Raw genomic sequence first — 228,506 nt, forward strand, 5'->3', positions numbered from 1 at the left:
GGGGAGAAGGACATCAAAAAGAAACACATCATGGTAGAAGGCCCGCCCCCCAGCCCCCCCCCCCCCCCCTCCCCTCCCTTCCCCCCCCCCCCCCCCCCCCCCCCCCCCACGGTCGTCTCACGGGTACCGTGAGGTCATGACCAGCACGCGTGTCACCCGGCGGGTGCAGGCGCCCCCGGCCGCCGTCTACCGGGCGCTGCTCGACCCGGAGGCGGTCGCCGCCTGGCGGGCACCGGACGGCATGACCGCCCGGGTCCACGTCTTCGACGCCCGGGAGGGCGGCGAGTTCCGGGTCTCCCTCGACTACGACGACCCGGGCCGCGCCGGGAAGTCCGGCGGGCACACCGACACCTACCGGGGGCACTTCGCCCGGCTGGTCCCGGACCGGCTCGTCGTCGAGGTCATCGACTTCGAGACCGCCGACGACACCGTGCGGGGCACCATGACGATGACGACGGCCCTCACCGCGGCCGGCGGTGGCACGGACGTCGAGGTCCTGCACGAGGGCATCCCCGAAGGCGTCCGCCCCGAGGACAACGAACTGGGCACCCGGATGGCCCTCGACAACCTGGCCCGGGTCGTCGAGGGCCGCACCTGACTCAGGCGTTCGGGTCGAACGAGATCCCGGACGGCATGGAGTACGACAGGTTGGCGTTGAACGAGCCGTCCTTGATCTTGATGGTGGCGTCGCCGAAGTCCGCGTTCATCAGCTTGTCGCGGTAGCCCGCCGGATACCCGTCCCAGCCCACCAGACGCGGGAAGAACCAGCCGCCGGTCACGTTCTCCGGCGGGTCGTCGTTGGAGTTGGCGAACCGGAAGTCGTGGGTGGACACGCCGTCCTTGTGGTAGACGATCTTCGGGTGGGTGCCGTCGAACCGGATCGCCGAGGCGGCCGCCACCTGGTAACTGCTGTGCTGCGACACCGAGACGTACTGCACCTGGTTGTTCTGGATCCACACGATGACGTGTTCCCAGTCGTGCCGGTGCCCGATGGCCAGCGGCCCGAGCGTCGCCTGGTCCTTCTCGAAGTAGCTGGCGTACATCACCGCGCACCAGCCGTTGTTGCACTTCTCGCGGGAGTAGGTGTTGGCATTGGCCAGCTGCGCGTAGTCGTGGCAGTGGCCGTTGACGTCACCGCCCAGCGCCAGACCGGGGTTGAGGGTACCGTCGGCGCCGATCGCGGCGGTGGTGTAGCAGCCGTCGCCGTCGTAGTCGTAGGCCGGGGAGAAGGTCTGCTCCAGTCCGTCGGCGTTCTGCGGCAGCAGCGTCAGGACGTCGGCGTGCGCGGTGGCGGGCACGGCGACGACCAGCGCAAGGGCACCGACAGCGGCGGCGAGGGCCTTGCGGAGCGGCCGTCTGCGAGTGGGGGATTGCAGGTCGGACATGTCGACTCCCTGTCTCTGAAAGGCGAAGCGGAGTCTGACAGTCAGCCAATGGTCGAGACCACCCTTACGGCTTAATTTTGACCTAAAGACAATTGAACAGCTCGGTCAACTCCATTGCTGTCAGAGCCTGTTGACCTGCTGTGAGTAGCCCGGTTGCGCTTGCCGCGCCGCCCGGCCCGACGCCAGGCTTCTCGTCGGCTCCCCCCCCCACGACCCGAAAGAGAGCCCGTGTGAACGACAGAGACATGCCTTCGGCCGCGTTGAACCGGCGCGGTTTCCTGGGCGCCGCCGCCGCGGCCGGGCTGCTCGGCACCCTGGCCACACCGGCCGAGGCGGCCCGGAACGCGGCCGAAGCCGACCCGGTCACCACCGAGTCCGGCCGGGTCACCGGAGTCCAGGGCGGCCTGCGCGGCGTCACCGTCTACAAGGGCGTCCCGTACGCCGCCTCCACCGCCGGAGCCAACCGCTGGCGCCCGCCGCAGCCGGCCCCCTCCTGGGACGGGGTGCGCGCCGCCGACTCCTGGGGGCCGGCCTGCCCGCAGCCGGTCACGGACATCCCCGACGACCAGGTGCCCGAGCTCGGCGAGGACTGCCTGAACCTCAACATCTGGACCACGGCGACCGGTTCGGGCACCAGCCGCCCCGTCCTGGTCTGGCTCTATGGCGGAGACCGGGCCCTGTGGTCGGGCCAGGAGATGTACGACGGCTCCCTGCTCGCGTCCAAGGGCGTGGTCGTCGTGAACCCCAACTACCGTGTCGGGCCGCTCGGCGGCCTCGCCCACCCCGGACTGACCGCCGAGTCCGCGTACGGCGGCTCGGGCAACTGGGGGATCCTGGACGCCGTCGCCGCGCTCGAGTGGGTCCAGCGGAACATCGCCGCGTTCGGCGGCGACCCGGACCGGGTGACCCTGGCCGGCTGGGCGCAGGGCGCGTCGATCGTCAACATCCTGCTCGCCTCCCGGCGTGCCAAGGGCCTCTACCACCGCGCCCTGCTCTCCTCGGGCGTCCGGTACACCAAGGACCCGGCGCTGGCCCGGGGGGCCGGCCGCTACCGCACCCTCGCCGACGCCGAGACCAACGGCAGCGACTTCGCCGCCCGCCTGGGCGCCCGGAGCCTCGCCGAACTGCGCGCGCTGGACGTCGGCGACCTCGTCGCCGGGGCCGCCTCCGACGCCTCCGCCGACTTCGGACATGTCCTCGACGGACATGTGCTGCCGGACACCTACACGGCCGTGCTGGCGGCCCGCGCCGAGACCGACGTGCCCGTCCTCACCGGCGTCTGCAAGGACGCGAACGGCGCCTCGCCCGGTCTGAAGACGACCCTGGACGCGTTCCAGGCGTACGCCCGGTCCGAGTTCGGCCCCCTGGGGCTGGCCGACACCTTCCTGGAGCTGTACCCGGCGGACAGCGACACGGCGGCGGCCCAGCAGTACAGCGCGTACGCCCGCGACGAGGAGCGCGTCTCCGCCTTCCTGTGGGCGACCCAGTTCAAGGAGACCGCCGGCAACTCCAGCGCCGTCCGCACCTACTTCTGGACCCGTGTCCCGCCCGGCCACGACGCCACCAACCCGGTCATCGGCACCGAGGCGACCGGCGCCTTCCAGGGCTCCGACGTCTACTACCTGCTCGGCTACCTCTACAGCACCGACCGCCCCTGGACCTCCCAGGACTACGACATCGCCGACACCGCCGCCTCCTACGTGGCCCGCTTCGCCGCCACCGGTGACCCGAACGGCAGCTCCCTGACCGACTGGCCGGCCCTCGCCACCGACACCCCGCGGACGATGGAACTCGGCGCGGACTTCGGCACGGTCGCGGTGGCGGACAGCGACACGAAGCTCGCCTTCCTGACGACCTACCTGGAGTCACAGACCAGGGAGTTCTGAAACGTCCCCGGTCCGGGCGCCGCCGTGGCCGAGTATCCCGCGGTGATGCCGGTGCACGCTCGGGGTACGGTGCAGGGCGATCAGGGCCGCGTCGTCGCCGAGGTGGCCGCCGGCGTGGACCAGCAGATCGCGCCGGACGTGGTGGATCAGCGCCTCGGGAGAGTCGTCGGTCCACTGCGCCACCCGGTCCTCGAGCGGATAGAAGCGGCGCCGGGCGTCCCGGGCCTCGACGACCCCGTCGGTGTACAGCAGCAGGGTGTCGCCCGGCTCGAAGGAGAACACGTCCAGCGTGTGTTCCGCGGCCCGGGTCCCGTGCACGCCCAGCGGCGGCGACGGATGCAGGCTCGGGACGGTGACCGCGTTCCCGGGGCTCAGCAGCAGGGGCGGCGGATGGCCGCAGCTGGTCATCCGGGTGACCGGGTCCAGGTCCGGGATCTCGATCAGCAGGGCGGTCGCGAACCGCTCGCCCGCCTCCTCCGGCGACTCCAGGTCCGCCGCGTACCGGCTCACGCTCTGCTCCAGGACGGCGGCCAGCTCCGGCAGGGTGATGTCCCCGTGGGCGGACTCCCGGAAGGCGCTGAGCAGCAGCGCCGCCTCGCCGATCGCGGCCAGCCCCTTGCCCCGGACATCGCCGATCAGTACCCGGACCTGGCCGTCGGAACGGGTGACCGCGTACAGATCGCCGCCGATCTGGGCCTCGTCCTCCGCGGCCAGGTACAGCGAGGCGATCCGCAGCGGGCCGATCTGCTCGGGCAGCGGCCACATCAGCACGTGCTGCGCGGCCTCGGCGACCGTGCGCACCTGGGCCAGCTGGGCGCGGCGCCGCTCGCGGACCGCGCTGTACACCACCACGATCACCGAGAGCAGCGTCAGGGTGACGATCTGCACGATGTGGTTCACGGTGGACAGCCCGCCGTGGAACACGGCGATCACCACCTGGGCGGCAACCGCGAGCGCCCCGACCAGCGCGGTGGCCCGGGGGCCGGCGAACGACGGGGTGAGCGCGGGGGCGATGACCAAGGCGGGGCCCAGATGGATGTCCTCCGGCGCGCGCAGGTCCGCCACCGCGATCACCACGATGAGTGCGATCGGGAGCAGCAGCAGCGCGTGGGACGACTGCCACGACCGCCGCAGGCCCGCCGCACAGCTCCGCAGGTTCCCCATGCCACCAGCGTGCGCCACCCCCCACCGAGCGGCCACCGAGAGCGGAAACCTAGAGGTTCACGCTGTTCATCCCGGCCTCGTCGTAACGCTCGCCCGCGGCCTTGGGCACCTCGGCGTCGATGCGGGCCAGGTCCTCCTTGGTCAGTTCGACGTCGACGGCTCCGGCGTTCTGCTCCAGGTAGGTACGGCGCTTGGTGCCCGGGATCGGCACGATGCCGTCGCCCTGGGCCAGCACCCAGGCGAGGGCCAGCTGGGCCGGCGTGACGTCCTTCTCCGCGGCGATCTCCTTCACCTTGTCGGCGAGCCGCAGGTTCGCCTCCAGGTTGTCGCCGGTGAACCGGGGGCCGGTGCGGCGCCAGTCGTTCGCGTCGAGGTCGTCGGGGGAGGAGAACCGCCCGGCCAGGAAGCCACGGCCCAGCGGCGAGTACGGCACGAACCCGATGCCCAGCTCCCGGCAGGTCGGGATCACCTCGTCCTCCGGGTCGCGGGTCCACAGCGAGTACTCGGTCTGCACGGCCGCGATCGGGTGCACCGCGTGGGCCCGCCGGATCGTCTCGGGGCTCGCCTCGCTCAGCCCGATGTGCCGCACCTTGCCTTCGGCGACCAGTTCGGCCATGGCGCCCACGGTCTCCTCGATCGGCACGTTCGGGTCGACGCGGTGCTGGTAGTAGAGGTCGATGTAGTCGGTGCCCAGACGCCGGAGCGAGCCGTGCACCGAGCTGCGCACGTGCTCGGCGGAGCCGTCCTGGGGGCCGATGCTGCTCATGTCGCCGGGGACGGCGTCGTCCATCCGGAAGTTGAACTTCGTGGCGATCACGTACTCGTCACGGTGCCCCCGGACCGCCTCGCCCACCAGCGTCTCGTTGGTGAGCGGCCCGTAGAGCTGCGCGGTGTCGAGGAAGGTGATGCCGAGTTCCCGCGCCCGGTGGATGGTCCGTGCGCCCTCGTCCTGGTCGGCGGTGCCGTAGAAGGCGGACATTCCCATGCAGCCGAGGCCGATGCTGCTCACCTGAAGGTCTCGCAGACTGCGCTGTCGCATGTCACTCCCAGCCTTTCGTCGCTGCTCGGATCCAGCTCCCGTTCCGGAGGGCCCACGGGCCTTGTTCCATTCAGCTGCGGAATCCGTGTATCGGCATCCCGGCGCCGGGGCCTCGTCCGGAGGAGCGCTCTGGACGCTACGGCTTCGAGCGCACTCGATGTCAAACGGCCGCCGCCGTGCGCTCCCGGTCCGTGCTCCCCGTCCGGTAGGCGTGGACCCGGATACGGTGGCCGCCGTCGATCCGCCGCCGACCCTCCGGGGGAGCCCGCATGCTGCTGCGCCAGCTCGAATACCTCGTCGCGCTCGCCCGAGAGCGGCACTTCGCCCGCGCGGCCGCCGCCTGTCATGTCTCGCAGCCCTCGCTGTCCGCCGCGATCCAGCGGCTCGAACACGAACTCGGTGTCCCGATCGTGCGCCGGGGCCGCCGCTACGAGGGTCTGACCCCCGAGGGCGAGGTGGTGCTGGCATGGGCGCACCGCATCCTCGCCGAGCGGGACGCGCTGCGTCAGGAGCTGTCGGCGCTGCGGGACGGCCTCACCGGCACCCTGCGCCTCGGCATCGTCCCCACCGCCGTCCCCGTCACCTCACTCCTCACCGGCCCCTTCTGCGACCGGCATCCGCACGCCCGGGTGGCCATGGAGTCCCTGTCGTCCGCCGACATACGGCGCGGCCTGGCCGAGTTCGAGCTGGACGCGGCCATGACCTACCTGGACGACGAGGAGCTGCGGCAGGTCCGCCGCTTCCCGCTCTACGAGGAGCGGTACGTCCTGCTCACGCCGGTCGGCGGCCCCCTGGGCGACGCGGTCACCGCCAGCTGGTCCCAGGCCGCCGCCCTCCCGCTGTGCCTGCTCGGGCCCCGGATGCGCAACCGGCGGATCATCGACGACTGCTTCGCCGCCGACGGCGCCGCACCCGTCCCGGCGATCGAGTCCGACAGCGTCGCCGGCCTCTACGCCCATCTCCCCGGCGGCCGCTGGTCCAGCGTGATCTCGCACGCCTGGCTGCACATGTTCGGCGTACCGGAGGGCCTGCGCGTGGTCCCGCTGGAGGGCCCGGCGCACGGCCCCCGGGTGGGCCTGGTCGTCGCCCGCAGCGAGCCGCAGTCCGTGCTCGCCCAGGCCCTGGTGAAGGTCGCCCGCCAGGCACGGCTGCGGGACGCGCTCGACAGCCTGCTGACCGCCCACCTGGACGGCCGCGACTGATAGCCGCGGACTATGAGCACATAACAACGTTCGCTTTGACCAGCGCGGTTGCCCCCGAGGATCGTGAAGGCAAGCCATCCGCAACGGAGTTGAGGAGCCGCCACCATGGCCAAGGTGCTCTGCGTCCTGTACGACGACCCGACCGACGGATACCCGAAGACCTACGCCCGCGACGACATCCCCGTCATCGACCACTATCCGGGCGGTCAGACCACCCCCACCCCCGAGGCGATCGACTTCACCCCCGGCCGTCTCCTCGGCAGCGTCTCCGGCGAACTCGGCCTGCGCTCCTTCCTGGAGAAGGCCGGCCACACCCTCGTCGTCACCTCCGACAAGGACGGCGCGGGCTCGGTCTTCGACCGTGAGCTGCCCGACGCGGACGTCGTCATCTCCCAGCCGTTCTGGCCGGCGTACCTCACCCCGGAGCGCATCGCCGCCGCGAAGAACCTCAAGCTGGCCGTCACCGCCGGCATCGGGTCCGACCACGTCGACCTCGACGCCGCGATCGCCCACGGCGTGACGGTCGCCGAGGTGACGTACTGCAACAGCATCAGCGTCGCCGAGCACGTGGTGATGATGATCCTGGGGCTCGTCCGCAACTACCTGCCCTCGCACCAGGTGGTGCTCGACGGCGGCTGGAACATCGCCGACTGCGTGAGCCGGTCCTACGACCTGGAAGGCATGCACGTCGGCACCGTCGCCGCCGGCCGGATCGGCCTCGCGGTGCTGCGCCGCCTCGCCCCCTTCGACGTGAAGCTGCACTACACCGACCGCACCCGGCTGCCCGAGTCCGTCGAGCGGGAGCTGAACCTGACCTTCCACGAGAGCGCGGCCGCCATGGCCCCGCACTGCGATGTCGTCACCGTCAACGCGCCGCTGCACCCCGAGACCGAGGGCCTGTTCGGCGACGAGCTGCTGGGCACGATGAAGCGTGGCGCCTATCTCATCAACACCGCCCGGGCCCTGATCGTCGACCGGGACGCCGTCGACCGGGCGCTGCGCGGCGGGCAGCTGGCCGGCTACGCGGGCGACGTCTGGTACCCGCAGCCCGCGCCCGCCGACCACCCCTGGCGCACCATGCCGCACCAGGGGATGACCCCGCACATCTCCGGCTCCTCGCTCTCCGCGCAGGCCCGCTACGCCGCCGGCACCCGGGAGATCCTGGAGTCCTGGTTCGCCGGCCGGCCGATCCGCGACGAGTACCTGATCGTCGACGGCGGTGCGCTGGCCGGCACGGGAGCCAAGTCGTACTCCGTCAAGGCCGGTTAGGAGTCGAGCCGGACCGGCAGCTCGAAGAGGTCGTTCTGGGTGACCACCGGCTTGTTGCGCAGCTCGGACGCCGGTACCGCGAGGTCCAGGCCGGGGAAGCGGTCGTACAGGGCGGGCAGCGCGACGCCCGCCTCCAGCCGGGACAGCGCCGCGCCGGGGCAGACGTGCGGGCCGTGGCCGAAGGAGATGTGCCGGTTCTTCGACTCCCGGGTGACGTCGAACTCCCCGGCACTCGGCCCGTGCGCCTGTTCGTCACGGCCGATCGCGGCGTACGACACGATCAGCGCGTCGCCCGCCGGCAGCACCTTGTCGCCGACCGGCACGTCCTCGGTGGCGAAGCGGATCAGCACGTGCGAGGTCGGGGTGGACCAGCGCAGGGTCTCCTCGACCACCGCCGACCAGTCCACCTCGCCGGAGAGCACCCTGGCCCGCTGGCCGGGGTGAGTGGAGAGGTTGACCACGGCGTTGACGATCAGGGAGATCGTCGTCTCGTGACCGGCCGCCACCATCAGCTGGAGGGTGGAGACGATCTCCTCGTCCGTGAGGTGGTCGCCGTCCTCGGAGGCCAGGATCAGCGCGCTGGTCAGGTCGTCGCCGGGCTCGGCCCGCTTGGCGGCGACCGTCGCCGCCATGATCCCCGCCAGCTCGGTGAGGGTCGCGATGACCTCCGCGGGCGGGGTCTGGGTCGAGAAGAACTTCTCGAACAGCACCTTCAGGCGCGGCAGTTCGGCCTCGTCGATGCCCATCAGGTCGGCGACCACGAACATGGGCAGCGGATAGGCGAAGGCCGCCTTGAGGTCCAGGGTCTCCTGGTCCGCGGGGAGAGCGTCCAGCAGGTCCTGGGTGAGCTTCTCGATCCGCTCCCGCATCTGCTCCACCCGGCGCGGGGTGAGCGCCTGCGCGACCAGCGCGCGCATCCGGCGGTGGTCGGCGCCGTCCACGGTCAGCATGGAGCGGCCGGGGTTGGCCAGGCCGATCAGCGGCCAGTCCGGCGGTATCTCCCCCCGCTGCCAGGCCCCCCACACGTTGATGTCCTTGACCAGACGCGGGTCGGTGAGCAGCGCCTTGGCCTCGGCATGGCGGGTGACCGCCCAGACGGGCACCCCGCCGGGCAGCTCCACGGCGGCGAGCGGACCGGCGGCGCGCAGCCGCGCGCTCTCGCCGTCCAGGTCGGTGACGAAGGGGTCGAGGGCGATCCGGGCTTGTTCGGTACCGGTCGTCATCGTGACGTGCCTCCCAGGGCAGAGTCGGAGTACTGCGCCAATCGGTGCTGCGCCTGACCGTCGGTGTCGGACTACAGGGTGGGTACGGGCGTGAACCGGACGGGAAGCTCGGTCAGCCCCCGCAGCCAGGGCGAGGGCCGGCGGGTGAGGGAGTCGGCGGGCACCGCCAGGTCGATGTCCGGCAGCCGGTCGAGGACGACCTCGATGCCGGTCCGGGCGATCACCTCGGCGACCTCCTGGGCCGGGAACGGGCAGCGGTGCTCGCCGTGCCCGAAGGAGAAGTGCGCGCTGTTGCCGCCGGTCAGCGCGGAGGCGTCGGTGCGCACCTGCGGATCGGAGTTGGCGCCCTGGAGGCCGAGGATCAGCAGGTCACCGGCGCGGATCCGGCGGCCGCCCAGCTGGGTGTCACGGGAGGCCCAGCGGCCCGCAATGTTCTGGCTGGGAGTGTCCTCCCACAGCACCTCGTTCATCGCCTCGGCGACACTGTTGCGGCCGCCGAACAGCGAGGCCGCGAACCGGTCGTCGGTGAGCATCAGGCGCAGCGAGTTGCCGATCCAGTCGGCGGTCGGCTGGTGCCCGGCCGCCATCATGACCATCAGGTCCTGGGAGATCTCCTCGTCGGTGAACCCGCTCTTGTCCTGGAGCATCCGCGACACCACGTCGTCGGCCGGGTCCGCCTTCCGGTCGGCCAGCAACTGCGCCATGGACGAGCCCAGATGCTGCTGTCCGGCGATCGCCCGCTCGCGCCCGTCGATCATGTCGTTGAGCGCGGTGACCAGGCCGGGGCCCTCCTCGTCGGAGAAGCCGTACAGCCGCGCCAGCACCCGCACCGGCAGCAGCATCGCGTACTGGCCGACCAGGTCCGCCTCGCCGCTGGTGCACAGCCCGTCGATCAGCTCGTCCGCGAACCGCTCGGCGTGGCCCCGCAGTTCGAAGGGGTCGACGGCCTCCAGCGCGTCGCTGATCATCCCGGCGCGCTCGCGGTGCCGCTCGCCGACGGTGTACAGGATCGACGGCTGCTTGCGGCCGATCATCGGCAGCAGCGGCCAGTCGTCGGGGATCATGTCCCACTGGTTCCACAGGTCGGAGTCCCGGCTGAACAGCACCGGGTCCCCGGTCACCTGGTGCAGCTCGCGGTAGCCGACGACCAGCCAGGCGGGCACGTCCCCGTCGAGCACGACGGGGGTCACGGCGCCGTGGTCGCGCCGCATCTCGCGGTACAGACGCGCCGGTTCGGTCTGGAACCGGGGGCCGCCGAGCGGTACGGCTTCGGGGGTCACACGAACTCCTGTCGGGGCAGGTCCGCCGGTGCCGAGGGGTCGGCGTACCGGTTCTTGACGTGCTGGACCAGCTGGATGAGCACCTGCTTGCCGGACTCCCGGGACCGGGCGTCACAGGTGACCAGCGGGATGTGCGGGTCCAGGTCGAGCGCGTGCCGGACGTCCTCGGGCGCGTGCGCGGGGCCGCCGAAGTCGTTGCAGGCCACGATGAACGGGGTGCCGTGCTTCTCCAGCCGGTCGATGGCGTACCAGGAGTCGTCGATCCGCCGCGTGTCGACGAGCACCACCGCGCCCAGGGTGCCGGAGAACAGCCGGTCCCACAGGAACCAGAACCGCTCCTGGCCCGGCGCCCCGAACAGGTACAGCACGTTGCGGGCGTCCAGCGTGATCCGGCCGAAGTCGAAGGCGACGGTGGTGGCGGACTTGCCGCGCACCTCGCGGACGTCGTCGACCTCCTCGCCGGCCTGGGTCATCGTCTCCTCGGTGTTGAGAGGACGTATCTCGCTGACGGAACGGACCAGGGTGGTCTTGCCGACGCCGAAACCGCCCACGACCACGATCTTGAAACCGTGGTCGGCGGAGGCACCCAACGGGGTGCGCGCGTCAGAGGTTGCGGAGTCCAACGAGCACCTGCTCCAGGATGTCGGGGTCGGTGATGGCAGGCCGGTACGGATGGCGGGCGCTGACCCGGCCGGCCGCCTGCAGGTCGCACAGCAGGACCTTGGTGATGCTCACCGGCAGCTTCAGCTCCGCGGCGATCTCCACCACCGAGGTCGGGAACTCGGCCAGCCGCAGGATCGCCGCGTGTTCCGACTGCATCCCGGGGGTCGGCTCCGACTCGGCGACGACCAGCGTGACCAGGTCGAAGGGACTGTCCGGCCCGGTGCTGCTGCGGCCGCCGGTGATGGTGTACAGGCGGTCGGGCGCGTCGTCCCTGCCGGGCCGGCTCATGACGTACGGGGCTGCGCGGTCAGGTGTTCGCCGAGCTGCTCGACCAGTTCGCTCATGTTGTGCCCGACCAGCCCCGGGTCCGCGTCCTCGCTGGTCACCACGGCCAGATGGGCGCCCTCGCCGGCCTCCACGATGAACAGCACGCCCCCGTAGAACTCGGTCATCGCCGACCGCACGCCACCGCTGCCGTCGCCGAACTCGACGGACGCCCCGTGCGACAGCGACTGGATGCCGGCGGCGATCGCCGCGAGCTGGTCGGCCTGGTCGACGGAGAGCTCCGGAGTACGGCAGAGCTTCAGGCCGTCGCGGGAGAGCACCAGGGCGTGTCGCGCGCCGGGGGTGCGCTCCAGGAGGCCCTCGATGAGCCAGGTGAGCTTGTCGTCGGCGGTGGTCCTGCCGGTCATGGAGTGGTGTCGCCTTCCGGGTGCGCGTGCGGGTGGGACGTGGGCTCGGGACCGGACTCCGGGTGGGGCGCGGGGACCGGATCGTGCGCCGGGGTGGGGATGTAGGGGGCGGAGGCGGCGTCGGCCTCGGCGGCGCCGGGGGCGTTGGCGCGGCCGGATGCGCCGGAGGGCTCGGCGGCGTCGGACGCGGCCGGGCGGACGGCCTGCCGGAAGCTGTTGAAGCGGGTGGCGCGGACCCGGGCGTCCTCGGCCGCGGGCACCGGGCGCGGCTCCGCCGGCTGGGGCGCCGACCGGCGCTCGGCCTCGGCGAGGGTCCGGCCGCGGCGCCGCCTGGGCAGCCCGGTGGGCCCTTCCTCGTCCTCGTCGGGCTCCGCGGACTCGTGCACGGGTACCGGGTCCGGCGGGACCGCAACCGGTTCGACCGGCTCCGGCTGCTTGGGCAGCGCGGGTTCGTCGGCGACCGGGCGGGTCAGCAGGTCCTGCGGGACCAGCATCAGCACCCCGGTGCCCCCGCGCGCCGAGGGCCGGAACGACACCTTCAGCCCGTGCTTGCCGGCCAGCCGGCCGACCACCGCCAGTCCGAGCCGGGTACCGGTGAGGCCGCCGAGCTCGGTGGTGTCACCGGCGACCGCCCGCTCGGCGCGGCGCAGCTGCACATCGCCCATCACCAGCCCGCTGTCCTCCACGGACACGATGACCCCGGCCGGCACCTCCTCCACGTAGACGTGGACCTCGGCCGTCGGGGGCGAGAAGTTGGCCGCGTTGTCGAGGAGTTCGGCGAGCGCGTGCATGACACCCTCGGCCGCGTGGCCGGTGACGGCCGTCTCGCTCACCGAGTGCACCCGCACCCGGCGGTAGCCGCTGATGCGGCCCATCGCGCCGCGCAGGATGGACTCCATGCTGATCGGACGCGCCCAGCGGCGACCGGAGCGCGCCCCGGTCAGGACGGCGATGGAGTCGGCGATCCGGCCCGCCTGGGCGGTGCGGTGGTCGAGGTGCAGCAGGTCGGCGAGCACTTCCTCGTCGGTGTGCCGCTCCTCCATGGCCCGCAGGTCGGCGAGGGTGGCGGTGGCCAGGGCCTGCATCCGGCCGGCCGCGTTGCCCGCCGCGGCGATCGCGGCGGCCCGCTCCCGGGAGGCCTGCTCCAGGTCGGCGGCGAGCCGGCCGTTCTCCTGCCGGTACCAGTCCAGCTCCTGGCTGCCGCTCTCGTGGAGCCGCACTCGCTCCTGCTCGAAGGAGTCGGCGAACTCGCTGCGCTGCTGGGCCAGTTCGTCGATCAGCCGCTGCTGCTCCTGGCGCGCCTCCTCGGTCGTGCGGGCCTGTTGCTGGAGCAGCCGTCCGATGTCCTGGCTCACCGTCTCCAGCCGGCGCCGGGCCCGCCGGGCGGCCCGTGCCGCGTGGACGGCCCAGGTCACCGCGGCGCACAGCACCAGCGCGGCCGCACTGGCCCCCAGGGCGAGGGGGGTGCGGACCGAGGCCGGCGCGGCGGTCACCGCGGCGACGACCACGAGGGCCGACACCACCGCGGTCAGCGCGAGGGTCGGAACGAGCGTACGGAAGGCAGGTCGATCGCCGGGATGCGTGGGCGCGGTCATCGGTCCGGTCTGGTCCTCGGAGCGGGTAGGGATGTGATTCCGGTGAGGGAGATGTGACGCTCGGTACTGAACTGGCCGTCACTATACGAGAGTTCGTGATCGAAACAGAACAGTTCCGGTCTGCTTGCAAGAAACCGCTGTCAGTGACGGCGACTTGCCGTGTCGTCCTGACAGTGCGCGATCTTACGAAGCGGCTCGTGTGAGCGTGTCCGCCACCACGGCCGCCGCCTCCTTCACCAGCGCCGAGTCGGCCTGGGCGGCGGGGTCGGGGTGCGTGGACAGAACGGCGACGACGACCGGGGCGCGACCCGGGGGCCAGGCGATCGCGACATCGTTGGCGGTGCCATAGGCGCCCGTTCCGGTTTTGTCGCCGACGGTCCAGTCCGCGGGGAGCCCCGCGCGGATCCGCTCCCCTCCGGTGGTGTTGGCGAGCAGCCAGCCGGTGAGCCGCCGCCGGTCCGCGCCGTCCAGGGCGCTCCCGACGACCAGCCGCGCGTAGCTGGTGCCGATGGCCAGGGCAGTGGTGGTGTCCGTGACCCGTCCGGGCTCCGCCGAGTTCAGCTCCGGCTCCCACCGGTCGAGCCGGGTCACCCGGTCCCCGATCGAACGGCACAGCCGCGTCACCGCCACCGGCCCGCCCAGTTGCTCCAGCAACAGGTTCGCCGCGGTGTTGTCGCTGTACGAGATCGCCGCTCCGCACAACTCCGCGACGGTCATTCCCGCGGCGAGATTCTCGGGCCTGCCCGTGACGGGCGCGCCGCCCGACTTCTCGACATCGCTCGCGTCGTAGTGCACGACCTCGCCGAGTACGTCCTCGTCCAGGTCCCGCAGCACCGCGGAGACCGCGAGTGTCTTGAACACCGAGCACATCGGGAAGAGTTCGCCGCAACGGTGCCGGACCCGGGCGCCCGAGCCGGTGTCCCAGGCGAACACCCCCAGCCGGGCCCCGTGTTCGCGCTCCAGTGCCCGGAGTCTGCTCGTGGCGTCCGGCGCCGTGCGGGCGGGCAGCGCGGTGCCCAGGGCCGCGGTCAGCACAACACGGCGGGACGGCTGCTGCATTACCACTCCTTTGCCGAGGTTTCGATGAGGGGGACGTGGTCACGCCCCTGGGGGTTGCGTCGCGGACGGGTGATAAACCCGACGCCGACATGCGACCAGCAGTAGCTCCCGCATCGTCGCAAATGATCCAAACGTCTATACGATGACGCGTGGAACGGCCGGGGAACGGAGAGCCTCTTCGGGGGCGCGGGGCCGAGGGCCGGCAGCCGGTGTCGAGGGGACGATGCCTTCATGACGGGGAACGGAAGCTGGGGTACGGCGGCCGCGCGTGCCGTCCGGTTCGTGCGACGCACACTGCGCGACGAATGGCACAGCATCGTGGTGGAGCCGGTACGGCAGCTCGTACGGCGTGGTCTCTCCGGGATCGTGCTGGCGTTCGTGGCTGCGTTCGGTGTCATCTTCTTCCACGACGTCGCCCAGCACCCCGTCGGCAGAAAGCTGGTGTGGCACCTCGGCGGTGTCACCGCCGACCTCCCCCTGTGGCTGTCCCTGCTGCGCACCCCGGTCTCGCTCTACGTCCCCGCGCTGGACCTCCCGGTGTGGGCCGGCATCACCCAGCTCTTCCTCGCCTTCGCCCTCGCCGAACTCGCCCTCGGCCGCGCCCGGACCCTCGCCGTCGCGTACCTCACCACGCTGGCCGGCACCATGACGGCCCGTGTGATGGTCGCGCTGGGCCCCGGCTGGTGGGGCTTCGGCCTGCCCCCTCAGGCCGGCCGGGTCCTCGACACGGGGCCGTCCGCCGCGGTGGTGGGCCTGTTCACCTATCTGGCCGTGGTCCGCCGGGCGCCCGTCGTCTTCGCGCTGACCGGCGGTTCGATGGTGTGGGAGTCCGTCGCCGTACCGAACCTCGCGGGCCGGGAGCACCTGATCGCGGTGACCGCGGCGATCGTCCTCGGCCTGCTGCACGGCCGTCGGCTGCCGATCCCCGCCCTTCCGGCCGAACGCCCCGCCGCACGCCTCGGCACCCCGCCGACCCCGCCCCGGTCCGAACCGCCCGTGCCCCGGTCCGACCCGCCGCAGCACCACCCCCTACCGTCGCTCCGGATCCGCCGGGACGCCCCAACCTCACCGGGTTCCCCGGAACCCATAAGCCACGCGGCCGACCCGCCGAAGTGCTCAACAACGTCAATGTGATGGTTTTCGCACTTCAGCCGGTCCGGGCAACCCCTAATGTTGCGCGGGCTACGGCAGGGCGCGGCTGACACCATGGTGTTCGTCGCCGGCAGGCTGAAGGGATCCAGGGATGTTCCGCAAGGTGCTGGTCGCCAACCGTGGAGAGATCGCCATCCGCGCTTTCCGCGCGGGCTACGAACTGGGCGCGCGCACGGTCGCCGTGTTCCCCCACGAGGACCGTAACTCGCTGCACAGGCTGAAGGCCGACGAGGCCTACGAGATCGGGGAACCCGGCCATCCGGTACGGGCCTACCTCTCCGTCGAGGAGATCGTGGGCGCCGCCCGCCGGGCCGGGGCCGACGCCGTCTACCCGGGCTACGGCTTCCTCTCCGAGAACCCGGAACTCGCCCGCGCCTGCGAGGAGGCGGGCATCACGTTCGTCGGGCCGAGCGCCCAGACGCTGGAGCTGACCGGCAACAAAGCCCGCGCGGTCGCCGCCGCCCGCGCCGCCGGCGTACCGGTGCTCGGCTCCTCCCAGCCCTCCAACGACATCGACGAACTGGTCCGCGCCGCCGACGAGATCGGCTTCCCGCTGTTCGTGAAGGCCGTCGCCGGCGGCGGTGGCCGCGGCATGCGCCGGGTCGAGGACCCGGCCGCGCTGCGCGAGTCCATCGAGCAGGCCTCCCGGGAGGCGGCCTCCGCGTTCGGCGACCCGACCGTCTTCCTGGAGAAGGCGGTCGTCGACCCGCGCCACATCGAGGTGCAGATCCTCGCCGACGGCGAGGGCAACGTCATTCACCTCTTCGAGCGGGACTGCTCGCTCCAGCGCCGCCACCAGAAGGTCATCGAGCTGGCCCCCGCGCCCAACCTCGACCCGGAGCTGCGCGACCGCATCTGCGCCGACGCCGTGCGTTTCGCCCGGGAGATCGGCTACCGCAACGCCGGCACCGTCGAGTTCCTCCTCGACCGGGCGGGCAAGCACGTCTTCATCGAGATGAACCCCCGCATCCAGGTCGAGCACACGGTCACCGAGGAGGTCACCGACGTCGACCTGGTCCAGGCCCAGATGCGCATCGCCTCCGGCGAGACCCTGGCCGACCTCGGCCTGTCCCAGGACACGGTGAAGCTGCACGGCGCCGCCCTCCAGTGCCGGATCACCACCGAGGACCCCGCCAACGGCTTCCGCCCCGACACCGGCCGCATCAGCGCCTACCGTTCCCCGGGCGGCTCCGGCATCCGGCTCGACGGCGGTACCACCCACGCCGGCACCGAGATCAGCGCCCACTTCGACTCGATGCTGGTGAAACTCACCTGCCGGGGCCGGGACTTCAAGGCGGCCATCGGCCGCGCCCGGCGCGCCGTCGCCGAGTTCCGCATCCGTGGTGTGGCCACCAACATCCCCTTCCTCCAGGCCGTCCTGGACGACCCGGACTTCCAGGCCGGGCGGATCACCACCTCGTTCATCGAGGAGCGCCCGCACCTGCTCACCGCCCGCTCCTCCGCCGACCGCGGCACCAAGCTGCTCACCTACCTGGCCGACGTCACCGTCAACAAGCCGCACGGCGAGCGCCCCCACCTGATCGAGTCGACCACCAAGCTGCCCCCGCTGCCGGCCGGGGAACCGCCCGCGGGTTCCCGCCAGCGCCTGGTCGAGCTCGGCCCGGAGGGCTTCGCGCGCCGGCTGCGCGAGTCGCCGACCATCGGCATCACCGACACCACCTTCCGCGATGCCCACCAGTCCCTGCTCGCCACCCGCGTGCGCACCCGCGACCTCCTCGCCGTCGCCCCGGTCGTCGCCCGCACCCTGCCTGAACTGCTCTCCCTGGAGTGCTGGGGCGGCGCCACCTACGACGTGGCGCTGCGCTTCCTCGCCGAGGACCCCTGGGAGCGGCTGGCCGCCCTGCGCGAGGCCGTCCCCAACATCTGCCTCCAGATGCTGCTGCGCGGCCGCAACACCGTCGGCTACACCCCGTACCCGACCGAGGTGACGGACGCCTTCGTGCACGAGGCCGCCGCCACCGGCATCGACATCTTCCGCATCTTCGACGCCCTCAACGACGTCGGCCAGATGCGCCCCGCCATCGAGGCGGTACGGGAGACGGGCACCGCGGTCGCCGAGGTCGCCCTCTGCTACACCGCCGACCTGTCCAACCCCGACGAGCGGCTCTACACCCTCGACTACTACCTGCGGCTCGCCGAGCAGATCGTCGAGGCCGGCGCGCACATCATCGCCGTCAAGGACATGGCGGGCCTGCTGCGCGCCCCCGCCGCCGCGAAGCTGGTCTCGGCGCTGCGCAGCGAGTTCGACCTCCCCGTCCACCTGCACACCCACGACACGGCTGGCGGCCAGCTGGCCACCTACCTGGCCGCGATCCAGGCGGGCGCCGACGCGGTCGACGGTGCCGTGGCCTCCATGGCCGGTACGACCTCGCAGCCCTCCCTGTCGGCGATCGTGGCCGCGACCGACTACTCGGACCGTCCCACGGGGCTCGACCTGCGGGCGATCGAGGACCTGGAGCCGTACTGGGAGAGCGTCCGCAAGGTCTACGCGCCCTTCGAGGCGGGCCTGGCCTCCCCGACCGGCCGCGTCTACCACCACGAGATCCCGGGCGGTCAGCTCTCCAACCTGCGCACCCAGGCCGTCGCGCTCGGTCTCGGCGACCGCTTCGAGGACATCGAGGCGATGTACGAGGCCGCCGACCGCATCCTCGGCCGGCTGGTGAAGGTCACCCCGTCCTCGAAGGTGGTCGGCGACCTGGCCCTGCACCTGGTCGGCGCCGGCGTGAGCCCGGAGGACTTCGAGGCGACCCCCGACAAGTTCGACATCCCCGACTCGGTCATCGGCTTCCTGCGCGGCGAGCTGGGCACCCCACCCGGCGGCTGGCCCGAGCCGTTCCGCACCAAGGCCCTGCAGGGCCGCGGCGCCGCCAAGCCGGCCCCGGAGCTGGGCACCGAGGACCGCGAGGGCCTCGCCAAGGACCCCCGCGCGACGCTGAACCGGCTGCTGTTCCCGGCCCCGACCCGGGAGTTCGAGACGCACCGGCAGACCTACGGCGACACCAGCGTCCTCGACAGCAAGGACTTCTTCTACGGCCTGCGCCCGGGCAAGGAGTACGCGGTCGACCTGGAGCCCGGCGTCCGCCTGCTCATCGAGCTCCAGGCGATCGGCGAGGCCGACGAGCGCGGTATGCGCACGGTGATGTCCAGCCTCAACGGCCAGCTGCGGCCCATCCAGATCCGCGACCGGGCGGCCGCCTCCGACATCCCGGTCACCGAGAAGGCCGACCGCGCCAACCCCGGCCATGTCGCGGCCCCGTTCGCCGGCGTCGTCACCCTCGCCGTGCAGGAGGGCACGGAGGTCGAGGCGGGCGCCACGGTGGCCACCATCGAGGCCATGAAGATGGAGGCGACCATCACCGCCCAGAAGGCCGGCCGGATCTCGCGGCTCGCCATCAACCGCATCCAGCAGGTGGAGGGCGGCGACCTGCTGGTCGAGATCGCCTGAGTCGCGTCCCGCGTGAGGGGAGGGCCGGTCACCGCCGGTCCTCCCCTCGTCGGCTACGAGCGGACGAAGTGGGCGCCCAGACGCGCCTTCAGCAGGTTCGGGTCGCGCTGGGTGGAGTAGGCGCCGCCCGCCACGAACAGATCACGGCCGTTCACGGCCAGCGAGGTCGGGTTGGACAGGCCGTCCTGCACGGCGAGCACGGTGCTGCGGACGCCGTCCGGGCGGACCATGACGACCTCGTTGGACGGGTTCAGCGCGGCGAGCACGACGTCCGAGTGCCCGGGGAAGACGAAGTCGTCCACGCCGGTGAGGCCGGTGGCCCGCGTCTCGGTCGCCCCGGCCGAGCCGTCCGTGCCGACCGGGATGCGCAGCAGGGTCCCGCGGTCGCTGTTGGTCACCCAGACCGCGTCCTTGTGCACCTTGATCCCGTTGGCCCCGAAGCCGCTGGCCGGCGCCGGGAGCCCGGTGAGGGCGGTGCCCGTGGCCCAGGCCGTCGGTGTGCCGCCGGCCTGCGGGATGCGCCAGACCGTGCCCAGCGCCGAGTCGGCGGCGTAGAGCACCCCGTGCCGCTCGTCGAGGGCCAGGCCGTTGGGCAGGCCGTCCGAGGGCAGCTCGGCGATCTGCTCGGGTGTGCCGCCGCCCGCCGGGACGCGCCACACGCCGGTCCTGCCGGTGCCGGTGGCGTAGTTGACGTACAGCGTGCCGTCGTGGGCGCGGGCCAGGCCGAGGGTGAGGGCGCCGCCCACCAGGGATGTGCGGGGGTGGTCCTCGGCGGGCAGGGTCGCCAGCACCCGGACCCGGCGTTCCCGGGTGATCTTGGCGACCTGGCGGGCGGACGCGAAGGTCACGTCGACCGAGCCGCCCCGCTCGGTGACGACGTTCTCGGGCGTCTGCCCGGCGGCCAGATCGAAGTGCGCGATGACGTGGGGATTGGACACGACCGGCTCGTCGGCCGCGGCCGGAGCCGCCACGAGCAGGCCGATCGCGACCGCGGCCGGGGCGACGGCGGCCGGACGGAGAAATCGGGGCATGTGACCTCTTTCGACGGGAGCGCGAGGCTCCGGCGTACCGGTCACACCAACATGACGGCTCGTAAGTCCCGGCCCGGGGCAGCCCCGGCCGGGACGTCGCCCGCCCGGCGCACGGCGTGGCCCCGCTTGCCGCGCAGCCGGGTGACGGTCCCGCTCAGTTCCACAGCGGGTAGTTCATGACCTGTGTGTATCCCTCCGGCTTGGCACCGGCGTAGTTCAGGCTCATCCGCGTGAACTGTTCCACGTTCGGATGCTTCGTCCAGGCCGTCGGCCGGTCGAGCCGTACCGTCACCGCGTACTTGTGGAAGTGGCCGGCCGCGCAGTACGGCTTGCAGTCGTTGACCGCGTTCACGCCCTGGCCGACCGCGGTGTTGTCGTTCCACTGGGTCCACTTCATGCCGGTGAGCAGGCTGTTGCCGTCACCGCAGGCCAGCATGAAGTCGGTCGGCCGGAACCGCTGGTGCCAGAGGCAGTCGACGAGCACGGGGTGCTGGACCGCCGGCGACGCGGCCGGTGTCGGCGGAGTCGCCCCGGAGGCCGTCGTCATGCCTGCCGTGAGCAGCAGGGCCGCCCCGAGTCCGATCGCCGTTCCCACCACTGGTCTGCGCATGGTCGCTCCCACCAGTTCCGCCGTTCTTCTTTCCCTTCGACGCTACGACCGTCCCGCCGGATGTACCACTTGCGCCGGGTTCGCGAGCCCGTTGTCGTCGTAGTCGGCGGAGGGACGGGAGAGGACCTGGGTGAACAGGCCGAGTACCAGGAAGACCCAGACGAGGACCTTCGCGGTGGTGCCCAGGAGCAGCGGCCGGGTCGCGGAGCGGACCTCCTCCGCCTCGGCGGCCGGCCGGTCGCCGAACAGCCCCTTGGGATAGACGGGCGTCAGCATGGCGGCGTAGGCGCCGAACCGCATCCGGTAGCGGGCGACCGCCGCCGTCGCCCCGAAGACCGGCTCCGGCAGCCGCCCCAGCACGATCGCGATGATCCAGAAGATCCAGCCGATGGCGAACCAGCCGGCCGCCGCGAAGCCGGCGACGATCCACGCCGGGATCATCAGGATCAGCCGGAACAGCACCGCGAGCCGGTTCAGGGTGGTGGGCCGCAGCTCGATCCGCACCGGGTGCTCCGGCGCGGTCAGGGCGAACGGCGGATACTGGTCCACCAGGAGCATCGAGCCGGCCACCACCCGGGTCTCGTACGCCAGGTACTTGCCCAGGAAATCGGCGATCCCGTCGGGCAGCCGGCCCAGGACCAGCGCCGCGAACCAGCCGGCCACCGTCACGAAGAACGCGGCGATGCCCAGCAGGCAGACAACGACGAACTGCGGGATCAACAGCAGCCAGCGCAGCAGTACCGTCCAGCGGCGCTGCGGACCGGGTGCCGGGATGTCCAGCGCGGGCCGCCACTCGGCGTCGTCCGCCGTGACGGGAGGACGTGGTTCCCAGCTCTGGCTCATGTGTCCTCCCGTCGTCGGGCCGGGGCCCGGATGGCACCACCATCGTGCGGCGGAACCACCGCCCCCGCCAGGCCCGTGCAGCCGAACTCAGCCGTGTTTGACGGTCAGACCGTAGAACGCGACCCGGGCGCCGTTGGTCGTGCTGTCGGAGGACGACTGGTTGTACGAGCCCGCCTTGAAGTACTGCTTGTACTGGTTGAAGGAGGACGGAATGGCGTAGTGCGTCGTAGTGCCGTTGACGGTCAGGTCGATGGTGTTCCCGCCGGAGACCGCGATGGTGTACGTCCAGGTCTTGCCGATCGACACGTGGCCCACGCTGTGCGAGGTCTGGCCGCCGTCCGGGGAGTTCTCGGTGCCGAGGACGATGTCGCCGTTGGAGTGGTAGTACAGCTCCAGCAGCGGCTTGGTGGAGGAGCCGCCGGTGCCGAGGTGGATCTGGCCCACGCACACGTTCTTGGTCACCGAGACCACCCGCAGCGTCGCGCTCATCTTGTGGCTGCCGCTCAGCGACCAGTTGGCGGCGCTGCCGTCGCGGTTCATCTCGCGCAGCTCGGAGCGGGCGTAGTTGGAGTTCGGGGTCGTGACGCCCTTCTCGGGCGCCCAGAAGGTCATCGCGCCGTCGCGGGTGTCGGTGTAGAAGTACGCGTCCTGGTAGCCGCTCGCGCCCTGCAGCCGGGACGAGGGGATGGTGGTCGGCGAGCCGGGGGAGCCCACCGGCTCCTGGAGCTGCCATATGGACAGGTCGAAGTTGCCGCCGGGCGCCTTGGTCGGATCCGCGGCGCCCGCGCTGCCGCCGGTGAGCAGGACGAGGGCGAGGGCGAGGCCCGCGGCGGCCGGAGCCGCGAGCAGCCGGGAACGGTTCACGTGGGGGGTCCTTTCGGAGGAGGGGTGCGTCCAGAACTCACCTGATGTTCATGTCCATGAACTCTGGACGCATCCATAACCGTCGATGACCCGTGAAACTAAAGGTCCGGACCAGTCCCGTCAAGAGGTTCAGCAGGCGCCCTCGTCCTGCCAGGGGCCCCACTCCGAGGCGCCGGGCACCTCGTTCTGGGTCCACCACTTGGCCTTCCAGTTGTGGCTGTTGTACGAGACCTCGTTCCCGGCCGTGTACACCGCCGTCGAGCTCCAGGCGGTCTTGCAGGAGGTGGGCGTCGGGGTCGGCGTGGGGGTGGGTGTGGTGGTCGGCGGCGTGACCCCGGCGAACTTCACCGAGTACTTGGCGAAGTCCCAGTCGCCCTGCGCCACGCTGGAGCAGGTCCCGGAGGTGGTGCCGTTGTTGTCGACCGGGCTGCACTGGCGGTCGCGGTTCAGGGACCAGAACGTGAACCGGTCCATGTTGTGGCTCGTGGCGTAGTCGAGCACCGTCTGGAAGTCCGCCTGGGTGAAGTACTCGCCGGTGTCGCTGCGGCCGTTCATCCCGGAGAAGCCCTCGTGGGCGTAGGCGGTCGCCTGGTCCCAGCCGAAGGTGGACTGCAGGATCGAGTTGAAGTTGGTGAGCGCGCTGGTCTGCGAGGCCGCCCCGCTGAAACCGCCGTCGAACGGCATGATGGAGAAGTTGTTCGGCGTGAACCCCTGCGACTTCGCCTCCAGCAGCATCTGCTTGCCGAACCAGCCGGTCCCGTCCGCCGTACCGGCGGTGGTGACGGAGACGTACAGGCCCGGGTTGTTCTGCTGGAGGATCTTCGCGGCGCCGATCTCGTTCTTGATCGCCGCGGTGTTCTCGTACTCCGGTTCCTCCAGGTCGAAGTCGATCGCGTGCAGCCCGTACTTGGTGATGACCTGCTGGTAGGCCGCCGCGGTGGAGGCGGCGTCCGCGCAGGTCTGGCCGAGTTTGGTGCCGCCGTAGCCGCCGATCGAGACGGAGACGTCGCCGCCCTTGGCGCGGATGGTGTTGATGACCGACTGGACGGCGGTGTCCGAGGAGACCGCCGCCGTACCGCCCCAGGTGGGGGAGCAGCCGCCGCCGTTGGGGGCCAGGACGAACGCCAGCTGGAAGGCCTTGAGTCCGGTGGCGTCCATGATGGTGGCCGCGTTCGGCGGGTTGTTGTCCAGCGGCATCAGATAGGGGGCGGCCGCGTACCACCGGTTGCTCAGCGCGGTGGTCGCGCCCGAGGCGTTGCTCGCGACGAGCGCGGTCGTGCCGGCGGCGGCGAGGGTGACGGCGGCCGCCGCGCCCAGACATGCGCGAAGGGGTCTCACTGGAGCCTCCAGGGGGCGGGGGAGGTGGGGTGGTGCCCCAGCTTCCGGAGGTGTCGCGATCACGTCAATAGATTGGACTGGACCAAAGTGCACTTTGGACTAGACCATACGAATTCTTTACCTGGACTGCCGGAGCAGCGTCGGCCGCCCGAACCGCACCTTCACACCCGGGGACCAGACCACGCTGACCGGCGGCCCGGCAGGTGCGGGCAGGCCCGCCGCCTCCACCAGGCCGTCGTCCAGCTCCAGGAGTTCGGCCCGGTGCAGCGGCCACGGCGGGTGCTCGGCCGGCTGGTGCAGGGTCCGCCCGTGCCAGGTGGTGTGCAGCCCCCAGCGCGCGGTCAGGAAGTGCTCCAGCGGTGACGGCTCCGCGATCGGCGGCCCGGTCCGTATGACCGCCCGGCTGGTGGCGGCCGAGCCCCGCCGCCGGCAGGTGTAGGTGATCACTTCGCCCTCACGGCGCAGCCGCATCGAGGACCAGAGGTACGGCAGGCGGAACCCGAGCCGGCCCGCCAGTGCGGGGAGCAGCCGGGCCGCGTCCAGGGATCTGAACACCACCCCGCGCCGGCCCTGCTCGTCCACCGAGTACACCCGTACGTTCGTCTCGCAGAAGGTCCCCAGATACGGCAGCCCCGGTCCCGGGCCCGGACCCACGCCCCGCATCATGAACGGGACGAGGCCGACGTAGGTGACTCCGTCCAGGGTGTCCGGCCGGGTGCCGGCGGGCAGCAGCCCGGCCACCCGGTCCGGCTCCACCGGCCAGTGCAGGAAGGTGAGTTCGTGCCAGCCCTGCACCTGGGTCGGCCGCCGTACGGGCCGTGGGGTGGAGGCGGTGATCGGTTCGGGATCCATGGGCAGGGTCTTAGCACGCCAGTACGAGACGGATGGTGAGAAGGGCGCGTCCAACGGATGCCGTCGCCGTCCCGCGTGATCAGGACTTCCGGGCCTCTCACCGCGCCCACCTGGGTAAACTGTCGGCGACACACAGGCCTTGAGAAGGAGGAGCCGGGATGCCGTCGCACAGCTCTTCCGCGGCCGGGGCCCCGGCCGAGGGCGAGGAGCACGACGAGCCGCCTCCCGTCCGGCAGGCGCTGTCGGACAGCGTGTACGAGAGCGTCAAGGCGATGGTCATGGACCACGAGATCGCCCCCGGCGCCCGCGTCGGCATCGACGCGCTCTCCCGCACCCTCAAGGTCTCGCCCACCCCGGTCCGGGAGGCCCTGGCCCGGCTGGAGTCCGACGGCCTGGTCGTCAAGCGCGCCCTGTCCGGATACCGGGCCACGGAGCTCCTCACCCGCCAGGGCCTCGCGGAACTCTTCGAGATGCGGCTGTTGTTGGAGCCCAGAGCCGCCGCCCTGGCCGCCGTCAACGCCACCGAGGACGAACTCGACGCCCTCGAACGGATCGTCGAGGAGATGCAGGCCCAGCCCAGCCCGAACGGCCGGTACGCCTCCTACCGCGACTTCGCCGCGCTCGACCAGCGCTTCCACGAGGCGATCGGACAGGCCGCGCACCGCCCGCTCCTCGTGGACGCGGTGCAACGCCTCCACGCCCACCTGCACATCTTCCGGCTCAGCAACGTGGTCGGCGCCGGTGGCCCGACCGTCGCCGAGCACGAGCGGATCGTCCGGGCCGTCCTGCGCCGCAACCCCGAGCGGGCGGCCGAGGCGATGACCGACCACCTCACCCGCAGCATGGAACGCCAGCTCGTCGAGGGCGAGGGCGAGGGCGAGATCCAGGGTGACGGCGAGGGCCAGGGCCAAGGCCAGGGCGACGGCGAGCCGCCGGCTACCCCATGACCCCGGCCGCGCCGCGCTTCACGCCCGGCCCCGGGCCGCGCCGTGCTTCACGCCCGGCCCCGGGCCGCCCCGCGCCTCATGAGCGCACCGTGTCGTGGGCGTGGATCAGGCGGATGATCCTGCCGCTCATCCGGTCGTAGTCACGGTCGTTGTCGACCTCGCCGCGGACGCGGTGGTCCGTCATGACCACGATCCGGTCGGCGAGGGTGACCATCTCCGCGAGGTCGCTGCTGATCAGCAGGATGGGCAGGCCGTCGTGGGCGAGGTCCCAGATCAGTTCGTGGAAGGCCCGCTTGGTGCGGACGTCCACCCCCACCGTCGGCTCGTCCACGACGAGCAGCCGGGTGTCGGCGGCCAGCCACTTGGCGAGGCTGACCTTCTGCTGGTTGCCGCCGGAGAGTTCACCGGCGTTCTGCGCGAGCCCGGTGATCCGGATACCGAGCCGGCCGACGAGGTCCTGGGCGACCGCGCGCTCCTCGCGTGCCGAGACGAACCCGAGCGCCTTCGCGAGCCGTTGCCACACCGTCACGGTGATGTTCCGGACGATCGGCTGCTCCAGGAAGACGCCTTCCTCCTTGCGGTTCTCGGTCACGTACCCGATGCCGAACTCGTGCAGTGCCTGGCGCGGCGAGGCGATCCGGGCCGGCCTGCCATGCACCCGCACCTCGCCGCCGGTGATGCGGTCCAGGCCGAGCACCGCCTTGACCAGCTCGCTCCGCCCGGCGCCGACCAGCCCGTACAGACCGACGATCTCCCCGGGCCGTACCGCAAGGCTGATGTCCCGGTGCCCGCCGGCCGTGGCGACCGCCTCCAGCTCCAGCACCGGCGCGGCGGACCGGTCGACCGTACGCGGGCGCATCTCCGCTGCCGCGTGCGCGCGGCCCACCATCAGGCTCACGATGTCGTCATGGGTGTGGTCGGCCAGCGGCGAGGACTCCAGCACCGACCTCCCGTCCCGCAGCACGGTGACGGTGTCGCAGACGGCGAACACCTCCTCCAGCTTGTGACTGACGAACACCACACAGGCACCGCGTTCGGCCAGCCGCCGGATCACCTCGAACAGGCGCTCCGTCTCCTCGGGGGACAGGGAGGCGGTGGGCTCGTCCAGGAGCAGCACCCGGCTCTCGGTGTACAGGGCCTTGGCGATCTCCACCAACTGCTGCTGGGCGACCGACAGTTCGCGCACCGGCCGGTCCGGATCGAGGTCGACGCCCAGCTCGGTGAGGCAGGTGACGGCCGGTTCGGTCATGGCCGCGTAGTCGACCAGTCCGCGGCGCGCGGGCGGCTTCTGCAGGGTGATGTTCTCGGCCACCGAGAAGCCCGGTATCAGATTGCGCTCCTGGTGGACGACGCCGATGCCGGTCCGGGTCGCCTCGAGGGGAGAGCGCAACTGCACCGGTTCGCCGCACCAGGCGAGGGTGCCGCCGTCGGGGGCGTGCACCCCGGTCAGGACCTTGATGAGGGTGGACTTGCCGGCGCCGTTCTCCCCGAGGAGCGCGTGCACACTGCCGGCGGTGAGCCGCAGTCCCACGCCGTCCAGCGCGCGGACCCCGGGGAAGACCTTGACCAGGTCGCGGCATTCGAGGAGGACCGTGCTCATCGGGCGCCTCCCGGCTGCGGTGACGGCGTGGTGGCGGCCTTCGCCAGCCGTGTCTGGTTCAGGTGCCCGCCGGCGACCGTGCCGAGGACGACCAGGCCGATCAGGAGGTTCACCCAGCTCGGGTCCAGCGAGAACTGGGCGCGTGCCGCGTCGATGAGCCGGGTCACGAAGGCCGCCAGCACGGTCCCGAACACGGCGATGGAGCCGCCGGTCAGCGCGACACCGCCGATGATCGGCGCCGCGAAACTCGGCAGCAGCCAGTCACCGCCGACGCTGCGGTTGACGCCCGGCAGCGAGGCGGTCGCCGTCACGGCCGCCACCCCGACCAGCAGCCCGGACAGCGTGTGCGCGGCCACGATCTGCCGGTCCGTGGAGATGCCGGACAGCCGGGCGGCCAGCGGATTGCCGCCAGCGGCCAGCAGCCGCCGTCCCGCGACCGTGCGGTACATGAACCCGCCCAGCAGGACCGCCGCGACGATCGCCGTGACGAAGACGAGCGGGATGTCCAGCGGCGCCGCCGTGCCGAGGTCGCGGAGGGCGGGGGAGTAGCCGTCGACGGTACGGGTGCCGACGAGCCGGTACTGCGCGCCCAGGAGGATCGTCATCGTGGCGAGGGTGACGATGAAGCCGTTGATCTGCGTGGCCACGATGACGAGGCCGGTCACCAGGCCGACGGCCGTCGCCGTCAGCAGGCCCACGAGCACGGCGACCACGGCCGGCACCCCGTGATCGGCCATCAGAACGCCCGTCAGGCAGGCGGTGAATCCGCCCAGGGCGCCCACCGCGAGATTGAGCTGGCCCACGCAGAGCGCCACCATCTGGGCGAGGCCGATGAGGATGGGCGTGGCCAGGTACTGCAGGAAGACCCGCACCGAGGGACCCTCGAAGAAGGAGCCCGACGACGCCACCTCCAGCGCCACCGCTCCTGCCACCACCACGAGCAGCAGCATGGCCGTCGTCGTACGGGAGAACCGGGCCAGGACCGCCGCGGCCCGGCTTTGCTGATCGCGGATCGTGCTCATGTGGAGCGCACCACCTTGCGATAGGAGACCACAGTGCGGATCCGGTCGGCCGACAGGGCAAGGAGAAGGATGCAGCCAAGATAGATATTGAGGCTTTCCAGGCCGACACCGAGCAGATCGAGCCCCTTGCGGATCACGCCGACCAGCGCGGTGCCGAGCAGCGTGCCCAGGACGGACACCACCCCGCCGGTGAGCAGGGTGCCGCCGAGCACCGCGCCCAGGAAGGACGGCAGCATGAAGTCGTCGCCGATGGAGGCGCGGAACGTGCCCGTCCCGGCGGCGGCCATGAAGCCGGCGAGCGCCGCCAGCAGCCCGGAGAGGGTGTGGGCGAGCAGGACCCGGCGCCCGGTGGGGATCCCGGACAGCTCGGCGGCGGCCGGGTTCGCCCCGGTGAGCAGCAGCTCCCTGCCGATACGCGTACAGCCGTACAGGAAGCCGAGACCCAGCATGGCGAGCACGGTGAACTGGGCCAGCTGCGGGATCGCCGGTGAGCCGCAGACCGGTCCGACGCAGATGTCGGCGAGGGAGTAGGACCGCAGCGCGTCGACGCCGGCCGGCCGGGTGGTGAAGGCGGCGTCCTCGGTGAGGGCCGAGTACATGAGGGAGACCAGGCCCAGCAGGGCGAAGTCCATCGCCAGCGTGACGACGAAGGAGCTCACGCCGGTCCGGGCGATCAGCCAGCCGGTGACCGCGCCGATCGCCGCGCCCGCGGCCAGGCACAGCAACAGGCCCGCCTGCATGGGCAGATGGAGCTTGTCGTAACCGAGGCCCGCGAACATGGCGCCGAAGGCAGCCATCCGCCCCACCGCGAGATTCATGTGCCCCACGGACAGCGCGACCATCTGGGCGAGCGCCACCACGGTCAGCGTGGCGACGTCCCGCAGCAGCGGGAAGAGCACCAGGCGCTGGTCGAGGAAGGCGGGTCGCAGCACGCCGAACAGCACGCTCAGCGCGATGACCAGCACCAGCAGACCGAGTCGCTGGTTGACCCAGAACGGCATCCGGTGACCGGCTGTCTTCTCCTCCGGGACGGTGTCCGGAGGGCTGACGGAGGTCGTCATGCCACCCTCCGGTCGTCGAGGGCGTCCCGGTCCCAGTCGATGCCGATGCCCGGCACGTCGGGGGCCACCGCCAGGCCGTCGCGGATGGTCAGCTCGGTCCGGGTCACGGCCCGCAGCTGCGGGATGTACTCGACGAAGCTGCCGTTGGGCACCGCGGCGGCGAGGCTGACGTGCAGTTCCATCAGGAAGTGCGGGCAGACCGGCACGTTGTGGCTCTCCGCCAGGTGCGCCACCTTCAGCCACGGCGTGATGCCGCCGATCCGGGCCGCGTCGACCTGCACGACGGACGCGGCCCCGGTCTCCAGGTAGCTGCGGAACTGCATGAGCGAGTACATGGACTCGCCGACGGCCACCGGGATCCTGGTGGCCCGCGCGAGCCGGGCATGGCCGCTGATGTCGTCCGCCGGGAGCGGCTCCTCCAGCCAGTAGGGGGCGTACGGCTCCAGCGCGGCCGCGAGCCGGAGCACCGAAGATGCCGTCTGGGACTGGTTGGCGTCGGTCATGATGTGCAGTGCGGGGCCCACGGCCTCGCGCACGGCGCGCAGCCGCTCCGCGTCCTCGGCGGGATGCGGCTTGCCCACCTTGATCTTGACGCCCGCCCAGCCCGCCTCCTGGGCCCGCAGGGCGCTCTTCACCAGTTCCTCGGTGCTCAGATGGAGCCAGCCGCCCTCGGTGTCGTAGACCGGGACCTCCCGGCGGTGTCCGCCGGCCAGCCGCCACAGCGGCTCGCCCGCCCGCTTGCAGCGCACGTCCCACAGGGCGGTGTCCACGGCGGCGAGCGCGAGGGAGGTGATGGCTCCGGTGGTGGTGGCCCGGGTCAGTGCGAACAGCCGCTGCCACAGGGCCTCGACGTTGCGGGCGTCCTGCCCGACCAGGGCGGGGAGCAGATGGTCGCGCAGCAGGGCCAGTACGGAGCTGCCGCCGGTGCCGATCGTGTAGGCGTAACCGGTGCCCGCGAGGCCGTCCGCCGTCTCCAGGTCGACCAGGACCGTCTCCTGTTTGACGAAGGACTGCACCGCGTCGGTACGGTCCGTCTCGACGGCGATGTCGGCCAGCCTGGCGCTCGCGCTCGTGATGAGGGTCATCGATGTCCGTTCTCTGTCGGGGGCGGTCAGCCGCACGCGAGGATCTTGTCGGCGAACTCCTGCTTGAGCTGCGCGGTCTTCGCCTGCCGGGCCCTGTCGTAGTCGGCCGCGTTGGCCTTGTCGACGACGAACGAGCCGGAGTCCACCTCCACCCCGGGGTCGCGTACGGTGCACTGCTTCGTCTGGAGCAGGGCCAGGGCCCAGACGCCGATCTCGGCCTGGCCGACCGGGTTCTGTACGACGGTGGCCGTGACCGTGCCCTGTCTGATGCCGCTGAGGATCTTGGCGTCGTCGTCGATGGCGATGACCTTCGCCTTCGACCCGGACGACTTGACGGCGTCGGCGGCGGCGACCGCCGGGTTGTAGGCGGTGGCGACGATGCCGGTGATCTGCGCGCCCTTCGCCGCCATCAGGTCGGACACCGCCTTCTGCGCGGTCCCCAGGTCGGTGTCGATGTCGGTGACGGTCTGCAGAAGCCGCACCTTGCCGCCGGACTCCTTGACCGCGCGGGCGACGCCCTTGATCCGCAACTGGGTGTTGGCGTCCACGTTGTTGCCGGTCAGATGGACCAGGGTGCCCTTGCCGCCCATGGCCTCGATGGCCGCCTTCGTGGCCTTGTAGGCGGCCAGTTCGACGTTCGTGGAGAGGCAGAAGTCGGCCTTGTCCGTGCCGCCCGCCGGACAGGAACCGAGGGAGGCCACCGGGAAGCCCTGGGACGTGAGGTCCGCGAAGGTCGTGTTGATGTCGGTGGGGGAGACCCCGAACACCCCGAAGGCGTTGTAGCCGCGCGCCGCGAGCGTGGACAGCAGGTTGTTCTGCTTCTGCTGGTCCCACTCGGCCGTCTCGTCGAAGGTGACGGCACCGAGGCCGTACGTCTTCTTCGCGGCGGCGCCCGCCGCCTTCCAGGGCTGGAAGTAGGGATGGGCGCCCCCGGGCACGAGGGCGACCTCGGTCCGGGAGCCGTCCGTCAACTCGGCACCGCCGCCGGACCGTTGGGCCGCCGTGGCCTGACCGGCGGCGGGGCCGGGGGCGTTGCGGTAGGTGCAGGCCGCTGTCCCCGCGACGAGCATGGCCGCCGCGAGAAGCCCGGGCAGGACGGATCTGGTCGGGAAGTACATCGCCCACCCCTGCAAAATCAGATAGGAAATCGATGCGGAGATCGTGAGTCAGTGAGACGCATGCGTCAAGGCTTGCGACAAGAACGGTTCTGATCAGTGGAGATGAAGCCAGATCTCAGCCTGAAACCATCCCGCAGATGAGAAATCCTATAGGAAATCGCTTACCCGTTTGATACGTGCAGCCGCCTTGGGATATCTGACAATCCCCGTGTGCAGAACTCTGGCCGCCGCCCGACACCTTGGGCTACCGTCGGTAACACCCTGCCGCCCCGGCAGTCCCGGACATGTCTCCCGCACCGCCCGCATCCGTACGGAAGGCACCCCCACCCATGGAGAATCCCAGAGCAGGCGCCGGCGCGACCAACGGCGCCGAGCAGTCGTCCCGTTTCACCCGCCGTCAGGTGCTGACGGTGGCCGGCGGCACGCTTGCCGGAATGGCCCTCAGTCAGGCGGGGGCGTTCGCCGCCGAGTCCCAGGACGCGGACGCGATCGTCATCGGCCACGGCCTCGCCGGGCTGGTCGCCACCGCCGAACTCGCCGCTGCCGGCCGCAAGGTGCTGCTGCTCGACCAGGAACCGGAGGCGAGCCTGGGCGGCCAGGCGTTCTGGTCCTTCGGCGGGCTCTTCTTCGTCGACTCCGACGAACAGCGGCTGATGGGCGTCAAGGACTCCCATGACCTCGCCTGGCAGGACTGGCTCGGCACGGCCGGCTTCGACCGGGACGTCGACGACCCGAAGGGCCAGGACCACTGGGCCTACAAGTGGGCCCAGTCGTATGTGGACTTCGCCTCCGGCGAGAAGCGCTCCTGGCTCTCCGGCCTCGGCGTGCAGTGGTTCCCGATCGTGGGCTGGGCCGAGCGCGGCGGCGGCCTCGCCGACGGCCACGGCAACTCGGTACCCCGCTTCCATGTCACCTGGGGCACCGGACCGGCTGTCGTCGAGCCGTTCGAGAAGAAGGTGCGCGCGGCGGTCGCCGCCGGCAAGGTGACCTTCAAGTTCCGCCACCGGGTGGACGGGTTGGTGACCACCGCGGGTGCCGTGACCGGCGTGCGGGGCGCGATCCTGGAGCCCAGCAGCGCGGCCCGGGGCACCCCGAGCAGCCGTACCGTCGTCGGCGACTTCGAACTGCGGGCCCCGGTCGTGGTGGTCACCTCGGGCGGCATCGGCGCCAACCATGACCTGGTACGGCAGAACTGGCCGGCCCGGCTCGGCACCCCGCCCAAGTTCATGGTGACCGGGGTCCCCGCGCACGTCGACGGCCGGATGCTCGGCATCACGGCCCAGGCGGGCGGCCGGATCGTCAACCCCGACCGGATGTGGCACTACACCGAGGGCCTGCGCAACTACGCCCCGATCTGGCCGAACCACGGCATCCGCATCCTGCCCGGCCCGTCCTCGATGTGGTTCGACGCGAAGGGCCGGCGCTTCAACTCCCCCGACGTACCCGGTTACGACACCCTGCACACGCTGGGGTCGATCACCGCCTCCGGCTACGACTACTCCTGGTTCGTCACCACTCAGAAGATCATCGCCAAGGAGTTCGCGCTCTCCGGCTCGGAGCAGAACCCCGACCTGACCAACAAGAACGTCTGGCAACTGCTGTCCCGGATCTGGCAGACCCCGGAGCCCATCGAGAAGTTCAAGAACAACGGCGTCGACTTCGTGGTCGCCGACAACCTCACCGCCCTCGTCACCGGCATGAACAAGCTGACCGGCGACAACCTCATCGACCTCGCCGACCTCAAACGGCAGATCGAGGCCCGCGACCGCGAGATCGACAACCCGTACAGCAAGGACGTCCAGGTCCAGGGCATCCGCAACGCCCTGAGCTACATCGGCGACTCCCTCAGCCGTACGGCGCCGATCCACCGGATCCTGGACTCCAGTGCCGGCCCGTTGATCGCCGTCCGGCTCAACATCCTCACCCGCAAGACCCTGGGCGGCCTCCAGACCGACCTGTCCGGACGCGTCCTGAACAGCGACGGCTCCCCGGTCGCCGGTCTTTACGCCGCCGGTGAGGTCGCCGGCTTCGGCGGCGGCGGGGTGCACGGATACCGCTCGCTGGAGGGCACCTTCCTCGGCGGTTGCCTCTTCTCGGGCCGCGAGGCGGGCCGGGCGGCGGCCGCGGCGACCGCGACCTGACGGAAAGGAGCGGGAAAGTCCGAGTCACCCCACCCCCATACCGCCGTGACAGTGGCACCCTTGACAGCGTGCGTACTGTTTCGCGACGTTTGAGCGACACCTCCGGACCGGCGACCCGGTCGCCGGCCGCGGACGGAAGGTGTACGGCGGGGAACAGGAGCTGTTCGTAGCAACGGCAGAACGCGGAATCCGCGTTATGGGGGGGAGCGGTCGCCATGCGATCCAGAGGTCAGTGCAGAGGCCCGTCCGGGAGTCGGTCCCGGAGTCATACGCGACACACCTCGGCAACCGAAGGGCGGTTGATCTGAGGTGGACATCACGATCCACAGACCCGGCGAGCTGACCCAGTCGCTCCGCCGGGCCTGGCATCACGCGATGGACGAGTCACCGGAGTACGCGAATCCCTTTCTGGCCCCGGAGTTCACGATCGGTGTCGGCAGACACCGCGGGGGCGTACGGGTGGCGGTCCTGCGCGACGCCGGCGAACCCGTCGGCTTCTTCCCGTACGAACGCAACGCCTTCGGCGTGGGCCGGGCCGTCGGCCTCGGCCTCTCAGACTGCCAGGCACTGGTGCACCGGCCCGGAGTCACCTGGGACGCCCAGGAGTTGCTGAGCGCGTGCGGGATGTCCATCTTCGAGTTCGACCATCTGGTCGCCGAGCAGAGACCGTTCGCCGGTCATGTCACCGGGACCTTCGCCTCGCCGGTGATCGACGTCAAACCCGGCGACGGCGGTTACCCCGAGTGGTTGCGCGCCACCTACCCCGGCCTGGCGAAGACCACGCTGAAGAAGGAACGGCGCCTCGGCCGCGACATCGGCGACCTGCGCTTCGAGTTCGACGAGCGCGACCCGGCGGCCCTGCGCACCCTGATGCGCTGGAAGTCCGCCCAGTACCGGCGGACCGGACGCATGGACCGCTTCGCCCGCCCCTGGATCGTCGACCTCGTGGACCATCTCTTCCATGTCCGCGAGGAACACTTCACCGGCGTGCTGTCCGTGCTGTACGCGGGCGACCGCCCGGTGGCCGCGCACTTCGGGCCGCGCTCGGGCGCCGTCCTGGCCGCCTGGTTCACCGCCTACGACCCCGAACTGCACTACTACTCGCCCGGGTTGATGATGCATCTGCGCACCGCCGAGGGCGCGGCACGCAGCGGTGTGACCCTTGTGGACCTCGGGCGCGGTGACAAGGAGTACAAGGACTGGCTCAAGACCCGCGAACTGCGGGTGGGCGAGGGATTCGTCACCCGCACCCATCCGGTGGCCGCGGCGCACCGCCTGTGGCGCCGCCCGGTCCGCGGCCTGCGCAACACCGTCCTCGCCCATCCCCGTCTGCGTGACCCGGCGGACCGGCTGCTCAAGACGGTCGGCACCCTGCGCGCCTCGCGCCGCCCCGACGGGCTCCGCAAGGGGTGACCCACCGTCCTGGCCACGGGAGGCCCCGCCCGCCGGGCCGTCCCGTGGTCAGGACGACGACGTCCGGCCGCGTCCGGCCGGCGCCGGTGCGGCCGACCTCTTGCCCGCCATTCGCACTATGATCCTGTAAAGGTAAAAATCTAGGGGTTTGCCCTGGAAAGGCTGCCGCCTCGGCCGGAGTGATCCATGCCCCGCAAGCGCTCAATGGACGACGACGAGCTGCTGATCAGACTCAGGTCGCTCACCGCCCAGGCACGCGAGCGGGCCGAGTACCAGCGCTCCCAGGTCGAGCTGGCCATCGCACTCCAGCGCGGCATGCTGCCCCGCGACCTGCCCGACACCCCCCGCTTCCACCTGGCCGTCCGGTACGCGCCCGCCACCTATGGGCTCAACGTGGGCGGCGACTGGTACGACGCCTTCACGCTGCCCGACGGCCGTATCGGCCTGTCCATCGGCGACGTCCAGGGCCACAACATCGAGGCGGCCGCCTTCATGGGCCAGGTCAGGGCGGGGCTGCGGGCGCTCGCCTCGGTGACCAGCGAGCCGGGCGAACTGCTGGCCCGGACCAACGACCTGCTGGTCTCCCTGGGCAACGACCTCTTCGCCACCTGCACGTTCATGCGGCTCGACCCGGAGACCGGGGTGCTGGAGAGCGCCCGGGCCGGTCACATCCCCTTCGTCTGGGCCACCGCCGACGGAAAGTCCGGGGTCGGCGAGGACGAGGGCGGGCCGCCGCTGGGCATCGACTCGGGCATCGAGTACCCGGTGTCCCGGTTCCGGCTCACCACCGGAGGCATGTTCGTGCTGCTCACGGACGGGGTGGTGGAAGGGCCGTCGATGAGCCTCGAGGAGGGGCTCGACCAGGTGGTACGACTCGCCGGTATCGCCGCCGTCGCCGGCCTGGAGGCACACTCCCTGGCCGCCGCCGTGATCAAGGGCGCGGAACAGGTGGGCCACGAGGACGACGCGGCGGTCCTGGTCGTGGGCCACGACGGCCTGGACCGCACGCCGTAGGTACCCGCGGCCTCACGCGCCGGGGACACGGCCGTCGGCCGGGTACGTCAGCTGTGGGGGCGTGGGCGGTGGACCGGCAGTGCTTCTTCCCGTCGGACGTGGGGGGGCGTCGGCGACCGACCTGCCCGGCACGTCATCCGCAGGTGGCTCCCCGCCTCGCCGACCTGGGCGGATCGGTGTCTGATGGCTGCTGTGGTGGGTATCCAGGAACAGCGCCGGCCGGCCGTCCTCGCCCTCCGGACGCTGGCCGTCGCCACCTGCTACTACGCGGCAGGGCGGCTGGGCCTGCTGTGCCGGCTCACCGTCGAGGGCGCCGTCTTCACCCCCATCTATCCGCCGACCGGAGTCGCGCTGGCCTGTCTGCTGGTCTTCGGCCTGGGCTGCTGGCCGGGCGTCACGCTCGGCGCCTTCTTCCTCGTGCTGTCGCTCGGCACGCCCGGACCCGACGTCCTGGGCATCCTCCTCGGCAACACGGCCGGGCCGGTGTGCGCCTACGTGATGCTGCGCCGGGTCGGCTTCCGCACCGACCTGGGGCGGCTCCGGGACGGCCTCGCCCTGGTGTTCCTCGGGGCGCTCGCCGCCATGTTGATCAGCTCTACCGTCGACGTGGTCACGCTGATCCTGGCCGGCAAGCTCGCCGCGACCCACTTCTGGCCCAGCTGGCTGGCGTGGTGGGTCGGTGACGCGATGGGAGTCCTGATCGTCACCCCGGTCCTGCTGGTGCTGTTCGAAGCCCGTGGGCTTCCGTCCCGGGCCCGCTGGAAGGAGGTGCTGGCTCTCGCGGTCGCCGCGGCCGTCCTGGTTCCGGTGGCCACGCGCAGCTCCATGAGCGCGCTCTTCCTCGTCTACCCGCTGCTGATCTGGGGCGCCTTGCGGTTCCGGCTGGCGGGAAGCATGCTGTGCGCCCTGTTCACGTCGGTGATGGCCACGGTCGCCGCGACGGAGGGTGTCGGAGCGTTCGCCCGGCTGTCGCCCGTCGAGGTGATGCTGAAGCTCCAGCTGTTCAACGGTGGGCTGGCTCTGACCGCGCTGCTGCTGTCCGCCGTGATCACCGAGCAGCACAACACCCGGCTGTCCGTCGAGGAGGCCTGCCAGGAACTGGCCGAGGCCCTGGAACACCTCAGCGCGCACGATCACCCGGCCGGCCGCGCCCCGCCGGAGGGCGAGGAACTCCGGCGCGCACGGGACGAACGGTGACCGGGCGGCCGCCCGGTCACCGTTCACGTGTCGGGGGCCGTTGTCAGACGGTGCCGCTGGCCGTGATCTCGATCTTGGCCTTCGGCGCCCCGCTGGAGGTGCCGTAGCCCTCGATCTTGTCGACGATGTCCGAGCCCTCGACGACCTCGCCGAAGACCACGTGCTTGCCGTCCAGCCACGGCGTCAGCACGGTGGTGACGAAGAACTGCGAGCCGTTGGTGTGCGGGCCCGCGTTGGCCATGCTCAGCAGGTACTTGCGGTCGTGCTTGAGCTGGAAGTTCTCGTCCTGGAACTTCTCGCCGTAGATGCTCTTGCCGCCGGTGCCGTCACCGCGCGTGAAGTCACCGCCCTGGAGCATGAACTGGGGGATGACCCGGTGGAACCCGGAACCGGCGTAGCCGAAGCCGTTCTGCCCGGTGGCGAGCTCACGGAAGTTGCGGGCCGTCTTCGGGACCACGTCGTCGAACAGGTTGAACACGATCCGGCCGGCCGGCTCGTTGTTGATCGAGATGTCGAAATAAACGTTGTCGCTCATGCAGGTCAACCTATCGCGAACCGTCCCCCGGTCCCTCCCATGGGTGCGGACGGACCGGGGTGTCGGGCCGCCGAAGCCGCTCGGACGCCGCCCGGCGGCCGCGGAAGCCGCCGCCCACCAGCTCCTAGGGCCTGTCTGACAATTCCCGTCGTCGGCCGGAGGGCGGCCTCGCGGCGTCAGGTGCGTGCTCTCGGCGTGCCGGGCGTAGGCCCTCGTACTGGACGTACTTGGGTCTGCGCCCGGTGCGGCGAGTGGGGGCACCTCCCACGCCCTTGAGGCAGTGGGGGAGCGTGCATGGCGTCGCGAGGCAGACGGGAATTGTCAGACAGGCCCTAGTACCGCTTGCCCAGCCGCTCCAGGACGGCCCCGGCCATGGCCGCCTCGCCCTTGGCGTTGGGGTGGGCGGGAGCCGCCGGTGAGGTCGGCTGGAGGGGCTCGATCCAGCGGTCGGCGGGGGCCTTGCACATGTCGTGGCCGACGGTCGGGCCGTAGGTGTCCACGTACCGGGCGCCGTTCCACGCGGCGACCAGGCGCAGCATCAGGTTCAGACGCTTCCCGACGTCCCGGAGGTAGGGGAAGTCCTTGGCGGCGAAGGGCACCGTCGGATAGCAGCCGCTGCCGTCGTCGGGCAGCAGGTCGGGGTAGCCGACGACCAGGATCCGGGCGTGCGGGGCGCGGGCGTGCACAGCCCGCAGCACCTTGTCGACCTTGGGTGCGGTCTGCGCGATCCTGACCGTCAGCTGGTCGGTGCCGGAGGCGTTGTAGTACCGCTGGCAGGGGTTGCCCGTCAGGTCCGTGGCACTGAGCGTCGCGCAGGTGCCGATGATGGAGCTGAACCCGATGTCGTTGCCGCCGATCTGGACCGTCACCAGGTCGGTGTCCCGCCCGACGGCGTCGAGCTGCGGGCCGTTGGTGCCCTGAGCCTTCCACATCTCCGCGGTCGTGGCACCGCCGCAGCTCACGTCCTTGAACGCGCTGACGTGCCGCGCCGCCGCCACCAGCGAGGGGTAGTTGTGGTCGGAGCGGGCGCAGTTGGCGTCGACCTGCGTCGGGATCGCGGGGCCCGAGGTGTAGGAGTCGCCGAGCGCCGCATAGCTGGTGCCGCGGTCGTGGCCGCCGTGGTGGCCGCCGCCGTGCGCCGCGGCCGGTGTCGTGGACGCGGCCACCAGGGCGCAGCCGCCCAGCGCCGCCGCCACGGTGGCCTTCCGCCGGTGCCGTCTCGCCGAACCGTCGGACGGGGTGCCGTACGCCATGAAGATCCCCCCTGGAACCGGGACGCGCGCGGAACCGGTCCCGACGGGCGGCCCGCACGCGTGTGTGTCGGGGGTCTGTATACCGCCCGGTAGGAGTCCGGAGCCAGGGGTCGGACGCAATGAACTGGATCGAGTAACCAACCCTGCCCGTAAGGGCATCCGGTGCGGCCGGCGGCCGGGCACCGTCCACCGCGATTGAAGTGGGAAACCGATCGGTTTACCATGGTCGCAGTCGTCGGAAACCGATCGGTTTCCGGGCTCTGTCCAAGTCTGGAGTGTGAGTGTGATGACCGCGATCAAGGACTCCGTCGTCCTCGTCACCGGCGGCAGCCGGGGTGTCGGAAAGGCGCTGGTGGAGGAGTTGTACGCACGTGGTGCCGGCAAGGTCTATGCCACCGCCCGCGACCCGCGCTCCGTCACCCATCCCGACGCGGTGGCGCTGGCGCTGGAGGTGACCGACCCCGACTCCGTGGCCGCGGTCGCCGAGCAGGCTCAGGACGTCACCATCCTGGTCAACAACGCGGGGGTCGCCACCGGCACCCGCTTCCTGACCTCCTCGCTCGACGACATCCGCCACGAGTTCGAGACCAACTTCTACGGGCCGCTGCTGCTCACCCGCGCCTTCGTCCCGCTGATCGAGCGCAACGGCGGCGGCCACCTCCTGAACGTCCACTCGGTGCTGTCCTGGGTGGCCGAAGGCGGCGCCTACAGCGCCTCCAAGTCGGCCTTCTGGTCGCAGACCAACAGCCTGCGCCTGGCGCTCCAGCCGCGGGGTATCGGTGTCACCGGTCTGCACATGGGCTACGTCGACACCGACATGGCGGCTCACATCGACGCGCCCAAGACGAGCCCGCAGGACATCGCCGCGGCCGCCCTGGACGGCGTCGAGTCGGACGCCTTCGAGGTGCTCGCCGACGACCTCACCCGCTGGGCCAAGGGCGCCCTGTCCGGCGACCCCGCCGCCATGTACCAGCAACTCGCCGCCCGGTGACCCGGTCCCCCTGACCGCCCGTCGGCCTCCCTCCGTCCGGTCGCGGAGGGTCGGCCGTCGGAAATTTCCGGTGCCGAAGGGTTGTCGCCCGGTTGCCTCATCACTTAAATCAAATCCTGAACTAAGCACGGAGGTACGCCCGTCGGGCGCGTCCCGTGCCCATCTCAGGGAGCCGCTGATGAGACTGAGATCCCTGGGCGTAGCGCTCGCCGCCATGGCGGCGCTGCTCGCCCTGCCCACCGTGCACGCGCCGGCGGCCCAGGCCGCCGACGCTCCCTTGTCCCAGGGGAAGACGGCCACCGCCTCCTCCGAGGAGAACGGCGGGACCGCCGCGGCGAACGCGGTCGACGGCAACACCGGCACCCGCTGGTCGTCCGCCTTCACCGACGACCAGTGGCTCCAGGTCGACCTCGGTGCCACCGCCACGGTCAGCCAGGTGGTCCTCAACTGGGAGACCGCCTACGGCAAGGACTACAAACTCCAGATCTCCGCGAACGGCAGCAGCTGGACCGACCTCACGTCGGTCACTGGCGGGGACGGCGGCACCGACACCCTCGCCGTCTCCGGCCAGGGCCGTTACGTCCGCATGCAGGGCGTGCACCGTGCCACCCAGTACGGCTACTCGCTCTGGGAGTTCCAGGTCTTCGGCACCACCACCGGCACACCCCCGGTCCAGGGCGGCGGCGACCTCGGCCCCAACGTGATCGTCGTGGACCCGTCCACGCCGAACCTCCAGCAGAAGTTCGACTCCGTCTTCGCCCAGCAGGAGTCGGCCCAGTTCGGCACCGGCCGCTACCAGTTCCTGCTCAAGCCGGGCACCTACAACGGCATCAACGCCCAGATCGGCTTCTACACGTCGATCTCCGGCCTCGGCCTCAACCCCGACGACACGCAGATCAACGGTGACGTCACCGTCGACGCCGGCTGGTTCAACGGCAACGCCACGCAGAACTTCTGGCGTTCGGCGGAGAACCTCGCCATCACGCCGTCGAACGGGACGGACCGTTGGGCCGTGGCTCAGGCGGCCCCCTTCCGTCGTATCCACGTCAAGGGCGGCCTCAACCTGGCCCCGAACGGCTACGGCTGGGCCTCGGGCGGATACATCGCCGACTCGAAGATCGACGGCACGGTCGGCCCGTACTCCCAGCAGCAGTGGTACACCCGGGACAGCTCGGTCGGCGGCTGGACCAACGGCGTCTGGAACATGACCTTCTCCGGCGTCCAGGGCGCGCCCGCGACCAACTTCGACTCCGGCCCGTACACCACGCTGGACACCACCCCGGTCTCGCGGGAGAAGCCGTTCCTGTACCTGGACGGCAGCACCTACAAGGTCTTCGTCCCGGCGAAGCGCACCAACGCCCGGGGCGTCTCCTGGCCGGCCAACGCGGGCACCTCGCTCCCGCTGGACCAGTTCTACGTGGTCAAGGCCGGCGCCACCGCCGCCACCATCAACCAGGCCCTCGCCCAGGGCCTCAACCTCCTCTTCACCCCGGGCGTCTACCACCTCAACCAGACGATCAACGTCACCCGCGCCAACACCGTCGTCCTCGGCCTGGGCCTGGCCACCCTGGTCCCGGACAACGGCATCGACGCCATGCACGTGGCCGACGTGGACGGCGTGAAGCTCGCCGGGTTCCTCATCGACGCGGGCGCCGCCAACTCCGACACCCTGCTGCGCATCGGCGACCCCGGCTCCACCGCCGACCACTCCGCCAACCCCACCACCATGCAGGACGTGTTCGTGCGCATCGGCGGTGCCGGACCCGGCCTCGCCACCAACTCCGTCGTGGTCAACAGCAACAACGTGATCATCGACCACACCTGGATCTGGCGCGCCGACCACGGCAGCGGGGTCGGCTGGGACACCAACCGCGCCGACTACGGCCTCCGGGTCAACGGCAACGACGTCCTCGCCACCGGCCTGTTCGTCGAGCACTTCAACAAGTACGACGTCTACTGGAACGGTGAGAGAGGGCGCACGATCTTCTTCCAGAACGAGAAGGCCTACGACGCCCCGAACGCCGCCGCCATCACCCACGACGGCGTCGTCGGCTACGCGGCCTACAAGGTCGCCGACACCGTGACCAGCCATGAGGCATGGGGACTTGGCAGCTACTGCAACTACACGGCCGATCCGTCGATCGTGCAGTCCAACGGCTTCCAGGTGCCGACCGGTTCGGGGATCAAGATGCACGACCTGCTGGTGATCTCCCTGGGTGGCATGGGCCAGTACGCCCACGTCGTCAACACCACCGGATCGCCGACCTCGGGGACCAGCACGACCCCCTCCAAGGTGACGCAGTTCCCCTAGCCCCGGCTAGGCCGTCGTCCGCCGGGCCGGGCGCCGCAGCAGCAGCCGTCGCGCGGGCCGCTCCACGCCCTCGTAGAGGAGCCAGGACAGGCCCAGCGACACGGCGAACGCGACGGTGGCGACGGCCGCCCCGGTGAGCAGACCGTAGCGCGGGCGGGTACCGAGCAGGTGGGTGCCCGCCCGCAGCACCAGCAGATGGACCATGTAGAACGCGAACGACAGCTCGCCGAGGCGCACCAGCCACCGGCGACGCCACAGCGAGGGCAGCCCGCGCAGGTCCGCGAGGGCGGCCGCCGGGATGAGCAGCGCGAAGCCCGTGATGGTGCAGGCGGTGGCCGCGTACTCGTCGGTGAACTGCGGGACCAGGAAGTAACCGATGATCGCCAGCGCGAGCGAGGCCTCCAGGCCGGGGCCGCGCCAGCGGCCGAGCAGCACCAGGCGCGCGGCGGCCGCGCCGAGCACGAACTCGGGCAGCCGGGCCGCCGGGAAGGTGCTGATCGGCTGGTCCCACCAGTGGTGGGAGTCCGTCCAGGCCAGCACCAGCACCGCGAGCACGGACAGCGCGGCCAGCAGCCTGACGCCCCGCGCGTCCAGCCGGCGCAGCACCAGGGCCAGCAGCGGGAACGCGGCGTAGAAGAAGGCCTCGCAGGCCAGCGACCAGCTGACCGGGTCGAGCGTCTGCCACCACGGCCGCCACCAGGAGTGCACCAGGAAGACGTCGGCCAGGCCCTGCGGCAGGGTCGGCTTCGGCTGGCGGGGCAGCGTGAGGGCCATCAGCAGGGCGATGACGACGGTCACCAGGTGCACCGGATAGACCCGGGCGACGCGCCGCCACCAGAAGCGCCCTGCCCGGTCGCCCGGCCGCGCGGACCACATCAGGACGAACCCGGACAGCAGGAAGAAGAACGACACCCCTGACGCGCCGGCCTCGAATCCCCAGGACATGAAGCGGGCGCCGGTGCCGCCGAAGTAGCGGAAGTTGTGCACGTGCAGTCCGAAGACCAGCAGCGCGGCCATCCATCTCAGCCCGGTGAGGGACGGCAGCGAGGGGGCGGAGGCGGACGGCTGGGTACGGGAGGGTGGCGCGGCGGCCGGAGCGGGCAGAGGGGCCGTGGTCGCCGTCGTCATCAGGTCACCTGCCGGAGGGTTCGCGCGTGGAGCATGGAACGGAGCGTTGCCCGTTCCACACCTTTCATTCCGGCCTCGTACGAAACATCACACCAACGCCGAGCAGCGGCCTCGGCCAAACGGGCCGTAGCGGCCGGATGGGCGGGTGCGACCCTACCCGGACGGCGGACAGGGACCGCGGCCCTCGCGGGGCGCCGCACCCCCCGCCCCGACGCCCTGGACCGCGTGTTCGCAGTACAGGCGGCGCGCCGAAACACGGGGGCACGAACGGGTGATGCGGTCCTATGTCGTGTTGACGCCGCTACGACGGGGAGGGCGTGGCGTCGGCGCTCCGCCGGTCCTCGGAGGGCGCGACCCGTGCCGCAGAGGGAGCCGTCGACGGCGCACGGGTGGCGACCTGGGTGGGGACCTGGGTGGAGCGGCTCTGCCGGGGCGCGGAGCTGGGGCTCGGCGTGGGGCCGGCGGGTGCGTGGGTCGCCGGAGGACGGTGCGGCGCGGTGGGACTGACGGCCGGCGGCGCGAGGGGGACCCGCGGGGACACCGGCGCCGACGGCGTCGTCAGACGCAGTGGCAGGGCGACCAGGAGGGCGACGGCGCAGGTCACCCCGGCCCCGGCCGCCGCACGCACCAGCCGGCGGCGGCCCGCGGCCCGCCGGATCTCCTCGTACCGGCCCGGCGGCGGGCCCAGATGGGCGGCCGGCGGCCGCAGGACGACGGTGAGGGGATCGTCGGGGCCGTCGAACTCCGGCTCCTCGTCAAAGCGTGTGGTCAAGGCTTCTCCTCAGATGGACGCGGAGCAGTTCACGGGCCGCGTGCAGATCGGCCTTGACGGTTCCTTCCTTGCGCCCGGTCAGCTCGGACACCTCCCGGATCGGCATGTCAGCGTAGTAGTGCAGCAGGATCGGGACGCGCAGTCGCTCCGGCAGCGACTGCACCAGCAGCCGTACCGAGGGATCAGCCTGCTGGGGGTGCGGGCGGGTCGCGGCCTCCGAGCCGACGCGGCGCACGGTCCGGCGCTCGCGCTCCAGCTTGCGCCAGTGGTCCCGGACGATGTTGGCCGCGGTCACGTAGAGGAACCCGCGGGGCTCCTCCACCGACGTCCAGCGGGCCCACAGCCGGGTGAAGGCCTCCGAGGCGATCTCGTGCGCCGTCTCGTCGTCGTCGACCAGACGGCGGCACCAGCCGGCCAGGCGCGGGTACAGGGCCGCGAACAGCTCGGACGCCGCCTTGTCACGGGACCGTTTCAACGTTCTCCAGGGTCGAAGGGCTCGTCGGGGACGATGGGGGCGATGGGGAGGATGCGGAACCGGTTCGGTACGTTCCACCGGTCCCGCATCCGTGTCCGCCGGGTCAGGCCGTCGTGCCGGTCAGCGTGGCGAAGACGATCACGTTGTCGAGGTAGCCGTCGCCGCCCCGCGGGCCGCCGCAGGTGATCAGCCGCAGCTCCGGGCGGTCCACGTCCCCGTACACGTCCTCGGTCGGGAACTTCGCCTTGGCGACCGTACGCACCTCGTCGACGGTGAACACCGCCGACCGGCCGTTCTCCAGACGCGCCACGGCCTGCTCGCCCCGGTGCAGCTCCGCGAGCCGGCGGAAGACGCCGTCACCGTAGGAGCCGACCGTGACATGGCCGAGGATCACCGACGGGCCGACCTGCCCCGGGGTGGGGGAGTGGCGGTACCAGCCTGCCCGGTCGTGCGCGGTGATCGGCGGTACCTCCACGGTGCCGTCGGCCGCCAGACCCAGCCGCAGCAGCGGGGTGTCGACGCCGATCGCCGGGATCCGCAGCCGGACCGGCACGGAACGCCCGAGCGCGGTCGGCGTGGCGGACGGCGAGGGCGCCGGCGGCTGCTCGCGGCGGACGGTGGTGGCCGTCGAGTGGGCCGCCTGGCCCGCACAGCCCGCCAGCAGCGAGGCCGTCGCGGCGGTGACGAAGGCGCGCCTGGAGAGCGAGGTCATGCCCCGGTCGCCCGGCGGCGACGCACGGCGAACACCACGGCGCCCGCGGCGAGCGCCGCCGCAGCGCCGCCGCCGATCAGGGCGCTCTCGGTCCCGGAGTCCGAGGACGGCTCCGCCACCCCGGTGTCGGGCGCGCCCTGGGGCACGGCCGCGACCTGGCCGCTGTCCCGGGTCGGTGCGGGGGTCGAGGCCCGGGTGGGCTCGGCGGACGGCGCCTGGGACGGGACGGCGGAGGGTTCCGCGGAGGGGGCGGCGGACGGTGCCACGGTGGGGACCGGGCTCGGGCTGCTGCCGTCGGCGAACGCGGGCACGGTGCCGGCCAGGACGGCGGTGCAGGCGAGTGCCGTGGCGGTCAGGACAGTTCGGCGCATGGAGACGCTCTCTTTCGTCGGCCCGCGGTGGTCAGGGCGGGCTGAGTAACGGATCGAGCGGAGAGACGACCCGGCACCGGGACGGGTTGTAAAGAGATGGCAAAGTCCACGCAGGGGTGGTGGCCGGGAGGTGGGAGTTGTCCCCTTCGGCACCAAACTTGAACGGTTTGTTTTCTTGAATCACTCGTGTTTATGAGGATAGGTTGGCGTCATGACCGCATCCCAGCCCCCGACCACCGCCGACGAGCTGCGTGGTGCCGGCCTGCGGGTGACGGCCGCCCGCGTCGCGCTGCTGGAGACCGTTCGCCACGGCGACCATCTCGACGTCGAAGGGGTCGCCTCGGGCGTCCGTGAACGCGTAGGCCACATATCGCTCCAAGCCGTGTACGACGCGCTGCACGCGCTCACCACGGCAGGACTCGTACGCCGTATCGAACCGGCCGGCAGCCCGGCCCGGTTCGAGGGGCGCGTCGGCGACAACCACCACCACGTCCTGTGCCGGTCGTGCGGCGCCGTCGCCGACGTCGACTGCGCGGTCGGCGACGCCCCGTGCCTGACCGCCTCGGACGACCACGGCTTCGCCATCGACGAGGCCGAGGTCATCTACTGGGGCCTGTGCCCCGCCTGCTCCACCGTCAGTAATTCCTGAGAACGTTGATCCGCCCCTTCCGGAAGGATTTCCCCCATGTCGGAGACCCAGGAGAACACCGCGGGCAAGTGCCCGGTCGCGCACGACCGTGCCCCGCACCCCACCCAGGGCGGCGGCAACCGCCAGTGGTGGCCCGAGGGCCTCAACCTGAAGATCCTTGCCAAGAACCCCGCCGTCGCGAACCCGCTCGACGAGGGCTTCGACTACGCCGAGGCGTTCCAGGGCCTTGATCTCGCGGCCGTGAAACGGGACATCGCGGAGGTGCTCACCACTTCCCAGGACTGGTGGCCGGCCGACTTCGGCAACTACGGCCCGCTGATGATCCGGATGGCCTGGCACAGCGCGGGCACCTACCGCATCTCCGACGGCCGCGGCGGCGCCGGCGCCGGCCAGCAGCGCTTCGCCCCGCTCAACAGCTGGCCGGACAACGGCAACCTGGACAAGGCCCGCCGGCTGCTGTGGCCGGTCAAGAAGAAGTACGGCCAGGCCATCTCCTGGGCCGACCTGATGATCCTCACCGGCAACGTGGCCCTGGAGTCGATGGGCTTCGAGACCTTCGGCTTCGGCGGCGGCCGCGAGGACGTCTGGGAGCCGGAGGAGGACGTCTACTGGGGTCCCGAGAAGGTCTGGCTGGACGACCAGCGCTACACCGGCGACCGTGACCTGGAGAGCCCGCTCGGCGCCGTCCAGATGGGCCTCATCTACGTCAACCCGGAGGGCCCCAACGGCAACCCGGACCCGATCGCCGCGGCCCGCGACATCCGTGAGACCTTCCGCCGCATGGCGATGAACGACGAGGAGACCGTCGCCCTCATCGCCGGTGGCCACACCTTCGGCAAGACCCACGGCGCCGGCCCCGCGGAGAACGTGGGCGCCGACCCCGAGGGCGCGCCGATCGAGCAGCAGGGCCTCGGCTGGAAGAGCACCTACGGCACCGGCAAGGGCGGGGACGCGATCACCAGCGGCCTCGAGGTCACCTGGACCACCAAGCCCACCCGGTGGAGCAACGATTTCTTCAGCATCCTCTTCGGCTACGAGTGGGAGCTGACCGAGTCCCCGGCCGGCGCCAAGCAGTGGGTCGCCAAGGACGCCGAGGCGATCATCCCCGACGCGCACGACCCGTCGAAGAAGCGTCTGCCCACGATGCTCACCACCGACCTGTCGCTGCGCTTCGACCCGATCTACGAGCCCATCTCCCGCCGGTTCCACGAGAACCCGCAGGAGTTCGCGGACGCCTTCGCCCGTGCCTGGTACAAGCTGACCCACCGTGACATGGGCCCGAAGTCCCTGTACCTCGGCCCGGAGGTCCCGGCGGAGACCCTGCTGTGGCAGGACCCGCTGCCGGCGGCCGAGGGCGAGGTCATCGACGCCGCCGACGTCACGGCCCTCAAGGCCAAGCTCCTCGACTCGGGCCTGACGGTCTCGCAGCTGGTCTCCACCGCGTGGGCGTCGGCCTCGACGTACCGCGGCAGCGACAAGCGCGGCGGTGCCAACGGTGCCCGGATCCGTCTGGAGCCGCAGCGCGGCTGGGAGGCCAACGACCCCGACGAGCTGGCGCAGGTGCTGCGCGTCCTGGAGGGCGTCCAGCAGGAGTTCAACTCCGGCGCCAAGAAGGTCTCCCTCGCCGACCTGATCGTCCTCGGCGGTGCCGCCGCCGTGGAGAAGGCCGCCAAGGACGCCGGCGTCGACATCGAGGTGCCCTTCACCGCGGGCCGGGTCGACGCGACCGACGAGCACACGGACGCCGAGTCCTTCGCCGCCCTGGAGCCGACGGCCGACGGCTTCCGCAACTACCTCGGCAAGGGCAACCGCCTGCCGGCCGAGTACCTGCTCCTGGACCGCGCCAACCTGCTCGGTCTCAGCGCCCCCGAACTGACCGTCCTGGTCGGCGGTCTGCGCGTGCTCGGCGCCAACCAGGGTGGGTCGAAGCACGGTGTGCTCACCGAGACCCCGGGCGTGCTGACCAACGACTTCTTCGCCAACCTGCTGGACTACGGCACGGAGTGGAAGTCGACCTCCGAGGACCAGACCACCTTCGAGGGCCGTGACCTGGCCACCGGCGCGGTCAAGTGGACCGGCACCCGTGCCGACCTGGTCTTCGGCTCCAACTCCGAGCTGCGCGCGGTCGCCGAGGTCTACGCGAGCGATGACGCCAAGGAGAAGTTCGTGAAGGACTTCGTCGCCGCCTGGACGAAGGTCGCCAACGCGGACCGGTTCGACCTGGTCTGATCCCGGCGAAACCCGGTGCCCGACGCCCGGGCCGGCCACATCGGCCGGCCCGGGCGTCTTCGCGTACGGCCACACGCTCCACGCGTGTGCGGCCGGACGGTCCACGCGTGTGCGGCCGCACGGCCGACGCGGTCGGCTTTACCGTCCGCGTGCGCGGCTTTACGTTTCAACTCCCCGTAGTTTGCTGCACATCAGCGGTTCTTTACCTCACCATGACCCCGACTCCCGTTGTTCACGCGACCTTCGCAGACTCTGCACGTCCTGGAGTCACCCCCCGTCCCGACCGCCCGCGGGAGTTCGCGCATGAGCCACGGTCACAGCCACGACCACGGTCATCATCACCACCATCACCACACGGACGCCGACGCCTCGTCGCTGCCGCCCGCCCTCGATCTGTCGGTCCCCGACGAGGAGCTGACGCCCGGTCAGCTCTCCCGCCGCTCGATGCTGCGCCGCACCGGTCTGCTCGGCGCGGGCCTCGCGGCCGGCAGTGTCCTCGCCGGCGCGGGTCAGGCCGCCGCCTCGGTCTCCTCCTCGCACTCCCAGAGCGGCCGCTCCGGCGGCTACCTGTGGCTGGCCGGTGACCACCACATCCACACCCAGTACAGCTCGGACGCCAAGTACCGGGTCGTCGACCACGTCCGGCAGGGGAACGCGAACGGCCTGGACTGGATGGTCATCACCGACCACGGCAGCGAGGCGCACGCCAAGATCGGTGTCGAGAAGGTCAACCCGGACATCGTCGCCACCCGTGAGGAGATCGACGACACCCTGGTCTTCCAGGGCCTGGAGTGGAACATCCCGGCCGCCGAGCACGGCACGGTCTTCGTCCACCCCGGCAAGAACGAGGTGGCCGTGCTGAAGGAGTTCGAGAACTCCTTCGACGGCTCGGTGAAGGGCGCCTCCGCGAGCACTTCCGCGAACGAGGCGCTGGCCATCTCCGGCCTCAACTTCCTCGCCGAGCAGGTGCAGCGCCGCAAGGTCAAGGACGCGCTGTTCCTCGCCAACCACCCGGCGCGCAAGGGCATCGACTCCCCGCACGAGATCCGCGCCTGGCGCGACGCCCAGCCGTCGATCGCGGTCGGCTTCGAGGGTGCCCCCGGCCACCAGGCGGGCGGCCTGCCCAAGCCGAACGGCCCCGGCTCGGCCCGCGGCATCTACGACAACAGCCCGAGCGCCGACTCCTTCGCCGGCTACCCGCTGGAGAGCTACCGCACCTGGGGCGGCTTCGACTGGATGACCGCCACCGTGGGCGGACTGTGGGACAGCCTGCTCGCCGAGGGCAAGCCGTGGTGGATCACCGCCAACTCCGACTCCCACAACGTGTACGCCGACGCCGCCGTCCGCGGTCCGAACAGCGACTTCAACGCCAACGGCCGTTACAACGACCCGGTCTACGGCGGTGCCATCAGCCTCACCGATACCGACTTCTGGCCCGGCCAGTACTCCCGGACCCACGTCGGCGCCTCCTCCTTCTCCTACAAGGCGGTCATGGACGGCATCCGGGCCGGCCGGGTCTGGGTCGACCACGGCGGCCTGATCAGCGGCCTGAACGCCCAGCTGCGCTCCGGCTCCCGCGAGGTGACCCTGGGCGGGGTGCTCCAGGTCCGCAAGGGCAGCAAGGTCGACCTGGTCATCGAGATCAGCCTCGCCAACGGCCCCAACTGGGCGCAGTTCGTGCCGGCCCTGGCCCGTGTCGACGTCATCCAGGGCGATGTCACCGGCGCGGTCTCCGACAAGGACACGTTCGCCACGCCTGCCACCAAGGTCGTGAAGTCCTTCGAGGTCAACAAGTCGACCGGCTCGGTCAAGCTGACGTATTCCCTCGGCCGCCTCGACAAGCCGGTCTACGTCCGGCTGCGCGGCAGCGACGGCAACCGCTCGGCGGTCGGCATCCACGGTGCCGCCGTGGACCCGGCGGGCCCGGCCATCGACGTCCTCGGCGACGCGGACCCGTGGAAGGACCTCTGGTTCTACTCCAACCCCATGTGGGTCCTGCCCGCATGACCTCCTTGCATCACGCCTCCGGCGTCCACTCCGTCATCGGGGTGGACGCCGGTTCGGCGACCCTGCGCGAGGCCGACCACCTGATCCATGAGCTGCTGGGCCGACTGGCGCTCACGGAAGGCGTGTTCGCCTGCACCCACCTGTACCGCACCGGCGAACGCCGGGGTGCGGCGGTGTCGCTGGCGGTCCCGGACCCGGACGCGGTGTGGCAGGAGCTGCTGACGGCGGTGCCGGAGGGCACCGGCCTCGCCCTGGCCGACCGCACCCACGGCCCGGGCGACGCGGTGGACGCCGCCCGCCGGGCGGCCGCCGCACCCCGCGCCTCCGGCCGGGCCGTGGTCTACCCGGGCGTGCGGCACCTCACCGGCACGGTCACCGCGGGCGCCATACTCGACCGCACCGCCATCGAACGCCTGGTGGTACTCGGCGCGCCGGCCGCCGAACTCCCGCCCGCCACCGGGATCCTGACGCAGGATCACGTCCGCCCGGAGTGGCGGGACGGCGTCCTCACCCTGCCCCTGGTCCCGGCCGCGGGCGGCCTGCTGGCCCCGTTCGAGGTCCCCAACCCCACCCCGTGCTGCGCGGACCATCCCTGACGCGCGGGTTATCCCTTAGTGACATGGCCTGGTCAATTCTGTCAGGCTTCGGACTCGCACCACTCGTAACGCGTGACCTGTGACCGCTCCCCGGCACACCCCTGCCGGGCGGGCGGGCACCGAGCAGACCGGGATCCCGGTCGCCGCAAAGGAGTTTCGTGTGAGATCGACCCCCCACAAGGCCTTCGTCACCAGTGCGTTGGCCATCGCGGCGCTGGCCGCGGCCCTGCTCCCCGGCAGCACGGCGTCGGCCGCCGAGGAGGCGGCCTGCACTCCGACCCAAGTGGTCGCCAACGGCGGCTTCGAGAGCGGCACTTCGTCCTGGACCCAGTCCTCGACCAGTGTGATCACCAGCCGCACCGGGCAGAGCGCCCACGGCGGCACCAGCTTCGCCTGGCTGGACGGCACCGGCGGCACGCACACCGACACGCTGAGCCAGAGCGTCACCGTCCCGTCCGGGTGCAGCAGCGCCACCCTCACCTTCTGGCTGCACATCGACACCGCCGAGACGACCTCGTCCACCGCCTACGACAAGCTCACGGCGAAGATCGGCAGCACGACCCTCGCGACCTACTCGAACCTGAACAAGGCCACCGGCTACGTCCAGAAATCGTTCGACGTGTCGTCGTTCGCGGGCCAGACCGTGAGCCTCGCCTTCAGCGGTGTCGAGGACTCCAGCCTCCAGACGAGTTTTGTCCTGGACGACATCGCCCTCAACACCTCCGGCGACACCGCGCCGCCGGCCGACTCGACGCGCACGCCGGCCGCCCCGTCGTACACCGTCAGTCTCAGCAGCAACACCGCCGGTACCGTCTGGACCGGACACGAGAGCACGACCTTCACCAACGCCTCGGCCACCCCGCTCACCGAGGTGTACCTGCGGCTGTGGGACAACTACCACGGCACCTGCTCCGCGCCGCCGATCACGGTCACCAATGTCACCGGCGGCACCGCGGGCGCCCTCTCGGTCGCCTGCACGGCCCTCCAGATCGCGCTGCCGACCCCGCTGGCGCAGGGCCAGTCGACCACGATCGGCTTCGACCTCGGGATCACCGTCCCGAGCGGCGCCGACCGGTTCGGCTACGACGGCGCCTTCAGTATGATCGGCAACGCGCTGCCGGTCCTCGCGGTCAAGGACGGCTCGGGCTGGCACCTGGACCCGTACACGAACAACGGTGAGTCCTTCTACTCCCTGGCCGCCGACTTCAAGGTGACCCTCGACCACCCGACCACCCTGCTGGTCCCGGCCACCGGCACCTCGGTCGACACCCCCGGCACCAGCGGACGCACGGTCACCACGGCCACCGCGTCCAAGGTCCGCGACTTCGCGTGGGCGGCGGGCCCGTTCACCAAGATCTCGGGCACCTCGACGGCGGGCACCCCGATCAACATCTACTCGGTCTCCGGCATCAGTTCGTCCAGCGCGCAGTCCATGCTCACCACCGCGAAGACCGCCGTCGACGCCCACGCGGGCCGCTTCGGCGCCTACCCGTACGGCGAGCTGGACGCCGTCATCGACAACAACTTCTGGTTCGGCGGCATGGAGTACCCCGGGTTCGTCCTCGACCTGGTCAGCACCACGGCGCTCACCCATGAGATCGGCCACCAGTGGTTCTACGGCATCGTCGGCGACGACGAGTACAACAGCCCCTGGCTGGACGAGGCGTTCACCGACTACGCCACCGACCTGGCCCTGGGCAGCACCGGCACGAACTGCTGGAACAGCGTCTCCTGGGCCTCGTCCGCGGAGAACATCACCAACTCGATGGCCTACTGGGACGCCCACTCGTCCCGCTACTCCACCGTCGTCTACGGCTACGGCAAGTGCGCCCTGCACGATCTGCGCCGCACCCTGGGTGACACCGTGATGGCCAAACTCCTGAAGGACTACGCCACTTCGCACTGGTACGGCGTCTCGACCACGGCCGAGTTCAAGGCCGCCGCACAGGCCGCCACGACCACGGACCTGACGTCGTTCTGGACCACCCACCGCATCATCGGCTGACGCACACCGGCCCGTACGCCCGGGCGTGGGACGGCCGTTGGTCAAGGCCGTCCCACGTCGGGGCCGTTCCCGCTCCTGGCGTACACCGCGGTGTGGTAGTCCTTCCGTCGTCCCGTACGCCGAGGAATGCCGTGGTACCGCTTTCATGAACCAGTCCCGCCCCTTTGCCCTCCGTCGCCGCGAGGTCTCCGTGGCACCGGAACGGCTGGCGATGCTCGGCGACGCCGTGTTCGCCATCGCCATCACCCTGCTCGCCCTCGACATCACCGTCCCCGAGGGCCTGCACGACTCCGAAGTCGCCCACGCCGTGCGGGAGGTGTTCCCCGCGATCGGCGCGTACCTGCTGAGTTTCGCCGTCATCGGCGCGCTCTGGCTCACCCAGCACGCCCTGTTCACGCTGATCGCCGACGTCGACCGCTGGCTGCTCTACCTGTACTTCGCCCTGCTCGCGGTCGTGGCCGCGCTGCCCTTCCCGACCAAGCTGCTCAGCGAGTACGGCGAGACGACCACGGCGACGGCCTGCTACTCGGGCGCGATCGCCCTGTCCCTCGGCCTCCTGTGCGCGATGTACCTGCGGCTGCTGACCGCACCCGCGCTGGCCACCCCGGACGCGGAGCCCGGGCGGCTGCGGAAGGTGGTCCGCGGCAACCTCCTGGTCGTCCTGGTCTTCGCCACGGCGATCCCGATGGCGTTCTGGTCACCGGGCCTCGCCAAGTACTGGTGGCTGCTGTCGATCCCGGTCCGCGCCGTACAGCGCAGGCCCGCGGAAAGCGCCTCCGAGGCGCCGGCCGAGGCAGAGCCCGGGAACTGAAGGCAGCGAGGCCCCGGCCCGCGGACCGCGGGCCGGGGCCGTGAAGGGCCGGCTCAGGTCAGCAGACGGTCTTGATGGCCGTCTCGACGAAGCGGGCCGTGGTCTTCGGGTGGCTGATCATCGGCACATGGGACGCGCCCGGCACCTCGATGACCTTCCTGGCCTTGGCGCGCTCGTAGAAGAACCGCTCCAGGGCCGGCGGGATGGCCTTGTCCGCACCGGCCACCAGGCCGAAGGACGGGATGGTGCGCCAGGCGGCCGCCTGCGTGACATCGGTCAGCGAGGAGGCGCTGAAGGGCCGCTGGGTCGCCTGCATCAGCCGCGTGGTGGCGACGGGCAGGTCGGCGCAGAAGGCCGCCCGGAACTTGTCCGCCGTCAGGTAGAGGTCGGTTCCGGTGGTGCCGTCGGCGTTGGTGAAGGGCACCGCCTCGGCCGCGTCGGCGATCAGGGAGCCCGGGTACTTGTTGAGCAGGACGCCGAGCTGTTCGCCCTCGGCGGGGGCGAACGAGGCGATGTAGACCAGCGCCTCGACGTTGTCGTTGCCGGCGGCCGCGTTGGTCATGACGGCGCCGCCGTAGGAGTGCGCGACCAGGACGATCGGGCCCTGGACCGAGGCGAGGACGCTGGCCAGGTAGGGGACGTCCGTGGGCAGGCCGCGCAGCGGGTTGGCGGGCGCGAGGCACTCGTAACCGGCGTGCTGGAGCTCGGCGATGACGCCGTTCCAGCCGGAGGCGTCGGCGAACCCGCCGTGCACCAGCACGACGGTCGGCCTGACCTTGGAGGTGCTCCGTTCGGCGGTCGCGGCGGTGGCGACGGACGGGGTGAGGAGGGCCGACGTCGCGGCTACGGCCGCGCCGGTGGCGAGCACGCCGCGGCGCGAGAACGTGGGACGGTCCTGCATGTGGTGGCTCCTGTGTGATGTGCGGGGAAGTGCGCCTCGCCCGGGCCGAGGGACCGTCCGGCGAGGCGGTCGTAGGCTGCCCGTGAACCCTCGGCGCGGGTCAGGACTTGTCGGTGCCCTCGGCGGCCTGGGCGATTACGGCCGCCACCGAGGCCGGACGCGAGACGTAGACGGCGTGGCTGCCCGGGGTCTCGGTGACCGTCGCCCCGGCGCGCTCGGCCATGGTGTGCTGCACCGGCGGCGGGATCATCCGGTCGTCGGTGGCGACCAGGTACCAGGACGGCTTGACCCGCCAGGCCGGCTCGGTGATCGCCCCGCCCGCCGCGTCCAGGCCCCACGGCACCTGCGAGTCGGCCATGAACGCCGCCTGCGCCTCGGGCACGTCGGCGGCGAAGGACGCCGCGAACTTCTCCCGGTCCAGGAACAGGAACCCGTCCCGGGGCGGCAGGATCGGCGGCACCGGCGCGCCGGGCGCCGGGTCGGAGACCAGCGTGTTGACCGACTCGCCCTTGTCGGGGGCGAACGCGGCGATGTAGACGAGCGCGGCGACACCGGGGTGGTGGCCCGCCTCGGTGATGACGGCACCGCCGTAGGAGTGGCCGACCAGGACGGCGGGACCGTCGAGGTCGTCGAGGACCTGGTGGGTGGCGGCCACGTCGCCCGCGAGCGAGAGCGTCGGATTCTGGACGATCGCGACCCGGTAGCCGTCGGCGGTCAGCTGCTCGTGCACGCCCTGCCAGCCCGATCCGTCCACGAAGCCACCGTGTACGAGCACGATGTTCCTGATGGTCGTCATGATGCCCCTGACCTGGAGGGACAGGCCCCACGCCTGTCCGATGCGCCCCAGTCAAGCCGCGCGGGCGCGGTCGGACCACGCAGAACAGCACGCAGAACCACGGCACTTCACACCGTCCGGTGGTTCACGGTGCGGCGGCCGTCCGGTGGTTCACGGTGCGGCGGCCGTCCGGTGGTTCACGGTGCGGCGGCCGCCCGGTGGTTCACGGCGCGGCGGCCGCCCGCTCCGCACAGCGGCCGTGCGCCTCGGCGTCGCCGAGCGCCTCGAACATCCTGGCCGCCAGTGTGTAGGCCCGCCTGCTCTCGCCGGTCCGGCCCTCCTCGGCCAGCAGGTCCGCGAGGTTCTCCAGACCGTCGGCATGCCAGTGGCTGGGATCGAACCGCTCGCCGGGGGCTGTGGCCTCGGCCAGCGCCGCGATGGCCTCGTCACGACGGCCCAGCAGCGCCAGGCACTTGCCGAGCGGGACCAGGGTGTGCCGCCGGATGAACTCCGCGGTGCCCGGGGTCATCCCGGATCCCTCGTCGCCCGCCAGGGCGACCACCTCACGCAGGTTCTCCAGCGCCTCCTCGTAGCGCCCCAGGTCCCGCAGGCAGAGACCGAGGTTGATGAGGCTGGAGCAGTAGGCGTCGGTGTCACCGAGGCCCTTGAACATCTCCGCCGCCCGGGACGCGGACGCGGCGGCCTCGTCGAGCCGCCCGAGCAGCCGGTACCCGGGTACGGCGTAGCAGTGCGCCCACGCGACCTGCGCCGTCGCGCCGCTGAGGGCGGCCAGGTCCATCGCCTCGGCCGTGTACCGCAGGACGGCCTCCGCGTCCCGGGTCTGGACCCCGTGCACCCAGGCCACGTGGTTCAGCTGGGCCGCGTGCCGCGCCCGGTCACCGAGGGCGGCGGCGGCCTGCGCGCCGAGGGTGAACACCTCGTTCCAGTGCGGACCGTGCAGCCACCGGTCGGAGTACCACTCCAGCGCCTCGGCGCAGTCCAGCACCACGGCGTGCCGGCCGTCGGCGGCCGCGAGCCGCAACGCGCCCAGCCAGTTGTCCGCGTTGGCGCGCAGCCACTCGTCGGCCTCCTCCGGGGACGCGGGGGAGGCCGGGCCGGGGCCCTCCTCGGCCGGGCGGCCGTGCACGGGCCCGAACCAGGCGCCCGCGGTCGTGGCGGTACGCAGCAGCCAGGACGTGATCCGCCCGGTGAGCGCGTCGCTCTCGTCGGCGGTCTCCTCCTGCTGCAAGCGGTCCCGGGCGAAGAGCCTGACCAGGTCGTGGAAGCGGTACCGGCCCGCGGCGGTGTCCTGCAACAGGCCCAGGTCGACGAGGTCGTCGAGCGCGTCCCAGGCGTCCTCGGCCGAGGTCCCGCCGGCCACCGCGGCGAGGGCGGCGTCGAAGTCCCGCCCGGGCACGACGGCGAGCCTGCGGAAGATCCGCCGCGCGATGGGGGCGAGTTGCTCGTACGACATCCCGAACGCGTTGGCGATCTTGAGGTCGCCGGCTCTGAACTGGTCGAGGCGGCGCTCCTCGTCGGCCAGCCGGTGGGCGAGTTCGTCGGCGCTCCAGCCGGGCCGGCTCACCAGCCGGTTGCCGATGATCCGCAGCGCCAGCGGCAGCCCGCCGCACAGCTGCGCGAGCCGGGTGAGTGCCGACTCCCCGTCCGTGGCGGACCGTTCGCCGAGAATGCCGGTCAGCAGCTCGGTGGCCTCCGGCATCTGCAGGGGGCCCAGGATGAGCCTGCGCACGCCCTCCAGGCCGGACAGCAGCCGCCGGCTGGTGACCAGCGCCCGGGCCGTGCCCCCGCCCGGCAGCAGCGGGCGGACCTGCTCCTCGGACGCGGCGTTGTCGAGGACGACGAGGACCCGCCGGTTCCGCAGCAGCGAGCGGTACAGGGAGGCACGTCCGTGGGTGTCGGCCGGCAGCTGCTGCTCCGCGACGCCGAGCGCGCCCAGCAGCAGCGCCAGGGCGTCGTCGACGGCCAGCGGCCGCTGGGACATGCCGAAGAGGTCGAGGAAGAAGACCCCGTCGGGAAAGGCCGGCCGGACGGCGTGGGCGGCGCGGATGGCGAAGGTGGTCTTGCCCAGTCCGGCCGAGCCGGTGACGAGCCCCACCACGGCGACGCCGGGCGCCAGTTCGCTCCGCACGAGCCCGTCCACCCAGGCCAGTTCGGCGGCACGGCCGGTGAAGTCGTCGACGGACCGGGGGAGTTCGCACAGCCCGGTCGGACGGGTCCAGTGATCCCGCAGCCGGGCGTCCCGCGCGAGCTGCAGGAGTTGCTGCCGGGCGTCGTAGGCCAGCGAGAGTGCGTCCGCGACGGCGGTGACGGTCCGCTGCTGGGGCCCCTTGCTCCGGCCGCGCTCGATGTCCGACAGGGTCCGGGCGCTGACCCCCGACACGTCGGCCAGCTGCTCCAGGGTCAGACGGGCCGCGCGGCGATGGCGCCGCAGCAACTGGGCGAAGGTCGGACGCTCGTCGATCGGGCTGCTCCTTCTCGGCGATATGGGCACTTGACCCACTTCGAACGCCCGTAAGCCTACGCGGACCCCGCGGAGCCCCCGGCCCCGTCGCCCGAAGGGCCCAGCAGAACTTGCATCACTCGAACGGCGGCCCTGGCGTGCAGCCGGTCGCCCGACCCGGAAGCCTAGGATCCATAACCGGACAAACATGACATCTCTCGCCTTGTCCGGTAAGGGCGGGGCATCACCTCACGACTGAAGGAGACGGGATGTCGCACCGCGCCGGGAGAACCCGCTGGCGGCTCTTCGCGGTCGTCCTGGTGCCCTCCGTCGCCGCGTGCGCCACCGTCGGTATCGGCATGGCGCAGGGCGTGCTCGCCGCGTCGTTCTTCATCTCCGGCCAGAAGTTCCAGGTCACCGCTGATTCACTGACCGCCCGTGGGGTCAGCCTCTACAGCATGATCGACGTGACCAGGAAGCACGAACTCGTCCCCGTCGTGGTCACCGGCTTCCGGCATGCGAAGGTCAGCGGCCTGTGCGAGGCCATCACGGTCGACGTTCCGGTGCTGGGCACGCAGACCCTGCGGCTCACCAGCGGCGACCAGCGGCTGGCCGAGGCATCGGACCTGTTCCTCGACGCGACGGCCGAAGGGGCGTCGGACGCGAACTTCACCGGCCTCGACATCGGTGTCGCCCAGGGCGCCGTCTCCAAAGGCCCGGTCAGGTCCGGAGACCGGGACTCCCGGTTCTTCAATCCGGACGGCATCGCCCTCCAGTCCACCTCGGTCACCCTGACCGACGTACGGGTGAACACCCTCGCGCTGTCCGCCGGCACCTTCAACGTCCCGGGTCTGCGGGTGCGCATCCAACCGGGCAACCGCACATGCCCCTGACCCGGCGGACGACGAGACCACTGATCAGGACAGGACGCGTGATCACCCACCCCTTCGCCAGACCGGGCGAACTGCTCGCCGCGGCACCGGAGTTCCGGCGCAGGTTCCGCACCTGGCGCGGCGAACGCCCCTTCTGGGCCGCGCTGTTCACCTTCGCCGCCGGGCTGCCCATCCTCTACTGGCCCTACGCGAGACTGGACCTGGGCGGCATCCCGCTGGCGCTGTCGACCACATCGGGCGCCGGATCCCTGGTGATCGGAATCCTGCTCCTGGTCCTGGGCGTCGCGCTCTGCTGCCGTACCCATCTCCGGGTCTTCGCCGGGATCGCCACCCTCCTGCTCGCCGTCATCTCCTTTCCCGTGGCGAACTTCGGCGGCCTCTTCCTCGGTGTCGCCTCCGGCCTGATCGGCGGCTCCCTGGCCTGTGCCTGGCTGCCGCCCACAGCCGGGGAACCGCCTACACCGCCGAGCGAGGGCGGGACCACGGCCGTGCCGGCGGCGGAGGGCCGAAGTGGCGACTGCTGACGACCGCGCCGACGGGAGCGCCCACACCGACGGGCGCGGTCGCCCGCGCCGTTCGAGTACGACCGGTGCCGTGCTTGCCCGGGCGTTGCGGCCGCTCGCCTGCGCGGCGGCCGTGTCCTGCCTGTCCCTGTCCCTGTACCCGGGGCCCCTGCACCCGGGCGTGGGCCTGTCCGCGGCGCCCGCCGACGCGCCACGCCTCGGCGCGCACCCGCCCCGCGCCGCCAAGGGCTCCTGGGTGCTGCGGGCCGACCGGCTCGTGCTGCGCGGCGCCAGGTTCCACGGGACGGCCACGGTGCACACCGCGACGGGCACCGTCCGGGCACTGAGGTTCACCGTGCGGTCACTGGATGCCGTCGACCTCGACCTGACCGCGGGCCGAGGCCGCGCGGCGCTGCGCCTGCGGGCCAGACCGGCGACGACCTCGACGCTCAAGGCCCAGGGCGCCCGCGGTGTGGTCACCCTGTACGTCCGCAAGCTGTCCGGCAGGGTCACGGGCCTCGGCGGCAGCCCGCTCCCGGCCGACCGAACCGTCACCGTCACCCCCGGGGCCGTACCCCGCTGGCTCTCACGCCCGGTCACCCGCACGCGCACGATCACCCTGGTCTCGGCGACCGTGACACAGGTCGTGCAGCTCGGCGGCCGACTGTCCATCAAGGGGCCGCGGTTGCGAGCCGCGGCCAGGTGACCTAGGCCCCCGGCAGCGGCCGGACCGTGAGGATCTGCGACGCGTGTCCGACCGGGCCGTCCACGTCGTGCAGGACCGTGCTGGTGAGACCCTGTCCGGTCGGGCCGAAGGTGACCTTGGTGTCCAGCCCCGTCCACACACCACGTGGCTGGCGGTGCAGGTGGATGGTCAGGTCGACGTTCGGGAACATCCACTCGGTGGGGGACTGCCGGACGGCGATGCCGTTGGCGGTGTCGACCAGGGTGAGATACGAGGCGAGCGGACCGACCGGAACACCGGCGACCAGCTCCAGGGGCGAGGTGATCCAGGCGGCCGTACGGCCCGGGCGTCGAGGTTCGACCGGGCGGATCTCCACGGAGTCGATGTAGCCGCCGGGCCAGAGCTCGCCCGCCGGCCACGGGGCGAGGGAGTCCGGCGGGACGAGACGGTCGTCGGGGCCGCCCGCGACCGCGGTGGTGTCGAGTTCGGCCAGGTACCAGGCGCGGGCCCGCAGGACCGAGCGGCCGGAGATCCGTACGACCGCTTCGAGAAGCTCGATGGTCCGCCCGGGCCGGACGGTCTCCACCTCGATCTCGCACTCGTCCAGGGCGAGGCGGCCGAGGATGTCGTAGCTGATCCGGGACAGCAGCAGACCGTTGTCCGGGCCCGCGGCCCGGTACCGGTCGAGGGCGTGCACGACGAGCCCCGACAGCGGACTGAAGTGCTGCTCGTCCGGGGCCCAGGCCCCGCCCGCGTGCGGCGTCGGCTTGTAGCGGCGGTCGCCGACGGCCTCGAAGTAACTGCCCTGGGACACGGTCTGGAGGGACAACGGACGTTTCTCCTTAAGGGGTGAGCACTCCGGACGCCATCGGCATCCGCGCCCGTTGCCGTGCCGCCGGTGATCGTAACCAGCGTGCGCCCGGGAGTCCGCACGGGGCCGTGGCGACGGCTCGCGTCGGCACCGCACCACCACCGTGCAGTGCCGACGCGAGCTGCTGCCAAAGGTCAGCCCGTGTGGCCCTCGCCATGGCCGCCGTGGCCCGCCCCGTGGTCGAACCTCATCGCCTCCTCGGGCATGACGACGAACGGCCGCATCATGCCCATGTCCTCGTGTTCCAGGAGGTGGCAGTGGTACATGAACCGGCCGTACGCCCCGTCGAACTTCCCCATGACGCGCAGGATCTGGCCGCCCGGCACCCGGAAGACGTCCTTGTGGCCCAGCTCGTTGGGTGCCAGCGGGAGCTGGGTCGTTGCGTCGTAGGCGACGGGCTTGGCCGTGCCGGCCACCGCCGGGTCGAAGCCCGAGACGTCGTAGGCGTCGCGGCCCAGCAGCTGGAAGTCGGCCAGGTGGATGTGCATCGGGTGGACGATCGGCGCGAGGTTGAGGAAGCTCCACTGCTCGTAGGAGCCCTCGGCGATGGTGAAGCCCAGCGCGTCGTTGAAGGTCCGGGAGGTGCGGCGGTAGGTCTTCGTCGTGCCGTCGGCCCCGGTGAGCTGGATGATGCCCTCGGCGGGGACCTGGATGCCGCCCGGGTCGGTGACCTCGGTCATCTCCCAGATCTCCGGGTGGCCGCCGGCGCCCTTGGTGGCCGGCGGGGTGAGCACGATCAGCCGGTGGCCGTGCGGGACGTCGTGGGTGAGCCGGCGGAAGGAGCCGGAGAGCACCTCGGGCAGCTCGAAGGTGTCCGTCTCACCGCCGCAGCCGACCCGGAACTCCAGGACCGCCGGATAGCGCACGTCACCGGCCGGGTCGGGTACCCCCGGTGCCTGGTTGCGCCCCTTGTTGACCAGACGGAGCTTCTTTCCGGCCAGGCCCCGGAAGTCGACGAGCAGGTCGAAGCGCTCGGCGGGGGCCACGGTCAGCGTCGGCAGCGCGTCGTCGAAGTCGACCGGGACCGGGCGGGGCAGCAGTCCGCCGTCGCTGCCGATCTGGTGGATGACGCCCGGGACCGGGCTGCCGTCCTCGTCGACCAGGACGAGGTTGTAGATGCGGGCGTTGGACGCGTTGACGAGCCGGAAGCGGTACCAGGCGTCGGCCACCTCGGCGTACGGCCAGATGCGGCCGTTGACCGTCGTGTACGGGCCGGTGAACGGGATGGTGACCGGCTTGCCGGTCTCCGGGTTCCGCTGCTGGACGATCACCGTCTTGTGCAGCAGCCGACCGTTGAGCCGGCCGTCCTCGTCGGTGTCCAGGTTCCGGTCGGCGAGCAGCAGCGGGATCTCCCGCTCCCCGCCCGGGAGCCCGAGCGCGTCCTCCTCGTCGTCACGGACGAGGTAGGTGCCGTACAGGCCCGTGTGCACGTTCCACCGGGTGATGTTCATGGCGTGGTCGTGGTACCACCACTGCACCGCCTGGTGGTCGTTCGGGTACTCCGAGAGCTGGGCGTCGCCGAAGCCGACGGCGTTGTCCGCCCAGCCGTCGTTGCCCCCGCCGGTCTGTGCTCCGTGCAGGTGGGTCACCGTCCAGGCGGGCAGGGCGGCGACGTCCTTGTCCGGCTCGACGCCCGCGCGGCCGGGCTCGGTGCTGGGCGGTGCGGTGCCCGGTGCGGCGCCCGGCACCTCCACCGAAGTGACCGGATACTCACTGCCCTTGGGGATCCGGTTGGTCCAGGCGATGCGGACGCGCTGCCCGCGGCGCACCTCGATGGTCGGGCCCGGCACCTGCCCGTCGTACCCCCACATGAGGGTCGGCGGGAGCTGCGGGTGCAGGCGCACCCAGGTCGGGCGCAGGGCGATCTCCGTCTCGCGCAGCACGTCACCGGTGCCGGGCCGCAGCACGGGCGGGACGGGCAACGGCGTCACATAGGGCGCGAGTTCCCCCGGAGCCGACGCCGCTTCCCCCGCGCCGTCCTCGGTGATCCTGTCGATGATGTCGGTCAAGGTCGAACACCCCCGTGTGCTCTGTGGTCTTTCCCTTCACCCCACAGGACTCCCGAGGAATGACCGACGTTCCGTGAATGCCCGGTTCCGCCCGAAAGGGTGAAGGATTTCGGCCATGTCCGCACGCACCTCGGCACGGCCCGGGGAGCCGGACCGTGCCGAGGTGACGGGGGTCGTGCGGAGGTCAGGCCGTGGTGCGCTGCCTACGGCGCAGGGTCAGGTACGTGCCCGTGGCGCCGGCGGCCACGAGGGCGCCCGCACCGAGGCTCACCGGGAGCGTCGGGAAAGCGCCGGAGCCGGTCGTCGCGGCCGTGTCCACCATCGCCGGGCCCGGCGTGATGTGCGTGCTGACCGGAGCCACGTGGTGGATCGGGCCGACGTGCTTGACGGAGCCGTTCGCGTTCAGCAGCACCTGCTTGTTGTTGGGGTGCCGGAAGTCGAACATGTTGGTCAGGGAACCCGCGGTGGCGTCGAAGGAGTGGTCGCCGATGCGACCGGTGCGCCAGTTGTCCTCGATGAAGCGGATGACGGACGACTGGTCGGTCTGCGTGTGGTCGACCTTGTTCACCTTGCTGTACGGCGAGATGACCAGCAGCGGCTGCCGGGTGCCGGGGCCGCAGCGGTCGGCGTAGCCGCCGGACGCGGCCGGGCCCGCCTGGCAGGCCGCGCTGTCCGTGGCCTTGCCGTTGGAGCCGACCGTGGTGTCCTTGGAGCCGTTGCGGGGCTTGGCGTACGCGTGGTCGTACCAGCCGTCGGAGTCGTCGTAGGCGACGACGACCGCCGTGGACTTCCACTCCGGCGAGCTCTGGACGGCGTTGATCTCGTTGACGAGGAAGTGCTGCTCGTCGGTCGGGTCGGAGTACCCTGCGTGGCCGTCCTGGTACTCGCCGGCCTTGAGGAAGCTGACGGCCGGGAGCTTGCCCGCCTTGGCGGCCGCCGTGAAGTCGGTCAGGTCGTAGTTGTGGTTGGCCTGGCCGTTGTGACCGATCTCGTTGACGTTCTTCGGCGCCACGTGGTGCGGGTTGGACGTCGACTTGTAGTACGAGAACGGGTTGTGGTGCGGGCTGTAGTCGACCACGGAGGCGCCGCCGACGTTGGTGTGCGTGGTGTCGCACTTGGCGTAGTCCGCCGACTTGCCGTCCCAGCCGGTCGACGGACGGAAGCCGCCCTGGAACCAGCCCCACGTCACGCGCTTGGAGTTGAGCAGGTCACCGATGTTCCTGCCCTGGAGCGAGGCCAGCGCGCTGGTGCTCGTGTGGTCCTTGTCGGAGCAGTCGTCGAAGGCCGGGTCGGGGTCGTTGATGACCGTGCCCACACCCTTCGCGTTCGGGGAGGCGATGGCGTACGAGTCGGGCGTCGACGTCTGCTTGCCGGTGACCGAGTCGACGGAGATCGCGCCGTGCGTCTGACCCGAGACCAGGTTGAGCGCGCCGGGCGTGGACGGGCCGTAGACCGAGCTGTAGGAACGGTCGTTGAGGGCGTACTGCTGGGCGTAGTTCCACAGCCCGGTGACGGTGTTGCCGTCGTAGTAGTCCATGACCAGGCCCGGCTCGCCGAACAGGCCGCCGCTGCACTTGTCAACCTCGGTGTTCTGCACGAACTGGTCGGCCTTGCCGCCGTCGTACGCCAGTTGCTCGGGCCCGTAGGAGTGGTTCTGGTCGCAGGTCATGGCCTGCGACGGGGAGAGCCGCTTGGGCGCGTACTGGTTCGGGTTCTTCGTCAGCAGCCCGGCGTGCGCGACGGTGTCGATGTCCTTCGGGGTCTTGCTGGACGCCGTGAACTTCGTACCGTCGGTGTTCGCGGCCTTCGGGTAGGTCGCGAAGTAGTGGTCGAAGGAGATGTTCTCGTCGAACAGCACGACCACGTGCTTGATCGGCGTCGCGGTCGACGACCCGCTGTGGTGCCCGGCGGGGACCGCCGCCCAAGTGGGCGCCGTGCCGCCGAGGACCGTGAGCGCGGCGGCACCCGCGAGCGCCCCCAGACTCCTGATCGCCGTTCGTCTTCCTGTGCTGGCCATGCGAACTCACCCTCCGGGCATGAACGTCACTGCGTCGTACAGGCAGGGATGCTTCGCCCGCTTCCGGACGCTGCGGGGGAGCCATGATGGCGGGTGAATGAATAGCGGGTCAGGGATGCTGGGGCAAATCTTGACCGTGTATTGACCGATCGGGTCACGAAGTTGTTCGAACAAGCTCAGGTCAGCAGAGCGCGCCCGTACCAGTCGTTCCGGTCCCGCACCCCGGGCAGCGTGAAGAAGTACCCGCCGCCGAACGGCGAGATGTAGTCGACCAGCGGTTCGCCGGCCAGCCGCTTCTGCACGGTCTCGAACTGGCGCGCCAGGTCCTGCTGGTAGCAGCAGAACAGCAGACCCATGTCGAGGTTGCCGTTGCTGTCCATGCCCCGGTCGTAGTTGTAGGCGCGGCGCAGGATGCGCTGCCCGGCGGTGGCCGGGGTACGCGGGTTGGCCAGCCGGATGTGCGCGTCCAGCGGGATGACGTCACCCTTGGGATCGGCGGCGTAGTCGGGCGTGTCGTGCTCGGCGTCGCCGTCCAGGGGCGCCCCCGACTGGCGGGAGCGGCCGAACATCCGCTCCTGCTCGCTGAGTGAGACCCGGTCCCAGAACTCCACCAGCATGCGGATGAGCCGCACCACCTGGTAGCTGCCGCCGACCGCCCAGTCCGGCTCGCCGGAGTCCGCGCCGACCCACACCAGCCGGTCCATCTCACGGGCGCTGCCGGTCTCCGGGTTGGCGGTGCCGTCCTTGAAGCCGAGCAGGTTGCGCGGGGTGCCGGACGGCCGGGGCGGGCTGGTGAAGCCGTCCAGCCGCCAGCGGACCTGCATGCCGCCCCGGGTGTGCCGTGCGATGTCGCGCAGTGCGTGCAGCACGGTGTCGGTGTCGTCCGCGTGCAACTGCAAACTGAGGTCGCCGTGACACCACTCGGGCCTGAGGTCGTCGTCCGGGAAGGCCGGCATCGAGGTAAGCCGACGGGGTCTCAGTTTCCCGAGCCCGTACCGGTCGTCGAAGAGCGAGGCGCCGACGCCGACGGTCACCGCCAGCGCACCCGACGGCAGTTCCTCGCCGAGGACGCCGGAGTCGGCGGGCGGCGCGGTGACGCCCACCGGGTCGGGGGTGCCGCCGGAGGTCAGGAAGCGGGCGCGGTCGGTGAGCGTGCGCAGCAGGTCGGTCAGCTCGGCGCGGCTTCCGGCGGTGACGTCGAGCGAGGTGAAGACGGTCGTCCGGCGCGGCGCCGCGATCGCGGACCGCTGACGGGCGCCGTGGAAGGGCGCGATGGCCGGCGTCGCCACGGTGGAGCCGGTGATCGGGGCGGCCGCGCCGCCTGCGGCCAGTCCCGCGCCCGCGAGCGCCGCGCCCCGCAGGAAGCCACGGCGGCCGACTCCACCCTTGCCCGTCGTCTCGTCGGTGCTCACACCGTCCTCCGTGGATCGCACAGGGTCGCCACCGACGCCAGCCGTTCGACCAGGTCCCCGAGCGCCGCGTCGACGTTCTCGCGCTGCCGGTGGCCGAGCCGCCCCAGGGGCGTCCAGGTGCCGTCGTACTCGAAACCGTCGAGCGTCTTCCCGACCCGGTCCAGTTCGCTCTCCAGAGCCGGCAGACCGGCGTACCGGCCGGCCAGCAGCGAGTGCAGCCGGGACATGACCTGCACCGTGCCGTCGAGGTTGGCGCGGGCGGTGGCGAGGTTGCTGCCGCTGCCGTAGTCGGTGCGACCGGTCAGCTCGAACTGCACCGTGTTCTCCAGGATCTCGTGCGCCCGCAGCCCCAGCTGGGCTGGGTCCATCCGGGCCTGCGCCCAGTCGTCGCGCAGCGCGGTGACCGCTTTCACCAAGTCGGCCGCCGGGCCGCGCAGGCCGCTCGCGGACTCGCCGTGCCACAGGCCGTACTCGATGCGGTGGAAGCCCGTGAAGTTCTTGTCGTGCACCCCGCCGGGCAGGCCCGCGTCCGTGCCGTTGATCGCGCCGTCCGCGTCGCCGAAGGCGTCGTACGCCGCGCCCAGCCGCTCGTATTCCAGGTGCGCCGGCAGCCAGTCGGCGCGGGCGGCGGCGAGGTCGCCGCCGTCGATCGCGTCCCGCAGCGCCGTCGTCAGCCGGACGACGTCGGACAGGCCGCCGCCGATCCACTTCTGGTAGGCGAGCGCCGGCGGGATCAGATCGTGCTCGGTGACCGGCGCCGCGGCCGGTCCGCCGCGCCCCTTGGTGATACGGACGGTGGGCCCGGTGACGGCGTCGGCGTCGTCGGGGACGCACAGGAACGCGTAGCTGCCCTTGCCGAGGCGGACGGTGAGTTCCCGGGTGGTGCCGGGGCCGATGTCCTCGACCCCGCCGTAGACGGCCTGGCTCTTCGGATCCTCCAGGAGGACCTCGGCGGGGCCGTCGGTCGGGTTGCGCAGGTCGAAGACCTGGACACCAGGGGTGGGTGTGCTCCAGCCCCGGCCGCAGCGGCTGGCGGACACCTCCACCGCGGTGTGCGGCAGCGCGGCCGGGTCGGCGTGTGCGGGGCGTGAGTCGCGCGTGAACGCCAGGACTCCGGCCACCAGGCAGACGACGGCGACCGCGACGACCGCCCAGGGACGCAACGACCTCCAGCCGAGGCCGGACAACACCATCCCGAGCTCCCGGGTTCGTACCGTTCGTGATCGCCTCATGCTAAGCAGGTCTTCGCACTCGAACGGCCGTCCAGGCAAACCCATGACCAAGAGTTCCCTGCCGGTTCACCGGACCTCCCGAGGAGCCCCTCAGTCGCTACCGGGCCGGACCGTCCTGAAGAAGGCGCGGGCGCGGGCGCGCTGACCGACCGCCGCAGCCGCGCCGGGAGCGGACGGGAGACGGCCGCCGGGGCGGGGACGCCGGCCAGGTGGACGAAGCCGGGCGTCGGCTCACCGGTCCCGATGGTCCCGGTGACCCGAGGAGAGCGGCCCGCTCAGCCCGCCTGCTCCACCGCCCGCAGGGGGCATCCGGTGCCGACGCGCGCTTCGAGTTCGGTCCGCAGGATCGCGAGTTCGGCCATGCGCGCGTCGACGACCCGGATCTTCTCCTCGAACAGCGCGGACAGCGCCTCGGCCGAGTCCGGCGCGTCGCTCAGTTCCTCGAAGTGCCGGCCGATCTCGGCCAGCGAGAAGCCGAGGCTCTGCGCGGTACGGACGTAGTGCAGCCAGGGCACCGTCTCCGGCGGGAAGTCGCGGTAGCCGTTGGCCAGCCGCCGGCCCGTGACGAGGCCGATCTTCTCGTAGAAGCGAATGGTGTCCTTGCTCAGGCCGGTCCGCGCGGCCAGCTCTCCGATACGCATGGCCCTCCGCCGGACTGCCGCACTGGGACTTGACGTTGGACAGTACTCCACTGTTTAGCGTGAGGCGTCGCTGCCACGCATTGAGCAGGAGCCTCGTCGTGATCCGTCTCTCCGCCCCCACCCACCCCGCCTATCCGCGTGTCGTCCGTGCGAGCGCCTGGTACGACCTCGTCGTCACCGCGGGGTTCGCGACGCCCTGGACCTATGCGCTCGTCCACGACGGACTGTCGTCGCTGGGGGACGCCCTCGGGCTGGGCGTGCTGCCCGCCCTCGACCCGATGCAGACCCTGTACGCGAACCTGATGGGCGCGGTCGTGGTGGTCTGGGCGCTCCTGCGGATCATCGAGCCGCTTCCCACGCACGGCCTCTTCGACGGCGTGGCGCGCGTCCAGTTCGCCCTGTGGCAGGCGTACGCGCTGGGCCACGGCGCCACACGGCTGCTGTGGCTCTTCCTCGTGGTGGAGGTGGCGTTCGGTGTCGCCCAGCTGTGGCCGTGGCGCCGCACCCGGCGGACCGGCCTCGTCTCCTCCCCTCGGCTGCCATGAACGCGATGGCGGATACGACGACCGTGACGCATCTGATCGCACGGTACGCGGAGCTGGTCGTACAGCGGCGGGCGATGGGCGACGAACAGGTCCCCGGCGGCGTCCACGTCCGCGAGGAGTACGGCGGTCCGGGTCTCACCCGGGCCGACGGAGTGCTCGTCCTCGAGCCGCTCGCCTCCGGCTGCCCGTCCAGCGCCGGACACCTCTCCCTCCACAACATGGGCGGTCGCCGACCGCGCGCTCCAACTGCACTGCGGCTACGGCTGTCGCAGGCGCGTACGGTATCGAGAAGATCGTCCGTGACCTGCGGGTCCACCAGATCCTGGAAGGAACCAACGAGATCATGCGCGTCATCGTGGCCCGCGGCCGCACGGAGGTGTTCCGATGAGCGACGTCCTGCTCCACACCGCCGGCCGGGCGGCCCACCTCACCCTCAACCGGCCCAAGGCCCTCAACGCCCTGTCCCACGCCATGGTCCGGTCCATCGACGAGGCCCTCACCGGCTGGGAGCACGACCCGGCCGTCGAGACCGTCGTCATCACCGGCGCGGGGGAGCGCGGCCTGTGCGCGGGCGGCGACATCCGGAGCATCTACGAGGACGTCCGCGCCGGCGGCGGCAACGCGTCGGCGGCGTTCTGGCGCGACGAATACCACCTCAACGCCCGGATCGCCCGCTACCCCAAACCCTATGTCGCGATCATGGACGGCATCGTCATGGGCGGAGGCGTCGGCGTCTCCGCCCACGGCAGCGTCCGGATCGTCACCGAGCGCTCCCGGGTCGCCATGCCGGAGACCGGCATCGGCTTCGTCCCCGACGTCGGCGGGACCTACCTGCTCGCCCTCGCCCCGGGCGAACTGGGCACCCATCTCGCCCTGACAGGCGCTCAGATCGGCGCAGCGGACGCCCTGTTGTGCGGACTCGCCGACCACTGGGTGCCCTCGGACAGGATCGAGCGGCTGATCGCCGACCTCGCCGACCGGCCCGTGCACGAGGCACTCACCCGGCATGTGCGACCGGCGCCGGAGGGCGAACTGGTCCGCCACCGGGAGTGGATCGACGCCTGCTACGCCGCCGCCACGGTCGAGGAGATCGTCCGGCGACTGCTCGCCCACGGCGACCCGGCGGCGAAGGCGGCGGCGGAGACCCTGCTGTCGAAGTCGCCGACCGCCCTGAAGGTCACCCTGGCCGCGCTGCGCCGGGCCCGGCGGCTCGGCCCGCTGGAGCGGGTCCTCGACCAGGAGTACCGCGTCTCCTGCGCCGCCCTGTCCGCCCCCGACCTGGTGGAGGGCATCCGCGCCCAGATCATCGACAAGGACCGCGAACCGCGCTGGTCCCCGGCCACCCTCACCGAGGTCACCGACGCCGACGTGGACCGGTTCTTCGCTCCGCTCGGCGCGCGCGAACTGGGGCTCGCCGGACCCGGCACCAGCACGGAGGCGGCCTGGTGAGCCGTGCTCACCCTCGACCGTCCGCAGGCCCTCAAAACGCGCTGAACCGCCAGGTGATGAACGAGGTGGTCGCCGCCACCGAGTCCCTGGACCGGGACCCGGACTGCGGGTGCGTGGTGATCACCGGGTCGGCGAAGGCGTTCGCGGCCGGCGCCGGCATCAAGGAGATGCAGCCGCAGGGCCACCCGGACATGCACCTCGCCGACCGGTTCGCCGCCTGAGGCCGGCGCTCGGACAGGTGCGCACCCCGGTCGTCGCGGCGGTCGCCGAACGGTGGCGGGCATGTCGCTGCCGGTCGCGATGAGGGCGAAGGAAGCCGTCGGCCGGCCCTTCGAGACGACGCTCGCCGAGGGCGTCCGCTTCGAACGGCGGCTGCTTCACGCGGTGTTCGCCACCGCCGACCAGAAGAAGGGCATGAGCGCCTTCGCCGGCAGACGTCCCGCCGCGTTCCGTCACCGCTGACCCGGCACACCCAGAACCAGCCACCAGGCGCGAGATGAAGATCACGCCTGGTGGTGCGGTCTTGGCCGTGCTCCTGACACGCGGTACGGTCTGTCCGATATCGACGACGCCAGAACGGAAGCCGGTGGGAGTCCGGCACGGTCGCGCCACTGTATGCGAGAGCCCCCCGGGAGCTCGTGAGTCAGACCCGTAGCCGTCGTCCAGTGCACCACCGAGATGGGACGCGAACTCCCAGAGGAGGTTCTGCCATGGCGCAGACCGTCGCGCAGCCGACAGCCACCACCCCCGTCGTTCCCGCCAAGCTGCCGCTGAGTGCGATAGCTCCCTGGGCGGTCTTCTTCGGCATCCTCATGCTCATCCTGCTCTACTTCGTCGGCGCCGAGCAGGGCGCCACCTCCGTGTTCAACGGCACGGACGTCCACGAGTGGGTGCACGACGCCCGCCACCTCCTCGGCTTCCCCTGCCACTGACGTAAGGGGACGCCGCACGCTCATGAACTCCGCAACGGTAAGAAACCTCCTGGTGCGGGGCATGCTCGCCGGTCTGGCCGCCGGTGTGCTCGCCCTGGTCGTCGCCTATCTCCTCGGTGAGCCGAACGTCGACAAGGCGATCAGCTTCGAGGACGCCCACTCGCACGAGCACGAGATGGAGGTCGTCTCCCGCTCCCTCCAGTCCACCGCCGGCCTGGCCACCGGTGTGCTGGTCTACGGCGTCGCCTTCGGCGGCATCGCCGCCCTCGCCTACTCCTTCGCCCTCGGCCGCGTCGGCCGCTTCTCGCCGCGGGCGACGGCGCTGCTGCTGTCCGTCTGCGCGCTGTTCGCCGTGTACGTGGTGCCGTTCCTGAAGTACCCGGCCAACCCGCCGTCGGTGGGCGCCCCGGACACCATCGGCAAGCGCACCACGCTGTACTTCCTCATGATGGTGCTCAGCGTGCTCCTGGCGGTCGCCGCCACCATCCTGGGCAAGCGGCTCCGGCCGAACCTCGGCACCTGGTGGGCGACCGTGGTCGCGGTGGCCGCGTTCGCGGTCGTCATCGGCCTGGCGTACCAGTTCCTGCCGACCATCAACGAGGTGCCGGCGGACTTCCCGGCCACCCTGCTGTGGCGGTTCCGGCTCTCGGCGCTGGCCATCCAGCTGGTGCTGTGGGGCGGATTCGGCCTGCTCTTCGGTGAGTTGGCGGAACGGCAGCTCAACCCCAGGCCGGCGACGGCCCCGGCCGGGCGGACGGTTCCCGCCGCCCACTGAACGATCCACGTCACGCGAGGGCCCTCCGGAACGATCCGGGGGCCCTCTCGCGTTCTCCGGGAACCGACCCAGCAGGCGGCGACGAGCAAGGCGAGGAGCGGAGGAGGCGCGTGGCCAGACACCCCCAGCCACGCCGCATCACCCTCGGCGGCCACGAGGCCGTCGCCGTCACCGTCCGCGAGTACGAGCAACTGATCGCCGGCCGCCGGCAGATCGGCGGCCAGAGCGCCCGGGTACGGATGCTCGCCCAGCAGGTGAAACGGACCGAACAGCTCCTGAACGAGCTGGAGAACCTGATCAGCGACCCGGCGGACTGCCACGAGCCGGACTGCCATGAGCCGGACTGCCATGAGCCGGACTGCCGTGAGCCGGACGGCCCGCCGGCGCCGGAGTGCCGGGCCGCGTCGGCCGCGGGCGGGACACCGGACGCCGAGTGCCTGCGCTGCGCGACAGCGGACCTGCTCCGCCGCCACCGCGCCCCGGCCCACGACCGGGCCCGCGAGACCCCGCCACCTGACGCCGGTCAGCGACGGCGGCCGTATCCCGTCCGGCGCGTGGGGACACCCTGGCGGAGCCACTCGTGCCACATCGGAGAGACCGGAAAGCGCCTCGTCCGGACGAACCCGAGTCCGAAGACCTGCCGGCACCTCCGTCCCCCGGGAACGCCGCGGCTGCCGTGAACCAGCCGTGAACCCGCGGTGTCTTCGGCGGCAGCGCCGGTGCCGCACTCGCGTCCACCGCCGCTGACAAGGAAAGATGGGCGTCCAGCGATCGATCAACGACTGCGGAGGAAGTGGACTCATGCCGCATGAGCGAGCGGGCCGGCCGGCGGCTCCGGAGGACCTCGTCGACGTGGCCCGGCTGGTCACGGCGTACTACGCACTGCACCCCGACCCGGCCGACCCGGCTCAGCGGGTGGCGTTCGGCACCTCGGGGCACCGCGGATCGTCGCTGACGACCGCGTTCAACGAGGACCACATCGCGGCCACCAGCCAGGCCATCTGTGAGTACCGGAGCGGCCAGGGCACCGACGGCCCCCTCTTCCTGGGCGCCGACACCCACGCCCTGTCCGAGCCCGCCAAGGTCACCGCCCTGGAGGTGTTCGCCGCCAACGGCGTCACCGTCCTGATCGACAGCGCCGACGGCTACACGCCGACCCCCGCCGTCTCGCACGCCATCCTCACCCACAACCGGGGCCGTACCACCGGCCTCGCGGACGGCGTCGTGGTCACCCCCTCGCACAACCCGCCCGCCGACGGCGGCTTCAAGTACAACCCGCCCAGCGGCGGCCCCGCCGCCTCCGACGCCACTTCCTGGATCCAGGACCGCGCCAACCAGATCATCGCGGGCGGCATGAAGGACGTACAGCGCATCCCGTACGAGCGTGCGCTCGCCGCGCCGGCCACCGGCCGGTACGACTTCATGAGCGTCTACGTCGACGACCTGCCCAGCGTCCTCGACCTCGACGCGGTCCGGGCCTCCGGGCTGCGCATCGGCGCCGACCCGCTCGGCGGCGCCTCCGTCGCCTACTGGGGCCGGATCGCCGAACGGCACAGCCTCGACCTCACCGTGGTCAACCCGTACACCGATCCCACCTGGCGGTTCATGACGCTGGACTGGGACGGCAAGATCCGCATGGACTGCTCGTCGCCGTACGCGATGGCCTCGCTGATCGAGAAGCGGGACGAGTTCCGGGTCGCCACCGGCAACGACGCCGACGCCGACCGGCACGGCATCGTCACCCGCGACGCCGGCCTGATGAACCCCAACCACTACCTGGCCGTCGCCATCTCCTACCTCTACCGTCACCGCGAGCAGTGGGCGGCGGGCGCCGGCATCGGCAAGACCCTCGTCTCCTCCTCGATGATCGACCGGGTCGCCGCCGACCTCGGCCGTCAACTCGTCGAGGTACCGGTCGGGTTCAAGTGGTTCGTCGACGGACTGGTCAGCGGTGCCATCGGGTTCGGCGGCGAGGAGTCGGCCGGCGCGTCCTTCCTGCGCCGGGACGGCTCGGTGTGGACGACCGACAAGGACGGCATCCTGCTCGCCCTGCTCGCCTCCGAGATCACGGCCGTGACGGACAAGACCCCGTCCGAGCACTACGCCGACCTCACCGCCCGCTTCGGCGAGCCCGCCTATGCCCGCATCGACGCCCCGGCGACCCGCGAGGAGAAGGCCCTCCTCGCCAAGCTCTCGCCGGCCCAGGTCACCGCCGAGACGCTGGCCGGCGAACCGGTCACCGGGGTGCTCACCGAGGCACCGGGCAACGGCGCGGCGATCGGCGGCATCAAGGTGACCACGGAGAACGCCTGGTTCGCGGCCCGACCGTCCGGCACCGAGGACGTGTACAAGATCTACGCCGAGTCGTTCCAGGGGCCCGACCACCTGACCCGGGTACAGGAGGAGGCCAAGGCGGTGGTGATGGCCGCGCTCGGCGGCTGACGCCCCGTGCCGGAGGCGGTGGCCGGACCGGCTGGACCACCGCCTCCGGCGCCCGCCGGGTCAGTCCCGCGGGGCCGAAGCCCGGATGGGCGGCCGGATCCGGATCCGTCCCGTACCTGCCCATCGCTCCGACGACCCCACGATCAGGCCGACTCGGCCGGGTCCCTGCGGCGAGCCGGACGGCCCGCTTCCGAGTGCGCCTGGCAGCCGTGTCTACAGCTCGATGTCTACAGCTCGATCAGCCCGTCCGGCCGGGGGTCGTCGGCCGCCGGCGGCGGGTGGTCGACGGCAGGTGCGGCGTCGGCCGCGCTGCCGGAGCGGGCGAAGTGGTGGGCAGGCGCGGCTGGTTCGCCGGGACGGTGACGGCGCCGCAGCCGTGCGACCCGGGTGTGCAACTGGGAGCGCCGTACGCCGGACAGGTCGGCGTAGACGGTGTCGCGGACCAGGGCGTGCACGAACCGGACACGGCCGGGCCCGGGTTCGGCCAGCAGGTCGGCGGCGAGCGCGGCGTCGAGCCCGGCCAGCACCTCCTCCTCCGGTGCGTCGGCGGCGTCGACGAGCAGGGCGACCTCGGCCTCCGGACCCAGCACGGCGGCGAGCTGTACGACGGCCCGCGCGGCGGCGGGCAGCAGGGCCAGGCGCCGGCGCAGCACGTCGCGTACACCTTGCGGGACCTCGGAGAGCGCCACCCGTGCGCCCCTGTCGGCGAGGAGGCGGGCGCTCTCCAGGACGTAGAAGGGGTTGCCGCCGGTGCGCTCGGTCAGCGCTGCCACCGTCGCCGGATCGACCGGAGCTCCGCAGACGGCGTCGACCAGGGTGGCGGTGTCCTGCGGGGGTAGGCCGCCGAGCGCGATCCGGTGCGGGGCACCGGGCGCGAGCCGGGCGAGGGTCCGCAGGAGGTGTTCGCCGACCTCGGCGGGACGGTAGGCGGCGACGGTGAGCAAGGGGACCCCGGTGACGGCGGCGGCCGCCTCGACCAGGGCGAGGGTCTCGGCGTCGGCCTGGTGCAGGTCCTCCAGCAGGACAGCGAGGGGCGCCGCGGAGGCGGCGGCGCGCAGCCCGGCGGCGAAGACACGGTGCAGGCGGAAACGCCCGGCGGCGGCCGCGTTCTCCGGCTCCGGCAGCAGCACCGTCAGTCCCTCCGGTCTGGCCGGGGGCACCTCGCGGACGAGCGCGCCGAGTGCCTCCGTCCAGGCCCAGGCGGGCGGCGCGCCCTCGTACTCGGGGCAGCAGCCGGTCACCACCCGCCAGCCGTCCTGCCGCAGTCGGGCGGCGGCCCGGTCGAGGAACGCGGACTTGCCGGCGCCGGCCTCGCCGGTGACCAGCAGCACGGTGCCGCCCTGCCGGGCGGCCCGGGCGGCGGCGTCGACGGCCCGCAGTTCCGCACCCCGGCCGACGAACAGGCCGCGGCCCGTGCGCTGCGGCGCGGCGCGTGCCGCCCGCTCGGCGTCGGGCTCCGGCACGGCCGCGCGCAGGACGTCGAGCCGCCCGTTGAGCACGGCCTGTTCCAGTCTTCTGAGGGCGGGGCCGGGATCGCAGCCGAGTTCCTCGCGCAGCACGGCGGTGGCGCGGCGCAGCGAGGAGAGCGCGTCGGCCTGCCGGTCGCACGCCCACTGCGCGAGTGCGAGCAGCCGCCAGCCCTCCTCACGCAGGGGACTGTCCCGGACGAGTGACTCGGCGTCGGTCGCCGCCTGCGCCACCCGGCCGGTGCGCAGATCGGCGGCCACGGCGAGTTCACGGGCCTCGGTGCGCAGCCCCGTGAGCCGGGCCACCTCGGCGGCGGCCCAGGCCTCGTCCGCGTGCTCGGCGAAGGCCGGCCCGCGCCACCAGCCGAGCGCCTCGGCGAGCAGCAGGCGGGCTTCCGCGGCCGGGGCGTCGCGGGCCCGGCGGACCCAGGACTCGAACCGCCAGGCATCCACCGCGTCCCCGGCCAGCCTGAGCGCGTATCCGGGTGGCGCGGTGACCAGGACGGTGGCCGGGGCACGCGGCGGCCGCCCCGGTTCCAGGGACCGGCGCAGATTGGACAGGTAGGCGTGCAGCGACACGCTGGCCTTGGCCGGCGGCTCGCCCCGCCACAGCGCTTCCGCCATCCGGTCGACCGGTACGACACCACCCCGGGCCGCGATCAGCAGCGCCAGCACGGCACGCTGCCGCGGAGCGCCCAACTCGACCGGCGTTCCGGCGACGTCGGCGCCGAGCGGACCCAGGACTCGCACACGCAGCACGGCGCGGGAATCTACCCGAGCCGCACCTGCAACCCGTCAACGGACGATAAACGCGATGGTCTTCGAGCCGGACACCGAGCCGCGCGCCAAGCGGACGCCAAGAGGGGCGCGGAATGCTGGGCGGCTCACGCAGAACACCTGATCGTTGGAGCAAGCAAGCGTGTCCCTCAACAGCAGTCACGACGCCTCTGTCACCGCCGAGCGTCCTCACACCCACGAAATGGTCGTGGTCCACCGGGTCTTCCGCCGCGAGTCGGTGCTGCTGCCCCGGCTGGTGCGCGCCGTGCCGGACGGCGACACGGCCCGTGCGGCACGGATCGTCGCCGCCCTGCGCGACTACACCCTCGGCCTGCACCACCATCACCACGCCGAGGACGAGCTGATCTGGCCGCTGCTGCGGGCCCGGGTCGCGCACGACGACGACCTCGTGGCACGGATGACGGAGCAGCACGAGGCGATCGACCGCTCCCTGGCGGCCGTGTCCGAGTGGATGCCCGTATGGGAGCGCACCGGTGACCGGATATCCGGCGAGGAACTCGCGCTGGCGCTGGACGCGCACCGGACCACGCTCCTGGAGCACCTCGACGAGGAGGAGCGGTCGGTGTTGCCCCTGGTCGCGGAGCACCTGACCGTCCCCGAGTGGGACCTGGTCGGAGAGCGGGGCCTGGCGGGACTGCCCAAGAACAAGCGGCTGCTGGCGCTCGGCGCGATCCTGGAGGAGGCGACACCTGAGGAGAGCGCCTACTTCCTGGGCCAGGTCCCGCCGGTCGGCCGGCTGCTCTGGCGGGTGGTCGGCCGCCGCCAGTACGCCGCCCACCGCCGGACCATGCGCGCGCCGCTGGACGGGGAGTAGACCGGTGACCCTGCTCGACTCCGCTCCTCTCGACGTCCTGGACGCCTACCGGACCTGCGAGTTCGTCACCCTGGGCCGGGACGGCACACCGCTGGTCTGGCCGACGGCCGTGTGGCGCCGCCCGGACGGGACGCTGCTGCTGAGCACATCCCTGGCGTTCGCGCAGAAGGCGCTGAACATCCGCCGGGACGGCCGGGTCGCCCTGCTCTTCTCCGACCCGACCGGCAGCGGCCTCGAAGAGGCCCCGCAGATCTTCGTCGGCGGCCACGCCGAATGCCCCGACCAGATCATGACCGGGCCGCAGGGGGCCGAGGACTACTGGCGGATGCTGTTCGCACGGCAGCCGCACAGCAGGTCGTACCTCGCCGCGCCGATGCGGCTGATGATGGACTGGTACTACCTGCGGCTGCTGATCACCGTGACACCCCAGCAGGTGGTCGTACGACCGCCGTTGCCGGTACCCGACGCGTCCACCGTGCCCGCACCGGCCAGTGACCTGCCGGGCGCCGCGCAGCTCGCCCGCTTCCCGACGGCGGTGCTCGCCGCCCGCGACGCCACCGGGGCGCCGGTGCTGGCGCGGATCCGGCCGGTGCCCACACCCGAGGGCTTCGCCGTGGACATCCCGGCCGACTGCCAGGCCGCACCGGGCCCGGCCTCCCTCCTGGTGCACCGGCACGACGAGCGGCTCAACCACATGCACAACGCCCTCGTACGGGGCGAGTTGCGCGAGACCGGTGGGGGACCGGTGCTGGTCCCCGCCAAGGTGGTGGAGCCGATGGGCTCCGGCCGCGCGAGCGACGCGGTGAGCGTGCTCCGCAGCACCCGGCGGGCCACCGACCGCTACCTGCGCCGGCGCGGCCTGACCCGGCCTCGGGTGGAATGGCAGGAGTTCAGGGCCCTCGCCCAGGACGCGCGCCGCCGCGCCGAGGCCTGAGCCGGGTACGGTGCTCGGGGCCGTCCCGGCCGGGACGGCCCCGAGCCGTCGCTCAGTGCGGGGTCGCGGTGCAGGTGACGTCCGTGGCCGGCAACCGCCCGGTGGCGAGATAGGCGTTGACCACTGCGTCGACGCAGACGCTGCCGTAGACGCCGAACACCGCGTGCTGGTCCGCGCCGCGCAGGGTCACCAGCCGGGAGCCGGGCCAGTCGCGGTGCACCGTCTCCGCGCCCTGGTAGGTGGTGCGCGGGTCGCCGGTCGCGTTGACGAGAAGGGCCGGCAGGTCGTCCCTGATCGTCGTCGGATGCTCGCGCGGCGCGTCCCAGAAGGCGCACGGCCCGATGTCGTTGGTCACCGGTCCGAACAACGGGTCCCGGGCGCGGGCACGTCGGACATCACGCCAGTACGTCTCCGGATCGCGGGGCGCGCCGACGTCGCCGCAGAGCACGGAGGTCTGCACGCTGCCGTACTCCGACTCGGAACCGGTCAGCAGGAAGCCGAGCATGTCGGCGAGCCACGGACCCGGGGTGACCGCCTTGCCATCGGCCGCGTCACGCAGGTCGCGGACGGCGGCCGCGAAGTCGCCGTACGCCGGGTCGTTGTCCTGGGAGAGGCCGTTGAAGACGACGAGCGGGGCGACGCTCTCGTCCACCCGGTAGTCGCCGACCCGCAGTGGGGCCCGCTCGGCGGCCCTCTGGATCCGGTCCACGACCGTCAGCACGGCGTCCCGGGTGCGGCCCAGGCCGTACGCCGGGTCGCGGGCGGCGGCCCAGGCGGCCCAGTCCCGCAGGGCGTGCCGGTTGGCGGACTCCGCGCCGCGCAGCAGCCGGGGGTTGTAGCGGCCGGGATCGATCACCCCGTCCAGGACGACCCGGTCGGTGCGCCCGGGGAACATCGTGGCGTACACCTCGCCGAGGTAACTGCCGTACGAGTAACCGAGATAGGAGATCCGCCGCTCACCGAGCGCGGCGCGGATCACGTCCATGTCCCTCGCCGTGTTCCGGGTGGTGACGTACGGCAGTACGTCGCCCTCGTACTTCTGGCAGTCGCGGGCGAGTTCCTCGGCGAAGGCGGTCGAGCGGTCGAACCCGGCGCGGTCGTGGCCCGGGCTGCGGAACTGTGATCCGGTGGGCCAGTGGCAGTCCAGCGGGGTGCTGCGGCCGACGAAACGGGGGTCGACACCGACCACGTCGTAGCGCTTGCCGGTGTCCTTCATCGCCTCGCGCACCCATGGCGGGTCACCGAGCGTCTGCCCGCCCGGACCGCCGCTGTTGAGGAGCAGGGCGCCGACGCGGTGGGCCGTGTCGGTGGCCCTGATCCGGGAGATCGCGACGGTGATGCCACGGCCGCCCGGGTCGTCGTAGTCCAACGGCACGGTGACGTCGGCACATTGGGCGCCGGCCTGCTGGAGGTCCTTGCCGGTGTCGTCGTCGGGCCCGCGTACGCAGCTCTTCCAGGTGAGGTGCTGGTGGTGGTAGCGGGTGAGCGGGTCAGGGGCCCCGGTGGCGGTGGCCGGCGTGGTGCCGAGGGCCAGCGCGCCGGTGAGGGCCAGGGCGGCCGCTGCCGCGAAGCCTGTCATGCCGTGGTCCTTCCGGTTTGGCAGAGTGACTTGTCGACGAGGTCCTGGAAGTCCAGTTCGGCCTGGAGGCTGTCCGGCACCTGGTTGAGGGCGACGGCCACGCTCCGGCCGCCGGGGCCGACGGCCACCAGCGCCCGGTGGCCACCGGGCACGGTCCCGGCGTGCCCCCACCACACCCCGCCGCAGGACAGCGGCGACGAGATCAGGCCCAGCCCGTACCGGGCGCCCGGCCACAGCCGGTCCGGATCGGCGGCCACCGTCCGCTTCATCTCGGTCAGTTGGGCCGCAGGCAGCAGCCGGCCGCCGAGCAGCGCGGTGGCGAACCGGGTGAGGTCGCCCTGCGTGGAGACGAGAGCGCCACCGACACCGCCGAAGGACGTGTTCCAGTCGGTGCCGTCGACACGCTGCCCGTCGGCGGAGGTGAAGTAGCTGTGCGAGTACGCTCCTTGGATCCGGGTCTCGTCGCCCGGCCAGTAGGTGTCGTGCAGCCCGAGGGACCGGATCACCCGGCGGCTGATCTCGTCCTCGGGACCGCGTCCGGTGATCTTCTGGACGATCAGCCCCAGCACCAGGTAGTTGGTGGTGGCGTAGTGCCATGACGACTGCGGGCGCGGCAGTTCGAGGGCCTGCGCGATCAACTCGCCCGGCTCGAAGTGGCGGTAGCGCACCCGCTCCGGGGACTCCCACTCGGGCGCGTCGAGGTAGTCGGGCAGCCCGCTGGTGTGCCGCAGGAGTTGGCGGACGGTGATGCGCCGTCCGTCGTAGCCGTGGGCGTGGATCAGGCCGGGCAGGTAGCGGTCGACGGAGGCGTCGAGCGAGAGCCGGTGCTCGGCGGCGAGTTGCAGTACGACGGTCGCGGTGAACGTCTTGGTGACGCTGCCGACGCGCAGCCGGTCGGAGGTGTTCATGGTGCGGCCGGTGCGCAGATCGGCCGTGCCGGCGGTCTCGGTCCAGCGCCCGCACGGGCCGTCGGCCAGGACCGAGGCTCCGGCGATGTGATCGTTGGTGGTGAGCGTGGTCAGCGCCCCGCGGACGTCGTCATGGGTACCGCAGCGCCCGGACGGCCCTGGAGGTGACGACCGTGCGGTGGCCACCGGAGCGGACACCAGCACAAGCGCTGCCACCGATAACGCCAGGGCGGACTTCACGGAGAAGGTTGCCATGTGCCATCACGCTAGGGCCGGCCCGGCCCGCGATCACTCCAGTAGGCTGCCGCTTCCGGAGTGGGGGCAACCCCCGGCCGGCGCCTGCGGCGAACCCCCGGTATCTACCCGGACCGGCACTCCGACAGCCGCTTCTCCAGGAATCGGCGTTCCGCCGCGTTCTCCACCAACGCCAGGGCCCGCTCGTACGATTCGGCCGCCTCCGGGGCACGGCCCATACGCCGCAGCAGGTCCGCACGGGTCGCCGGCAGCAGGTGGTAGTCGGCCAACTCGTCCTCCGACTCCAGCTCCGCCACCAGCGCCAGGCCGGCCTCCCCGCCCTCGGCCATGCCCACCGCGACCGCGCGGTTGAGGCGGACCACGGCCGAGGGGACGTACCGCTGGAGTTCACCGTAGAGGCCGGCGATGTCCGCCCAGTCGGTGTCGGCGGCGGTCGCCGCGGTGGCGTGGCAGGCCGCGACCGCCGCCTGGATCTGGTACGGGCCGGGGCGGCCGCGGCGCAGCGCGCCCTCCAGGAGAGCGGCGCCCTCGTCGATCTCGGCGCGGTCCCAGGCCGTGCGGTCCTGGTCCTCCAGGGTCACCAGGTCACCGGCCGCGTCCACCCGGGTGTCCCGGCGCGCGTCGTGCAGCAGCAGGAGCGCGAGCAGCCCGACGACCTCCGGCTCGTCGGGCATCAGCCGGGCAAGGAGCCGGGCCAGCCGGACGGCCTCGGCACACAGGCCGGTCCGCATCAGGTCGGCGCCGGCCGTGGCCGCGTACCCCTCGTTGAAGAGCAGGTAGAGCACGCCGAGGACGCCCGTCGTGCGGTCGGGCAGCAGATGCGCGGGCGGCACCCGGTACGGGATGCCGGCGTTGCGGATCTTCCGCTTGGCGCGCACCAGGCGCTGCGCCATCGTCGCCTCGGGGACGAGGAAGGCGCGGGCGATCTCCGGCGTGGTCAGCCCGGCGAGGGTGCGCAGGGTCAGGGCGACCCGCGCCTCGATCGGCAGCGCCGGATGACAGCAGGTGAAGATCAGCCGCAGCCGGTCGTCGGCCACACCGCTGTCGTCGCCGTCGTGATCCGGGTCGTACGGTCCCTCGTCCCGTGCCAGCACGGCAGCCTCCCGCAGCTTCGCCGCCCCCACCGCCTCCCGGCGCAGCACGTCCAGGGCGCGGTTGCGGGCCGTCGTGGTCAGCCAGGCGCCCGGGCGGCGCGGCACTCCGTCGCGCCGCCACCGCTCCAGAGCCTGGGCGAAGGCGTCCTGTGCGCACTCCTCGGCGAGGTCCCAGTCGCCGGTCACCCGGATCAGGGTGGCGACGACCTGGGACCACTCCTCGCGGAAGGCGGCGGCGACGGCCTTCTCGACGTCGTCCGTGCCACTCACTCCCAGACCGGCCGCACCTCGACCGAGCCGCCGGCGAGCGCCGCGGGGTGCCGGGAGGCGAGCGCGATGGCCTCGTCGAGGTCGGCGACCTCGATGAAGTCGAGGCCCGCCACGTACTCCTTGGTCTCGGCGAACGGCCCGTCGCTCAGCAGCACTTCGTCGCCCTGGACGCGCACGGTGGTCGCGTCGGCGGCGGGCCGCAGCCGGGCGCCGCCCTTGACGAGGTCACGGCTGCGGACCTCGTGGATGTACGAGGTGAAACGCGGGTCCTCGGCGATCTCGGCGGGGCTGAGCTCCTCGCCGCCGACGGGCGTGCAGATGAACAGGACGTACTTCATGACCGCTCCTTCCCGGCCGTCTCCTCCAGCGGCACCGACATGTGCTCGTGGGCGATCAGCCAGCTGAAACCGGTGTCCCGGTAGCCGGTGGTGACACGCACCGTCCGGTCCAGGGGCTCCCCGGTCAGGCGGGTGCCGCGGATCCGGACGAGGGCGTGGCTGAAGGCACTGCCCTCCCCGGGCCGTACCCGCAGGTCGAGCACCTCCCGGTGCACGGGCCCGTCGAGCGTCGCGAACCACCCCTCGACCGCCTTGCGGAACGCGGCGATCCCCGACCGCGCCTCGACGCCGGAGGGCCCGAAGGTCTCCACGTCGGGTGCGTAGCAGGCCGTCAGCCGCTCGACGTCCCGCTCGCGGGCGGCTTCGGTGAGCTCCGCGTCGAGTTGACGGATCGCCGTCTCGGCGTCCTCGGCGAAGCCCTCGTCCCAGAACGGCCGCACCTCCATGGCCCCGATGGTGGCCACGGGATGCCCGGCGGCGATCCGTACGGCCTCCTCCAGACTGTCGCAGTCGACGACGTCGAATCCGGCGACGTACTCCTTCGTCTCCGCGAACGGGCCGTCGGTCCGCAGCACCTCACCGTCGCGGACCCGCACGGTGACCGCCGTGTCGGGCAGCTGCAGCCGGTGGCCGTAGAGCCGGGCCCCGCGCCGGACGCCGTGCTCCTCCACCCAGGGTTCGACCGGCGCCATCCCAGAGGCGTCGGCGGTGTCGTCGCCGCAGACCAGCAACATGTACTTCATCGTTCCTCCCGGTCCTCAAGTGCTTCCTACACCCCACCGACGAACGGCGCCCCGCGGAATCGACACCCCGGCGGACGACAGTGCTCAGTACGCCATCCCGTGCCCCCTGCCGAGGATGCCGTGCGGGTCGTGGACGCCCTTGGCCCGAGCCAGGGTGTCCCACTGGTCGCCGTAGTGCTCCCGCCAGTCGGCCGGGGTCATCGGCAGCGCGTTGACGGGATAGGCGACGGCGCCCTTCGCCCGCGCGTATGCGTACGCCGCGCGGTTGGCGGCCACCATCGGATCGGCCGCGCCCGGGGCGGCCGTACGCAACAGGGCCAGCAGGAAGACGACTTCGCCAGGTGGACGGCGGAACAGCGGGGCCCGCACGGCGCGGGTGAGCAGGGGATAGAGCAGGACCACGCCGTTCTCGCGCAGGTCCCGGAAGCCGGGGTCGGCCAGGATGCCGGTCACGACGGACGCGGCGGTGTCCTCGGGCAGCAGCAGGTTCAGCCAGGGGTGCGGATGCAGCCACTCGCCGGTCGCGCGCAGGAGCTCCTCGTCGGCCGCGACCCGGTGCGCGAACTCGGCGTGTCCGAGGTCCGTGATCTCGGCCGAGTCGAAGGCGAGGCCGGCGAGGAGGCTCCGGTCGTCGGGCGGGGTCGGGCCCTGGTGGGCGGCGACGGCCTCGACCATGTAGGTCCAGCCGCCGGCGGTGTCCTCGGCCGGGCGGGCCTGGCCCTCCAGGTAGTCGAAGCGCCGGTCGGTCGCGAGCAGGTGCTGGTCGGCCAGGTAGGCGTCGAGATCGGGGTAGTACAGGCAGTAGCGGCGCACCAGGGTGGGCGCGGGGGACAGCCGGAGCGTCGCCCGGATGATCACGGCCACCTGCCCCAGGCCGGCGAGGACCGCGTCGAAGAGGGCGCCATGCCGGTCCGGCGAGCAGACCAGGTGCTCACCGGCCCCGGTCACGACCTCCAGCTCCAGCACCGAGTCCGCGACCAGACCGTGCCGGTGACTGGCGCCGCCCAGCCCGCCCGCGCTCAGCACACCGCCGACGCCGGCACCGAGGTAGTCGGTGAGGACGGGCGGCGTGAGTCCGTACGGCAGGGTGGCCGCCAGCACGTCCCGCCACAGCGCCCCGGCCCGCACCGCCACCCGGTCGCCGGCCACCGGCCCGACCGCGGTCAGCGCGGACAGGTCGAGGACGATCCCGTCCGGCGCCTGCCCCTGGCCGTAGAGCGAGTGACCGCCGGCCCGCGCGGCCACCGGGATCCCGCGCTGCCCCGCGTACACCAGCGCGTCCCCGACCTCGGCCGCGGACCGGGGCCGCAGCACGCCCAGGGGCGGCCGGCGCACCAGGTGGCCGAAGTCGTCGGCCGCCGCCCGGAGAACCTCCGGGCGGGTGTCCAGCAGGTCCTCGACGGGCGCGGAGACTCGTTCCGACGACGTCACGCGGCACGCTCCCAGAAGGCATCGGTCGACACGGGCAGGACCATCTTCGTTCCGGGAGTGCGGCGGACGGGTGTCGTTTCCCGCTTCGACGCCGGAGCATCACCGGGGGTTTACTCCGCCGGATTCCGGAGAGCAGCGTCACCGGAGTACCGCCCGTGTACCGCCGTCGTGCACCGGCCCCGTGCAGGGCCTCGTGTACGGCCCCAGTCGCTCCCCGGAGCGCATGTCGTGTGAGAGGTGTTCTGGTCTGTCCGGCTCCCGCGAGACCGCAGCCACAGTCGACGCGCCGCCCGCCCGGGCGGCGGATGCGGACCGGGCCCCGGTCCCACCGCCCCGCCCGGACACCCGGAACGGCCCGGACACCCGGAACGGCCCGCCCGCCGGCCGGCGCGACGCCTACTTCGACAACGCGAAGTACCTGGCGATCGTGCTCGTGGCCGTGGGGCACGCCTGGGAGCCGCTGCGCTCGGACAGCCGGACCGTCACCGCGCTCTACACGTTCGTCTACGCCTTCCACATGCCGGCCTTCATCATCATCTCCGGCTACTTCTCCCGCGGCTTCGACGCCAGTCCCGCCCGCGTCAAACGGCTGGTCACCGGGGTCGCCGTGCCCTACGTGGTGTTCGAGGTCGCCTACACCCTCTTCACCCGGTGGAGCGACCACGCCCCCGACCGCGAGATCAGCCTGCTGGACCCGCTGTACCTGACCTGGTTCCTGGCGGCCCTGTTCATCTGGCGGCTGACGACGCCGATCTGGCGGCTCCTGCGGTGGCCGCTGCCCCTCGCGCTCGCCGTCGCCATGCTGGCGAGCCTCACGCCGTCGATCGGCAGCGACCTCGATCTGCAGCGGGCCCTGCAGTTCCTGCCGTACTTCGTGCTCGGCCTGTGCCTGCGCCCGGAGCACTTCCGCCTGCTGCGCCGGTGGAGCGTGCGCCTTTGGGCCGTCCCCGTCGCCCTGTGCGCCCTCGCCGTGGCGTACTGGTCGGCGCCGCACCTGGGCTACCGCTGGTTCTTCCACCGGGACAGCGCCGAGCAGCTCGGCCTGCCCGCCTGGTACGGGCCCGTCATGACCCTCGCCACCTTCGGCTGCTCCCTGGTGCTGGCCGCCTGCTTCCTCGCCTGGGTGCCCGGCCGCCGCATCTGGTTCACCGCCCTCGGCGCCGGCACGCTCTACGGCTACCTGCTGCACGGCTTCGTCGCGCAGAGCGCCAAGCCCGCCCACTGGTACGACCCGGCCTGGACACACGGCCCGCTGGGCGCGGTGACGGTCACCCTCGTCGCCGCCGTGACGGTGACCCTGCTGTGCACACCGCCGGTACGCCGGGTCTTCCGGTTCGTGATGGAGCCCAAGATGGAGTGGGCGTTCCGGGTGCGGGAGGGCCAAGCGGTCCAGGACAACCGACGAAACGCCGCCGGGGTGCTTTCCGGAAACCGCTGAAGCGGCAAATATGCCGCACCATGGACATTCTGCTCGTCGCCAGCGCGTTCAACAGCCTGTCCCAACGGGTGTACGCCGAACTGTCCGACCTGGGCCACCGGGTGGACGTCGTCCTCGCCACCCACGGCCCCGACGCCGTCCGGTCCGCGGTACGGCACCGGCGCCCGGAACTGATCATCGCGCCGATGCTGAAGGCCGCACTCCCCGGGGACATCTGCCGGGACCACACCTGCCTGATCGTGCACCCGGGCCCGCCCGGCGACCGCGGCCCCTCCTCGCTCGACTGGGCCATCGCCGGGCAGGCACCCCGCTGGGGAGTGACCGTGCTCCAGGCCGAGGCGGCCGTGGACGCGGGCGCCGTCTGGGCGAGCGAGCCCTTCCCGGTGGAGCCGGTCGGCAAGAGCGACCTCTACCGCAACGAGGCCGCCGACGCCGCGCTCACCGCCGTCCACGAGGCCGTACGCCGGTTTGCGGAGGGCTCGTACAAGCCGGTGCCGCAGAGCGATCCCGCGATCCACGGCCGGATCGTCTGGCGGGACGTCTTCCGCCAGACGCGGCGGCGGATCGACTGGGCGGCCGACGACACCGAGACGGTGCTGCGCAAGCTGCGCGGCGCCGACTCGCAGCCCGGCGTGCTCGACGAACTCCTCGGCCGGGAGCTGTTCCTGCACGGCGGCCACCCCGAGGACCGACTTCACGGCCGTCCCGGTGAGCTGCTCGCGACCCGCGCGGGCGCGGTCTGCCGGGCCACCCGGGACGGCGCCGTGTGGATCCCCGAGCTGCGCCCCCGCAAGAACTCGGGCGATCCCGCCCCCTTCCGCCGCCCCGCGGCCGACGTCCTCGCCGCTCCCGGCCTCCCGGACAGCCCCGCCCCGCTCGAACTGCCCCCGGACCGCCGCACCTGGACCGACATCCGCTACCGGCAGCACGGCGACGTCGGCTTCGTCACCTTCTCCTTCCCCGGCGGTGCGATGAGCACCGCCCACTGCCGGCGCCTGCTCGCCGCCTACGAGTACGCGCTCGCCCGGCCGACCCGGGTGCTGGTGCTCGGCGGCCGCCGGGACTTCTTCTCCAACGGCATCCATCTGAACGTCATCGAGGCCGCCCCGGACCCCGCCGAGGAGTCCTGGGCCAACCTCAACGCGATGGACGACCTGGTGGAGGCCGTGCTGCGGACCACCGACCGGCTGGTCGTGGCGGCGCTCGGCGGGAACGCCGCGGCCGGCGGCGCCATGCTCGCCCTCGCCGCCGACGAGGTCTGGTGCCGCACCGGCGCCGTCCTCAATCCGCACTACCGGCGGATGGGCCTGTACGGCTCGGAGTTCTGGACGTACTCGCTGCCCCGCCGGGCCGGAGCCGAGACCGCCCGGCGGCTGACCGAGGAGGCGCAGCCGGTGAGCGCCGCGACCGCCGCCCGGACCGGCCTCGTCGACCGGCTGCTGCCGGTCCCCGCACAGCGCTTCGCCACCGAGGTCGAGGAACTGGCGACCGCGCTCGCCGGCACCCCGGATCTCGGCCGGCGCATCGCCGCCAAGGCCGCGGAGCGCGAAACCGACGAGGCACGCCGGCCGCTCGCCGCGTACCGGAAGGACGAACTCGACCGGATGCACGCCCTCTTCTTCGACCCGGCCGCCGACTACCACTCGCTGCGCTCGGACTTCGTCCGCAAGGTCCCGGGCGGCGCCCGGTGACGCGGCTGCTGGTGGCGGGCGTCGGCAACATCTTCCTCGGCGACGACTCCTTCGGCCCCGAGGTGATCCGCGCCCTGGCCCGGCGCCCACTGCCCCCCGAGGTACAGGTCCGGGACTACGGCATCCGGGGGATGGACCTCGCCTACGAACTGCTCGACGGCTGGACGGTCGCCGTGCTGGTGGACGCCGCCGCCCGCGGCCTGCGCCCCGGCACGCTCTCCCTGATCGAGCCCGACCTCCCCGACGGCGCCCAGGCGGCCCCGCCCGAGGCACACGGCATGGACCCGGCGAAGGTGCTCGCCCTCGCCGCCCACCTCGGCGACGAACCCCTGCCGCGCGTCCTCGTGCTCGCCTGCGAGCCCGGGGAACTGCCGCGCGGCGACGAGGACATCGCACCCGGCCTGAGCGAGCCCGTCCGGGACGCGGTCGAACAGGCCGTCGAAGCCCTGCACGCCCTGGTCCCGGCACTGCTCGCCGATCCCCAGGTCACGCCCTCGTTGGACCGCCCGGAGGAATCCAGGGGCCCCGCCGCGGCCGGGCTCCCGCACCCGGCCGCCACCGGCGCGGAGGATCGCCAGCGGACCAGGACGGGACCCACCCGATCCGACGGTTCTTCCGGAACTCAACGATCGAGGAGCACCCATGTGTGAGTCCGAGGAGGTCACCCGGGCCGTCCTGGCCAGGAACGACGGCCTGGCCGCGAGCCTGCGCGACGACCTGGCCGCGCGCGGGGTGAGCGTGGTGAACCTGCTCTCCAGCCCCGGCAGCGGCAAGACCGAACTGCTCGGCCGGGTGCTGGCCCGGGCGCTGGAGCGGGACGTGCCCGTCGCCGCCTTCACCGCCGACCTGGCCACCGAGAACGACGCCAGGCGCCTGGCCCGTTCGGGAGCGCCGGTGAAACAGCTGCTCACCGACGGGCTGTGCCATCTGGAGGCCCGGCAGGTACGTGGCCACCTGGAGGGCTGGCTGCCGCCGGACACCGCGCTGCTGTTCGTGGAGAACGTCGGCAATCTCGTCTGCCCGGCCTCCTACGACCTCGGCGAGCAGCTGCGGGTCGTGCTGATGGCGGTGACCGAGGGTGAGGACAAACCCGCGAAATACCCCACCGCCTTCGGCTCCGCACACCTGGTCGTGCTCACCAAGACCGACCTCGCCGGGCCGGCCGGCTTCGACGAGACCGCCTTCACCGACCAGGTGCGGCGGGTCAACCCCGGGGTGGAGATCGTCCGCTCCTGCGCCCGCACCGGCGAGGGCGTCGACACGTTCCTGGACCGGGTGCTCGCCGTACGGGACGGTGCTCCCGCGCACCGGCCGCCCCTCGCCCCGCATCCGCACGGTCACGTCCACGCGCCCAGCGCCTCGTGACGGCCCCCACCACGGCGACGGCCGTGCGCCGTCGCATCACCGTGCGCGGAACGGTGCAGGGCGTCGGCTTCCGCCCTCACGTCCACCGCCTCGCCGCCGGTCTCGCGCTCACCGGGTTCGTCAGCAACACGGCCGACGGCGTGCTCATCGAGGTCGAGGGAACGGCGGTCGGCGTCGAGCGGTTCCGCGAGCTGCTCGCCACCGAGCCGCCTCCGCTGGCCACCGTGACCGCCGTCGGCGTCGAGGAGGTGCCCGTCACCGGCGCGGACCCCGGTTTCACCATCCGCGCCACCGAGCAGTCCTCCCCGGGCCGCACCCAGCTCCCGCCCGACACCGCGACCTGCGCCGACTGCCTGCGGGAGCTGGCCGATCCGGCCGACCGCAGACACGGGCACCCCTTCATCACCTGCACCCACTGCGGACCCCGCTTCACCATCGCCACCGGCATGCCGTACGACCGCGCGATCACCACCATGTCCGGGTTCCCCATGTGTGCAGGCTGCGCCCGGGAGTACGAGGCTCCGGCCGACCGCCGCTTCCACGCCCAGCCCGTGGCCTGCCCGGACTGCGGGCCCCGCCTGCGTCTGGTGCCCGCCGCGGACAGCGGCGTGAGTGCCGCTCGCGATGGTGATGCCCTCTCACGGGCGCGAGAGCTGCTCGCGGCCGGGCGGATCGTCGCCGTGAAGGGCATCGGCGGCTACCACCTGGCCTGCGACGCCACCAACGCCCGGGCCGTCGACACCCTGCGCACCCGCAAGGCGCGCGGGGACAAGCCGTTCGCCGTGATGTGCGCGGACCTGGACGGGGCGGACCGGATCGCCGTGGCCGGGCCCGCCGAACAGGCCGCGCTCACCAGCCCCCGCCGCCCCATCGTCCTCCTCCGCCCCCGCGCCGGCGTACGGCTGGCCCCCGGGGTCTGCCCCGGCAGCCCCCACCTCGGTGTGATGCTGCCCTACACCCCCGTCCACACCCTCCTGTTCGGACTCCCCGGTGACCCGCCCGGTCCGCGCGTCCTGGTGATGACCAGCGGCAACCGCTCGGGCGAGCCGATCGTCACGGACGACGACGAGGCGCTGACCCGGCTGTTCGGACTGGCCGACGCCTGGCTCGCCCACGACCGGCCCATCGCCTCGCCCTGCGACGACTCCCTGCTGCGGGTGCGCGCCGACGGCACCGAACAGGTCCTGCGCCGCTCCCGCGGATATGTGCCCCGCCCGCTGCGCCTGCCCGTCCCGGTGCGGCCCGCGCTCGCGGTGGGCGGCGACCTCAAGAACGCGCTGTGCGTCGGCGAGGGCGACCTGGCCTGGTTCGGGCCGCACATCGGCGACATGGGCGACCTGGCGACGCTGGAGGCCGCCGTCCGCGCGGAACGGCACCTGTACCGGCTGACCGGAGTCCGCCCCGAACTGGTCGCCGCCGACCGCCACCCCGGCTACCACGCGTCGGCCTGGGCCCGCCGCCGCGCCGCTCGACTGCCCGTGCCGAAGCCGGTGTTCGTCCAGCATCACCACGCCCATGTCGCCGCCGCGATGGCGGAGGCCGGCCTCGACGGCACCACTCCGGTCATCGGCGTCGCCTTCGACGGCACCGGTTACGGCGACGACGGCACCGTCTGGGGCGGCGAGGTGCTCGTCGCCGACTACACCGGCTACCGGCGCCTGGCCCATCTCGCTCCGGCCCCGCTCCCCGGCGGTGACGCGGGAGTCGCCAACCCGTGCCGGATGGCGCTGGCCCGGCTGTGGGCGGCCGGCCTGCCCTGGGACGCGGACCTGCCCAGCGTCGCCGCCTGCTCGCGCGAGGAACTCAGGCTGCTGGCACGGCAGTTGCCGAGCCAGGTCGGCTGTGTGGCCACTTCCAGCATGGGCCGGCTCTTCGACGCCGTGTCCTCCCTCGCTGGCGTGTGCCACCGCGCCGGGTACGAGGCCCAGGCCGCCCTGGAACTGGAGGCGCAGGCCTGCCTGGCCTGGGACGAGGACACGGCCGCGTACCCCTTCGGCGACCGCTTCGACCCGGCCCCGACGCTGCGCGCGATCGTCACCGACCTGCGGCGCGGCACCCCGGTACCGGTGATCGCGGCCCGCTTCCACCGCGGTGTCGCCCGGGCGGTCCTGGAACTCTGCCGGGCAGCGCGCCGGGCCACCGGCCTGACCACCGTCGCCCTCACCGGCGGCGTCTTCGCCAACGCCCTTCTGGAGCAGGCCGGTTCCGACCTGCTGCACGGGCACGGGTTCACGGTCGTCCGGCACCGCGAGGTCCCGCCGAACGACGGCGGGCTGGCGCTCGGGCAGCTGATGGTCGCGGCCCACGGACAACCACCCCACGACGGCCCGCATACGGCAGTCGGCGACGAGACGGAGTGACCCATGTGTTTGGCAGTGCCCGGCAGAGTGGTGAGCATCGACGACACGGCCGATCCGCTCACCGGCCTGATCGACTTCGGCGGCGTGCAGAAGCAGGCGTGTCTGGAGTACGTGTCCGACGTCCGCGTCGGTGAGTACGTCATCGTCCATGTGGGCTTCGCCCTGCAGCGGCTCGACGAGGAGTCGGCCCTGGCCTCCCTCCAGCTCTTCGAGGAACTGGGGCTGCTGGAGGAGGAGTTCGGCGACGCCTGGCAGCAGGCGGCCCGGCAGGCAGAGGGGAACGAGGCCCGGTGAAGTATCTCGACGAGTTCAACGACCCCCAGCTGGCCCGCCGGCTGCTGGACGGGATCCGGTCCGTCGTCACCCGGCCCTGGGCCCTGATGGAGGTGTGCGGCGGCCAGACCCACTCGATCATCCGGCACGGCATCGACCAACTTCTCCCCGAAGAGGTGGAGTTGATCCACGGCCCGGGGTGTCCGGTCTGTGTGACCCCGCTGGAGTGCATCGACAAGGCGCTGGAGATCGCCGCCCGCCCCGGGGTGATCTTCTGCTCGTTCGGCGACATGCTGCGGGTGCCCGGCACCGACCGGGACCTGTTCCGGGTCAAGGGCGAGGGCGGTGACGTCCGTGTGGTGTACTCGCCGCTCGACGCGCTGAAGCTCGCCCAGCGGCACCCGGACCGCCAGGTGGTGTTCTTCGCCATCGGCTTCGAGACCACCGCCCCCGCCAACGCCATGGCCGTCCACCAGGCCAAACGCCTCGGGCTGACCAACTTCAGCCTGCTGGTCTCCCATGTGCGGGTCCCCCCGGCCATCGAGGCGATCATGACCGCCCCCAGCTGCCGGGTGCAGGGCTTCCTGGCCGCCGGGCACGTGTGCAGCGTGATGGGCATGGCCGAGTACCCGGAACTGGCCGCACGCCACCGGGTCCCGGTCGTCGTCACCGGCTTCGAACCGCTCGACATCCTGGAGGGCATCCGCCGCACCGTCCTTCAGCTGGAGCGCGGCGAGCACCGGGTGGAGAACGCCTACGCCCGTGCCGTGCGCGAGGACGGCAACCCGGCGGCCGTCCGCATGATCGAGGAGGTCTTCGAGGTCACCGACCGCTCCTGGCGGGGCATCGGCCCCATCCCGGCCAGCGGCTGGCGGCTCAGCGAGGCCTACCGGGCGTACGACGCCGAGCTCCGCTTCGACGTCACCGGCATCCGCACCGAGGAACCGGCCGAGTGCCGGGCCGGCGAGGTCCTGCAAGGGCTCATCAAACCCACGGAGTGCGCGGCCTTCGGCACCACCTGCACCCCGCGCACCCCGCTCGGCGCCACCATGGTCTCCAGCGAGGGCGCCTGCGCCGCCTACTACCTCTACCGCCGGATGTCCGAACCGGCGCTCCCGCGCGAGGAGATGAACCCCGTTGGCTGAGCAGACCGTCGCCGACCCGGCGAACTGGAGCTGTCCGGTGCCGATCCGTGACCAGCCGGTCGTGGTGATGGGCCACGGCGGAGGCGGCGCCCTCTCCGCCGAACTGATCGAGCAGGTCTTCGTCCCCGCCTACGGCAACGCCCTGCTCGCCGGGATGACCGACTCGGCCGTCCTCCAGCTCGGCGGCGCCCGGCTGGCTTTCTCCACCGACTCCTACGTCGTACGGCCGCTGTTCTTCCCCGGCGGCTGCCTCGGTGACCTGGCCGTCAACGGCACGGTCAACGACCTGGCGATGAGCGGCGCCCGGCCCGCCTATCTCTCCGCCGCGTTCGTCCTGGAGGAGGGCGTGGAGCTGGCCGTCGTCGAACGCGTCGCGCGGGCCATGGGCGCGGCGGCCGAGACGGCCGGAGTCACCATCGCCACCGGTGACACCAAGGTGGTCGAGGCCGGGCACGGCGACGGGGTGTACGTCACCACCGCCGGGGTCGGCCTGGTGCCCGAGCGGGTGGACATCCGGCCGCAGCGGGCCCGGCCCGGTGACGCGGTCATCGTCAGCGGGCCGATCGGACTGCACGGGGTCGCCGTCCTGAGCGTGCGCGAGGGGCTGGAGTTCGGGGTCGAGATCGCCAGTGACACCGCGCCGCTGGCCGACCTGGTCGCCACCATGCTGGACGTCACCCCGGACATCCACGTCCTGCGCGACCCGACCCGCGGTGGCCTGGCCGCCTCGCTGAACGAGATCGCCCGAGCCTCGGGAACAGGGGTGCGGCTGACCGAGCGGGCCGTCCCGGTACCGGACGCGGTCGCCAACGCCTGCGGGTTCCTCGGGCTCGACCCGCTCTACGTCGCCAACGAGGGCCGGCTCGTCGCCTTCGTCCCGCCGGCGGAGGCCGACGCCGTCCTTGCGGCGATGCGCGCCCACCCGCAGGGGGCGGGCGCGACCCGGATCGGCGAGTGCGTGGCCGACCATCCGGGGATGGTCGTGGTGGCGACCGGACTCGGCGGCACCCGGGTCGTGGACCTGCCGCTGGGGGAGCAACTCCCGCGGATCTGCTGATCAGGGCGAGACCCCGCCGGTGCCCAGGTCCGTCCCGGGCACCGGCGGAGTCATTCGACGGCGGTGATCTCCAGCTCCCGGCCGCTGCGCAGCTCGGGGCAGGGCCGGTCGCAGCGCGGGCACCAGAAGAACGGCGGCATACCCACCGCGAACTCCTCCGCGCACGGGTCGCACCAGGCCAGCGCGGGCACCTGCTCGACCACGAGGTCCGCCCCCGCCAGCGCGGTGCCGTCACGGGCCACCTCGAAGGCGAAGGTCAGGGCGTCGGGTACGACCCCGGACAGCTCGCCGACCCGGACGGACACCGCCGAGACGGTGTCCGCCCCGTCCTCCCGGGCCCATGCGCCGGCCTGCTCCACGATCGCGGTCGCGATCGACAGTTCGTGCACGACCGGCTCACGGATACCGGTGACCGGCGCGCAGCCCACCCGCGATCCGCCAGATCTTCATCTCGCGCATGATCGAGGGCAGTTCCATGACGAACAACGCGAGGGCGACGGTGCCCACGACGGCGATCTCGGCCGTCAGCACGCGCTGGGCCGTCGTTCCGGTTCTCTTTCGCTGGACCTTCATGTGGGGAACTCCCTGTTCTGTGTCATCCGGGTGGGATGTTCGGCATGACGTCCAGCAGGGTGTCGTGCCGCTTCCAGTGGATGCCGGTGGAGCGCCGCGCGTCGGCGGTGCCGTCCGGGTGGTGCCCGGTCTGGGTGGTGTGCGGCCCCTCGTTGCCCTGGTGCATACCGGGCACGTGGGACGGGGTGTCGGGCTTCGCCTGGGGTCGGCCGACTCGGATGCTTCCCATGGGTTTTCTCCTTCCTGTGTTGCCGTTCCTCAAGGGCGCTCGGTGAGCTCCTCGAAGAAACGCTCCACGGCCGGCCACATCCGGCCGCCACCGGACAGGCCGCGCCATTCCCGGCGGACCACGGCGAGCATGCGGAAGCAGTCGTCGACCGGTGCGATCCAGTGGTGGTCCAGGCCGTGGACGGTGTTGACCAGCAGCGCCTCGACGTCGGGCGCCATGCCGGCCAGGGGCGGGCAGCCGGCGACCGCCCGCTGCCAGGCCGCCGCGTCCACCTCCCAGCGCATGGCACCCGCCGGGCTCGGCCCCTCGGCGGTGACCGAGCCGTCGGCGCGCGGTACGAAGAAGACCAGTCCGACCGGGACCCCGAGGGCCGCGGTGTCGACCTTGGGGAGCCGGACCCGGCGGGTCGGGATCAGCCGGAACTGGACTTCGCCGGTGTCCTGGCCCGGCTTTCCGGGGAACAGCACCGAGCAGGGACGGCAGGCACAGCGGACCTCGGCCTGCCCGGTGTCGTACAGATGCGGATGGTTCTCGGGCACCGGGGCGGCGCACAGGTCGCACACCTCCGCCTCCGCCGCCGGCCGGTGGTCGGCGGCGGAGCGGATGAGGCGGGCCAGGGCTCCGTCGGTGCTCACCGGGCCTCCTGTGGCCGGCGCAGGGAGTCCAGGGGGACGAAGGCGGGGGCCGGGGCCTCGGGCAGCGGCTGCACGTCAACCAGCTCGGGGACCGCGGCGAGCACCGCCTCGCGGACCGCGTCGGCCACTTCCGTAGTACCTCCGCCGCACCCGGAGCCGCAACCGCCGCCCGTGGTCAGCCGCACCTGGCCCACCTGGCCCTCCACACCGGCCCACTCGACGTCACCGCCGCGTTCGCGTAGGGCGGGGCGCAGCCGCTCCACCGCGCGGGCCGCCCGGCGCTCGGGCGGGTCGGGGTGGATGTCGTGCAGGACCAGGAGGTGGTCGAGGAGTTCGTCCTCGGAAAGCCGCTCGGCCAGGGCCGCCTCAGCGAGATCCAGGACGCGGGCGAGCGCCTCGCCGTAGACCTCGGTCAGCAGGCGCACCGCCTCGACGGCGGAGCCCCCGGTCGGGCCGGGCGCGGACTCCAGCCCCTCGAGGAGCGTGTCGAGGCGGGCCAGCCGGGCCTCGACCGCCGTGCCGTCGAGCCGCCCGGGGTCAGCCATGATTCGCCCCGTACGTCGGCGAGTGCGTGACGCTGAGCGTCTTGCCCTTGCCCGTGTACATGTGGACACCGCACGGCAGACACGGGTCGAAGCTGCGGACCGTGCGCATGATGTCGACGCCCTTGAAGTCGTCCGGTCCGTTCTCCTCGAAGATCGGCTGGCCCTGGACGGCGTCCTCGTAGGGGCCGGGGGTGCCGAACTTGTCCCGGGGGCTGGCGTTCCACGGGGTCGGCGGGTACGGGTGGTAGTTGGCGATCTTCTTGTCCTTGATCACCAGGTGGTGGGAGAGAACCCCGCGCACGGCCTCGTGGAAGCCGCAGCCGATCGCCTCGTCAGGCACCTCGAAGTCCTCGAACACCTTGGTGTCGCCGGACCGCACCAGGCCCATCGCCTCGTCCAGGAACTGCAGGGCCATGGCCGCCGCGTAGGCGACGAAGTACGGCCGGGCACGGTCCCGTTCGAGGGTGTTGGACCACTTCGGGATCTTCCACTCCAGCGTGGTCTCCGGCAGGCTCTCGCCCTTGGGCAGCGAGATCCGCACACTGGTGCCGGTGGCCTTGATGTACGGCGTGTCGACGATGCCGCTCAGCGCGGTCGACCAGAGCCGCGCCAGCGGGCCGCCGCCGGTGTCGAGGGCCAGGTGGTCGCCGGTGCGCTGGTCGAACCAGCGCGGGCTCATCACCCAGCTGTAGTTGGCGTCGAAGTCCCGCTTCTGCGGCACCGGAAGGGTCGTCTGGTTCCACGGGTGGCGCATGTCGACCGGGTTGCCCAGCGGATCGTGGGTGACGAACGGGTCCTCGTTCACCCAGTCCTCGTAGAACGAGCTGCCCAGCATGATCCTGAGGCCCAGGTTGATGTCGACCAGGTTGTTGGTGACCAGCTGGCCGTCGACCACGATGCCCGGGGTGACGTACATCGCCTTGCCCCAGCGGTCCATGTTCTCGTAGCGGTAGTCGACGACCTTCGGGTCCTGCCAGGCGCCCCAGCAGCCGAGCAGGATACGGCGCTTGCCGACCTCCTCGTAGCCCGGCAGCGCCTCGTAGAAGAAGTCGAAGACGTCGTCGTTCATGGCGACGGCCTTCTTCACGAAGTCGATGACATGCATCAGCCGGCTGAGGTAGTCGGTGAACACGGTCGGCGACGGCATGGTGCCGACACCGCCCGGATACAGCGTGGAGGGGTGGACGTGCCTGCCCTCCATCAGGCAGAACATCTCGCGGGTGGTCCGGGAGACCTTCAGGGCCTCCTTGTAGACCTCTCCCTCGAAGGGGTTGAAGGCCTTCATGATGTCCGCGATGGTCCGGTACCCGTGGATGTCACCGCGCGGCGCCGCGGTCTTCTGCGCGCGGGCCAGGACGCTCGGGTTGGTGGCCTTGACCATCTGCTCGCAGAAGTCCACGAAGACCAGGTTGTCCTGGAAGATCGTGTGGTCGAACATGTACTCGGCCGCTTCGCCGAGGTTGACGATGTGCTCGGCCAGCGGCGGCGGCTTCACGCCGTACGCCATCTGCTGGGCGTAGTCGGAGCACGTGGTGTGGTTGTCTCCGCAGATACCGCAGATCCGCGAGGTGATGAAGCCCGCGTCGCGCGGGTCCTTCCCCTTCATGAAGACGGAGTAGCCGCGGAAGAGGGAGGAGGTGCTGTGGCACTCCACCACCTCCCGGTTGGCAAAGTCGATCTTCGTGTAGATGCCCAGGTTTCCGATGATCCGGGTGATCGGATCCCAGGACATGTCCACGATCTGCTCGGGCTTGCGCCCCTTCTGCCGGGCCTCGGTTGTCATCGGCGTCGCTGACCTTTGCTGTGGGGGGAGGTGGGGCGGGAGGACTCTGGCGCCTCAGGGCCGCCAGCGCGGGGCGTACCCGCTGGTGAGCTTGCGCTTGTTGTGGCGCCACTTGGGCTCGTGGTTGACCAGGTCGTTGGTGAAGCCGCGCAGCCGGCGGATGACCGCCCCGTACGGCTTGATGGCCAGCGAGGAGAGGGTGCCGCCGGGCGGCTCGTCCATGAACGGCATGAACGCGTCCGGGAAGCCCGGCATGGTGCAGCCGATGCAGATACCGCCGACGTTGGGACAGCCGCCGACGCCGGCCATCCAGCCCCGCTTGGGCACGTTGCAGTTCACGACCGGACCCCAGCAGCCCGTCTTGACCAGACACTTGGGCGAGTTGTAGTCCATCGCGAAGGACGCCTGCTCGTAGTACGAGCCTCGGTCGCAGCCCTCGTGCACCGTGCGCCCGAACAGCCACTGCGGACGCAGCATGTGGTCCAGCGGGGGCGGGGGAGCGGTGCCGGCGGCGTGGTAGAGCACCCAGACCAGGGTCTCCATGAAGTTCTCCGGCTGTACCGGGCAGCCCGGAATGTTCACCACGGGCAGGCCGCCCTGCGACTTGTAGTCCCAGCCCAGGTAGTCCGCGAGGCCCATCGAACCGGTCGGGTTGCCGGCCATCGCGTGGATGCCGCCGAACGTGGCGCAGGTGCCGATGGCCACCACCGCCCAGGCCTTGGGCGCCAGTTGGTCGATCCAGTCGTTGAGGGTCTGCGGCTGGCCGGTCTCCGGGTCGTTGCCGAAGGACGTCCAGTAGCCCTCGCCCTCGATGATGTTCTGGTTCGGGACGGAGCCCTCGATGACGAGGATGAACGGCTGCTCCAGCTCGCCCCGTGCGGCCTTCCGGTACGGCGCGAGGAAGTCCTCGCCGCCCAGGCTCGGCGACAGCACCTTGTTGACCAGATTGACCTTCGGAATGCCCGGGATCAGGCCGAGGACCAGGTCCTCGATGGACGGCTGGTCGGCCGCGGTCACGGAGACGGTGTCGCCGTCGCAGCTCATGCCCTCGGAGATCCACAGGATGGTGATCTCGTCGAAGCCCTGGTGTTCGCCGGTTTCGGCCGGTTCGCCGCCGACGGCGGTGGTGCCGTTCTTGATGCTCATACGCTAGGCCTCCGATGGAGTGGGTCCCGTGGGCGGCTCTTGTGCCACCGCTGGGTCCGGGACGTCGGTGCCCCCGAGCGGCTCGACTTCGTCGGGCCGGAAGTAGTGGAACCGGCCGTACCAGCCGTGCAGTTCGGCCGCCGGATCGTCGTCGACGGTGACGGCGAGATGGGTGCTGCCGTCCACGTCGTGGAAGACGGCGGCCACGGTCGCGGTCCGCCCGGCCAGGAACATGTCCTGGGCGTCGGCACCCCGGCCGCGCGGGCGCAGCCGCACCGCGCTGCCGCCGCCGACCCGCACACCGTCGACCAGGACGGTGTCGGTGGCCGGGGAGAGCCCCTCGTCGGCGCCCTCCTGCCACCAGGCGGGACGGGCGGCGGCCGGCTTCAGCGAACGGATCGCGCCGTGCAGCCGCCCGAAGACCTCCGGTGGCATGGTGTCGACCCGGTCGAGGATCTCGGCGGCCCGCGGATCGGTGGCCCGGGCCTCCCGCTTCTCCTCGTCCGTCAGCAGCATGGTGCGCAGGGTGAGGATCTCGTCGATCTCACCGGCGTCGTGCAGGTCCCCGGGACTCTCCGGCGCCACCTGCGGATGGTCGGGCAGGATGATCGGCGAGGAGAGCAGCAGCCCGGAGACCGAGCCGGCGGCGGGGGTGTCGGCGGGAGGAGCGCCGCCGAGCACCGGGAACGTGAAGTCGTTACGGCAGCTCCGGGCGGCTTCCCGCAGCTCCGGGCCGGGGTCGACGAGGGAGACGAACTCCGCGCCCTCGGCGCCGAACAGGGTGTGGGTGGCGATGAGGGCGTGGCGCAGCGCCCGGTCGCGCGGGGCGTGCGGATCCGCCGCGCGTCCCTCGTGCGCGGTGCGCACCCGGAGCCGGAGGAGTCCCTCGCCGAGCCGCTCGACCACGACCGTGGTGCTCGCCGGCACCTCCTCCCGGCGCCTGATCACCCGCCCGGCGCCGGCGGGCAGCGCCGCCGTGTCGGCACCGGCGGGGGAGCCCACCGGGAAGGTGTGCTCGCCCTCGGCCAGGGCGACCGTGAGGTCGGCCTCGCGCGGTACGGCCTCCTCGAAGGTCAGGTGCACGGTCCCGTCGTCGCACGTCAGCGACTCGACCGGCCGCCGGTCCGCGTCCTCGACCTGCTTGTGCTGCATCTGCAGGTACCGCACCCGCACCCGAAGGACCGCGCCCGGCCGGACCACCCGCACCAGGCACTCCGTCTGCTGGTACCAGGAGTCCGCCGAACCCGACACGCCCGGGCGGACCGGACCGTCGGCCTCCGCCCAGTCCCTGGGGAAGAGGACCCCGAACTGCCAGCGGGCACGATTCTTCGGCGAGGACCGCCGATAGGGGTACAGCAGGTAGCCCTCGTAGAGGACGGCATCGGCGACCGCAGTCAGCTGCCCGAAGGCGTGCCCGGACCGCTCAGGAGGCGGCTTCGAGCCGTCCACCAGGGCAGTGCGGGGCGCTCTGCCGTCGACCAGTCCCTCGGCCATGCAGCCTCCTCGGATCCGTGCGCGCGCCCATACCTTCCACCACGGTCACATCGGTCACGCCCGCTCGCCTCTTCTGGCCGAGCGGGGTTGGGCCGAACGGGGTGTGCCGGGGCGTACGCCGGGTCAGCCGGCGAAGACGGCCCGCGCGGGCCGGACTGGGCGGACCGAGAAGACGATTCCGCCGACCTGGGCCACGATCCTGTCCTGCACCAGCAGAGGGTCGGGCACGGTGGGCTCGGCGGCGGGCCCGGGGTCGGCCACCTCGGCCGTGCTCCACCGCTGGGCGCCGGTGCGCCCGTCGAGGTCGAGCAGCCGGCTGTCGTACAGCGTGGCCGTCCACGGGCGCTCGGCGTCGGGGGCGGCGTCCACGACGGGCGCGGTGAACGCGCCGCTCACCCGGCGGGCCGCCGCGACGGGATTCCGCACGTCCCCGGCGGATCGCCGGGTGGTCAGGGGGCGATGAAGAGGGAGGGGAAGCGGGGGGCCAGCCAGGGCTTGCGGCCGGTGGCGAGAATCTGGCCCCGGGCCATGGCCAGCCACGGGTTGCGGCGGCCGAGGGCGATGAGGAGGAAGGCCACCGGATCGATGACGATCGTGCAGTCCGGGCGGTCCCGCGGTTCCGGAGCCACCCGCACGGCGCCGTCGGCGAGTGTGACGCCGAAGGCGCCGCCACCGCGCAGCCGGATCGTGTAACGGGCGGTCAGTCCGGCGACCGCCGAACCGTCCACCACGGTCGGCATCACCGAGAGCATGAACGGCATGCACAGCGCGACCCGTTCGGCGTCGAGCATGTGCGGGCGCCGCAGCGCGCGGGCGAGATCGTAGCCGTGGCCCAGCATGTGCGTGAGCAGGTAGGAGGCGAGGACGGACCGGTCCATCGAGCCGAGCGGGGTGACCGGCGCAGGTCCGTCCGCGGTCGCGGCCAGCGCGTCGACACACCGTGCGGCCTGCTCGGTGATCATCGTCGCCAGCGGCTCGGCCCGGCGCTCCCCGAACGCTGCCAGCGACTCGGCGTTGGCCGCCGCCAGGCTCCGCGGTGTGCCGTCCCCGTAAGGGCGTTCCCGGCCGAGAGCGAGGTCGGCCATCAGCCCGTTGGCCAGCGCCAGATGAGCGGCCGCCTCACCGACCGTCCATTGCGACCCCGGTACGGCGACACTCGTGTCGGCCACGCCGTCCAGCACGGCCGCGATGTCGTCGCCGGTCCCCCGTATCGCCTGCCCGAGTCCCGCGGGCAGCGCCCCGCGGACGTCCTGCCGTGCCGCCTGATCCATGTCGGTTGCTCCCGTTCTACCGGGCGGTACCCAACCAGACGTACGGGCGCACCACAAGACCCGTGGCGCTCAGCGCGGGCCGAGGCCGCGCAGGAAGGTGTCGACGACCACGTCGGCGGCCTGGGCGGCGCTGAGCTCGGGCAACTCCTGCGAGGCCAGGTGCATCAGCTGCGGCAGCAGTGAACTCGCCCACGCGAGCGGGAGATCCGCGCGCAGGAGCCCCTCGTCGGTGGCGCGCCGCAGGAAGTCGTCGACCTCCCCGATCAGCGCGTCGCGCCGCTCCCGGATCGCGTCGTCGGCCCGCAGCCGGGTGAGTTCCACCGGCCACCTGCGATTGACGCCGATGATCTCCTCGACGTACCGGTGCAGTGCCACCGCGACCGGAGCCGCACGCAGCCTGGCGTTCTCCACGGCCCGCTCGACCGCGTCGTACCGCGCCTCGTAGATGGCCGTCAGCAGCTCCTCGCGGGACGCGAACCGCCGGTAGACGGTCCGCCGGTCGACGCCGGCCTCGGCGGCGATCGCGGCGATGCTCGCGGCCGGATCGGCGGCGAGCATGCGGGCCCCGGTCGTCAGAACCGCGTCCAGGTTGCGTGCTGCGTCTGCTCTCACCCGCCGAGCATAGCCCGAGGTGTGGAACCTGACTCGTCTAGTGACTCACAAGTGTGCCTGTCATGGCTCTAAGTGCTACATTGATGTGACAGATGTGACGGATAAAGAGTCGCTTCGCTCGACATCCTCAGGAGAGGGCAAATGATCACTTACGACCGTCTCTTCATCGGCGGATCCTGGGAGGCGCCCAGCGACCCCGATCTGCTCGACATCCGGTCGCCGCACGACCAGGCGGTCATCGGCCGTGCCGCACAGGCCCGGCCCGCCGACATCGACCGTGCCGTGGCCGCCGCCCGGGCCGCCTTCGACCAGGGCCCCTGGCCGCGCACGGCACCGGCGGAACGCATCGCCGTCGTGCGGCGTCTGAACGCGCTGCGCGAGGACGGTGCCGAGCGGATCGCCGATCTCATCTCGGCCGAGAACGGCTCGGCCGCCTGGTTCACCAGGGCCGGGCAGCCGGGGCTCACCCGGCAGGCCGAGGCCTACCTCAGGGCCGCGGAGAACTTCGGCTGGGAGGAGGAGCTGGAGTCCGGTTCCGCGGTGCGCGCTGTCGTACGCCGTGAGCCCGTCGGTGTCGTCGCCGCCGTCATTCCCTGGAACTCCCCGTTCTCGGCGGCCATGGCGAAGATCATCCCGGCGCTGCTGGCCGGCAACACGGTCGTCCTGAAGGTGTCCCCGGAGAACTCGCTGAGCATGGGGGTCCTCGCCGAGCTGCTGGAGCGGGCCGGTCTGCCGGAAGGGGTGATCAGCGTGCTTCCGGCCGACCGGGAGACCAGCGAGTACCTGGTGTCCCACCGCGACATCGACAAGATCGCGTTCACCGGCTCGACCCGGGCCGGGCGCCGGATCGCGTCCATCGCGGGCGAGCAGCTCAAGCGGGTCAGCCTGGAGCTGGGCGGCAAGTCGGCCGCGATCATCCTGCCGGACGCGGACGTCGACCGGGCCGTAGGCGGCCTGAAGTTCGCCTCCCTGCTCAACAACGGCGAGTCGTGCATCGCCCAGACCCGCGTCCTTGCCCCGCGCGGCCGGTACGACGAGGTCGTCACCGGCCTCAAGGATCTCGTGGAGTCGCTCAAGGTCGGCGACCCGGCCGACCCCGACACCTTCATCGGCCCGATGATCCGCCGCGACCAGCAGCAGCGCGTGCGCGACTACATCGAGATCGGCATCATGGAGGGCGCCCGGCTCGTCACCGGCGGCCCCGGGATCCCGCCGGGGCTGGAGAACGGCAATTACGTGACCCCGACCGTGTTCGCCGACGTCGACAACTCCATGCGGATCGCCCAGGAGGAGATCTTCGGCCCGGTCCTCGTGGTCATTCCCTATGACGACGAGGACGATGCCGTACGGATCGCCAACGACTCGGAGTACGGGCTCTCGGGTGGCGTCTGGTCCGCCGACGAGGCGCACGCGCTGGCGGTCGCCCGTCGACTGCGGACCGGCACGGTCACCGTCAACGGCGCGGCCTTCTCCTTCGACGGCCCGTTCGGCGGGTACAAGGCCAGCGGGATCGGCCGCGAGTACGGGGCGGTGGGGCTCGCCCAGTACATCGAGCACAAGACGGTCACGTCGGCGGCATCGGGTGCCTGAGCTGGGGCGCTGCCGGCCTGGGCAAAAGCTCTGACGTCCCGTCAGTGGTTACCGTGACTTCCCTGGATTTCCCGCGCGAGTGTGCACTGGTTGTGCACTGAGGGCGGCGCGGGTGGGGGTCAGGTGACCAGGAGCGAAGGCATCGCAGGTGACCCTCGACGAGCATGTCACCGCCGCCCGGTCTTCGTCTGGATCCACGGTGGCCACGACAGTGCATGTGGGCCTCGCAGCCGGTGGACGACGGCGTCGGCCCGGGGGCGAAGGGTTGAGCCCGCCAGCCCCATGCGGGCGTCCCCGAGGACGCGGAAGAGACCGCGTCGCGCACCCCGCTCTCGCTGCATTGGGGGCGGCGCCTCAGCCCCATTTGATCCGTTCCCTGGCGAAGTTTTCGGTGCCGCGGATACCAGGGTGGTTTCGTGGCACGCCGAGGAGCTGTATCCGCAGGTCGGGCATGCGCTCGAGCCCCGTCAGATCGGCTTCCCAGTCGAGACCCGAGAAGCCGAGGGTAAGGCGGCGCAGGGCCGGGAACGCGGTCGGCAGACCCGTCAGGTCGACCTCTTCGCGCCTCAACTCTCCGTAACTGCCGTGGATCATGAGGCCGAGGTGGTTCACCCCGCCGTGGCCGAGGCAAGAGGGCACGGTGAATTCGCGTGCCGTGCACGAGACGGACAACTGCGTGAGGGCCGGCAGGTCGCGGAGCGAATCGATCCCTTCCACCGCGGAGCCGTTGAGCCAGAGCTGGGCCAGGCTCGTCCAGCCGGCGACATGCGCCGACCAGTCGAGGGGCATGGATGTGAGCGCCAGATCCCTCACCCCAGGCAGCGCGGGAAGGGTGAACCGGAACTCTCCGTACTGCCGATTGGGCATGAGGATCATGGAGGCGATGAACAACGGGTCACTGGTAGCCGGCGCGATTCCAAGAAGCAGGCTGGTCAGCCCCTCTGCCTCGCGAAGGAGGTCGAAGGATTCGGTGTCCTTGAGGCCGGTGGGGGTCCAGTTCAGAAGACTGGTCCGGTGCCTGTTGGCGAAGGAAACGACCTCGGCGAGAGGCATGGCCCTGCGCACCGTCAGGCCGTCGACCGAGCCCAGGACATGCGCTTGGTCGAGTTGCTCGGCCGAGTCGGCCCACAGCCGGGAGACGTCCAAGCCGGCGAGTACGGCATCGGCGTATTCCTGACCCGGGCAGTTCTCCCATATGCCGACGAGTACAGAGGCGAGGTTCTTCCGCTGCTCGAACGGCATCTGGGAAAGGAAGGCGAGAGCTTCGGAGCCTCCCAGCCTGCCGGCCAACTGGGCGGCGCTGCGACAGAGGTCCATGTCCTGCCAGTCGAAGTCACGCTGCAGAGCCGAGAGCAGGTCGGGCCCGACCGAGGCGTACTGGTCAGTGTCATGCGGCAGACTGTCGTCCTCCGACCCGCTGGGCTGAGCAGGGGCCTTCTCCGGGCCCGCGGTGAAAGACTTGCTCTCTTCCTTCGTCGCGGCCCGGAACGTCTTGGCGACCCCCGAGATCAGCGCAGCCCGGTCCTCCTCCTCCATCTGCACCGCGTAGGGAATGCACGCTGCCGCGGCCATGCGCATACGCGCACGCTGCCTCCGGTTGGTCACCCGCCGTGCCTTGCGCCGCATCTGGGCGACGAACTCACGGGTGTCGGCAAGATTGCACTGGCTCATGGCGAAGCGCAGGACGTCGTCCCACATCTCGTCCCCGGCGTGGCTGGCGAGTTGCCCGAAGGAGCGCTGGGCGACCAGGTCCGTGGCCGCGAGGTAGTCCTGGAATGTGCGATGACTGAAGCGCAGGGTGTCCTCGGCCGGGGCGACCAGAAGTCCGCTCCGTTCGTGCAGGGCCTTGCGGATCTCGCTGGGGGTATGGGCGCCGGGCTCCCGTCCCAGACTGGGCAGTCGGCTCTGCACCTTCTCGTCGAAGCGCGTCAGGGTGATCTCTCGTTCGCCCTCCGCTGTCAGGTAACCGGCGATCCAGGAGAGAACCGCTCTGCGTTGATCGATGTCCAGGCCGGGCAGTGGCTCGGGCACCTCACGGTCCGCGTCGCGCAGGCCGAGCATCATGTCGACGGTCCGCGCGTACAGCTCCTGCCGGAAGCGCGGGAGCCGGGTGCCGTGAACCTCGTGGAGCTTGCACAGCACCGCGCAGAGCAGCGGGGTCGCGGCGAGCGCGGAGAGGTCCGACGACGCGTTGATGTGGCGGGTCAGAGAGATTTCGTAGGCGGAGAGACGGGCGATCCGCCGCTCGCGCTCCTCTTCGCCGAGCCGTGACGAGTGCACTCCGAGGATCGCCGCCTGGTGCCACTTGTGGATGAGCTCTGCCCGTTGGTCGGCGTCGAGTTCAAGGAGCTTGAGCTCGACGAAGCCGAGCCTGGCAGGCGGGGACCAATGCTGCAGCGCCTCCGGGCGCCCGGTGACGATGACATGCAGGGCGGGGAACTCTCGCAGGAGTTCGCTGATCCAGCGCAGCACTCCGTCCCGGTGGCACTCCAGCACCTCGTCGAGGCCATCGACGAGCAGGAGCACCCTCTCCTGTTCGAGCATCCGGCGAACCCACCCGTCCGGCGGAGCGGAGTCGGTCGCCAACCCGCTGAATTCGAGGAACTTCCCAGGCCGCGGCGGAACTCCCTCCAGTCCCTCGATCCGTTTCCATCTCGGCGCGTACATGTCGCGCAGGCGCAGCAGGAAGGGAACCCGGTCGTTGAACGGCTCGAGTGCGCCCTTGCACGAGCCGCGCGCCATGGAGACGGCAAGCCACTCGAGCAAGGTGGACTTCCCGGCCCCTGGGCTGCCTCGCAGCAGGAGCCGTGTGTTCTTCGCGATCAGAGGCTCGACGGGTCTGGACTGCTCGGCCGTCGACGACAGGCGGAGCAAGGGAACACCCGCACGGAGACTCACGTACGCGTGGTCGATGCTGATGTCGTCCGCGAGGTGGCCTTGCATACCGAGCCCGAACAGCTCGATGTGCCCGTAGCGGCGGATCGCCTCCCTGCGGTACGTGTCCAGGAACGCGGCGTCCCGGGCGTCCGACTCGGTGACCGGCGGTGAGGGCCGGACGCGGAACAACGCGTCCGCGAGCGGCGACCCTTCGAATACGGCACTGATAGGGCTCGCCTCGAGCCGGGAGTGGTTCCAGCCCGTCGAGTCGCGCACGACGACTCCGATCAGCCACCGGCCCGCGTGGAACACCGGTGCACCCGACATACCGCTCCACGGCTCCGGGCCCGTCGGCGGGTGCCCGTCAAGTTCGAGGGAGAGGTAGCCATGGTTGTCCGCGCTGTTGGGTGCCACCCGGAACGCGGCCTCGAGCGGGGCAACGCCTGCGGCCAACCGCGTCATCACCGCCGGCAGCCCCAGGGCCGAGCAGTCGTCGAAGCGCGAGTCGGGTGCCAGCTCGCGCAACGCCACGGGACCCAGCTCACCCGGTACGGCCAGGTCCTCGGCCGTGAGGAGTACCGCGATGTCCTTCTCGATCCGCAGAACCTCGGCCGTCGTCACCCGCAGGGTGTGCAGCCGACAGACACGAAGATCCTCAGCCGGGACGTCCTCGACCACGTGGCCCGCTGTCACGACCACGCGGCTGTTGAGGAGGTACCCACTGCCACGCACCCGGTCGTCTTTCGTGGTGAGGGCGACCAGGTGGGAGCGGCTGGGATGGCGGACGGCAGCGGTCATCGGACGATGCGGTGGCCGGGCGCGGTGTTGCGGATCTCGGGGCTCTCGCCGGTGGTGGCCGACACGGGGGTGAGGTTGAGCGTCACGCGATGGGTGTGCGCCCTGGATCGCCTGCGCTCCGCGTCGGCCGTGACGACCCACGCCCTGATCCCGCCCTTGGCGGTCCGGTCGCGGGTCAGCGAAACAGCGAATTCCAACTCGATCGGGCCCACGCGGAAGTGAATGTCCGAGTCGGGGTCGGATGCGGCCGCTTCGGTGATCTGCGCGCGGAGCGCCTGTACGGCAGACACGAGCTCGACGGGGGCGTCACCGGGACCGTTGTCCGGCTCGGCGCGAGAGAACCACATCTCTTCAACTCCTCGCACAGCCACAGTACTTGGATCACATCATGATGAGCCCCGTGACGTGGGCCAGCAAGACTGTCCATCGCAGGTGTTCTGTGGGCCTTCGTCCGATGTCGGTCTGAGTCGTTTTGATGCTGCTTTGGAGGTGGCCGATGTCGGCGGGACGAAGCTGAACCGACCGGGTTCGGACTCGGGTTCGGTGCGGATGCGGCGGGTTGCCAGGCGTTTGAGCTTGGCACGGATGCCTTCGATGTGCTGCGGCTCGGTGCCGGCCGGTTCCAGCACGGTCTCGTGCACCAGCCGCTGCCGCGCCTCAAGCCTGTCCAGGGCGTTGCTCACGGCAGTTCGAACCGGTGGCGCGGGGACGACCAGTCGGCCGCCGTCGCCACCGCGCGGTCGACGTCCTCGGCCAGCAGGAACCGGCGCGCCACGAGGTCCGAGGCGGCGGCCCTGATCGCGGCGGCGTACCCGGCTGCGTCCTGGTGGCGTTTCTGGACGCTCGGGCGGGGGTCGCCGGTGACCAGACGCTCGTCCTCCGTCGCGGCGAAGGGGAACGTGGAGCCGCTGAACTCGTGCAGCGCGCCATGGCCCTGCCCGGGAGCGCGGGTGTTCCAGCCGGTGTAGGTGGCGAGCGGGACGGCCACCATGGGCGCGCGGACGCCCGCCGTCTCGTTGCCGTCGGCGTCGACGGCCGGGACCAGCACGGCGTAGCCGCGCGTGCGGTCGGCGACCGGCGGCACGGCCGAACGGTCCACCGCGTACAGCTCGTTGGGTCCCTGTGGGCGCAACGCGCCCGGTACGGCCGGGAACCGGCGTGACCACTCGGCCGCCGTCACCAGCGTGCCGTCGGCGACCGTCGGCACCGCGCTCGGCGGCGGTTCGACTCCCTCGCTCACCCAGGCGTCCAGCGCCTCCAGAACGGCCCGGAAGAGGGCGGAGGTGGCGACCACGTTCTCGGGGTGGTTGCAGATCCCCTGCGTGGGGGCGCCCATCGCCGGATCGGCCACGTGCTGGCTGGAGGACCACAGGTAGCCCCGTGCGTTGGGCGGGAACCCCAGGTCCCGGCCGTCCGTCGTGGTGTGCACCAGCGAGCCCCGGCGCTGCCAGTACTCCGTCGAGGTCTGCGTGTGCAGCACCTTGGGGTCGCTCGCCCGCTTCATGATCGCGTCACGTGCGCCGGTGAGATGGTCCGTCGTCTCGGCGTAGGCGAACGGGAAGGCGTCGGCCGCACTGAGGTGGTCCTCGTACTGCTGACCGCCCGGAACGGTCAGGTTGGTGAAGCGTGCGACGCCCAGCCGGCCGGCGCCGGAGACATGCGGGAGCAGCCCGTCGAAGACGCGCCTGCCTTCGAGGTCCTCGTTGAAGCCTTGGTGGATGAAGTCGCGGATGGCCCGGCCGGTCTGCGAACGCCCCCATCCGTAGGCGTACTCGACGGGGCCGGCGGGCCGGGCGGGATCGTGGCGCAGGTGGCTCACGAGATCCCGGACCGCCACCAGGCCCAGTCCCAGGACGAGCGGATCCTCGGCCTCGTAGGTGAGTTCGTAGATCCAGCCGGGCCGGAATCCGCCGTCGACGTGGAGGTCGTGGCGGCTGGGGACCAGGGCCGTGGACCGTCCCTTCAGGTCGTTGCCACCGCCCTGCACCCGGGCGAACCGCCAGGTTCCCGCGGGGAGTTCCTCCGGCGGGCTGTGCGCGTAGCGCCGCCGGGTGAGCCGTGCGGTGTGCACACCCCGCTCGCTCACCGGGGACGACCTGGTGCTGGACCAACGCGACAGCGGCAGCGACCCGGTGTGCTCCTCCACGATGAACTCGGCCGTCGTCAGCCCGCGTACGGGCCGGCCGTCGTCCTTCGCCACCGGCAGGTCCAGCAGCAGCCGTCCGTCGCCCGGCAGCAGGTCGCCCTGCCAGGCGCCGAAGAGGACCGTGTACCCGCGGCGCAGCAGATAGCCGTTCCCGGCGTCGGCGAGCGTCCGCGGCCGGTTGGTGTGCGGGGCGTCGCAGAAGTACTGCACGGCCCGCTTGTTGCCGCGGTTGCCCCAGTCGAAGAACAGGCGGCGGCGCCCCCCGCCGACCGGCCGCAGGATCTCCACGTCACCGCTGAAGCGCACCAGGCCGGTGCCGTCACACGGTGCGAGACCGAGGTCGGGCACGGCGCGGTGCGCAGGGGCCTTGGGGTCGACGGCGTAGTGCGCGGTCGCGGTGACCACCTCGTACGCCCCGCCCTCGGCGAACCGGTGCCCGTCGGCGAACGGCTCGCGCGTGCGCACCTCCAGCCGTACGGCCGGCTCCCGGACGGCAGTCAACGGACCGCCTCCTGAACCGTCGGCACGACGGGCCGCCAGCCCAGCTCGGGCGCGACCAGGTGCCGTACGTCGTGCAGGATCTGCTCGTACTCCTCCCGGTGGAACTCGTACGGCAACTCCAGGCGCAGCTCGGACACTTCGGCGAGCACCGGGTCGGCGGTCAGCCGCTCCAGGATCTGCTCCGAGGTCCCCACCACGTCCGGGGCGAACAGGATGCGCTTCGGGCCCTGCGGTGCGAGGGTCCGCTCGTGGCGGGTCGCCGCGTACGCCCGGTAGCGGGCCCGGGTGGCCGCGTCGGCGCTGTCGAGGGGCACGACCACCCGGCCCAGGGCCACCCGCGGCACCCGGTCCGCCGGCAGCGTGCGCCGGTATGCGGAGAGCAGGTTCAGCTGGGCCGTGGTGAAGTCGTCGGTGTCCTCGCCGGTGACGATGTTGCCGGACAGCAGACCCAGGCCCTGCTCGGCGGCCCAGCGCACCGAGCGCAGGCTTCCGCCGCCGTACCAGATGCGCCGCGCCAGGCCGGGGTTGTGCGGTTGCAGACGGGGCCGCTGGACGTTGCCCGGTGAGTGGATGACCGTGTCCGGGCCGCCGAGGTAGTCGCCGCGCAGGTTCTCCAGGACCCGGGCGATCCTGCCGTACGACAGGTCGAAGCCGCGCCAGTCGCCGTCGTACACCAGGTCGCCGAGGAGGTCTGCGTGCGGCATGCCGGTGCTGAAACCGATCTGGAGCCGGCCCCGGGACAGCACGTCGGCCAGCGCCAGGTCCTCGGCGAGCCGGAAGGGGTTCTCGTAGCCGATCGGGATGACCGCGGTGCCGAGTTCGATCCGTTCGGTCCGCTGCCCGGCCGCGGCGAGGAACACGGCCGCCGAGCCGACGCCGTGTTCGAGGTGGCGCTGCCGGATCCAGGCGCCGTCGTAGCCGAGCCGCTCGCCGTACTCGAACAGCTGGAGGGTCTCCTCCAGACCCGGGTAGGGGTCGTCGTCCGCGAAGTTGCCGGGGGTCAGGAAGGCCAGTGAGGTGATGATCGGAGTGCTCATGGGTCGCCGGTCCTCAGCTCGTGGTCGTCTCGGCGGCGGGGGAGGGGGCGCGCCCGCCCGGGATCGCCGCCAGCAGCTCGCGGGTGTACGCGTCGCGGGGCTCGGAGAACAGGTCCTCCGGCGGGCCCGTCTCGACGACCCGTCCGGCCCGCATGACGGCGACCTGGTGCGCGATCTGCCGTACGACGGCCAGGTCGTGGGAGATGAACAGGTACGCCACGCCGGTGTCCGCCTGCAACTCGGCCAGCAGGTCAAGGACCTGGGCCTGCACCGACACGTCGAGCGCGGAGACGGGTTCGTCGCACACCACCAGGTCGGGGGAGAGGGCGAGGGCACGCGCGATGGCCACCCGCTGGCGCTGTCCGCCCGACAGCTCCGCCGGGCGCCGCTCCAGCGTCGCGGCGGGCAGCGCGACCCGGTCGAGGAGTTCGCGGGCGCGGTCGAGCCGGGAGGTGCGGTCACCGACCTTGAACGCCCGCAGCGGCTCGGTGATCACCTCGCCGATGGAGAAGCGCGGGTCGAGCGAGGCATAAGGGTTCTGGTAGACGAGCTGGGCGCGCCGGCGCAGCTGTCTGACCTCGGCGCCCTTGGCGGTGGTGACGTCGGTGCCGTCGAACAGCACCTGCCCGGAGGTCGCCTCGGCCAGGCGCAGCACCAGCCGGGCGGTGGTGGACTTGCCCGATCCCGACTCCCCGACCAGGGCGAGGGTCTGGCCGCGCCGCAGGGTGAGGCTGACGTCGTCGACCGCGCGCAGGGTCCGGGCCTCGCCGCCGGCCCGCGGCAGCCTGAACTCCTTGACCAGGTTGCGTGCCTCGACCAGGGGAGCCGCCGTGTCGGCCGGGGCGGTGGAGACCGGGGTACGGGGGCGGGCCGTGGTCAGGCTCGGGGCGGCGGCCAGCAGCCGCCGGGTGTACGCGTGCCGCGGGTCGGCCAGGACGGCACGGGTCTCGCCCGCCTCGACCACCTTGCCCTGCTCCATGACCACCAGCCGCTGGGCCCGGTCGGCGGCCACCCCGAGGTCGTGGGTGACGAGCAGGATCGCGGTGCCCGACTCCTCGGTGAGGTGCTGGAGATGGTCGAGGATGACCCGCTGCACGGTGACGTCGAGCGCGCTGGTCGGCTCGTCGGCGATGATCAGCCGGGGCTTCGCGGCGATGGCGACGGCGATCAGGGCCCGCTGCCGCATGCCGCCGGACAGCTCGTGCGGGTACTGCCGGGCCCGGACGGCCGCGTCGGGCAGCCCGGCCCGGTCAAGGACGGCGATCGCCTCGGCCGCCGCCGCCCGGCGGGTCGCCAGGCCGTGGATGCGCAGCACCTCGGCGACCTGGTCACCGATCCGCTCGACCGGGTTGAGCGAGACCGTCGGATCCTGCGGGACCAGCCCGATCTGCGCGCCCCGCACGGTACGCAGCTCCGCCTCCGACAGCGTGGCCAGGTCGTGCCGGCCGAAGCGGACCGTACCCGCGTCGATGGTGCCGTTCGCCGCAAGCAGCCGGGTGACGGCGTGTGCGGTGGTGCTCTTGCCGGAGCCGGACTCGCCGACCACGGCGGTCACCTGCCCGGGCCAGACGTCCAGGTCCACGCCCCGTACGGCCGAGACCGTGCCGCCCCGGGTGCGGTACGACACGGACAGGCCGCGGATCTCCAGGAGTGGTGTGGTCACGTTCTCACCGTTCTCGCGTGCGTCACCGTTCTCGTGTGCGTCGTCGGTCATCGCTGCCGCGTCCATTCGCCGTCCAGCGCCCTGGCGATGCGGTTGGTGGCCAGCACGGTCGCGGCGATCGCCAGACCGGGCAGTGCGGTCAGCCACCAGGCGTTGGCCAGGTAGTTGCGGCCGTCGGAGATCAACGTCCCCCACTCCGGGGCGGGCGGCGGCGCGCCGTAGCCGAGGAAACTCAGCGCCGACACGGCCAGGATCGAGGAGCCGAAGTCCAGCGTGGCCAGGACGATCACCGGGCCTGCGGCGTTGGGCAGGACGTGCCGGCCGAGGACCGCGTACCAGCGGGTCCCGCAGGAACGGGACGCCTCGACGAACACCGCCTGCCGCACCCGCAGCACCTCGGCCCGCGCCACCCGGGCGAAGGAGGCGACGCTGGCGATGCCGACCGCGACCGCCACCTTCACCGTCCCGTATCCGAGCGCGGTGACCAGGGCCAGCGACAGGAACAGCGCGGGGATGGAGAGGAGGACGTCGACGAAGCGCATCAGCACGTCGTCCACCCAGCGGCCCACGAACCCGGCGACCACGCCGAGCAGGCCGCCGACCACGAACGCGACCAGGACCGCGATCAGCGTGGCCTTGAGGGAGAGCTGGGCACCGTGGACCACGCGGGAGAAGACGTCGCGGCCCAGTTCGTCCGTGCCGAACCAGTGACTTCCGCTCGGGCCGCGGAAGTTCTGGGACGGCACCCCCTTCAGCGGGTCCTGCGAGGTGAACAGATCGGGCCAGAAGGCGGCCAGCACCACCAGCACGAGGACCACGGCGGACACCAGCAGACCGGGGCGGCGCAGCAGGAACCGGAGCACCCGGCGGATGTCGGCGGGCCGCCCGGGTTCCGCCGGAGGTCCCGTCTCGACCGGCCGGGCGAGGCCGAGGGCGGCCTCGGCCTGGTCGTCGACAAGGCTCTGACTCATGCGAAGCTCGCCTTTCTGTCCGAGGCCACCACGATCCGCGGGTCCAGCAGCGGATAGACGAGGTCGACGAGCAGGTTCGTCGCCACGAAGATCAGCGCACCGAACACCACCACCCCCTGGACCAGCGGGATGTCCTGGGTGGTGACCGCCGCAGCGGTCACCCGGCCCAGACCATCGCGGGAGAACACCGTCTCGACCACCACCGAACCGGCGATCAGCTGCCCGACCAGCAGACCCACGACCGTCAGCGCCGGCAGCGAGGCGTTGCGCAGCGCGTGCCGCAGATGCACCCGCCACCGGCCGGCGCCCTTGGCCCGCGCCGTCTCCACATAGGCCTGGTCCAACGCGGTCAGCAGGCTCTTGGCCAGTACCTGGGCGACCTGCGCACCGGTCGGGATCGCCAGCGTCAGGGCCGGCAGCACCAGGCCGCGCAGCCCGTCGTTGCCGAACGCCGGGAACCAGTGCAGCCGGAACGAGAACAGCTCGACCAGCAGCAGACCCACCCAGAACGTCGGGACCGACACCCCCAGCGGGGGCAGCGAGAGCAGCAGCTGCCGCAGCCACCGCTGCGAGGTGTACGTGGCCACCACCGCGAGGCCGCCGCCGAGCACCACCGCCAGCAGCAGCGCGGCACCGGTCAGCTGGAGCGTCTGAGGCAGCGCGTCGGCCAGGGTGGAGGTCACCGGGCGGCCGGTGGAGACCGCGTCGCCGAAGTCCCCGCGCACCGCCCGGCCCAGATACTCCGCGTACTGCACCAGCACCGGCTTGTCGAAGCCGTACTCGTGCCGCAGCTCGGCGAGTTGGGCCGGATCCGTCTGACCCGAGTCCATCCCGGCCCCGGCCATCGCGGAGACCGGGTCACCGGGCAGGAAGTCCAGCACCAGGAACGACACCGTGTAGGCCGCCCACAGCACCCCGACCGCCTGCGCCAGCCGTTTGATCACATAGCGGCGCATCCGCTACCCGACCCAGGTGTCGTGCAGCTGGACGCGGCTGCCGGAGTCGAAGGTCAGGTCGTGCACCTTGTCCGAGACGCCCAGCTGGGTCTGGAGCTCCACCACCGGCACGTCGTACGCGTTCCGCACGATCAGCTGCTGGGCCTGAGCGACCAGCTGCCCGCGCTTCGCGGTGTCCGTGGTCGCGGCCTGTGCGGACAGTGCCGTGTCCAGCGAACTGGCGGGCAGGTGGTAGAAGTTGGCCAGCTGGGTGGAGAAGGAGCTGCGCAGGATGTCCGGGTCCGCGCGGGTCGTGTTCGCCCACACCACGTCGAAGTCACCGGACTGGAGCGTGGTGGCGAACTGGGTGACCGGAAGCTGCTTGAGCACCACGTCGATCCCGACGGCCTTGAGCTGCTGCTGGACCAGCTCCAGCGCGGGCTGATTGGTGGCGGAGTTGGGGAACCAGCTGATGGTCAGGGTCAGCTTCTTGCCGTCCTTGGTGCGGATGCCGTCGCTACCGGCCTTCCAACCCGCCTCGTCCAGCAGGGACTTGGCCTTGGCCGCGTCGAAGACCAGGTCCGAGGAGAGGTCCGTGTAGTCGGGCGTGGTGTGCGCCAGGATGCTGGTCGCGGGCTGAGTGCCGGTCGGGAAGACGGTGTCGGCGATCTGCTTGCGGTCGACGGCGGCCGAGATCGCCTGACGGACCTTCGTGTCCTTCAGCAGGGGCCGCGAGTTGTTGAGCCCCAGACCGAACACCACACCGGGGTTGGCCCGGCTCCGGAGGGCGACCTGGCCGCCCTTGAGCGCCGCCTCGTTGGCCTTGCCGACGCTGCTGATCACGTCCACCTGCCCGGACTGGAGACTGCCGGCCCGCACCCCTGCCTCGGGCACGACCTTGAACACCAGCTTGTCCAGGTGGGCCTCGCCCTTCTTCGACCACAGCGAGGAACCCCAGTCGTACCCGGCCCGCCTGTCCAGGGTGACCGACTGGTTCTGCACGTACTGCTTCAGCACGAACGGCCCGGAGCCGACCACGCCGTCACTGCACTTCTGCTGCGGGGTCTTCTTGACGCTCGCCGACGACTCGATGCCCAGCGAGTGGGTCGAAGTCGCCTGCAGGAACTGGGCGTTGGGCTGCTTGAAGGCCACTTTGACGGTGAGCGGGTCCACCACGGTGGTGCTCTTGACGCCGCTCAGATAGCCCTCGGCGAGGGTGCCCAGCGCACCGAGGTCCGGTACCGCGTCGAAGTTGTCCTTGACCACCTGCGCGGTCAGCTTCGACCCGTCGCTGAAGGTGACCCCCGACCGGAGATGGAACGTGAACGTCGTCGCGTCGGGGCTGATGTCCCAGCTCTTGGCGAGCCACGGCACGATCTTGCCGGTCTTCGGGTCCTGGTCGGTCAGGGAGTCCACGATCTGGCGCACCGAGTAGATGGTGTCGTTGCTCGCGACCTGCTGCGGATCCACGCAGCCGGCGTCGGATCCCACCGCGAAGGTCAGGGTGCCGCCGGACTTCGCCGGGCCGCTTCCGCCGCCGGAGCCGTGGTCGCCCGAACCGCACGCGGTCAGCAGGACGCTGGTGGTCAGGAGCGCGGCCAGGGGCGCCCATCGGGAAGGTCTGAAATCCGGGAGTGCAGTCACGGAGGGCTTTCTCCTACTCGTGTCACCCGGCACGGGGTGCCGGGCTTCGGGGCGCGAGGCACGGCCGTGCAGGGGCGTGCGGCCCCGGCCGGATCGGTGCCGGCCGGGGGAAGCGCTGTGCAGACGGAGGACGAACGGAGGGCAGGCGGACGACACCGGGGACCGGTGGCGAGGGGAAGGGCGGCGCGAAGGGGCCGTGGCCGGTGACGGAGGTCAGCCGACGGCAGGCGTGCCGGTCAGAGCCGACAGAGGCAGCTGGTCGAGCGCTTCAGGTCGATGTGGCGCCGACGTGAGAGCCGGGAGTACGCCGTGGCGTCGGCGGGGGAGGCAGCCGGGTGATCGCTGTGTCGCATGCCGGTCCCTCCTCGTCTCCGGCCCCGGTGACGGGGCCACGCGCTTGCGGGAGTCATCGGTGATCCCGCCGGGCTTTCACCTGGAGCACCCCACCGCGTGGGAGGGTTGCCGGTCAGCGAGCCAGGGCTTGACGCTGACACTCAATGCCGTTGGCGATCGTACGGATCGGTTTTGTCGTACGTCAATGCCGCAACCGGACACCCTGTTCGAGGAGACGCGACGTCTCACGTTGCGGGACGCATGGTGGACGCACCTTGTGCCCTGTGCTTTGATCCGGCCATGGAGACCGCAGGTCAGGCACGCACCGTGCTGCTCGACTCGTGCTGGGCGGGCCGTCGCGCCGACCAGTTCGACCAGACCTGTCGCTGACCACCCGCTCTCCTCGGCTCACTTCAGCTCAGCTCAGCTCAGTGCAGCTCGGCTCCTTCTCCTCGAAGCGCGTGAACACGCCGCGCGGCCCCTTTCACCGGCGCGTTCGTCGCGCGCCCCCCGACCGCCCCGCCGCAAACCGTCGGAATCGGAAAGAGAGGCATGGCCGTCAACAGCATCGCTCCGACAGGGGTGTTCGCCGCGCTACGGGTCCGTGACTACCGGATCTACTGGAGCACGGGCCTGGTGTCCAACATCGGCAGCGCCATGCAGGGTGTCGCGCTGGACTGGTTCGTCCTGACGCTCACCCACAGCGGAACCGCGCTCGGCTGGGTCGCCGGGCTCCAGTTCGCGCCCGTGCTGCTGTTCGGCCTGTGGGGCGGGGTCGTCGCCGACCGGTACGACCGCCGGACCCTGCTGCTGTGGACCCAGACGCTGTACGCGGTCCAGGCCCTGCTCCTGACGGTCATCGTGTTCTCCGGCCATGCCGCGCTGTGGCTGCTGTACGTCCTGTCCTTCGCGCTCGGCAGCGTGTTCACGGTGGAGAACCCCGCACGCCTGTCCTTCGTCACCGAACTGGTCGGCCGGGCCCTGATCCCGAAGGCGGCGGGCCTGAACATCCTGTCCCTGAACGCCGCCCGCCTGATCGGTCCGGCGATCGCCGGTGTGCTGATCGGGGCGATCGGAACCGGGTGGGTCTTCGCCCTCAACGCCGTGTCCTTCACCGTCGTCCTCGCGGGTCTGCTGTCGATCCGGCCACGGGAGCGGGAGAGGCGCGCCGGCTCCCGGCCGCCGTGGACGGGGGCGGGCGCGGAGGGGCTGCGCTATGTGGCGGCCCGGCCCGAACTCGTGGGCGTGTTCACCATCTTCGGTCTGGTCGCCACCTTCGCGGTCAACTTCCCCACCACGCTGACCCTGTTCGCCGGGCGCGTCTTCGACGTCGGATCCCGGGGACTCGGCCTCATGAACACCGCGCTGGCCGTCGGCACCGTCGCCGGGACGGTCGCCGCCACGCGCGGGGTCTCGCCCCGGGTACGGACGGTCGTCGTCGGCGCCCTGCTGTTCGGCGGTTTCGAGGCACTGGCGGCGGTCATGCCCACGTACCCCGCCTTCCTCGCCCTGCTGCTGCCCGCCGGCTTCACGTTGATGACGTTGAACACGGCGGTGAGCGCCTTCGTCCAGTCGGAGGTGAGCGACGCCATGCGGGGCCGGGTGATGGCGGTCTACACGGTGATCTCCATGGGCGGCAGCCCGGTCGGCGCCCCCGTCATCGGCTGGACCTCCCAGCACGCGGGGGTGCGCTCGGGGCTGGGCATGGGCGCGGCCACCGCAGTGCTGGCCGCACTCGGCGTGGCGCTGTGGCTGTCGCGCAGGGCACCCTCGACACCAGCCCTGCCCGGGTCGGCCCAGCCGACCGCGTCAGCTGCGTCGGCCGTGTCGGCCGTGTCGGCCGTGTCACCTGCGCCGCCCGTGTCGGCCGTGTCGCCCGTGTCGCCCGTGCCGGTCGTGTCGGCCGTGCCGGTCACGCCACCAGTACCGCCCGCCCCGCCCGTCTCCCGGTCCGCATCGGCGTCCGCGGCGGCGCCGACCGGTCGCTCGCCCTCCACCGATCACCAGCCGTCACGCGAACCGTCCAGCGGAGCAGGGCCCCATGACTGACCGTCACACCGGACTGCCCGGAACCGCACCGAATACCGGGGGACCCTGCGTGAGCACCCGGACCTGCCCCCGCTCACCGCCACACAGGCCGACTGAGCGAACGCAGGAGACACGGCCCCGTCAGCCGCTCTCGGCCGGTGCCGGTGTCGCGCGTAGGCGGAAGCCGACGCCTCGTTCCGTCGTCAGCAGAGCCGCGGCACGTGGGCCCAGTTTGCGGCGGATGCGGTGGATGTGCAGGTCGACTGAGCGGCTGCGGCTGCCCGCCCATTCGCCCAGCCCCGAGCGCAGGTCCTCCCGGGTGATGACCCGGCCGTTGCCGCGCAGCAGAGCGGTCAGCAGCCGGAACTCCAACGGGGTCAGAGCGACGGGAGCACCGTCCACCAGCATGCGCTGCCCGCCCGGGTCCAGGCTGATCGGAGACGGGGCGGCCGCCACGTAGGACCCGGGCAGCGTGCCGCCGGGCACCACCGGCAGGCCCGCGGTACGCCAGGCCTCGTAGCCGCCGACGATGTCGGTGGCCCGCACCAGCCCGAGGTCGTGCAACCCGGCGGCGGCCATGCTCGACATGTAACCCTGCGAGCACATGATGATCGCGCGCAGGGAGTGGTCGACGGCCTCCTCGATGCGCCAGGCGCTGCAGGGGTCCAGCCGCCACTCCAGCACGTTCCGGTCCATGACCAGGGAACCGGGGATCTCGCCCTCGGCGCGCCGCACCATGTCCGCGCGGACGTCCACCAGCAGCGCGCCGTCGGCGAGTTCACGGGCGGCGGCCGCCGGGGCCAGCCGCGTCAGACGGGTACGGGCGCGGACCAGCAGCTCGTCGATCGACGGGTGACCGGTGTCAGGCGCGCCGCCCGAAAGCCCTGCGGGCCGGATGTGCGCCGGTGACTGCATCGCGAGCAACTCCCGTGTCGTGCCTCGGAGACGGCCGGTGGTCGTCGGAACCGTGGCGGCGACAGCCGTCGGCGGGGCGCGGAAGCGCGCGGCGGGAGTCGGTCATGCCGGAAGTGTACGGGCGCAGTTTTGCGGCGGAGTTTCTCGATTCTGAAACAGATCCCGCATTGTCTGCCGCCGAACTGCGCTGTTATCAATGAGGGGTGACCGCGAACACGCCGCTGACCCGGAGGATCCACGTGGATCTGCTGCGCGTCGGCGCGTGCGCCTGTCCGCAGCGCTGAGGTATCCGACCGAGCGCACCGCGCCGGCCTTCTGACGGCCCTCGGCCCCACGCCTCTTCCCTTGCACCTCTCTTCACCTTTCACCTTTCGCCTTTCTGCCTGCACCGCACACGCCCGCGTACAGCTCCCCCAGGTTGTCCCGTGCCGCCGGTCATTCCCTGGAGAACCCATGCCTGCATCCGATGCCGACCCGCTGCCCCAGCACTGGCAGGACGTCCTGCCCGCCGTCCGCACCCGCCGCGGCTTCCTCGCCCTGACCGGCGGCGGCGCCCTGGCCGCCCTGCTCGCGGCCTGCGCGCCGAGCGCCGAGGACGACGCGGCGGCCGGTACGGCGGCTACGGCCACCGGCCCGGCCAAGCGCGGTGGCACCTTGCGCGTGGGCGCCCCGCCGCCGCCCACCGCCCTCGACCCGGTCACGGCGTACGACGGCACCGCGATCGCCCTTTTCCAGCTGGTTGCCGAATACCTGATCTGGCTCGACAAGGACTTCAAGCTGGTGCCCCGGCTGGCCACCAGGTGGACCTCGGACGCGACCGGCCGCAAGTGGACCTTCACTCTGCGCGAGGACGTCACCTTCTCCGACGGCACACAGCTCGACGCCGCCACCGTGAAGGCGTCCTTCGACCGGCTCCTCGACCCGAAGAGCAAGTCGGCGGCCCTGTCCGCCTTCGACACCGTCCTCAAACCGGGCGGCGTGACCACCCGCGGCGATTCGGCCGTGGTCTTCACCCTCGAACGGCCCTTCTCCGACTTCCCGTACCTGGTCTCGGCAGGCAACTACAACGCGGTGATCCTGAAACAGGACTACAGCGGGGACTTCACCGAGCAAGGCATCGGCACGGGCCCCTTCACCCTCACGTCGTACGACGTGTCGACGGGCGCCACCCTCGTCCGGAACCCGAAGTACTGGGACAGCCCCAAGCCCTACCTCGACGGCGTGGACGTCAAGTTCTACGCCGACGACCAGGCCGATCTCGTCGCCCTCCAGTCCGGTGACATCGACGCCCAGTTCCTCAGCAGGCCCGCGCTCGTCGAGCCCCTGGGGAACAGCGGGGGCGTCGCCGTCGACAAGGTCAGAGGCACCGGCGTCACCGTGCTCACCCTCCGCGTCGACAAGGTGCCCTTCGACCGGAAGGAGGTCCGCCAGGCCGTTGCCTACGCCCTCGACCGGCCCGCCGTGCGCCAGGCCGCCGGCAGTGGACTCGGCGACCTGGGCAACGACCACCTGTTCGCACCGCTGTTCCCGGCCGCCCCCACCGACATCGCGCAGCGCGCCAAGGACAAGGCCAAGGTCACCGAACTCCTCAGGGCGGCCGGGCTGGAGAGCCTGCGCTTCACCCTGACCTTCGACCCGCCCAGCAAGGACTTCGCGGTCACCGTCCAGAGCCAGCTGAAGGAGGTCGGCATCACCGTCGACCTCGACCAGCGCTCCTCGAAGGAGTTCTACGGCGGCGACCAGGCCAAGGACACGCCGTGGCTGTTCACCACCGCCAACCTGGTCGGCTGGGCGGGCAGAGCCGTGCCCAGCCAGTTCATCATCCCCATGGTGAAGAGCAACGGCGTCTGGAACGGTTCCAAGTACGCCAACAAGGCCCTCGACGCGGCCGCCGAGGCCTACGACGCCGCCACCAGCGACGCCGAGCGCCGCAAGCAGGCGGACATCATCGCCGGGGCCCTGCACGAGGACGTGCCGATCGTCATCGCCTACTGGAGCGGCGCGGCCCGCGCCTACAACAGCGGCAAGTTCCGCGGCGTGCAGGCCCACCCAAGCCAGTACGTCGACTTCACCACCGTCTCCAGGGTCTGAACCATGACCAGGTTTCTGCTCCGCCGACTCGCCGCCGTCCCACTGACCCTGCTGGCGGTCTCCCTCCTGGTCTTCCTCGCCACCCAGGTGCTGCCCGGCGACGTGGCCCGCACCGTCCTGGGCCGGGAGGCCACGGACAGCTCGGTGCACGCCCTCAACCACGAACTCGGCCTGGACCGGCCGCTCGTCGTGCAGTACGGCAGCTGGCTCGGGCACTTCGTCACCGGCGACTGGGGGACGTCGTACACACTGCACGTGCCCGTACGCGCGCTGCTCCTGGAGCGGCTCGGGCACTCGCTGTTCCTGGCGGTGTTCGCGTTCGTGCTGCTGGTGCCGGTCGCGCTCACCCTCGGCCTGATCGCGGGGCTGTACCACGGACGAGTGCTGGACCGGGCGATCACCTCCACGACCCTCGCCCTGGGCGCCACACCGGAGTTCGTCACCGGGGTGGTCCTGCTGGTGGTGTTCTCCGTGCAGTTGCGCTGGCTGCCCGCGTCCGCCCAGACCCAGCCCGGCGCCGACGGCCTGGGACAGACCCTGTGGCACCTGCTGTTGCCGGCCGTCTCGCTGGTGCTGGTGTGCACCGGCTATGTGGCCCGGCATGTGCGCGCCAGCACCGTCACCGTCGTCGAGGGGCCCTACGTCCGCGCGGCCCGGCTGCGCGGCGCCGGCCCGGCACGGATCGTCCTGCGGCATGTCCTGCGCAACGCCACGGTACCGGCCACCAGCGCCCTCGGAGTGCAGCTCCAATACATGCTCGGCGGCATCGTCGTGGTCGAACTGCTCTTCAACTACCCCGGAGCCGGAGCCCTGTTGTTGCAGTCGGCACAGGACAAGGACCTGCCGACACTTCAGGCGTCCGCCCTGGTGCTGGGCGCCCTCTACATGCTGGTCGTGCTGCTCGCCGACCTCGTCCACCGGTTGCTGGATCCGCGGATACGGCTCGGGGGTGCGGCATGAGCACCGTGTCGATCGCCCTGAGGCCGTTGGGACGACTGCGACGGCTGGGCCGGCCGCCCGTCGCCTCCGCCGTGGGAGCCGCCGTGATCGTGCTGTGGACGGTGGTGGCCCTGTTCTGGCCGCACCTGGTGCCGTACGCGCCCGACGTGCAGCGCCCGCAGGACCGGTTCCTGTCGCCGAGTGCCGCACACTGGCTGGGCACCGACCAGTTCGGCCGCGACGTGTTCTCCCGCGCCCTCGCCGGGGCGCGCCCCGTGCTGGAGGTGGCGCCGGCCGCGACCGCGCTGGCCGTCCTCGCCGGGACCGTGATCGGGCTGGTCACGGGCGGGGTGGGCGGCTGGCTGGACGACGTGGTGATGCGGATCGTCGACGCCGTCGTGGTCTTTCCGGCCATCATCGCCGCCGTCCTGTTCGTGGCCTTCCTGGGCCGCTCGACGCCGGTGCTCGTGTTCGTCGTCGCGACCGCCCTGACCACACTGGTCGCACGCAGCGTACGGGCGGCGACGCTCGTGGAGCGGGGCAAGCCGTACGTCGAGGCGGCGCGGCTGCGCGGCGAGCCCCTGTGGTCACTGCTCGGCCGCGAGATCCTGCCCAACGTCCGCTCCACGGTGTACGTCGAGGCGACCTCACGGCTCGGCGACGCGGTGTTCGCCGCCGCGACCCTCTCCTTCCTCGGCCTCGGCCAGCCACCCGGCTCACCGGAGTGGGGCGCGTCCGTCGCCGACAACCGGGTGTGGCTGAACAACGCGCCATGGACGGTCCTCGCGCCCGCCCTGGCCATCGTCTCCCTGGTGGTCGGGGTGGCCCTGGTCGCCGACACCTCACGGCGGGCCGCGGGAGGTGCTGCCGAATGAGCAGGAGCGAACAGCGGCCCCTCGGCGCGGGGTTGAGCACAGCCGAACAGGGTCTCGTCGTGACGGGGTTGAGTGTCGCGTACGACTCCGCCCAGGTCCTGTACGACGTGTCGTTCACCGTCGCCCCCGGCGAGATCTTCGGCCTGGTCGGCGAGTCGGGCTGCGGCAAGTCGACCCTGGCGTACGCGCTGGGCCGCCACTTCGCACCGGGCGGGCGTGTGCTCGGCGGCGGCGTGCGGCTGGACGGCACCGACGTACTGGCCCTGGGCGGACGGCGGTTGCGGGACTGGCGGGCCTCCCGGCTCGCCTTCGTGCACCAGGACGCGGCGGGATCCCTGGATCCGACGATGCGGATCGGCAGGCAGCTGGCCGAAGTGCTGCGCGGCCGTGGTCTGTCACGGCGTGCGAGTGCCGAACGCGCCGTCGAACTCCTGCGCACGGTACGGCTGCCCGACCCGGAGCGGCTCGCGCACCGCTACCCGCACCAGTTGTCCGGCGGCCAGCAGCAGCGCGTCGTGATCGCCGCCGCCCTCGCCGTAGAGCCGCGGCTGCTGATCCTCGACGAGCCGACCACGGGGCTCGACGCCTCCGTCGAGCACGAAGTACTGGGTCTGCTCGCGGAGTTGCGTGGTCGGCTCGATGCCGCGGTGGTCTTCGTCAGCCACGACCTCGGTCTGATCGGCCGCATGTGCGATCGCGTGGGCGTGCTGTACGCGGGGCGTCTGGTCGAGTCCGGGCCGGTGGGCGAGGTCCTGGCCGCCCCCGCCCACCCCTACACGGCGGGCCTGCTGGCGGCCGTCCCGGTCCTCGGTGTCACGCGGCGGGAGCGCCCGCTGCTGCCCCTGCCCGGTCGGCTGCCGCTGCCGGGCGAGACCACGGCCGGCTGCGCCTTCGCACCACGCTGCGCGCTGGCCGAGGACGCCTGCCGGGCAGCCGAACCCGAGCTGGACACGGAGGCCGTGCCCGGCCGGGCGGTGCGCTGTCTGCACCCGGGGGAGGCCTCGGTGGACGTCGGTACCGCGGCGGGCCGTGAACCGCCGGGAGGGACGGCTGCCGACCTCGTCGAAGTGCGTGGTCTGGTACGGAAGTTCGGGCACACCGTCGCGGTCGACCACGTCGACCTGGATATCCGTGAGGGCGAAGTCCTCGGACTGGTGGGGGAGTCGGGCAGCGGCAAGACCACCCTCGCCCGGGCCCTCGCGGGGCTCGCACCCGACGGTGCGGGAACCCTGCGGCTGCGCGGCGAACCACTGCCCGCACGCCTCGCCCGGCGCGACGCCCGCCTGCGGCCGCGCATCCAGATGGTCTTCCAGAACCCGGACGCCTCCCTCAACCCCAGCCACACCGTGCGCACGGTCCTGAGGCGAGCGCTCGCCACCCTCGGAGACGCCTCGGGCACATCCCTCGACGCTCTCCTCGACCGCGCCCGCATCGACGCCGATCTCCTCGACCGCCGCCCGGCCCGGCTGTCCGGCGGGCAGAAACAGCGCGTGTCGATCGCCCGCAGCTTCGCGGGCCGCCCCGACCTGGTGATCTGCGACGAACCCGTGTCCGCGCTGGACGTCAGTGTGCAGGCGGCGGTGCTGGAGGTGCTGGCCGACCAGCGGGACCGCACGGGGACGTCGTACCTGTTCATCTCGCACGATCTCGCGGTCGTCGGGTATCTCGCCGACCGGATCGCCGTCATGTACCGCGGCGTGATCGTCGAGGAGGGGCCCGCCGCCGATGTGCTGGGCGGTCCCTCGCATCCGTACACGGCCCTGCTGGTCGAGGCCGCGGCGCGCCCGGTGGTGACGAGCCGGCCGGAAGCACCCGACAGCGCCCCGGTACGTCCGGGCGGCTGTCGCTTCGCCGACCGCTGCACCCGCCGGATCGCCGGGCTGTGCGAGGACGTACCGCCCCCGTCACGCGACCTGGGCGCGGGCCATGTCGTGCGCTGCCACCTCGACCCGTCCGACCTGCCGGCCGGGATCCCCGCCACCGCCGCGTTCAGCGTGGCCGACCCGCTCTGACCCTCTCTCCGCCCTGGGAGCTCTCATGACCACCAGCACCGGCACCAGCACCGGCACCGGCACCAGCCCCAGCACCAGCCCCAGCACCGGCACCAGCACCGGCACCGGCACCAGCCCCAGCACCAGCCCCAGCACCGGCACCAGCCCCAGCACCGGCACCGGCACCAGCACCGGCGCCGGCGCCGAGGAGTTCGCCGACCTGCCCAACGCTCCTGTCATCCAACGCCGTTGGGTGACCGTCGCCACCGGCGGCCACGTCGGCGGCGTCTTCTGGCACCCGCAGAAGCCCACCGTCGTCCTGCTCCACGACGCCGGTGCCAGCGCCCGTGCCTGGGACGACGTCCTGCTGGCCCTGGACCGGCCCGCAGTCGCCCTGGACCTGCCCGGCCACGGCCGCTCCAGCAGGCGAGGCCGGGGCGACTACCGCCCCCGGCGGCTGGCCGCCACCCTGGAGGAGGCCGCCCGGTCCTTCGCCCCGGGAGGCGTGCCCGTCGTAGGAGCCGGGTTCGGCGCGCTGGCCGCGATCGCCCTGAAGGCGAAGTTCCTGCACAGCGTCGGACGCCTCGTCCTCGTCGACGCGCTGCCCGGCACGCTCTCTCCGGGTCTGCGGCTGTGGCCCACGCCCAGCCCCGAGTTCGCCACCCGCGACGAGGCGGCGGCCTGGCTGGCAGAGCGCGGTGCCACCGACGCCGCCCGCACGGCCGAACGGGAGACCGAGCAGGCCGCGGACGGCACCTGGTCCTGGCGCCACCACCTCGGCGGCCTCCCCGCCGACGCGCCCACCGCCCTCGGCGACGAGACCCTCTGGGAGCAACTCGCCGCCGTACCCGCCCCGTTGCTCGTCCGCACCGAGGGCGGCCCGCTGGACACCGTGTCCCTCGACCGGTTCCGCACCCAGGTACCCGACGGCGACATCGTCACCGCGCATGCCGAGCCGCGGGCCCTCGCGGACGTCCTGCGCCCCCTGACTCACTGAACCCACTACGAAGGAGCCCCCGCCATGTCGGACGACATTCCCGTCATCGACCTCGCCGCCGCCCTCGCCGAGGACGCCCCCGAGGACCTGCTGGCCACCGTGCGCCGCGCCGCCGAGACCATCGGCATCATCCAGGTGGTCAACCACGGGGTCCCCACCGAGGTGATCGCCGGGTTCAACGACGGTTTCCGCCGCGTCCTCGACCTGCCCCGCGACGAGAAGGAGAAGCTGGCCAGCCCGACCGGGCACCCCAACCGTGGCTGGCGGCAGTGGCCCGACGACTTCGGCCGCCTCGAACTCGAACGGTTCAACATCGGCCAGTACGACGACTCGGACGCGGCCGTGGCCGCCGGGCTCACCCCGGAGCAGGCCACCCTCTACGCCCACGCCAACGTGTGGCCGCCGCAGGAGCCCGGCCTGCGCGCCGCGGCCCAGCGCTACCAGGACGCGTTCGTGGACGTCGCCCGCCGCGTCCTCGGCCTGTACGCGCGCGTGCTGGACGTGCCGGCGGAGGCCTTCCCGCTCGGCGACGACGTCTACACCACGCTGGTTGTCAACAACTACCCGAAGTGGCCGTACGAGGGCGTGTCCGACGAGGAGAAGCTGCTCCTCCTGGAACACGCCGACAGCTCCGCGCTCACCGTGCTCCACCAGGAGGGTGACTACGCGGGCCTGCAGGGCCAGCGTCCCGACGGCACCTGGACCTCCGTACCGATCCGGCCCGACGCCCTCCAGGTGTTCACCGGCACCCTGCTGACCAACTGGACGGAGGGCAGGCTGCGCCCCGGACGGCACCGCGTGGTGGCCGGCGGCTCGGTGACGCGCCGCTCCTCCGCGGTCTTCGTCCATCCGAGCCTGGACACGGTGGTGGCACCGCTGCCGGCCTTCGCCGACCCGGACGGCTCCGACTTCGAACCCGTCTCGGTGTGGGAGCGTGCCAGTGGCAACGTCGAGGAGTACCTGCGGGTCTTCGGCCGCCCCGAGCAGCTCGCGGCCTGGCGGGAGAACCGCCCGTACGTCGCCGAAGTCACCGCGTGAGCAAGCCGAAGGAGAGCCGGTCATGACCACATTCCCCACCGCGCGGGCCGTGCGGGCCACCCCCGAGGGGCTCCTGTGGGAGCCGAGCGAGCGCTGGGTGCGCGGCCGCAAGGGTGACGTCACGGTCGTCGACAGCCACCACCCCGTCCTCGTCTGGGAGCCGGGGGTTCCCGTACCGCTGTACGCGTTCCCCCGCGCGGAGGTACGCGAGGAGCTGCTCCGCCCCGCGAAGAACCCGCCGTCCGGCACGCACACCGGCTCGCGGATCTTCTACGACCTGGACATCGACGGGGAGCTGCTGGAGAACGCCGCCTGGACCTTCCCGGCCGCCGACCTGGCCGGCCACATCGCCTTCGAGTGGTTCCGGCGCGTGGGGCGGGGCCTGGACCACTGGTACGAGGAGGAGGAAGAGATCTTCATCCATCCTCGTGACCCGCACAAGCGGGTGGACGCCATCCCCAGCAGCCGTCACCTCGTGGTCGAGATCGACGGCACGGTTGTCGCGGACACCCGCCGGCCGGTCCTGCTCTTCGAGACCGGCCTGCCCACCCGCTACTACGTCCCGCGCGAGGACGTCCGCCTCGACCTGCTCGAAGCCACCGACCATCACACCGGCTGCCCCTACAAGGGCACCGCCGAGTACTGGTCGTGGCGCGGCGAGGCCGACGTCCCGCCCAACGTCGTCTGGAGCTACCCGGACCCGCTGCCCGCGGTCGGCGCCGTCCGGGGGCTGCTCGCCTTCTACAACGAGGCGGTCGACATCACCCTGGACGGCGAACGGGTGGCCCGCCCCGTCACCCACTTCACCAAGGCGCTCACGGACCAACAGCGCACCTGACGGGAGACGGCCACGGGCCGGGGCGGCCGGTCAGGGTTGTCCGCCGCGCTCCAGCGGGATCTTCTCGCCCGTGTCGATCGCGACCGGCAGCCGGTTCTCGGTCGGCGGGAGCGGGCAGGTGGCCAGGTCCGTGTAGGCGCAGGGCAGGTTGGCGGCGCGGTTGAAGTCGATCGTCACCCTGCCCTCGGCGTCGGGGGCGGGGATCTGGAGGGAGCGGTTCGCCGCGTACGTGGTCACACCGGAGGTCTTGTCGGTGAACAGCACCATCAGGGCTCCGGGCGTCCGGCCGTTGAACGCGGTGAGCCGGTGCGCCGTGCCCTCCAGTTCGAACTCGACCTGGCCGGGGGAGTCGTAGACATGCTCCAGACCCTCGACGGCGGCACCGACGGTCACCGGGCGCGGGGTATCGAAGGGCAGGAAGCGGCCGGAGAGTACCCAGCGCTCGTCGGGCTCGTAGGCAGGCGTCCCGGTGAACGCCGTACGCAGCGCGTTGCCGGGGTGGCGGGGGCGCACGATGTCGTGTCCGCCGCGCTTGGCGACCTCGATCACCGCGTCGCCCCAGCCGACGTACACACTGGCGCGTTCGGCGAGGACGCCGAAGTCGTGGCGGCCGCGCACGACCTGCTCGTCGACGGCCACCTCCTCGCCCTCGTCCAACTCGACGACCACACCGTCGGCGGTGCTCGACCAGGCACCGGGCGCGTCCTCGAACCGGGTGGGCTCGTCGCTGAGCCAGTGGAGGCCAGTGATCGCGAGGAACCCGTGCGGGCCGGCCAGCACCGCCTCCTTCTGCCGGTGCCACTCCTCCCACTCCTGTACGAAGCTCACCCGGTCGACGTCCTGAACGGTCATGTCGGCTCCCTCCCGCTGCATGTCCTGTTCTTCGTGCAACAGTCACGCCTGCGCGCATCATCCCGCCAGGAGAAGCCCCCGTTTCCGCAAGGGGAGAGCTGTTCCCCGACCGAACCACGGCCGGCCCGGCCGATGGCCCTGTCCTGGCTCGCACCGACCCCAGCCGTGCTCCTTCGCCCTCTCATGACGAGGATCCGCCATGCCCCGTTCCACCCCCGCCGGTCATCGCCACGAAACCGACTACGACGACGGCAGGCTGCGCCAGTGGCTCGCCGGTGAGGCCAGGGCCGACGGGGTCACCCGCCGCCGGCTGCTCACCCTGCTCGCCGCCACCGCCGCCGGGACCGCACTCGGCGGCACCCGGCCCGCCCGCGCCGCCGTCGCCGGAATCGTCAAGCCGCTGCCGCCCGAGTGGTTCGTCGAGCGCGGTACCAACGCCGAGACCCGCTGGGAGGCGCTGCGCGGAACCGGCCACCACACCCCCAACGAGCTGTTCTTCGTCCGCAACCACACCGCCACCCCCGTCCTGGAGGCCGGCGACTGGCGGCTGCGACTGTGGGGCAGCGGGCTGCGCGGCAGCCCCGGCGAGGACCGGCCGGTGGAGTTCGGGTACGACGACCTGCGCGCCCTGCCGGCCGTCACCCGGACCGCCTTCGTCGAATGCGCCGGCAACGGCCGCTCCTACTACACGACACAGCAGGGCGAGACGGTCACCGGCACCGCGTGGACCCTGGGAGCGATCGGGGTGGCGCGCTGGCGCGGGGTGCGCCTCGCCGAGGTGCTGCGCAGGGCGGGTCTGTCCCCCCACGCCGTGGACGTGCAGCCGCGCGGCCTGGACGCCGAGTACGTCAGCGGCGGCGAGAGCCTGGGCCGGGTGCGCCGTCCGCTGCCGCTGGCCAAGGCGCTGGACGACGTACTGCTCGCGTACGAGATGAACGGCGAGCGGCTTCCGTACGATCACGGGTACCCGGTGCGGGTGCTGGTGCCCTCCTGGGTGGGGATCGCGTCGATCAAGTGGGTCGGCGACATCGAGGTGTCCGCGCAGCCGCTCTACTCGCCCTGGAACACCACCTTCTACCGGCTGTTCGGCCCCTCCTACCCGGAGGGCGGCAGCGCACCGCTCACCCGGCAGGCCACGAAGAGCGCCTTCGAACTGGCGAGCGGGGCCACGTTCACGGCGGGTCGCAGACACGTGCTGCACGGCCGGTCGTGGTCGGGCGCGGGCGCCGTCGCCCGGGTCGACGTCAGCACCGACGGCGGGGCGAACTGGCGCCATGCCCACCTGCACGACCGGCCCCGGGCCGGCACCTGGACCCGCTGGTCCCTCGGCTGGCAGCCCGAGGAACCCGGCGCCACCCACCTGCTGGCCCGTGCCACGGACACGGCCGGCCGTACGCAGCCGGACGTCGCCGTGCCCAACACCCAGGGCTACCTGTTCGACGCGGTGGTACGGCATCCGGTGAGCGTGGTGTGACGGATCGCGGGCCCACGACCGGGCTCCTGGCGGCCGTGCCGTCTTCTCGGGCTGAGAGCCGCCCGGGACCTGCCGAGTCGCCCGTCGCGGGTTGCCGCGCGCCCAGTCGTCTGGAAAGTGCGCTCTTGTCATGACAGGGCAGGACGGCGGACTCTGGCAGCAGGCACAGCGGTACGCGTAGCGGACGTCGGATCCCCGACGGCCCTGAGGCGGCTCAGGAGGCTCGCGGATGTCGGTTTCACCGGAGTGCGGCGTTGACGGTCCTGCTGTCACCGAACACGAGGCGGAGGCGCTGGTCGAGGGAGTCTGCTTCAAGACGGGCCCGCCGCGCAGCGTCGGGGTCGAGGTGGAATGGCTCGTCCACCGGGAGCGTGCGCCGCACGACACCGTGGGCCGGGAAGACCTGGAGGCGGCCCACGCCGTACTGCGGACCCTCCCGCTGACGTCCGGGCTGAGCGTCGAGCCCGGCGGCCAGGTGGAGCTGAGCTCCCGGCCGGCCCCGTCGCTGGCCCGGTGTGTCTCGGAGGTCTCCGCGGATCTGGCGGCCGTGCGCACCGCGCTGCGCGAGCACGGCCTGTCACTGGCCGGGATGGGCGTCGATCCCTGGCTGCCGCCTCGCCGGTTCCTGCGGGAGCGGCGCTACGACGCCATGGAGGCCTGCCTCGACCGTACGGGTCCAGCGGGGCGAACCCTGATGTGTACCTCGGCCTCCGTCCAGGTGTGCCTCGACGCCGGACGGGAGGAACCCGGCGTCATGGGATTCGCGCGCCGCTGGTGGCTGGCGCACCACCTGGGCGCGGTCCTGGTCGCGGCGTTCGCGAACTCGCCCATGGCCGAGGGCCGCGCCACGGGCTGGCTGTCCACGCGGCAGCTGATGTGGGCGGAACTCGATCCGGGGCGGGCCGGCGGCCCCTCCCTGGTCCCCGACCCGCGGCGCGCCTGGGTCCGGCGGGTCCTCGACGCACCGGTGATGTGCGTTCGGCGGGACGGTCCCTGGGAGGTGCCGGACGGAGTGAGCTTCCGCGAGTGGACCCGCTCGCACAGCATGCGCCCGCCGACCCACGCGGACCTCGACTATCACATCAGCACACTGTTTCCGCCCGTCAGGCCACGTGGGCACCTGGAACTGCGCATGATCGACGCACAGTCCGGCGACGACGGGTGGATCGTGCCGCTCGCCGTGGTCACGGCCCTGTTCGACGACCCCGGCGCCGCGGTGATCGCGAACCGGGCGGTGGAGCCCCTGGCCGGGCGGGCCGCCGGGGCCCCGGCGCCGCACAATCCGCTGTGGACCGACGCGGCGCGCCACGGGCTCGCCGACCCGGAGCTGAAGCGCGCCGCCGTGACCTGTTTCGCCGCGGCACTGGACGCCCTGCCCCGGCTGGGCGCGGGCACCGGGGTCATGGACGCCGTCGCCGCCTACGCCGACCGCTACGTCCGCCGCGGGCGCTGCCCGGCCGACGACGTGCTCGACCGGCAGCGCGACCCGGACGCGTCCGTACGGCGCCGGGCCCGGCGGTGACCCGGACGATCCTCGTGCCCGGAGCGGAATGGCGAGGCGCTTCGTGATGTTGCCGTGGAAGGGTTTCAGGTCGTCAGGACGCCTGCGGGGACGGCAAGTCGGGGTGGTGGGCCGACGGCGCTCCGCGGGACGGCCTCGGGCCCGCGTATCGACCGAGCAGAGAAGGACGCCACGTGCGCGCATACGGATTCAAGTCGAACGGCGGACCCGAGGTCCTGGAGGAGATCCAGGTGCCGACCCCGCGGCCGGGCCCGGGCCAGGTGCTGATCGAGGTCGCGTACGCCGGCGTGAACTTCGCCGAGGTGCAGCACCGACGGGGCGAGTTCGGCGAGCCCGACGGCCCCGGTGGCTACGATGTGCCCGGGCTGGAAGTCTCCGGCACGGTGGCCGCGCTCGGCGACGGGGCGACGGGACCGGCCGTCGGCGAACAGGTCGCGGCCTACCTTCCGGCCTTCGGCGGATACGCGGAGTTCGCCGTGGTCGACACGGACTTCGTCCGGCCGGTCGGCAGGCTCCCGCTCGCGCACGCGGCCGGGGTGCCGTGCGTCTACCCGACGGCCTACGGGGTGCTGACGGACGCGGGGCGCCTGCACGAGGGCGAGACGGTCCTGATCCACGCGGCGGCCGGCGGAGTCGGTTCGGCCGCGGCACGGATCGCGCGGGTACGCGGTGCCGCCCGGGTCTACGGCACGGTCGGCTCCGCGTCGAAGACCCGGCTGGCCGCCGATCTGGGCTACGACGAACTGTTCGTCCGGGAGGACTTCGAGGACGCGGTCCGGGAGGCCACCGCCGGGCGCGGGGTGGACCTGGTGCTGGACCCCGTCGGCGGTCCGGTGCGCCACGCCGGCCTGCGGGTACTGGCCCCCTTCGGCCGGGTGGTCACCTACGGGGACCTCGGACGTGACGCCGACTGGACGGCGGACGTCTGGGATCTGTGGAAGAACAACAGGACCGTCGCCGGATACAACATCGGTGACGTCGCCCGCCGTTCCCCCGCCACCATCGGCGATCACCTGTCCAGGGCGTTGTCCGCGCTCGCCTCCGGAGCACTGCCCTACACCCCGCCGACCGTCGTCCCGTCGTCGGACGTCGTCGAGGTCCACCGCCGTCACGAGGCCGGGCGGACCCACGGGAAGACCGTGCTCGCGCTCACGGGGCACGGAGCGGGCTGAGCCGGGCGGTGCGTTCCCCCGCCGCACCGGCGAGCGCGGGCCCGGTGCCGGTCCGGTGCGACGGGGGCGACGACTTCAGCCGGCCTGCCGTCGCTCGGGTGCGGAGCGGTGGGTGAGCGGTGCCCGCAGGCCGAGGTGTTCGCGCAGTGTGCTGCCGGTGTACTCGGTGCGGTAGACCCCGCGTTCCTGCAGTTCGGGGACGAGCAGGTCGACGATGTCGTCGAGGCCGTCGGGGATGAGGTACGGCGTGACGTTGAAGCCGTCGACCGCGCCGTGCCGCACGAACCGGGCGAACTTGTCGGCCAGGCCGGACGGCGTGCCGACGTGCCCACGCTGCGGACCGAGCGCGATGACGGTCTCGCGCAGCGACCAGCCGTGCGCCTCCGCCTTCGCCCGCCATTCGGCCACCACCGTGCGCGGATCGGCGATGCGCCGCGCCCCGAAGGAACCGTCGTTCTCGGCGACGACCGGGTCCTCGGCGGGCAGCGGCCCGTCGGCGTCACGGTCGGACAGGTCGACGCCCCACAGCAGACCGGCGATCCCCAGCGCCGTGGCGGGCGTGACCTGCTGGAGCCGGATCCAGCGCTTCTTCTCCTCGGCCTCCTCCTCGGTGGCGCCGATGATGATCTCGGTGCCGGGCAGGATCCGCAGGTCGTCGTCGGGCCGCCCGACCGCCCGCAGCCGGTGCCGGATGTCCTCGGCGAAGGCCAGCGCGTCGTCGAAGTCGTTGCCGTGCGCGGAGAAGATGACGTCGGCGTTGCGGGCGGCGAAGTCGCGCCCCTCACCGGAGTCGCCGGCCTGGAAGATCACCGGGTGGCCCTGGGCGCTGCGCGGCAGCGTGGGAGCGAGATCGACGTCGAACTGCGGCCCCCGGTGGCGCACTTGGCGTACCGCCCCGGGCACCGACCAGGCGGGCGCGGCCACGGACGTGGCGACCGCCTGGTCGTCCCAGCCGTCCCACAGGGCGCGGGCCACGGTGAGGAACTCCTCGGCGCGCCGGTAGCGGTCGGCGTGGTCGAGGTAGCCGCCGCGGCGGAAGTTGGCGCCGGTCCAGGCGTTGTCCGTGGTCACCACGTTCCAGCCGGCGCGGCCTTCGGAGAGGAGATCGAGGCCGGAGAGGCGGCGGACGAGGTCGGCGGGCTCGTTGTAGGTGGAGTTGGAGGTGGAGACCAGGCCGATCCTGCGGGTGACCGCCGCCAGCGCCGCGAGCTGGGTGACGGCGTCCGGCCGGCCGGCCACGTCGAGATCGTGGATCCGGCCGTCCACCTCGCGCAGCCGGAGCCCCTCACCGAGGAAGAACGCGTCGAACAGGCCTCGTTCGGCGGTCTGGGCGACCCGCCGGAAGGAGGCGGGGTCGATCTGCGAACCGCTGTCGGGGGCGGACCAGACGGTCCAGTGGTTGACTCCCTGGAAGAACACGCCGAAATGCAACTGGGCGTGCGGCCGGGGGACGTCGAGGGGGTCGGTGCGGGTCATCGGGTCTCCTCCTGGACGGCCGCGGCCGCGAAACGGTTGGCGGGGCGCTCCAGACCCAGGGTCGAGCGCAGGGACGTGCCCGGCAGCGGGCGGGCGACGAGGCGCCGTGCGGACAGGGCCGGCAGGACGTGGCGGGAGAGGACGGGCAGATCCTCGTCCAGTACGAGGGGATGCAGCCGTACTCCGTGGACGTGACGGCTCAACTCGTCGAGAACAGCGACCAGTCCGTCCGCCGAGCCGACGTGCCGCAGCCGTCCGCGGTCGTCCCACGGGGCATGGCGTTCCAGGTCGGCGACGCGCTCGGCGCCGGTCGCGTCCGGCGTGTCCAGCGCCACCTCGACCTCGGCGAAGACACGGGGCGTACCGGCACCCGCGGCGGCCGCGGCGACCGACGCCGGGTCGCGGCCCTCGACCAGGGCCACGTCGAGCCGCGCGGCGGGTACCCGGTCCGGGCGGCCCAGGACGACGAGCTGCCCCTGCGGGGGGCGCGGCACGATCGCCGGGCCCTTGACGGCGTAGGTCTCCCCGGTGAAGTCGATGTAGTGCAGCCGTTCGCGGTCGAGGTAGCGGCTCGTGGCCACGGACCGGATGACCGCGTCGTCCTCCCACGAGTCCCACAGGGCGCGGGCCACCTCCACCCCGTCCCGGGACTCCCGGGCCCGCCCGGCCGCGTCGGCGACCAGGGGGCGCCCCCACACCCGGGCCGCCTCGGGGTGGTCCTCCTCCGTCACCACCCACCCGGCGCGGCCGGCGGAGATGTGGTCCAGGGACGCCAACTGGCTGGAGACATGGAAGGGTTCGGCATACGTGACCGGGACGACGGGCGCGATCCCGATCGTGCTCGTGGACGCGGCGACGAACGCCGCCCGCTCCACCGCCCCGATACGGCCGACGGGATCCGGCGCGGCACCGGGCGGCAGCACCCCGTCGTCCAGGGTGATCAGGGTGAACCCGGCGTTCTCGGCCACGGCGGCGAGCCCGGCCACCCGGCGCGGGGTGAGCAGTTGGTCGGGTGAGTGGGCGGCGCGGCGCCAGGCCGCGGGGTGGGCGCCGTCACCGTCGATCTCGACGGCGAGGTGCAGGGCGGGGCCGGACAATGGACGTTCCTTCCGGGAAGCACGGGAATGCAGCGGCCGCGCGGGCACGACGAGCGAGCCGGGCGCCGCCGGTGGACGGGAGCCGGACCGAGCCACGGCGTGCGAGCGGGGCGTGGCGAGGACGAGAGGCGCGGGGTGCGACGACGGGCGGGACCGGGCGCGGCCACGGCATACGGGACCTCTGGGACGGGCCCGTGGGACTGGCTCGGCGGCAGGGCCGCAGGCGTCAGACGCGGTGTCCGGAGAGACAGACGGCGGAGCAGGTACGGCAGTAGTCGACATGCCGGCGGACGATCAGCCGCACGCCGGAGCAGACACCCTGCGGTGCCGCGCCGGATACGTGCATCAAGGGCCTCCGCCCGTCAGAAACCGATCGGTTCACCGTACGTCGCCCGCCCCCGCGGGTGTCAAGAACATGCGACGCGGTCCACACCGTCGTAGCCGCCGCCGAGACCGATGTGGTCCACCTCGGCCACCGCCCGCGCGTGCTCCACGTGGTCGGCGACCTGGGCGACGGTCACCTCGGGGCGGGAGAGACGGTGAGGGTCGCACGCTGCGTGGACTCGGTCATGAGCCGGCCACTCCTTCCTCCACGGGGCGTTGCTGACGTCTGGCCTGCCGTACCGGGTCGGGCACGGGCAGGGCGGCGACGAGCCGGCGGGTGTAGTCGTCCTGCGGGCTGCCGAGCACCTGGCCGGTGGTTCCCTCCTCGGCGATCCGCCCCCGGTGCAGTACCACCACCCGGTCGGCGACCTGTTCGACCACCGCCAGGTCGTGGCTGACGAACAACGCCGCGAAGCCCAGGTCCCGCTGGAGCTCGCCGAACAGGTCCAGCACCTTGGCCTGCACGGACACGTCCAGCGCCGAGGTCGGCTCGTCCGCGACCAGCAGCCCCGGCCGCAGCGCCAGCGCCCGGGCGAGGCCGGCGCGCTGGCGCTGCCCTCCGCTCAGCTCGTGCGGGTACCGGTCCGCGTAGGCGCGCGGCAGGTGCACCGCAGCGAGCAGCGACTCGGCCCGCGACCGGATCTCCTTCGCGCCCAGCTCCCGCCGGTGCACGACGAGCGGTTCCGCGATGCTCTCGGCGATCGTCAGCAGGGGGTTGAAGCTGGTGGCCGGGTCCTGGAAGACGTAGCCGATCCGCCCGGCCGTCCTCGGCTTCCGGGACGTCCGTGTCAACGGCTCCCCGAACAGCTCCAGTTGCCCGCCGGTCACCGCGGTCAGCCCCGCGATGGCCCGCCCGATGGTGGTCTTGCCGCTGCCGCTCTCGCCGACCAGCCCGAGCACCTCACCCGGCCGGATCTCGAAGCTCACCCCGTCCACCGCCCGGAAGCCCTTGCGTCCCAGCCGCCCCGGGTAGTCGACGACCAGCCCGGAGGCCCGCACGACCGGCTGGACCCCGCCGCCCGCCGGCGCCGGCCCGGCATGTCCGCCGGCACCGAAGTCCGGTACGGCGGCGAGGAGTTCCCGGGTGTACGGGTGGGCGGGCGCTGCGAACAGCGCGCGTACCGGCGCCTGTTCCACCACCTTCCCGGCCCGCATGACCGCCACCCGGTCGGCGAGGTCGGCGACGACGCCCATGTTGTGGGTGATGAGCAGGACGGCGGTACCGAAGTCGGTGCGGCAGCGGTGGAGCAGTTCCAGGATCTCCGCCTGGACCGTGACGTCCAGGGCTGTGGTCGGTTCGTCGGCGACGATGAGCCGGGTGCCCAGGGCGAGGGCCATGGCGATGACGGCGCGCTGCTTCTGACCGCCGGAGAGCTGGTGCGGGTAGTGGCCGACGCGGACGGCCGGATCGGGGATGCCGACCTTGTCGAGCCACTCCACGGCGAGCGCCCGCCGCTCGGCCCTGCTGCCGCCGCGTCCGTGGGCGCGCAGGCCCTCGGCGAGCTGCCAGCCGATGGTGAAGACGGGGTTCAGCGCGGTGGACGGCTCCTGGAAGACCATCGCGGCATGCGTGCCGCGCAGGGTGCGCAGCCGGGCCGGGGACGCGGTGAGCACGTCCTCCCCGGGCTCCGAGGTGCCGTCACCGAGCAGGACCCGGCCGCGGACCGTCGCGGTGCCGGGCAGCAGGCCGAGGACCGACCGGGCGGTGACGGTCTTGCCGCTGCCGCTCTCGCCGACCAGGGCCAGCACCTCGCCCGGGGCGACGGAGATGCTGACCCCGCGGACGGCGGGCGCCGCGCCGGCGTCGGTGGTGAAGCCGACGTGCAGGTCCTCGATGCGCAGCAGGTCAGTCATCGTCCCCGCCTCCGTCCGTGGCAAGGGCGCGGTCACCTGTCCGGCGCCGCAGCCGCGGGTCGGCGAGGTCGGTGAGGCCCTCGCCGAGCAGGGTCGTGCCCAGAACCGTGAGCACGATGCCCAGGCCGGGCGGGACCGCCGTCCACCAGATGCCCGAAGTGACGTCGGCGACCGCGCGGTTGAGGTCGTACCCCCACTCGGCGGCGGAGTTGGGCTCGATGCCGAAGCCCAGGAAACCCAGGCCGGCGAGGGTGAGGATGGCCTCCGACGCGTTGATCGTGAAGATCAGCGGGAGGGTGCGCACCGAGTTGCGCAGCACGTGCCGCGTCATGATGCGCCACGGCCCGGTGCCGATCACCCGGGCCGCGTCGACGAACGGCTCGGCCTTCACCCGGATCACCTCGGCCCGTACGACCCGGAAGTACTGCGGTACGAAGGACACCGCGACCGAGCAGGCGGCCGCGCCGAGACCGCCGACCAGGCTCGACCGGCCGCCGCTGATCACGATCGACATGAGGATGGCGAGCAGCAGCGGCGGAAACGCGTACAGCGCGTCCGCCAGCCCCACCAGCAACCGGTCCAGCCTGCCCCCGAGATAGCCGGAGACCAGTCCGAGCACGGTGCCCGGCACCACCGAGAGCAGCAGCGCGGCGACGATGATCAGCAGCGCGGTCCGCGCGCCCCAGACCGTCCGGGACAGGACGTCGTACCCGGCGATGGTCGTGCCCAGCGGATGGGTGCCGCTCGGATGCTGCTGGGAGCCGAACAGGCCGCCTCCGTCACGGAGTTCGGCGTAGCCGTGCGGGGCGAGCAGCGGTCCCAGCAAGGCGGTGAGCAGGAACAGGACCGTCAGGACCAGGCCGGTGAGCAGCATGGCCCGCTGCACTCCCGCGCCCGTGCGCAGCCGCAGCGGCAGCCGTCGTACCAGAACCAGCGACATGACTCAGTACCTCACTCGCGGGTCGATCAGCGCGGCCACGACGTCGACGAGGAAGTTCGTCACCGCCACCACGACGGCGAACAGGGCCACGATGCCCTGCACCGCCGGGAAGTCACGGACCGTCAGGTAGTGGGCGAGCTCGTAGCCGAGGCCCTTCCACTCGAAGGTCGTCTCGGTCAGCACGGCCCCGCCGAGCAGCCCGGCGACCTGGAGTCCCAGGACGGTGACGACGGGGATCAGCGCGGGCCGGATGGCATGCCGGGTGACCAGCCGCAGCGGGGCCACGCCCCGGGAGCGGGCGGCCTCGACGTACTCGGCGGAGAGCGTGCCGATCAGGTTCGTGCGCACCAGCCGGAGCAGCACGCCGGCCACGAGCAGGCCGAGCGCCAGCCCGGGCAGCACGGCGTGCCGGAGCACGTCCGCGATGGCCGTGCCGTCGCCGCTGCGCAGGGCGTCGATCAGGTACACGCCCGTCGTGCTCGTCTGGTCCTGGAGGAAGAGCTGGACGCCGGTGCTCGCCCGGCCCGACGCGGGCAGCCAGCCGAGCCGGATCGCGAAGACCAGCTTCAGCAGCAGGCCCACGAAGAACACGGGCGTGGCGTAGGTCAGGATTGCGAACAGGCGCAGGACGGCGTCGGGTGCCCGGTCGCGGTAGGAGGCCGCCACCATGCCCAGCGGGACGCCGATGACCAGGGCCACCAGGAGTGCGTAGCAGGCGAGTTCGACGGTCGCGGCCCCGTACGTGCCGAGGACGTGCGTCACCGGCTGGTTGTCGGTGACCGTACGGCCGAAGTCGCCGGTGGCCAGTGAGCGCAGGTAGTCCAGGTACTGGGTGAGCAACGGCCGGTCGTAGCCCGCCTGGTGGAGCTTGGCCTGGAGCTGGTCCGGGGTGAGGCGGTCGCCGAAGGCGGCGCTGATCGGGTCGCCGGTCAGCCGCATCAGGAAGAAGACCAGACTGACCAGGATCAGCACGGTGGGGATGATGAGGAGGAAGCGGACCGCCAGGTAGCGGGCGAACCCGTACCCGGCGGCGCCGTCGGCCGGAGTGGCGACGGCGCCGGGGGTCTCCTGCGTCGGAGTACTCACTTCTTCGAGAGTCCCGCCCAGCGGAACTGGTACGTCGCGTCCAGTTCGGCCGGGACACCGCTGATGTCGCTGCGGGTGACGATGGCGGTGGAGCCCTGCAGCAGCGGCAGCAGCGGCACCTGCGCGGCGGCCCTGTCCTGCGCCTGCTTCAGCAGCTCGGTCCGTTTCGCGGCGTCCGTCTCGGTCTCCTCCTTCTTGATCAGCGCGCGTACGGCGGGATCTTCGTAGCCGTTGGCGACCCAGCTGTTGGCCGAGTAGAAGGGCGAGAGGTAGTTGTCGGCGTCGAGGTAGTCGGCGTACCAGCCAAGCTGGTAGAGCGGGTAGAGGTGCTTGACGCGGTCCTTGCCGTACTGGGTCCACTCGGTGGACTGCAGGTTCACCTTGAACAGGCCGGTGGCCTCCAGCTGGGTCTTGATCAGCGCGTACTCGTCGGCCGACGACGAGCCGTAGTGGTCGCTGTTGTACTGGAGGTTGAGCGTCACCGGGGTGGTGATCTTCGCCGCCTTCAGCCGGGCCGCCGCCGCGGCCTTGTCGGGACCGCCCCGCTGGTCGCCGTAGAGCGACTTGAAGGCGGGGCTGGCGCCGGTCAGGCCGTCCGGGACGGAGCTGTAGAGCGGCTGGTAGGTGTTCTTGTAGACCTGCTGGGCGAGTTGGGACCGGTCGACGGAGTCCGCGACCGCCTGCCGGACGGCAAGGGCCTTCTTCGCGTCGGCGTTCTTCGTCCTGGTGCCGTAGGGCTGGGTGGCGAGGTCGAAGACGATGTAGCGGATGCCGTTGCCGGAGCCGGTGTGGACCTTGACGCCCTTCTCCTTGCCGAGGTCGTCCAGGTCGGCGGTGGTGAGCGTGCGGTAGACGGCGTCGATGGTGCCCTGCTGGACGTCGAGCTTCAGATTGCCGGCGTCCGTGTAGTACTTCAGCTGGACGTCCTTGGTCCTGGGCGTGCCCAGTCGGCCCTTGTACTCCGCGTTGGCGGTGAAGGACACCAGCGAGTTCTTGTCGTAGCTCCTGATGCCGTACGGCCCGTTCCACGGCTTGGCCGTGACGATCGACATGTCGTCGAGGATCCTGTCCGCGGGGAACACCTGCTCGTCCACGACGTAGCCGGCGGCCGTGGACAGCACCTGCGGGAACAGCGTGTCGTCGGCCGACTTGAGGGTGAAGACGACCGTGGCCGGGTCCGGGGCGGCGACCGAGGCGAGGTTGTACAGCAGTGACGACGGGCCGTTCTCGTCGGCGATCTTCAGGTCCCGGTCGAAGCTGAACCTGACGTCCGAGGAGGTGAGTTCGTGGCCGTTGGCGAACTTCAGGCCCTTCTTGAGCGTGACCGTGTACTCCTTGGGTCCGGTCAGCCTGATCCCGGTGGCGAGGTCCGGGGAGACGTCCGCGGAGCCGTTCTTCTGACTGAGCAGGGTCGCGTAGACCTCGCTCTCGATCGTGCCGGAGCCCGCGTCCCACGAGCCCGCCGGGTCGAGGCTGGTGACCTGGTCGGTGGTACCGACGGTGATCGCCGAGCCGGAACTCGCGGTGCTGCCGTCCTTGCTGCTGGTGCAGCCGGTCAGGGCGACCAGGAACGCGGTGCCGAGGCAGAGCGCGCCGAGGCCGGAGCGCAGGGGTCTGTTCGGCGTGGCGCCGCTGTGAAGTGCCATCAGGAGTCTCTACTTCCGCATCAGGGGTGCGTCAGACGGCCATGGCACAGGGGTGTGCCATGGCGTGCGAGGTCATGTGAGAGAAAGCGCGAGAGGGGCTACACCGGCGGACGGCAGCACTGCCGGCCGGCGGAGGGCGGGATCAGCCCTGACACAGACAGCTGGACACCAGCAGCAGGTCGACATGGAGCCGGGAGCACAGCATCACGGCTCTCGCCATGCCGTCCTCCTGGGTTCCGGGCCGCCTCGGGGCCGATGTGAGCGCACTTGCAGAAAGAAGAGTTCCGCCGAGCCGTCACCTGGGGCACCCCACTGCGTCGAGGGTTGCCGTCCGGCCAGCCAGGGCTTGACACCGGAACTCGTGGCTCGCGCTCACCGTAGATCGGCAGTTCTTACGGCGTCAAGACGGTCTGGGCACGTGGAGACCGGGCCGAACGGCGAGGCAGGTGCGGGAGTCCGGGGGTACCGCGCATCGACGGAGGGTCGGTCCTGTCGCGTGGCGGTGTGCGGCGGGGCGGCCGCCGAGTACGCGTGGGACGTGGTGGGTTGAGGGCGGATCCGGGCGGGAGCGGGAGCTGAGGCGCTGACGGCCACTCACCAGACCTGGCTCAGGAGATCACCGGAATCCGGTGAGGACCTCTCACCTGTGCCACGGCGAACCTGGGCGCGCGGCACGGCATGTGCGGTGCGGCCCCACTGTCCGACCGAAGCCGGAAGGAGACCGTCATGGCTACGCCGAGGCACGTGAACAGCCCGCGACTTCGGCAACGTTCGGCCGCCCGGGAGAGGTGGTCGCCACGCCACCCGGGGACCTGCGGCTCATGCTGGACGTCAACCTCGGCATCGCGCCGTGGCCGAGCCAGGCGGTGGCGCCGCAGCTCCTGGACACGGCCGGGGACCGGGCGCGGTGTTCCCCCCCGGAGGCGTCGGCCCGCGCTGTCCGGCCGGAGGCGATCGCGCACGTCATCGCCTTTCTCGTCGGCGACCTCGCGGTGCGCACCAGCGGCGCGATCGTGCCTGCCTGCGGCGCCTGATCCGATCACCCACGGCTCGGCCCCACTTGCACGGCGGACCCCGTCCGGACCTGCCGGACCCGGTACGCCGTCCACCCCGTGTACGTCACCACTGCCCGAAGGGAAGCACCATGTCATCGACGGACCGCCGCTCGTTCCTCGCCCGCAGCGCGGCGCTGGCCACCGTACCCACCGTCGCGGCACTGGCCGACGGCGCACTCGCCGGCCCGGCATCGGCCGCCACGCTGCCCGACTACGCGCCGATCCCGCCGTCCGCGCTCGGTCCCGCCGTCAACGCGCAGGGCTACTACGTCGGCCGGATCGAGAAGAACCTGTACTGGGTCACCGACGGCACCTACCAGGCGGCGTTCCTGACGACCCGTGAGGGTGTCGTGCTGTTCGACGCACCCCCCTCCATCGGGCACAACCTCCAGCGGGCCATCGACGAGATCGCCTCCGCCAACGGCGTCTCCAACCGAGTGACCCACCTCGTCTACTCCCACCACCACGCCGACCACCTCGGCGCCTCGTCGCTGTTCGGCCGGCACGTGGTACGGATCGGCCACGCCGAGACCAAGAAGTTCCTGGCCGGCTACAACGACCCGGCCCGGCCGGTTCCCGACGTCACCTTCGACAAGCGCCACACGCTGCACGTCGGCGGGGAGCGCATCGAGCTGGCCTGGCACGGCACCAACCACACCTCCGACAACGTCTACATCCACCTGCCCCACCACAACACCCTCATGCTCGTCGACGTCCTCCTGCCCGGCTGGGTCCCCTTCGACAGCTTCAACCTCAACGAGGACGTCCCCGGCTCCATCGCCGCCCCCGCCAAGGCCATGAGCTACCCGTGGAAGCACTTCATCGGCGGCCACATCGGCAGGCTGGGCACCCGCCAGGACATGGTCGTGTACCAGCAGTACGTGGACGACATCATCGACAACGTCAAGAAGGCGCTCGCGGCGGTGGACCCCACCCCGTACTTCCCCAAGTACGGGGACAACGCCTGGGCCGCGGTCAAGGAGTACCAGGCCGCCCAGGTCGCCTATGCCGCCGAGCCGGTCATCAGGAAGTACACCGGCGTCCTCGCCGCCGCCGACGTCTACACGGCCAGTACGACCTTCATCATCCTCGAATCACTCCGCCTCGACCTCGGCGTGGGCTCGCAGGTCCACCCCTGACCCTCACACCGGAGCGGGTTTCGGCGCCGTCCGCCGACGGCGCCGAGGCCCGCCCGCGGCGCCGCTCTCCGTAGGCCGGTCACCGGAAGAGCGTGATCCCGGACGCAACCGCACCGCCAGGGCTCGGGCGGCGGGCTCGCACACGTCGCCGCAGAGGGCGTACACCCGGTTCCCGGCCGGTTCGCGGCCCGCCGTCACCGTGGGAAAGGCGACAAGTCGGCGCCGGGGTGCGGTGATGCGCGTCGGCTACGCTGACCGCGTGCCTGAAGGACAAGGCGGGATGCCCGGCCTGTCGGCCGCAGCGGGCTCGGGCCGTGCACCGGGCCGCGGCCGCCCCGGTCTCGTCGACCGCCGCGACCTGCTCGCCGCCCTGGACCGCGCGGCCGAGAAGCAGGTCACGATGATCTCCGCGCCCGCCGGCAGCGGCAAGACCTCACTGCTGCGCGCATGGGCCGACCGGCCGGGGCGGAACCGCCGTATCGCGTTCATGTCCGTACGGCCGGGCCAGCAGGACGCGCAGCTGTTCTGGCTCGCTCTGCTGGACGCGGTGCGTGCCGCGGCCGGCACCCAGGGCGCCGCGGAGCCGCCGCCCGTGACCCCCGGCTTCAACGGCGGCGCCCTGATGGACAAGGTTCTGTCCGAGATCACGGCATCCGGCGGAGCCTTCTTCCTCGTCGTCGACGATCTGCACGAACTCGCCTCCGCGGAGGCCGCCGAGCAGCTCACCACCCTGCTGACGAGTCTGCCCGACGGTGTCCACGCGATCGTGGCGACCCGTCACGACCCGCTGCTGCGCCTGCACAAGCTGCGGCTGACCGGAGAACTGGCCGAGATCCGCGCCGCGCGGCTGCGCTTCACCCTGGACGAGACCCGTGAACTCCTCACCACGTCCGGGGTCGCGCTGCCCGACCATGTGGCCGGTCTGCTGCACCGGCGTACCGAGGGCTGGGCGGCCGGGCTGCGGCTCGCTGCGCTCTCCCTGGCCGGGCACCCGGATCCCGAACGGTTCGTCGCCGAGTTCTCCGGCAGCCACCGTACGGTCGCCGAGTACCTGGTGGCCGAGATGCTGGAGCGGCAGCCGGCCGACGTGCAACGTCTGCTGCTGCGCACCTCCCTGCCGGACCGGGTCAACGGTGAACTGGCCGATCTGCTCACCGGCGGGACCGGGTCGGAACGCATCCTGCTGGATCTCGAGGACGCCAACGCGTTCGTCGTGTCACTGGACCCCGGCCGCACCTGGTTCCGCTACCACCGCATGTTCGCCGACCTGCTCCGGCTGGAACTGCGCCGCACCTTCCCGGAAGCCATCCCGGAACTGCACCGGCTGGCCGCGGGCTGGCTCGCCGGACACGCCCAGGCCGTCGATGCCGTCCGGCACCTGCAAGCCGCCGGCGACTGGGCCGAGGCCGCCCGCCTGCTCACCGATCACACCGTCAGCCTCACGCTCGACGGGCAGGCCGGCACCGTGGTGACGCTGCTGCGCGCCTTCCCGCCCCGCACCCAGGAGGAATGCCCGGAGCTGGCCCTCGTGTACGCCAACGCCGACCTGCACCAGCACCGCCTGGAGGAGACCCGGGCGCACCTCGAGATCGCCAGGTCGTACGCCGCCACGACGTCGCCCGACCGCCGGCCCCGGCTGCAGACGGCGATCGCGTCCCTGGAGCTGTTACTGGCCCGGCTGCGCGGCCACTTCGACGCCGTGTTCGAGCAGGCTCACGCACTGCCCTCCCCGGCCGCCGGCCAGTCCAACACCGAGATAGCGCTCGCCGGTGACCTACGAGCCCTCGCACTGCTGAATCTGGGCGTCACCGAGGCCTGGTCGCTGCGGCTCGCCGACAGCGAGCGGCACCTCCTGGAGGGCGCCGCACTCGCCCGCGACATCGGCCGCCCCTACCTGGAGGTCGCCTGCCTCGCCCACCTGGGATACGCCTCCAGCCACCACTCCTTCGCCCTGGTCCGGAAACGCTGTGAGCAGGCCCTGGCGCTGGCCGCCCGGTACGGCTGGGAGAACGAGCCGGTGATCGCGCCCGCCCAGGCCTCCTTCGCCGGGACGCTGATCTGCACAGGCGAGTTCGACCACGGCGAACAGTGGCTGGAGCGCGCACGCGCGGTCACCCGGTCCGCGGGCGAACCCGGCGTCCGGCTGCTGGTCCGTCTGGTCTCCGCGATGCTCTGGGCGGCGCGCGGCCGACACCGGCAGGCGCTGGCCGAGTTGACCGCCGCCGAGCAGGTGCAGGCACACATGGTGGGCCGGCACGGGCTGTCGTCCCGGGTGACCGCCTGGACGATAGCCACCCGGGCCCGCCTCGGGATGGTCGACCAGGCGCGGACCGACCTCGCCGTCCTCGACGACCGGCAGGCCGCCGCCGGGGAGATCCGCAACGCGGCCGCGGTGCTCCGCCTCGCCGAGCAGGACCCCGCCGGCGCCCGCCGCGAGCTGCGACCGGTCCTCGACGGCACCGCCCCCGTCAACTCCCTCCTCACTCCGACCGAGGCCCGGCTCCTGGACGCGCTCGCCTGCCGCGACCTGGGCGACGACCACGCGGCGGGCGAAGCCGTCGAACAGGCACTGAACCTCGCCGAGCCGGACCGGATGATCTTGCCGTTCGCGATGACCGGCGCCTGGGAGCTGCTGGGGGCCCTGCCGCAGAAGACCTCGCACGCCGCGCTGGTCTCCGACATCCTCGACGCCGTGCGCGGCGACGTCCCGGCCGGGCCCGACCGGTCGGCTTCCGGGCCGGCCGAGGGGCTCAGCCCGAGCGAACTGCGCGTCCTGCGCTACCTGCCGACGAACCTCACCCGGCCCGAGATCGCCGCCGAACTGTCGGTCTCGCTCAACACCGTCAACACCCACATACGGCGGATCTACGCCAAGCTCGGCGCCGGGGACCGGTCCTCGGCGGTACAGCGCGGACGTGACCTGCGGCTGCTGTCCAACGTCCGGTCCTGAGCGGCGCAGGATCACCGGATTCCGGTGACGCGGACTCACCTGACCGCTGAGACCATGAGCGCATGGGTGATGACCCCGTCCTGTACCAGATCCGGGTCGACGGCCACCTCGGCCCCACCCTGCTGACGGCGTTCCCGGCGTTGGTGCCGGAGCAGCAGGGCGCCGAAACCGTGCTCACCGGGCTGCTGCCCGACGCCGCGGCGCTCTTCGGCGTCCTCTCCGGGATCGAGGCCCTGGGCCTGGAACTCCTCGAAGTCCGCAGAGTCCGGCCCAGGCCCGGGCCGGACGACCAGAGCGCGCGACCCGACCACCCGCCACCGAAGGGATACGCTCCGTGAGCACCGAGCAGCAACAGACCCTCGACGCGATCCTGCGCCAGTCCGCCTTCCCCGTCGACAGTGATGTCAGCGAACAGCGGCGCCTGCTGCGCGAGTTGACGTCGGCGCAGCCGCTGCCCGCCGATGTGACCGCGAAGCCGACCACCCTGGGCGGTGTCCCCACCACCGAGATCACGGTCGACGGGGTCGAACCTCGGCACGTCGTCCTGTACTTCCACGGCGGCGTCTACGTGCTCGGGGACGCCATCAGCGCGGCCGGCCTGGCCGCGCAGGTCGGCCGGCGGACCGGCGCCAGGGTCTTCTCCGTCGACTACCGGCTCGCCCCCGAGCATCCGTACCCGGGGGCGGTGGACGACGCGCTGGCAGCCTACGAAGCTCTCCTGGGTGACGGCGTCGCCCCCTCGGACATCGTCTTCGCGGGCGAGTCCGCGGGCGGCGGCCTCGTCGTCGCCACCCTGGTCAACGCCCGCGACCACGGGCTGCCCCTGCCGGCCGCGGCCTACGTCATGTCACCGTACGTCGACCTCACCCTGGCCGGGACGACGATGGAAACCAGGCGAGCGGCCGACCCGCTGCTCAGCCGCGAACTCCTCGAACCCCGGGTCACCGACTACACGGCGGGACAGGACCCCGCACTGGCCCTGATCAGCCCCCTCTTCGCGGACCTCGCCGGCCTGCCGCCCCTGATCATCCAGGCGGGAACCCACGAGGTCCTCCTCGACGACGCGGTACGCCTCGCCCAGCAGGCCGCCGCCGCGGACGTGGAGGTCACCCTGGAGATCACCCCGGGCGTGCCACATGTCTTCCAGGCCTATGAGCCGCTGCTCGACGAAGCGGGCGCCGCGCTGGACAGGGCCGGACAGTTCCTGACCGCACGCCTCACAGGCACCGAGCGCGCCACCGCGTAGCGGGAGACGACGCCACGTCCTCGGGCCCCGTGCCCTGCCCAGGTGTGCCCGGGGCCGAGGCACAGTCGGAGCCGTGGCGCAGGACGGTGTCGCCGTTGCCCGGACCGCCGGTGCGGGCCTCGCCGTGGTCAGCCGGCGGGTCTCTTCCGCAGTCGGCCGTGGTGTGCCCCCACCCGGGCCTTCGCCGCGTCCGCGAGGCCCGGCTGGAGGCGGCGGGCGGCGTCGACGTGGTCGTCGGTCCAGATGATCCGGACCGCCACCGGGGTGGCCCGGCCCTGACCGTCGCTGAGTTCGGTGCGGACGGACTCCACCAGCCGCGCGGCACCCTCGGGGTGCAGCGGGACGACGTCGGGGACGGGGGAGTGGTCGCCGAGGCTGGCCGCGAGCCCGTGGTACCAGCCGGTGACGAGGGCCGCCGACCCGAGGACGGCGGAGTGGGCGTCGGCCCGCACGGCCTGGACGCGCGCCAGGTCCTCACCCTGCCACAGGGAGACGACGGCGTCGGCGGCCAGGCGCAGCCCGACGACTCCCGAGACGAGGGTGGTCGTGCAGGCCAGCGACAGCGGTTTGGCGCCGCGTTCGGCCAGGAAGCTGCGGAACGCGTCGTCGAGACGGCGGGCGGAGGCGGCTGCCTCGCGGCTCTGCGGGTCCGGGTCGGCGGGGTGGCGGTGGCCGAGGGCGTAGTCGACGGCGCCGCCGAGGTAGCGGGCGCTGTCGTCGTACGCCTGGGCGAGTGCCTTGTGGACGGCGGCCTGGGCGCCGCGCGGCCAGAAGAACACGGCGACGACGACGCTGACCGCACACCCCAGGGCGATGTCCTGGACACGCAGCAGGGCGACATGCCAGTTGGGGTCGTGGCCGATGTTGAACAGCACCACGAGCGTGACGGTGAACGCGGCCTGCCCGGCGGCGAAGGAGATGGCGGCGGGCGCGATTCCGGCGCACAGGATGGCCACCGGGAGCACGAACCACAGCGCGGTGCCGTGATGGCCGATCAGATGCAGCAGCCCGGCGCCGACGACGGAGCCCGCCACCGTGCCGAGGACGGCGCGGGCGGCGTTCTGACCGGTGCTGAGCGCGTTGGAGCGCAGCACGGACAGGGTGCCCAGCAGGACCCAGAAGGAGTGCCCCACGCCGGTCGCCCCGGCCAGGAACACGGCGATGCCGAGGCCGACGCCGCCGCGCAGACTGTTGTGCAGCCACACCGAGTCGGCTCTGAGATGGGCGGCGGCCCGTTCCCGTGCGGAGGCCAGCGGCGCGGCGAGCGCGCCCGGGTCACGGCCGAGCAGCCGCTCGGGCCAGCTGCGCTGCCAGGCGGTGGCAGCCATGTCCACGTTGTCGGCGATCTGCAGCACGGCGAAGCCGAGCTCCTGGGCGCGGAAGGACACGTCGAGCGCGGCGATGAACCCGTAGATCTCCGCCGTGCTGTTCCCACCCGGGTGTTCGGCGGGCACCCGGACGGTGGAACTGTGCTCCATCCCGGTCAGTGCCGCCCGCAGCTCCTCGGCGCGGGCCCGCAGCGGGCGGGTGTCGCCGGTCAGGTCCCTGAGCAGGTCGCAGGCCGCCTCCAGGACATGGGCGGCGGCGCCGCGCACGCCGTGCGCGGCCGGATCACAGCCGGGGGGCTCGTCGGTGTAGTCGGACCGGTCCACGAGGACGGCACACAGCCAGGTGAGTTCGTCGACCAGCCGGACCAGGGCACGTGAGGTCGCGGACAGGCCGGTGGGGCGATAAGGCGTGGCGTCGAAGGCTGCCCGCAGGTCCGCGCCGGTACGGGAGGTGAGCTCCGCCGCCGCTCTGCACTGGTCGGCGAAGGGCACCGATCCGTCCGGCGCCGGCGCGGAGGCACGGGTGCGCAGATATCCGGCGGCGGCCCGGCAGACGGCGGCCGCCGGGGCGCTGAGCGGATCGGCGACGGGGCGCGGCCACATCAGGGCGACGGCCGGCAGTGCCACCGCCGCCGCCAGGCCCGCGCCCGCGAGACGGTCGGGCAGCTGGGACAGCGGTACCGGCGCGGTCACCGGCAGCACGAACGCCAGCAGGAGCGCCGTCGAGCTGCCGGCCAGGACCGAGCTGACCACACCGGCGAAGAGGATCACGAAGCCGACCACGACCGTGGCCGCCACGGCGAGCCGGATGTCGGCCGCGGCCAGCGTGCCGACGCAGATCAGCGCCAGCCACGCCACCGCGAGAGCCGCCTGCGCCTGCAGCCGCTCCACCATCGGACCGGAGTAGTCGACCAGCAGCAGCATCGAGAAGGTCCCGAACGCGGCGAAGCTCGCCATCGTCGGGTTGTGGAAGACCTCGCCGCACAGGGCGAACAGGGCGGGCATCACCAGTGCGGTACGCCCGGCCCGCCGGGTCGCCGCGAGGTCCGGGTCCCGGTCGCGCAACCACGTCACCCAGCGCGGTGCCCGCCCCGACATGTACACCTCCCGCTGGCCCAGGGCAGCCGGCCCCGCCGCCGCACCGCGCACACCACCCATATGCGGCCACCGCCCGGCGGTCCGCAACATATACCGGGACGGTACGACGTCCGGTCCTGGTCGGCACTCCTGTGGGGCGGTCAATGCCCGATCGGGGCTCGGTGCCCCAGGGCCGGCGCGGCCCGGCTCACCGCACCGGGAAGCCGAACGCATACCCCTGTCCCCTGAGCCAGGGCAGCACCTCGCGCAGGGCGGCCACGGTCTCGGAGCGGTCGCCGCCGGCGTCGTGGAAGAGGATGGTCGGCCCGTTGGGCATCTCGTCCTTGACGGTGGCGACGATCGAGGACGTGCCAGGCCGTTCGAAGTCCTTCGAGTCGACGTTCCAGCCGAGCGGGCGCATACCGTGGGAGGCGGCGAGCTTCCTGCTGTACGGGGTGAAGGCGCCGCCCGGGGCGCGGTAGTAGAGCGGCCGTACACCCCCCGACGCCTCGGTGATCATGCGTTCCGCGTCGAGGATCTGCCGGGACTGGTAGGCCTCGGACTTCTTGTCCATGGTGACGTCGTGCGACACCGTGTGGTCGCACAGCCGGTGCCCGGCCGCCACCACCGCCCGCACCAGGTCCGGATGCGCCTGCGCCTGCGGGCCGATCATGCAGAACGTGGCCTTCACGCCGTACTCCTCGAGCACCTGGAGCACCCGCGGGGTCCAGACCGGGTCCGGGCCGTCGTCGATGGTGATGTTCACGCCCCGGGCGCCCCGGTCCGAGGCGTGCGCGATCTCCACCGACACCGCGGCCGCCTTCCGGCCGGCGCCGGGTGCCGCGGGGTGCGCCGAAGCCCCGGCTCCCGCACTCCCGTCGACGGGACCGGACGGCGAGGTCCACAGCGAGGCGGCGACGGCCACCGCCGTGACCCCCATCGCCGCCGCGGCCACCTGGCCGTACCAACCTCGTCCGCCGCGCCGCGCCATCGTCCGCCCCGATCCTTGTCGTTCCGTTGATCTCGTGCACCCGTCCAGACGGAAGGCGGCGGGCACCGGATCCATCCGTTACCGATCACGGACAATTCCGCGAGAGATCTGCGACAGGCTTCCTGCGTGTCCTATAACGGCGGGCGGGGCGATCGGTGTTGGCGGACCGGCCCACGGTCAAGGGCGGATCACGGGCGCGCTGTTGACGCACCTGTTAATGCAACCGAGTTGTGCTACTCTTCCGCTCGTGAGTTCGATTCGCCCCCAGCGCGCCCGCAGTGCGGCGGCCAAGCAGCAGCGTGAACGGGAGATCCTCGACGCCGCCCGGTCGCTCGCCACCGGGCGCAGCGTGCGTGAGGTCACGCTGACCGACATCGCCGCCGCCGTCGGCATGCACAAATCCGCGATGCTGCGGTACTTCGAGACGCGGGAGCAGATCTTCCTGACGCTCACCGGCGAGGGCTGGCAGGAGTGGTCGGCGGCGCTGCGCGCGCGGCTGGCCGAGCTCACCGGCGCCGGCCATGACGAGATCGCGGCGGCCGTCGCCCGCTCGCTCGTGGCACGGCCCTTCTTCTGCGACCTGCTCGCCCAGGCGCCGCTGAACCTGGAGCGCAACGTGTCGCTCGACTCCGCCTACGAGTTCAAGACGATCGCGCTCGCCGAGGTCGCCTCCGTCACCGCCGTGCTGCGCGGCCTGCTCGGGATCGGCGAGGGCGCGGCCGTGGACGTGGTCGCCACGGCCACGGGCATGGCCGGGGCGCTCTGGCAGATGGCCGCACCCGGCACCGGTCTCCGTGAACTCTACGAAAGTCACCCCGAGTTGGCGCACGCGGTGGTCGACGTCGAACCCCGGCTGACCCGTATCCTGACCGCCATGCTGAACGGCGTACGCACGACCGCCGCGGAGTCCTGAGCAACTGGTCCCGGGGAGGTGCCCCCCTATCGCCAGATGCGTCCCCGTCCGACGGCTGATGGCGTTCCGGATGAATATCCGGGCCGATTTCGATGCGCGTGGCACATCATGCCGATCGCGATGCGCGTGGCACATCACGCGGCCGGTCGTTTCGTCGCTCGCTCATTTCTGTCGGTCCGGCCGCCCGGCCGCCGACCGGGAATTCCCGGCGCCGGAAAACAACGGGGTGCCCGCCGGCCGTATGCCGGCGGGCACCCCGTTCGTCGGATCACAGGGACTGTTTCATGATCCAGTCACGGATTCCGGGGATGGAGTAGGCGATCTGCCAGGTGCCCATGTGCGCGCTCGTGGCGCCGGTGGTGCCGGTGACTGTGCCGGTCTGGAAGGTCGCGTAGTTCACGGTCGCCCGCTGCTTCTCCAGGTTGCGTACGTCCGCCGCGAACTGCGCGGCCGTGGAGCCCGCGTCCCACACCGCCGTGCCGACCCTGGTGCCCTCCGCCTGGATGACCGAGGTGATGGCGTTCTCGCCGGGGAAGGCCTTGTCGTCGTCCTGCGAGACGACGATCCACAGCTTCTTCTCCGCCAGCGGAGCGGCCTGGCTGTCCGGCCACTGCCCGGCGACGATGTAGGCGGCCGCGAACAGGTCCGGGTAGCGGATGTTCAGCCCGAGCGACAGCATCGCGCCCATTGACTGTCCGGTGGTGTACCGCCGCTTCGTGTCGATGCTGTACTGCTCCGACACCGACTCGACGAGATGCACGGTGGTCTCGAAGAGCGAGGTCGGCTGATAGGTGTCGTCGATGACGACCTCGCCGTACTCGGGCGCCAGCACGAACGACTCGTGCCGGGCCTGGGCCTCGGGGCTCGCCCAGCACACCGCGCCGAGCCCCTGGACCAGGGGGCCGACGGTGTCGACGTTGACGACGCCGGCATCGTGCATGAACAGCACCAACGGGTACTTCCTGCGCGGGTCGTAGCCCTTGGGCGTGAAGAGGTTGTACTTGAGCGACCTGCCGGTCTCCGGGTCGTCGAAGGTGAACTGCTCGAAGTCGTCGACGATCGGGTTCACCACCGCACTCGTGGCCACCGCCGTGCCGCTCGGCGCGTAGGACCTGCCATGGGTCGTGGTGACCGTGCCGGTCTGGGTGACGGTGGCCTTCGCCGGGACGATGGGGCCGCCAGGGGTCGTGTCGCCGGCCGTCGGACCGCCGCCACCGGGGCCGCCCGCGCCGCCCGACCCGCTGGGGGCCGGGGCCGGGCTGCTCGACGCGCCGACCGCGTCCTTGCCCCACAGCAGGGCCGCCCTGTCGTCGGGGGAGAGCTCCACGATGACATGGCGGCCGTCCCTGCCCCGCTCGGCGAGCGCGGCGGAGGTGTTGGCGTAGACCCTCGTGACCGTGCGGTCGGTGACCGCGAACGCCGAGGCTGACAGCGAGGAGCCGGCGATGGCACGGTCGTACTCGACCGCCACCGCGATGAGCTTCTGCCCTACGCCGTAGACCCTGGTGATCGCGGTGGCGCCGACGATGTGCCCGGCCTCTGACACCGGATTCGCCGGGTCCGGGGAGGCGGCCGCGACGGCGGTGCCGCCGAGTGCGGCCACGGTGCCGATCCCGGCGGAGCCGGCGATGAGCGTGCGCCTGGTTACCAAGACAAACTCCTTCATCGGTGGAGGTACGGCGGTGGAGGTACGACGGCGTGGGTACGGCGGTGGGGGTACGCCTTGGGGTGGGTGGCGTCAAAGTTTCTCCCCTCCGGCTGAAATCAATTGACCGCACGGATGGGACCCCTCGCTATATGGCGAGAAAATGCGGGTCGAGCGGGCGGTCGAGCGGGCGCCGGAAAAAAGAACACGCATTGCTGCGCCGACGCGCCGTGAGCGTTGCATCGGGGTGAGAGACCGTCAACAGAGGTGACGCGAGATCTAAGATTGCACGCGGCGAAAACATCTCATCGGCCCAGCTCGACGGCGGGCGCGAATTTCCTGTCGTTTTCCTTAGAATCCTGGAATGCGCGCGGTATATCGGCCGAGGGGCTCTGGGAATACATTCAGAACGGGGGACACGACAGTCGGAGGCCCTCGATGCGAGGACCTCCGACGGTGCGGCGAGGATCGGTCAACTGCCTTACAGGGCGCCCTTGATGGCGGAGCGGCGCAGCCTCCCTGTGCTGGGCGTCGTCGGGCCGGCGCCGGACGGCACCGTCGGCTCAGACGGCCCCGCCGACTTCGTGGACCAGCTCGATCGCCCTGCCCAGGGTGGAGAGCCGGTCCTCCAGGGTCGCCCCGGCCGGATAGAGACGGACCGTGTCGACGCCGGCGTCGCGCCAGACGGCCAGCCGCTCGCGCACCATGGCCTCCGTGCCGATCAGCGTCGTACCGAGCACCATCTCGTCGGTCACCAGGGCGGCCGCGCCGTCCCGGTCACCCGCCTGCCAGCGCTCGTGGACCTCGGCGGCGACCTCGGCCCAGCCCTGGCGGCTGTAGGCGCCGTTGTAGAAGTTGGTGGACGCCGACCCCATGCCGCCCAGGCTGAAGGCGAGTTCCTTCTTGCGGCCGGCGACCATCGTGCCGAGCGCCTCCTCGTCGGGCGCGAAGGCGACCTCGGCGCCCTGGCAGACGTCCAGGTCCGCGCGGGTACGACCGCTGCGGGCCAGGCCCTCGTCGAGGTGGGCGAAGTAGGCGTCGGCCGCGCCCTCGGGTACGAAGCTGGTGCCCAGCCAGCCGTCGGCGACCTCGCCGGTCAGTCGCAGCATGGCCGGGGACAGGGCGGCGAGATAGATCGGGATCTCGTGCTCGGCACGCATCGACAGCCGCATCGGAACGGCTTCGCCGCCGGGCAGCGGGACGTTGAACTCGGCGCCGGAGTAGGCGAGTCGGCCGCCGTCGAGTACCCGCCGGACGATCTCCACCGTCTCCCGCATGCGCCGCAGCGGCCGGGCGAAGGGCACGCCGTGCAGTCCCTCGATCACCTGCGGGCCGGAGGCGCCGAGGCCCAGCAGGAAGCGCCCGCCGGACAGGTTGGAAAGGGTGATGGCCGTCTGGGCCACGGCTGTCGGGGTCCGGGTGCCCAGTTGCATGACACCGGAGCCGAGCAGCATCCGGTCGGTGAGGGCCGCGTAGTACCCGAGCGCGGAGGGCGCGTCGGAGCCCCAGGCCTCGGCGACCCAGCAGATGTCCAGGCCCAGCTTCTCCGCCTCGACGACGAAGTCGCCCGTCCGGGACCAGTGTTCGCCGCCCGAGGCCTCGATCGTGGTGGCCGTCCGCATCACGCCTCCGCCCGCTGCTTGATCTGCGCGAGGGTGGCCGTGATGCCGCGCTCGAACTCCCGCAGCCGTACGAACACGATCTTCTGTTCCCTGTCGGGCATCCGGTCGATCGCCACCGACAGCCCCGAACGCCCCGGCCCCAGCTGCATCCACTGCGACAGTTCGGTCCCGCCCTTGTCGGAGCGCAGCCGGAACCGCCAGACCGCGGAGGGTTCGGCGGGGTCCTGCACGGCCCAGGCGAGCACCGACGACGGTTCGCACTCGATCACGTGGGAGGTGGTCTCCCACGTGCCGAACGCCTCGTGCTCGCTGCGACCGACGAACCGGGCGCCCACCGCAGGACCGGCCGCGCCGTCCAGCCAGGCGACGGACCGGAGTTCCTCGCTCATGTCCGGCATCAGTTCGACGTCGCTGACCAGGGCCCACACCTTCTCCGGTGGGGCGTCGATCCAGGTCCGCACCTCGACCGTGGGTTTGTCCGCGTAGCGTGCGCCCGTCCACTCCAAGGTCGTCGGCCTCCTCGCCGTCAAGGATCTGACCTCAAGAGTTGCGTTATGAGACTCTGCCTGTCAAGGGGGAGCGCCGTGCTCAGTCGGTGCCGAACCGCCGTCGTATGTCCGGCCGCTGCCTGAGCCGCTCGGGATAGCCGGGCCCCATCCGCATCGAGGTCTCCTCGGCCCGCAGCGGTGTCCGGCACTGGGCGCAGACCACCTCCGCCGCGGTGTCGTGGTCGCAGGCGTCGTGATGGAACACCACGGGCACCCCCCGCTCCCCGGCCAGCCAGCGGTCGCCCCACGCGGACATCGCGGCGAGCACGGCGAACAGGTCCCGCCCCTTCTCCGTGAGGACGTAGTCGTAGCGCGGCGGCTCGGCCTCGTACAGCCGCTTCTCCAGGATCCGCTCGTCGACCAGGTGGCGCAGCCGGTCGGTCAACGTGTTGCGGGCGATGCCCAGTTCCTGCTGGAACTCGTCGAAGCGACGGATCCCGTAGAACGCTTCCCGCACCACCAGCGGCGTCCAGTGGTCACCCAGCAGATCGACGGTCCGTGCGATGGAGCACGGCCACTTGGCGAACGACGTCCGTTTCATGTCCTTACGATAGCGAGTCTCATGAGAAAACTCAGCTGACGATGATGGCGATGATGTGTGGCATCGGCTTGCCGGCGACCGGTCGCGTACGGGCCGCGTGGACAGCGATGCCCACTGCGCTTTGACTGGTCATGACGGGTTTCCCGCTGCGAAACGAGGTGTTCGGCCATGAAGATCGAGGGATCGGTCGCGGTGGTGACCGGAGCGAACCGGGGGATCGGACTGGCGTTCTCGCGTGCGCTGCTGGCCCGGGGCGCGTCCAAGGTGTACGCGGGCGTCCGCCGGCCCGAGGACTTCACCGAGCCCGGAATGGAGCCGTTGCGCCTCGACGTCACCGACCACGACCAGGTCGCGGCCGCCGCACGGACGGTGTCCGACGCGACCATCGTGATCAACAACGCGGGCATCCAGGGCGGGCCACCCCTGCTGGAGAACGGCTCCCTGGACGGCGCCCGGCGGGAGCTGGAGGTGAACTATCTCGGCACCTGGGCCGTCTCCCGCGCCTTCGCGCCGGTCCTCGCGGCCAACGGCGGGGGAGCCCTGGTGAACATGCTGTCCGTGGCCTCCTGGCGGGCGAACAGCCGGTTCCCCAGCTACGCGGCGTCGAAGTCCGCTCAGTGGTCGCTGACCAACGCGCTGCGACTGGCCCTGCGGGACCAGGGGACACTCGTCGTCGGTGTGCACGTCGGCTACGTGGAGACCGATGCCACCACGGAGATCGCCGGCCCGAAGATCGACCCGGCCGAAGTGGCGGCGCAGACCATGGACGCCCTCGCCCGGGACGAGCCCGAAGTGCTGGTCGACGAGACGAGCCGGAAGGTGCGCGCCGCCCTGTCCGGGCCGCTCGATCTCATCTACGGCACCGCCTGATCGTGCGACGGTGGAGTCAGCAGACCGACTCAACCCAATGGTGAGGTGGAGCCATGCAAACCGACTTCGATGTCGTCGTCCTGGGGGCCGGGCCGGGCGGCTACGTGGCCGCGATCCGGGCCGCCCAGCTGGGCCTGCGCACCGCCATCGTGGAGGGCCGGTTCTGGGGCGGTGTCTGCCTGAACATCGGCTGTATCCCGGCGAAGGCGCTGCTGCGCAACGCCGAGGTGGCCCAGCTGATCCTGCACGACGCGGAGAAGTTCGGCGTGAAGATCAGCGGCGAGGTGGGCCTGGACTACCGCGCTGCCTACGAACGCAGCCGGGTGGTGGCCGACGGACGGGTCAAGGGCGTCGGCTTTCTCATGCGCAAGAACAAGATCGAGCAGTTCGAGGGGCAGGGCACCTTCCTGGACCCCCACACCCTGCAGGTGCGCATGCAGGACGGCGAGACGACACTCTCCTTCCGCTCCTGCATCATCGCGACCGGCTCGACCGTGAAGCTGCTGCCCGGGACCACCCTGGGCCGGCGCGTCGTCACCTACGAGGAGCAGATCCTCTCCGACAGCCTGCCCGCCAGCATGGTCATCGCGGGTGCCGGCGCCATCGGCATCGAGTTCGCCTATCTGCTGCGGTCCTACGGCGTCGAGGTCACGCTGGTGGAGTTCCTGGACCGGATCGCGCCCCTGGAGGACGAGGAGGTCTCCGCCGAACTCACCCGGCGCTTCAAACGGCAGGGCATCCGCGTGCTGACCTCGACGGCCGTTCAGGCCATCGAGGAGACCGAGGAGAACGTCCGCGTGACCGTCCGCCAGGGCGACACGGAACAGGTCCTGGAGGCGGAGAAGGTCCTGCAGGCCACCGGCTTCCAGCCGCGCACGGCCGGCTACGGACTGGCCGCCACCGGGGTACGGCTCACCGAGCGCGGTGCCATCGACATCGACGGGTACTGCCGTACCAGCCAGCCGCACATCTACGCCATCGGCGATGTCACGGCGAAGCTGATGCTGGCGCACACCGCCGAGGCGATGGGCATCGTCGCCGCCGAGAGCATCGCCGGCGCGGAGACGATGGAGCTGGACTACCGCATGATCCCGCGGGCCACGTTCTGCCAGCCGCAGATCGCCAGCTTCGGCTGGACCGAGGCGGAGGCCCGCGCCGAGGGGTTCGACGTCCGCGTGGCGAAGTTCCCCTTCATGGCCAACGCCAAGGCCCACGGCTTCGGCGACACGGTCGGGTTCGTGAAACTGGTCAGCGACGCCCGCTACGGCGAACTCCTCGGCGGCCACCTGATCGGCCCGGACGTGACCGAACTGCTGCCCGAGCTGACGCTGGCCCAGAAGTGGGACCTCACGGTGACCGAACTCGCCCGCAACGTCCACGCCCACCCGACGCTGAGCGAAGCGGTCCAGGACGCCCTGCACGGACTCGCCGGACACATGATCAACCTCTGACGGCGGGCCTCGGGACCCGAGTTGGCGTGTGTCCGTCGCTGTCGCTGTCGCTGTCGCTGTCGCTGTCGTAGGAGGCGGTGACGGCGACGGACACACCGCCGGGTCGCTAGGGGCGGACGTACGGCCGGGTCATGATCTCCATGTTGTGGCCGTCCGGGTCCTCGAAGTAGGCGCCCCGGCCCCCGAACAGGCCGTTCACGCCCCCGGGCCGGGTGTGGTGGGGGTCGGCGTAGTAGGTGACGCCGTCCGCCTCCAGCCGGGCGATCATGCCGTCGAACCGTTCCTCGGGCACGAGGAAGGCGTAGTGCTGGGACTGGATCGGCTCGTCCCGCTTCTCGTAGTAGTCGAGCGTCACGCCGTTGCCGAGGTCGACGGGCAGGAACGGCCCCAGCGGGGCGCCGACCCGCAGGCCCAGGACGCCGGCGAGGAACGCGGCGGACCGGTACCGGTCACTGGCGTAGACGGCCGTGTGGTTCAGCTGGACGGCGGCCGCCGACGACTCGGCATCGTGCGCATGCATCTGGTCATGCGGGTGCTTCTGGTCAAAGGACAAGGGAGTCTCCGGTCTGGTGATCTGCTGGGGCTGGGCGCCGTATACGGGCACACAGGCGCCGGTGGCGAAGACGCGGAGAAGACGGCGGGCCTCTGGCCCGCCCCGGGCTCACGCCGAGGCCGGGAACCTCACTCGTGCATGGCCCATGGCCGACCCGGCAGTCACCCGGCCGACCCTAGCGACCGTCACGGGCCGGGGCAACGGAGTTGTACGGTTCCGGACGGCCCCGGCCGTGCGCTCACGCCGTACCCGCTCCACCGCCGGCGCCACGCGCACCGCACCGCCGGTCCAGTTCCGCATAGCGCTCGCGCATCGCCCCGCCGGCGGCCGGACCCGCGGTGAACACGTACGCCTCGCTGTCGTCGAGGCTCCTGCCGGTGCGCGCGTCGACCAGGACCGTTTCGGCCTCCTCGCCGGTCTCGGCGTCGACGAGGATCATCGAGCGGTCCTGCGCGGCGAGGTGCTGGTTGCCCCAGGCGGCCAGGGCGACGATCACGGGCCGCAGGGAGCGCCCGCGCTCGGTGAGGACGTACTCGTGGCGGACCGGGTTCGTCCGGTAGGGCCGGCGCTCCAGCAGACCGTCGGCGACCAGGGTCTTCAGGCGGGCGGTGAGCATGCCGGCGGAGATCTTCAGGCTCTGCTGGAACCGGTCGAAGCGCGTGGAGCGGTCGAAGGCGTCATGGAGGATCAGCAGCGTCCACCACTCGCCGGCATGCTGCACCGTGGCCGACAGCGGACACTCACGGTCCGCCGGCCCGGTCCGGCTCGGCATCACACCCTCCCCACTTACTGCTAAATTAGAAGTAACTCACTTCCACTCTAGCGAGATCCTTTTTGGAGGACGCATGCCCACCGCGGACGAGCTGATCAGTCCCGACAGCATCCGTCGTCTGGCTGTCATCCTCCAGGAGGCCGCACCCGGTACCTCACGCTGGGAGACCGTCGCGGACAGCCCGGCACTGCTCGGCCCGCTCGGCCTCAGCGAGCGGGCCCGGACGGTGGGTGACGCGCTCCTGGCCGACTGCGGCCGTGACTACGAGGAACTGGCCCGGGCCGTACGACAGGCCCTCACCCGTGCCGACCTGACGGGCTGGATGATCTGGCCGGTCACCGAAGCCGTCGCCGCCGCTGCCACCGCATCGGACACCGCCCGGCACTTCGACGACGGCCTGGAGCTGCTGGCGCGGCTCACGCCCCGCCTGACCGGCGAGTTCGCGCTCCGCACCTTCCTCGACGCGGACCTGGACCGCACTCTGGCGACGGCCCTGACCTGGACCGACTCCCCGGACCCGGCCGTACGCCGACTGGCGAGCGAGGGCAGCCGCCCCAAACTCCCCTGGGCCCGCCAGGTGCCCGCGCTCAACCGTTACCCCGGAGTCACGGTGCCCCTGCTGGACCGGCTGCACGCGGACGCCTCCGAGGTGGTGCGGCGTTCGGTGGCGAACCACCTCAACGACATCTCCCGACTCGACGCCGGACTGGCCGCCGAGACCGCCGCCCGCTGGCTGCGGAACCCGGCGCCCACCACCTCCGCCCTGGTGCGCCACGCGATGCGCACCCTCGTGAAGAAGGGCGAGCCGGCCGCTCTGGAGCTGGTCGGTTTTCACGGCGGTGGCGAGGACCTGAAGGTGGTGGGTCCGCTGCTGGCGGAGACCGATGTCCCCATGGGCGGAGACCTCGTCTTCACCGCGCGCATCACCAACGTGTCGGGCAGGCCGGTGTCCCTCGCCGTCGACTACGTCGTCCACCACCTGAAGGCGAACGGGAAGCTCGCGCCGAAGGTGTTCAAGCTCGCCAAGCGGGAGCTGGCCCCGGGAGAGTCGGCCGACGTGACGCGCAGCCACTCGTTCCGGCCCATCACCACCCGCGTCTACTATCCGGGCGCCCACGCCGTGCAGCTCCAGGTCAACGGGCATCGCTTCGACATGGCGGATTTCCAGCTCCTGAAGGCCGAAGAACCGCTGGCGCGCGGCTCGCGGGAATGATCTCGGGCTCGCCGGTGGTTTCGATGACGGTCGTACTATGACGTGACGTTCCCGAAGCCACCCCGAGGAGCCACCGTGGCCCGCCCCCGTACCACCGCACGCACAGTGGAGCACCCCGAGCTGTCGGAGGTCTCGCTCCAGCAGGTGCTGGAGGCGCTGGTGGATCCGGTACGACGTCTGGTGGTGACGCAGCTGGTCCGCGCGGGCGAGGACCTGACCTGCGGGACGTTCCAGGCGCCCGTGTCGCTCTCGACGCTGACCCACCACTTCAACGTGCTGCGCGAGGCCGGCGTGATCCGCCAGTACTACGTCGGGACGGCCAAGATGAACACGCTCCGCGCCGACGAGATGGAGGAGCGCTTTCCCGGCCTGCTGGCGGCCGTCCTGGCCGCCTCGGCCGCGGAGGAGAAGGCGCGCGAGGCCTGAGGCGAGCGACGGAGCCGCCGCTGACCTCCGCGTGCAGGAACAGGCCGTCGGCACCGGCACCGGCTACGGCGTAGGCCGCCAGGGTGTGCGCGCCGGCCTGGTCCAGGGCGGGGAGAGGGAGGTGATCACCTCGGCGATCCGCCGGTGGGAGACGCTTCGGACCTGGACCGCACGGCCGCGGGGCTCGGTGGGACGGCGTTGGATCAGAGGTGCCCCACCTGCGCCTCCATGGCCCCCACCAGCCTGCGCAGCGCCGTGGTCACCTGCCCGCGGTCCTCTCCCAGGCCTGCCAACAGGCCGATCTCGATGGCGAGTTGCCGAGGGAAGAGGTCGTCGACCGCCTTGGCTCCGGCCTCGGTGATGGTGACCAGGGCGGCACGCCGGTCGGCCGGGTTGGGAGTGCGGGCGATGAAGCCGCGTTTCTCCAGCTTTCCGAGGGTCTTGCTGACGCCCGCCCGGGACAGCCCCAGCCGCTCGGCCAGGCTGCGGGCGATGAACGGCCCGGTCGCGTGCCGCAGGGGGATCAGCATGTCGACCTCGGGTGCGGTGAGGGCGGCGCCCGCGTAGAGGGGTTCCACGGCGCGGTTGAGCAGGCCCGTGGCGTGTTTGAGCAGGCCGACCAGCTCCATGGGGGAGGTGTCCAGGCCGGGGTTGTGGGCGGACCACTGCGCACCGACGTCGGCTGCGGAGGGGGACGGGGAGGTGTGAGTGGGCATGCGGCTCGTCTTCTCGTTCCGGATATTTGTTAGCTGGTGAACTATCGGTTACCTTTATTTTCATGGTAGCTCCGTCATCCTCGCGCAACGATTCCGACGCCGTCCCCGACACCACCGGGCCAGCGCCGTCGGGCGGTACGGCCACCGCCCTGATCGCCGTGCTCGGCGCGCTGACCGCCGTCGCCCCGCTCGCGACGGACATGTACGTCCCCGGCTTTCCCGCGCTGGGGGAGGCGCTCGGAGCGAGCAGCTCGGCCGTGCAGCTCACGATGACCGCGTTCCTCGCCGGACTCGTCGTCGGTCAGCTGGTCATCGGGCCGCTCAGTGACGGGCTCGGCCGGCGCCGGCTGCTGACGGCCGGGACGGGCGGGTTCGTCCTGTTCTCCGTCGCCTGTGCCCTCGCTCCGAACATCGCCGTCCTGACCGGCGCCCGCTTCCTGCAGGGGGTGGCCGGTGCGGCGGGCATGGTACTGGCCAGGGCGGTCCTCACCGACCGCTTCCACGGACCCGAACTGCCGCGCTACTTCGCGGTGTTGTCGCAGGTGATCGGCGTGGCACCGGTCGCGGCGCCGGTGCTCGGCGGGGCCGTCCTGGCCGTGTCCACCTGGCGGACCGTCTTCGCCGTGCTGGCCGTGCTCGGCGTACTGCTCCTGCTCGCCGTGGTGCGGGCGGTGCCCGAGTCGCTGCCGCCCGAACGTCGCCACGACGGCGGACTCGCCAGCACCTTCCGGGCCATGGGCGCACTGCTCGCCTGCCGGACGTTCATGGGCTACGTCCTGGTCGTCGCCCTCGTGTCGGCCGCGATGTTCACCTACATCAGTGGCTCCAGCTTCGTCTTCGAGAACCTCCACGGGGTCTCGTCGACGACGTACTCCCTGATCTTCGCGACCAACGCCGTCGCCATGCTGGCCGGCGGGGCGACCTTCGCCCGCCTGGCGGGGCGTGGCACACGCCTGAACACGATGCTCTCGGCCGGAGTCGGGATCGCCCTGCTGGGCGCGCTCGCCCAGGTCCTGCTGGTGCTGACCGCGGGCGAGACCCTCGCGGGAACCTGGAGCACCCTGTTCCTGACCGCGGCGGGCATCGGCCTGGTCTTCCCGAGCGCCATGAGCATCGGCCAGACGGTCGGCCGCACGGCGCCGGGCGCCGCCTCGGCACTCCTGGGCGGCCTCCAGTTCCTCTTCGGCGCCCTGGCCGCACCGCTGGTGGGGGTGTTCGGGGAGGACAGTTCCCGGCCGATGGCGCTCATCATGCTGATCTCACTGGTGGCGGCGGCGCTGGCGCTGACGGGCCTGGCCAGGCCGTGGGAAGGGAACGGGGAACCGGTACGGGCGTAGCGACGGACGACCTTGCCGGATCTCCCGCGACGTGCCTCGATGTCCCGGGATTTCCCGCGCGGGGGCGCAGTGGTCGTGGACCGGGCGTGGGGTGGGGGAGAGCCGGGTGACCGGGAGGGTTAGGCCGGCACGGTCCGCGACCGTGTGCGGCAGCCACCCCGCTGTCGCCGATGAGTCGCTTCCCGTCGGCGGCCACGGACGGCCGCCGGTCCCACCCGGCTCACTCGCTCACTCGCTCACGCGAAGGGTGCCGGGCCGCCCGCCGGGCCCCGGCCGTGGTGGTCCCGATCGGCCTGCTGGGCCGGCTGCCCCTGTACGTGGCGGGCCGACATGACGGCAGCCGACGACATCTCGCCGGCCGTGGCCAGGGCGTTCTACGACCGCATGCCCCCCGGCGGGCCCGTTCGGCCGACAGGGGTCCCGCCCTCGCGCTGGATGCGGCTCCGCACCAGGTGCGGGCCGAACATCCTGGCCGGGAGGTGCAGTTCGGGGGTGTTCATGCACATCGGGGCGTGACGGCCACGACCGGCCCCGGGCGCCCGCACAGGGGTGACGTCGCACCCGTGAACGCGCCGCTTCACCAGATCGCCGGACTCGCAGAGGCCCCGAAGCCGGTCCGGCCGCGCGCTTCCCGCCCGGACGGAGTACCCCCGATCCGTCCGAACCCCGGCGTGCGGCACGGAACTTCCCCGGACGCTCCCCACCTGCGGCTCGGCACGGATGTCCGCACCAGGGGTTGACAGGAAGCTGCTCACGCCACAGCCTTTGGCAACGTTGTCATTCTGCTCGGTGCGGGGTGCGCGGAGCCGCTTCGGCTCACCCCGCCGCTTTTTGATGGGACGTCAGATTCATGACCGATCAATCGGATCCGTGGCGCAATCCGTCGCGGCGGTCCATAGTCGCCACGGGCTCCACCCTGTTGGCCGGGTTCGGACTCGGCTCGGCGCTCCCCGCCGTGACCGCGGCCGCCGCCACGGGCCGACCTGCGCAACCCGACTCGCCTCTCGAGCTCGCGCTCAACCGGCCCGTCTCGGTCTCCTCGACGGCCTACGCCCCCACGCCCGGATCCTTCGCGGTCGACCGGCTCACCACACGCGGCGTGCGGGGCAGCGGATGGCGGGCGGAGGCCGGCGACCCGCAGTGGATCACCGTCGATCTGCAGGCCGTGTGCGAGGTCACCTGGATCCGCCTGACCTTCGAAGCCGACGCCGCGGACCCGGTGTTCACCCCGCCCACCAGTGGAAACCCGGCCGACGGCACCACCGGCAAGGAGATCCTGTCGAGCTACGCGGTGGACTGCGTGGTCGAGACCTCCCTGGACAAGAAGTCGTGGACGAGTGTCTACCGCACCACCGCCGGCACCGGCGGAGCCGTGGACATCCAGCTTCCCCGCCCGGTGTCGGCGCGCTGGGTGCGCATGACGTCCCGCAAGCGCTCCAGCCCCCTGCCCCTCGGACTCAACGGCTTCGAGGTGTACGGCACCCCCGACGGGCACCGTCCCACGGTGACGGGCTGGACCGACTGGGGCACCCGGCACGGCACGGTGCCCGGGCTGACCGTCGCCGACGACGGTACGGTGCCGGTGGAGTCCGGCTGGCGGCTCACCCTGGACGACTGGGCCGGCGCCGACGGTCCCGGCCTGTCGAAGACCTCCGTCGACACCAGCCGCTGGCTGCCGGCTACCGTCCCCGGCACGGTCCTGGCCTCCCTCGTGGACCAGGGCAAGCTGCCGGACCCGGTCGCCGGGCTGAACAACCTGCACATCCCCGAGGCGCTGTCGCGGCACTCCTGGTGGTACAAGCGGGACTTCGAGCTGCCGCACGGCCTGCGCACCGGGTCCGGCCGCAGGATCTGGCTGGAGTTCGACGGCGTCAACCACCAGGCCGACGTCTGGCTCAACGGTGAGCGGGTCGGCGACCTGACGTACCCGTTCGCCCGCTCCTCGTACGACGTGACCAGGCTGCTCGCCGCCGACGGCGCGAACGCGCTGGCCGTCAAGATCACGCCGATGCCGGTGCCCGGCAGCCCCGGTGACAAGGGTCCCCTGGGCGAGTCCTGGGTGGACGCGGGCGCCGGGCAGATGAACCTCAACTCGCCCACCTACCTGGCCTCCTCGGGCTGGGACTGGATGCCGGCCGTCCGCGACCGTGCGGCGGGCATCTGGAACCACGTCCGGCTGAGATCCACCGGGCAGGTCGTCATCGGCGACCCGCGGGTGGACACCGTCCTGCCGAAGCTGCCGGACGTCTCGGTCGCCGAGCTGACGATCGTCGTCCCCGTCCGGAACGCCGACTCCACCGACCGCCGTGCGACGGTCTCCGCGGCCTTCGACGGCATCCGGGTGTCCGAGGCCGTCACCGTCCCGGCCGGCGAGAGCGTCGACGTGGTCTTCGCCCCCGCCGCCTTCGGGCAGTTGCGGCTGCGCGACCCCAGGCTGTGGTGGCCCAACGGCCTGGGCGAGCCGAACCTGCACGACCTCACGCTCACCGCGTCGGTCGACGGCGCCGAGAGCGACCGGCGCACCACCCGCTTCGGCATCCGTCAGTTCGGCTACGAGTACGAGGTGCCGCTGCCGTTCACCGCGTCCGGTGACTCCTACCTCCAGTCCGTCACCTTCGACCGGCGGCAGGCCCGGTACGTCCGTGTCAACTGCCGTACCCGGGCCACCTCTTGGGGAAGTTCCCTGTGGACCCTGGCCGTGCGGGACAGTACCCGGCCGGCCACCGACCTCGCCCTGCACGCCCCCGCCGACGCCTCCAGCACGGACGGCGACGACCACGGCGCGGCCAACGTGACCGACGGCGATCCGGGCACCCGCTGGTCCTCGGCGTACGAGGACGACCAGTGGATCCGCGTCGACCTGGGCTCGGCACAGTCCTTCGACCGGGTCGACCTCACCTGGGAGCAGGCGTACGCCAAGGCCTTCGTGGTGCAGGTCTCCGCGGACGGCTCCGAGTGGACCGACGCGAAGGCCGTGGACAACGGAGCCGTGCCGCTGCCGTTCAGCAACGGCGACGCCAGCCTCCAGGTCGAGGACTTCGACCAGCGGACGGCCCGCTACGTCCGTATCAACTGTGGTCTGCGCAACACCAGTTGGGGCAACTCGCTGTGGTCCCTGAGCGTCGTCGACCGTGCCGTCCCCGGCACCGACCTCGCCCTGCACAAGACGGCGAAGGCCTCGACCGAGGACTCCGGCCATCCCGCCACACATGCCACCGACGGTGACGCGGGCACCCGTTGGTCGTCGCAGTACGAGGACCACCAGTGGATCCAGGTGGACCTGGGCTCCGCGCAGAAGTTCGACCGGGTGGCGATCGTCTGGGAGACGGCGTACCCGAAGACCTACGTCATCCAGGTGTCCGACGACGGCGAGCAGTGGACCGACGTCAAGTCCGTGTCCAACACGCCCGATCCGCTGAAGATCTCCGTCAACGGCGTGCGGGTGCTGGCCCGCGGCGGCAACTGGGGCTGGGACGAACTGCTGCGCAGGATGCCGCCGGAGCGGATGGACGCGGCGGTGCGGATGCACCGCGACATGAACTTCACCATGATCCGCAACTGGGTCGGCAGCAGTGACCGGGAGGAGTTCTTCGCTGCCTGCGACCGGCACGGCATCCTCGTCTGGAACGACTTCCCGAACGCCTGGGCCATGGACCCGCCGGACCACGACGCGTTCAACTCGACCGCGCGGGACACCGTGTTGCGCTACCGCATCCACCCCTGCGTGGCCGTCTGGTGCGGGGCGAACGAGGGCAACCCGCCCGCCGCCATCGACAAGGGGATGCGCGAGGCCGTCGAGCAGCAGGTTCCCGGCCTGCTCTACCAGAACAACTCGGCCGGCGGCATCGTCACGGGCGGCGGCCCCTACGGCTGGGTCGAGCCGGAGAAGTACTTCGACCCCGGCACCTACGGCAGCAAGGACTTCGGCTTCCACACCGAGATCGGCATGCCGGTGGTCTCCACCGCGGCGAGCCTGCGCAACATGACGGGCGACGAGCCCGAGTGGCCCATCCGCGGCGCCTGGTACTACCACGACTGGAGCGAGCGCGGGAACCAGGCGCCGCAGAACTACAAGGCCGCCGTCGAGTCCCGCCTCGGCGAGGCAGCCGGCCTCGACGACTTCGCCCGCAAGGCGCAGTTCGTCAACTACGAGAACACCCGGGCCATGTTCGAGGCGTGGAACGCCAACCTCTGGGACAACGCCAGCGGCCTGATGCTGTGGATGTCCCACCCGGCCTGGCACAGCACCGTCTGGCAGACCTACGACTACGACTTCGACGTCAACGGCACCTACTACGGCGCCCGTTCCGCCTGCGAACCGCTGCATGTCCAGGCGGACCCGGTGAAGTGGCAGGTCCTGGCGGTCAATCACACCCGCGCGGACCTCAAGGACGCCACCGTCACCGCCCGCCTGTACGACCTGTCCGGCCGGCAGCTCGGCAGGAGCAGGACCGCCCGGGTGGACGTGGCACGGGCCACCACGACGGAGGCGTTCACCGCCGGCTGGACCGACGACCTGCCCGACCTGCACCTGCTGCGGCTGACCCTGGAGGACGCCCACGGCAGGGAGCTGTCCCGCAACACCTACTGGCGCCACCGCTCACCCGCCGCCATGCAGGCCCTCAACAAGGCCAGGCAGGTGAACATGTCCGGCTCCATCGGGCAGGTGTCCCGTGCCGGCGACCGTCACGAACTGACCGCCACCGTCCGCAACCGCGGTTCGGCCGTCGCCGCCATGGTCCGGCTGTCCCTGGTGGACGAGGCCCGTGGCCACCGGGTGCTGCCGACCCTCTACAGCCACAACTACCTGTGGCTGCTGCCCGGCGAATCGCAGACCGTCAACCTGTCCTGGCCGTCAGGGGTCCTCCCTTCACGCCGTCCGGCGCTGACGGTGGAGGCCTACAACAGCCGCGCGACGACGATCCGCCCCTGACCGGGGGGCCGCGCGTTCCCGCCGAGGGCACACCGCACGGCCCTCGGCGGGACACGCTGCGACACGCGGCGACAGGCCGAAGATCCTACCCGTTCTCCGGATCCCGACCGCCGCGCGGTCACCCTCCCACGAAGCTCACTGTCTGTGCCATGTCCGCCCGCCCGGTGCGCAGTCGGGGCGCGTCTTCGCTCTCGAATCCCACCGCGACACCGCAGAACAGCACAAGCCCGTCATCGGCCCCGACCACCTGGCTGACGGTCTTGCGGAACATCGTCCACATCACCTGAGGACAGCTGTGCAGCCCCTCCGCCCTCAGCAGCAGCATGACCGTCTGCAAGTACATCCCCGCGTCCGCCCACTGCCCCGGCCCCATCGTCCGGTCGAGGTAGCAGAACAGGACGACCGGAGCCCCGAACGCCTCCGAGTTCAGGGCGGCGATCCTCCTGGGTCTGTCCGGGTCGTCGCGCTCGATTCCCAGCGCCTGGTACCGCTGGGCGGCCGCGGCGGAGAAGCGGTCCAGATACGGCGAGACCAGTTCGGCGGGGTACATCGGATACTCCCGCTCGTCACCCGGGTCGCCCGCCAGTGCCCTGGCCGTCGCACGTCCCTTCACCTCGGCCAGAGGCTCGCCGGTCACGACGTACAGGTGCCACGGCTGCAGGTTCCCACTCGACGGAGCCCGCGCCGCCGTGGCCAGTACCCGTTCGAGTACCTCCCTGGGCACCGGCCGACCGCTGAACGCCCGCACGGCCCTGCGGCTGTCCACGGCTTCGTACACATCCACGTTTTCTCGTCCTCCCATCCAACGACGGCCACTTCTCCGCTGATTTAAACGGACACCGACTCACGATCCGCCACCGCCCGCTTCCCTCGGCACCGGAACCGCCGTACCCGCGATGAGCAGGCGGTAGCCGTAGTCGACGGATTCCCGGGTTACCAGGTCGGCATGACGGCGGTGCCAGGCCCCTGAGACCAGGTCCGCGCGCAGCCTCGCGACCGCCGGTTCGACCACGGACGCGGGAAGCAGGGCGAACGTGGAACTCGCCTGTCGGACGAGGGGATCGAGATAGCACTCCGGACGTCGCCAGTACGCGATCTGGAAGCCGTCGGCGAAGTCGTGCGGGACGGGGAAGGGCAGCACGGTGTGGGCGCCCAGCGCTTCCGCCACTGCGGACAGAGGCGTGAAACGGGCGCGTTCGAGCTGCCGGATCTCAGGAAGATACTCCTCGATCAGCCACAGCTCGGACAGGTGATCCGGATCCCAGGTGAACACGGCCTGCCGCCCGGAGACGCGCCGCAGCTCAGCCAGGCCACGATGCAGGTCGGGCCAGTGATGCACTGTCATCACCGCCATCGCCGCGTCGAACGCGCCGTCCCCGAAGGGCAGTTGCTCCGCTCTTGCCAGGATTTTTCGCCGCCCCGGGTGCTGATCGAGCATCACCTGCGACGGGTCCACCGCGGTGACCTCTATGTCGGTCGGCTCGTAGGAGCCGGTACCCGCCCCGACGTCGACGACTGTGCGGGCCCCCGACAGAGCCCGGTGAATCAGGGTGGCCAGACGTGGGTCGGGCCGGCGGACGTGCCGGTATCCCACACCGATGCGGTCGTACGTAGGCGTCAGCGGGGCTCTCCCGGATGCAGAAGCAGTCATGTGCCGGATCCCACCAGCCCGATCGCCGGCTGGGCGAGAGATTTAGTGTGGGCCGAATGTTGCTGCTCCGGCTCGATGTGGACGACCTGGCCTCGGTTCATCGGCCATCTCGCCCAGCCGGCCGGCACGACCGAACTGGCCCAGCGGCGGGGCGTCAGCCCCGGCACCGTGAGCCAGCACCTCGGCGTCCTGCACCGTGCGGGACTGGTCACCCGGGCCCGGCACGGACACCTCGTTCTCTACCTGCGCAGCCCCCTTGGGGACCAGCTGCTGACCTGACGTCTGACGGGGAGCGGGTTGTCGATCGTGGTGCCGCCGTCTTCGGCGTACCCGTGCCGACGATGCCGTGGGGGCGGGCCGGTGACACGAAGCGGGGTGTGCTGCGCGGACTTGCTCAGCCGTCGGCGCCGGGGGAGAAGGGCGGATCCGGGGCAGACCGGTTCCGCGTCGGGCCATCGTTCCGGCAGGGCATCAGAGGAGGCGCGTCAGGGGTACGGTCGCCCAGGGTGAAGTCGGCGCGGAGGACGGACCCCGGTTCCCGGAACCGCCGTTACCTGTGGTTTTCTGCGGTGGGACGAGGCCACGATGGTGAGGTGTCCTTCGGGCAGCCCCGCCACGGCATGGGTGCCCTGGACGTTCGTCGCGGTACGCACCAACTGGCGGCCTCTGCCGTCCATGACCGTCACCGCGGCGTGCTGGAGCGGCTGCCGCGCACTGTCGGGGACGGTGCCCACCAGCGTCGGCAGTGGTTCGCCGAAGTGGTGGTGGGCCGGTGGGGGCGAGGCGGGGGTGGGGGGAATCGGCGCAGGGCGCCGTCTTCTCGGGACTTGGGGCCGACCTACCAGCGAGGTTCCGTGCTGGCCGGCACGGAACCTCGCTGGTACGTGCGCGGCTCTGTCCGGTTGCCCCGAACCGGTGGCAGCGAGGGGTCAGTTGTCGTAGTCGGTGAGGGTCCTGAGGTCGTTGACGGAGTACGCGAGGTGAAAGCGGAAGCCCTTGCCGGTCCGCCGGACGGGGAGGTCCGCGAGCTCTTCCCCGCGGGCCGGCAGGAAGTCCAGCTCGCCGGTGCCGATCCAGGCCTCGGTGACGCTCACGTCGTCGAGGAGCGCGAGGACCAGCTCGTGGACGGCGGGCCTGTCGTGCTGTCCGGCGGCGAGGCGGGGGAAGTGCCGGAGGTTGACCACGGGGCGGTTCATGAGGGCGGCGGGATCGTCGAGGGGCTGCTCCAGGGTGACGCGGGCTTCGGCTATGCGCTGGCCGGCACTGGAGGCGGTCGCGCCGAATCGACCGCCCTTGCCGACCGGCGGGGTGGCGGGGTTGGCGACGGGATACGCGCGGGTCTGGTGGACGACGCCGAGCTTCTTGGGGAAGCCCTGGATCCAGCCGCGGGCCATGGCCGCGTCGTTGTCGACGTAGATGTAGGGGCACCAGGCGACGGGCGTGTCGTCGAAACGCGCGTCCAGGGTGGTGAGGAACTCCCGGTACTGGGAGCGGGCGGGGTCCACATACTCCTGGCCCGTGGAGGAGTACTGCCAGTCGATGAACATGGCCACGCCACGCCCGGGGGTGTCCGGGTCGAGTGCGAGGCCCGCGGGGAGCGTCGCCTCGGCCGCGGCGGGGTCGGTGAAGAACTCGACGCCGACAACGGTGCCGGCGTAGTGCCACGGCGGAGCCGGTGCCAGATTGGCGGTCCCGCGGGGAGAGAGGGGCAGGGTGTAACCCTTCATGGCGGATATCCCTTCCATAATCGCTACGATACGTGCCGTTTCATTCGGCCAATGCGACGCTAACACGCCTTGACCGGAAAATGAAACGGTACGTATCGTTGCGGTCATGGGACTCGCATTCACCTCGGATCCGGCCGCCACCCCGCGCTCGGCCCCCAAGATCCTCGACGCCACCAGGGACCTTCTGGCCGCGCAGGGCTACTCCACCCTCACCATCGAGGGGGTCGCAGCGGCGGCGGGCGTCGGCAAGTCGACCATCTATCGCTGGTGGCCGAACAAGGAAGCGCTGGTCGCCGACGCGCTCGCGGAGGTGTTCCGGGCGGAGGAGATCCCCGACCGGGGCGACACCCGCGCGGAAGTGCGCGAGGCGGTCGACATGACGATCGGCAACTACGCCAACGAGGACCTGGCCGCGTCACTGCCCGCGCTCGCCGCCGGCCTGCTGCCCCACGCCGAGCTCATGGCCCGCTTCCGGGAGACCTTCCTGCGACGCAAGCGGCAGAACATCGACGTCGTGCTGCGCCGGGGGATCGAGCGGGGCGACCTGCCGCCCGACCTCGACACGGAACTGGTGCAGGACCTGTGGGCCGGCGCCATCCTCTACCGCCGGCTCATGATCGGGTCGCCCCTCGACGACGACCTGGCCGAACGCCTGGTGGAGCTGATCACCCACTCCCCGACAGCGGCCTTGTCCCGCCGTCCGCCCGCCTCGTCCGACTGAGCGACGTGGCCAGAGGCTCCGACCGCCGGAGTCCGTAGCGGCGGCGCAGGCAGGTCTGCCTGGCGACCGGGAGTTCACGCAGCGTGCCGCCCGGTTCCTGTTCCGGCGCCGGTATCTCTCGGTTCCTGGACATCGGAACCGGGATCCCCGCCCAGCCGAACCTCCATCAGGTCGAACAGGCCGTGAATCCAGGTGCCCGAGTGGTGTGTGCCGACAGCGACCCCATGGTCCTCCGGCATTCCGGAGCCCTCCTGAGCGGCACCCGGCAGGCCGGACCGCGTATCTCCACGCCGACCTGCGCGAACCGAACAGAATCCTTGCGTATGCCCGCGAGTTTCTGGACTTCAGCCGGCCGATCGGCCTCTCGCTCGTCGCGCTGATGCAGTTCGACCCCGGGATCCGGGACCGGATCGACGCCATCTGCCGCGTCGGCGGAACTCCCGTGCAAGCGCGCCCTCACAGCGAAGTGGCCCTGTTCCTGGAAGGGTTCGACGTGGTTGAACCAGGGGTGGTGGCATCCACGCGGTGGCATCCCGACGACGAGACGTGGATCCGTGCGGGACAACCGCTCTATGTCGGCGTCGCTCGCACGAACTGAAGAGGGCCGGTGTTGCTGGGCAATTGGCGATCCACGCAGGTCGTCCCTCAGCCACTGACCGCCTTCCGGGCGGGGCGGGACGGATCATGGCGTCACGATGTCGTATTCATAAGAGGCCCGCATCACCTGAGGCAAGTGGCGTGACGATGCCGCACGGTGACTCCGCGAGACGGGGCGCCGGTGACTGCGTGCACGCAGGCGGAGGAAGGCTTCGGGCGCCGGCCGGGGTGGCGCCTACGACGCCTTCTGGGTGCGCTGCCCAGCCCGGCAAGCCCACAGGTGCAGGTGTGGCTCACAGGTGCGGGACATATGCGTCTCGCGCCGTCGGCAGGAGACGGTACGACGCTCCGGTCCGGACAGCTCATCGACCGCCTCCGGCAGCGCGGCGTGCGGGAGCCCGGGTCTGGCTCCATCCTGGAACCGAGGGGCGGGCGACCAGGGGGTGCGGCAACGGAGGGAGTGGTGACGATGGCGATGCGGACTGTCGTGGACCTCACACGCTGCCAGGGCTACGCACAGTGCGTCTTCCTCGCACCGCAGGTGTTCGAGCTGCACGGGGAGGAGGGGCTGCTGTATGCCACGGCCGTCCCCGACGACCAGATGGAGCGGGTGCGCCAGGCCGTGGCCGCGTGCCCGGTGCAGGCGATCCTCCTCGGGGAAGAGGTGAGCGGCGGTGCCCGGTGACCTCAAGGACGGCCGTATCGTCATCGTCGGCGCGTCGCTGGCGGGGCTGCGGGCCGCGGAGGGACTGCGCGAGGAGGGTTTCACCGGCTCGGTGACCGTGGTCGGGGACGAGCCTCACCCGCCCTACGACCGGCCGCCGCTGTCCAAGCAGGTACTGCTCGGGCAGGCGACGGCGGAGACCACCGGGCTGCCCATGCGCCACGACCCGGACGCCGAGTGGCGGCTCGGGGTTCGTGCCGCGGGCGTGGACATGCTGGCCAAGCAGGTGCTGCTGGAGGACGGCGAGCCGCTGCCGTACGACCGGCTGCTGATCGCCACCGGCACCCGCGCCCGGCCCTGGCCCAACCCCGAGGAAGGCGCCCTGGACGGAGTGTTCACGTTGCGCACCCGCGAGGACGCCGGGGCCCTGGCCGAGCGCCTGAGCGCCGGGCCGGAACGGGTGCTGGTCATCGGCGGCGGCTTCACCGGCTCGGAGATCGCCTCCGCCTGCCGGGAACGCGGACTGGCCGTCACCGTCGCCGAACGCGGCCCCGCGCCTCTGGTGGGCGCCCTCGGCGGCACCCTGGCGAAGCTCGCGGCCGCCATGCAGCGCAACCACGGCGTCGACCTGCGCACCGGGGTGACGGTCACCGCCCTGCACGGGGACGGGAACGGCGTCTTCACCGGCGCGCAGTTGTCCGACGGCAGCCGCGTCGACGCGGACGTCTGCGTCGTGGCGCTGGGCGCGGTCCGCAACGTCGATTGGCTGGCCGAGTCCGGACTGGCGGCGGGCCCGCGCGGGATCGCCTGCGACGCCGGCTGCCGCGCCTTCACCATGTACGGCATCGTCACCGACGACGTCTTCGTGGCCGGTGACGTCTCCCGCTTCCCCCATCCGCTGTTCGGCTACCAGATGCTCTCCCTGGAACACTGGGGCAACGCGGTCGAACAGGCCGCGGTGGCGGCCCACAACATGGTCAACCCGGGGCCGCTGCAACGCCCCCACCTGGCCATCCCGACGTTCTGGTCGACCCAGTTCGGGCTCAACATCAAGTCGGTGGGCGTGCCGACCTACTCCGACCACGTGGTCATCGCCCAGGGTTCGCTGGAGGCGCGCCGCCTGGCCATGGTCTACGGCTACAAGGGGCGGGTCACCGCCGCGGTCACCGTCGACATGGCCAAGTCGCTCGACTACTACCGGCACATGATCGAGACGGCCGCTCCGTTCCCGCCCCCGCCCGGCGCGGCGGACCGGGCGCTCGCGGCCGACGTCCCGGTCCCGTCCGACGTGCCGGATCCCTCAGTGCTCTCCCACGGCCCCACCGTGGCGCTCACCGGATACCTGCCCGACCGCCGACTGGCCGTGGTGCAGCCGACGCGCTGACCGCGTCCCGCCCACGACTCCCACCACGAGGAGCCACGAGGAGCCACCATGGACTCCGAGACCCTGCTGGCACGGATCACCGACTACGCCAGCCGCCCCGACCCCTATCCGCTGTACGCGGAACTGAGGGAGGCCGGCTCCGTGGTGCCGCAGGCGGACGGCAGCTGCCTGGTCGGCGGCTACCACGACATCGCCGCGCTGCTCCACGACCCGCGGATGAGCGCCGATCCCCGCACCCGCGGCCAAGTGACGCACAAGCCGCCGTTCCTACGGCTCGACGACCCGGAACACCACAGGCTGCGCACGCTGACCATGCGGCCCTTCGGACCCCCGCACAGCCCGGGCCACGTCGACGCCATGCGCGGCGAGATCGACCGGATCACCAAGGAACTGCTGGAACCCTTCGAGGCGGGCCGGCAGATCGACCTCGTCGACGACTTCGCCTACCCGCTGCCCGTCACGGTCATCTGCCGCCTGCTCGGCGTGCCACGCGAGGACGAGCCGCTCTTCCGGGCCTGGTCCGACGCGCTGGTCGCGGCAGCCGACCTCAAGCCCGAGGAGGACGCCTCCGCCGGGACGCACGAGGCGGGCGACCAGGCACGGATCGAGATGGGCGGGTATCTCGTGAACCTCGCCGAACAGCGCCGCGGCGACCCGGGCGACGACCTGCTCTCCGCCTTCGTCAACGAGCCGGACCCGGCCCTGCGGCTCACCCAGGAGGAACTCGCGGAAACCGCCGTGCTGTTGCTCATCGCGGGACACGAGACGACGGTCAACCTGATCACCAACGGAGCGCTCACGTTTCTGCGCGGCCCCGAGCACCTGGACCACCTTCGCCGCGAACCCGGCCTGCTGCCGCGGACGGTGGAGGAACTCCTGCGCTACGAACCCCCGGTCCACATGCGCGAGCGCGTCCCGCTCACCGACATCACCGTCGCCGGCACCACGCTCGCCCAGGGCACCTCCGTCATCCTGGCGCTGGCCGCCGGCAACCGCGACCCCCGGCGGTTCGACGATCCCGACCGGTTCGACCCCACCCGCCCGGACAACGAACACCTCGGCTTCGGCAGCGGCATCCACCTGTGCTTCGGCGCACCGCTCGCCCGCCTGGAGGCCCAGACCGCGCTCGGCGCACTGCTCCCCGTGCTCGGCACGGCAAGCCTGGTCCAGGACCCGCCTCCCTACCGCCAGAACGCCATGCTGCGCGGCCCCCGTCACCTGCCGATCCAACTGTGAACGCGACTCGCCGGCCGCCCGTGGTACCGGGCGGAGCGAGGGCGCCGTATGTCCGCCGCGCAGCGGGAACGGCTTCGCGCGTCGGAGGAGTTGCCGCACCGCACGGAGGAGCAGGAGGTCGAACTGCTCACGCTGGCCTGGTTCACCGACCACGCCGATCCCGGACGCGGGTGGCGCCGGGCAGCGCGGGACGCCCGCCCGCGTCGCCCGGTCAACTGGGTGATGAACGGCGAACTCGGCGCGGCGGAACGCGCGGACCCGCTCGAAGGGCGCCTCGCCGAGCTGCGCGCCTGCCTGCCTGCCTGCCTGCCTGCCCGCGCGAGCGGAGCTCCTCGGCGGGAGCGACGCCCCCGTCCGCTGGCGGCCCTCGCATCACTCGCGCGCCGACTCGCCCTTCCGCTGACCCGGATCGGGAGTGCGGGACACGAACCCTGGTCGGAGCGGCCTGACGCCGTTCGCGCGCACCTCCGGCGATTCGTGCAGGGCACCCGGGCCCCTCAGGGGCCTCGACCGGCTCGCCGAGAGGCCTCTTGCGGCCATGGGCGCCATGGCCAGGTCCGTCCGTGACCCAAAAGCCGGTCCGTCGCGTCCGGGTCGCGACCGCCGGATCGTGGCGGCTGCCGGTGCGGCCGCCTGGCCGGTGGTGGCTACTCCTGACTGCCGCTGGTGGTGGCGAAGCGTCTGCGGTAGTGGGTCGGGGTCGTGCCCAGATGGCGGGCGAAGGCGCGGCGGAGGGTCTCGTCGGTGCCCAGACCGCTGTGCTGCGCGGCCGAGGTGACGCTGTGGCCCTCGAGGAGGAGTTGCTGGGCACGGTCGAGGCGGACCCGTTCGACCCAGCGCGCGGGCGTGGTGCCCAGTTCGGCGCGGAACAGCCGGGTCAGATGGCGGGGGCTGACGGCGGCGGACGCCGCCAGGGCGGGCAGGCTGTGGTCGGCGGTCGGGTCGGCGAGCACGGACGCGATCAGGGTACGGAGGAGGCCGTTGCGGGCCGGCGGGGTGGTGATGGCGGTCGAGAACTGGGACTGTCCGCCCGGGCGTTGCATGAAGACGACCAGTTCGCGGGCGATGTCCCGGGCCACGCCGGCGCCGTGGTCGTCCTCCACCAGGGCGAGGGTGAGGTCGATGCCCGCGCTGATGCCCGCCGAGGTGACGTACCGTCCGTCACGGATGTGGATGGCGTCGGGCTCGACCCGCACCCGGGGGTAGCGGCGGGCGAACGCGGTCGCGTGCCGCCAGTGGGTCGTCGCACGGCGGCCGTCGAGCAGGCCCAGCTCGCCCAGCACGAACGCGCCGGTGCACACGGAGGCGACCCTGCGCGCCCGCTCGGTGAGTGCGCGGGCCGTGGCCAGCAGCTCGTTCTCGATGGGCCGCTCGGCCAGCCGGTCGCCGCCCGCGACCAGGACCGTGTCGACCGGTCCCGTGTCGGCCGCCCGGACCGTGCCGGTCAGCGCCAGTCCGGCGGACGTGGTGACCGTGCCTCCCTCCGGCGAGACCAGCACCAGCTCATAGGGGTCGGCGAGCCGGCCCGCCTGGTGCAGTACCTCCGAGGGGCCGCTGACGTCGAGCATGGTCACGCCCTCGAAGACCACGAAGCCCACCCGATGTGCCATGTCCCGATCCGTGGTTTTCCTGGCAGCAGAGACATGGCCCAGCCTACGTCCCCGGAGCACCCTGAAGACAGATCACCTGACCGGTATGGAGGCTGAGAACGATGAGCGAAGAGATCGCAGGCGTACGGATCCCGGACACCACCCTGGTGCGGGAGGCCACGGAAATGGTGCGCGATGTCGCCACCCCGCTGGTGTTCGACCACTCCCGGCGGGTCTTCCTGTGGGGCTCGCTGCGCGGCCGGGCCCTGGGGCTGACCTTCGACCCCGAGCTGCTCTACGTGGGGGCGATGTTCCACGACCTGGGGCTGACCAAGAGCCTGCGCCGTACCGACCAGCGCTTCGAGATCGACGGCGCCGACGAGGCCCGCCACTTCCTGCACGCCCACGGCATCACCGGCGAGCCCGCCGACCGGGTCTGGACGAGCATCGCCCTGCACACCACCCCGGAGATCCCGCTGCACATGGCACCCGAGATCGCCCTGGTGACGCGCGGGGTCGAGCTGGACGTCCTGGGCATCGGCTATCACGAGGTCACCGACGAGCAGCGCGCCGCGGTCGTCGCCGCGCACCCGCGCCCGGACTTCAAGAACCAGATCCTCGCCGCCTTCACCGAGGGCATCCAGGACCGTCCCGACACCACCTTCGGCAACGTCAAGGCCGACGTACTGGCCCACTACGTCCCCGGCTTCCGCCGCGGCGACTTCGTCGAGGTCATCAAGGGCTCCGCCTGGCCCGAGTGACCGGGCCGCCGTGGAAGGTCACCTCGGCGGGGGTTCGAGCAGGGCGGCCACGATGTCACGGAGCGGGCCCAGCAGGTCCTCGGGTGCCGCGTCGGCCAGCGGCCGCAGACCGACGGCCGAGCGTACGACGGCGACGCCGACTCCCAGTGCGACCAGCAGTTCCGCCCTCAGCAGAGCGTCGGGTGCCGATGTGGCACCCGACGCTTCGAGCACCTGCCGGCCGAACTCCTCCAGCGCCCGCCGGCGCAGCTCGGCCACCTGCTCGTCGCCGGAGTCCCGCAACAGCATCAGCACCGGATGCTCGCCGAACTCCGCCCACGCCCCGGCCGCCAGCTGACGGCTGAGCGCCTCGGCCAGGGCGGCCGGACCGTGCGGGAACTCCTCCTCGCCGCCCAGGAACCGGGGCGTCGACGCCAGCGCCGCCTTGAACAGGCCCTCCTTGGAGCCGAAGTACCGCTTGACGAGGGCCAGATTGACCCCGGCGTCCGCGGCGACGTCCCGCAGCGTCGTACGGTCGTATCCGAGCCGGGTGAACCGGGCGCGGGCGGCGAGGAGGAGCGCCCGGCGCGTCGCCCCGGCGTCCCGGCGCCGGCGTCCGTCGGCCGGATCGGGGTGCGAGGGTGCCTCGTCCGCTGACATGTCGGCTCCTCTCGGGGACGTTCTTGGGGCCCAGGGTGGACCCGCCGATAAGTAATCGTGCGTTGACTTGGCTTCGGGGTGGGGCTACGTTACCAAGTAATCACTTGATGACTAACGGGGCCATGGGAAAGGAACATCGACGGTGCCTCAAGCTCTTCTCGTCATGGACGTCCAGCAGGTCGTCACCGACCGGTTCGCCGCGGACGACTACCTGCCGCGCCTCGCCAAGGCGATCGACGCCGCCCGCGCGGGCGGGATCCCGGTGATCTACGTGGTCGTCGGCTTCCGTCCCGGATACCCGGAGATCAGCACCCGCAACAAGATCTTCGGCGCCATGCCGAGCCGCGCGGCCGGCCTGGCCGGCGACGCCCCGACCACGCAGGTGCACCCCGACGTGGCGCCCGCACCCGGCGAGACCGTCGTGACCAAGCGACGCGTCAGCGCCTTCGCCGGAAGCGACCTCGACCTGGTGCTGCGGGCCGGCGAGATCGATCACCTCGTCCTCACCGGCATCGCCACCAGCGGCGTCGTGCTGTCCACCCTGCGCCAGGCCGCCGACCTCGACTTCGAACTCACCGTCCTGTCCGACGGCTGCCTCGACTCCGACCCGGAGGTCCACCGGGTGCTCACCGAGAAGGTGTTCCCCACGCAGGCGGAGGTCACGACCGTGGACGCCTGGGCGGCGGCACTCTGACGCCCGCCGCGTCCGGCCTCGGCGCCGTCAGTGTGCCGCCGGGTGGGGCAGGTCGTGGGCTTCCAGGCTGATCAGCTCCTCCGAGGTCGGAGCGGAAAGCTCGGCCACCCGCTGGGCCTGGCGTTCGGTCATCTCCTGGAAGATCTGGCGGGCCGAGCGGCCGTTGCCGAAGCCCTCGCCCCGGGGCATGGCCTCGAAGAGGGTGAGGAGTTCGGTGCGGGCCGTGGGCGTCATCTCGTAGCGGTGCTGTCCGGCCTGGAACTCGACGATCGAGACCAGTTCGGCGGACTCGTAGTCCTCGAAGAGCAGCGTGCGGCCGAAACGGGAGGCGAGGCCCGGGTTGGAACCGATGAAGCGGTGCATGTCACCGGGGTAGCCGGCGGCGATGACCACGACGTCGTCGCGATGGTCCTCCATCAGCTTCACCAGGGTCGCCACGGCCTCGGTACCGAAGTCGTTCCCCGCCAGCGCCGGGGCCAGCGAGTAGGCCTCGTCGATGAAGAGCACACCGCCCAGCGCCCGGTTGAAGGCAGCGGTGGTCTTCGGGCCGGTGTGGCCCACGTACTCGCCCACCAGCGCCGTGCGGTCGACCTCGATCAGATGACCCCGGCGCAGCAGCCCGAGCGCCTTGAGGAGACGGCCGTACAGGCGGGCCACGGTGGTCTTGCCGGTGCCGGGGTTGCCGGCGAACACCAGGTGCCGGCTGAGCGGCGGGGCCGGCAGCCCGGCCTCCTCGCGGCGGCGGACCGTCTGCATGAGCTTGACCAGTGAGCCGACGTCCTGCTTGACGCGGTCCAGGCCGACCAGTTCGTGGAGTTCGCCGAGCAGGTCCTCCAGGCTCTCCTCCGCCGGCTCCTCCGTGTCGTCGGCGGCGGACTTCGCGGCCCTGGGGGAGGGCGCCGCCCCGGGAACGCCGTTCGCCGGCGTCACGGCCGGGGCGCCGAAGGTCAGCGGCGCGCCGTCGGCCGTGCAGTCCTCCAGGACCGGCTTGGCGCCCTCGTCGGTGCCCAGCGCCTCCGCGCAGTCACGGACCCGGCACTGCCGGAACACCGGGTCGGCGCCCGCGGCGACATGCAACGCCGGGAAGCCGGCGCGGGTGACGTCGAGCCCGGTGAACGTGCCGCCCGCCCCCTCCGCCAGGAACACCCCGTTCTTGCCCGGCCGGTCGATGCGCAGCCCGGTCATCTCCGGCCTGGCGCCGGTCCAGACGACGGCACCGGAGCCCGCGCAGTTCTCGACCCAGCCTCCGTTCACCGTCGCCTCGGCGCCCTCGTCGACCACCAGCCCGGCCGCCCCGGCGCCGCTGATCCGGATCCCGGCGAGGGAGGCGGCGGCACCCTTGGCGACCTGCACGCCGATCTCCTTCGTCCCGGTCACCGTGGAGTCGGCGACCGTGCTGCCGGTGGGCGAGCCGATGCCGATGCCGGCGGCGGACCCGGCGACCCGGCAGCCGGTGAGCGTGGCCACCGCCCGCTCCAGAACGCTCACCCCGGTCATGGCGACGTCGATGATCCCGCAGTCGGTCAGCTCGATCCGGGCCTCGCCGGTGGCGTGCACACCGTGCTCGGAACCGCCGCGCACCCGGCAGTCGGCGAGCCGCCCCACGGCCGTACCGGCCAGGTGGACCGCGCTGAAGGCACTGCGGTCGATCCGGCAGTCCGCCAGGTCCGCCTCGCCCGCTCCCGTCACCAGCAGCCCGTTGGCGCCCGCGTCGGCCACCGAGCAGCCGGACGCGCTGAGCCGCGCGGTCTCCTGCACCACCAGCCCGCTGGCGGCCGCGCCGCGGATCTTGCAGTCGGTCAGCTCGGCACGCGCCGACCCGGTCAGATGCACCCCCGCCGCCCCGGGCGTCTCGATGCGCGACTCCCCGGCGGTGGCCTCGGTGGCGTCCTCAAGGAGCAGGCCCGCCCGGCCGCTTCCCGCCAGCACCGAGTCGGTCAGCCGCAGCCGGGACCGGCCGCGCAGCCGCACCCCGGACCCGGTCGTGCGCTCCAGGCGCAGCCGTACGGCGTCCAGGCTCGCGGCGCCGGACAGCACCACGCCGGTGCCGTCGACGCCGGTGACCGCCGTGTCCTCCACCCGGGCCCGGACACCCCCGGCCAGATGCAGACCGGCCAGCCGGGCGCCCTCCAGACGGCAGCGGCGCAGCACGACCGCCGTCGTACCGCCCTCCTCGTCGTCCGGGCCCTTCGCCTGCACCCGGCCGCCCTCCACCGAGCACTCCTCCAGGACCAGCCCGGCCCCGGGGGACACGCTCACGGCGGGCCGGCCCGCGTCGGAGCCCCACACGGTGATGTTGTGGAGGGCGCAGTCAGGGCCGTCCACGGTCACCGCGGGCGCCTCCCCGGGCGGCGCCGCGATCACGACGCTGCCCCGGCCGTGCTCCGCCGTGAGCACGACCGCGCGGTCCAGGACCAGGTTCTCGGTCCAGGTACCGGGGGCGATCACCACCAGATCGCCGGGCGAGGCGGCGCGTATCGCCTCGCCGATGGTCCGGTACGCGCCCCGGCCGCCCTGACCCTTGGGCGCCACGGTGTGACGGGTGGTCATCTACGTTCCTCAAGTCTCGGTGATCGCCGCTGTCCCGATCATGGTGCCTGGTAATAGGTGGGATTGATGCTCGCACGATAGGTGCTGGTCAGGTACAGCGACTGGATCGACTTCTCGAAGATCTTGAAGGGTAGCTGGATCCAGAAGTCGGCGAAGCCCTGGCGGTGGAAGAGCCGGCTGCCCGCGCTCATCACGAACACGTTCTTGACCAGCCCGGTGGTGGCGGCCGTGGTGACCGAGGCGGCGGCGTTGATCCCGCCCTCCCAGACCGCGTCGCCGCCGTGCAGCTTCACCGTCTGGCCGTCGGCGTTGGTCACGCCCCACACGGCCGCGTTCATACTGCCGTTGACCCAGCCGGACAGCGCGCTGCTGAGCACGCCGAACGAGAAGTCGTAGGCACCGCCCCGCCAGCGGGTCGGCGTCTCGTTGCCCGCCCACTCGTTGACCCAGGTCTTGTCGTGGTTGAGCGGACGCCGGGTCCACGGTTTGCCGCCGTCGACATTGGCGATGCCGGCCTTGAACTTGCCGAGATTCTCGAACCCGAGGGCCCGGTTCTCGTGCACCGCGGTGCTCAGACCGGTCTTGATGGTCGCGCCGACCGCCGCGTTGGCGAACGACTTGAGCGCGTCCTTGCCGGTGAACGGCTTGTTCTGGACGGCGGCCACGATCCCGTTGACGGCGAGGTTCGCACCGAACTCCAGGATGAACTCCTGGCCGAACTCCAGCGCCGCCTTCTTGGCCACGGACTGCCAGTACGGCTCGTAACGCGCCTCGCGCAGCGCCGCGTTGCCGTCCGGCAGGACGGTGCCGGACCACGGCATGCGCTGAGCCTCACGGGTCGTCCGTCCCCAGCCGCGGATCTCGGTGAGCGCGCCCCGGAAGTCGTACTCGTTGCCGACCAGCCGCCAGGTGTTGAACGTGTCCCGCTCGAACACCAGGCCGCTGTCGGTGCGCTGGGCGATCAGATCGCCGTTCCTGTTGTAACGGTTCCACTGGCCGCGCCAGGCGTCGGTCTCCAGGAACCCGCCGCCATCGGCCTTGCGCTCCCGCACCACACTGCCGTGGTCGAACTCCTTCCAGACCGAGCCGGCCGGGGTGTTCTGCGTGACGGTCGTGCTGTACGCCCGCACCCGCAGCGGTCCGCCGTTGTGCAGCGGGGTCTCGCGCAGGACGGTGGGCGCGGCCTGGCCGGTGCCGGGCAGCGAGTCACGGAAGTGACGGGCACCGGGCGCCCACTGCTCCTGCCAGCTGCCGTCGTGCCACCAGCGGCGGACCTGGTTGGCCAGGGCCGGGTCGAGGGCCGTGCCGTCCCGCCTGAAGACGTTCGCGGTCCACCAGCCGTTGGTGTCGCGCCAGGCGTCCACGTGGTTGCCCGAGTCGAGCATCCGGCGCTCGCGGACCAGTTGCCCGTGGGCGTCGAAGTCCCGGTAGGAGTCGTCCCAGGGCAGCCGGGAGTCGGTGGAGCCGCGGAAGAACTCCCGCTCGCCGGTGCCGACCTGGGCGCCGTTCGCGTCCAGCTCGCGCCAGGTCCAGCGGCCGGAGTCGGCGCGGCCGGAACCCTGGATCACGTGGTCCGGCTGGTCGGGCTTGGCGTGACTCTGGCCGACGAGGTTGCCGTGCGGGTCCCGCTCGACCCAGAGGCGGTTCTCCGGCAGGCCGGTGTACTCCCGGACGACCCCGCCGGGCAGCCCCTCGCGGGCGATCCGGGTGGTGCCGCCGGCGTCCTGGTACACGTCCTGCCAGAGCCTGCCCGCAGGGTCGTTCGCGAGCGGTTCGCGGTAGCCCCTGACGTCGCCGGCCTGCCAGGGCTGGTCGGTGGGGTTGGCCGGGGCATGGCCGGGGCGCCCGGCGTGGTCACCGACCTTCAGGGAGGTGCCGTCGTGCAGTTTGCCGCTGAAGCGCGCGAAGGTGCCGTCGGCGGCCAGGTCCAGGGCACTGCCGTCCATGCCGACGTACCGCACACCGGAGGCGGCGACGGTGCCGTCGTTCGCCTCCTTCGTCCAGGTGAACAGCTGGTAGGTGTCGTCACCCCGGACATGGGCGTACGGCGGCCGGGTGTGCTCGGCGCCGGCGAGCCAGCGGGTGCGCACCCAGGTGGGCGGCCGCTGCTCGCGCCAGCGGTCGGTGGTCAGGAAGCCGTCGCCGAGGGCCTCGTGCTTGCCGACCTCCTTGCCGTGCGGGGAGTGCCGCTCCCAGGTGGCACGGAGAGTCCCGTCGGCCGGGTTCATCGCGTGTTCCTGGTACTGGCCGGCCCGCTCGGGCCATTCGGCCATGCCCCACTGCTGCTGGGCGATCCGGCCGTCCGCGGTGCGGTCGGTCCAGCCGCTGCCGATGCGCTCCCGGGTCCGCGGGCCCGAGGCGATCACCTTGCCGTCGCCGTCGTAACGGTGCCAGGTCCAGGCCCCGTTGCCGTCGTCGACGCCCAGGGTGTGGCCGGTCCGGCCGTTGAACTTCTGCAGCCCGTCGCGGTATTCGCGCACCGTGCGGCCCCAGCCGTCGGTGTCGCGCCAGCCGGTGCCCGCCGTGTCGTAGTGCCGGCTGCCCGTGCCGAGCGGAGTGCCGGTGTCGTCCCAGCGCACCCAGTGGGTACGGGGGTTGGTGCGGGCGAAGTCGATCGTGTCGGTACGCCGGAAGGAGTCGACCACGTCGCCGGAGGCACCGGGCAGCACCCGGCGTTCGAAGACCGGCACCTGCTTCTTGGTCGAGCTGAGCAGCTTGATGTGGCCGCCCGCGGCGCCGGACAGGTCGGCGGTGCCGTGGTGGAAGGACCCGGCCGCCACCGGCGCGCCGGACCTGGTGGTCCGGTCCCAGGTGCCCGTGGCGTGGTCGACGACGTACCGGTAGTCCGTCCGCCGCCCGTTGTCCAGCACGTTGAAGCCCTGCCGGGCCACGCTGCCGTCGGCGGCCAGGTGCACGAACTCGCCGTGCCGCGGGCTGGTCCGGTCGTTGAAGACGATCCGGGTGGTGCCGTCGGGCCTCCGGACGGCGTCCCAGTGCGCGAGCCTGCCGCCCGCCCCGTCCTCCAGCCAGGCGCCGGGGTGCTGCGCGGTCGGCGGAGCCACGACGAGGTGGCGTCCGCCGTGGCCCACGGGCAGCGGGGTGCCGGTGGCCGTGACGGCGCCCTGGCCGTCGTACCGGGTGAACGTCCCGTCGGCCAGGGTGGTCCGGTGACCGCCGCCGGGCAGCGGGACCGTCTCCTGCGCGAACCGTCCGGTGTGCTGGTCGAAGACCTGCCGGCCGCCGCCGGGTCGGGCGATCTCGATGCGGCCGGCCGGGTCGAAGGTGACCGCCCGCGCCGGGTCCGCCGCGAAGGCGTCGTCCAGCCAGTGCGGAGCCGCGCCGAGCGGCCGGTCGAGATGCCCGGCCGGTACGCCGTCCCGTCCGGTCAGCCGCAGCCCGTCGCCCGCGAAGTCGCCGTTCACGCCGAAGGTGCGGTGCCCGGTGTCGTGGACGGTTCGGAACCCGCCGTTGTCCGGGAGCGCGGTGACGGTGTCGGGCAGCCGGTTGCCGTCGGCGTCGGTGAGACGGTGACCGCCGGCCCCGTCGGGCTCGGCGAACCGGCCGCCGCGCGGCCCGCCGGCCGGGTCGGCCAGCGCGGTCGAGGCGCTCACCGGGTGGCCCTGGGCGTCGTACAGCACGGACTCGCCGGTGACGTCGTCGATCGTGCGCGGCCGGTTGCCGCCGACCGCGACCACCCGCTGGGGCAGCGGCTGCCCCGCGGTGTCGGTGAGGAGGTGACCGCCCGCGCCGTCCGGTACGGCGATCCGGCCACCGCGGGCGTTCGCCGCGGGGTCGAACAGGGCGAGGCCGGTGTCCTGGTAGCGGCCGTCGGCCGTGAACCTGCTGGTCGCGCCGCTCGTCTCGTCGGTCACCCGGAAGCCGGTGCCGCCGGGCAGCGCGGTGACCGTCTGGGGCTGCCGAGCACCGGCCGTGTCGGTCAGGGTGAAGCGGCCCGTGCCGTCGTCGGCCAGGAACCGCTGCCCGCGGGTGCCCCGCGGCTCGGTCAGCGAGACACCGGTCTCCTGGAGGCGGCCCCGGCCGTCGTGGCGTACGGACACCCCGGTCGTCCCGTCGGTGACCCTGATGCCGTTCCCGTCGCCCAGCTCCTGCACCCGCAGGTCCAGACGGTTGCCCGCGAGATCGGTGACATGGACGTCGGCGCCGTCGGTGACCCACACCCGGTCGGTCCCGGCGGGGACGCCGTCCCGGCCGGTGAGCTGGACGCCCTCGTCGACCCGGAGGCCCAGGGCGTCCACGCGATGGGTGGCGCCGGTGTCGAGATGGGTGATCCGCGCCGCGTCGCCGGGCAGTGGGAAGGCGGTCAGCCGGTCCGCGCCGGGGCCGTTCACCGTCATGGTCTGCCGCAGGCCGTGGGCGTTGAGATCCGTGTGCAGACGCAGCCCCGTCGGCCGGCCGTCGGCCCCGTACAGCGGCATGTCGTCGGCGATCCGGTCGCCGTTCGCGGTGTACGTGGTGACGGTGTCCGACGGAGTGTGCCGGACGTCGAAACCGCCGTCCGGCCGGGCGACGACCGTGCGCAGCGGGTCCGGGTGCAGCTGCTGGTCGAGCACCCACAGCGTCACCGCGTTGTCCTGGCCCACGCTCCGCTCGATGGTCAGGCCGTTCGGCGCGCTCACGCCCGAGTTGTTCAGAGCGACGTGGTTGACCGCGGGCGGGGCGGTGTCGGGTAGCGTGTCGAGCTTGCCCGCGCCGAGCGTCGCGCCGCGGTGGGTGGCTGCCACCTGGATCTCGTGGATCCGGGCCTCGATCTCGGTCGGATGGATGCCGAGGTGCTCAAGGTTCTGGTAAGCGGCGCGGAACCGGTCCTGAGCGGCGACCAGTTCGTGGTTGAGCTGGACGTCGAAGGTGCTGACCGTCCGTGAGGTGCTGGCTCCGCCCGGCCCGCCGCGCAGATCCTCGACCCGGTTCAGTTCGATCCGGGCGGACGACAACTCGACCCAGGCCTCGCGGAACGGCCTGCCGTCGCCGCCCAGGAGCTCGTCGAACCGCGCCGAATCCTCCGCCCACGGCGTCTCCCCGGGCTGCCGGGAGGACGTGGCCGGAGCCTTGCCCCGGTTCGGCCGGGAGGGTGCGGCGGGGGTGGTGTCGCCGTCGAGGTGGGCGGCTGCGGGGGTGGTGTCACCGTCGAGTCGGGCGGGTGCCGCCGGGGTCGTGTCGCCGTCCGGGCGGGCCGGCGCGGTGAGGGTGGTGTCACCGGTGTTCCGCAGCGGCGGGGTGCCGTCCAGCAGGCTCAGGGCGTCGTTCTGCCGCTGGGCCTGCGCGGACCTGTCCAAGCCGTCGAGCATCGTCTGGAGCCTGGTCTGGGTGTGCGGGGTCGTGCCGCCGGCGGCGAGGGCGGTGCGGGTGCGGCCGGCCAGCCCGTCCGCGCCGTCGCCGAGGCGCCGGAAGTCGTCGAGCAGCCGGTAGGCGTTCGCCTCGGCCCGGACCTGGTTCAGGAGCTGTTCCACTCCGGCCCGGCGGACCGAGTCCGGGCGGTCCCGCAGGAAGCGCCCGGCGGCGTCGGCCAGGTTGTCGAGGGCCTCGGCCCGTCGCGCCAACTGGTCGGCGGGGACGTGGTGGAAGGCGTCCAGGGCACGGTCGACGTACCGGATCTGCGAGCGGGCGCGGATGCCGTTCTCCCGGTACGTGTTACGGCGGAAGACGGCACGGTCGAGGAGGTCGGGCGCGGCCGGATGGGCGGTACCGGACGCGGTCGTTCCGGTGGTGTCGCCGGTCCGCCGGGGCGGCCTGAGCATGTCGTCCAGGACGGCGTCACCGAGCGGCCGCGCGGACCGGCCGTCCCCGAGCCGTGTGTCGTCCTTCGGGGGCATCGAGGTGAAGTCGCCGTTGTCGCCACGGTGGGGAGTGGCCGAGTGGATGTCGTCGAGGTGTGTCGCGGGCGCGTCGGATTCGGTGGGGTGGGGCGGGGTGGTGTCGGTGTCCGCGAGGTGGGGTGTGCGCGTCTCGGTGTCGGCGAGGTGCGGTGTGGTCGTGTCGGTGTCGGCGAGGTGCGGTGTGGTCGTGTCGGTCTCGGTGAGACGGGACGGAGGCGTGCCGGTGTCGAGCGGGTGCGGCCGGAGGGTCTCCGTCTCGGTCTCGGTGAGACGGTGCGGTGCGGTGGTGTCGGAGAGATGCTGCGGCGCGGTCTCCGCGTCGAGGGGGTGCGTGGCGGCACCGTGGTTCGGGGAGTGCGAGACGGTGGTGTCGCTCTCCTTGATCGGCGGCGGGGCCGTCTCGGAGTCGATGCGACGCGGCGCCGGCGACTGCGTGTCGGTGCCGCGCGGTGCCGGGGGCGTGGTGTCGAGGTCGTGCGGTGCCGGGGGCGTGGTGTCCGTGTCGGCGTGGTGGGGTGCCGGTGAGTCGGTGTCCAGGCCGCGGGACGGGAGGCCGTCGCCGGTGAGCGCGGGGGCCTTGGTTTCGGGGCCCGACTGGGTGTGCGGGAGCTGGGGTTGGGCGTGGGCCGGGTTCGTGTGGACGTCGGTCGCGGCGGACACGGAAGGCGTCGCTGTCTTGGCGTCGGCGCCCGGCGGCAGGAACAGCCGGCGGCCCTCGTCCGTGAAGTGGAGGCCGGCGGAGTCACCGTGGACCAGTCCCGCCCTGAACAGGTGCTTGAACGCCTTGTCGAAGGCGGTCCTGCCCAGGTCGACGGCGGCCGTGGTCTGCGTGCCGACCTTGGAGTTCGGCAGGGACCGGAAGCCGTCCGAGTTGGCGAGTGCCCGGACCATCTTCTTCATCTGGTCGGTGATGCCGGCTACACCCTGGAGCGCGTTCTCGGCCAGTTGCGGAAGTTCGCTCAGGTTGGGGCCGTTCGCCCCCGCGGCCGACGAGGAGGTCCCCGCGCCCTGGTTCTTGCCCGGCCCGGGCTGCGGCTTCGCGGTCTCGGGCTTGGCCTGTGGCTTCAGTGCGTCGAGGCGGGTGTTGATGTCCTTGAGGAGCTGCTCGCGCTGGTCGAGCAGGGTCTTCGCCATCTCCTTGCGTTCGCCGACGGCGGCCGCGTGGAACTCCTGGGTCAGCTTGACCGACTGCTCGGCGTGCGGCTGCGCCTTGTTGAGGTTGTAGCGCAGCGCCTTGTTGTTGCCGCTCTTGAGGGCGTTGTCGGCCTGCCGCACCCGGTCGGACGCGTCGTCGAAGGCCTTGCCGGCCGCCCGTGCGGCCGGGTCGACCGTGCCGTCGGCGAGATAGCGTCCGTCGCCGTCCGCGTCATGGACCGCGAGCGGCGACGGCCACTCGCTCGTGGCACGGCTCTCGAACGGGTTGATGGGCAGCCCCGAGCCGGACTTCGCCTCGGGCCGGTACAGCTTGGAGATGACCGAGCCCAGGTCCTCCGGACTGCCGGTTTCGGCGAGGAGCCTGAAGACGTCGTCCTTGAAGGTGCCACCGATGAGATGGACCTCGCGCACCACCGACAGGGCGAGCGCCTCCCGCACATGCTCGCCGTGGAAGACCTCCTGCTCGAAGGAGACCTGCCGAGTGCTGTGGTCGGGGTACTCGTACGTCCAGCGGCCCCGCTTGCCCACCTCGTCGAAGCCGTCGTCGTACTTCGCGCTGCGGACGACGTCGTCGCCGACCTTCAGCTGGTTCATGGTGTCGCGGTCCAGTGGGTGCAGCTGGTCGTGGAGCGAGACCCAGCCGCCCTTCTCCTCCAGGACCTTGGCGTCGAAGACGAGCGTGGTCGGCCCGTAGCGGGTCGCCATCGGCTTGTCGCCGACCTCCATACGGAAGAACACGAAGTCGTCGTTGCCCAGGTTGGAGGTGTTCTTCGCCGAACTCTTGCCGGACGCCAGGAATTTGACGCCCCGGCGGGTCAGGTCGCCCTGCGAGGACATCACACCGCTGTTGGCGATGGCGTGGTAGGCCGGAGTGGCGTGCTTGATCCGGTAAGGCAGGTTCTCGAGCTTGTCCCGCAGCTGCTGGAACTTCAGACGGTCCGCCTCCGGCAGGTCCTTCAGCAGTCCGTCGACGTCGGCACGCAGGTCCGCGATGTTCTTCTCGGACAGCTTGCGCACGAAGTCGTGCTGCTGGGACCTGGACAGCTTGTCGAAGCCGTCGAAGTCCTCGAACACCTTCCGCCACTGAGCCTCGGTCCCGGGCAGTACCGCCTTCCACTGCTCTCCGCTGTGCACCTCGCCGAACGCCTGGTTCTCGCGGTAGCGCCGCAGGAGGTCCGGGATGCCGCGCCGGACCCGTTCCACCGAGGCGTCGGTGCCGAGGAAGCCCTTGAGTACGAGGTTGTCGCCCGGCTTCGCTGTCTTGACGGCGTCGTCGACCAGCTCGGCGAGATGGTGGGCCACGGCGGCGACGGGCGTGTGCTGGTTGCGCAGCGTGTAGGCGCCGCCGAAGCGTGCGGCGTCCGTGACATGGCCCTGGAGGGCCGCGTCCAGGTCCTTGGCGGCGTTCTCGAGCCCCTCGGCCAGGACCTTGAGCTCAGAGGGGGGAGTCGTGTCGGCCTTCACCAGGTTCTCGAGCTCGTTGGCGAGCCGCTGGACGGTGACCGACTGGGACTGGATCTCCTCGCCGGTCCGGATGAACTGGTCCGAGCGGACGGGGCCGTCGCCCGCGCCGCGGGAACCGGTGTCCAGTTTCCGTGCGTGGTTCTGCAGCGCCTGGGCCCGGTCGATGTCGCCGGCGCCCGCGAACTGGTCGACGAGCTGGTTCAGTTCACGCTGCGAGAGCAGGCGGTTGTCGAGTTCGTGCTGGAGCGCCTCGTCGAGTTCGCGGGTGGCGTCCTTGAACTTCGTGTCCGCCTCGGTCAGGTCCGCGTTGGCCTTCGCGATCTTGTCGGCGTCCTTGCCCAGCTGCGTCTGCGCGATCTCCGCCTGCTGGAGATCCTTGTGGGCCTTGGTCTGGTCGGCCAGGATGTCGTTCAGCCGCCTGGGCGGTGTGACGGAGGCCGCGCCCGTCTCGCCGTGGGCGGCGTGGGCGGCGTGGGCGGCGGTCGCGGGCGGGGGAGTCGCGTCGTTCGCCGTGGTGACCGTGCCGCCGAGCAGGCGGGGCCGTTCCTTCAGACTGAGCTGCCGCAGGGCGCCGAGATCGGCCTCCATCCGCACCGGGTCGACGCCGAGTTCGGTCAGGCGGTGGTGGGTGGCGTCGTACCGCTGCTGGGCGATGTCGACGTTCTCGCGCGCGCGGATCTCGTCGGGTGTGGGGCCGCGGGAGCCGCCCGCGTGCCCGTTGTCCGGTAGCAGATCCTCGGCCCGGCCCACGTCGTACCGTGCCTGCACATGGTCCCGCCAGGCCTCGCGGCGTGCCCCGCGCAGCGGGTCGTCGAGGTGGCCGAAGAGCGCGTCGACCCGTTCGCCGTCCCGGAACCACGCCTGCTCGATCTCGGCCGGGGTGAGCCGGGGCCCGCGCCCGGGCAGCTCCTGACCACCGGAGTGCGGGGTGTCCGGGCGCGGGGCGGGCGTCGTGTCAGGGGTCGCGTGCACCGTGCCCGGTACGGCGGTCCCCGTGTCCGGGGTGCCTCGGGTCGGGCTCGGGACGGTCGTGTCGGTGTGGAGGGGGGAGCGGGTGGTCCCCGGTACGGCCGTTTCCGTGTCGTGCGTGGTGTGGGTGGTGGCCGGGACGCTCGTGTCCGTGTCCGGCGTGGTCCGGGTGGGGCTCGGGACGGTCGTGTCCGGGTGGGAGCCGGTGTAGACCGGGCTCGGCAGCTCCTTGCTCCATGACGTGGGCGTCGGCAGGGAGCTGAGCAGCTCGTTGTTGTGGAGGACGTGGCCGCGCAGGTCCGCGGCGAGGTCGTTGAAGCCGGTGCCGCTCCACTCCTTGGTGAAGGTACGGTCGCCGCCGGTGATCGTGACGGAGACCGCGTCGTCGTCCGCCTTGTGGGTGACGGTGACGGTCATCTCGTCGGCGAAGCCGGGCCGGCTCACCGTGAACGTCTTCACGTTCGGGCCGTCACCGCCCTCCCGTACGACCGCGTCGCCGAGCCCCTCCCAGCGGCGCATCGCGTCCTGCCCGAAGGCGCGCCCGAAGTCCTCGAACGCCTCGCCCGACTGCAGCCCGGACCACTTCTCGTTGATCAGCTTGTCGAGCTGGCCCTCCGGGATCTGCTCGGCGCGCACCGGCACGACCGTGATGCCGTCCTCGACGCGGGCCGGCCCGGTCCGCACCAGCCGCGTCGGAGAGAGGGTGATCTCCCACTGGTCCTGGTTGAGCGCGAGGGCGTCGTCGGCGGCCTTGTGGTAGCCGGGCGGGTAGGCCATGGCGAGCTTGCCGTGGTCGGCCGGTACGTCGATCTCGAAGACGACGCGGTTGCTGTTGACGCCGTTCTTCGCCCACTCCGCCTGGAAGGCGCGGTTGTTGGAGGTCGAGGCGGGCAGCCGCTCCACGAACACGTCGGCCTGGGCGGCCCGCGGGTCCATGGACACGCCCCGCCACACGGTCATCCGCTGGTTGGGGCCCTCGAACATCAGGTCACCGGCGACCTTGTTGAACTGCTTGACCTTGCCGACCAGCCCCGGATTGGCCTCCAGGGCGCTGGGGTTGACGAAGCCGCCGTACCCCTTCTTCGAGGTGAAGGCGCCACCGATGACGCCCTGCATGAACAGCTTGGTCTCGTTGTCGGTGGCGGCCTTGCCCATGTGGCCGCGGGCCGCGTGGGCGGCGGCGTCCCAGCTGTCCGCGGAGGCGCCGGTGAGCTCGGCCGGGCGCGGGGGCAGGGTGACGTCCGGGGTGGACGACCGCAGCAGTGCGCCGGTGGACCGGCTGTAGACGTGGCTGCCGGAGGTGGAGGCGACGACGATCTCGTGCTCGCCGCTCAGCTTCGCCGGCCAGGTGCCGGTGGCGTCGGTCAGGGAGTCCACGGACTTGCCCGCGACCTTGACGCTCACCCCGCTGAACGGACCGTCGCCGAACCGCACGGTCTCCTCGGCGAGCCGGATGCCGCCCAGCCGCTTGAAGGTCCAGCTGTGCACCACGGTCCCGCCGACGGCGTCCAACTGCCGTACGACGAAGCCCGTCCCCTGCTTCTCCACCGTGTACAGGCCCGACTCGACGGCACCGCCGTGGAGTTCGGGCGTGCCGCCGCGCGGTGCCTTGACCGCGAGCTGGTGGTTGCCCGGGACCTTGACGACGTTGGGGTCCTTGAGGAGATCGTCGAAGGCGCCGGTGGTGTCAGCGGTGTGGGCGGCCGGCGCGGGGGAGGAGTGACCCGGCGGCAGCGGGGTGTGGGTCCCGGGCGGGGTGGGGGTGGCATGGGCCGGAAGGTTCTCGGGGACATGGGCCGAGGTGCCGTTGGCCGAGCCGGCCAGGCCCTTGTCGGCGTCCGTGTGCGTGGGCGCGCCGGCGAAGGCGGGGCTGTCGGTGGTGCGGGCGCTGCGGCCGGTGTCGACGAGGTCGAGGGCGGCGCTGTTGCTGTGCGCGCCCGGGTGCCCGGAGCCGCCGGGGGAGACGGGCGCCGGGTCGTGCGGGGCGCCGTTGCCGGTGAACCGGTCGGGCGTGCCGGCGTTCCCGGGGTTCGCGGTGAGCCGGTCCGGGGTCGTGACGGACGCCGGGTTCGTGGTGAGCCGTTCGGGGCTTACCGGAGGAGTCGTGGGTGAGTTGGCCAGCAGCTGCTGCGGTGTGCCGGGATGCGGGGAGCCGGGGCTCTGGACCAGTTCGTCGAGGTGCAGCCGGGTCTGGTTGGCCGACAGGGCGCTGGTGGTGCGGTCGGCCAGGGCGTTGCCGGTGCCGGGGGCCACGGGGGTGTTCGGCGTGCTGTGACGGGTGCCCGCCAGCAGGTCGAAGGCCGAGGTACCGGCGTCGACGCTGCCCGGCCCGCCGTGCCCGATGCCGGTCGGGGACGGGTGGGTCACCGTGGTGGGGCCGGTGAGCAGGTTGTTCGGCGCGGTCACGTCGTGATGAGCGCCGGGCGTCGGGGTCGAGTCGAGCGCGGTGTGCGCCACGTTGGTACCGGGGGTGCCCGTCAGGGTCGTGTGGACGGTGCCGAGGCTGGGCGTGCCGGGCGCGTGTACGGCGCCGACTCCCGGGTTGCCGGTGAGCGCTGCGTGCAGGGTGCCCACGGACGGGTTGACAGTCGAGATGTCGCCGAGCGTGCCGGCGACCGGCGGCGGGGTGGCGTGGGTGCCGGTGAGGACGGTCGTACCCGGCACGTGCGTGCCGTTGTGCGCTCCGCCCGGCAGCAGTACGTCGGCGGTGGACGTCAGGTTCGTCGGCGTCGGGTGCAGCCCGGTGAGCGTGGTGTGGGCACCGCCGGTGACGCCGGTCACCGGCGTGTTGGTGAGGCCGTGGGTGGCGCCGGGGACACCGGCCGACGCGGGCAGGTGGAGACCGGAGGCGGTGGTGACGGTCGGCGTGGCGCCCACGCTCACCCCGACGTCCGAACGCCCTCCCAACGCGCCGAAGTTCTCCACGTGGACGTTGCCGAGTTGCACGTGGGGCATGTCGACCAGCGCGTCCACGGTGCGGGCCGCGTGCACGCCGAAGTTGCCGCGGTGGGCGATGGCGCCCACGTCACCCAGGTTCAGGGACGGCGGGCGCAGGGTCGAGGTGACGTCCAGATGCGTACTGGGCAGGTGGAGGTCGAGGTTGCGGATGCTGCTCTGACCCGAACCCGCCCCGAACCGCACCTCGTTCAGCTGGATGCGCGGCATGTCGACCAGGGCGTCCACGGTACGCGGGTCGACCGGGACCGAGCTGATCGTGCGGCCGATGCTGCTGGTGATCGGGGCGCCGAAGACGTGCTGCCCGAGCACACCGCGGTCGAAGAGGCTGATCCGCAGGGCGCGCGCGAAGCCGTACTCGCCGATCTCCGCCGCGTCCACCGGCAGGAAGATCCGCAGCCACTTGGTGCCGCCGAACTCCTGGCCCACCCAGGTCTTGGTCGCCTGCCAGCCCTTGGAGAACGTCTCGGGCAGCCCACGCACGAATCCGGGGAGCGCCTTGATGCCCTGCACGATCGTCAGGCCGGCCGAGTTGACCCCGCGGCCGATGATGCCGGGCAGGTTGTGGATGCCGTCCAGCACCCACAGACCGCCCTTGTAGACCCAGGTGCTGCCCAGCTTGACCAGGTCCTTCAGGCCGAGCAGCAGGGTGGTGGGACGGAAGCCGTTGGTGAACAGGTTGCGCAGGGCCTGGAACGTGCCCCGGGCGATGTTGGCGAAGCCCTTGGCGAAGGCCGTCGTGGTGACGCCCTTGATGATCTGGAAGATCGGCAGCGCCTTGGTGGTGGGCGCCAGGATGCCCAGCCCGGCGAGGAAGAGGTCCAGGAAGCTGGCGTCACCGTTGGCGAAGTCGACGATCGTCTTGATGAAGAGGGTCAGGTTGACGCCGAGGGCGAGCAGCGCGATCGGCCCGCCGAAGATCAGCGCCGGCACGATCAGGATGATCGCCAGCCACTGGAACGCCTCCCAGAACAACTGGCACTTGGAGATCGGCAGCTGAATGTTGGAGACACCCGAGATGCTGCCCGCCGCCGTTGCGGCGCCTTCGCCGTGCTCGGTGCCGGCCTGCCGGGCCGTCGAGGCGTAGGTCTCCCGGTTCGAGTCGTCCTCGGAGAGCCCGCGCCCCGAGTTGAGCGCGCCGTCGGCACGGGACTGCAGCTCGACGAGCTTGTCCGCCCAGGTGCTCAGCGCGGTCGCCGCGGTCTCGAAGGACTGCGCCACGTCCTCGACGTGCCCGCGCAGCCGGTCGTTGACCTTGTCGCGCAGGGCGTTGGCGGCCTCGCCGACGAACACACTGTCCCCGGCGGTGTTCATGACCGCGTCGATGGCCGTGCTGATGCGCCGGGCCTCGGCGCCCAGGTTGTTCAGCTCGGTGGACAGCGTCCGGATCTGGTCGGGGTCGCCGGGTGTGGGGTCGCTGTCGAGCCCGATCGCGTTCCAGTCGGTCGGGCGTGGCATACGGGTTCCTCCCGGAAGCTGCGGGGCTCGGGGCGGATTCTCCCCAAGTGACCACGCCACAGTGGCCGCTGTGGTTCACGTGATCTGGATTACAGCGACCGTCCGAGGTGAACCGACGAGGCGTGTGCGGCGTGGTCCAACTGACCGGAGTCTCGACTGGGAGGCCCACGCATGGCCGATAGCCTGAAAATCGAATACAACGTCCTGAACGACGCCAAACGGGACCTGGAGAACCTGGCCGGCGACATCGGTCCGCTCCTCGACAACAGCACGTTCTCCCGGCTGGGCCAGACGGACTACGACGGGTACACCTCCAGCGAAGCCCTGACGGTCCTCGGTGACCAGACCCTGGCCGACGCGCTCTCGGGTTTCTACTCCAACGCGAGCAGCACCATGTCCCACGCGGACAAGGGCCTCAAGGAGCTGGCCGGCGCCTTCGGTTCGGTGGGCGAGGCGTTCCTGTCCTTCGACTCGGAACTGGCCCAGGGCATGGGCATCACGGGCAGCAACCTGGGCCTGCAGAACTACTTCCGGGACAAGGACCTGTGGGACTACAAGCAGTCCCACCTCGACCAGTGCGTGCCCGGCCCGGACGGCACGATGCCGGACTTCTGCTCGGCCACCGATCCGGGCAACCCGCCGCTGGACCAGACGATCAACACCGAGCGGGGCAGCGTCCACACCCACCTCACGCTCGACGACCAGCGCCATGTGATCAAGGAGGAGTCCACCGTCACCTACGACGGCAAGACGTACACCTCGGTCACCAACTACTCCCCCGACGGCAATCACTACACAACGGACACCTCCTACCCGGACGGCAGCACCGTCCACTCGGAGACCAACCTCAACTCCGACGGCAGCGGCACGATGGTGACCACCGGCAGCGACGGTGACCGCACCGAGTACACCCGTGGCCCCAAGGACGCCAACGGCAACCAGCCGGACTGGCAGCAGACGGGCGGCAACACCGATGACGACGACGGTGGGGGCGACGACTACAACAGCACCCCCGCCGCCTGGTGACGACCCGACCACCGCAACGACACCGACAGGAACGGACAGGAACCCCATGGCCAGCTACAACGGCATCAACCTCGACTACCACAAGATCGAGGAGGTCGTGAGCCTGCTGCACGACGCCCACGAGAACCTGCTGCCGGTGCTCAGCAACCTGCGCAACCGGGTCAACACCCTCGTTGACGACGGCATGGTGTTCCAGCAGTCCAGTGAGGTCATCCGCACGACCTACAACAACTTCGACACCAGCCTGCTGGCCGCCGTGAAGGGCATCAACGACTTCTCGGAGATGTTCAACGGCATCAAGGAGAACGCGATCCAGTTCGACCAGGGCATCAGCAGCAGCCTGCAGAACAACTCGTAACTCCCGTACGAAGAGGGCCTCGCCGGAAACTCCGGGGAGGCCCTCTTCGTACGCCCGCTGTGCCGGTCAGGCGCGCAGCGGCGTGAGCGGCACCTGGACGGCGAGCAGGGTGCCGCCGGGGCCGGCCGTCCAGGCCCGGCCCGGATGCGTGGCCGCCCGCACCACACTGGGCAGCAGGCGCAGGCCGACCAGATCGCCCTCGGACAGGTTCTTCGGCGCGAGGAGCAGACCGCTCCGGGCCCGCCGGGCGGCGAGGGTCCAGCCGCTCATGCCGCTCTGGAAGCCCTCCGCCGAGGCCGCGTAGACCAGGCCGAGACCCTGGTCGCGACCGGAGACGGCGAGCTCCTTGAGAAGCTTGTCCGCCGCCGAGTTGGTGAGCAGATCGGCGTCGTCGATCATCACCACCCGAGGTCCGGGCAGCGCGTCCAGCGCCGCCCGCACGGTGTCGGCCGAGGGGTCGCTGTCGGTGAGCACGGTGGCGGTGGCATGCCGGTCCAGGGCGCGCAGCGGCGACTCACGCGGGGTGAGCACCACCAGCGAGGTGCCGCCGGCCAGCAGCGACACGGCGATCGAGGCGAGGGTGTTGCTGCGCCCCGACCCAGCCGGGCCGAACACCCCGAACGCCGAGGCGGTGCCGGCCAGGTCCGTGCCGACGGGGCCGCCGTCGTCGCCGCCGACACCGAGCAGACCCCACAGCGGCCGCCGCTGGGCCGCCTGGACCTTCGCGTAGGCCTCGGCGAACTCCACCGAGCGCGGCAGCACGGCCACCTGGAACGGCTTCCGCGCCTCCGGCACCTGGGCGTCCCGCTTGCGGGCACTCTCGCCGATCGAGCGCAGCGCCTCCGCCTGCTCGGTACCGCCGCCCTCGGCGAGCAACGCCACCTGCGTCTCGGTGCCGCTGAGCACATGCCAGCCACGGCCGGGCGGGATGTCGGCCGGGATCTTGTTCGGCATCATGCCGACGGCCTGGTAGTCGCTGCGGTCGCCCTGGCGGAGCAGCAGCTTGTGGTCGTTGTGCGCGGCCATCCGCCCGCCCAGCAGCGACCGTTCCGAGGTGGCGACGACATGGATGCCGGCGGCGGCACCCTCGCGCATCAGCCGGATGACCTCCTGGAGCAGCTGGCCGTGGTCGTGTTCGTCGAGGATGACCTGCAACGAGTCCCAGCCGTCGATCAGCAGCATGATGTGCGCCGGCCGTTCGGCCTTCGGCAGCAGCCGGCGCAGCTCCGCGATACCGGTCGCGCTGTGCGTCTGGGCCAGGTCCTGCCGTTCGGTCAGTTCCTGGTTCAGCCGCCGAAGCATCCGCCCGAGCCGCTCCAGGTCGTGCCGGGACACCACACCGCCGCAGTGCGGGAGCGCACCGACGGCGGTGAGGCCGCCGCCGCCCGCGTCGATGCCGTACAGGTGCACGTCGGCGGTGCTCGCCACCCGGGCCGCCGAACCGGCGATGGTCCGCAGCACCTGGGTACGTCCGGAGCGCGGCGCGCCGATGATGTACAGATGCCCGAAGGTGGTGAGGTCGGCGACGGCGACCCGGCGCTGCTGGAGCTGCGGGACGTCCTCCAGGGCGTAGGGGATGACCAGGCGGCCGTCGCGGGTGGCGCCGAGTTCGTCCAGGTCGTCCAGGACCAGCCGGCGCTGGAGCGGCGGCAGCCAGGGGCTGGGCTGCTGGGTGAAGTCGTCGAGCAGGTCGGCCGCGGAACGGATCTCCTCGACGAGAACCTGGAGGTCGGTCGGCGCCGGACCCTGCGGGGCCGAGGCCGACACCGTCCGGGTCTCCGCGGGAAGTTCTGCGGGGCGGCCGAGGGCGTCCCAGCCCACGTCCACCGAACGCACGGGCTTGCGGGGACCGGCCTCCGGCTCGGCCGCCGAGGCCGGGTTCTCCCGGGGGCGTTCGGCACCCACCCAGGCGGTCTGGAACGGATCCGCCTGCCGCGGTCCGCGCCGTACCAGAGCCCGGCCGGGCGTGGCGGTGGAGATGTCGACGGCGTCCTTGACGTCGATGATGTCCTGGCTCTCGGTCTGGTCGGTGACCCGCAGCGCGATCCGCAGGTTGGTGTTGGCGCGGATGTCACCGGTGACCACACCGGCCGGCCGCTGCGTGGCCAGGATCAGGTGGATGCCGAGCGAGCGGCCCCGCTGGGCGATGCTGATCAGGCCGGGGACGAAGTCGGGGACCTCGCGGACCAGGGTGGCGAACTCGTCGATGACCAGCAGCAGCCGGGGCAGCGGCGCCAGCGAGGGATCCGCGGCCCGCTTGGCCCGGTACTCCGGGTGGTCCTTGGCGTCGGCGGCGGCCAGCACCTGCTCCCGGCGCCTCAGTTCGGCGGCCAGCGACTCCAGGGCCCGCTCCACGAGGTGGGCGTCGAGGTCGGTGACCATGCCGAGGGTGTGCGGCAGGTGGGCGCACTCCTTGAAGGCGCTGCCGCCCTTGTAGTCGACCAGCACGAAGGTGAGTTCGTCGGGCCGGTTGGCGGCGGCCAGCGAGGCCACGAACGTCTGCAGCAGCTCCGACTTGCCGGAACCCGTGGTACCGGCGACCAGGCCGTGCGGCCCGTCCTGCACCAGGTCCAGGGAGAGCGGCCCGTCGAAGCCGGTGCCGATGAGGAAGGAGGTGCTGGCGGGGTCGCGCTGCCAGCGCTCCAACAGGCCCTGCGCGTTCGGCGGTTCCTGCTCCAGCAGGTCCAGCAGGCGGACCCGCTGGGGGAGTCCGGCGTCGTGCTCGGGGCTGACGTCCCGGATCGGGGCCAGCGCCCGGGCCAGCTGTTCGCACCACTCGGGGGAGACCCGGTCGGCGCGGACGGCGGGCAGGTCGGGTGCGCCGGGGCGCCGCACGGTCAGCCGGCCGTCGGCCGCCAGGACCACACCGGTGCTCTCCTCGGGCAGCAGCCGCTCCTGCTCGTCCAGGCAGACGCTGAAGATCCGCACCCGCGGGCCCTCGGTGAGCACCTGGACCATGCCGGGCACGTCACGCAGCCGCCGGGCGCCGTCCGCGATCACCAGCACGTCGGGTTCGGTGAAGACCACGTCACGGTCGTTGCCGGTCTGCCGGCGGCGCGCCTGCACCTGGGAGACCAGTTCGCTCATCCGGGCGGCGGTGGACTCGGGGTCGTTGCCGATCAGCACCATCGGTCCGCCGGCCGTCCCGGGCTTGAGATGCGGCAGCCAGCGCGTCCACGCCCAGTCCGCCACCCGGTCCGGCTCGGTCAGGAGGACGACCCTGAGGTCGCGCGGGCTGTGCAGCACGCCCGCCTGCGCCACCAGCCAGCGCGCCAGCGGCTGCACCTCGGCGGCCGGACCGGCGATGCCGACGACACCGTGCGCGGTGATGTCGACGCCGATCGGCGTGTCGGGGATGTTCCAGCGGATCGAGCGGTGGTTCTCGTCCCGCGCCGGGTCCTCCAGTTCCCGTACCGACGGCTGGTCGACCGTGCCGAGGCGCAGCACGAGGTGATCGGGGTCCCGTCGGCGCCGCTCCCAGAGCCGGCCGCCGGGACCGGTCGCGATCAGGGCGACGGCCGCCGGGTCCGGGCCGGTCTTGTCACGGACCCGCCGCTCGCCGACGACCGCGTCCCGGACCTGCTTCTCCATGACGTCACGGCGCTGCTCATAGGCCCGCTCGGACTCCAGGAACTGCTTGCGGGCCGCACGCCGGCCGGTCGCCCAGTTCGACAGCATCATCATCGGGCTGAGGAACAGGAACACCAGGAAGTAGTACGACTTGAAGATGCTGACCATGAACAGGCCGAGGACGATCGGGGAGATCATCATCACCGTCGGGAACGGCCGCTTCTGCGGCGGCGACGGCGGCTGCGGCAGCCGGACCCGCTCGGCGTCCAGGTGCGGGGCGATCCGCGGCGGCCGGTTGTAGTCCACGCCGTAACCGTCGGCGGACGGGGTGACGGCCGCGTCCGGCTCGACCGGCGTGCTCATCCGCAGCAGCACCGGACCGACCGTCAGATCTTCACCGGCCGGCCAGGGCACCGGCCCCGGCCCCGGCGGCCGTTCCCGGGGCGGCTGGGGGCGGGGCCTGCGCAGCTGGGTGATGGCGTCGTCGGGCGGCGGTGAGGCGAGCCGGGCCCGGACGGTCGCCTCGGGCTCGGCGTCGGTGCGGTGCCAGGCCGCGGAGCCGTCCGCGCCGACCGTCACCCACAGCCCGGACTCGGGAACTCCGGCGCCGGCGTCGAGCCGCAGGGCGCACAGCGGGTCGGTGCCGATCTCGTGGCTGCCCGGGCCGAGCCGCCAGGTCCGCCCGGCACCGGGCCCGGAGACGATGTGCACCTCGGCGAGGACACCGTCCTGGTCGCTGTCGTCATGGACCCGGACCAGGTCGGCCGGGCGGGCCGGACCGCCGAGCCCGAGCAGCCCGCCGTCGCGGATGCCGCTGCCGGAGACCCGGGTCTCGGGGGCGAGCCGGTGGCCGTCGGCGTAGAGGTTGCGCGCCTGCGAGGCGCCGGCCGTGGCCCAGTCGGCGCCGCCGGCGGCGGCCTCGTCCTGGGTCAGGGCGGCGGCGAGATCGCCGACGGTGGCGTTCGAGGGCAGCCGGACCTGGTGGTCGCGGCGCTGTCCGTCCGTGGCGTCCACGGTGGTGATGGTGAGGTTCACGGCTCCCAGCCGGCGGTCGTTCGTGCGGAATCAGGGGACGGGTACGGCGGTTACGGCGCCGGCGGCGAGCTCGCGGAGACACCGGCCGCACCTGAGGTGCTCGGTTCCGCGAAGTCGTCGTCGCTCTCGGCCGCCGGGGCCGGAGCGGGTACCGGCGCGACGGCCGGTTCGGCCTCGGGGGTCGGCCGGGTGGCCGAGACGCCGGTCGGCCCGGCGACCGGCGCCGCGCCGGCGTCGAGGTCGGGCTCGTCCGGCAGCAGGTCGGGATCGGCGGCCGAGGTGGCGTCCTGTGGACGCGTGACCTCGTCGTCCGGGCGGTCGGGGCACGGCGGCAGCGCGGACAGGGTCCGGGCCACCGCCCGCGACAGCGGCAGGACGTCGACCCGGGCGGCGGCGGGAGCGCCGTGCGCCGTGAGCGTCGAGTCCGGCGCGATCTCCAGCAGCCGGGTGCGGCCCCGGGCCACCCCGAGACTCAGCAGCCGCACACCTGACGGCAGCGGCCTCTCCAGCGGGTCGGCGCACACGGCGACCTCGATGCCGGGCTGCCCGACGGTGGCGGTGGCCGTCGCCCCCGGATGCCGGGGGTGCACCCCGCCGGCGATGGCGACCCGGCCCTCGGGCAGCCGGGCGTCCACCTGGGCGGCGAGCGCCTGGAGCACGGCGCGGGCCGTACGGGCGGCACGCGGCGGCCCGAACACGGACAGCGCGGGCGGCCCGGATCGCAGGTCGAGCAGCACGGCGTGCCCCATGTCGTGCCCCACGCAGACCAGCAGCGGTACGGCCGGGTCCTCGGTGTCGCCCGTGAGGTCGGCGCGGTCGATCCACCACAGCCGCGGATCGGTCTCGTCGGCCGCCCACGGCTCCGGCGGCTCGCGCAGCGCTTCGCCGTCCGCCGCGACCAGCACGGCCATCCACTCGGGGCCGGCCAGCACGCCGTAGGGACGGACCCCCGGGCGGACGGACGCGGCCAGGGCCGTGGCCCGCTCGGCGTCGGCCCACACGGCCGGGTCGCGCAGCAGCCGGACCAGCAGCCGCAGTCCGCGCCGGTAGCGCAGTTCGGTGCGGACCGGACCGGTGAACGCCCGCACGGTGAGGGTGATCTCACGCCGGAGGCGGCGCCACAGGGCCTTCCAGCCGCCGCCGCGCCGCACCAGCCAGCTCGTGACGGCGAAGACGAGAACCAGCAGGCCGACCAGGCCGAGCAGGGTGGTGATGGTGTCGGAGGTCATCGCGTCTCTCCCCGGAGTCTCTCTGCTCCGGCCGGGTGGCAGCCGTGGGATTCGAGGGTCGCGCGCAGCGCGCGGATGCCGTGATGGGTACGGGACTTGACCGTGCCCGGGGGCAGCCCGAGCTGGCGGGCCACGTCGTCGCCGGCCTGTCCCAGCAGATGGACCCGGGCGACGGCCTCGCGGTGGGCGGGAGCGAGGGTGCGCAGCGCGGAGACCAGCACCCGGCGGTCACCGACCTGTTCGGCGTGGTCGGGCACGGGCGCCGGCCCGGCACCGCCGAAGTCCGCCGCGGTGATCCCCACCGGGACGGTCCGGTCCCGACGCCGGTTGTCGACCACCAGGTTGCGGGCGACCCGGAACAGCCACATACGGATGGGTCGGTCCCGCCAGTCCAGCCGGCCGGCCGACTGCCAGGCCCGCAACAGGGTTTCCTGGACGACGTCCTCCGCGCCGTGGGGATCACGCCCCATCATGCCGGTCACGAAGCGGCGCAGGCTGTCGCGCTCCGCGAGCAGGAGGCCGAGCGTCCGGTCCGCGCCGTCGGCGCGGTCATGGTCGATGAGGCTCAATGCCTCCGCCTTCCGGTGTCGGGTTTAGCTGTTGTGCTGTCTTGCGGTGTTGCTCTGTGTCACTGTGAAACGCTTCAGGCACGAACGCTAGCGCGAAAAACGGAAGTTCCCGAAGTCACCATTGCTGTGCACTTCAACAAGTTCGTCACAGGCAACTCCGCATAGGTGGACGGAAGGTGACGTTCGGCGGGATCTTCGTGTGCAGGCGTCCGGAGCTGGGCCTTCTCTTGGTTACTGTTCCTGTGTCCCGCTCGTTCCGGGCGTTCCGAGAACTTCACGAGACCTTCAGGAGACGACGTGCCGCCCCTTCGTAAACCCCGGCCCTCGGCGGAACGGCCCGGCAATCCGGCGGGACGTTTCAGTGACACCTTCGCCAACCGTCCCGCCACGCCCCGCCGCGGGCTGGTACCGGGCGTACGGGTGTGGGCGACCGTGGCCGCGGCGGCCGGACTGACCGTCGTCGTGGCCCTGGCCGTACCGGTGCTGAGCCATGTCGACCTCTTCCCGGACCCCGACACCACACCGGCCGCGGCGGTGGCGCCGGGGGAGCCGACAACGCTGACCAGCACGTCGGAGTCGCCGTTCCCGTCACCGACGCCGTCCCACACCCCCTCGCACAAGCCCGCCAAGACCGGTTCCGGCGGCTCCGGGTCCGGCGGCGGCACGGGCGCCGGCTCGACCGGGCAGCAGTCCGGCGGCGGATCCGTCAGCTCCGGTTCGAACTCGAACTCGGGCACGAGCTCGGGCTCCTCCTCGTCCGGCTCGTCCGGTACGAAGTCGAGCGGCACCAAGTCGTCGTCCTCGGGCGGGAAGTCCTCCTCCGGCGGCTCCTCGTCGAGCGGGGGCACCAAGACCACCACGGTCCCCGGCGTGGCGCTGATCGGGAACCCGTCCGGCCGCTGCGTGGACGTCACCAACGCGGGCGGGGACGGCACCCGGCTGGAGATCCTGGACTGCTCGGGCGCGGCCAAGCAGAAGTGGGTCTTCCAGTCGGACGGCACCATCCGCTCGCTCGGCCTGTGCATGGACCTGGCCTGGGGCAACACCGCCAACGGCACCGCGATCCAGGTCGCCAAGTGCAGTGGCAACCGCGCCCAGCTGTTCTACCTCAGCTCCGCCGGCGACCTGGTCAGCTCCCTGGCCGACAAGTGCGTGGACGTCACCGACAACGGCACCGGCAACGGCACCAAGCTCCAGCTGTGGACCTGCGCCGGCACCCCCAACCAGAAATGGCACAAGGGCTGACCTGCCTGGGGCTCTTCTTCGTCGGCCGCGACCCGGTGAACGGGTCGCGGCCGACGGCGTTCAAGCCGGCCACAGCCGCCCCCGCCACCCTCCGAGATGACCGGCGCGCGCATTCGGCTGCGCCAGCACAGGTCAATTCATCGGAGGAGTCAAGAACCTGAGCAAGGGTTGTCGATGTGAACCCAAAGCTCAACGCCTGAAGTGACGAACAAACTCCACCCGTTGAGGCGGTTGACAGGTCCACACGGGCTGCTAGGTTCCGCGATACACCCGATGTATCGAGGATCCGTCAGGTCTGGAGGACGACGATGACCTCGCAGCCGGAGCAACGTTCACCGGTGCCCCGCAGAGCCGTACTCGGCACCGCCCTCGGTGGCGCGGCAGCCGCGGCCCTGCCCGGAACCGCACACGCCGCACAGCAGCCCCCAGCGGCGGCGGGCGTCCGCGGACGCCCCTGGAAACTCCGCGACACCATGACCACCGACAGCGCCTGGGACCGGTTCCTGCGCGGCCAGGACCTGCTGTGGAGCAGACTGCCCACCCTCTGGTACGAGGGGCCGTTCCTCGGCGACGGGCTGCTCGGCAGCATGATCTACCAGGAGCCGGGCACCCAGCAGATCCGCTTCACCGTGCAGCACGGCCGGGTCCAGGACCACCGGCCCGAGTTCGGCAGCGGCTGGGGCACCGCCCGCCTCCCGGTCGGGCACCTCACACTCGAACCGGCCGGCACCATCACCGCCGTCGACTGGCGGCTGAGCCTGTGGAACGCCGAACTCACCGGAACCGTCACCACCACCGCCGGCACCCTCACCCTCGCCGCCCTCATCCACGACGAGGTCCTCGCCGTCCGCGCCACGGCCCACGGCGGCGAACACGTCACCTGGACCTTCCACCCCGAGGAGGCCATCAGCCCGCGGAAGATCCAGGAGTCACCACCCGCCGGCTACACCGCCAACCCGCCCTGGACCGAACGGACGTCGGCCGACGGCACCGAGCAGGTCCTCCAACCTCTCACCGGCGGCGGCCAGACGGCCACCTCCTACCGTCGTACCGGCGACGAACTCCTGCTGAGCGTCGGCCACAGCTTCCCCTCGGACACCGCCGCCGAGGCCGACTCCCGCCGCAACCTGCGCCGCGCGGTGTCCTACGGCACCCTCAGACGACGGCACATCCGCTGGTGGCACGCCTTCTACCGGAAGAGCTTCGTGTCCTTCCCCGACCAGCGGCTGCAGAGCTTCCACTGGATCCAGCTCTACAAGGTGGCCTGCGCCAGCCGCGCGGACGGACCGGTCATGGCCACCCCCGGGCCCTGGCTGGAGCCCACCCCCTGGCCGGCGGTCTGGTGGAACCTCAACGTCCAGCTCGAATACTGGCTGATCCACGCCTTCAACCACCCGGAACTGGACGCCCTCGCCACCACCCTGCGCCAGAACCAGGAACAGCTCACCGCCAACGTGCCCGCCGCCTACCGCTCGGACAGCTCCGGCATCGGCCGCAGCTCCGACATGTTCGCCCACCGCGAGGTGGGCCGGCCCGGCACCGGCGCCGAGACCGGCGACCTCACCTGGGCCCTGCACAACGTGTGGCTGTCCTACCGGCACTCCATGGACAAGTCCCTGCTGCGCGACACCATCTACCCGGTGCTGCGCCGCGCCGTCAACTACTACCTGCACTTCCTCACACCGGGCAGCGACGGCAAGCTGCACCTGCCGAGCACGCTGTCGCCCGAATACCCCGTCGTCCCGCCGCAGGACACCAACTACGACCTGGCGTTGATCCGCTGGGGCTGCCAGACCCTCCTCGACTCCGCCGAACTGCTCGGCATCGACGACGAGTCGAAGCCCCGCTGGCAGGAGGTGCTGGCCCGGCTCACCCCGTACCCCGTCGACGACAACGGCTTCATGATCGGCGCCGACACCCCGTACGACCAGTCCCACCGCCACTACTCGCACCTGCTCATGGTGTACCCGCTGTACCTGGTCAACTGGGACCAGCCGGAGAACCACGACCTGATCACCAGGTCGGTCGTCCGCTGGCACGCGCTGACCGGCGCCCACCGCGGCTACAGCTACACCGGGGCCGCCTCCATGTACGCGATGACCGGCGACGGCAACACCGCGATCGGCTACCTGCGGAAGTTCTTCGACCCCACGACCCGCTACCCCTGCCGGGCCAACACCCACTACACCGAGGCCGGTCCGGTCATCGAGACCCCGCTGTCCGCCTCGCAGTCCCTGCACGACATGTTCTGCCAGAGCTGGGGCGGGATCGTGCGGGTCTTCCCGGCCGTGCCGACCGCCTGGGCCGACCTCACCCTGCACAACTTCCGTACCCAGGGCGCCTTCCTGGTCAGCGCCGTCCGCAAGGCCGGGACCACCCGGTTCATCCGGATCCGGAGCCTGGCCGGTGAGCCCCTCAACCTCCGGCACGGTCTGACCGGCCCCCTCACCGTCCTGCTCGACGACGGCTCCCCGGCCCGCACCCACGACCTCGGCGACGGCACCCTCGCCATCGATCTGCCCCGCGGCCGCGAGGTGCTCGTGCACTCCGGATCCCGCCCCGACCTCGTCATCGCACCGGTCGCCGTCAGCGAACCGGGTGCGGCCTGGGGACTGCCGTAACCACCGACCGGAAGACAGGCTTCCCATGGCTGTTCCGCTCCCGAGAACCGTGGTCGCCGCGCTCTGCGCCGGACTGGCGGCCACCCTCCTCACCACCGCGCCCGCCCGGGCCGAGCAGCGGTCGCACACCTGGACCGTCGCCGAGGCGGCCCACGCACCCCGGGCCCACATCGCCCTCGACACCACCACCGGCACCCTCAGCCTCGCGGTCTCGCGTGCCGGCCGTACCGTGATCGAACCGTCGCCCGTCGGCATCGTCACCCAACAGGCCGACCTGTCACAGGGGTTGCGCTTCCTGCACCGCAAGGACCGTACGGTCGAGGAGCACTACCGGGCGAAGTCCGGGAAACGGCTGGACCGCAGGGTGCGCATGAACGAGACCTGGCTGTCCTTCGGCACCGCCGCCGGCGCCCGCCTCGACCTGGTCGTCCGCGCCTCCGCCGACGGCATCGCCTACCGGTACGTCCTGCCCGCCGGATCCGGCGACGTGCTCGGCGAGACCTCCGCGTTCGACCTGCCGGCGGACGCGGGCGCCTGGCTCAGCACCTACCGGGTCGACAACGAGGGCCAGTTCAACCAGTACACGGCGGCGACCGCCCCCAGTGGCGAGTACTCGGACCAGGCTCTCTTCGCCACCCCCGGCGGCTACACCCTGCTCGCCGAGTCCGACCTCAGCGGCACCTACTCCGGCGCCCGGCTCGCCCACACCCAGGGCACCGGCACCTACCGCGTCAAGCTCGCCGACACCCAGGTCCACACCGACGGGCCGCTCGCCACCCCCTGGCGGGCCATGATCACCGGCGACCTCGCCACCGTCACCCGGTCCACCTTCACCGACGACCTCGCTGCCGCGTCCAAGGTCGCCGACCCGTCCTGGATCCACCCCGGGACCGTGCTGTGGACCTGGCTCGCCGGCGGCCGCACGGCAGGCCAGAGCCTCGCCGCGCAGAAGGCGTACGTCGACTACGCGGCCGCCCGGCACTGGCCCTACGAGGCCGTCGACGCCGGCTGGTACTTCAAGACCGACGCGTGGGACACCACCGACCCGGACTGGGGGACCGACAGCTGGCTGCCCGAACTCGTCGACTACGCGCGGGCCAAGGGCGTCGGGATCGTCGTCTGGATCCACCAGCGCGACCTCGACACCCCCGAGGAACGCGCCCAGTGGCTGCCCACCCTGGAACGCTGGGGCGTCAAGGGCGTCAAGATCGACTTCATGAACTCCGAGGCGCAGTCCATGCTCAGGTGGTACGACGCCATCCTCCCGGAGACCGCCGCCCACCACCTGCTGGTCGACTTCCACGGCGCCACCCTCCCCAAGGGCATCCAGCGCACCTGGCCCCAGGTGATGAGCATGGAGGCCGTCGGCGGCGAGGAGAAGCGCACCAACACCGCAGCCCACCTCACCACCCTCCCCTTCACCCGCAACGTGATCGGCTCCATGGACTTCACCCCTGGCGGCTTCCAGCGCGTCGGCCAGCGCCCGGACTCCGACGCGGCCGAGACCGGACTCACCGTCGCCTACGAGTCCGGCCTCCAGATGCTCGCGGGCACCCCCGAGTCGTACGACGCCCGGCCACTCGCCCGGGACTTCCTCGACCAGCTGCCCGCGGCCTGGGACGACACCCGCCTGCTGGCCGGCAGCCCCGGCCGGGAAGCCGTCCTTGCCCGCCGCGGCGAGAACCGCTGGTTCCTGGGCGGGGTGTACGCGGGCGCCGCCCACACCGCCACGGTCCCCCTGACCATCGGCCGCGGACGCTGGCTGGTGCATACGATCCGGGACGGAGCCCAAGGCCTCGTGCAGGAGAGCCGAGTCCTGCGCGGCGGTGACGACCTGAGCGTCGACGTCGTCGCCGACGGCGGCTTCGCCGGGATCGCCTGCCCCTGGCATCCGGGCGTCACCAGCTGCTACCGCTGAGCACGCACCGCCCGCCGGCGGGCACCGAGCACCAGCTTGAGGGTGCCCGCCGTGGACGGTGACGCCGAGCCGCGCAACACGTCCGTGCCGGGCGCGAGCACGGCCTCGGCGGTGAGCAGTTCGATCTCGATCAGCGTGCCCACCAGCGGGCGGTGGGCGGCCGGGATCAGTTCGAGCAGTTCCCGGGCCGACCGCAGGTCGGCCCGGGCGGTCTCGACCTCGTGTGCCACGAGCGAGCGCAGACCGGGCGAGGCCCGGCCCGCCGCGAGGTCCTGCGCCGTGACCGAGAAACGCTTCAGGGTCTCCGCGGGGATGCCCGGCCGGCCCTCCCGCAGGTCCTCGGCGAGGTCGTTGACGAAGTCCAGCCGCTGGCTGCCGTCGATGAGCTGGCGGCAGCCGGCCAGGAACCGTCCGCCGGGATCGGTCTCGGGCCCCAGCAGCGCGCCTATCAGCAGGAAGGCCGGCATCGAGTAGGCGTCGAGATAGTCCTGGTAGTCCGACTCGGTCGCGAAACCGGTGAACTCCAGCTCGGTGGTGGCGGTGGCCAGATAGGCCGTCACGAGCTCCCGGTGCCGGGGGTACACGGCGACCGTGTGCAGGAGGGTGCGGACCAGGGGATCGTCACTGGTCCCCGTCTCCAGCCCCGCGCGCACCCGCCGCTCCCAGTCGGCCCACGCCTGCGCGCGCCCCGCCTCGGGACCGCTGTCCAGCAGGTCGTCGCCGTGGTGCATCACGGCCGTCGCGGCCACCACATGGGGCTGCACCGCGGGCGGCAGCAGCATCCGGCAGGCCAGATAGGCGCTCCGGCGATACCGCCGGACCGTACGCCGTTGGATGCTGTAGTCCCGCCGCAGCTCCGCATCCCGGATCCCGGCCGCGGTCAGGCTCTGATTCCACGCGCTCACGAGAAGATCGTAGAGGCAGGCGCGGACCGCGGAGCCCGACCGCGGAGGAGCGGTCAGGAAAGGGACTTGAGGAAGTCGACGAGCGCCGCGTTCACCTCGTCCGGCCGCTCCTGCTGCGTCCAGTGGCCGCAGCCCGCCAGCTTGACGGGATCGCGCACCAGGTTGGGCATCAGGGCGGGAAGCCGCTCGATGAGTTCGGGCGTACCGGGGAACGCCGGGACCACGTCGCGGTCGCCGTAGACGTACAGCGCGGGCGGAGTGACGCGGGCACCCTGCCAGGGAGCGGTCAGTTCCCAGTTGCGATCGAGGTTGCGGTACCAGTTGAGGGCACCGGTGAAACCCTGCGAGAAGCTCTCGGTGAGGGCGTCCAGGTCCTCCTCGGTGAACCAGGCCGGCAGTACCTCGGGATCGCGCATGTCGGCGAGCCAGCCGCGCTCGGGGTCGACCAGCGGCTGCCGGACCTCGCGGGCGCCGTCACCGGCGGCCATGGAGAAGAACTTCCGCAGCGTGGTGCGCGGGTCGCGGCCGAACTCGGCGTCGGCGACACCCGGCCGGTTGAAGTAGTTCCAGTAGAAGCGGCCACCGAACATCTCGTCCATGGCCTGCAGCGGCGGCCTCGTCCCCCGGAACGGCGGCGGCACGCTCAGCCCGGCCACCCCGCGCACCAGATCCGGCCGGAACAGCGCGGTGTGCCAGGCCACCGGCGCGCCCCAGTCGTGCCCGACGACGAACGCCTTCTCCTCGCCCAACTCCCGGATCAGCCCGACGACATCGCCGACCAGGTGGAAGATGCTGTACGCGTCGACGTCCTCGGGGTGGTCGCTGCCTCCGTAGCCCCGCTGGTCGGGGGCGACCACATGGAAGCCGGCCGCGGCCAGCGGGCCGAACTGGTGCTGCCACGAGTGCCATGATTCGGGGAAGCCGTGCAGCAGCACGACCAGCGGGCCGGAACCCTCCTCGGCGATGTGCAGCCGGATTCCGTTCACGTCGATCAATCGATGCTGAACCATGTGCACGAGCGTACGCGCAATGATCTTCGGCCACCGTGTCCGGTACCGCCGCCGGGCGCGCTCAGGGCGCTGTGTCCCGCACGGTGGCGATGGCGTCGAAGGCGTGCGTGACCTCGGAACGCCGTGAGCCTGTCAGAACCAGACCCGGAGATCATCCGCCGAACGCCGACGACCTTGCCATGCCGTGCGGGAGCCGAGCCGTGGATGTGCCGTGCGGGCGCCGCCCGGCATCGGCGTGGCACATGAATTGACCTCGATCGATCGGCGAGGGAGATTGATGTCCATGGAACTGCGGCATCTGAGGTACTTCCTGGCGGTCGCCGAGACCCACAACTTCACCCAGGCCGCCGCGCGTTGTTATGTGGCGCAGTCGGCGCTGAGCCAGCAGATCGCCCGGCTGGAGAAGGACGTCGGCGCCCCGCTGTTCAGCCGCACCAGCCGCTCGGTACGGCTGACCGCCGCCGGTGAGCTGCTGGAGCCGCGGGCCCGGCGCATCCTCGCCGACGTCGACAACGCCCAGGCCGCTCTCGACGCGCTCGCGGGTCTGCGCCGCGGACGGCTCCGGCTGGGCCTGGTGCAGACGATGGCAGTGCCCTTCGACATGGTGGAGGTACTGGCCGACTACCGCGCCCGCTATCCCGGCGTCGACCTGCGCGTCTCCAACGATCCCAGCTCCAAGATGGCCGCCGCGGTCCTCGCCGGCACCCTCGATGTCGGGGTGGTCGGACTCGCCGCCCGGCAGGTGCCGGAGGGGCTGGACCACCGGACGCTGGGCAGCGCCCCGCTGGTCGCCGTCGTACCGCGCGAGCACGCTCTCGCGGACCGGGAGGCCATCGATCTGGCCGAGCTGCCGGACAGCCACCCGCTGATCCAGTTCACGCGGGGCAGTGGCTTGCGCCACCAGGTCGAGGCGGCCTTCGCCCGCGCGGGAGCGGAGGCGGGCCGGCACTTCGAGGTGGGCCAGATCCACGACATGATCCGGCTGGCCGCCCGCGGGGTGGGCGTCACCGTCGTACCCCGCTCCACCGTCGTCGGACCCGGCTCCGTGCTGGGCCTCGACGCCGCCGACGAACTGCCCCTGGGTGCGCGGATGCTGCGTCTGACGGACGACGAGGCCGTGCACCACATCTGCGTGGCGTACGACGGCACCCGGCTGGCTCCGGCCGCCGAGGCGTTTCTCGAGGTCCTCGAAGACCACGGCGGCGATCGATCGGCATGACCGATCGCTGGATCCGGATCCATATGTTGGACAGTGCGACCGGGGTGGCCGGAGGCTGGAGGGGACCCACCGCGCGAGGTGCGGTTTCGTTCCAGTCCCGAAGGGACCGCCATGTTGATCAAGGATGCCGTCCGGCCCGTACTCCGTGACGCACGGGCGACCGTGCTGCCCGACCCGGCGGACCGCCATGGCCCCCTGCCCCCGCTGATGCTCGCCCTCACCGTGGTGACCGGCCTCGTGGACGCCTTCAGCTACCTGGTGCTCGGCCATGTCTTCGTCGCCAACATGACCGGCAACGTGGTCTTCTCCGGCTTCGCGATCGCGGGCGCCGCGGGGTTCTCCCTGGCCGCCTCGCTGGCCGCGCTGGCCGCCTTCGGCGTGGGCGCCCTGCTGGGCGGCCGGATCGCGCACCGGGCCCGCGCGCACCGCGGCCGCGTCCTGCGCCTGGCGCTCGTCCTGGAGACGGTCCTGTTCCTGGCGGCCTACGGCGTCGCCCGGTACGGCGCCCCCCTGGACACCGCCGGGACCCGGTACGAGCTGATCGCGCTTCTCGGCCTCGCCATGGGCGTCCAGAACGCGACCGCCCGCGCGCTCGCCGTACCGGACCTCACCACGACCGTCCTGACCCTGACCATCACCGGCATGGCCTCCGACAGCAGGGCCGCCGGAGGCGGTGGAGGCAAGACCGGCCGGCGTGCCCTCTCGGTGCTGGCGATGTTCGCCGGCGCCCTGATCGGCGCCTTCGCCGTCCGCGACGGCACCCCCGCCCTGCCGCTGCTGCTCGCCACCGTGCTCCTCGCGGGCAGCACGCTGGACGCTTTCGCCCTGACCCGCTCGGACGCACGCTGGACCGACCCGCTGTGACCGTCGGGCCACCGGCGCCGACGGCCTCCGTCGCCCGGCTGATGCGGGGCCGGGACGTCGGCGCCGTCCTGGCGACCGAGGTAGGGCACCCGCGGTGCCGGGTTGCCGTCGCCCGGCCGCGGCCGCTCCGGTTCGCGCGGACGCCCAGCCGTGAGTGGCCCGGCGAGGAGGGCGGGCGAAGCTGAACGCAGACACCCTCCGGGCACCCCGGCGCCGGCCGAGAAGAAGCCGCCACGCGGGACGGACGGAGCCTTCTCGACCCCCGGGCGGCGCTACCGGCGACGCGGCGAATGCCGTGTCCGGTGCGCCGTGCCTTGTCTCGCGGGCATTCGCCGTGCCGCTGTGGGTACCCGGCGACGATGTACATGACTCATGAGCAACTGGCCGCCGCCGGACCGGCGGCGGGGATGATCGTGATCGTCGTCTGCGGTGTACTGGTCGTGGCCGCGCTGGTGGGGGCCGTCCGGCTCGGCATCGGGGTACGACGGCGGGAGTCCGTGCCGCCCCGCCGCTCGGAACACCCCACGCCGCCGCGCACCGGGCCGGTGCGCGAGGAGCGCGAGATGCGCGAGCCGAACGAGGTGCCGCGGGCCGGGAGCGACGGTGAACGACTCACCCCGTACCAGCTCGGCAACGCCCCCACCAGGTCCGGCGAGAACCAGACCCGGCCCCGCTGGTAGCCGGCTTCGGCGGTGCCTTCCGCAGCGGGGGGCAGTGGTGAGACGTGACGGCCCCCGCCTCGTCGGGGCTCGTCACCGGGATGCCGCCGATGTCCGGCTCGCTCTCCCGTGGCCGCCGAGTACCCGGTCCCGCCGCGCACGCCCTTCGCCGCAATGCCCGCCGGTGTCACGGTGTCGAGGGGCGCGTCTCCGTCCAGTCGACCATCAGACGGCGCTCGGCGAACAGCCATTCGCCGTCCTGCCTGGTGAACTCGTCGAGATAGCGGATGGACGCGATCATCAGCGTGCGCCCGCCGTCGTCCCCGACCGAGAGATGGTGGGCCAGGCAGTAGCTCTCGCCGGTCGCGCGGTCCCCGTCGAGGGAGACGGTGCTCTGGCCGTTGAAGTGCGTCGTCGTCCGATACGAGTTGAGGTTGTCGAACACGGGGGCCAGGGAGTCGCGGCCGTGCAGCTCCTGCGTCGGCTCCGCCGCCGTGGCGTCCATGAACACCAGGAAACGGGTGTCCTCGGTGAACAGGCTCATCTGGCCCTTGGCGTCGCGCCGGTCCGCGCAGTGGGCGTAGGCGTCGATCAGCTCACGGATGGCCAGCCGGTCGGCGGCCTCCTGAGGTGAGACGGAGGTGTGGGCGGCCATGCGGAGCTCCTCGGGCTTTCTTGCACCTGTCTGTTTGACAGATGTATAAAAGCATCGTAATTCTGGCCACGCAACGGCTGTGTACAGAGGTGTGGACAGGAGGGCAGTGCTCTGAACGACCGGATCGATCCGCGCGTGACCCGAACGGTCCGCGCCTTCGAGCAGGCCGTCGTGGAGCCGGCCTCGGAGCGTCCCGTCTCTCAGATCACCGTCGCCGAGCTCGCGGACCGGGCCGGTGTCACCCGGGCGACCTTCCGCAACCGCTACAGCACCCCGCTGGAACCGCTCGTCCAGGTGCTGTCCGACGACCTGGAGCGCGGCCGGCGCAGCGACGACAAGCTGCGTGCCGCGGGCGGACACTCCGCTCCCGAGTTGTTCCGGCTGGCCGCGGCCGACATCGCCGACCACGCCGAACGGTTCGACGGCGTCTACCGGAACTCCCTCGCCGATCCGGCGGACAGCGGTGTGTACGAGGCATTCGTACGGCACTTCGGCGAGTACGCCCTGGCATTCCCGGCCCGCACCGAGCAGCATGGTCTCCCCGGTGCCGGCCGTCAGACGATCGCGCAGTTCATGGCCCACGGTTTCGCCGGGGCCGTCAAGGCCTGGCTCGACGACCCGTCCGTCACCAAGGACGAGCTGGTCGCCTCGGCCGTGGCCTGTGCACCCGCCTGGTGGAGGTCCGGTCCCGTGCCGGACCCCGCCTCCCAGTGATGGAGCCCTTTGTGAACGTCGTCGTCTTCGGCGCGTCCGGCATGGTCGGACAAGGCGTCCTGCGCGCCTGCCTCCTCGACCCCACGGTCGACAGCGTCCTGGTGGTGGTCCGCCGCCCGCTCGGCGTCACCCACCCCAAGCTGACGGAAGTCCTCCACGACGACTTCACCGACCTGTCCGCCATCAGTGACCGGCTGACCGGCCTGGACGCCTGCTTCTACTGCCTCGGTGTCTCCTCCACCGGGATGAGCGAGACCGAATACACCCGCGTCACCTACGACTTCACCCTCGCCGCCGCCCGCGCGCTGGTCGCCGCCAGTCCCGGACCGACCTTCACCTACGTCTCCGGTGAGGGCACCGACAGCACGGAACAGGGCCGCACCATGTGGGCACGGGTGAAGGGACGCACCGAGAACGCCCTGCTGGCCATGCCGATGAACGCGTACATGTTCCGCCCCGGCTATATCCAGCCCCGCCACGGAGCGGTCTCCCGGACCCGCGTCTACCGCGTCACGTACTCCCTCACCTCCTGGCTCTACCCGCTGCTGCACCGCCTGGTGCCCGCCCACACGACGACCACCGAACACCTCGCCCACGCCATGCTGGCGCTGACCCGCCCGGGCGTGACCGAGAACCGGGTGCTGTACAGCAAGGACATCAACCGCCTGGGCGCCTGACAGTTCCCCTTCGGCGACCGGGCCGCCCGGCATCACGTTGCCCGGCGTGCGGCTACCAGCATGACGATCACGGAGGTCAGAGTGAGCGCGGAGCCGGTGTAGAGCGGTGCCCGGTAGCCGAGGCCCGCGGTGATGGCCAGGCCGCCGAGCCAGGCGCCCAGGGCGTTGCCGACGTTGGACGCCGAGACGTTGGCGCTCGCGGCCAGTGCCGCTCCGTGCGCCGCGTCGGTCACCCGAGTGATCATGCCGGGGACGGCGGCGAACCCGGCCACCCCCATCAGGAACACCAGCATCACCGATGCCACGGCACTGCCGGCCAGCAGACCGAACACGGCCAGCGTGACGGTCAGTCCCAGCAGCGCCAGCACCAGGGCACGGTCGCGGTCCCGGTCCGCCGCTCGCCCGCCGATCAGGTTCCCTGCGACCAGTCCGGCGCCGTACAGCATCAGCAACCAGGCGACAGCCGCCGCGGAGAACCCGCTGACCTCGGTGAAGGTGTACGCGATATAGCTGAACGCACCGAACATCCCGCCGTAGCCGAGCGCGGTGGCGGTCAGCGTCAGCCACACCTGCCAGGAGCGGAACGCCCGGAACTGGTCCCGCAGGCCGGTCGACGCCCGGCCGCCGGCCGCCGCCCCCGCCCGGCCGGGTACGAGAGCGATGATGCCGGCCAGCGCCAGTACGCCGATCGCGGTGACCGCCCAGAAGGCCGCCCGCCATCCCCAGCGCTCGCCCACCAGCGCGCCGAACGGCACACCGAGCACGTTCGCGAGCGTCAGCCCGGCGAACATGACCGCCACGGCACGGGACTTCCGTTCCGGTGCGACCAGGCCACGCGCGACGAGCGAGCCGATACCGAAGAACGAACCGTGGCACAGGGCGGCGACGATCCGCCCGAGCAGCAGCACGGAATAGGCGGGCGCGATCGCGGACAACAGGTTTCCGACGACGAACAAGGCCATCAGCCCGACCAGGACGTGCTTGCGCGGCAGCCGCATCGTCGCCGCGGTGAGGGCGATCGCGCCGACGGCGACGCTCAGCGCGTACCCGGAGATCAGCCAGCCCGCGGTCGCCTCGGACACCGAGAAACCCGACGCCACCTGTGGCAGCAGACCGGCGATCAGGAACTCGGTCAGCCCGATGCCGAAACCGCCAAGGGCCAGTGCGACCAACCCGATCGGCATCCGCCGCGGTTCCGTCCCGCGCCCGTCGGGCAGCGCGGGCCTGTCGCCGACCCCGACGACCCGGATTTCGCCCATGAACCGACCCTCGCCGCCGACGGCGGCCCCGTCCATGGACAGAGATCCGGGGAGCTTGGACGAATCGATACGCGCGTGGAGGTCGTCGTGCGGGCCGCAAATGCGTTGGACGGGTCGGGCTCCGGTGCGTAACGTCCGTGGGGCCGTGATGTCGTGCGAGGAGGTGAGACCCATGAACGCTGTAGCAGAGTGGGTGCTCCCTCTCCCCGTCACGGTCGGGCGACTGACGTAGGTGTCGCCGGGAGCGCCTGTACGAGAAGGCCGTCCCGAAAGGCAACAACCCATGCAGTCCCTACGTTTCACCGCGGAGACCACGTCGGACGGTGTCGTCGAACGCGACTTCACCCTGGGCGGGATCCCCGGCGTGCTCTGGTCACCCGAGTCCGGCTCCAGGGCCGGAGCCGAGTCCGGTCCCGATCGTGCGCCCCTCGTGCTGATGGGCCACGGCGGCGGCACCCACAAGAGATGGCCGGCGATGACGGGCCGGGCCCGTCTCCTCGTGGCCGGCTGCGGCTTCCACGTCGCCTGTGTCGACGCTCCCGGTCACGGCGACCGGCCGCGTACCGCGTACGACGAGCGGGAGATCGCCGAGTTGTACCGGGCGCGGGCGGCGGGCGAACCGGAAGGTCCCGTCGTCGTCCGCTACAACGCCCACCTGGCAGAACGCGCCGTACCGGAATGGCGGGCGATCCTCGACGCGCTCCAGGCGCTTCCGGAGATCGGCGCCGGGGGACCGGTCGGCTACTACGGCCTGAACATGGGCACCGCGATCGGGGTGCCGCTGACGGCGGCCGACGCCAGGATCACCGCCGCGGTCTTCGGGCTCCACTGGCCCGATGCCCTGGCCGACGCGGCCCGGCGGATCACCGTCCCGATCGAGTTCGCGCTCCAGTGGGACGACGAGCACATCCCGCGTGAGGCCGGACTCGCGCTGTTCGACGCCTTCGCCTCCAAGGAGAAGACGTTGCACGCCAACACGGGCAGCCACAAGGAACTGCCCAGGTTCGAGGCCGACAGCGCGGTCCGCTTCTTCGCCCGGCATCTGCTCCGCGCCGGCACCTCACCGGCCCTGACCTGACGGACCGCCGGCGCCCGGCCACATCGCCCGGCCGTACCCGCCGCACCGGCCGGGCGCCGGCACCACCCATCTCGAAACCCTTTCTTCACGCCTTGACTTAACATCGGGGACATTGCTTGGATCTCAAGTCGGCGTTCCCTGTGTGCCGTTGGTGACGCAGCTGTCACGCGCCTTGGTTCGGCACGGCACAACCCCCGATCCACCAAGCCCAGGAGCAGTTGTGAGACGTACGCTCACCACGATCGCGGCCGTAGCCGCGATGACACTGCCACTCATCGGTGCGGGCCCGACCGCGCAGGCCGACCGGGCCGCGAGCGGGCACGGCCAGGTCGTGACCGGCACCTACTCCACCGGCGGCGCGCAGGCCTGGCGGCCCCTGCCGATCGTCAGGACGGGCACGGACACCGGTGGCCCCGTCGACGCCACCGTGGTCGCCGACCCCAGCGCCCTCCGGCAGCGGTACACCGGCATCGGTTTCTCCCTGGACGAGACGAGCGTCTCCAACCTGTGGAAGCTCACCCCCGGTGAACGTGCCAAAGCCATCCGGCTCCTTGTCGACCCCGAGCACGGTGCGGGACTCGACCGGTTCCGGCTGACGATCGGCAGCCCCGATCTCATCGAGCACCTCCCGTTCTGGTCGGAGGACGACCTGCCCGCCGGAGTCACCGAGGACTTCGGCCTGAAGCACTTCTCCATCCGGCGGGACCTCGACCTGCACATCATCGACACCATCAAGCTCATCCAGCGCTACAACCCCCACGCCACGTTCTTCGCGTCGGCGTGGAGCGCACCCGCCTGGATGAAGACGAACAACCGGTTCCTCGGCGAGGTCGCCCTCAAGCCCGGGAGCAGCACGGACTACTACCAGGTCGGCAAGTTGCGGGACGACTGCATCGAGGTGTTCGCCCGGTACTACGTCAAGTACGTCCAGGCGTACGCCCGGCAGGGCATCCGCGTGGACGCGCTGACCCTGCTGAACGAGCCGGGAATGGACGTCGTCTACCCGGCCATGGACATCAGCGTCGCCCAGCAGCAGAAGCTGGCCCTGGCGATCAAGCGGGAACTCCGTGCCGCCCACCTGGGGACCACCCAGCTGTATGTACACGACTTCAACTTCTGGGACTGGCACGACCCCAACAGCACCGCGACGAAGAACTACTACCGCATCTTCGAGGACGCCCCGGACGGTTCGGTGACCGGCGCCCAGGTCCGCAAGGCGGCGGACGCCATCGCCTTCCACCCCTACTGGGGTGACCCGACCGTCATGCGCGACGCCTACGAGCAGACGGGGAAGCCGGTCCAGCTCACGGAGACCAGCGACCTGTCACCCTCGACCGTCCTCGGCGACTTCCGCCTCGACGCCGGTTCCTACATCCTGTGGGCCCAGACCACCGACCAGGACGGCGGCACCCTGCACTGGACGCCGTCGCGGGACAACAACATCGACTGGGACCAGGTCGCGGCGACCACCAAGTGGCCCGACCGGCTGGTCACGGTGAACACCGCCACCAAGGCCTTCACGGTCCGCGACGAGCTGTACCAGCTGGGCCAGTTCGCGAAGTACCTGTCACCCGGTGACGTACGCCTGGAGTCCAGCGCCGCGCAGGACGGCGTCAGCAACGTGGTCTACCGGACCCGCGACGGCGGCTACGTGGCCGTCCTCGGCAACGGCGCCGGATCCGACCGCAGGGTCCGGATCACCGTCGGCGGCCAGACGTTCGTCGTGACCGTACCGGCGGGCTCCTTCGCCACCTACCGTTGGCAGGGCAAGGCCGCCACGGGCTCCCGCAACCACGCCCCGGTCCTCGCCCCGGCCGCGGACGTCGTCGCCGACCAGTACGGCACCACCCAGGTGCAGCTGAAGGCCACCGACCGGGACGGCGACCGGCTCTCCTACTACGCCACCGAACTGCCCGACGGCGTCACCCTCGACCCCACGACCGGCCTGGTCACCATCCGTCCCACGGCCACCGGCGAGCGGGACCTGACCTTCTACGCCACCGACGGCCGGGCCCACGACCAGGTGACCCTCCACCTGACCGTACGCCCCCACGCGACACCCGTGGGCGAGAAGATCGAGGCCGAGGGCTACACGGACCAGCACGGCTGGCCGGCCGACGGCAGCAACTTCATCGAGAGCAACCCGGCCGCCAGCGGCGGCAAGAACGTGGGCTGGACCGCCGCCGGCAACTGGCTGACGTACCGCGTCGAGGTGCCGACGACCGGCTCGTACGATCTCGAACTGCGCGTCGCCAACGGCACGGCCGCCACCGCGGCGAACGCGGTGTCCCTCCGCGACGACAGCGGCACGACCCTGGCGACGGCGTCCGTGCCGTCCACCGGCGGCTGGGCGAGCTACCAGTCGGTGCATGTGCCCGTCACCCTCCGGGCCGGGGAACAGACGGTCACCGTCCACTGCGAGACCGGCGGCTTCAACCTCGACTACCTGCGCCTCACCGCTTCCTGACACCGCCGTCCCGGCGCCGGACCGGCTGTACGCCCCCGGCCCGGGGTACGGCCAGCCCCCCGGTGCGGTGACCGGCATGCCGGATGGTCGCGGCCGGTGAGATCCCCAAAGCTGAGAGGAGTCGCCGAACAGCCGCCGTCAAGGAGACCCTGCCGTGCTCACTCGCCGCGCCGCAGTCCTGAACGCCGTCGCCGCCGCCACCCTGTCCGCCGTCAACACCCGCACGGCGTCGGCGGCGACGCCACACAAGGCCGTGCCGGTACGGCTGAAACTGCCCGCGCCGAGCGGACCGCACCCGGTGGGGACGGTCTCCCTGCGCCTCGTCGACACCTCACGTGCCGACCCCTGGGTCACGAGCCGGCCGTACCGGGAGCTGATGATCGGCATCCGCTACCCGGCGCGTGCCGGCGGCGGACACCCGAGGGCACCACAGATGCTGCCGGGGGAGGCCGCCGGCTTCGCCGCCGTCAACAACCTCGCCCATGTGCCCGGCGACAAGGTCGACTGGGCGGCCACCCGCACCCACGCGTACGAGGGCGCCCCGGCCGACCGGGACCGGGGCCCGTACCCGGTCGTCTGCTACTCGCCCGGCGCCGGTGACCCGCGTTCCCTCGGCACCACCCTCTGCGACGACCTCGCCTCCCGTGGCTATGTCGTGGTGACGCTGGACCACACCTACGACGCCTCGGCCGTCCAGTTCCCCGGCGGCCGGGTCGAACGCACGGTGCTGCCCGCCGAGTTCGACAAGGCCTACCCGGACCCGGGGCGCATCAGGGCGCTGCTCAAGAAGACGATGGCCGTACGGGTGGCCGACACCCGCTTCCTCCTCGACGCCCTGCCCGGTGCGCTGCCCGGGGAACTGCGCGGCCTGCCGGACTGGGACCGCATCGGCATGTTCGGCCACTCGGCCGGCGGCTTCACCGCGTTGCAGACGATGCACGACGACCGGCGTATCGCGGCGGCGGCCGACTTCGACGGCGTCCTCGCGTACGTCCAGGAGGACAGCGACTCCGGCTACCTCTCCTCCGTCGCCGCCGAGGGCCTCGACCGCCCGTTCCTGCTGGTCGGCAAGGACGGCAACGACCTGAGCACGGTGCCCTCCTGGAACGCCCTGTGGCGGCACAGCCGGGGCCGCGGCGAGGGCCTGACCCTGCGCGGCGCCGAACACGGCACGTACACCGACGCGGAGGCGATGATCCCGGGGATCGCCCGACAGCTCGGCCTGTCCCGCAGGACGGTCGTCGAGAACATCGGCACCATCGCCCCGGGGCGCGCGATCACCGCCCAACGGGCCTGCCTCGCCGCCTTCTTCGACCGCCGGCTGCGCGGCCGCACCGGCGAAGCCCTGCCGGACCGCTTCCCGGAGGTGCGCCCCTTCTCCCGCCGGAACCGCTCAGTACCGCACGGGTAGGCCGAGCAGGCCGCGGGTGCGCATCGAGGGCCGCCAGCGCAACTCGCCGACGGGGACGTCGAGTTCGAGGCCGGGGAGGCGTTCCAGCAGCGCGGCCAGGGCGATCTCGGTCTCCAGGCGGGCGAGCGGCGCGCCGAGGCAGTAGTGGATGCCGTGGCCGAGTGCCAGGTGCCCGGTGGCGTCGCGGCCGATGTCGAGCCGGTCGGGTTCGGGGAAGCGGCGCGGGTCGCGGTGGGCCGCCGCCAGGGACAGCAGCACGGTCTCGCCCGCCGGGACCGTGACCCCGCCGATGGTGACGTCCTCGGTGGGGAAGCGGCGGATGGCGAGCGGGGCGGGTCCGTCGTAGCGGGCCAGTTCCTCGACGGCCGGGCCGATCCGGGCGGGATCGGCGCGCAGCGCGGCCATTTGGGAGGGGTTGAGGAGCAGGGCGAGGGTGGCGTTGCCGATGAGGTGGACGGTGTTCTCGTACCCGGCGAACAGGATGAGGAAGGTCAGGGACATCAACTCGTCCTCGCTGAGCCGGTCCTCCTCGTCCCGTACGGCGATCATCGCGGAGAGCAGGTCGTCGGCGGGCTCGGCGCGCTTGCCGGCGAGCAGCCTGGCGAAGAAGGCGAGCAGTGCCTTCACCGCCTCCTTCGCCCGCTCGGGCCGCGCGGGGTCGGGGACGACGAGTGCGTCGGTCCAGCCCCGGAAGTCCGGCCGGTCCTCCTCGGCCACGCCCAGCAGCTCGCAGATCACGGTGATGGGCAACGGTGCGGCGTAGCCGGCGATCAGGTCGGTACGGCCGAGCGGTTCGACGGCGTCGAGCAGCGCGTCGGCGGTCCGCCGGACGGGTTCACGGAGGAGGGCGATCCGACGCGGGGTGAACGCCTGGGACACCAGGCGCCGGACACGGGTGTGGTCCGGCGGGTCCATGTTCAGCAGGTTGGCGTCGAGCGCGGGCGGCAGGGCGAGCCCCCGGTAGCCGCCGGGTTTCGCGTGGGCCTTGTCGAGCGAGAACCGGGGGTCGGCGAGGGCCTGCCGCACGTCCTCGTACCGCGTCACCAGCCAGGCCGGCAGCCCGTCGGTGCCGGCGACCCGGTGCACGGGTCCGGCCTCCCGGAGCCGGGCATGCACGGCGTACGGGTCGGCGAGCAGCTCCGCGGGGTCAACGGCGGCCGGAGCAGGGGGCGTTGTACTGGCGTCCATGGCTCACACCCTAGACACCGGAAGCCGGGCCAAGCCGTATCCCGTGACCCCGAGCCGGTTCCGCGCGGTCAGCGGGGCAGCCACGCGCGGATCGCCGAGGCCGTGCCTCGGCGTCCTGGCGGAGTACCGAGTAGTGGTCGCCGGGGACGTGCACGCCGTCGTGCGGCAGCGGCCGGTTCGCCCGCCCGGTCCGGCACCTTTCCACTGCGGTTGACCAGCAGCAGATGCCGGACCCCGTGCTCGGAGACCAGATGCCGGGCCAGGCTCGCCCCAGCGCGTCGGTACCTCCGGTGACGAGCACGGTCCCCTCGGGATCCGGTGCGGCAGGCCCGGCGGCCGGCGGACCGGCGAGAGCCAGCCGGGGCGCCGGCGCGACACCGTCGCGCAGGGCCACTTCCGGCTCGCCGGACCGCAACGCCGCCTACAGCCCCGCCGCCGTGGCCGCGGCGCGGCCCCGGCGACCCAGGCGGCGGAGCCGCTGCGGCGGCGCGGCGCGCGGTCAGGGAGCGGCGGTCCGGGCCGGTGATCCGCCCCGGGGGTTGCAGCGCCTGCGGGACCGGCGTTTTCTGGAAGTATCCGATGGTGAAACACGAGCGCCTAGGGTTGCGGCATGGACCGGGGGCTCTGTCTCGACATGTTTCTCCTGGCCAGAGCCTCGGTCTGTGCGGTCCGTCGTCGTGTCCCGGCGTTCCACGCGGAGGTGAACCAGGTGAAAGCCGTTGTGTATGAGAAGCCCTTCAGCGTCGCGGTCAGGGACGTCGACGATCCGCGCATCCAGCACCCGAACGACGTGCTGGTACGTGTCACGTCGACCGCCATCTGCGGATCCGACCTACACATGTACGAGGGCCGTACGGCCGCCGAGTCGGGCATCGTCTTCGGGCACGAGAACCTCGGCATAGTCGAGGAGATCGGCACCGGCGTGACCTCGTTGTCCAAGGGCGACCGCGTGGTCATGCCGTTCAACGTCGCCTGCGGGTTCTGCAAGAACTGCCTGGCCGGCAAGACCGGCTTCTGCCTCACGGTCAATCCGGGCTTCGCCGGCGGAGCCTACGGCTATGTGGCCATGGGCCCCTACGAGGGCGGGCAGGCAGAGCTGCTACGGGTGCCGTTCGCCGACTTCAACTGCCTGAAGCTGCCGCCGGGCGAGGAGTTCGAGACCGATTTCGTGCTGCTCGCCGACATCTTCCCGACCGGCTACCACGGCTGTGAGCTGGCCCAGGTGACCCCCGGCGAGAGCGTCGCCGTCTTCGGAGCCGGACCGGTGGGGCTGATGGCCGCCTACTCCGCGCTGCTGCGCGGCGCCGCCAAGGTGTTCTCGGTCGACCGGGTGCCCGAGCGGCTCGCCAAGGCCGAGCAGATCGGGGCGATACCGATCGACTTCTCCAAGGGCGACCCGGCGGAGCAGATCAAGGAACAGACCGGAGGTGAGGGCACCGACAAGGGCGTCGACGCCGTCGGCTACCAGGCCCAGTCGCCCGACGCCAGCCACGAGGAACCCGCCGTCGTCCTCAACACCCTCGTCGAGACGGTACGGCCGACCGGCATGCTCGGCATACCGGGCCTGTACGTCCCGTCCGACCCGGGCGGACCCGACGAGCACGCCAAGCACGGCCAGCTGCTGGTCTCCATCGGAAGGATGTTCGAGAAGGGCCAGCGGATGGGCACCGGCCAGTGCAACGTCAAGCAGTACAACCGGCAGCTGCGCGACCTGATCATCGCGGGGCGGGCCAAGCCCAGCTTCGTGGTCTCCCACGAACTGCCCCTGGAGGACGCACCGCGCGCGTACGAGAAGTTCGACCAGCGGATCGAGGGCTACACCAAGGTCGTCCTGCATCCCGGTCACGCTCTCGCGGCGTAGCACCGTCCGCACGGCGCGGCGGCCCGGCTCCGGCGGCCGGCCCGCCGCGCCGTGCGCTTCCTCGCTCGGCGGCCCGCCGCGGCGGCTACGCCTGCCCGGACCCGCCCGGGTCCGCGTCCGCCGGGGCCGCGGTGAGGGCGGCGATCCACTCGGCGGGCCAGGGCGCGCTCACCCTTTCCTCCCCCCGCGGGACGTGGACGACCGTGTAGCGGCCGGACGCGGCGAGCCGACGCGGCCGGCCGTCGAACTCCTCGCCCCACACCTCGAACCGGAACGTCAGGGAGGACGCGCCGACGCGTTCCACGTCGAGGACCGTCGTCACCTCCTGCTGGAACCAGAGGGGGGAGGCGAAGTCGACCTCGTAGCGCACGCGGGGCGCGGCACCGAAATAGCCGACGACGCCACGCTCGCGCACCAGCGCCGCCTCGGCCGCCTCCACGAATCGCACCACCGCCGAGTTGTGGTAGTGCCCGGAGGCATCGGTGTCCGGCCACTCCACACGGCACCGGTGGACGGCGCGGGCCATTTCAGGAGCCATGGATCGGCCTTCCGGGAAGCAAGGGAAGTGATATCTCGTATTTTTCACGGCCGTCATTTAAAGTCAACACGTCGCCTCGCGGTCCGCGGGTGGTCGTGGGGTGCCGAACCCCCGCACAGCGAAAGGGGCGACGTGAAACTTGCATCCCTCACCGTCGACGGCGTACGGCGGTCCGGCATCGTGGACGAGTCCGAGCAGACGGTCATGGTGCTGCCGACGGAGATCGGCACCGTCGACGACATCGTCCGCGGCGGCCCGGCGGCTCTCGAAGCGGCCCGTACCGCCGCACCCGGTGCGACCGTGCCGCTGTCCGAGGTCCGTCTGGAAGCCCCGCTGCACCGCTTCAACCGGGACATCCTGTGCACCGGCTGGAACTACTGGGACCACTTCGAGGAGTCGAAGGGCATGCGGGAAGGGCAGGACCCGGACGGGCGGCCCGAGCACCCCACCTTCTTCACCAAGGGCCCCGACACGGTCATCGGCCCCGCCGACGACATCGC

185 protein-coding genes, 5 pseudogenes and 2 riboswitches (1 of these 192 running past the window's edge) are annotated in these 228,506 nt (G+C 71.9%); of the genes and pseudogenes, 89 read left to right on the plus strand and 101 right to left on the minus strand.

Annotated features, from left to right (window positions below; translation table 11 throughout):
* Window positions 1-136: 136 nt before the first annotated feature.
* Window positions 137-598 carry an SRPBCC domain-containing protein gene (locus tag ACZ5K7_RS26760; RefSeq protein ID WP_351696751.1) on the plus strand — a complete coding sequence of 154 codons (462 nt, stop codon included), beginning with the start codon at window positions 137-139 and terminating at the stop codon, window positions 596-598.
* A gap of 1 nt (window position 599) precedes the next feature.
* On the opposite strand, the gene ACZ5K7_RS26765 is transcribed toward ACZ5K7_RS26760, so the two are convergent.
* Window positions 600-1,385, minus strand: a complete 786-nt coding sequence (locus ACZ5K7_RS26765) for an NPP1 family protein (protein ID WP_351696748.1) — start codon at window positions 1,383-1,385, stop codon at window positions 600-602.
* A 230-nt stretch (window positions 1,386-1,615) separates the two neighbouring features.
* Between ACZ5K7_RS26765 and ACZ5K7_RS26770 the strand changes: the two genes are divergently transcribed.
* Window positions 1,616-3,271 carry a carboxylesterase/lipase family protein gene (locus tag ACZ5K7_RS26770; protein ID WP_468916940.1) on the plus strand — a complete coding sequence of 552 codons (1,656 nt, stop codon included), beginning with the start codon at window positions 1,616-1,618 and terminating at the stop codon, window positions 3,269-3,271.
* On the opposite strand, the gene ACZ5K7_RS26775 is transcribed toward ACZ5K7_RS26770, so the two are convergent.
* Together ACZ5K7_RS26775 and ACZ5K7_RS26780 are read right to left on the minus strand one after the other, a co-directional pair.
* A complete protein-coding gene (locus ACZ5K7_RS26775) occupies window positions 3,251-4,435 on the minus strand; it encodes a PP2C family protein-serine/threonine phosphatase (protein WP_351696742.1) in 1,185 nt (394 codons plus the stop codon). The two genes, ACZ5K7_RS26770 and ACZ5K7_RS26775, sit on opposite strands and share 21 nt — an antisense overlap.
* 49 nt (window positions 4,436-4,484) lie before the next feature.
* The gene (locus tag ACZ5K7_RS26780; RefSeq protein WP_468916943.1) at window positions 4,485-5,474 is read right to left on the minus strand and encodes an aldo/keto reductase; all 990 of its coding nucleotides are present in this window, start codon (window positions 5,472-5,474) and stop codon (window positions 4,485-4,487) included.
* Between the two features lie 269 nt (window positions 5,475-5,743).
* Here ACZ5K7_RS26780 and ACZ5K7_RS26785 point away from each other — a divergent pair, with 269 nt between their 5' ends.
* Window positions 5,744-6,676 carry a LysR family transcriptional regulator gene (locus tag ACZ5K7_RS26785; RefSeq protein ID WP_351696737.1) on the plus strand — a complete coding sequence of 311 codons (933 nt, stop codon included), beginning with the start codon at window positions 5,744-5,746 and terminating at the stop codon, window positions 6,674-6,676.
* A 105-nt stretch (window positions 6,677-6,781) separates the two neighbouring features.
* On the plus strand, window positions 6,782-7,945 hold the full coding sequence (locus ACZ5K7_RS26790; protein WP_468916946.1) for an NAD-dependent formate dehydrogenase: 1,164 nt from the start codon (window positions 6,782-6,784) through the stop codon (window positions 7,943-7,945).
* Here ACZ5K7_RS26790 and ACZ5K7_RS26795 read toward each other — a convergent pair.
* The 7 genes from ACZ5K7_RS26795 to bla form a co-directional block, all read right to left on the minus strand.
* Window positions 7,942-9,168 (minus strand): cytochrome P450 family protein, encoded by a 1,227-nt coding sequence (locus tag ACZ5K7_RS26795; protein WP_351696732.1) that lies wholly within the window; start codon window positions 9,166-9,168, stop codon window positions 7,942-7,944. The two genes, ACZ5K7_RS26790 and ACZ5K7_RS26795, sit on opposite strands and share 4 nt — an antisense overlap.
* A gap of 71 nt (window positions 9,169-9,239) precedes the next feature.
* The gene (locus tag ACZ5K7_RS26800) at window positions 9,240-10,448 is read right to left on the minus strand and encodes a cytochrome P450 (protein WP_351696729.1); all 1,209 of its coding nucleotides are present in this window, start codon (window positions 10,446-10,448) and stop codon (window positions 9,240-9,242) included.
* Window positions 10,445-11,071: a GTP-binding protein gene (locus ACZ5K7_RS26805; protein WP_468916950.1), complete on the minus strand. Its 627-nt coding sequence runs from the start codon at window positions 11,069-11,071 to the stop codon at window positions 10,445-10,447. Before ACZ5K7_RS26805 ends, ACZ5K7_RS26800 begins: the two co-directional genes overlap by 4 nt.
* Window positions 11,052-11,399, minus strand: coding sequence for a DUF742 domain-containing protein (locus ACZ5K7_RS26810; protein ID WP_351696726.1), 348 nt, complete (start codon window positions 11,397-11,399; stop codon window positions 11,052-11,054). Before ACZ5K7_RS26810 ends, ACZ5K7_RS26805 begins: the two co-directional genes overlap by 20 nt.
* On the minus strand, window positions 11,396-11,803 hold the full coding sequence (locus tag ACZ5K7_RS26815) for a roadblock/LC7 domain-containing protein (protein WP_123979438.1): 408 nt from the start codon (window positions 11,801-11,803) through the stop codon (window positions 11,396-11,398). The genes ACZ5K7_RS26810 and ACZ5K7_RS26815 overlap by 4 nt, the downstream gene beginning before the upstream one ends.
* Complete coding sequence (locus tag ACZ5K7_RS26820) at window positions 11,800-13,398, minus strand: sensor histidine kinase (RefSeq protein WP_468916954.1); 1,599 nt, start codon at window positions 13,396-13,398, stop codon at window positions 11,800-11,802. Before ACZ5K7_RS26820 ends, ACZ5K7_RS26815 begins: the two co-directional genes overlap by 4 nt.
* Window positions 13,399-13,581: 183 nt before the next feature.
* Window positions 13,582-14,457 carry a class A beta-lactamase gene (gene bla / locus ACZ5K7_RS26825; RefSeq protein WP_468916957.1) on the minus strand — a complete coding sequence of 292 codons (876 nt, stop codon included), beginning with the start codon at window positions 14,455-14,457 and terminating at the stop codon, window positions 13,582-13,584.
* Window positions 14,458-14,688: 231 nt separating this feature from the next.
* Here bla and ACZ5K7_RS26830 point away from each other — a divergent pair, with 231 nt between their 5' ends.
* Both ACZ5K7_RS26830 and ACZ5K7_RS26835 read left to right on the plus strand, forming a co-directional pair.
* A complete protein-coding gene (locus tag ACZ5K7_RS26830; protein ID WP_351696719.1) occupies window positions 14,689-15,591 on the plus strand; it encodes a hypothetical protein in 903 nt (300 codons plus the stop codon).
* A 109-nt stretch (window positions 15,592-15,700) separates the two neighbouring features.
* Complete coding sequence (locus tag ACZ5K7_RS26835) at window positions 15,701-19,075, plus strand: pyruvate carboxylase (protein WP_468916960.1); 3,375 nt, start codon at window positions 15,701-15,703, stop codon at window positions 19,073-19,075.
* A gap of 53 nt (window positions 19,076-19,128) precedes the next feature.
* Here ACZ5K7_RS26835 and ACZ5K7_RS26840 read toward each other — a convergent pair whose 3' ends face one another.
* From ACZ5K7_RS26840 to ACZ5K7_RS26865, 6 genes are all read right to left on the minus strand, one after another.
* Complete coding sequence (locus ACZ5K7_RS26840) at window positions 19,129-20,106, minus strand: SMP-30/gluconolactonase/LRE family protein (protein ID WP_468916963.1); 978 nt, start codon at window positions 20,104-20,106, stop codon at window positions 19,129-19,131.
* A gap of 154 nt (window positions 20,107-20,260) precedes the next feature.
* Window positions 20,261-20,716, minus strand: coding sequence for a hypothetical protein (locus ACZ5K7_RS26845; protein ID WP_351696709.1), 456 nt, complete (start codon window positions 20,714-20,716; stop codon window positions 20,261-20,263).
* 42 nt (window positions 20,717-20,758) lie between these two features.
* Window positions 20,759-21,559: a DUF4389 domain-containing protein gene (locus ACZ5K7_RS26850; RefSeq protein ID WP_468916966.1), complete on the minus strand. Its 801-nt coding sequence runs from the start codon at window positions 21,557-21,559 to the stop codon at window positions 20,759-20,761.
* Between the two features lie 87 nt (window positions 21,560-21,646).
* Window positions 21,647-22,423 (minus strand): polysaccharide lyase family 7 protein, encoded by a 777-nt coding sequence (locus tag ACZ5K7_RS26855; RefSeq protein ID WP_450971934.1) that lies wholly within the window; start codon window positions 22,421-22,423, stop codon window positions 21,647-21,649.
* Between the two features lie 129 nt (window positions 22,424-22,552).
* Complete coding sequence (locus ACZ5K7_RS26860) at window positions 22,553-23,761, minus strand: carbohydrate-binding protein (protein WP_468916971.1); 1,209 nt, start codon at window positions 23,759-23,761, stop codon at window positions 22,553-22,555.
* Between the two features lie 117 nt (window positions 23,762-23,878).
* The gene (locus tag ACZ5K7_RS26865; RefSeq protein ID WP_468916975.1) at window positions 23,879-24,613 is read right to left on the minus strand and encodes a YqjF family protein; all 735 of its coding nucleotides are present in this window, start codon (window positions 24,611-24,613) and stop codon (window positions 23,879-23,881) included.
* A 158-nt stretch (window positions 24,614-24,771) separates the two neighbouring features.
* Between ACZ5K7_RS26865 and ACZ5K7_RS26870 the strand changes: the two genes are divergently transcribed.
* Complete coding sequence (locus ACZ5K7_RS26870) at window positions 24,772-25,560, plus strand: GntR family transcriptional regulator (RefSeq protein WP_468916977.1); 789 nt, start codon at window positions 24,772-24,774, stop codon at window positions 25,558-25,560.
* Between the two features lie 76 nt (window positions 25,561-25,636).
* Here the strand turns inward: ACZ5K7_RS26870 and ACZ5K7_RS26875 are convergent, their stop codons facing one another.
* From ACZ5K7_RS26875 to ACZ5K7_RS26895, 5 genes are read right to left on the minus strand one after another with little or no spacing between them, the layout of a single operon-like run.
* Entirely contained in the window at window positions 25,637-27,160 is a 1,524-nt protein-coding gene (locus tag ACZ5K7_RS26875) for a sugar ABC transporter ATP-binding protein (protein ID WP_468916980.1), read from the minus strand.
* Entirely contained in the window at window positions 27,157-28,182 is a 1,026-nt protein-coding gene (locus ACZ5K7_RS26880; RefSeq protein WP_468916983.1) for an ABC transporter permease, read from the minus strand. The genes ACZ5K7_RS26875 and ACZ5K7_RS26880 overlap by 4 nt, the downstream gene beginning before the upstream one ends.
* Window positions 28,179-29,243: an ABC transporter permease gene (locus tag ACZ5K7_RS26885; protein WP_351696690.1), complete on the minus strand. Its 1,065-nt coding sequence runs from the start codon at window positions 29,241-29,243 to the stop codon at window positions 28,179-28,181. Before ACZ5K7_RS26885 ends, ACZ5K7_RS26880 begins: the two co-directional genes overlap by 4 nt.
* Complete coding sequence (locus ACZ5K7_RS26890; RefSeq protein ID WP_351696687.1) at window positions 29,240-30,328, minus strand: mandelate racemase/muconate lactonizing enzyme family protein; 1,089 nt, start codon at window positions 30,326-30,328, stop codon at window positions 29,240-29,242. The genes ACZ5K7_RS26885 and ACZ5K7_RS26890 overlap by 4 nt, the downstream gene beginning before the upstream one ends.
* 26 nt (window positions 30,329-30,354) lie before the next feature.
* Window positions 30,355-31,446 carry a sugar ABC transporter substrate-binding protein gene (locus tag ACZ5K7_RS26895; RefSeq protein ID WP_468916987.1) on the minus strand — a complete coding sequence of 364 codons (1,092 nt, stop codon included), beginning with the start codon at window positions 31,444-31,446 and terminating at the stop codon, window positions 30,355-30,357.
* A gap of 329 nt (window positions 31,447-31,775) precedes the next feature.
* Here ACZ5K7_RS26895 and ACZ5K7_RS26900 point away from each other — a divergent pair, with 329 nt between their 5' ends.
* From ACZ5K7_RS26900 to ACZ5K7_RS26915, 4 genes are all read left to right on the plus strand, one after another.
* Entirely contained in the window at window positions 31,776-33,587 is a 1,812-nt protein-coding gene (locus ACZ5K7_RS26900; RefSeq protein ID WP_468916990.1) for an FAD-binding dehydrogenase, read from the plus strand.
* Window positions 33,588-33,896: 309 nt separating this feature from the next.
* Entirely contained in the window at window positions 33,897-35,000 is a 1,104-nt protein-coding gene (locus ACZ5K7_RS26905; RefSeq protein ID WP_351696679.1) for a GNAT family N-acetyltransferase, read from the plus strand.
* Window positions 35,001-35,186: 186 nt separating this feature from the next.
* The gene (locus ACZ5K7_RS26910) at window positions 35,187-36,014 is read left to right on the plus strand and encodes a PP2C family protein-serine/threonine phosphatase (protein ID WP_468916993.1); all 828 of its coding nucleotides are present in this window, start codon (window positions 35,187-35,189) and stop codon (window positions 36,012-36,014) included.
* 192 nt (window positions 36,015-36,206) lie between these two features.
* Window positions 36,207-37,211 carry an MASE1 domain-containing protein gene (locus ACZ5K7_RS26915; protein ID WP_468917333.1) on the plus strand — a complete coding sequence of 335 codons (1,005 nt, stop codon included), beginning with the start codon at window positions 36,207-36,209 and terminating at the stop codon, window positions 37,209-37,211.
* 43 nt (window positions 37,212-37,254) lie between these two features.
* Here ACZ5K7_RS26915 and ACZ5K7_RS26920 read toward each other — a convergent pair whose 3' ends face one another.
* Both ACZ5K7_RS26920 and ACZ5K7_RS26925 read right to left on the minus strand, forming a co-directional pair.
* The gene (locus tag ACZ5K7_RS26920; RefSeq protein ID WP_351696674.1) at window positions 37,255-37,746 is read right to left on the minus strand and encodes a peptidylprolyl isomerase; all 492 of its coding nucleotides are present in this window, start codon (window positions 37,744-37,746) and stop codon (window positions 37,255-37,257) included.
* Between the two features lie 332 nt (window positions 37,747-38,078).
* The gene (locus ACZ5K7_RS26925; protein WP_351696672.1) at window positions 38,079-38,999 is read right to left on the minus strand and encodes an SGNH/GDSL hydrolase family protein; all 921 of its coding nucleotides are present in this window, start codon (window positions 38,997-38,999) and stop codon (window positions 38,079-38,081) included.
* A 286-nt stretch (window positions 39,000-39,285) separates the two neighbouring features.
* Here ACZ5K7_RS26925 and ACZ5K7_RS26930 point away from each other — a divergent pair, with 286 nt between their 5' ends.
* The gene (locus tag ACZ5K7_RS26930) at window positions 39,286-39,990 is read left to right on the plus strand and encodes an SDR family oxidoreductase (protein ID WP_351696669.1); all 705 of its coding nucleotides are present in this window, start codon (window positions 39,286-39,288) and stop codon (window positions 39,988-39,990) included.
* 178 nt (window positions 39,991-40,168) lie between these two features.
* A complete protein-coding gene (locus ACZ5K7_RS26935) occupies window positions 40,169-42,301 on the plus strand; it encodes a discoidin domain-containing protein (protein ID WP_351696667.1) in 2,133 nt (710 codons plus the stop codon).
* A 6-nt stretch (window positions 42,302-42,307) separates the two neighbouring features.
* Here the strand turns inward: ACZ5K7_RS26935 and ACZ5K7_RS26940 are convergent, their stop codons facing one another.
* The 5 genes from ACZ5K7_RS26940 to ACZ5K7_RS26960 form a co-directional block, all read right to left on the minus strand.
* Entirely contained in the window at window positions 42,308-43,429 is a 1,122-nt protein-coding gene (locus tag ACZ5K7_RS26940; RefSeq protein ID WP_468916998.1) for an acyltransferase family protein, read from the minus strand.
* Window positions 43,430-43,730: 301 nt separating this feature from the next.
* Window positions 43,731-44,201 carry a hypothetical protein gene (locus ACZ5K7_RS26945; protein ID WP_351696662.1) on the minus strand — a complete coding sequence of 157 codons (471 nt, stop codon included), beginning with the start codon at window positions 44,199-44,201 and terminating at the stop codon, window positions 43,731-43,733.
* Window positions 44,185-44,676 (minus strand): RNA polymerase sigma factor, encoded by a 492-nt coding sequence (locus ACZ5K7_RS26950; RefSeq protein WP_351696660.1) that lies wholly within the window; start codon window positions 44,674-44,676, stop codon window positions 44,185-44,187. The genes ACZ5K7_RS26945 and ACZ5K7_RS26950 overlap by 17 nt, the downstream gene beginning before the upstream one ends.
* Before the next feature lie 103 nt (window positions 44,677-44,779).
* A complete protein-coding gene (locus ACZ5K7_RS26955) occupies window positions 44,780-45,388 on the minus strand; it encodes a class F sortase (RefSeq protein ID WP_351696657.1) in 609 nt (202 codons plus the stop codon).
* Entirely contained in the window at window positions 45,385-45,759 is a 375-nt protein-coding gene (locus tag ACZ5K7_RS26960) for a sortase-dependent protein (protein WP_351696655.1), read from the minus strand. Before ACZ5K7_RS26960 ends, ACZ5K7_RS26955 begins: the two co-directional genes overlap by 4 nt.
* 211 nt (window positions 45,760-45,970) lie before the next feature.
* Between ACZ5K7_RS26960 and ACZ5K7_RS26965 the strand changes: the two genes are divergently transcribed.
* The 6 genes from ACZ5K7_RS26965 (at window position 45,971) to ACZ5K7_RS26990 (ending at window position 54,056) form a co-directional block, all read left to right on the plus strand.
* A complete protein-coding gene (locus ACZ5K7_RS26965) occupies window positions 45,971-46,408 on the plus strand; it encodes a Fur family transcriptional regulator (protein ID WP_351696652.1) in 438 nt (145 codons plus the stop codon).
* A 36-nt stretch (window positions 46,409-46,444) separates the two neighbouring features.
* Complete coding sequence (gene katG / locus ACZ5K7_RS26970) at window positions 46,445-48,637, plus strand: catalase/peroxidase HPI (protein ID WP_351696649.1); 2,193 nt, start codon at window positions 46,445-46,447, stop codon at window positions 48,635-48,637.
* 303 nt (window positions 48,638-48,940) lie between these two features.
* Window positions 48,941-50,644: a PHP domain-containing protein gene (locus ACZ5K7_RS26975; RefSeq protein ID WP_468917004.1), complete on the plus strand. Its 1,704-nt coding sequence runs from the start codon at window positions 48,941-48,943 to the stop codon at window positions 50,642-50,644.
* Window positions 50,641-51,240 (plus strand): hypothetical protein, encoded by a 600-nt coding sequence (locus ACZ5K7_RS26980; RefSeq protein ID WP_468917007.1) that lies wholly within the window; start codon window positions 50,641-50,643, stop codon window positions 51,238-51,240. The genes ACZ5K7_RS26975 and ACZ5K7_RS26980 overlap by 4 nt, the downstream gene beginning before the upstream one ends.
* 160 nt (window positions 51,241-51,400) lie before the next feature.
* A complete protein-coding gene (locus tag ACZ5K7_RS26985) occupies window positions 51,401-53,245 on the plus strand; it encodes a M1 family aminopeptidase (RefSeq protein WP_351696641.1) in 1,845 nt (614 codons plus the stop codon).
* 145 nt (window positions 53,246-53,390) lie between these two features.
* Window positions 53,391-54,056, plus strand: a complete 666-nt coding sequence (locus ACZ5K7_RS26990; protein ID WP_351696640.1) for a TMEM175 family protein — start codon at window positions 53,391-53,393, stop codon at window positions 54,054-54,056.
* Between the two features lie 58 nt (window positions 54,057-54,114).
* On the opposite strand, the gene ACZ5K7_RS26995 is transcribed toward ACZ5K7_RS26990, so the two are convergent.
* From ACZ5K7_RS26995 to ACZ5K7_RS27005, 3 genes are all read right to left on the minus strand, one after another.
* On the minus strand, window positions 54,115-54,957 hold the full coding sequence (locus tag ACZ5K7_RS26995) for an alpha/beta fold hydrolase (RefSeq protein WP_468917011.1): 843 nt from the start codon (window positions 54,955-54,957) through the stop codon (window positions 54,115-54,117).
* Window positions 54,958-55,057: 100 nt separating this feature from the next.
* Complete coding sequence (locus ACZ5K7_RS27000; protein ID WP_450971941.1) at window positions 55,058-55,753, minus strand: alpha/beta fold hydrolase; 696 nt, start codon at window positions 55,751-55,753, stop codon at window positions 55,058-55,060.
* A 202-nt stretch (window positions 55,754-55,955) separates the two neighbouring features.
* Complete coding sequence (locus ACZ5K7_RS27005; RefSeq protein WP_468917014.1) at window positions 55,956-58,244, minus strand: tetratricopeptide repeat protein; 2,289 nt, start codon at window positions 58,242-58,244, stop codon at window positions 55,956-55,958.
* A gap of 218 nt (window positions 58,245-58,462) precedes the next feature.
* Here ACZ5K7_RS27005 and ACZ5K7_RS27010 point away from each other — a divergent pair, with 218 nt between their 5' ends.
* From ACZ5K7_RS27010 to ACZ5K7_RS27020, 3 genes are read left to right on the plus strand one after another with little or no spacing between them, the layout of a single operon-like run.
* Window positions 58,463-59,086 (plus strand): DUF6230 family protein, encoded by a 624-nt coding sequence (locus ACZ5K7_RS27010; RefSeq protein ID WP_351696632.1) that lies wholly within the window; start codon window positions 58,463-58,465, stop codon window positions 59,084-59,086.
* A 38-nt stretch (window positions 59,087-59,124) separates the two neighbouring features.
* The gene (locus ACZ5K7_RS27015) at window positions 59,125-59,610 is read left to right on the plus strand and encodes a DUF6114 domain-containing protein (protein WP_468917017.1); all 486 of its coding nucleotides are present in this window, start codon (window positions 59,125-59,127) and stop codon (window positions 59,608-59,610) included.
* Window positions 59,597-60,295: a hypothetical protein gene (locus ACZ5K7_RS27020; protein ID WP_468917020.1), complete on the plus strand. Its 699-nt coding sequence runs from the start codon at window positions 59,597-59,599 to the stop codon at window positions 60,293-60,295. The genes ACZ5K7_RS27015 and ACZ5K7_RS27020 overlap by 14 nt, the downstream gene beginning before the upstream one ends.
* A 1-nt stretch (window position 60,296) precedes the next feature.
* On the opposite strand, the gene ACZ5K7_RS27025 is transcribed toward ACZ5K7_RS27020, so the two are convergent.
* From ACZ5K7_RS27025 to ACZ5K7_RS27050, 6 genes are all read right to left on the minus strand, one after another.
* Window positions 60,297-61,088, minus strand: coding sequence for a thioesterase family protein (locus ACZ5K7_RS27025; RefSeq protein ID WP_468917336.1), 792 nt, complete (start codon window positions 61,086-61,088; stop codon window positions 60,297-60,299).
* Window positions 61,089-61,279: 191 nt separating this feature from the next.
* Window positions 61,280-63,154 (minus strand): O-aminophenol oxidase PhsA, encoded by a 1,875-nt coding sequence (gene phsA, locus ACZ5K7_RS27030; protein WP_468917023.1) that lies wholly within the window; start codon window positions 63,152-63,154, stop codon window positions 61,280-61,282.
* Window positions 63,155-63,338: 184 nt separating this feature from the next.
* Window positions 63,339-65,171 carry a phospholipase C gene (locus tag ACZ5K7_RS27035; protein ID WP_468917026.1) on the minus strand — a complete coding sequence of 611 codons (1,833 nt, stop codon included), beginning with the start codon at window positions 65,169-65,171 and terminating at the stop codon, window positions 63,339-63,341.
* Between the two features lie 176 nt (window positions 65,172-65,347).
* Window positions 65,348-66,583 (minus strand): iron uptake transporter deferrochelatase/peroxidase subunit, encoded by a 1,236-nt coding sequence (gene efeB, locus ACZ5K7_RS27040; RefSeq protein WP_468917029.1) that lies wholly within the window; start codon window positions 66,581-66,583, stop codon window positions 65,348-65,350.
* Complete coding sequence (locus ACZ5K7_RS27045) at window positions 66,580-67,776, minus strand: EfeM/EfeO family lipoprotein (protein ID WP_468917031.1); 1,197 nt, start codon at window positions 67,774-67,776, stop codon at window positions 66,580-66,582. The genes efeB and ACZ5K7_RS27045 overlap by 4 nt, the downstream gene beginning before the upstream one ends.
* 314 nt (window positions 67,777-68,090) lie before the next feature.
* Window positions 68,091-68,456: a MerR family transcriptional regulator gene (locus ACZ5K7_RS27050; RefSeq protein WP_351696607.1), complete on the minus strand. Its 366-nt coding sequence runs from the start codon at window positions 68,454-68,456 to the stop codon at window positions 68,091-68,093.
* A gap of 98 nt (window positions 68,457-68,554) precedes the next feature.
* Between ACZ5K7_RS27050 and ACZ5K7_RS27055 the strand changes: the two genes are divergently transcribed.
* From ACZ5K7_RS27055 to pgm, 9 genes and pseudogenes are all read left to right on the plus strand, one after another.
* Entirely contained in the window at window positions 68,555-69,001 is a 447-nt protein-coding gene (locus tag ACZ5K7_RS27055; RefSeq protein WP_351696605.1) for a hypothetical protein, read from the plus strand.
* A gap of 74 nt (window positions 69,002-69,075) precedes the next feature.
* Window positions 69,076-69,165, plus strand: a pseudogene (locus ACZ5K7_RS27060) (hypothetical protein); the annotation flags it as partial.
* Window positions 69,166-69,220: 55 nt separating this feature from the next.
* Window positions 69,221-69,389 (plus strand): annotated as a pseudogene (locus ACZ5K7_RS27065) (acyl-CoA dehydrogenase family protein); the annotation flags it as partial.
* Window positions 69,386-70,450 (plus strand): enoyl-CoA hydratase/isomerase family protein, encoded by a 1,065-nt coding sequence (locus tag ACZ5K7_RS27070; RefSeq protein ID WP_468917035.1) that lies wholly within the window; start codon window positions 69,386-69,388, stop codon window positions 70,448-70,450. The pseudogene ACZ5K7_RS27065 and the gene ACZ5K7_RS27070, both read left to right, overlap by 4 nt.
* A gap of 3 nt (window positions 70,451-70,453) precedes the next feature.
* A pseudogene (locus ACZ5K7_RS27075) lies at window positions 70,454-70,912 on the plus strand (enoyl-CoA hydratase-related protein).
* Window positions 70,913-71,160: 248 nt separating this feature from the next.
* Complete coding sequence (locus ACZ5K7_RS27080) at window positions 71,161-71,382, plus strand: CbtB domain-containing protein (protein WP_351696601.1); 222 nt, start codon at window positions 71,161-71,163, stop codon at window positions 71,380-71,382.
* 22 nt (window positions 71,383-71,404) lie between these two features.
* Window positions 71,405-72,157: a CbtA family protein gene (locus tag ACZ5K7_RS27085; RefSeq protein ID WP_468917038.1), complete on the plus strand. Its 753-nt coding sequence runs from the start codon at window positions 71,405-71,407 to the stop codon at window positions 72,155-72,157.
* A 110-nt stretch (window positions 72,158-72,267) separates the two neighbouring features.
* Window positions 72,268-72,837, plus strand: coding sequence for a hypothetical protein (locus ACZ5K7_RS27090; RefSeq protein WP_468917041.1), 570 nt, complete (start codon window positions 72,268-72,270; stop codon window positions 72,835-72,837).
* A gap of 121 nt (window positions 72,838-72,958) precedes the next feature.
* The gene (gene pgm, locus ACZ5K7_RS27095; RefSeq protein ID WP_468917043.1) at window positions 72,959-74,599 is read left to right on the plus strand and encodes a phosphoglucomutase (alpha-D-glucose-1,6-bisphosphate-dependent); all 1,641 of its coding nucleotides are present in this window, start codon (window positions 72,959-72,961) and stop codon (window positions 74,597-74,599) included.
* A 227-nt stretch (window positions 74,600-74,826) separates the two neighbouring features.
* Here pgm and ACZ5K7_RS27100 read toward each other — a convergent pair whose 3' ends face one another.
* Window positions 74,827-76,824: a BTAD domain-containing putative transcriptional regulator gene (locus ACZ5K7_RS27100; RefSeq protein ID WP_468917046.1), complete on the minus strand. Its 1,998-nt coding sequence runs from the start codon at window positions 76,822-76,824 to the stop codon at window positions 74,827-74,829.
* Between the two features lie 145 nt (window positions 76,825-76,969).
* Here ACZ5K7_RS27100 and ACZ5K7_RS27105 point away from each other — a divergent pair, with 145 nt between their 5' ends.
* Together ACZ5K7_RS27105 and ACZ5K7_RS27110 are read left to right on the plus strand one after the other, a co-directional pair.
* The gene (locus tag ACZ5K7_RS27105) at window positions 76,970-77,677 is read left to right on the plus strand and encodes a hemerythrin domain-containing protein (RefSeq protein ID WP_468917048.1); all 708 of its coding nucleotides are present in this window, start codon (window positions 76,970-76,972) and stop codon (window positions 77,675-77,677) included.
* Window positions 77,678-77,681: 4 nt separating this feature from the next.
* Complete coding sequence (locus tag ACZ5K7_RS27110; protein WP_468917051.1) at window positions 77,682-78,611, plus strand: pyridoxamine 5'-phosphate oxidase family protein; 930 nt, start codon at window positions 77,682-77,684, stop codon at window positions 78,609-78,611.
* Between the two features lie 52 nt (window positions 78,612-78,663).
* Here the strand turns inward: ACZ5K7_RS27110 and ACZ5K7_RS27115 are convergent, their stop codons facing one another.
* The 6 genes from ACZ5K7_RS27115 to ACZ5K7_RS27140 form a co-directional block, all read right to left on the minus strand.
* On the minus strand, window positions 78,664-80,190 hold the full coding sequence (locus ACZ5K7_RS27115; RefSeq protein WP_468917054.1) for an alpha/beta hydrolase: 1,527 nt from the start codon (window positions 80,188-80,190) through the stop codon (window positions 78,664-78,666).
* Complete coding sequence (locus ACZ5K7_RS27120) at window positions 80,187-81,353, minus strand: serine hydrolase domain-containing protein (protein WP_468917056.1); 1,167 nt, start codon at window positions 81,351-81,353, stop codon at window positions 80,187-80,189. Before ACZ5K7_RS27120 ends, ACZ5K7_RS27115 begins: the two co-directional genes overlap by 4 nt.
* Window positions 81,354-81,457: 104 nt before the next feature.
* Window positions 81,458-82,717, minus strand: coding sequence for an RNA polymerase sigma factor (locus ACZ5K7_RS27125; protein ID WP_468917058.1), 1,260 nt, complete (start codon window positions 82,715-82,717; stop codon window positions 81,458-81,460).
* Complete coding sequence (locus ACZ5K7_RS27130; protein WP_351696577.1) at window positions 82,714-83,055, minus strand: YciI family protein; 342 nt, start codon at window positions 83,053-83,055, stop codon at window positions 82,714-82,716. Before ACZ5K7_RS27130 ends, ACZ5K7_RS27125 begins: the two co-directional genes overlap by 4 nt.
* Window positions 83,052-83,798 (minus strand): nuclear transport factor 2 family protein, encoded by a 747-nt coding sequence (locus tag ACZ5K7_RS27135; RefSeq protein ID WP_468917061.1) that lies wholly within the window; start codon window positions 83,796-83,798, stop codon window positions 83,052-83,054. The genes ACZ5K7_RS27130 and ACZ5K7_RS27135 overlap by 4 nt, the downstream gene beginning before the upstream one ends.
* Window positions 83,799-83,882: 84 nt before the next feature.
* Window positions 83,883-85,229, minus strand: a complete 1,347-nt coding sequence (locus ACZ5K7_RS27140) for an FAD-binding protein (RefSeq protein WP_468917064.1) — start codon at window positions 85,227-85,229, stop codon at window positions 83,883-83,885.
* A gap of 223 nt (window positions 85,230-85,452) precedes the next feature.
* Between ACZ5K7_RS27140 and ACZ5K7_RS27145 the strand changes: the two genes are divergently transcribed.
* From ACZ5K7_RS27145 to hypE, 8 genes are all read left to right on the plus strand, one after another.
* The gene (locus ACZ5K7_RS27145) at window positions 85,453-86,667 is read left to right on the plus strand and encodes an acyltransferase family protein (RefSeq protein WP_468917067.1); all 1,215 of its coding nucleotides are present in this window, start codon (window positions 85,453-85,455) and stop codon (window positions 86,665-86,667) included.
* A 20-nt stretch (window positions 86,668-86,687) separates the two neighbouring features.
* The gene (locus ACZ5K7_RS27150) at window positions 86,688-88,358 is read left to right on the plus strand and encodes a hydrogenase maturation protein (RefSeq protein WP_468917069.1); all 1,671 of its coding nucleotides are present in this window, start codon (window positions 86,688-86,690) and stop codon (window positions 88,356-88,358) included.
* Window positions 88,355-89,008: a hydrogenase maturation protease gene (locus ACZ5K7_RS27155; RefSeq protein WP_468917071.1), complete on the plus strand. Its 654-nt coding sequence runs from the start codon at window positions 88,355-88,357 to the stop codon at window positions 89,006-89,008. Before ACZ5K7_RS27150 ends, ACZ5K7_RS27155 begins: the two co-directional genes overlap by 4 nt.
* On the plus strand, window positions 89,001-89,723 hold the full coding sequence (hypB, locus tag ACZ5K7_RS27160; RefSeq protein WP_351696562.1) for a hydrogenase nickel incorporation protein HypB: 723 nt from the start codon (window positions 89,001-89,003) through the stop codon (window positions 89,721-89,723). Before ACZ5K7_RS27155 ends, hypB begins: the two co-directional genes overlap by 8 nt.
* A complete protein-coding gene (hypF, locus tag ACZ5K7_RS27165; RefSeq protein WP_468917076.1) occupies window positions 89,720-92,083 on the plus strand; it encodes a carbamoyltransferase HypF in 2,364 nt (787 codons plus the stop codon). Before hypB ends, hypF begins: the two co-directional genes overlap by 4 nt.
* A gap of 3 nt (window positions 92,084-92,086) precedes the next feature.
* Window positions 92,087-92,377: a HypC/HybG/HupF family hydrogenase formation chaperone gene (locus ACZ5K7_RS27170; RefSeq protein WP_351696557.1), complete on the plus strand. Its 291-nt coding sequence runs from the start codon at window positions 92,087-92,089 to the stop codon at window positions 92,375-92,377.
* On the plus strand, window positions 92,374-93,501 hold the full coding sequence (gene hypD, locus ACZ5K7_RS27175) for a hydrogenase formation protein HypD (protein ID WP_351696555.1): 1,128 nt from the start codon (window positions 92,374-92,376) through the stop codon (window positions 93,499-93,501). Before ACZ5K7_RS27170 ends, hypD begins: the two co-directional genes overlap by 4 nt.
* 67 nt (window positions 93,502-93,568) lie before the next feature.
* Window positions 93,569-94,558 (plus strand): hydrogenase expression/formation protein HypE, encoded by a 990-nt coding sequence (gene hypE / locus ACZ5K7_RS27180; protein ID WP_468917338.1) that lies wholly within the window; start codon window positions 93,569-93,571, stop codon window positions 94,556-94,558.
* 50 nt (window positions 94,559-94,608) lie between these two features.
* Here the strand turns inward: hypE and hypA are convergent, their stop codons facing one another.
* The 11 genes from hypA to ACZ5K7_RS27235 all read right to left on the minus strand — a co-directional run bounded on the left by hypA (window position 94,609) and on the right by ACZ5K7_RS27235 (window position 102,792).
* Complete coding sequence (gene hypA / locus ACZ5K7_RS27185; protein ID WP_351696552.1) at window positions 94,609-94,947, minus strand: hydrogenase maturation nickel metallochaperone HypA; 339 nt, start codon at window positions 94,945-94,947, stop codon at window positions 94,609-94,611.
* 7 nt (window positions 94,948-94,954) lie between these two features.
* Window positions 94,955-95,131 (minus strand): hypothetical protein, encoded by a 177-nt coding sequence (locus ACZ5K7_RS27190; protein WP_351696550.1) that lies wholly within the window; start codon window positions 95,129-95,131, stop codon window positions 94,955-94,957.
* Between the two features lie 22 nt (window positions 95,132-95,153).
* Window positions 95,154-95,360, minus strand: coding sequence for a hypothetical protein (locus ACZ5K7_RS27195; protein WP_351696548.1), 207 nt, complete (start codon window positions 95,358-95,360; stop codon window positions 95,154-95,156).
* 29 nt (window positions 95,361-95,389) lie between these two features.
* A complete protein-coding gene (locus tag ACZ5K7_RS27200) occupies window positions 95,390-95,995 on the minus strand; it encodes a DUF5947 family protein (RefSeq protein WP_468917082.1) in 606 nt (201 codons plus the stop codon).
* Window positions 95,992-96,540 (minus strand): NifU family protein, encoded by a 549-nt coding sequence (locus ACZ5K7_RS27205; protein ID WP_468917084.1) that lies wholly within the window; start codon window positions 96,538-96,540, stop codon window positions 95,992-95,994. The genes ACZ5K7_RS27200 and ACZ5K7_RS27205 overlap by 4 nt, the downstream gene beginning before the upstream one ends.
* On the minus strand, window positions 96,533-98,323 hold the full coding sequence (locus ACZ5K7_RS27210) for a nickel-dependent hydrogenase large subunit (RefSeq protein WP_351696539.1): 1,791 nt from the start codon (window positions 98,321-98,323) through the stop codon (window positions 96,533-96,535). Before ACZ5K7_RS27210 ends, ACZ5K7_RS27205 begins: the two co-directional genes overlap by 8 nt.
* A gap of 54 nt (window positions 98,324-98,377) precedes the next feature.
* Window positions 98,378-99,469 carry an NADH-quinone oxidoreductase subunit B family protein gene (locus ACZ5K7_RS27215; protein WP_351696537.1) on the minus strand — a complete coding sequence of 364 codons (1,092 nt, stop codon included), beginning with the start codon at window positions 99,467-99,469 and terminating at the stop codon, window positions 98,378-98,380.
* A gap of 3 nt (window positions 99,470-99,472) precedes the next feature.
* On the minus strand, window positions 99,473-100,963 hold the full coding sequence (locus tag ACZ5K7_RS27220) for a hypothetical protein (RefSeq protein WP_468917087.1): 1,491 nt from the start codon (window positions 100,961-100,963) through the stop codon (window positions 99,473-99,475).
* Between the two features lie 123 nt (window positions 100,964-101,086).
* A complete protein-coding gene (locus ACZ5K7_RS27225; protein ID WP_468917354.1) occupies window positions 101,087-101,389 on the minus strand; it encodes a hypothetical protein in 303 nt (100 codons plus the stop codon).
* Between the two features lie 23 nt (window positions 101,390-101,412).
* On the minus strand, window positions 101,413-102,234 hold the full coding sequence (locus ACZ5K7_RS27230; protein WP_468917090.1) for a maleylpyruvate isomerase family mycothiol-dependent enzyme: 822 nt from the start codon (window positions 102,232-102,234) through the stop codon (window positions 101,413-101,415).
* Between the two features lie 69 nt (window positions 102,235-102,303).
* Window positions 102,304-102,792, minus strand: a complete 489-nt coding sequence (locus tag ACZ5K7_RS27235; RefSeq protein ID WP_468917341.1) for a TetR/AcrR family transcriptional regulator — start codon at window positions 102,790-102,792, stop codon at window positions 102,304-102,306.
* A 195-nt stretch (window positions 102,793-102,987) separates the two neighbouring features.
* Between ACZ5K7_RS27235 and ACZ5K7_RS27240 the strand changes: the two genes are divergently transcribed.
* Window positions 102,988-104,436 (plus strand): aldehyde dehydrogenase, encoded by a 1,449-nt coding sequence (locus ACZ5K7_RS27240; RefSeq protein ID WP_468917092.1) that lies wholly within the window; start codon window positions 102,988-102,990, stop codon window positions 104,434-104,436.
* 354 nt (window positions 104,437-104,790) lie between these two features.
* Here ACZ5K7_RS27240 and ACZ5K7_RS27245 read toward each other — a convergent pair whose 3' ends face one another.
* The 10 genes from ACZ5K7_RS27245 to ACZ5K7_RS27290 all read right to left on the minus strand — a co-directional run bounded on the left by ACZ5K7_RS27245 (window position 104,791) and on the right by ACZ5K7_RS27290 (window position 117,418).
* Window positions 104,791-108,111, minus strand: a complete 3,321-nt coding sequence (locus ACZ5K7_RS27245) for an NACHT domain-containing protein (protein WP_468917095.1) — start codon at window positions 108,109-108,111, stop codon at window positions 104,791-104,793.
* On the minus strand, window positions 108,108-108,458 hold the full coding sequence (locus ACZ5K7_RS27250) for a trypco2 family protein (RefSeq protein ID WP_468917098.1): 351 nt from the start codon (window positions 108,456-108,458) through the stop codon (window positions 108,108-108,110). Before ACZ5K7_RS27250 ends, ACZ5K7_RS27245 begins: the two co-directional genes overlap by 4 nt.
* A gap of 39 nt (window positions 108,459-108,497) precedes the next feature.
* A complete protein-coding gene (locus ACZ5K7_RS27255; RefSeq protein WP_468917100.1) occupies window positions 108,498-108,794 on the minus strand; it encodes a hypothetical protein in 297 nt (98 codons plus the stop codon).
* Entirely contained in the window at window positions 108,791-110,758 is a 1,968-nt protein-coding gene (locus tag ACZ5K7_RS27260; protein ID WP_468917102.1) for an alpha/beta hydrolase domain-containing protein, read from the minus strand. Before ACZ5K7_RS27260 ends, ACZ5K7_RS27255 begins: the two co-directional genes overlap by 4 nt.
* Window positions 110,755-111,795, minus strand: a complete 1,041-nt coding sequence (locus tag ACZ5K7_RS27265) for an LLM class flavin-dependent oxidoreductase (protein WP_468917104.1) — start codon at window positions 111,793-111,795, stop codon at window positions 110,755-110,757. The genes ACZ5K7_RS27260 and ACZ5K7_RS27265 overlap by 4 nt, the downstream gene beginning before the upstream one ends.
* A gap of 13 nt (window positions 111,796-111,808) precedes the next feature.
* Window positions 111,809-113,509, minus strand: coding sequence for a dipeptide ABC transporter ATP-binding protein (locus ACZ5K7_RS27270; protein ID WP_468917107.1), 1,701 nt, complete (start codon window positions 113,507-113,509; stop codon window positions 111,809-111,811).
* Window positions 113,506-114,429 (minus strand): ABC transporter permease, encoded by a 924-nt coding sequence (locus ACZ5K7_RS27275; RefSeq protein ID WP_468917109.1) that lies wholly within the window; start codon window positions 114,427-114,429, stop codon window positions 113,506-113,508. The genes ACZ5K7_RS27270 and ACZ5K7_RS27275 overlap by 4 nt, the downstream gene beginning before the upstream one ends.
* Complete coding sequence (locus ACZ5K7_RS27280; RefSeq protein WP_351696511.1) at window positions 114,426-115,385, minus strand: ABC transporter permease; 960 nt, start codon at window positions 115,383-115,385, stop codon at window positions 114,426-114,428. The genes ACZ5K7_RS27275 and ACZ5K7_RS27280 overlap by 4 nt, the downstream gene beginning before the upstream one ends.
* Window positions 115,386-115,388: 3 nt before the next feature.
* Window positions 115,389-117,008, minus strand: coding sequence for an ABC transporter substrate-binding protein (locus ACZ5K7_RS27285; RefSeq protein ID WP_468917111.1), 1,620 nt, complete (start codon window positions 117,006-117,008; stop codon window positions 115,389-115,391).
* A 236-nt stretch (window positions 117,009-117,244) separates the two neighbouring features.
* Complete coding sequence (locus ACZ5K7_RS27290) at window positions 117,245-117,418, minus strand: putative leader peptide (protein ID WP_450971956.1); 174 nt, start codon at window positions 117,416-117,418, stop codon at window positions 117,245-117,247.
* Window positions 117,397-117,510, minus strand: a riboswitch (SAM riboswitch). Its footprint overlaps the gene before it by 22 nt.
* A gap of 383 nt (window positions 117,511-117,893) precedes the next feature.
* Between ACZ5K7_RS27290 and ACZ5K7_RS27295 the strand changes: the two genes are divergently transcribed.
* Window positions 117,894-119,390, plus strand: coding sequence for an MFS transporter (locus tag ACZ5K7_RS27295; RefSeq protein WP_468917114.1), 1,497 nt, complete (start codon window positions 117,894-117,896; stop codon window positions 119,388-119,390).
* Window positions 119,391-119,510: 120 nt separating this feature from the next.
* Here ACZ5K7_RS27295 and ACZ5K7_RS27300 read toward each other — a convergent pair whose 3' ends face one another.
* Window positions 119,511-120,284 carry a winged helix-turn-helix domain-containing protein gene (locus ACZ5K7_RS27300; protein WP_468917117.1) on the minus strand — a complete coding sequence of 258 codons (774 nt, stop codon included), beginning with the start codon at window positions 120,282-120,284 and terminating at the stop codon, window positions 119,511-119,513.
* Between the two features lie 203 nt (window positions 120,285-120,487).
* Between ACZ5K7_RS27300 and ACZ5K7_RS27305 the strand changes: the two genes are divergently transcribed.
* The 8 genes from ACZ5K7_RS27305 (at window position 120,488) to ACZ5K7_RS27340 (ending at window position 129,053) form a co-directional block, all read left to right on the plus strand.
* On the plus strand, window positions 120,488-120,568 hold the full coding sequence (locus ACZ5K7_RS27305; RefSeq protein ID WP_351697228.1) for a putative leader peptide: 81 nt from the start codon (window positions 120,488-120,490) through the stop codon (window positions 120,566-120,568).
* A 169-nt stretch (window positions 120,569-120,737) separates the two neighbouring features.
* On the plus strand, window positions 120,738-122,375 hold the full coding sequence (locus ACZ5K7_RS27310; RefSeq protein ID WP_468917119.1) for an ABC transporter substrate-binding protein: 1,638 nt from the start codon (window positions 120,738-120,740) through the stop codon (window positions 122,373-122,375).
* A 3-nt stretch (window positions 122,376-122,378) separates the two neighbouring features.
* Complete coding sequence (locus ACZ5K7_RS27315; protein WP_351696496.1) at window positions 122,379-123,335, plus strand: ABC transporter permease; 957 nt, start codon at window positions 122,379-122,381, stop codon at window positions 123,333-123,335.
* A complete protein-coding gene (locus ACZ5K7_RS27320; protein ID WP_468917123.1) occupies window positions 123,332-124,189 on the plus strand; it encodes an ABC transporter permease in 858 nt (285 codons plus the stop codon). The genes ACZ5K7_RS27315 and ACZ5K7_RS27320 overlap by 4 nt, the downstream gene beginning before the upstream one ends.
* A complete protein-coding gene (locus tag ACZ5K7_RS27325; RefSeq protein ID WP_468917126.1) occupies window positions 124,186-126,201 on the plus strand; it encodes a dipeptide ABC transporter ATP-binding protein in 2,016 nt (671 codons plus the stop codon). Before ACZ5K7_RS27320 ends, ACZ5K7_RS27325 begins: the two co-directional genes overlap by 4 nt.
* Window positions 126,202-126,226: 25 nt before the next feature.
* Window positions 126,227-127,177 (plus strand): alpha/beta fold hydrolase, encoded by a 951-nt coding sequence (locus tag ACZ5K7_RS27330; protein WP_468917129.1) that lies wholly within the window; start codon window positions 126,227-126,229, stop codon window positions 127,175-127,177.
* Window positions 127,178-127,201: 24 nt separating this feature from the next.
* Window positions 127,202-128,215 carry a 2-oxoglutarate and iron-dependent oxygenase domain-containing protein gene (locus ACZ5K7_RS27335; protein WP_468917132.1) on the plus strand — a complete coding sequence of 338 codons (1,014 nt, stop codon included), beginning with the start codon at window positions 127,202-127,204 and terminating at the stop codon, window positions 128,213-128,215.
* 22 nt (window positions 128,216-128,237) lie between these two features.
* Window positions 128,238-129,053 carry a DUF427 domain-containing protein gene (locus tag ACZ5K7_RS27340; RefSeq protein WP_468917135.1) on the plus strand — a complete coding sequence of 272 codons (816 nt, stop codon included), beginning with the start codon at window positions 128,238-128,240 and terminating at the stop codon, window positions 129,051-129,053.
* A gap of 30 nt (window positions 129,054-129,083) precedes the next feature.
* Here the strand turns inward: ACZ5K7_RS27340 and ACZ5K7_RS27345 are convergent, their stop codons facing one another.
* Entirely contained in the window at window positions 129,084-129,905 is an 822-nt protein-coding gene (locus ACZ5K7_RS27345) for a DUF1684 domain-containing protein (RefSeq protein WP_468917138.1), read from the minus strand.
* A 199-nt stretch (window positions 129,906-130,104) separates the two neighbouring features.
* Here ACZ5K7_RS27345 and ACZ5K7_RS27350 point away from each other — a divergent pair, with 199 nt between their 5' ends.
* From ACZ5K7_RS27350 to ACZ5K7_RS27360, 3 genes are all read left to right on the plus strand, one after another.
* On the plus strand, window positions 130,105-131,379 hold the full coding sequence (locus ACZ5K7_RS27350; RefSeq protein ID WP_351696479.1) for a sulfite oxidase: 1,275 nt from the start codon (window positions 130,105-130,107) through the stop codon (window positions 131,377-131,379).
* Window positions 131,380-131,608: 229 nt separating this feature from the next.
* Window positions 131,609-132,901: an ergothioneine biosynthesis glutamate--cysteine ligase EgtA gene (egtA, locus tag ACZ5K7_RS27355; protein ID WP_468917142.1), complete on the plus strand. Its 1,293-nt coding sequence runs from the start codon at window positions 131,609-131,611 to the stop codon at window positions 132,899-132,901.
* A 173-nt stretch (window positions 132,902-133,074) separates the two neighbouring features.
* Entirely contained in the window at window positions 133,075-134,073 is a 999-nt protein-coding gene (locus tag ACZ5K7_RS27360) for a quinone oxidoreductase family protein (protein WP_468917145.1), read from the plus strand.
* A 75-nt stretch (window positions 134,074-134,148) separates the two neighbouring features.
* Here ACZ5K7_RS27360 and ACZ5K7_RS27365 read toward each other — a convergent pair whose 3' ends face one another.
* The 7 genes from ACZ5K7_RS27365 to ACZ5K7_RS27395 all read right to left on the minus strand — a co-directional run bounded on the left by ACZ5K7_RS27365 (window position 134,149) and on the right by ACZ5K7_RS27395 (window position 142,556).
* Complete coding sequence (locus ACZ5K7_RS27365; protein WP_468917148.1) at window positions 134,149-135,549, minus strand: NtaA/DmoA family FMN-dependent monooxygenase; 1,401 nt, start codon at window positions 135,547-135,549, stop codon at window positions 134,149-134,151.
* A complete protein-coding gene (locus ACZ5K7_RS27370; RefSeq protein ID WP_468917151.1) occupies window positions 135,546-136,646 on the minus strand; it encodes an LLM class flavin-dependent oxidoreductase in 1,101 nt (366 codons plus the stop codon). Before ACZ5K7_RS27370 ends, ACZ5K7_RS27365 begins: the two co-directional genes overlap by 4 nt.
* Window positions 136,647-137,053: 407 nt before the next feature.
* Window positions 137,054-137,167, minus strand: a complete 114-nt coding sequence (locus ACZ5K7_RS27375; protein WP_468917153.1) for a membrane dipeptidase — start codon at window positions 137,165-137,167, stop codon at window positions 137,054-137,056.
* A gap of 46 nt (window positions 137,168-137,213) precedes the next feature.
* Entirely contained in the window at window positions 137,214-138,884 is a 1,671-nt protein-coding gene (locus tag ACZ5K7_RS27380; RefSeq protein WP_468917156.1) for a dipeptide ABC transporter ATP-binding protein, read from the minus strand.
* A complete protein-coding gene (locus ACZ5K7_RS27385) occupies window positions 138,877-139,824 on the minus strand; it encodes an ABC transporter permease (RefSeq protein ID WP_468917158.1) in 948 nt (315 codons plus the stop codon). Before ACZ5K7_RS27385 ends, ACZ5K7_RS27380 begins: the two co-directional genes overlap by 8 nt.
* Window positions 139,825-139,827: 3 nt before the next feature.
* The gene (locus tag ACZ5K7_RS27390; RefSeq protein ID WP_468917161.1) at window positions 139,828-140,910 is read right to left on the minus strand and encodes an ABC transporter permease; all 1,083 of its coding nucleotides are present in this window, start codon (window positions 140,908-140,910) and stop codon (window positions 139,828-139,830) included.
* Window positions 140,907-142,556 carry an ABC transporter substrate-binding protein gene (locus tag ACZ5K7_RS27395; protein ID WP_468917163.1) on the minus strand — a complete coding sequence of 550 codons (1,650 nt, stop codon included), beginning with the start codon at window positions 142,554-142,556 and terminating at the stop codon, window positions 140,907-140,909. The genes ACZ5K7_RS27390 and ACZ5K7_RS27395 overlap by 4 nt, the downstream gene beginning before the upstream one ends.
* Before the next feature lie 258 nt (window positions 142,557-142,814).
* A riboswitch (SAM riboswitch) is annotated at window positions 142,815-142,923 on the minus strand.
* Window positions 142,924-143,344: 421 nt separating this feature from the next.
* On the opposite strand from ACZ5K7_RS27395, the gene ACZ5K7_RS27400 reads away from it, so the two are divergent.
* The 5 genes from ACZ5K7_RS27400 to ACZ5K7_RS27420 all read left to right on the plus strand — a co-directional run bounded on the left by ACZ5K7_RS27400 (window position 143,345) and on the right by ACZ5K7_RS27420 (window position 148,946).
* Window positions 143,345-143,590, plus strand: coding sequence for a hypothetical protein (locus tag ACZ5K7_RS27400; RefSeq protein ID WP_468917166.1), 246 nt, complete (start codon window positions 143,345-143,347; stop codon window positions 143,588-143,590).
* Between the two features lie 110 nt (window positions 143,591-143,700).
* The gene (locus ACZ5K7_RS27405) at window positions 143,701-144,750 is read left to right on the plus strand and encodes an MBL fold metallo-hydrolase (RefSeq protein WP_468917168.1); all 1,050 of its coding nucleotides are present in this window, start codon (window positions 143,701-143,703) and stop codon (window positions 144,748-144,750) included.
* A 259-nt stretch (window positions 144,751-145,009) separates the two neighbouring features.
* Complete coding sequence (locus ACZ5K7_RS27410; protein WP_468917171.1) at window positions 145,010-147,700, plus strand: winged helix-turn-helix domain-containing protein; 2,691 nt, start codon at window positions 145,010-145,012, stop codon at window positions 147,698-147,700.
* A gap of 62 nt (window positions 147,701-147,762) precedes the next feature.
* Window positions 147,763-148,038, plus strand: a complete 276-nt coding sequence (locus ACZ5K7_RS27415; RefSeq protein ID WP_351696451.1) for a hypothetical protein — start codon at window positions 147,763-147,765, stop codon at window positions 148,036-148,038.
* A complete protein-coding gene (locus ACZ5K7_RS27420) occupies window positions 148,035-148,946 on the plus strand; it encodes an alpha/beta hydrolase (RefSeq protein ID WP_468917174.1) in 912 nt (303 codons plus the stop codon). Before ACZ5K7_RS27415 ends, ACZ5K7_RS27420 begins: the two co-directional genes overlap by 4 nt.
* Before the next feature lie 128 nt (window positions 148,947-149,074).
* Here the strand turns inward: ACZ5K7_RS27420 and ACZ5K7_RS27425 are convergent, their stop codons facing one another.
* Both ACZ5K7_RS27425 and ACZ5K7_RS27430 read right to left on the minus strand, forming a co-directional pair.
* Window positions 149,075-151,372, minus strand: a complete 2,298-nt coding sequence (locus ACZ5K7_RS27425; protein ID WP_468917176.1) for an FUSC family protein — start codon at window positions 151,370-151,372, stop codon at window positions 149,075-149,077.
* Window positions 151,373-151,559: 187 nt separating this feature from the next.
* Complete coding sequence (locus ACZ5K7_RS27430; protein ID WP_351696445.1) at window positions 151,560-152,342, minus strand: polysaccharide deacetylase family protein; 783 nt, start codon at window positions 152,340-152,342, stop codon at window positions 151,560-151,562.
* Between the two features lie 247 nt (window positions 152,343-152,589).
* Between ACZ5K7_RS27430 and ACZ5K7_RS27435 the strand changes: the two genes are divergently transcribed.
* Complete coding sequence (locus ACZ5K7_RS27435; RefSeq protein WP_468917179.1) at window positions 152,590-153,255, plus strand: TetR/AcrR family transcriptional regulator; 666 nt, start codon at window positions 152,590-152,592, stop codon at window positions 153,253-153,255.
* A gap of 268 nt (window positions 153,256-153,523) precedes the next feature.
* Here the strand turns inward: ACZ5K7_RS27435 and ACZ5K7_RS27440 are convergent, their stop codons facing one another.
* From ACZ5K7_RS27440 to ACZ5K7_RS27455, 4 genes are all read right to left on the minus strand, one after another.
* Window positions 153,524-154,906, minus strand: a complete 1,383-nt coding sequence (locus ACZ5K7_RS27440; RefSeq protein ID WP_468917182.1) for an alpha/beta hydrolase-fold protein — start codon at window positions 154,904-154,906, stop codon at window positions 153,524-153,526.
* A 557-nt stretch (window positions 154,907-155,463) separates the two neighbouring features.
* Entirely contained in the window at window positions 155,464-156,522 is a 1,059-nt protein-coding gene (locus tag ACZ5K7_RS27445) for an LLM class flavin-dependent oxidoreductase (RefSeq protein ID WP_468917185.1), read from the minus strand.
* Entirely contained in the window at window positions 156,522-157,028 is a 507-nt protein-coding gene (locus ACZ5K7_RS27450; RefSeq protein ID WP_468917188.1) for an SRPBCC family protein, read from the minus strand. The genes ACZ5K7_RS27445 and ACZ5K7_RS27450 overlap by 1 nt, the downstream gene beginning before the upstream one ends.
* A gap of 82 nt (window positions 157,029-157,110) precedes the next feature.
* Window positions 157,111-157,611, minus strand: coding sequence for a winged helix-turn-helix transcriptional regulator (locus ACZ5K7_RS27455; protein ID WP_351696435.1), 501 nt, complete (start codon window positions 157,609-157,611; stop codon window positions 157,111-157,113).
* A 168-nt stretch (window positions 157,612-157,779) separates the two neighbouring features.
* Here ACZ5K7_RS27455 and ACZ5K7_RS27460 point away from each other — a divergent pair, with 168 nt between their 5' ends.
* Together ACZ5K7_RS27460 and lpdA are read left to right on the plus strand one after the other, a co-directional pair.
* A complete protein-coding gene (locus ACZ5K7_RS27460; protein WP_468917191.1) occupies window positions 157,780-158,481 on the plus strand; it encodes an SDR family oxidoreductase in 702 nt (233 codons plus the stop codon).
* A 53-nt stretch (window positions 158,482-158,534) separates the two neighbouring features.
* Complete coding sequence (lpdA, locus tag ACZ5K7_RS27465) at window positions 158,535-159,932, plus strand: dihydrolipoyl dehydrogenase (protein ID WP_351696431.1); 1,398 nt, start codon at window positions 158,535-158,537, stop codon at window positions 159,930-159,932.
* A 106-nt stretch (window positions 159,933-160,038) separates the two neighbouring features.
* Here lpdA and ACZ5K7_RS27470 read toward each other — a convergent pair whose 3' ends face one another.
* On the minus strand, window positions 160,039-160,452 hold the full coding sequence (locus tag ACZ5K7_RS27470; protein ID WP_468917194.1) for a VOC family protein: 414 nt from the start codon (window positions 160,450-160,452) through the stop codon (window positions 160,039-160,041).
* Window positions 160,453-160,723: 271 nt separating this feature from the next.
* Window positions 160,724-161,257: a winged helix-turn-helix transcriptional regulator gene (locus ACZ5K7_RS27475; RefSeq protein ID WP_468917197.1), complete on the minus strand. Its 534-nt coding sequence runs from the start codon at window positions 161,255-161,257 to the stop codon at window positions 160,724-160,726.
* Window positions 161,258-161,330: 73 nt separating this feature from the next.
* Here ACZ5K7_RS27475 and ACZ5K7_RS27480 point away from each other — a divergent pair, with 73 nt between their 5' ends.
* Both ACZ5K7_RS27480 and ACZ5K7_RS27485 read left to right on the plus strand, forming a co-directional pair.
* Window positions 161,331-162,470, plus strand: a complete 1,140-nt coding sequence (locus tag ACZ5K7_RS27480) for a DNA alkylation repair protein (RefSeq protein ID WP_468917200.1) — start codon at window positions 161,331-161,333, stop codon at window positions 162,468-162,470.
* Window positions 162,471-162,545: 75 nt separating this feature from the next.
* Window positions 162,546-162,896 carry an ArsR/SmtB family transcription factor gene (locus tag ACZ5K7_RS27485; protein WP_351696421.1) on the plus strand — a complete coding sequence of 117 codons (351 nt, stop codon included), beginning with the start codon at window positions 162,546-162,548 and terminating at the stop codon, window positions 162,894-162,896.
* 203 nt (window positions 162,897-163,099) lie between these two features.
* Here the strand turns inward: ACZ5K7_RS27485 and ACZ5K7_RS27490 are convergent, their stop codons facing one another.
* On the minus strand, window positions 163,100-163,612 hold the full coding sequence (locus ACZ5K7_RS27490; RefSeq protein WP_351696419.1) for a MarR family winged helix-turn-helix transcriptional regulator: 513 nt from the start codon (window positions 163,610-163,612) through the stop codon (window positions 163,100-163,102).
* Between the two features lie 62 nt (window positions 163,613-163,674).
* Here ACZ5K7_RS27490 and ACZ5K7_RS27495 point away from each other — a divergent pair, with 62 nt between their 5' ends.
* Window positions 163,675-164,949, plus strand: coding sequence for a multidrug effflux MFS transporter (locus tag ACZ5K7_RS27495; RefSeq protein ID WP_468917205.1), 1,275 nt, complete (start codon window positions 163,675-163,677; stop codon window positions 164,947-164,949).
* A gap of 850 nt (window positions 164,950-165,799) precedes the next feature.
* A complete protein-coding gene (locus ACZ5K7_RS27500) occupies window positions 165,800-169,882 on the plus strand; it encodes a discoidin domain-containing protein (protein WP_468917208.1) in 4,083 nt (1,360 codons plus the stop codon).
* A 118-nt stretch (window positions 169,883-170,000) separates the two neighbouring features.
* Here the strand turns inward: ACZ5K7_RS27500 and ACZ5K7_RS27505 are convergent, their stop codons facing one another.
* The gene (locus tag ACZ5K7_RS27505) at window positions 170,001-170,666 is read right to left on the minus strand and encodes a nitroreductase (protein WP_468917211.1); all 666 of its coding nucleotides are present in this window, start codon (window positions 170,664-170,666) and stop codon (window positions 170,001-170,003) included.
* 60 nt (window positions 170,667-170,726) lie between these two features.
* A complete protein-coding gene (locus ACZ5K7_RS27510) occupies window positions 170,727-171,533 on the minus strand; it encodes a class I SAM-dependent methyltransferase (RefSeq protein WP_468917214.1) in 807 nt (268 codons plus the stop codon).
* A 75-nt stretch (window positions 171,534-171,608) separates the two neighbouring features.
* Between ACZ5K7_RS27510 and ACZ5K7_RS27515 the strand changes: the two genes are divergently transcribed.
* Window positions 171,609-171,812 (plus strand): ArsR/SmtB family transcription factor, encoded by a 204-nt coding sequence (locus ACZ5K7_RS27515; RefSeq protein WP_468917216.1) that lies wholly within the window; start codon window positions 171,609-171,611, stop codon window positions 171,810-171,812.
* Between the two features lie 206 nt (window positions 171,813-172,018).
* Here the strand turns inward: ACZ5K7_RS27515 and ACZ5K7_RS27520 are convergent, their stop codons facing one another.
* The gene (locus tag ACZ5K7_RS27520; RefSeq protein ID WP_468917219.1) at window positions 172,019-172,267 is read right to left on the minus strand and encodes a carboxypeptidase-like regulatory domain-containing protein; all 249 of its coding nucleotides are present in this window, start codon (window positions 172,265-172,267) and stop codon (window positions 172,019-172,021) included.
* A 195-nt stretch (window positions 172,268-172,462) separates the two neighbouring features.
* A complete protein-coding gene (locus ACZ5K7_RS27525) occupies window positions 172,463-173,260 on the minus strand; it encodes an acetoacetate decarboxylase family protein (RefSeq protein ID WP_468917221.1) in 798 nt (265 codons plus the stop codon).
* Window positions 173,261-173,366: 106 nt separating this feature from the next.
* Between ACZ5K7_RS27525 and ACZ5K7_RS27530 the strand changes: the two genes are divergently transcribed.
* The 5 genes and pseudogenes from ACZ5K7_RS27530 (at window position 173,367) to ACZ5K7_RS27550 (ending at window position 177,862) form a co-directional block, all read left to right on the plus strand.
* Entirely contained in the window at window positions 173,367-173,981 is a 615-nt protein-coding gene (locus tag ACZ5K7_RS27530) for a TetR/AcrR family transcriptional regulator (RefSeq protein ID WP_468917224.1), read from the plus strand.
* Between the two features lie 83 nt (window positions 173,982-174,064).
* Window positions 174,065-174,579, plus strand: a pseudogene (locus ACZ5K7_RS27535) (SAM-dependent methyltransferase).
* 474 nt (window positions 174,580-175,053) lie between these two features.
* Window positions 175,054-175,263 (plus strand): ferredoxin, encoded by a 210-nt coding sequence (locus ACZ5K7_RS27540; protein WP_351697225.1) that lies wholly within the window; start codon window positions 175,054-175,056, stop codon window positions 175,261-175,263.
* Window positions 175,253-176,626 (plus strand): NAD(P)/FAD-dependent oxidoreductase, encoded by a 1,374-nt coding sequence (locus ACZ5K7_RS27545; RefSeq protein WP_468917227.1) that lies wholly within the window; start codon window positions 175,253-175,255, stop codon window positions 176,624-176,626. Before ACZ5K7_RS27540 ends, ACZ5K7_RS27545 begins: the two co-directional genes overlap by 11 nt.
* Window positions 176,627-176,674: 48 nt before the next feature.
* On the plus strand, window positions 176,675-177,862 hold the full coding sequence (locus ACZ5K7_RS27550) for a cytochrome P450 (protein ID WP_468917230.1): 1,188 nt from the start codon (window positions 176,675-176,677) through the stop codon (window positions 177,860-177,862).
* A gap of 647 nt (window positions 177,863-178,509) precedes the next feature.
* Here the strand turns inward: ACZ5K7_RS27550 and ACZ5K7_RS27555 are convergent.
* Window positions 178,510-179,472 (minus strand): GlxA family transcriptional regulator, encoded by a 963-nt coding sequence (locus ACZ5K7_RS27555; protein ID WP_468917232.1) that lies wholly within the window; start codon window positions 179,470-179,472, stop codon window positions 178,510-178,512.
* Between the two features lie 101 nt (window positions 179,473-179,573).
* Here ACZ5K7_RS27555 and ACZ5K7_RS27560 point away from each other — a divergent pair, with 101 nt between their 5' ends.
* Window positions 179,574-180,212, plus strand: a complete 639-nt coding sequence (locus ACZ5K7_RS27560; protein ID WP_351696395.1) for an HD domain-containing protein — start codon at window positions 179,574-179,576, stop codon at window positions 180,210-180,212.
* 18 nt (window positions 180,213-180,230) lie between these two features.
* On the opposite strand, the gene ACZ5K7_RS27565 is transcribed toward ACZ5K7_RS27560, so the two are convergent.
* Window positions 180,231-180,851 carry a TetR/AcrR family transcriptional regulator gene (locus tag ACZ5K7_RS27565; RefSeq protein ID WP_351696393.1) on the minus strand — a complete coding sequence of 207 codons (621 nt, stop codon included), beginning with the start codon at window positions 180,849-180,851 and terminating at the stop codon, window positions 180,231-180,233.
* A 163-nt stretch (window positions 180,852-181,014) separates the two neighbouring features.
* Between ACZ5K7_RS27565 and ACZ5K7_RS27570 the strand changes: the two genes are divergently transcribed.
* Window positions 181,015-181,545: a cysteine hydrolase family protein gene (locus tag ACZ5K7_RS27570; protein ID WP_468917345.1), complete on the plus strand. Its 531-nt coding sequence runs from the start codon at window positions 181,015-181,017 to the stop codon at window positions 181,543-181,545.
* A gap of 27 nt (window positions 181,546-181,572) precedes the next feature.
* Here the strand turns inward: ACZ5K7_RS27570 and ACZ5K7_RS27575 are convergent, their stop codons facing one another.
* Window positions 181,573-184,095 (minus strand): right-handed parallel beta-helix repeat-containing protein, encoded by a 2,523-nt coding sequence (locus tag ACZ5K7_RS27575; RefSeq protein WP_468917236.1) that lies wholly within the window; start codon window positions 184,093-184,095, stop codon window positions 181,573-181,575.
* A gap of 38 nt (window positions 184,096-184,133) precedes the next feature.
* A complete protein-coding gene (locus ACZ5K7_RS27580) occupies window positions 184,134-197,930 on the minus strand; it encodes a hypothetical protein (RefSeq protein WP_468917239.1) in 13,797 nt (4,598 codons plus the stop codon).
* A 171-nt stretch (window positions 197,931-198,101) separates the two neighbouring features.
* On the opposite strand from ACZ5K7_RS27580, the gene ACZ5K7_RS27585 reads away from it, so the two are divergent.
* On the plus strand, window positions 198,102-198,956 hold the full coding sequence (locus ACZ5K7_RS27585; RefSeq protein ID WP_468917241.1) for a hypothetical protein: 855 nt from the start codon (window positions 198,102-198,104) through the stop codon (window positions 198,954-198,956).
* Between the two features lie 46 nt (window positions 198,957-199,002).
* Window positions 199,003-199,314 (plus strand): hypothetical protein, encoded by a 312-nt coding sequence (locus ACZ5K7_RS27590; RefSeq protein WP_046730425.1) that lies wholly within the window; start codon window positions 199,003-199,005, stop codon window positions 199,312-199,314.
* Window positions 199,315-199,380: 66 nt separating this feature from the next.
* Here the strand turns inward: ACZ5K7_RS27590 and ACZ5K7_RS27595 are convergent, their stop codons facing one another.
* Genes ACZ5K7_RS27595 through ACZ5K7_RS27605 form a run of 3 tightly spaced genes read right to left on the minus strand, consistent with a single transcriptional unit; the run spans window position 199,381 to window position 205,717 of the window.
* Entirely contained in the window at window positions 199,381-203,919 is a 4,539-nt protein-coding gene (locus ACZ5K7_RS27595; protein ID WP_468917244.1) for an FtsK/SpoIIIE domain-containing protein, read from the minus strand.
* A 50-nt stretch (window positions 203,920-203,969) separates the two neighbouring features.
* Window positions 203,970-205,148: a hypothetical protein gene (locus tag ACZ5K7_RS27600; protein WP_468917247.1), complete on the minus strand. Its 1,179-nt coding sequence runs from the start codon at window positions 205,146-205,148 to the stop codon at window positions 203,970-203,972.
* Window positions 205,145-205,717 carry a sigma-70 family RNA polymerase sigma factor gene (locus ACZ5K7_RS27605; RefSeq protein WP_468917249.1) on the minus strand — a complete coding sequence of 191 codons (573 nt, stop codon included), beginning with the start codon at window positions 205,715-205,717 and terminating at the stop codon, window positions 205,145-205,147. Before ACZ5K7_RS27605 ends, ACZ5K7_RS27600 begins: the two co-directional genes overlap by 4 nt.
* A gap of 297 nt (window positions 205,718-206,014) precedes the next feature.
* On the opposite strand from ACZ5K7_RS27605, the gene ACZ5K7_RS27610 reads away from it, so the two are divergent.
* From ACZ5K7_RS27610 to ACZ5K7_RS27620, 3 genes are all read left to right on the plus strand, one after another.
* Window positions 206,015-206,962: a ricin-type beta-trefoil lectin domain protein gene (locus ACZ5K7_RS27610; RefSeq protein ID WP_468917251.1), complete on the plus strand. Its 948-nt coding sequence runs from the start codon at window positions 206,015-206,017 to the stop codon at window positions 206,960-206,962.
* 308 nt (window positions 206,963-207,270) lie between these two features.
* Window positions 207,271-209,583: a glycosyl hydrolase family 95 catalytic domain-containing protein gene (locus tag ACZ5K7_RS27615; RefSeq protein WP_468917254.1), complete on the plus strand. Its 2,313-nt coding sequence runs from the start codon at window positions 207,271-207,273 to the stop codon at window positions 209,581-209,583.
* Between the two features lie 25 nt (window positions 209,584-209,608).
* A complete protein-coding gene (locus tag ACZ5K7_RS27620) occupies window positions 209,609-211,501 on the plus strand; it encodes a glycoside hydrolase family 97 protein (RefSeq protein WP_468917256.1) in 1,893 nt (630 codons plus the stop codon).
* Here ACZ5K7_RS27620 and ACZ5K7_RS27625 read toward each other — a convergent pair.
* A complete protein-coding gene (locus ACZ5K7_RS27625) occupies window positions 211,492-212,406 on the minus strand; it encodes a phytoene/squalene synthase family protein (protein WP_468917259.1) in 915 nt (304 codons plus the stop codon). The genes ACZ5K7_RS27620 and ACZ5K7_RS27625 overlap by 10 nt on opposite strands.
* A gap of 53 nt (window positions 212,407-212,459) precedes the next feature.
* Window positions 212,460-213,416, minus strand: a complete 957-nt coding sequence (locus ACZ5K7_RS27630) for an alpha/beta fold hydrolase (RefSeq protein WP_351696370.1) — start codon at window positions 213,414-213,416, stop codon at window positions 212,460-212,462.
* Window positions 213,417-213,693: 277 nt separating this feature from the next.
* On the opposite strand from ACZ5K7_RS27630, the gene ACZ5K7_RS27635 reads away from it, so the two are divergent.
* The 3 genes from ACZ5K7_RS27635 to ACZ5K7_RS27645 all read left to right on the plus strand — a co-directional run bounded on the left by ACZ5K7_RS27635 (window position 213,694) and on the right by ACZ5K7_RS27645 (window position 216,179).
* Window positions 213,694-214,635, plus strand: a complete 942-nt coding sequence (locus tag ACZ5K7_RS27635) for a LysR family transcriptional regulator (protein WP_468917262.1) — start codon at window positions 213,694-213,696, stop codon at window positions 214,633-214,635.
* A 111-nt stretch (window positions 214,636-214,746) separates the two neighbouring features.
* Window positions 214,747-215,499 (plus strand): YoaK family protein, encoded by a 753-nt coding sequence (locus tag ACZ5K7_RS27640; protein WP_468917263.1) that lies wholly within the window; start codon window positions 214,747-214,749, stop codon window positions 215,497-215,499.
* 365 nt (window positions 215,500-215,864) lie between these two features.
* A complete protein-coding gene (locus tag ACZ5K7_RS27645; protein WP_468917265.1) occupies window positions 215,865-216,179 on the plus strand; it encodes a DUF6479 family protein in 315 nt (104 codons plus the stop codon).
* A 166-nt stretch (window positions 216,180-216,345) separates the two neighbouring features.
* Here ACZ5K7_RS27645 and ACZ5K7_RS27650 read toward each other — a convergent pair whose 3' ends face one another.
* A complete protein-coding gene (locus ACZ5K7_RS27650; protein ID WP_351696362.1) occupies window positions 216,346-216,813 on the minus strand; it encodes a nuclear transport factor 2 family protein in 468 nt (155 codons plus the stop codon).
* Between the two features lie 135 nt (window positions 216,814-216,948).
* Between ACZ5K7_RS27650 and ACZ5K7_RS27655 the strand changes: the two genes are divergently transcribed.
* Window positions 216,949-217,527, plus strand: coding sequence for a TetR/AcrR family transcriptional regulator (locus ACZ5K7_RS27655; protein WP_468917266.1), 579 nt, complete (start codon window positions 216,949-216,951; stop codon window positions 217,525-217,527).
* A gap of 11 nt (window positions 217,528-217,538) precedes the next feature.
* A complete protein-coding gene (locus ACZ5K7_RS27660) occupies window positions 217,539-218,204 on the plus strand; it encodes a Rossmann-fold NAD(P)-binding domain-containing protein (RefSeq protein ID WP_468917267.1) in 666 nt (221 codons plus the stop codon).
* Between the two features lie 32 nt (window positions 218,205-218,236).
* On the opposite strand, the gene ACZ5K7_RS27665 is transcribed toward ACZ5K7_RS27660, so the two are convergent.
* Window positions 218,237-219,388: an MFS transporter gene (locus ACZ5K7_RS27665; protein ID WP_468917348.1), complete on the minus strand. Its 1,152-nt coding sequence runs from the start codon at window positions 219,386-219,388 to the stop codon at window positions 218,237-218,239.
* Window positions 219,389-219,746: 358 nt separating this feature from the next.
* On the opposite strand from ACZ5K7_RS27665, the gene ACZ5K7_RS27670 reads away from it, so the two are divergent.
* The 3 genes from ACZ5K7_RS27670 (at window position 219,747) to ACZ5K7_RS27680 (ending at window position 224,419) form a co-directional block, all read left to right on the plus strand.
* Window positions 219,747-220,541 carry an alpha/beta fold hydrolase gene (locus tag ACZ5K7_RS27670; protein ID WP_468917268.1) on the plus strand — a complete coding sequence of 265 codons (795 nt, stop codon included), beginning with the start codon at window positions 219,747-219,749 and terminating at the stop codon, window positions 220,539-220,541.
* A gap of 220 nt (window positions 220,542-220,761) precedes the next feature.
* A complete protein-coding gene (locus ACZ5K7_RS27675; protein WP_468917269.1) occupies window positions 220,762-223,008 on the plus strand; it encodes a carbohydrate-binding protein in 2,247 nt (748 codons plus the stop codon).
* Between the two features lie 154 nt (window positions 223,009-223,162).
* Entirely contained in the window at window positions 223,163-224,419 is a 1,257-nt protein-coding gene (locus tag ACZ5K7_RS27680) for an alpha/beta hydrolase family protein (RefSeq protein WP_468917270.1), read from the plus strand.
* Here the strand turns inward: ACZ5K7_RS27680 and ACZ5K7_RS27685 are convergent.
* A complete protein-coding gene (locus ACZ5K7_RS27685) occupies window positions 224,402-225,607 on the minus strand; it encodes a cytochrome P450 family protein (protein ID WP_468917271.1) in 1,206 nt (401 codons plus the stop codon). The two genes, ACZ5K7_RS27680 and ACZ5K7_RS27685, sit on opposite strands and share 18 nt — an antisense overlap.
* Before the next feature lie 176 nt (window positions 225,608-225,783).
* Window positions 225,784-226,025 (minus strand): annotated as a pseudogene (locus ACZ5K7_RS27690) (KR domain-containing protein); the annotation flags it as partial.
* Window positions 226,026-226,316: 291 nt separating this feature from the next.
* On the opposite strand from ACZ5K7_RS27690, the gene ACZ5K7_RS27695 reads away from it, so the two are divergent.
* Window positions 226,317-227,468, plus strand: coding sequence for a glutathione-independent formaldehyde dehydrogenase (locus tag ACZ5K7_RS27695; protein ID WP_351696348.1), 1,152 nt, complete (start codon window positions 226,317-226,319; stop codon window positions 227,466-227,468).
* 85 nt (window positions 227,469-227,553) lie between these two features.
* On the opposite strand, the gene ACZ5K7_RS27700 is transcribed toward ACZ5K7_RS27695, so the two are convergent.
* Window positions 227,554-228,006, minus strand: a complete 453-nt coding sequence (locus tag ACZ5K7_RS27700; RefSeq protein WP_351696346.1) for an acyl-CoA thioesterase — start codon at window positions 228,004-228,006, stop codon at window positions 227,554-227,556.
* A 132-nt stretch (window positions 228,007-228,138) separates the two neighbouring features.
* Here ACZ5K7_RS27700 and ACZ5K7_RS27705 point away from each other — a divergent pair, with 132 nt between their 5' ends.
* Window positions 228,139-228,506: the beginning of a fumarylacetoacetate hydrolase family protein gene (locus tag ACZ5K7_RS27705; protein WP_351696343.1), read on the plus strand. The gene runs 517 nt beyond the window's last position; the window shows 368 of its 885 coding nt (coding positions 1-368); its start codon is at window positions 228,139-228,141; the stop codon falls past the right edge of the window.

The sequence above is a fragment of the Streptomyces sp. NPDC031497 genome (genome assembly GCF_055580905.1).

What these genes read in the sequence shown, in the direction of transcription:
- ACZ5K7_RS27230 (WP_468917090.1), bottom strand. Translation starts at nt 102,234, where the DNA reads ATGGATCAGGCGGCACGGCAGGACGTCCGCGGGGCGCTGCCCGCGGGA.
- ACZ5K7_RS27530 (WP_468917224.1), top strand. Translation starts at nt 173,367, where the DNA reads ATGGGACTCGCATTCACCTCGGATCCGGCCGCCACCCCGCGCTCGGCC.
- ACZ5K7_RS27700 (WP_351696346.1), bottom strand. Translation starts at nt 228,006, where the DNA reads ATGGCTCCTGAAATGGCCCGCGCCGTCCACCGGTGCCGTGTGGAGTGG.
- ACZ5K7_RS27670 (WP_468917268.1), top strand. Translation starts at nt 219,747, where the DNA reads ATGCAGTCCCTACGTTTCACCGCGGAGACCACGTCGGACGGTGTCGTC.
- ACZ5K7_RS27120 (WP_468917056.1), bottom strand. Translation starts at nt 81,353, where the DNA reads ATGGCAACCTTCTCCGTGAAGTCCGCCCTGGCGTTATCGGTGGCAGCG.
- ACZ5K7_RS27585 (WP_468917241.1), top strand. Translation starts at nt 198,102, where the DNA reads ATGGCCGATAGCCTGAAAATCGAATACAACGTCCTGAACGACGCCAAA.
- ACZ5K7_RS27525 (WP_468917221.1), bottom strand. Translation starts at nt 173,260, where the DNA reads ATGAAGGGTTACACCCTGCCCCTCTCTCCCCGCGGGACCGCCAATCTG.
- ACZ5K7_RS27620 (WP_468917256.1), top strand. Translation starts at nt 209,609, where the DNA reads ATGGCTGTTCCGCTCCCGAGAACCGTGGTCGCCGCGCTCTGCGCCGGA.
- ACZ5K7_RS27600 (WP_468917247.1), bottom strand. Translation starts at nt 205,148, where the DNA reads ATGACCTCCGACACCATCACCACCCTGCTCGGCCTGGTCGGCCTGCTG.
- ACZ5K7_RS27425 (WP_468917176.1), bottom strand. Translation starts at nt 151,372, where the DNA reads ATGTCGGGGCGGGCACCGCGCTGGGTGACGTGGTTGCGCGACCGGGAC.
- ACZ5K7_RS26995 (WP_468917011.1), bottom strand. Translation starts at nt 54,957, where the DNA reads ATGCAGGACCGTCCCACGTTCTCGCGCCGCGGCGTGCTCGCCACCGGC.
- ACZ5K7_RS27335 (WP_468917132.1), top strand. Translation starts at nt 127,202, where the DNA reads ATGTCGGACGACATTCCCGTCATCGACCTCGCCGCCGCCCTCGCCGAG.
- ACZ5K7_RS27590 (WP_046730425.1), top strand. Translation starts at nt 199,003, where the DNA reads ATGGCCAGCTACAACGGCATCAACCTCGACTACCACAAGATCGAGGAG.
- ACZ5K7_RS27190 (WP_351696550.1), bottom strand. Translation starts at nt 95,131, where the DNA reads ATGAAGGTCCAGCGAAAGAGAACCGGAACGACGGCCCAGCGCGTGCTG.
- ACZ5K7_RS27575 (WP_468917236.1), bottom strand. Translation starts at nt 184,095, where the DNA reads ATGACCACCCGTCACACCGTGGCGCCCAAGGGTCAGGGCGGCCGGGGC.
- ACZ5K7_RS27560 (WP_351696395.1), top strand. Translation starts at nt 179,574, where the DNA reads ATGAGCGAAGAGATCGCAGGCGTACGGATCCCGGACACCACCCTGGTG.
- ACZ5K7_RS27195 (WP_351696548.1), bottom strand. Translation starts at nt 95,360, where the DNA reads ATGGGAAGCATCCGAGTCGGCCGACCCCAGGCGAAGCCCGACACCCCG.
- ACZ5K7_RS27515 (WP_468917216.1), top strand. Translation starts at nt 171,609, where the DNA reads ATGTGGACGACCTGGCCTCGGTTCATCGGCCATCTCGCCCAGCCGGCC.
- ACZ5K7_RS26975 (WP_468917004.1), top strand. Translation starts at nt 48,941, where the DNA reads ATGAGCCACGGTCACAGCCACGACCACGGTCATCATCACCACCATCAC.
- ACZ5K7_RS27460 (WP_468917191.1), top strand. Translation starts at nt 157,780, where the DNA reads ATGAAGATCGAGGGATCGGTCGCGGTGGTGACCGGAGCGAACCGGGGG.
- ACZ5K7_RS27135 (WP_468917061.1), bottom strand. Translation starts at nt 83,798, where the DNA reads ATGAAGTACATGTTGCTGGTCTGCGGCGACGACACCGCCGACGCCTCT.
- ACZ5K7_RS27495 (WP_468917205.1), top strand. Translation starts at nt 163,675, where the DNA reads ATGGTAGCTCCGTCATCCTCGCGCAACGATTCCGACGCCGTCCCCGAC.
- ACZ5K7_RS26795 (WP_351696732.1), bottom strand. Translation starts at nt 9,168, where the DNA reads ATGACGACCGGTACCGAACAAGCCCGGATCGCCCTCGACCCCTTCGTC.
- ACZ5K7_RS26850 (WP_468916966.1), bottom strand. Translation starts at nt 21,559, where the DNA reads ATGAGCCAGAGCTGGGAACCACGTCCTCCCGTCACGGCGGACGACGCC.
- ACZ5K7_RS27395 (WP_468917163.1), bottom strand. Translation starts at nt 142,556, where the DNA reads ATGGCACTTCACAGCGGCGCCACGCCGAACAGACCCCTGCGCTCCGGC.
- ACZ5K7_RS27640 (WP_468917263.1), top strand. Translation starts at nt 214,747, where the DNA reads ATGTTGATCAAGGATGCCGTCCGGCCCGTACTCCGTGACGCACGGGCG.
- ACZ5K7_RS27645 (WP_468917265.1), top strand. Translation starts at nt 215,865, where the DNA reads ATGACTCATGAGCAACTGGCCGCCGCCGGACCGGCGGCGGGGATGATC.
- ACZ5K7_RS27290 (WP_450971956.1), bottom strand. Translation starts at nt 117,418, where the DNA reads ATGACTCCCGCAAGCGCGTGGCCCCGTCACCGGGGCCGGAGACGAGGA.
- ACZ5K7_RS27215 (WP_351696537.1), bottom strand. Translation starts at nt 99,469, where the DNA reads ATGAGCATCAAGAACGGCACCACCGCCGTCGGCGGCGAACCGGCCGAA.
- katG (WP_351696649.1), top strand. Translation starts at nt 46,445, where the DNA reads ATGTCGGAGACCCAGGAGAACACCGCGGGCAAGTGCCCGGTCGCGCAC.
- ACZ5K7_RS26840 (WP_468916963.1), bottom strand. Translation starts at nt 20,106, where the DNA reads ATGCCCCGATTTCTCCGTCCGGCCGCCGTCGCCCCGGCCGCGGTCGCG.
- ACZ5K7_RS26830 (WP_351696719.1), top strand. Translation starts at nt 14,689, where the DNA reads ATGACGGGGAACGGAAGCTGGGGTACGGCGGCCGCGCGTGCCGTCCGG.
- ACZ5K7_RS27130 (WP_351696577.1), bottom strand. Translation starts at nt 83,055, where the DNA reads ATGAAGTACGTCCTGTTCATCTGCACGCCCGTCGGCGGCGAGGAGCTC.
- ACZ5K7_RS27350 (WP_351696479.1), top strand. Translation starts at nt 130,105, where the DNA reads ATGCCCCGTTCCACCCCCGCCGGTCATCGCCACGAAACCGACTACGAC.
- ACZ5K7_RS27475 (WP_468917197.1), bottom strand. Translation starts at nt 161,257, where the DNA reads ATGCCGAGCCGGACCGGGCCGGCGGACCGTGAGTGTCCGCTGTCGGCC.
- ACZ5K7_RS27280 (WP_351696511.1), bottom strand. Translation starts at nt 115,385, where the DNA reads ATGCGCCGCTATGTGATCAAACGGCTGGCGCAGGCGGTCGGGGTGCTG.
- ACZ5K7_RS27070 (WP_468917035.1), top strand. Translation starts at nt 69,386, where the DNA reads ATGAGCGACGTCCTGCTCCACACCGCCGGCCGGGCGGCCCACCTCACC.
- ACZ5K7_RS27540 (WP_351697225.1), top strand. Translation starts at nt 175,054, where the DNA reads ATGCGGACTGTCGTGGACCTCACACGCTGCCAGGGCTACGCACAGTGC.
- ACZ5K7_RS27080 (WP_351696601.1), top strand. Translation starts at nt 71,161, where the DNA reads ATGGCGCAGACCGTCGCGCAGCCGACAGCCACCACCCCCGTCGTTCCC.
- ACZ5K7_RS26920 (WP_351696674.1), bottom strand. Translation starts at nt 37,746, where the DNA reads ATGAGCGACAACGTTTATTTCGACATCTCGATCAACAACGAGCCGGCC.
- ACZ5K7_RS27085 (WP_468917038.1), top strand. Translation starts at nt 71,405, where the DNA reads ATGAACTCCGCAACGGTAAGAAACCTCCTGGTGCGGGGCATGCTCGCC.
- ACZ5K7_RS27565 (WP_351696393.1), bottom strand. Translation starts at nt 180,851, where the DNA reads ATGTCAGCGGACGAGGCACCCTCGCACCCCGATCCGGCCGACGGACGC.
- ACZ5K7_RS27150 (WP_468917069.1), top strand. Translation starts at nt 86,688, where the DNA reads ATGGACATTCTGCTCGTCGCCAGCGCGTTCAACAGCCTGTCCCAACGG.
- ACZ5K7_RS26820 (WP_468916954.1), bottom strand. Translation starts at nt 13,398, where the DNA reads ATGACCGCGCCCACGCATCCCGGCGATCGACCTGCCTTCCGTACGCTC.
- ACZ5K7_RS27265 (WP_468917104.1), bottom strand. Translation starts at nt 111,795, where the DNA reads ATGAGCACTCCGATCATCACCTCACTGGCCTTCCTGACCCCCGGCAAC.
- hypB (WP_351696562.1), top strand. Translation starts at nt 89,001, where the DNA reads ATGTGTGAGTCCGAGGAGGTCACCCGGGCCGTCCTGGCCAGGAACGAC.
- ACZ5K7_RS26990 (WP_351696640.1), top strand. Translation starts at nt 53,391, where the DNA reads ATGAACCAGTCCCGCCCCTTTGCCCTCCGTCGCCGCGAGGTCTCCGTG.
- ACZ5K7_RS27570 (WP_468917345.1), top strand. Translation starts at nt 181,015, where the DNA reads ATGGACGTCCAGCAGGTCGTCACCGACCGGTTCGCCGCGGACGACTAC.
- ACZ5K7_RS27340 (WP_468917135.1), top strand. Translation starts at nt 128,238, where the DNA reads ATGACCACATTCCCCACCGCGCGGGCCGTGCGGGCCACCCCCGAGGGG.
- ACZ5K7_RS27455 (WP_351696435.1), bottom strand. Translation starts at nt 157,611, where the DNA reads ATGAAACGGACGTCGTTCGCCAAGTGGCCGTGCTCCATCGCACGGACC.
- ACZ5K7_RS26875 (WP_468916980.1), bottom strand. Translation starts at nt 27,160, where the DNA reads ATGAGCACGGTCCTCCTCGAATGCCGCGACCTGGTCAAGGTCTTCCCC.
- ACZ5K7_RS27635 (WP_468917262.1), top strand. Translation starts at nt 213,694, where the DNA reads ATGTCCATGGAACTGCGGCATCTGAGGTACTTCCTGGCGGTCGCCGAG.
- ACZ5K7_RS26765 (WP_351696748.1), bottom strand. Translation starts at nt 1,385, where the DNA reads ATGTCCGACCTGCAATCCCCCACTCGCAGACGGCCGCTCCGCAAGGCC.
- ACZ5K7_RS27220 (WP_468917087.1), bottom strand. Translation starts at nt 100,963, where the DNA reads ATGGCCGAGGGACTGGTCGACGGCAGAGCGCCCCGCACTGCCCTGGTG.
- ACZ5K7_RS27550 (WP_468917230.1), top strand. Translation starts at nt 176,675, where the DNA reads ATGGACTCCGAGACCCTGCTGGCACGGATCACCGACTACGCCAGCCGC.
- ACZ5K7_RS27310 (WP_468917119.1), top strand. Translation starts at nt 120,738, where the DNA reads ATGCCTGCATCCGATGCCGACCCGCTGCCCCAGCACTGGCAGGACGTC.
- ACZ5K7_RS26940 (WP_468916998.1), bottom strand. Translation starts at nt 43,429, where the DNA reads ATGACGACGGCGACCACGGCCCCTCTGCCCGCTCCGGCCGCCGCGCCA.
- ACZ5K7_RS26885 (WP_351696690.1), bottom strand. Translation starts at nt 29,243, where the DNA reads ATGACGACCTCCGTCAGCCCTCCGGACACCGTCCCGGAGGAGAAGACA.
- ACZ5K7_RS27385 (WP_468917158.1), bottom strand. Translation starts at nt 139,824, where the DNA reads ATGTCGCTGGTTCTGGTACGACGGCTGCCGCTGCGGCTGCGCACGGGC.
- ACZ5K7_RS27665 (WP_468917348.1), bottom strand. Translation starts at nt 219,388, where the DNA reads ATGCCGATCGGGTTGGTCGCACTGGCCCTTGGCGGTTTCGGCATCGGG.
- ACZ5K7_RS27235 (WP_468917341.1), bottom strand. Translation starts at nt 102,792, where the DNA reads ATGCTCGCCGCCGATCCGGCCGCGAGCATCGCCGCGATCGCCGCCGAG.
- ACZ5K7_RS26895 (WP_468916987.1), bottom strand. Translation starts at nt 31,446, where the DNA reads ATGTACTTCCCGACCAGATCCGTCCTGCCCGGGCTTCTCGCGGCGGCC.
- ACZ5K7_RS27685 (WP_468917271.1), bottom strand. Translation starts at nt 225,607, where the DNA reads ATGGACGCCAGTACAACGCCCCCTGCTCCGGCCGCCGTTGACCCCGCG.
- egtA (WP_468917142.1), top strand. Translation starts at nt 131,609, where the DNA reads ATGTCGGTTTCACCGGAGTGCGGCGTTGACGGTCCTGCTGTCACCGAA.
- hypE (WP_468917338.1), top strand. Translation starts at nt 93,569, where the DNA reads ATGGGCCACGGCGGAGGCGGCGCCCTCTCCGCCGAACTGATCGAGCAG.
- ACZ5K7_RS26980 (WP_468917007.1), top strand. Translation starts at nt 50,641, where the DNA reads ATGACCTCCTTGCATCACGCCTCCGGCGTCCACTCCGTCATCGGGGTG.
- ACZ5K7_RS26925 (WP_351696672.1), bottom strand. Translation starts at nt 38,999, where the DNA reads ATGGCGTACGGCACCCCGTCCGACGGTTCGGCGAGACGGCACCGGCGG.
- ACZ5K7_RS27320 (WP_468917123.1), top strand. Translation starts at nt 123,332, where the DNA reads ATGAGCACCGTGTCGATCGCCCTGAGGCCGTTGGGACGACTGCGACGG.
- ACZ5K7_RS27580 (WP_468917239.1), bottom strand. Translation starts at nt 197,930, where the DNA reads ATGCCACGCCCGACCGACTGGAACGCGATCGGGCTCGACAGCGACCCC.
- ACZ5K7_RS26760 (WP_351696751.1), top strand. Translation starts at nt 137, where the DNA reads ATGACCAGCACGCGTGTCACCCGGCGGGTGCAGGCGCCCCCGGCCGCC.
- ACZ5K7_RS26870 (WP_468916977.1), top strand. Translation starts at nt 24,772, where the DNA reads ATGCCGTCGCACAGCTCTTCCGCGGCCGGGGCCCCGGCCGAGGGCGAG.
- ACZ5K7_RS26930 (WP_351696669.1), top strand. Translation starts at nt 39,286, where the DNA reads ATGACCGCGATCAAGGACTCCGTCGTCCTCGTCACCGGCGGCAGCCGG.
- ACZ5K7_RS27250 (WP_468917098.1), bottom strand. Translation starts at nt 108,458, where the DNA reads ATGTGGTTCTCTCGCGCCGAGCCGGACAACGGTCCCGGTGACGCCCCC.
- ACZ5K7_RS27480 (WP_468917200.1), top strand. Translation starts at nt 161,331, where the DNA reads ATGCCCACCGCGGACGAGCTGATCAGTCCCGACAGCATCCGTCGTCTG.
- ACZ5K7_RS27470 (WP_468917194.1), bottom strand. Translation starts at nt 160,452, where the DNA reads ATGCATGCGCACGATGCCGAGTCGTCGGCGGCCGCCGTCCAGCTGAAC.
- ACZ5K7_RS27630 (WP_351696370.1), bottom strand. Translation starts at nt 213,416, where the DNA reads ATGGTTCAGCATCGATTGATCGACGTGAACGGAATCCGGCTGCACATC.
- ACZ5K7_RS26785 (WP_351696737.1), top strand. Translation starts at nt 5,744, where the DNA reads ATGCTGCTGCGCCAGCTCGAATACCTCGTCGCGCTCGCCCGAGAGCGG.
- ACZ5K7_RS26880 (WP_468916983.1), bottom strand. Translation starts at nt 28,182, where the DNA reads ATGAGCACGATCCGCGATCAGCAAAGCCGGGCCGCGGCGGTCCTGGCC.
- ACZ5K7_RS27275 (WP_468917109.1), bottom strand. Translation starts at nt 114,429, where the DNA reads ATGAGTCAGAGCCTTGTCGACGACCAGGCCGAGGCCGCCCTCGGCCTC.
- ACZ5K7_RS27615 (WP_468917254.1), top strand. Translation starts at nt 207,271, where the DNA reads ATGACCTCGCAGCCGGAGCAACGTTCACCGGTGCCCCGCAGAGCCGTA.
- ACZ5K7_RS26910 (WP_468916993.1), top strand. Translation starts at nt 35,187, where the DNA reads ATGCCCCGCAAGCGCTCAATGGACGACGACGAGCTGCTGATCAGACTC.
- ACZ5K7_RS26780 (WP_468916943.1), bottom strand. Translation starts at nt 5,474, where the DNA reads ATGCGACAGCGCAGTCTGCGAGACCTTCAGGTGAGCAGCATCGGCCTC.
- ACZ5K7_RS26965 (WP_351696652.1), top strand. Translation starts at nt 45,971, where the DNA reads ATGACCGCATCCCAGCCCCCGACCACCGCCGACGAGCTGCGTGGTGCC.
- ACZ5K7_RS27300 (WP_468917117.1), bottom strand. Translation starts at nt 120,284, where the DNA reads ATGCAGTCACCGGCGCACATCCGGCCCGCAGGGCTTTCGGGCGGCGCG.
- ACZ5K7_RS27000 (WP_450971941.1), bottom strand. Translation starts at nt 55,753, where the DNA reads ATGACGACCATCAGGAACATCGTGCTCGTACACGGTGGCTTCGTGGAC.
- ACZ5K7_RS27035 (WP_468917026.1), bottom strand. Translation starts at nt 65,171, where the DNA reads ATGGCCAGCACAGGAAGACGAACGGCGATCAGGAGTCTGGGGGCGCTC.
- ACZ5K7_RS26815 (WP_123979438.1), bottom strand. Translation starts at nt 11,803, where the DNA reads ATGACCGGCAGGACCACCGCCGACGACAAGCTCACCTGGCTCATCGAG.
- ACZ5K7_RS26890 (WP_351696687.1), bottom strand. Translation starts at nt 30,328, where the DNA reads ATGACCCTCATCACGAGCGCGAGCGCCAGGCTGGCCGACATCGCCGTC.
- ACZ5K7_RS27240 (WP_468917092.1), top strand. Translation starts at nt 102,988, where the DNA reads ATGATCACTTACGACCGTCTCTTCATCGGCGGATCCTGGGAGGCGCCC.
- bla (WP_468916957.1), bottom strand. Translation starts at nt 14,457, where the DNA reads ATGCAGCAGCCGTCCCGCCGTGTTGTGCTGACCGCGGCCCTGGGCACC.
- ACZ5K7_RS27210 (WP_351696539.1), bottom strand. Translation starts at nt 98,323, where the DNA reads ATGACAACCGAGGCCCGGCAGAAGGGGCGCAAGCCCGAGCAGATCGTG.
- ACZ5K7_RS27295 (WP_468917114.1), top strand. Translation starts at nt 117,894, where the DNA reads ATGGCCGTCAACAGCATCGCTCCGACAGGGGTGTTCGCCGCGCTACGG.
- ACZ5K7_RS27555 (WP_468917232.1), bottom strand. Translation starts at nt 179,472, where the DNA reads ATGGCACATCGGGTGGGCTTCGTGGTCTTCGAGGGCGTGACCATGCTC.
- ACZ5K7_RS27045 (WP_468917031.1), bottom strand. Translation starts at nt 67,776, where the DNA reads ATGGTGTTGTCCGGCCTCGGCTGGAGGTCGTTGCGTCCCTGGGCGGTC.
- ACZ5K7_RS27170 (WP_351696557.1), top strand. Translation starts at nt 92,087, where the DNA reads ATGTGTTTGGCAGTGCCCGGCAGAGTGGTGAGCATCGACGACACGGCC.
- ACZ5K7_RS26955 (WP_351696657.1), bottom strand. Translation starts at nt 45,388, where the DNA reads ATGACCTCGCTCTCCAGGCGCGCCTTCGTCACCGCCGCGACGGCCTCG.
- ACZ5K7_RS27345 (WP_468917138.1), bottom strand. Translation starts at nt 129,905, where the DNA reads ATGACCGTTCAGGACGTCGACCGGGTGAGCTTCGTACAGGAGTGGGAG.
- ACZ5K7_RS27445 (WP_468917185.1), bottom strand. Translation starts at nt 156,522, where the DNA reads ATGCGGACGGCCACCACGATCGAGGCCTCGGGCGGCGAACACTGGTCC.
- ACZ5K7_RS27490 (WP_351696419.1), bottom strand. Translation starts at nt 163,612, where the DNA reads ATGCCCACTCACACCTCCCCGTCCCCCTCCGCAGCCGACGTCGGTGCG.
- ACZ5K7_RS27010 (WP_351696632.1), top strand. Translation starts at nt 58,463, where the DNA reads ATGTCGCACCGCGCCGGGAGAACCCGCTGGCGGCTCTTCGCGGTCGTC.
- ACZ5K7_RS27500 (WP_468917208.1), top strand. Translation starts at nt 165,800, where the DNA reads ATGACCGATCAATCGGATCCGTGGCGCAATCCGTCGCGGCGGTCCATA.
- ACZ5K7_RS27315 (WP_351696496.1), top strand. Translation starts at nt 122,379, where the DNA reads ATGACCAGGTTTCTGCTCCGCCGACTCGCCGCCGTCCCACTGACCCTG.
- ACZ5K7_RS27205 (WP_468917084.1), bottom strand. Translation starts at nt 96,540, where the DNA reads ATGGCTGACCCCGGGCGGCTCGACGGCACGGCGGTCGAGGCCCGGCTG.
- pgm (WP_468917043.1), top strand. Translation starts at nt 72,959, where the DNA reads ATGCCGCATGAGCGAGCGGGCCGGCCGGCGGCTCCGGAGGACCTCGTC.
- ACZ5K7_RS26865 (WP_468916975.1), bottom strand. Translation starts at nt 24,613, where the DNA reads ATGGATCCCGAACCGATCACCGCCTCCACCCCACGGCCCGTACGGCGG.
- ACZ5K7_RS27365 (WP_468917148.1), bottom strand. Translation starts at nt 135,549, where the DNA reads ATGACCCGCACCGACCCCCTCGACGTCCCCCGGCCGCACGCCCAGTTG.
- ACZ5K7_RS26900 (WP_468916990.1), top strand. Translation starts at nt 31,776, where the DNA reads ATGGAGAATCCCAGAGCAGGCGCCGGCGCGACCAACGGCGCCGAGCAG.
- ACZ5K7_RS27510 (WP_468917214.1), bottom strand. Translation starts at nt 171,533, where the DNA reads ATGACTGCTTCTGCATCCGGGAGAGCCCCGCTGACGCCTACGTACGAC.
- ACZ5K7_RS27330 (WP_468917129.1), top strand. Translation starts at nt 126,227, where the DNA reads ATGACCACCAGCACCGGCACCAGCACCGGCACCGGCACCAGCCCCAGC.
- ACZ5K7_RS26775 (WP_351696742.1), bottom strand. Translation starts at nt 4,435, where the DNA reads ATGGGGAACCTGCGGAGCTGTGCGGCGGGCCTGCGGCGGTCGTGGCAG.
- ACZ5K7_RS27650 (WP_351696362.1), bottom strand. Translation starts at nt 216,813, where the DNA reads ATGGCCGCCCACACCTCCGTCTCACCTCAGGAGGCCGCCGACCGGCTG.
- ACZ5K7_RS26790 (WP_468916946.1), top strand. Translation starts at nt 6,782, where the DNA reads ATGGCCAAGGTGCTCTGCGTCCTGTACGACGACCCGACCGACGGATAC.
- ACZ5K7_RS27430 (WP_351696445.1), bottom strand. Translation starts at nt 152,342, where the DNA reads ATGGCGCGGCGCGGCGGACGAGGTTGGTACGGCCAGGTGGCCGCGGCG.
- ACZ5K7_RS27415 (WP_351696451.1), top strand. Translation starts at nt 147,763, where the DNA reads ATGGGTGATGACCCCGTCCTGTACCAGATCCGGGTCGACGGCCACCTC.
- ACZ5K7_RS27270 (WP_468917107.1), bottom strand. Translation starts at nt 113,509, where the DNA reads ATGACCGACGACGCACACGAGAACGGTGACGCACGCGAGAACGGTGAG.
- ACZ5K7_RS26835 (WP_468916960.1), top strand. Translation starts at nt 15,701, where the DNA reads ATGTTCCGCAAGGTGCTGGTCGCCAACCGTGGAGAGATCGCCATCCGC.
- ACZ5K7_RS26845 (WP_351696709.1), bottom strand. Translation starts at nt 20,716, where the DNA reads ATGCGCAGACCAGTGGTGGGAACGGCGATCGGACTCGGGGCGGCCCTG.
- ACZ5K7_RS27405 (WP_468917168.1), top strand. Translation starts at nt 143,701, where the DNA reads ATGTCATCGACGGACCGCCGCTCGTTCCTCGCCCGCAGCGCGGCGCTG.
- ACZ5K7_RS27115 (WP_468917054.1), bottom strand. Translation starts at nt 80,190, where the DNA reads ATGACAGGCTTCGCGGCAGCGGCCGCCCTGGCCCTCACCGGCGCGCTG.
- ACZ5K7_RS26810 (WP_351696726.1), bottom strand. Translation starts at nt 11,399, where the DNA reads ATGAGCCGGCCCGGCAGGGACGACGCGCCCGACCGCCTGTACACCATC.
- ACZ5K7_RS27380 (WP_468917156.1), bottom strand. Translation starts at nt 138,884, where the DNA reads ATGACTGACCTGCTGCGCATCGAGGACCTGCACGTCGGCTTCACCACC.
- ACZ5K7_RS27145 (WP_468917067.1), top strand. Translation starts at nt 85,453, where the DNA reads ATGTCGTGTGAGAGGTGTTCTGGTCTGTCCGGCTCCCGCGAGACCGCA.
- lpdA (WP_351696431.1), top strand. Translation starts at nt 158,535, where the DNA reads ATGCAAACCGACTTCGATGTCGTCGTCCTGGGGGCCGGGCCGGGCGGC.
- ACZ5K7_RS27325 (WP_468917126.1), top strand. Translation starts at nt 124,186, where the DNA reads ATGAGCAGGAGCGAACAGCGGCCCCTCGGCGCGGGGTTGAGCACAGCC.
- ACZ5K7_RS26935 (WP_351696667.1), top strand. Translation starts at nt 40,169, where the DNA reads ATGAGACTGAGATCCCTGGGCGTAGCGCTCGCCGCCATGGCGGCGCTG.
- ACZ5K7_RS27245 (WP_468917095.1), bottom strand. Translation starts at nt 108,111, where the DNA reads ATGACCGCTGCCGTCCGCCATCCCAGCCGCTCCCACCTGGTCGCCCTC.
- ACZ5K7_RS27050 (WP_351696607.1), bottom strand. Translation starts at nt 68,456, where the DNA reads ATGCGTATCGGAGAGCTGGCCGCGCGGACCGGCCTGAGCAAGGACACC.
- ACZ5K7_RS26960 (WP_351696655.1), bottom strand. Translation starts at nt 45,759, where the DNA reads ATGCGCCGAACTGTCCTGACCGCCACGGCACTCGCCTGCACCGCCGTC.